General features: G+C 43.8%; 174 protein-coding genes (2 of these 174 only partly in view). 60 read left to right on the forward strand and 114 right to left on the reverse strand.

All coding sequences use genetic code 11. The features are described from left to right. Positions 1-3706 carry the 3' portion of a PAS domain S-box protein gene (locus tag HRU80_14575; GenBank protein ID QOJ30025.1) on the forward strand. It extends 95 nt beyond the left edge of the window, so the window shows 3706 of its 3801 coding nt (coding positions 96-3801); its start codon lies off the left edge, out of view; the stop codon is at positions 3704-3706. A 422-nt stretch (positions 3707-4128) separates the two neighbouring features. On the opposite strand, the gene HRU80_14580 is transcribed toward HRU80_14575, so the two are convergent. Further along, positions 4129-5763, reverse strand: coding sequence for an amidase (locus HRU80_14580; GenBank protein QOJ30026.1), 1635 nt, complete (start codon positions 5761-5763; stop codon positions 4129-4131). Between the two features lie 248 nt (positions 5764-6011). Here HRU80_14580 and HRU80_14585 point away from each other — a divergent pair, with 248 nt between their 5' ends. The 5 genes from HRU80_14585 to HRU80_14605 all read left to right on the forward strand — a co-directional run bounded on the left by HRU80_14585 (position 6012) and on the right by HRU80_14605 (position 11346). Then, positions 6012-6710, forward strand: coding sequence for a hypothetical protein (locus HRU80_14585; GenBank protein ID QOJ30027.1), 699 nt, complete (start codon positions 6012-6014; stop codon positions 6708-6710). Positions 6711-6869: 159 nt separating this feature from the next. Beyond that, entirely contained in the window at positions 6870-7556 is a 687-nt protein-coding gene (queC, locus tag HRU80_14590; GenBank protein ID QOJ30028.1) for a 7-cyano-7-deazaguanine synthase QueC, read from the forward strand. A gap of 17 nt (positions 7557-7573) precedes the next feature. Further along, positions 7574-7945 (forward strand): NADPH-dependent 7-cyano-7-deazaguanine reductase QueF, encoded by a 372-nt coding sequence (gene queF, locus HRU80_14595; protein ID QOJ30029.1) that lies wholly within the window; start codon positions 7574-7576, stop codon positions 7943-7945. A gap of 5 nt (positions 7946-7950) precedes the next feature. Then, the gene (glnD, locus tag HRU80_14600; GenBank protein QOJ30030.1) at positions 7951-10506 is read left to right on the forward strand and encodes a [protein-PII] uridylyltransferase; all 2556 of its coding nucleotides are present in this window, start codon (positions 7951-7953) and stop codon (positions 10504-10506) included. A gap of 6 nt (positions 10507-10512) precedes the next feature. Further along, on the forward strand, positions 10513-11346 hold the full coding sequence (locus tag HRU80_14605; GenBank protein ID QOJ30031.1) for a glutamate racemase: 834 nt from the start codon (positions 10513-10515) through the stop codon (positions 11344-11346). 831 nt (positions 11347-12177) lie between these two features. On the opposite strand, the gene HRU80_14610 is transcribed toward HRU80_14605, so the two are convergent. Then, the gene (locus HRU80_14610; protein ID QOJ30032.1) at positions 12178-13152 is read right to left on the reverse strand and encodes an asparaginase; all 975 of its coding nucleotides are present in this window, start codon (positions 13150-13152) and stop codon (positions 12178-12180) included. Positions 13153-13269: 117 nt separating this feature from the next. Here HRU80_14610 and HRU80_14615 point away from each other — a divergent pair, with 117 nt between their 5' ends. From HRU80_14615 to HRU80_14625, 3 genes are all read left to right on the forward strand, one after another. Beyond that, positions 13270-13812 carry a NifU family protein gene (locus tag HRU80_14615; protein ID QOJ30033.1) on the forward strand — a complete coding sequence of 181 codons (543 nt, stop codon included), beginning with the start codon at positions 13270-13272 and terminating at the stop codon, positions 13810-13812. Continuing rightward, positions 13809-14291 (forward strand): methylated-DNA--[protein]-cysteine S-methyltransferase, encoded by a 483-nt coding sequence (locus HRU80_14620; GenBank protein QOJ30034.1) that lies wholly within the window; start codon positions 13809-13811, stop codon positions 14289-14291. Before HRU80_14615 ends, HRU80_14620 begins: the two co-directional genes overlap by 4 nt. An 80-nt stretch (positions 14292-14371) precedes the next feature. Further along, positions 14372-16300, forward strand: coding sequence for a mechanosensitive ion channel family protein (locus HRU80_14625; protein ID QOJ30035.1), 1929 nt, complete (start codon positions 14372-14374; stop codon positions 16298-16300). Positions 16301-16399: 99 nt separating this feature from the next. On the opposite strand, the gene HRU80_14630 is transcribed toward HRU80_14625, so the two are convergent. After that, complete coding sequence (locus HRU80_14630) at positions 16400-19456, reverse strand: T9SS type A sorting domain-containing protein (protein ID QOJ30036.1); 3057 nt, start codon at positions 19454-19456, stop codon at positions 16400-16402. A gap of 284 nt (positions 19457-19740) precedes the next feature. Between HRU80_14630 and HRU80_14635 the strand changes: the two genes are divergently transcribed. Both HRU80_14635 and HRU80_14640 read left to right on the forward strand, forming a co-directional pair. Continuing rightward, positions 19741-19941, forward strand: a complete 201-nt coding sequence (locus HRU80_14635; protein ID QOJ30037.1) for a hypothetical protein — start codon at positions 19741-19743, stop codon at positions 19939-19941. Positions 19942-19968: 27 nt separating this feature from the next. Further along, positions 19969-22590: a RecQ family ATP-dependent DNA helicase gene (locus HRU80_14640; GenBank protein ID QOJ30038.1), complete on the forward strand. Its 2622-nt coding sequence runs from the start codon at positions 19969-19971 to the stop codon at positions 22588-22590. Positions 22591-22656: 66 nt separating this feature from the next. On the opposite strand, the gene HRU80_14645 is transcribed toward HRU80_14640, so the two are convergent. The 4 genes from HRU80_14645 to gap all read right to left on the reverse strand — a co-directional run bounded on the left by HRU80_14645 (position 22657) and on the right by gap (position 26497). Then, positions 22657-22992, reverse strand: coding sequence for a DUF4296 domain-containing protein (locus HRU80_14645; GenBank protein QOJ30039.1), 336 nt, complete (start codon positions 22990-22992; stop codon positions 22657-22659). A gap of 19 nt (positions 22993-23011) precedes the next feature. After that, positions 23012-23947, reverse strand: coding sequence for a rhomboid family intramembrane serine protease (locus HRU80_14650; protein ID QOJ30569.1), 936 nt, complete (start codon positions 23945-23947; stop codon positions 23012-23014). 259 nt (positions 23948-24206) lie between these two features. After that, on the reverse strand, positions 24207-25403 hold the full coding sequence (locus HRU80_14655) for a phosphoglycerate kinase (GenBank protein ID QOJ30040.1): 1197 nt from the start codon (positions 25401-25403) through the stop codon (positions 24207-24209). A gap of 29 nt (positions 25404-25432) precedes the next feature. Then, positions 25433-26497, reverse strand: coding sequence for a type I glyceraldehyde-3-phosphate dehydrogenase (gap, locus tag HRU80_14660; GenBank protein QOJ30041.1), 1065 nt, complete (start codon positions 26495-26497; stop codon positions 25433-25435). A 430-nt stretch (positions 26498-26927) separates the two neighbouring features. Here gap and HRU80_14665 point away from each other — a divergent pair, with 430 nt between their 5' ends. From HRU80_14665 to brxL, 7 genes are read left to right on the forward strand one after another with little or no spacing between them, the layout of a single operon-like run. Beyond that, positions 26928-27686, forward strand: coding sequence for a DUF1819 family protein (locus HRU80_14665; GenBank protein QOJ30042.1), 759 nt, complete (start codon positions 26928-26930; stop codon positions 27684-27686). Continuing rightward, complete coding sequence (locus HRU80_14670; protein QOJ30043.1) at positions 27664-28224, forward strand: hypothetical protein; 561 nt, start codon at positions 27664-27666, stop codon at positions 28222-28224. The genes HRU80_14665 and HRU80_14670 overlap by 23 nt, the downstream gene beginning before the upstream one ends. Before the next feature lie 14 nt (positions 28225-28238). Continuing rightward, on the forward strand, positions 28239-31835 hold the full coding sequence (gene brxC / locus HRU80_14675) for a BREX system P-loop protein BrxC (GenBank protein ID QOJ30044.1): 3597 nt from the start codon (positions 28239-28241) through the stop codon (positions 31833-31835). Positions 31836-31837: 2 nt separating this feature from the next. After that, complete coding sequence (locus HRU80_14680; GenBank protein QOJ30045.1) at positions 31838-33526, forward strand: putative DNA binding domain-containing protein; 1689 nt, start codon at positions 31838-31840, stop codon at positions 33524-33526. A gap of 7 nt (positions 33527-33533) precedes the next feature. After that, positions 33534-37214: a BREX-1 system adenine-specific DNA-methyltransferase PglX gene (pglX, locus tag HRU80_14685; protein QOJ30046.1), complete on the forward strand. Its 3681-nt coding sequence runs from the start codon at positions 33534-33536 to the stop codon at positions 37212-37214. A gap of 52 nt (positions 37215-37266) precedes the next feature. Continuing rightward, the gene (locus HRU80_14690) at positions 37267-39507 is read left to right on the forward strand and encodes a PglZ domain-containing protein (GenBank protein QOJ30047.1); all 2241 of its coding nucleotides are present in this window, start codon (positions 37267-37269) and stop codon (positions 39505-39507) included. A gap of 12 nt (positions 39508-39519) precedes the next feature. Then, a complete protein-coding gene (gene brxL / locus HRU80_14695) occupies positions 39520-41568 on the forward strand; it encodes a protease Lon-related BREX system protein BrxL (protein QOJ30048.1) in 2049 nt (682 codons plus the stop codon). 193 nt (positions 41569-41761) lie between these two features. Here brxL and HRU80_14700 read toward each other — a convergent pair whose 3' ends face one another. From HRU80_14700 to HRU80_14715, 4 genes are read right to left on the reverse strand one after another with little or no spacing between them, the layout of a single operon-like run. Continuing rightward, positions 41762-42928, reverse strand: coding sequence for an ABC transporter permease (locus HRU80_14700; protein QOJ30049.1), 1167 nt, complete (start codon positions 42926-42928; stop codon positions 41762-41764). Between the two features lie 10 nt (positions 42929-42938). Further along, positions 42939-44099: an FtsX-like permease family protein gene (locus HRU80_14705; GenBank protein QOJ30050.1), complete on the reverse strand. Its 1161-nt coding sequence runs from the start codon at positions 44097-44099 to the stop codon at positions 42939-42941. Between the two features lie 9 nt (positions 44100-44108). Beyond that, positions 44109-44780, reverse strand: coding sequence for an ABC transporter ATP-binding protein (locus HRU80_14710; protein QOJ30051.1), 672 nt, complete (start codon positions 44778-44780; stop codon positions 44109-44111). Beyond that, entirely contained in the window at positions 44781-45965 is a 1185-nt protein-coding gene (locus HRU80_14715) for an efflux RND transporter periplasmic adaptor subunit (GenBank protein ID QOJ30052.1), read from the reverse strand. A gap of 346 nt (positions 45966-46311) precedes the next feature. Here HRU80_14715 and HRU80_14720 point away from each other — a divergent pair, with 346 nt between their 5' ends. Both HRU80_14720 and HRU80_14725 read left to right on the forward strand, forming a co-directional pair. Next, complete coding sequence (locus HRU80_14720; GenBank protein QOJ30053.1) at positions 46312-48639, forward strand: TonB-dependent receptor; 2328 nt, start codon at positions 46312-46314, stop codon at positions 48637-48639. Next, positions 48639-49439, forward strand: coding sequence for a DUF4249 family protein (locus HRU80_14725; GenBank protein ID QOJ30054.1), 801 nt, complete (start codon positions 48639-48641; stop codon positions 49437-49439). The genes HRU80_14720 and HRU80_14725 overlap by 1 nt, the downstream gene beginning before the upstream one ends. Here the strand turns inward: HRU80_14725 and HRU80_14730 are convergent. The 4 genes from HRU80_14730 to HRU80_14745 are packed head-to-tail and all read right to left on the reverse strand — an operon-like array spanning position 49436 to position 53160. Next, positions 49436-49915, reverse strand: coding sequence for a TerB family tellurite resistance protein (locus HRU80_14730; protein ID QOJ30055.1), 480 nt, complete (start codon positions 49913-49915; stop codon positions 49436-49438). The genes HRU80_14725 and HRU80_14730 overlap by 4 nt on opposite strands. Positions 49916-49928: 13 nt before the next feature. Further along, complete coding sequence (gene malQ / locus HRU80_14735) at positions 49929-51455, reverse strand: 4-alpha-glucanotransferase (protein QOJ30056.1); 1527 nt, start codon at positions 51453-51455, stop codon at positions 49929-49931. A gap of 20 nt (positions 51456-51475) precedes the next feature. Next, entirely contained in the window at positions 51476-52759 is a 1284-nt protein-coding gene (locus HRU80_14740; GenBank protein QOJ30057.1) for a hypothetical protein, read from the reverse strand. Between the two features lie 14 nt (positions 52760-52773). Then, entirely contained in the window at positions 52774-53160 is a 387-nt protein-coding gene (locus tag HRU80_14745; protein QOJ30058.1) for a TerB family tellurite resistance protein, read from the reverse strand. Between the two features lie 260 nt (positions 53161-53420). On the opposite strand from HRU80_14745, the gene HRU80_14750 reads away from it, so the two are divergent. After that, a complete protein-coding gene (locus HRU80_14750) occupies positions 53421-54560 on the forward strand; it encodes an aminotransferase class V-fold PLP-dependent enzyme (GenBank protein ID QOJ30059.1) in 1140 nt (379 codons plus the stop codon). A gap of 5 nt (positions 54561-54565) precedes the next feature. Further along, entirely contained in the window at positions 54566-54928 is a 363-nt protein-coding gene (locus tag HRU80_14755) for a response regulator (GenBank protein ID QOJ30060.1), read from the forward strand. A 14-nt stretch (positions 54929-54942) separates the two neighbouring features. Here the strand turns inward: HRU80_14755 and HRU80_14760 are convergent, their stop codons facing one another. The 10 genes from HRU80_14760 to rsmI all read right to left on the reverse strand — a co-directional run bounded on the left by HRU80_14760 (position 54943) and on the right by rsmI (position 72782). Next, a complete protein-coding gene (locus HRU80_14760; protein ID QOJ30570.1) occupies positions 54943-55683 on the reverse strand; it encodes an ABC transporter permease in 741 nt (246 codons plus the stop codon). Between the two features lie 172 nt (positions 55684-55855). Beyond that, positions 55856-57670: a right-handed parallel beta-helix repeat-containing protein gene (locus HRU80_14765; protein ID QOJ30061.1), complete on the reverse strand. Its 1815-nt coding sequence runs from the start codon at positions 57668-57670 to the stop codon at positions 55856-55858. Between the two features lie 410 nt (positions 57671-58080). After that, positions 58081-59511, reverse strand: a complete 1431-nt coding sequence (locus tag HRU80_14770) for an ATP-binding protein (protein ID QOJ30062.1) — start codon at positions 59509-59511, stop codon at positions 58081-58083. A 412-nt stretch (positions 59512-59923) separates the two neighbouring features. After that, positions 59924-63163 carry a type I restriction endonuclease subunit R gene (locus tag HRU80_14775; GenBank protein QOJ30063.1) on the reverse strand — a complete coding sequence of 1080 codons (3240 nt, stop codon included), beginning with the start codon at positions 63161-63163 and terminating at the stop codon, positions 59924-59926. 175 nt (positions 63164-63338) lie between these two features. Then, a complete protein-coding gene (locus HRU80_14780; GenBank protein ID QOJ30064.1) occupies positions 63339-65891 on the reverse strand; it encodes a TIR domain-containing protein in 2553 nt (850 codons plus the stop codon). 5 nt (positions 65892-65896) lie between these two features. Then, complete coding sequence (locus tag HRU80_14785) at positions 65897-67030, reverse strand: restriction endonuclease subunit S (protein QOJ30065.1); 1134 nt, start codon at positions 67028-67030, stop codon at positions 65897-65899. A gap of 54 nt (positions 67031-67084) precedes the next feature. After that, the gene (locus tag HRU80_14790) at positions 67085-67522 is read right to left on the reverse strand and encodes a hypothetical protein (GenBank protein ID QOJ30066.1); all 438 of its coding nucleotides are present in this window, start codon (positions 67520-67522) and stop codon (positions 67085-67087) included. Positions 67523-67670: 148 nt separating this feature from the next. Then, a complete protein-coding gene (locus HRU80_14795; GenBank protein QOJ30067.1) occupies positions 67671-69266 on the reverse strand; it encodes an SAM-dependent DNA methyltransferase in 1596 nt (531 codons plus the stop codon). Positions 69267-69586: 320 nt separating this feature from the next. Continuing rightward, positions 69587-72094: an AAA family ATPase gene (locus HRU80_14800; GenBank protein ID QOJ30068.1), complete on the reverse strand. Its 2508-nt coding sequence runs from the start codon at positions 72092-72094 to the stop codon at positions 69587-69589. Next, entirely contained in the window at positions 72072-72782 is a 711-nt protein-coding gene (rsmI, locus tag HRU80_14805) for a 16S rRNA (cytidine(1402)-2'-O)-methyltransferase (protein QOJ30571.1), read from the reverse strand. Before rsmI ends, HRU80_14800 begins: the two co-directional genes overlap by 23 nt. 51 nt (positions 72783-72833) lie before the next feature. Here rsmI and HRU80_14810 point away from each other — a divergent pair, with 51 nt between their 5' ends. Further along, positions 72834-74039: a hypothetical protein gene (locus HRU80_14810; GenBank protein ID QOJ30069.1), complete on the forward strand. Its 1206-nt coding sequence runs from the start codon at positions 72834-72836 to the stop codon at positions 74037-74039. A 25-nt stretch (positions 74040-74064) separates the two neighbouring features. On the opposite strand, the gene HRU80_14815 is transcribed toward HRU80_14810, so the two are convergent. Continuing rightward, positions 74065-74682, reverse strand: a complete 618-nt coding sequence (locus tag HRU80_14815; GenBank protein QOJ30070.1) for a YdeI/OmpD-associated family protein — start codon at positions 74680-74682, stop codon at positions 74065-74067. Between the two features lie 45 nt (positions 74683-74727). Beyond that, positions 74728-75501, reverse strand: coding sequence for a sulfite exporter TauE/SafE family protein (locus HRU80_14820; protein ID QOJ30071.1), 774 nt, complete (start codon positions 75499-75501; stop codon positions 74728-74730). A gap of 113 nt (positions 75502-75614) precedes the next feature. Here HRU80_14820 and HRU80_14825 point away from each other — a divergent pair, with 113 nt between their 5' ends. Beyond that, the gene (locus HRU80_14825) at positions 75615-76421 is read left to right on the forward strand and encodes a ParA family protein (GenBank protein ID QOJ30072.1); all 807 of its coding nucleotides are present in this window, start codon (positions 75615-75617) and stop codon (positions 76419-76421) included. Positions 76422-76721: 300 nt separating this feature from the next. Then, on the forward strand, positions 76722-77948 hold the full coding sequence (locus HRU80_14830) for a hypothetical protein (protein ID QOJ30073.1): 1227 nt from the start codon (positions 76722-76724) through the stop codon (positions 77946-77948). A 466-nt stretch (positions 77949-78414) separates the two neighbouring features. Here HRU80_14830 and HRU80_14835 read toward each other — a convergent pair whose 3' ends face one another. Continuing rightward, the gene (locus HRU80_14835) at positions 78415-78588 is read right to left on the reverse strand and encodes a hypothetical protein (GenBank protein ID QOJ30074.1); all 174 of its coding nucleotides are present in this window, start codon (positions 78586-78588) and stop codon (positions 78415-78417) included. Positions 78589-78769: 181 nt separating this feature from the next. Between HRU80_14835 and HRU80_14840 the strand changes: the two genes are divergently transcribed. The 5 genes from HRU80_14840 to HRU80_14860 all read left to right on the forward strand — a co-directional run bounded on the left by HRU80_14840 (position 78770) and on the right by HRU80_14860 (position 86238). Next, positions 78770-79972 (forward strand): ATP-binding protein, encoded by a 1203-nt coding sequence (locus HRU80_14840; GenBank protein ID QOJ30075.1) that lies wholly within the window; start codon positions 78770-78772, stop codon positions 79970-79972. A 110-nt stretch (positions 79973-80082) separates the two neighbouring features. Continuing rightward, positions 80083-80634: an ATP-dependent protease subunit HslV gene (gene hslV, locus HRU80_14845; protein QOJ30076.1), complete on the forward strand. Its 552-nt coding sequence runs from the start codon at positions 80083-80085 to the stop codon at positions 80632-80634. After that, positions 80631-82010 (forward strand): ATP-dependent protease ATPase subunit HslU, encoded by a 1380-nt coding sequence (hslU, locus tag HRU80_14850; protein QOJ30077.1) that lies wholly within the window; start codon positions 80631-80633, stop codon positions 82008-82010. The genes hslV and hslU overlap by 4 nt, the downstream gene beginning before the upstream one ends. 221 nt (positions 82011-82231) lie before the next feature. Continuing rightward, positions 82232-82870 (forward strand): DUF4159 domain-containing protein, encoded by a 639-nt coding sequence (locus HRU80_14855; GenBank protein ID QOJ30572.1) that lies wholly within the window; start codon positions 82232-82234, stop codon positions 82868-82870. A gap of 8 nt (positions 82871-82878) precedes the next feature. Continuing rightward, on the forward strand, positions 82879-86238 hold the full coding sequence (locus HRU80_14860; GenBank protein ID QOJ30078.1) for a hypothetical protein: 3360 nt from the start codon (positions 82879-82881) through the stop codon (positions 86236-86238). Positions 86239-86438: 200 nt separating this feature from the next. On the opposite strand, the gene HRU80_14865 is transcribed toward HRU80_14860, so the two are convergent. Beyond that, positions 86439-87290, reverse strand: coding sequence for a T9SS type A sorting domain-containing protein (locus tag HRU80_14865; protein ID QOJ30079.1), 852 nt, complete (start codon positions 87288-87290; stop codon positions 86439-86441). Between the two features lie 1878 nt (positions 87291-89168). Here HRU80_14865 and HRU80_14870 point away from each other — a divergent pair. From HRU80_14870 to HRU80_14880, 3 genes are all read left to right on the forward strand, one after another. Continuing rightward, on the forward strand, positions 89169-90317 hold the full coding sequence (locus HRU80_14870; GenBank protein ID QOJ30080.1) for a metallophosphoesterase: 1149 nt from the start codon (positions 89169-89171) through the stop codon (positions 90315-90317). Positions 90318-90848: 531 nt separating this feature from the next. Beyond that, entirely contained in the window at positions 90849-92633 is a 1785-nt protein-coding gene (locus tag HRU80_14875; protein ID QOJ30081.1) for a phosphoenolpyruvate carboxykinase (GTP), read from the forward strand. A gap of 80 nt (positions 92634-92713) precedes the next feature. Continuing rightward, entirely contained in the window at positions 92714-93511 is a 798-nt protein-coding gene (locus tag HRU80_14880; GenBank protein QOJ30082.1) for an FkbM family methyltransferase, read from the forward strand. Here HRU80_14880 and HRU80_14885 read toward each other — a convergent pair. Both HRU80_14885 and HRU80_14890 read right to left on the reverse strand, forming a co-directional pair. After that, on the reverse strand, positions 93497-94309 hold the full coding sequence (locus HRU80_14885) for an alpha/beta hydrolase (protein QOJ30083.1): 813 nt from the start codon (positions 94307-94309) through the stop codon (positions 93497-93499). The genes HRU80_14880 and HRU80_14885 overlap by 15 nt on opposite strands. Before the next feature lie 174 nt (positions 94310-94483). Further along, on the reverse strand, positions 94484-95098 hold the full coding sequence (locus HRU80_14890; protein QOJ30084.1) for a threonylcarbamoyl-AMP synthase: 615 nt from the start codon (positions 95096-95098) through the stop codon (positions 94484-94486). A 215-nt stretch (positions 95099-95313) separates the two neighbouring features. Here HRU80_14890 and HRU80_14895 point away from each other — a divergent pair, with 215 nt between their 5' ends. Together HRU80_14895 and HRU80_14900 are read left to right on the forward strand one after the other, a co-directional pair. Next, a complete protein-coding gene (locus HRU80_14895; GenBank protein ID QOJ30573.1) occupies positions 95314-96849 on the forward strand; it encodes a cryptochrome/photolyase family protein in 1536 nt (511 codons plus the stop codon). Between the two features lie 203 nt (positions 96850-97052). Then, a complete protein-coding gene (locus HRU80_14900) occupies positions 97053-97532 on the forward strand; it encodes a hypothetical protein (protein ID QOJ30085.1) in 480 nt (159 codons plus the stop codon). A gap of 55 nt (positions 97533-97587) precedes the next feature. Here HRU80_14900 and HRU80_14905 read toward each other — a convergent pair whose 3' ends face one another. The 13 genes from HRU80_14905 to HRU80_14965 form a co-directional block, all read right to left on the reverse strand. Next, positions 97588-98031, reverse strand: coding sequence for a 50S ribosomal protein L9 (locus tag HRU80_14905; GenBank protein ID QOJ30086.1), 444 nt, complete (start codon positions 98029-98031; stop codon positions 97588-97590). A gap of 12 nt (positions 98032-98043) precedes the next feature. Continuing rightward, on the reverse strand, positions 98044-98268 hold the full coding sequence (gene rpsR, locus HRU80_14910) for a 30S ribosomal protein S18 (protein ID QOJ30087.1): 225 nt from the start codon (positions 98266-98268) through the stop codon (positions 98044-98046). Between the two features lie 11 nt (positions 98269-98279). Further along, a complete protein-coding gene (locus HRU80_14915; GenBank protein ID QOJ30088.1) occupies positions 98280-98771 on the reverse strand; it encodes a single-stranded DNA-binding protein in 492 nt (163 codons plus the stop codon). A gap of 40 nt (positions 98772-98811) precedes the next feature. Continuing rightward, the gene (gene rpsF, locus HRU80_14920; protein ID QOJ30574.1) at positions 98812-99258 is read right to left on the reverse strand and encodes a 30S ribosomal protein S6; all 447 of its coding nucleotides are present in this window, start codon (positions 99256-99258) and stop codon (positions 98812-98814) included. An 83-nt stretch (positions 99259-99341) separates the two neighbouring features. After that, positions 99342-101537 (reverse strand): sodium-translocating pyrophosphatase, encoded by a 2196-nt coding sequence (locus HRU80_14925; protein QOJ30089.1) that lies wholly within the window; start codon positions 101535-101537, stop codon positions 99342-99344. Next, positions 101537-102181, reverse strand: a complete 645-nt coding sequence (locus HRU80_14930; protein QOJ30090.1) for an aminoacyl-tRNA hydrolase — start codon at positions 102179-102181, stop codon at positions 101537-101539. The genes HRU80_14925 and HRU80_14930 overlap by 1 nt, the downstream gene beginning before the upstream one ends. A 3-nt stretch (positions 102182-102184) precedes the next feature. After that, positions 102185-102811, reverse strand: a complete 627-nt coding sequence (locus HRU80_14935) for a 50S ribosomal protein L25 (protein ID QOJ30091.1) — start codon at positions 102809-102811, stop codon at positions 102185-102187. 18 nt (positions 102812-102829) lie between these two features. Next, the gene (locus HRU80_14940; protein ID QOJ30092.1) at positions 102830-103777 is read right to left on the reverse strand and encodes a ribose-phosphate pyrophosphokinase; all 948 of its coding nucleotides are present in this window, start codon (positions 103775-103777) and stop codon (positions 102830-102832) included. A 381-nt stretch (positions 103778-104158) separates the two neighbouring features. Further along, a complete protein-coding gene (locus HRU80_14945) occupies positions 104159-106966 on the reverse strand; it encodes a PAS domain S-box protein (protein ID QOJ30093.1) in 2808 nt (935 codons plus the stop codon). Beyond that, positions 106963-107343, reverse strand: coding sequence for a response regulator (locus HRU80_14950; GenBank protein QOJ30094.1), 381 nt, complete (start codon positions 107341-107343; stop codon positions 106963-106965). Before HRU80_14950 ends, HRU80_14945 begins: the two co-directional genes overlap by 4 nt. Before the next feature lie 3 nt (positions 107344-107346). Next, entirely contained in the window at positions 107347-109242 is a 1896-nt protein-coding gene (locus tag HRU80_14955; protein QOJ30095.1) for a PAS domain S-box protein, read from the reverse strand. Positions 109243-109246: 4 nt separating this feature from the next. Continuing rightward, the gene (locus HRU80_14960) at positions 109247-109840 is read right to left on the reverse strand and encodes a YfiR family protein (protein ID QOJ30096.1); all 594 of its coding nucleotides are present in this window, start codon (positions 109838-109840) and stop codon (positions 109247-109249) included. A gap of 4 nt (positions 109841-109844) precedes the next feature. Further along, positions 109845-111911, reverse strand: coding sequence for a TonB-dependent receptor (locus HRU80_14965; protein QOJ30097.1), 2067 nt, complete (start codon positions 111909-111911; stop codon positions 109845-109847). Positions 111912-112654: 743 nt separating this feature from the next. Here HRU80_14965 and rpmB point away from each other — a divergent pair. Together rpmB and HRU80_14975 are read left to right on the forward strand one after the other, a co-directional pair. Next, on the forward strand, positions 112655-112894 hold the full coding sequence (gene rpmB, locus HRU80_14970) for a 50S ribosomal protein L28 (protein QOJ30098.1): 240 nt from the start codon (positions 112655-112657) through the stop codon (positions 112892-112894). 98 nt (positions 112895-112992) lie between these two features. After that, the gene (locus tag HRU80_14975; GenBank protein ID QOJ30099.1) at positions 112993-113748 is read left to right on the forward strand and encodes a triose-phosphate isomerase; all 756 of its coding nucleotides are present in this window, start codon (positions 112993-112995) and stop codon (positions 113746-113748) included. 179 nt (positions 113749-113927) lie between these two features. Here HRU80_14975 and HRU80_14980 read toward each other — a convergent pair whose 3' ends face one another. Then, positions 113928-116561 (reverse strand): carbohydrate binding family 9 domain-containing protein, encoded by a 2634-nt coding sequence (locus tag HRU80_14980; protein QOJ30100.1) that lies wholly within the window; start codon positions 116559-116561, stop codon positions 113928-113930. 307 nt (positions 116562-116868) lie between these two features. On the opposite strand from HRU80_14980, the gene HRU80_14985 reads away from it, so the two are divergent. Next, positions 116869-118059: a M24 family metallopeptidase gene (locus HRU80_14985; GenBank protein ID QOJ30101.1), complete on the forward strand. Its 1191-nt coding sequence runs from the start codon at positions 116869-116871 to the stop codon at positions 118057-118059. A 53-nt stretch (positions 118060-118112) separates the two neighbouring features. On the opposite strand, the gene HRU80_14990 is transcribed toward HRU80_14985, so the two are convergent. From HRU80_14990 to HRU80_15005, 4 genes are all read right to left on the reverse strand, one after another. Beyond that, complete coding sequence (locus HRU80_14990; protein QOJ30102.1) at positions 118113-118904, reverse strand: cation transporter; 792 nt, start codon at positions 118902-118904, stop codon at positions 118113-118115. A 113-nt stretch (positions 118905-119017) separates the two neighbouring features. Beyond that, positions 119018-120856: a VCBS repeat-containing protein gene (locus HRU80_14995; GenBank protein ID QOJ30103.1), complete on the reverse strand. Its 1839-nt coding sequence runs from the start codon at positions 120854-120856 to the stop codon at positions 119018-119020. Positions 120857-121087: 231 nt separating this feature from the next. Then, entirely contained in the window at positions 121088-121687 is a 600-nt protein-coding gene (locus HRU80_15000) for a hypothetical protein (protein ID QOJ30104.1), read from the reverse strand. Positions 121688-122207: 520 nt separating this feature from the next. Continuing rightward, positions 122208-123908 carry a short-chain dehydrogenase gene (locus HRU80_15005; protein ID QOJ30105.1) on the reverse strand — a complete coding sequence of 567 codons (1701 nt, stop codon included), beginning with the start codon at positions 123906-123908 and terminating at the stop codon, positions 122208-122210. A gap of 81 nt (positions 123909-123989) precedes the next feature. Between HRU80_15005 and HRU80_15010 the strand changes: the two genes are divergently transcribed. Continuing rightward, a complete protein-coding gene (locus tag HRU80_15010) occupies positions 123990-125270 on the forward strand; it encodes a hypothetical protein (protein QOJ30106.1) in 1281 nt (426 codons plus the stop codon). A 19-nt stretch (positions 125271-125289) separates the two neighbouring features. Here the strand turns inward: HRU80_15010 and HRU80_15015 are convergent, their stop codons facing one another. From HRU80_15015 to HRU80_15115, 21 genes are all read right to left on the reverse strand, one after another. After that, positions 125290-127035, reverse strand: a complete 1746-nt coding sequence (locus HRU80_15015) for a BamA/TamA family outer membrane protein (GenBank protein ID QOJ30107.1) — start codon at positions 127033-127035, stop codon at positions 125290-125292. Then, entirely contained in the window at positions 127013-127978 is a 966-nt protein-coding gene (locus HRU80_15020; GenBank protein ID QOJ30108.1) for a 1-phosphofructokinase, read from the reverse strand. The genes HRU80_15015 and HRU80_15020 overlap by 23 nt, the downstream gene beginning before the upstream one ends. A gap of 18 nt (positions 127979-127996) precedes the next feature. Further along, positions 127997-129268 (reverse strand): GWxTD domain-containing protein, encoded by a 1272-nt coding sequence (locus HRU80_15025; protein ID QOJ30109.1) that lies wholly within the window; start codon positions 129266-129268, stop codon positions 127997-127999. 13 nt (positions 129269-129281) lie between these two features. After that, on the reverse strand, positions 129282-130571 hold the full coding sequence (rimO, locus tag HRU80_15030; protein QOJ30110.1) for a 30S ribosomal protein S12 methylthiotransferase RimO: 1290 nt from the start codon (positions 130569-130571) through the stop codon (positions 129282-129284). 3 nt (positions 130572-130574) lie between these two features. After that, on the reverse strand, positions 130575-131396 hold the full coding sequence (locus HRU80_15035; GenBank protein ID QOJ30111.1) for a phosphatidate cytidylyltransferase: 822 nt from the start codon (positions 131394-131396) through the stop codon (positions 130575-130577). Beyond that, positions 131383-131718, reverse strand: coding sequence for a DUF2007 domain-containing protein (locus HRU80_15040; protein QOJ30112.1), 336 nt, complete (start codon positions 131716-131718; stop codon positions 131383-131385). Before HRU80_15040 ends, HRU80_15035 begins: the two co-directional genes overlap by 14 nt. Then, positions 131711-132745: a CPBP family intramembrane metalloprotease gene (locus HRU80_15045; protein QOJ30113.1), complete on the reverse strand. Its 1035-nt coding sequence runs from the start codon at positions 132743-132745 to the stop codon at positions 131711-131713. The genes HRU80_15040 and HRU80_15045 overlap by 8 nt, the downstream gene beginning before the upstream one ends. A gap of 106 nt (positions 132746-132851) precedes the next feature. Beyond that, positions 132852-133628 (reverse strand): DUF3108 domain-containing protein, encoded by a 777-nt coding sequence (locus HRU80_15050; GenBank protein ID QOJ30114.1) that lies wholly within the window; start codon positions 133626-133628, stop codon positions 132852-132854. Between the two features lies 1 nt (position 133629). Beyond that, positions 133630-134664: a glycosyltransferase family 9 protein gene (locus HRU80_15055; GenBank protein ID QOJ30115.1), complete on the reverse strand. Its 1035-nt coding sequence runs from the start codon at positions 134662-134664 to the stop codon at positions 133630-133632. Continuing rightward, positions 134661-135251 carry a DNA-3-methyladenine glycosylase gene (locus HRU80_15060; GenBank protein QOJ30116.1) on the reverse strand — a complete coding sequence of 197 codons (591 nt, stop codon included), beginning with the start codon at positions 135249-135251 and terminating at the stop codon, positions 134661-134663. Before HRU80_15060 ends, HRU80_15055 begins: the two co-directional genes overlap by 4 nt. A gap of 13 nt (positions 135252-135264) precedes the next feature. After that, positions 135265-135951: a tetratricopeptide repeat protein gene (locus HRU80_15065; protein QOJ30117.1), complete on the reverse strand. Its 687-nt coding sequence runs from the start codon at positions 135949-135951 to the stop codon at positions 135265-135267. A gap of 3 nt (positions 135952-135954) precedes the next feature. Continuing rightward, the gene (locus HRU80_15070; GenBank protein ID QOJ30118.1) at positions 135955-137409 is read right to left on the reverse strand and encodes a glycosyltransferase; all 1455 of its coding nucleotides are present in this window, start codon (positions 137407-137409) and stop codon (positions 135955-135957) included. Positions 137410-137454: 45 nt separating this feature from the next. Further along, on the reverse strand, positions 137455-137952 hold the full coding sequence (locus HRU80_15075; protein ID QOJ30119.1) for a hypothetical protein: 498 nt from the start codon (positions 137950-137952) through the stop codon (positions 137455-137457). A gap of 35 nt (positions 137953-137987) precedes the next feature. Beyond that, complete coding sequence (locus HRU80_15080; protein QOJ30120.1) at positions 137988-139094, reverse strand: sigma-54-dependent Fis family transcriptional regulator; 1107 nt, start codon at positions 139092-139094, stop codon at positions 137988-137990. Beyond that, positions 139087-139890 carry an MBL fold metallo-hydrolase gene (locus tag HRU80_15085; protein QOJ30121.1) on the reverse strand — a complete coding sequence of 268 codons (804 nt, stop codon included), beginning with the start codon at positions 139888-139890 and terminating at the stop codon, positions 139087-139089. The genes HRU80_15080 and HRU80_15085 overlap by 8 nt, the downstream gene beginning before the upstream one ends. After that, positions 139887-140567, reverse strand: a complete 681-nt coding sequence (locus HRU80_15090; GenBank protein ID QOJ30122.1) for an SPOR domain-containing protein — start codon at positions 140565-140567, stop codon at positions 139887-139889. Before HRU80_15090 ends, HRU80_15085 begins: the two co-directional genes overlap by 4 nt. Before the next feature lie 26 nt (positions 140568-140593). Further along, positions 140594-141949 (reverse strand): tRNA (N6-isopentenyl adenosine(37)-C2)-methylthiotransferase MiaB, encoded by a 1356-nt coding sequence (miaB, locus tag HRU80_15095; protein QOJ30123.1) that lies wholly within the window; start codon positions 141947-141949, stop codon positions 140594-140596. Between the two features lie 75 nt (positions 141950-142024). Next, entirely contained in the window at positions 142025-142186 is a 162-nt protein-coding gene (locus HRU80_15100) for a hypothetical protein (protein ID QOJ30124.1), read from the reverse strand. Positions 142187-142348: 162 nt separating this feature from the next. Beyond that, positions 142349-143791 (reverse strand): NOL1/NOP2/sun family putative RNA methylase, encoded by a 1443-nt coding sequence (locus HRU80_15105; protein QOJ30125.1) that lies wholly within the window; start codon positions 143789-143791, stop codon positions 142349-142351. A gap of 33 nt (positions 143792-143824) precedes the next feature. After that, the gene (gene bshA, locus HRU80_15110) at positions 143825-144952 is read right to left on the reverse strand and encodes an N-acetyl-alpha-D-glucosaminyl L-malate synthase BshA (protein ID QOJ30126.1); all 1128 of its coding nucleotides are present in this window, start codon (positions 144950-144952) and stop codon (positions 143825-143827) included. A gap of 17 nt (positions 144953-144969) precedes the next feature. Next, entirely contained in the window at positions 144970-146490 is a 1521-nt protein-coding gene (locus HRU80_15115) for a M20/M25/M40 family metallo-hydrolase (protein ID QOJ30127.1), read from the reverse strand. A 267-nt stretch (positions 146491-146757) separates the two neighbouring features. Here HRU80_15115 and HRU80_15120 point away from each other — a divergent pair, with 267 nt between their 5' ends. The 5 genes from HRU80_15120 (at position 146758) to HRU80_15140 (ending at position 151672) form a co-directional block, all read left to right on the forward strand. Then, entirely contained in the window at positions 146758-147612 is an 855-nt protein-coding gene (locus tag HRU80_15120; GenBank protein QOJ30128.1) for a hypothetical protein, read from the forward strand. A gap of 84 nt (positions 147613-147696) precedes the next feature. Beyond that, positions 147697-148578 (forward strand): hypothetical protein, encoded by an 882-nt coding sequence (locus HRU80_15125; GenBank protein ID QOJ30129.1) that lies wholly within the window; start codon positions 147697-147699, stop codon positions 148576-148578. Positions 148579-148608: 30 nt separating this feature from the next. Next, positions 148609-149520 carry a dTDP-4-dehydrorhamnose reductase gene (gene rfbD / locus HRU80_15130; GenBank protein ID QOJ30130.1) on the forward strand — a complete coding sequence of 304 codons (912 nt, stop codon included), beginning with the start codon at positions 148609-148611 and terminating at the stop codon, positions 149518-149520. 1 nt (position 149521) lies between these two features. After that, on the forward strand, positions 149522-151315 hold the full coding sequence (locus HRU80_15135) for an alpha-glucosidase C-terminal domain-containing protein (protein ID QOJ30131.1): 1794 nt from the start codon (positions 149522-149524) through the stop codon (positions 151313-151315). Between the two features lie 15 nt (positions 151316-151330). After that, complete coding sequence (locus tag HRU80_15140; GenBank protein QOJ30575.1) at positions 151331-151672, forward strand: ArsC family transcriptional regulator; 342 nt, start codon at positions 151331-151333, stop codon at positions 151670-151672. 187 nt (positions 151673-151859) lie between these two features. Here HRU80_15140 and HRU80_15145 read toward each other — a convergent pair whose 3' ends face one another. Next, complete coding sequence (locus HRU80_15145; protein QOJ30132.1) at positions 151860-155690, reverse strand: choice-of-anchor D domain-containing protein; 3831 nt, start codon at positions 155688-155690, stop codon at positions 151860-151862. A 247-nt stretch (positions 155691-155937) separates the two neighbouring features. On the opposite strand from HRU80_15145, the gene HRU80_15150 reads away from it, so the two are divergent. The 3 genes from HRU80_15150 to HRU80_15160 are packed head-to-tail and all read left to right on the forward strand — an operon-like array spanning position 155938 to position 158122. Further along, a complete protein-coding gene (locus HRU80_15150; GenBank protein QOJ30133.1) occupies positions 155938-156966 on the forward strand; it encodes a threonine aldolase family protein in 1029 nt (342 codons plus the stop codon). Positions 156967-156969: 3 nt separating this feature from the next. Further along, positions 156970-157425, forward strand: a complete 456-nt coding sequence (locus tag HRU80_15155) for an acyl-CoA thioesterase (GenBank protein QOJ30134.1) — start codon at positions 156970-156972, stop codon at positions 157423-157425. A 4-nt stretch (positions 157426-157429) separates the two neighbouring features. Then, positions 157430-158122 (forward strand): ribonuclease H-like domain-containing protein, encoded by a 693-nt coding sequence (locus HRU80_15160; protein QOJ30135.1) that lies wholly within the window; start codon positions 157430-157432, stop codon positions 158120-158122. A gap of 95 nt (positions 158123-158217) precedes the next feature. Here the strand turns inward: HRU80_15160 and HRU80_15165 are convergent, their stop codons facing one another. From HRU80_15165 to HRU80_15195, 7 genes are all read right to left on the reverse strand, one after another. Continuing rightward, positions 158218-159081 carry a WG repeat-containing protein gene (locus tag HRU80_15165; GenBank protein QOJ30136.1) on the reverse strand — a complete coding sequence of 288 codons (864 nt, stop codon included), beginning with the start codon at positions 159079-159081 and terminating at the stop codon, positions 158218-158220. A 452-nt stretch (positions 159082-159533) separates the two neighbouring features. Beyond that, positions 159534-161051, reverse strand: a complete 1518-nt coding sequence (locus HRU80_15170; protein QOJ30137.1) for a T9SS type A sorting domain-containing protein — start codon at positions 161049-161051, stop codon at positions 159534-159536. Positions 161052-161108: 57 nt separating this feature from the next. After that, positions 161109-162116: a PorV/PorQ family protein gene (locus tag HRU80_15175; GenBank protein QOJ30138.1), complete on the reverse strand. Its 1008-nt coding sequence runs from the start codon at positions 162114-162116 to the stop codon at positions 161109-161111. Between the two features lie 19 nt (positions 162117-162135). After that, complete coding sequence (locus HRU80_15180) at positions 162136-165687, reverse strand: hypothetical protein (GenBank protein QOJ30139.1); 3552 nt, start codon at positions 165685-165687, stop codon at positions 162136-162138. Between the two features lie 24 nt (positions 165688-165711). After that, complete coding sequence (locus HRU80_15185; GenBank protein QOJ30140.1) at positions 165712-168465, reverse strand: TonB-dependent receptor; 2754 nt, start codon at positions 168463-168465, stop codon at positions 165712-165714. A gap of 22 nt (positions 168466-168487) precedes the next feature. Then, complete coding sequence (locus HRU80_15190; GenBank protein ID QOJ30141.1) at positions 168488-169564, reverse strand: hypothetical protein; 1077 nt, start codon at positions 169562-169564, stop codon at positions 168488-168490. Positions 169565-169981: 417 nt separating this feature from the next. After that, on the reverse strand, positions 169982-170872 hold the full coding sequence (locus tag HRU80_15195; GenBank protein ID QOJ30142.1) for a DUF72 domain-containing protein: 891 nt from the start codon (positions 170870-170872) through the stop codon (positions 169982-169984). Between the two features lie 237 nt (positions 170873-171109). On the opposite strand from HRU80_15195, the gene HRU80_15200 reads away from it, so the two are divergent. The 3 genes from HRU80_15200 to HRU80_15210 all read left to right on the forward strand — a co-directional run bounded on the left by HRU80_15200 (position 171110) and on the right by HRU80_15210 (position 175336). Continuing rightward, complete coding sequence (locus HRU80_15200; protein QOJ30143.1) at positions 171110-172432, forward strand: insulinase family protein; 1323 nt, start codon at positions 171110-171112, stop codon at positions 172430-172432. Positions 172433-172447: 15 nt separating this feature from the next. After that, complete coding sequence (locus HRU80_15205; GenBank protein QOJ30144.1) at positions 172448-174511, forward strand: insulinase family protein; 2064 nt, start codon at positions 172448-172450, stop codon at positions 174509-174511. Positions 174512-174721: 210 nt separating this feature from the next. Then, a complete protein-coding gene (locus HRU80_15210) occupies positions 174722-175336 on the forward strand; it encodes an HAD family phosphatase (protein ID QOJ30145.1) in 615 nt (204 codons plus the stop codon). Between the two features lie 51 nt (positions 175337-175387). Here the strand turns inward: HRU80_15210 and HRU80_15215 are convergent, their stop codons facing one another. The 3 genes from HRU80_15215 to HRU80_15225 all read right to left on the reverse strand — a co-directional run bounded on the left by HRU80_15215 (position 175388) and on the right by HRU80_15225 (position 180284). Then, entirely contained in the window at positions 175388-177826 is a 2439-nt protein-coding gene (locus HRU80_15215; protein QOJ30146.1) for a T9SS type A sorting domain-containing protein, read from the reverse strand. Between the two features lie 98 nt (positions 177827-177924). After that, complete coding sequence (locus tag HRU80_15220) at positions 177925-179367, reverse strand: hypothetical protein (protein QOJ30147.1); 1443 nt, start codon at positions 179365-179367, stop codon at positions 177925-177927. 89 nt (positions 179368-179456) lie between these two features. After that, positions 179457-180284 carry a YIP1 family protein gene (locus tag HRU80_15225; protein ID QOJ30148.1) on the reverse strand — a complete coding sequence of 276 codons (828 nt, stop codon included), beginning with the start codon at positions 180282-180284 and terminating at the stop codon, positions 179457-179459. A 174-nt stretch (positions 180285-180458) separates the two neighbouring features. Here HRU80_15225 and HRU80_15230 point away from each other — a divergent pair, with 174 nt between their 5' ends. From HRU80_15230 to HRU80_15250, 5 genes are all read left to right on the forward strand, one after another. Then, entirely contained in the window at positions 180459-181769 is a 1311-nt protein-coding gene (locus tag HRU80_15230) for a sugar ABC transporter substrate-binding protein (protein QOJ30149.1), read from the forward strand. After that, positions 181759-182604, forward strand: a complete 846-nt coding sequence (locus HRU80_15235; GenBank protein QOJ30150.1) for a sugar ABC transporter permease — start codon at positions 181759-181761, stop codon at positions 182602-182604. The genes HRU80_15230 and HRU80_15235 overlap by 11 nt, the downstream gene beginning before the upstream one ends. After that, positions 182601-183395 (forward strand): carbohydrate ABC transporter permease, encoded by a 795-nt coding sequence (locus HRU80_15240; GenBank protein QOJ30151.1) that lies wholly within the window; start codon positions 182601-182603, stop codon positions 183393-183395. Before HRU80_15235 ends, HRU80_15240 begins: the two co-directional genes overlap by 4 nt. 29 nt (positions 183396-183424) lie before the next feature. Continuing rightward, positions 183425-184339 (forward strand): J domain-containing protein, encoded by a 915-nt coding sequence (locus HRU80_15245; protein QOJ30152.1) that lies wholly within the window; start codon positions 183425-183427, stop codon positions 184337-184339. A 221-nt stretch (positions 184340-184560) separates the two neighbouring features. Continuing rightward, a complete protein-coding gene (locus HRU80_15250; GenBank protein ID QOJ30153.1) occupies positions 184561-186948 on the forward strand; it encodes a T9SS type A sorting domain-containing protein in 2388 nt (795 codons plus the stop codon). 294 nt (positions 186949-187242) lie between these two features. Here HRU80_15250 and HRU80_15255 read toward each other — a convergent pair whose 3' ends face one another. The 3 genes from HRU80_15255 to HRU80_15265 form a co-directional block, all read right to left on the reverse strand. Beyond that, entirely contained in the window at positions 187243-187668 is a 426-nt protein-coding gene (locus HRU80_15255; protein QOJ30154.1) for an acyl-CoA thioesterase, read from the reverse strand. Positions 187669-187887: 219 nt separating this feature from the next. Next, positions 187888-189354: an OmpA family protein gene (locus HRU80_15260; GenBank protein QOJ30155.1), complete on the reverse strand. Its 1467-nt coding sequence runs from the start codon at positions 189352-189354 to the stop codon at positions 187888-187890. Between the two features lie 473 nt (positions 189355-189827). Further along, on the reverse strand, positions 189828-191396 hold the full coding sequence (locus HRU80_15265; GenBank protein QOJ30156.1) for a T9SS type A sorting domain-containing protein: 1569 nt from the start codon (positions 191394-191396) through the stop codon (positions 189828-189830). Positions 191397-191457: 61 nt separating this feature from the next. Here HRU80_15265 and HRU80_15270 point away from each other — a divergent pair, with 61 nt between their 5' ends. The 3 genes from HRU80_15270 to HRU80_15280 are packed head-to-tail and all read left to right on the forward strand — an operon-like array spanning position 191458 to position 196395. Next, positions 191458-192018, forward strand: a complete 561-nt coding sequence (locus HRU80_15270; protein QOJ30157.1) for a sigma-70 family RNA polymerase sigma factor — start codon at positions 191458-191460, stop codon at positions 192016-192018. A gap of 37 nt (positions 192019-192055) precedes the next feature. Continuing rightward, positions 192056-192991, forward strand: coding sequence for a hypothetical protein (locus HRU80_15275; protein ID QOJ30158.1), 936 nt, complete (start codon positions 192056-192058; stop codon positions 192989-192991). Positions 192992-192993: 2 nt separating this feature from the next. Continuing rightward, positions 192994-196395 carry a CHAT domain-containing protein gene (locus HRU80_15280; GenBank protein QOJ30159.1) on the forward strand — a complete coding sequence of 1134 codons (3402 nt, stop codon included), beginning with the start codon at positions 192994-192996 and terminating at the stop codon, positions 196393-196395. 576 nt (positions 196396-196971) lie between these two features. On the opposite strand, the gene gmd is transcribed toward HRU80_15280, so the two are convergent. Both gmd and HRU80_15290 read right to left on the reverse strand, forming a co-directional pair. Beyond that, positions 196972-198090: a GDP-mannose 4,6-dehydratase gene (gene gmd / locus HRU80_15285; protein QOJ30160.1), complete on the reverse strand. Its 1119-nt coding sequence runs from the start codon at positions 198088-198090 to the stop codon at positions 196972-196974. A gap of 10 nt (positions 198091-198100) precedes the next feature. Beyond that, positions 198101-199063 carry a GDP-L-fucose synthase gene (locus HRU80_15290; GenBank protein QOJ30161.1) on the reverse strand — a complete coding sequence of 321 codons (963 nt, stop codon included), beginning with the start codon at positions 199061-199063 and terminating at the stop codon, positions 198101-198103. A 107-nt stretch (positions 199064-199170) separates the two neighbouring features. Between HRU80_15290 and lhgO the strand changes: the two genes are divergently transcribed. Beyond that, complete coding sequence (gene lhgO / locus HRU80_15295) at positions 199171-200364, forward strand: L-2-hydroxyglutarate oxidase (protein QOJ30162.1); 1194 nt, start codon at positions 199171-199173, stop codon at positions 200362-200364. Between the two features lie 370 nt (positions 200365-200734). Here lhgO and galE read toward each other — a convergent pair whose 3' ends face one another. Beyond that, the gene (gene galE, locus HRU80_15300; protein ID QOJ30163.1) at positions 200735-201709 is read right to left on the reverse strand and encodes a UDP-glucose 4-epimerase GalE; all 975 of its coding nucleotides are present in this window, start codon (positions 201707-201709) and stop codon (positions 200735-200737) included. A gap of 436 nt (positions 201710-202145) precedes the next feature. Between galE and HRU80_15305 the strand changes: the two genes are divergently transcribed. Further along, on the forward strand, positions 202146-202535 hold the full coding sequence (locus HRU80_15305) for a hypothetical protein (GenBank protein QOJ30164.1): 390 nt from the start codon (positions 202146-202148) through the stop codon (positions 202533-202535). Positions 202536-202997: 462 nt separating this feature from the next. Here the strand turns inward: HRU80_15305 and HRU80_15310 are convergent, their stop codons facing one another. From HRU80_15310 to HRU80_15440, 27 genes are all read right to left on the reverse strand, one after another. Beyond that, positions 202998-203735: a transposase family protein gene (locus tag HRU80_15310; GenBank protein ID QOJ30165.1), complete on the reverse strand. Its 738-nt coding sequence runs from the start codon at positions 203733-203735 to the stop codon at positions 202998-203000. A 179-nt stretch (positions 203736-203914) separates the two neighbouring features. Beyond that, complete coding sequence (locus HRU80_15315; protein QOJ30166.1) at positions 203915-204151, reverse strand: helix-turn-helix domain-containing protein; 237 nt, start codon at positions 204149-204151, stop codon at positions 203915-203917. Between the two features lie 240 nt (positions 204152-204391). After that, the gene (locus tag HRU80_15320) at positions 204392-205201 is read right to left on the reverse strand and encodes a glycosyltransferase (protein QOJ30167.1); all 810 of its coding nucleotides are present in this window, start codon (positions 205199-205201) and stop codon (positions 204392-204394) included. A gap of 407 nt (positions 205202-205608) precedes the next feature. After that, complete coding sequence (locus tag HRU80_15325) at positions 205609-207534, reverse strand: polysaccharide biosynthesis protein (protein QOJ30168.1); 1926 nt, start codon at positions 207532-207534, stop codon at positions 205609-205611. 254 nt (positions 207535-207788) lie between these two features. Further along, a complete protein-coding gene (locus HRU80_15330; protein QOJ30169.1) occupies positions 207789-209357 on the reverse strand; it encodes a hypothetical protein in 1569 nt (522 codons plus the stop codon). 173 nt (positions 209358-209530) lie between these two features. Then, positions 209531-210664 (reverse strand): aminotransferase class I/II-fold pyridoxal phosphate-dependent enzyme, encoded by a 1134-nt coding sequence (locus HRU80_15335; protein ID QOJ30170.1) that lies wholly within the window; start codon positions 210662-210664, stop codon positions 209531-209533. Between the two features lie 8 nt (positions 210665-210672). Next, positions 210673-211209 (reverse strand): YdcF family protein, encoded by a 537-nt coding sequence (locus HRU80_15340; GenBank protein ID QOJ30171.1) that lies wholly within the window; start codon positions 211207-211209, stop codon positions 210673-210675. A gap of 308 nt (positions 211210-211517) precedes the next feature. Continuing rightward, positions 211518-212060, reverse strand: a complete 543-nt coding sequence (locus HRU80_15345; GenBank protein QOJ30172.1) for an acyltransferase — start codon at positions 212058-212060, stop codon at positions 211518-211520. Continuing rightward, entirely contained in the window at positions 212057-212722 is a 666-nt protein-coding gene (locus HRU80_15350) for an MBL fold metallo-hydrolase (GenBank protein QOJ30173.1), read from the reverse strand. The genes HRU80_15345 and HRU80_15350 overlap by 4 nt, the downstream gene beginning before the upstream one ends. Continuing rightward, on the reverse strand, positions 212722-212940 hold the full coding sequence (locus tag HRU80_15355; GenBank protein QOJ30174.1) for an acyl carrier protein: 219 nt from the start codon (positions 212938-212940) through the stop codon (positions 212722-212724). Before HRU80_15355 ends, HRU80_15350 begins: the two co-directional genes overlap by 1 nt. A gap of 26 nt (positions 212941-212966) precedes the next feature. Then, the gene (locus tag HRU80_15360; GenBank protein QOJ30175.1) at positions 212967-213716 is read right to left on the reverse strand and encodes an SDR family oxidoreductase; all 750 of its coding nucleotides are present in this window, start codon (positions 213714-213716) and stop codon (positions 212967-212969) included. 9 nt (positions 213717-213725) lie between these two features. After that, complete coding sequence (locus HRU80_15365) at positions 213726-214484, reverse strand: SDR family oxidoreductase (protein ID QOJ30176.1); 759 nt, start codon at positions 214482-214484, stop codon at positions 213726-213728. Then, positions 214484-214711: an acyl carrier protein gene (locus HRU80_15370; protein QOJ30177.1), complete on the reverse strand. Its 228-nt coding sequence runs from the start codon at positions 214709-214711 to the stop codon at positions 214484-214486. The genes HRU80_15365 and HRU80_15370 overlap by 1 nt, the downstream gene beginning before the upstream one ends. A 15-nt stretch (positions 214712-214726) precedes the next feature. After that, positions 214727-215533 (reverse strand): GNAT family N-acetyltransferase, encoded by an 807-nt coding sequence (locus HRU80_15375; GenBank protein ID QOJ30178.1) that lies wholly within the window; start codon positions 215531-215533, stop codon positions 214727-214729. A gap of 18 nt (positions 215534-215551) precedes the next feature. Then, a complete protein-coding gene (locus HRU80_15380; GenBank protein QOJ30179.1) occupies positions 215552-217084 on the reverse strand; it encodes an amino acid adenylation domain-containing protein in 1533 nt (510 codons plus the stop codon). Between the two features lie 15 nt (positions 217085-217099). Further along, on the reverse strand, positions 217100-218194 hold the full coding sequence (locus HRU80_15385) for a ketoacyl-ACP synthase III (protein QOJ30180.1): 1095 nt from the start codon (positions 218192-218194) through the stop codon (positions 217100-217102). Positions 218195-218204: 10 nt separating this feature from the next. After that, on the reverse strand, positions 218205-218849 hold the full coding sequence (locus HRU80_15390) for a serine acetyltransferase (protein QOJ30181.1): 645 nt from the start codon (positions 218847-218849) through the stop codon (positions 218205-218207). Between the two features lie 3 nt (positions 218850-218852). Beyond that, positions 218853-219470, reverse strand: coding sequence for a sugar transferase (locus HRU80_15395; protein QOJ30182.1), 618 nt, complete (start codon positions 219468-219470; stop codon positions 218853-218855). 24 nt (positions 219471-219494) lie between these two features. After that, the gene (locus HRU80_15400; GenBank protein ID QOJ30183.1) at positions 219495-220577 is read right to left on the reverse strand and encodes a glycosyltransferase family 4 protein; all 1083 of its coding nucleotides are present in this window, start codon (positions 220575-220577) and stop codon (positions 219495-219497) included. A gap of 170 nt (positions 220578-220747) precedes the next feature. Continuing rightward, positions 220748-221872, reverse strand: a complete 1125-nt coding sequence (locus HRU80_15405) for a hypothetical protein (protein ID QOJ30184.1) — start codon at positions 221870-221872, stop codon at positions 220748-220750. After that, complete coding sequence (locus HRU80_15410; protein ID QOJ30185.1) at positions 221850-223043, reverse strand: glycosyltransferase; 1194 nt, start codon at positions 223041-223043, stop codon at positions 221850-221852. The genes HRU80_15405 and HRU80_15410 overlap by 23 nt, the downstream gene beginning before the upstream one ends. Before the next feature lie 141 nt (positions 223044-223184). Beyond that, a complete protein-coding gene (locus tag HRU80_15415) occupies positions 223185-224276 on the reverse strand; it encodes a glycosyltransferase family 2 protein (protein ID QOJ30186.1) in 1092 nt (363 codons plus the stop codon). 5 nt (positions 224277-224281) lie between these two features. Further along, positions 224282-224980, reverse strand: a complete 699-nt coding sequence (locus HRU80_15420) for a class I SAM-dependent methyltransferase (GenBank protein QOJ30187.1) — start codon at positions 224978-224980, stop codon at positions 224282-224284. Then, complete coding sequence (locus HRU80_15425; GenBank protein ID QOJ30188.1) at positions 224977-226068, reverse strand: glycosyltransferase; 1092 nt, start codon at positions 226066-226068, stop codon at positions 224977-224979. Before HRU80_15425 ends, HRU80_15420 begins: the two co-directional genes overlap by 4 nt. Further along, positions 226065-226928: a DUF1792 domain-containing protein gene (locus HRU80_15430; protein QOJ30189.1), complete on the reverse strand. Its 864-nt coding sequence runs from the start codon at positions 226926-226928 to the stop codon at positions 226065-226067. The genes HRU80_15425 and HRU80_15430 overlap by 4 nt, the downstream gene beginning before the upstream one ends. Positions 226929-227826: 898 nt before the next feature. Further along, positions 227827-229707, reverse strand: coding sequence for an asparagine synthase (glutamine-hydrolyzing) (gene asnB / locus HRU80_15435; GenBank protein ID QOJ30190.1), 1881 nt, complete (start codon positions 229705-229707; stop codon positions 227827-227829). Positions 229708-229714: 7 nt separating this feature from the next. After that, positions 229715-230686, reverse strand: partial view of a hypothetical protein gene (locus tag HRU80_15440; protein QOJ30191.1) — the 3' portion only. Its footprint extends 138 nt past the window's final position; only the last 972 of its 1110 coding nucleotides appear in the window; the start codon falls outside the window, past its right edge — the gene reads right to left on this strand; the stop codon is at positions 229715-229717.

Genomic DNA, 230686 nt, shown 5'->3' on the forward strand with positions numbered 1-230686 from the left:
GATAATTACCTGGTTAAGTTCTGAATTCTGTAAACTCGCGGGCTTCGATTCACGGAAGATAACCGGCAAATCGCTTGCCGAGGCGGCTGAAATATCAACTGGCTCCCCCTTTTCTTCTCTATTTAGCTGGGCTTCCGACGGCACACAGCAGCCAGAGATGGAAATTATCTTCCCTGTGCCGGACAGGTCTGTACAAATAAGTTTCTCCAAACATCTCCGCTTAGGGGAAGATGACCGTCTTACAGAAATTATTATTTGCGGTAAAAGTATTACAAATCAGGCACTTGGTTTAGAGAGCAGTCTTGGTTTCCGTCTAATTGAGTTATTAAAATCGAATCCCGCCTCATTATACACATTTTACCTTAAGGATGGGGTTCCGCATCTGAATTTTGTTAACGATCATATCGTTAAGTCGCTTGGGTACAGTGCTGACCAGCTGCTTGATAATTTCAGTTTCTGGATTGAGCATGTGCACCCTGAAGATCGCCCGAGGCTCAAGAAAAACTTTCAGGAAAATTATATTGCTCCCAAGGTCGGGTCTGTAAACGAAACTGAATACCGTTTCCTGGATGCCTGGGGCAACTACCGCTGGCTTTTTAACCGTCAACAGATTGTAGCCGAGAGAGATGGCGGTTATGATGTGAGCTGCATCTGGATGGACATCACAAAGCAGAAAGAAGAGCAGGATGCTCTGGAAAATCACTCCCGCCTCAGGCAGATTGTTGAAAATCTTGATATGTTCTTCTGGCTTTCTTCAGCAGACAGAAAACAGCTCCTGTATATATCAGAAAATCTCTACCATACCTTCGGCATTCCGGTAAAACAAAATCCCGGCAAACTGAGTTTACACTTTCTGCTCTCTACGGTTATTCCTGGAGACCGGGAAAAAGCCAGGAATGCATTTAAGAATTTCCGGAATGGAAAATCATTGGGAGATGAGTTCCGTACCATCACTAAAGAAAACAAGATCATCTGGCTCCGTATTGAATCATTCCCGGTGTATAATGATAAAAATGAAATTATCCGGTACGCGGGTATTGCAAGAAATATCACACAGGAAAAATTCAACGAGCAGCATCTCATTGAAGCTCGTGAGCAGTATCAGGCAGTCTTTGAAGGCTCACCTCAGGGAATTATAGCCGCCGATATCGAAACACAGTTGTTTGTATTCGTCAATCCGGAAATGACCCGTCTGTTCGGATATACAGAAGAAGAATTCAGTAATATGACTCCGGTAAATCTGCACCGGCCAGAAGATCTGCCAAAAGTGATGGAACAGTTCATCGCTCTGGCGGAAAACAGAATAAGTATCGCCTCAGTGATCCCCTGTCTCAGAAAAGACGGTTCCATTTTTTACGCTGATATCAACACGCGCCATGTTACCCTTGCGGGTAAAAAAGTAATGATTGGATTTTTTGTTGATGTAACTCCACGCGAGGAAAACAGACAAAAGATAATTGAACTGAATGAACGTATGCTGCTTGCCAACAAAGCCGCCCATATTGGCATCTGGGAGTGGGATATTAACAGCGATAAAGTATATTTTGATGATACCATGCACAGGATATACGGCACCTCCCCTGAAACATTCCAGGGTAGCATGGAAAACTGGATGTCCTTTATTTTACAAAATGGGAACAGCTCAGAAAGCAGCCGCGGCTCTCTTCTGACCGGCAGCAGCGGAAGCGCTTCAGAGTTCAGCATCCGGAATACGGACGGAAGAATCAGATATATACGGGCAGTAGGCGCGGTAACTCCGGAAGAATCCGGCAAGTCAGGACATATCTTCGGTGTGCATATTGATATTACTGATCAAAAGCTCGCCGAGCAGGAAAAACTTCTGAGTGAACAGCGGTATAGTTCACTTGTCAATGAATTCCACTTCGGTGTTATAATTCACGGCAGCACCGGTGAACTGCTTTATTACAATTCTGAAGCAGAAAGTCTTATCGGTATGCCATTAGAGAAGATTAAAGATTTCAACCCTTCAGAACCCATGATTGTTCTCAAAACCGGTAATGGCGATAAAATAGAACCGGAAAATTATCCTTTCAATCTGGTAATAAGAACGGGAAAGGAAATAAAGAATACCACTTATGAGCTTAACAATCTTATAACCGGCAAAAGATACTGGATACGGCTGCATGCATATCCTCAGTTTGACGCGGGCAACGCACTTAAGCAGGTTGTGGTAACATTTGTAAACATTACTGATCTGATTGAGACGGAACAAGAACTGCAGAGAAGTGAGGCCGTACTGCGCCGGACACAGGAACTTGCTAAAGTCGGCGGGTTTGAGTGGAGTGCTGACACCAATACGATGTACTGGACGGATGAAATGTACGCAATTCATGACATGACACCGGGTGAATTCCCTCCCGGCTCCCCGCAGCATATTGAGGCAAGTCTGGCATGTTACCCGCCGGAAGAATTACAAAAAATTACCAGTGCAATGAATGCTATTCTGACTGACGGAACCCCCTACGATCTGGTAATGAGTTTTACAACTCCGGCTGGTAACGAAAAATGGATTCGTGCGGCAGCAACTGCCGCCATGAAAGATGGGAAAATCAGCAGAATAACCGGACACATGATGGATGTTACCATCGGCAGAAAATCTGAAATGAATTTAGTAAAGCTGTCACGGGCAGTATTGCAGAGTCCGGTTTCGGTTATTATAACCGACCCTGATGGCATTGTTGAGTTTGTTAATCCGCGTTTCACCGAGGTTACCGGATACTCCGAGGAGGAAATTCTTGGCAGAAAACCCGCTATACTTGAACATGAGTTTTTTTCAAAAGATATTTATAATGAAATCCGGGAAACCATAAACACAGGAAAAGACTGGAAAGGGGAACTGCTTAACCGGAAAAAAGACGGCTCACTTTACTGGGAAAGTACTTATATATCTCCGGTGCTTAATCCGGAAGGAGACATCATCAATGTTATTTCAGTCGGTGAAGATATAACTGAGCGCAAGAAAAACATTGAAGAGCTGATAACCGCAAAGGTAAAAGCAGAAGAAATGAGCAAGCTCAAATCAAGTTTTCTTGCCAATATGAGCCATGAACTCCGCACCCCTCTTGTAGCAATTAACGGATTTGCAGAAATACTTGCGGAAGAAACCAGCGGGGAACTGAATAAAATGGCTGTCGGTATCCTGCGGGGAGGAAGGCGTCTTTCAGAAACACTGAATCTTATACTTGATCTTGCCAAGATTGAGTCGGGAGCAATGCAGCTTTCACCGCAAAAGCTGGATGTTTGCGCTGAGACCAGAGAAGCAGCGGAACTTTTCAGAGCTGAAGCAGAAAAGAAAGGTCTCCGTTACGAGGTCTTCTGCCCGGATGAAAAATTATTCCTGAAGGTTGATCCCAAAGTTCTCAGATCAGCAATAAACAATCTGATTAATAATGCCATTAAATATACATCAACCGGCAGTCTGGAAGTACGGCTTATATACAAGGAACCGGGTGCAATGATTCTGACCGTAAAAGATACCGGCATCGGTATAGATCAGGCACATCATGAAAGTATATTTGAAGAATTCCGTCAGGTGAGTGAGGGGCATGGACGAAATTTCGAAGGAACAGGGCTCGGACTTTCAATTGTTAAAAAACTGATAATCGCGCACGGGGGCACCATCACGGTTGAAAGTGAACCTGGCAAAGGAAGCACATTTACGGTAACCCTCCCTTCGCATGAGTAAGACACCTCAAACCGGATTTATGGCACGTTCACCGTTTCTTATTATCGTCTGCCCCTGAAAAACCGCACTCGCTGAATTTCTTTTGCCCTGCAGAAAAAAATTTCAAATCTTTGAGCAGCTGATTATAAAAACTATAAATCAGTCTCGTTCTATAAATCCTTATTTAAATTTACAACACTACCACCTGTAAAGACAGGGCACACCGGTGCCAGCCGGTGTGTTCCTGTCCTTATTACTCGTTATTAGCAATTTTGTGTCCCGTTCGCCCCTTACCCCTAATTGAGTACGCAAAATCCTGGGCCGTATTCAATTGTAAGGGGCAACTTATTTTTAGGGTTGTGATAGACCTATGTGATGCAGCTTTCGGGGGTGACCAAATGTCACCCCGGAAGTTGATTCCCTTCCGAACTTCTTCCTGTTTCTTACTCCTTAAACATCTCAGGATGTTTTTTATGATATGTATTCATATCCTGCCAGAATTTGGCAAACTGCAAAAGTTTTCCCTCCTGAAAAAGTCCCGCGCAGAAAGTAATACTTACGGGAGTTCCGCTCGCGCTGAAACCTGTCGGTACCACCACTGAGGGATGTCCGGTTAAATTAGTGATCAGAAGATTACTCCCCTGCCAGGATGGTGCCAGATAAATATCAACATCCTTTACTGCATCATGCATTTGCTGAATCAGAAGGGTGCGCGCCCTGCTTGCGTTTATATATTCCACGGCTGGGATGAACCGTGCCGCACGGAAAACGTTCGGCCAGGCATTTTTTATCTGCCGGGTGAGCAGATCATCCCGGTTTGAACGGGTCAGCTCATCAAACGCTGCAGCAGCTTCGGCTGAAAGCATTATCGAAATATCACCTGCCGGAAAATCAGGTAATTCCACAGGGATAAGTTCCACGCCTGCCATTTCAAGCTGCTTCAGTACCAGTGAATCATATTTCTTAAAAGGGTAATTGCCCTCAAAATCTTTTTTCAGATATCCTACCCTGAAGTTTTTTACCTCTGCGCCCGGTATATATGAGAAAGGCACATCATAAACCGTCGGGTCAAGATTGTCAGCACCGTGAATCACATCAAAGACAATGGCAAGATCTTCAACCGAGCGGGTAATGGGACCGATTTTATCCATTGACCAGGAGAGCGCCATCGCTCCGTTTCTGCTCACTCTTCCGTAAGTGGGGCGAAGGCCGGTAGTGCCGCAGATGGTTGAAGGGGAAACTATTGAGCCGTAGGTTTCCGTGCCTATGGCAAAAGGCAGAAGCCCGGCAGCAACCGCAGAAGCAGAACCGGCTGAGGATCCGCTTGAACCGGCTGATGTGTCCCACGGATTGCGGGTTCTTCCTCCGAACCATACATCCCCCCACGCCAGTGCGCCCATTGTAAGTTTAGCACAAAGTACAGCACCGGCAGCCTCAAGTTTTTTTATAACCGTAGCATCCTCCGGAATCATCTGTTCAGTATAGGGTTCTGCACCCCACGTGGTTTTATAATCTTCAGTACTCAGAAGATCCTTCACGCCGTACGGTATGCCGTGAAGCAGTCCTTTATATATACCGGCCGCTATCTCCTCATCGGCTCTGGCGGCTTCCTTCAGGGCCCGTTCTTCAGTGAGGGTTATCACGCAGTGCAGCACAGGATCATATTTTTTCAACCGTTCAAGGAAAAACTTTGTCAGTTCAACTGATGTAATCTGTTTTGTTTTAAGTAAATGTGCAAGTTCGCCGATGGTCATCCATGCAAGCTGGTTTTTCTTACCGGGAAGTTTTGTGCCGGAGTAATCAGTAAATGATATGGAAGCCGGTGGCATATTCAGTACAAAGCCGGCAGGAATTGGATTAAAGAGCAGTGAGGGCATTACCCCGTTTTTCAGATTCATCTGTCTGATTACCGAATAGTTCTTTAACTGGTCTGCCAGATCATCCATCATGGAATCCCGCTCTGCATCCGTAAACTCAAGCCCGATTATCTTCTGGGCCTGAAGGATGTCCTGTCTGGTGAATTCCTGCGCCTGCAGCATACAGGCTGCGGCCAGGCAAAGAATCATCTGCTTAATCATAGTTTTGGCTCCGTTTATGAATATAAAAAGGAAAAATACAAAGTTTTCTCAAACTAAAGCTGCCTTGCCTGCTCAGATCCGATTATATAAAAACAAAAGGGAGAATGAACTTCCGTCAGGTTTTTCACTTGTAACAAATATCACATTTCCGCTTTAACTGAGGATAACGTATTCACTATTTCGGTAAGTTACCTCTGTATATCTGATAAATTATGGATATTTCAATTACAACATTCTCGGAGTTCATCATGAAAAAGTTATTCATCCTCTTCACTTTTTCCCTCACTTTTTTATTCATCTCAGGCTGCTCAGAAGACGACACCACCCCTGGTCCTGGCGGCGGAACTGCGGTTACCAGCATATCCGGCAAACTTGAGGGCTGGACACACGGCACCGGCAAAACCATTATGATGGGGCAGTATAACGGCCCTTCAAGCTTCGATGCTGTCGGAACCGGCACAATAGCTGCAGATGGCAGTTTCACCATCGCCTTATCAGCCCCCATGTCATTTCTGCTTGATTCACTTACCACTCAAGTTCCTGTTTGCACAGGCAGTTTCACCTCAAGCACCAGCGGGGTTATGGTTTACGGCACGGGCGGAGCAATGATCATGGACGGCACCTCAATATTTGGCTTTGCACAGTGTACCAGCCGTGACTTTAGAAATGATTCCAGCGTTATCTATATCCCTATGCTTAACGATAATATCCTTGAGATAGTGTATATGACAAAAGCAACCACGGTTAACGGTTCGCAAACCTGCCCGCAGACGTTTGACGGCAATACTGAAACGATGGTCACCAGGCAGGTAAATAATCTTAACTTCGCCGCCGGATGGAATAAAATCTACAACAAGGTAACAGCCCGCGGTACAAGTACGGCTACTCTTCAGATGTCATTTACTGATCCCGGCACGCTTAAATGGTATTTCTTCAGAATTAATTAAGCAGAAGGCATTGGCTCTTCTCTGACAAAAAATAGTAGTTTTGATCTAATCCCCGCAGATGAAACTGCGGGGATTTTTTTTGCCTGAGTCCAACAGCCCCCTGAACACCCGAAAACTTTCCCTGAAATTCTGTAACTTTAGGGTTTTAATTACAGGAAAATGAGCAGAAAAAAAGCGGTAATTGCAGTAAGCGGAGGAATGGACAGCTGTGTAACAGCAGCGTTCGCGGCCAGGGAGTATGAACCCGCCTTTATGCATTTCAACTATGGCCAGAGAACAGAATCCCGCGAGAGAATGGCCTTTGATGATCTGGCTGATTTTTATAACGTAAAGCTGAGGCTTTCGGTTGACTTCACCCATTTCCGCATGATTGGCGGCTCAGCTCTGACTGACAGCAGTATGGAGATTGAGAAAGCCGACCTGGCAAATAAATCTGTCCCTGCAACCTACGTCCCCTTCCGCAATGCAAATATCCTGAGCGCATGTGTAAGCTGGGCTGAAGTTATTGGCGCGGAGGCTATTTTTATCGGGGCGGTTTATGAGGATGCAAGCGGATACCCGGACTGCCGGCCGGAGTTTTATCATGCCTTTGAAAAAATGATTGATGAAGGAACCCGTCCGGAAACTAAAATAAAAATAATTACCCCGATAATAAACTTTACCAAGGCCGATATTGTTACTAAAGGACTGGAACTGGGCGCGCCGCTGCATCTGACCTGGTCATGCTACCGGAATGAAGATGAGGCATGCGGCGAGTGCGACAGCTGCGCATACCGTCTGCGCGGTTTTCAGCAGGCCGGAGCCGAAGACCCCATTCCTTATAAAAAGCGTCCGGTATATATTTAATATTTTATGAAAGAGTTATGACAGAAAAAATCAAGATACTTGAAACATTTGAGAACCGTTTCCCCAACAGAGATTACCGGGTAATCCATACAGCGCCGGAGTTCACCTCACTCTGCCCGAAGACCGGACAACCGGATTTCGCGACCATGATTATTGAGTATATCCCCGATCAGCTCTGCATTGAACTAAAATCGCTGAAATTCTATCTGAACTCCTACCGTAACGACGGTATCTTCTTTGAAAGCGTAACCAACACCATTCTCGAAGACCTGGTTGCGTGCTCCTCACCGAGATATATGAAGCTTACCGCTGACTTTAAGGTGCGCGGCGGCATTTCCTCGGTCATCGTAGCCGAATATACCAAGCCGGGCTTCGAAAGGAAACAGTAACCCTTATGCCTCCCCGCCCGGCCGCACGCAAAACATATATAAGGGATGAAGTGCTCTTCACTCCCGCGTATATTATGAAGGATGCGTTCGGCTTTTCGCTGAAATATACCCTCAGCATCGAGGCATTTATTGTTCAGGCGGCGGGGAAATCACTTGAGGGGCTTGCGGTAGCATCACTCGGCAGTTTTTCAAGAAGAGAACTTTCACCGAAAAGTGATGTGGATGTAATGTTTATCGCAAAAGATCCCACCGCTTATGAGAGGGAAATACGGGATCTCATTACGCTTCTCTGGGATAACGGTATAGAGGTTTCTCACACAGTGAGAACACCTGAAGATATAAGCCGTTTCCTTCATGAAGATCTTCAGACCTTCACACAGTTTCTTGAAGTACGTTTTATTGCCGGAAGCTATGAGATCTATCAGGAATGGGTAAATACTCTGACCGCAACACTTACTGAAGATGTTCGGATTGCACTCTGTGACGAACTGATTGAGGAAACAACTCACCGTTACAAAAAGTACGGCAACTCCCCAAAAGTAATTGAGCCGAATGTAAAGGCAACCGCCGGAGGATTACGCGATCTGCAGCTTATTGAATGGCTCTACGCCATTCAGCATCTGAAACTTCCCGACCGGCAGATTGAACTGCCCGAGTCGGAAATCTTTATCAATCAGCTGCAGCAGGAACGCCTCACCACGCAAAAGGAATGCGACCGGCTCCGCTCTGCTTACAAAACCATCCTTACCATCCGCCACCTGCTCCATCTCACTCATACCTCAAAGAGTGACAGACTTGAGTTTGATGATCAGATAAGAATTGCAGGACTTTTCGGATATTCAGGCGACGGATACCGTCAGCTTATGAAGCAGTATTTTGAAGCTAGCAATACCATTTACCGGTTTACAAAATCGTATATAAAACGGTATAAACGGAGAAGTCACGGAAGCGGCCCGGAAGTTGGATATCTGCTGGACTCCGATTACTTTATCAGCGGCAGTATGATCCGTTACGAAGGATCAGGCCAGCTTTCCATCTCTGATATTTTCAGGGGATTTTATTACCGCGCCAAATATAATGCATTCTTCAGTGAGGAACTGAGAAGCACCATCATCGAAAGCCTGGACAGTTTCTCACTCAGCGCCGATGTTGAATCCTCCACTTTTTTCAGAGAAATTCTTAAGCTGAACAGTGAAGTCGGCAAAACCTTAACCATCATGAATGAACTGGGGGTGCTGAGCGCTTTTATGCCGGAATGGGCTGAGTTCAGCGGATTCATACAGCACGGGGTGTATCATGTTTATACCGCTGATGAACATACCCTCAAAACGATTGAAAACCTTGAGAAACTGCGTTTTGACACAGGACCAATGGGCCGGCTGTTCGGAAGAATGAAGCGGAGAGACATTCTCTATCTCGCGCTTATCTTTCATGATATTGCAAAGCCGATTGATATATCCGGCCACGAAATCCTTGGCGCGGCGGTCGCTGAAAACGTGATGGTACGGCTTGGTTATTCTGACTATGAGACGGAACTGGTAAAATTTCTTGTTGAGCATCATCTGTATATGGAACAGGTTGCTTTCCGCAGAAACCTGAACGATCCGGAAACGCTGAACAGCTTTACCCTGCGGGTTAACACACCGGAAAAACTTGATATGCTGTATCTCCTTACGTACGCGGATCTGAGCGCTGTAAATCCCGCACTCTGGACAAGCTGGAAAAGTGATATGCTGTATGAGCTTTATTACAAAGCAAAGGCGATGATTGATGAGCAGCTCAGCGGTGAAGAAATTCTGATCGCCAACATTCTGCCAAAAGATATATCAAAGCACTCAACGGTCATCTCCGAAAGCCATGTGCAGAGCCATATTGATGCCCTCACTGATGAGATAAGTTACACAGCGCATTTTTCTGATGAGGAAATAGCGCGCCACATTGAAGAAATTCTTGAAGGGAATGACCTTTCCGTCAGTTTTAATGAGGATGAAAACTTTACCAACATCACGGTTATATCCCGCGATTCCCCCTCTCTGCTCTCAAAAATCTGCGGAGTGCTGCTGATTAATGATGTAAACATCCATGACGCGGGAATTTTTACCCGGAAGGATGGCATCATCATAGACAATTTCAATATCACCGACTTCCGCACGGGAGAGAAAATCTCCAAAGACCGTTATCAGAAAATTGAGGAAGACCTGCATGATGTTCTTACCGGCATTTTGCAGCTGCCAACAGAGATAACCCGGATGAAAAGCCGCTGGTGGAGGATTGAAAACCGATTCTTCAAAAAACCGGGTAAGGTAAAAATACGGTTTGAGGAAAAGGAAAAGTTCACCATTATTGATATATACTCCCCCGACCGGCTGGGATTCCTGTATCTGGTTACCAACAAACTGACCGATCTGGGGCTGAATATTCAGTTTGCCAAAATTTCGACTTCAGGGGATTCCATTATAGATGCATTTTATGTGCTCAATCAGGAAAATAAAAAAGTAAGCAAGATCTATTATCACTTTATCGAGTCTGAACTCACAAAAGCAATCGAGCAGATACTGTAGGATTACATGAATTTTATGGAAAAAGAAAAGCCGATCGGGGTATTTGATTCCGGCATCGGCGGACTCACTGTTGTTAAAGAAATCATGGCCAAACTGCCGAACGAACGCATAATATATTTCGGCGATACTGCGCGTGTTCCCTACGGTTCCAAATCAAACGAAACGGTTATTGAATATAGCCTGCAGGATGCAGCCTTTCTGGTTCAAAAAAACGTAAAGATCATTGTGGTTGCCTGTAATACTGCTTCATCAGTTGCAATCCCTGCTCTTCGGGAGAAATTCACCATTCCGGTTGTCGGTATGATTGAGGCAGGTTCCGCATATGCCGCGAATGAGAGCAAAGAAAAGAAAATAGGGGTAATCGGAACACGCTCCACTATATCAAACCGTTCGTATTCAAAAGAGTTAAAGAGAATTGATCCGGAGTTTGATGTATTCGAAAAAGCGTGTCCCCTGTTTGTTCCTCTGGCTGAAGAAGGATGGATAGATCACAATGCCACGCTTGAGATTGCGGAAGAGTATCTGCGCGAACTAAAAGAACTTTCCGTTGACACACTGCTTCTTGGCTGCACACATTATCCGATCTTAAAGCCGGTCATACAAAAAGTCATGGGCGAAAAAGTAAAGCTTATTGATTCAGGAGTAGCCGCCGCGCAGCGTGTTGCCGCAGAACTTGACCGGATAGGACTAAGATCAAACTCAAACGGCCTTGGCGTGGTAAGTTATTACGTAAGTGATATCCCCTCAACATTTGAAAAAGTTGCCTCACTGTTCCTTGGCAAACCGGTAAGTCATGTTACAAAAGTAGATACCGAATCACTGGCGAGAAACAGCAAGTAATGGAAAATAATGAATAATTAAGAATGAAGAATGAACAATTGAAAATTGCTTATTGATCTGTATATCCCGGCTGCGGAACAGCCGCAGATTGATCCCACTTTCTGTAAAGACGATGCAATCGCCAGACGAAAACCTTATACACAACTTACTTCTGCGATTGCGTCGTCTCGCTGCTGCGACTGATGCGTCGTCTAATTGCTTACTGGTAACATCCAACATGCCGCCCTCCTACTTCCTTGAGACGCCGCAAATGCAATAATCGCGTTAAGGTAAAACATCCGGTTAGCATTTGCGATGTCTCTACAGAAGGTTGCTGAATCCGAAGGTAAAGACGATGCAATCGCCAGACGAAAACCTTATACACAACTTACTTCTGCGATTGCGTCGTCTCATCGCGCGCCTGTGTTTGTTTGAAATAAACTGATAATCCTTTTATACCGGTAATACCGAAGACAACAAAACCCTCCTCATTCTTCCCTGAGACGCCGCAAATGCAATAATCGCATTAAGGTAAAACATCCGGTTAGCATTTGCGATGTCTCTACAGAAGGTTGCTGAATCCAAAGGAAAAGACGATGCAATCGCTAAACAAAATCCTTATACACAACTTACTTCTGCGATTGCGTCGTCTCGCTGCTGCGACTGTTTCGTCGTCTAATTGCTCACTGGTAACATCCCAACACGCCGACTTTCTCATTCTTCCCTGAGACGACGCAAATGCACAAGCCCGCAGTTATTAAAATATCCGGTTAGCATTTGCATCGTCTTTACAGAAGGTTGCTGAACAAAAGATCATTCTTCATTTTTCATTCTTCATTTTTTCATTAAAACTTATTGTTCAAACATCCTCTTTAGCTCTGAATGCTCATTAGTCACTGACAGCGCCAGCATTAACTTAATCCGTGCCTTCTGTCCGTTTAAATAGTCTGAAAAAATCACACCTAACTGATGCAGCCATTTACCCGCCCCGGGGTAACTGTATATATCGAGAGTCTCCCCTGCCGGACAGCGTGAAACCAGCACCACGGGGATATTTTTGCTGATAACATATTCAATTCCGTTAAATGCTTTCGGCGGCACGTTGCCTACTCCGAGAGCTTCAACCACAAGCCCCTTTGCACCGCTATCGGCTGAAAACCGGAAAAACTTCTCATCAATGCCTGCATAACATTTAATCAGATCAACATCAGTAACAATTCCTTTGGCCGGCAGATGCTCAAGTTTCCTGGGAAGCCGGTTAAAGATAACTCTTCCGTTTTCCACAAAACCGAGCGCGCCAAAATCCAGACTCGCGAATGTTTCGATATCATCTGTATGGGTTTTGGTCACTTCGCTGGCGGCATTCACCTCACCATTAAGACAGACCAGCACCCCCATTGCATGGGAGTTCGGGCTGAGGCAAAGTGCAATGGAATCGGCAAGATTGCGGGGGCCGTCCCAGTCAGGTTCTGAGGAATTCTTCATCGAACCCGTCAGGACGATTGGTTTATCTGTTTCAATAAGCAGGTCCATCAGGTAAGCGGTCTCTTCCAGAGTATCGGTACCGTGGGTGATGATCATTCCGTCAATATCAGGGCGGAATATGACATCTTTCACCCGCTGGGCCAGACTGAGCATCAGTTCCGGAGTCATGTGAGGCCCCGGATACTTTCCAAAATCGAAGATTTCCAAGTGCGCCTTCTCCCTGATCCCCGGCATCAGGTCTAAAAGGTCATTTCCGGAGAAATGGGGAACTGCCCCCCCTGTTTCCTCGTCTATTTTCATGGAAAAAGTACCCCCGGTAAAGATTATCGCTAAGTTTTTCATTTGCCTGAATAGTCTTGAAATAATAGTACAAAATAATTATTTTCGATAACGATTAAATAATCAAATATTGGATTTTCAGGCCCCCGATCAAAGTGTGTAATAGAGGAAAAAAATAGTATGCTTCAGGTAGTTGATGTAGAATTGACCCCAAACCCCCATGCACTGAAGTTTCTGGTAAACCAGAGACTGTTACGTGCTGAATCCCGGCAGTTTGCCAACAGGGAAGAGGCCTCCGGTGACCCTTTGGCAGCAGGTGTTTTTGCCATTGAGGGTGTGGTTTCAGTTTTTTACATGGATAAATTCATCACCGTTGAAAAATCCCAGACAACCGACTGGGGAAAAATTCAGCGGCCATTTGTCGCGTTTCTTTCAAAATTTGATCTCAGCACCATTCCTGCTGAAAAGGAAGTTGTTGCTGATACCGCTGACGGCAATGAAATGCTCAAAAAAATAAATGAGATTCTCAACCAGAAAGTGCGTCCGGCGCTTGCCCATGATGGCGGCGGACTTGAAGTTCTTGGCATGGAAGGTCTGACCCTAAAAGTCCGTTATCAGGGGGCATGCGGCACCTGTCCGAGTTCAATTAACGGCACTCTCACGGCAATTGAATCCCTGCTGAAGAAGGATGTAAATCCTGCAATTGAAGTGCTGCCGGGATGATATATACCGCTGCATTTGAATCAGGGGGAATTTCATTTCTTGTCAAAGCAGATGAGAAAGGAATCCTTTCGCTCCATTTTCATCCGGATAAACGAGCGCTGAAAGCAGAGGAACTGAAACCGGTCACTCACAAAGCGTTTTTCGGAATAAAAAAACAGCTTGATGAATATTTTGCGGGCAGGCGGATTTCGTTTGACCTGCCTCTGAATTTTCAGACGGAAGGCTTTCGTGGTGAGGTTTATAAGGTGATGAAAAAAATTCCTCACGGCAAAACCCTCTCCTATAAAGATATAGCCGAAAAGATAAAACGTCCTCTTGCCTCACGGGCAGTGGGCAATGCCTGCGGCGCTAATACCATACCAATTATCATCCCCTGCCACCGGGTGCTTGCCGCAGGAGGCCGGCTCGGTGGTTATTCAGGCGGTCTGGATATCAAGAAAAAGCTGCTTGCCCTTGAAGGGATCCCCTTCAAGGGATAATCCTCCGGTCATTTCTTTTTAACCCGTCAAAAAGTTACATTTCCGGAAAGGATTTTCTGGATTTTCATAAGGCGGTTGTTATGATTTCATTTTTACAGCTCGTATTTGCTACTGGATTGCTTTTAAGCAGTACATTCTCAGCAGTACAGAATTCAGACTCAGGAACCGTTGTACCTGAACTCCCCGGCTCCCCGGTGATAAGCGGCAATGATACTCTTTTCCTGATATATACTAACGCCGGATTACTTAACCCGCAGCAGAGAGCGGAAGCGATAAGCAACAGAATAAAATCAACCGCGCTTGAAACAGATGTCCCGCCTGATTCCATCATAATCAATGAGTATGAAGGAATATTTGAAATAACCGCTGGGGAAACCATCCTGATGCAGGTAACTCCGAAGGATGCATTTGTTACGGGAACTGAAGCACGGTTCATCGCTGAACATTCACTCGCTAAAATCCGCGCTGCTGTTGCTAACCGCCGCACCGAATATGCTTCTGAGACCGTCCTTATAAACAGTCTTTATACATTCGGAGCGCTGATACTGCTCACTGGATTCATCTGGCTGCTGCTCAGAATTTTCACCCTTCTGATTCATAAGATTGAGGACTGGAAGACAGAAAAAATCCGCTCTGTTGAATATAAAGGGGTTGAATTCTTTTCTCCGCAAAATCTTAATGCACTGCTGGCTTCAGCAGCAAGACTGCTGCTGATCACCATACTGGCGGGTTCAGTTTATTATACACTTGTATATATCGTTACGCTCTGGCCCGCAACCCGGGGGCTTAATCTTATACCATATATCGCCGGTATATTTCAGTTTCTGCTTTATTCCTTATTCCTTTTTCTGATCATCCGGGGGCTTAAAGTCTTCCGCGGCGCGGTTCAGGAAAAAGTCCAGGCGATGCAGGGCACAATCATCCGCCCTGTTACCCTGCGGGGTATTCAGGTCATCTCAGAGGAGCGGCTGATGGGAATGACTCATCAGGCAATCACCGTCCTCTTCCTCTCGCTCTGGGTTATTATTATTTACCTGTATATAACACTTATCTTCGGATTATTCCCCTTTTCGCGGGGATGGTCTTCCGCTCTGGTCAGTTTTATTCTCTCACCCGTACTTTCGGTGTGGGCTTCATTCACCGGTTTTCTGCCGAATCTTTTTTACATTATTGTAATAGCCGGGGCGTATTATTATCTGAACAGGTTTATTGGTTTCCTGTTTCACGAAATTGAAAAAGGGACAATCAATTTCAGCGGATTTTACAATGAATGGGCCAAACCTACTTATAAGGTAGTCCGGTTTTTAATCATCGTGCTCGCGGTTATTTCAATCTTTCCGTATCTGCCCGGTTCTGACTCCCCCATCTTTCAGGGAATTTCGGTATTTGTAGGTCTGTTACTTTCGCTCGGGTCAACTTCCGCGATATCCAATATCGTTGCAGGAGTTGTACTGACCTATATGCGCCCCTTTAAGCTTGGTGACAGAGTGAAAATTGCGGATACCATGGGGGATGTAGTTGAAAAGACTCTGCTGGTAACCAGAATTCGTACCACAAAAAATGTTGATATTACAGTCCCAAATTCAATGGTGCTGGGGAATCACATTATCAACTTTAGTACTGCTTCTGCAGACCCGGGGCTGATTCTGCATACTACTGTTACCATCGGTTATGACGTGCCTTGGCAGAAAGTGCATCAGCTTCTGATAGACTCCGCCTCTTCAACCGATCAGATCATGAAGGAACCAAAGCCGTTTGTTCTGCAGACTGCGCTTAATGATTTTTCCGTTGCCTATGAACTGAATGCATACACGAATAATCCGAATGCCATGGCACGGATATATTCCGCTCTGCATGCTTCAATCCAGGATAAGTTTAACGAAGCCGGAGTCGAGATCATGTCACCGATTTATAATGCAGTCCGTGACGGAAACCAGTCAACCATTCCGGAGGACTATCTCCCAAAAGATTATAAAAAGCCGTCGTTTAATATCTTTAAGCAGAGTTAAGTAAAAAAGTTTAATCTCTTTGCGTTCTTAGCACCGTCGCGCGAAGCTAGACTCTGCTATTTCAGTGCGAAGACTTAGAGAACTACGGACTTTAGTGTTTTATTTCAAAAGATTCATCTTTCTTACCAGCCGGGTATCTCCTGCCCGTAGTTCATAAAGATATATACCTGAGGCCAGTCCCTCAGAGCGGAATGTAACCGAGTGATTTCCTGCCTGACGGTATCCCTCATCAAGTATCATGATTCTTCTTCCGAGCATGTCATAGACAGAAAGAGTTACTCTTGATGCCTGCGGAAGCGCGTATTGTATCACCGTTGAAGGATTAAAAGGATTCGGAAAATTCTGACTCAGCATATATCCGGCTGGAAGTATTTCCGTATCTTCAGCATCTGAAGGTATAAATACAGTAGGGTCAGGAATGCCATCCCCGTTAAGATCGGGGGTAATTGCAGCCAGGTAAATCAGACTATCCGGACCGGCATTGCCATCCACATCAGGGTTATCCGGCATTGCATCTCCGGCGCCATAGTTAAATCCTCCCGCAACCAGAGTCACAAACTTTAGTTTTACATTCTGCGGTACCAGACCTGCACCAAGACCGTAGAGATCATCCCACGCAACGGCAAACTCTAACCCTCGTGCCTGAGTGCCTCTTATGCCGTTTATTTTAGAAGTAAGATTCGTACTGTTATTTTCAGCAGTTGAATAAAAGACCGGTGCCGTGGTGTGATATGCCGCAAGGAAGAAATCAACCGCATCTTCCGGACGGAAACGGAAATTCTTGGCGTAATCACCAAGATAGCCGGAGTTCGAATTAAAGTTTGTGACTCCCCCCGCGATGCCGGCATCCATATATATCATCATGGTATTGTAGGTATCGTTCAGGATATAATCCACTCCCACATAGAGTGAATCAGCATCCCAGGTTGAGTAAAGAGCGAGCAGTTCATTATTGACAGAATCCACAGGCCGCCAGTAGCTGTCGGTATCGCTGTCAGCAGCAATCTGCCATTGAGCGAGCCAGTCACCATTGCCGACATTCACTGATCCGTCTATAAAGGGCTTGCCGTAAGTTGCAATGATGCTGTCTGTATTTTCCCTGACGCGGAGAGAGAATGATGCCGATCCAAAAGCACCCTTGCCGTCAGCAACCTGCACCGTTACCGCATATATACCGGTATCCTCAACCGCGGGAGTTCCGCTTATGGTGCCGCTGAGCTGGCCAATATTAAGAAACCCGGGAGACTGAACTAACGAATAGCGCAGTGTATCATTATCTGCATCTGCGGCTGCCACCTGAATCTCAAATCTTCTGGTTGCTCTTACCACGGTATCTGCAATTGCCTGAACCACAGGAGCGCTGTTTGGCAGAACCATTACACTGAACGTATCAACAACCGAAGCGCCCTGTAAATCTGATATATTCAGAATGACCGTTGAGCTGCCTGCAGCCGATGAACCCGGAGTGCCCTGAAGCAGTCCGGATGAAGATATACTCAGCCAGGATGGATTTCCTGATAATGTATAGTTAAGCGAGGAGCTGTTTACATCAAAAGCACTTACCTGATAAGCAAACGCGGAATTGGTATAAGCAGTCTGATCAGGAACAGGCAGCATAACCGGTGGATGATTGATGCTCTGTGTTGTATCGGGCACATATAACGTAAAGCTTCTGGGAGGAACCCACAGTTTAATTCGGTTCTTGAATCCGCCAGGTGAAGGACCGACCACCTGCTTATTCACATCCCGTCCAGTATAATCTTTATACCAGCTCCCGATGGGGAGTTCTGTATCAACCCAGACATCAATCCACTGAGCGGGATTATCGTTAATGAGCAGATATCCGCCCGGCAGATTGCCAAAACCGTTTCTTCTTGCCACATATATATCACGGGCAAGTGAGGTCTGATCCTGATTTCCGTCCTGCCGTATGTAGTAGGCATTCAGACCGCCCCGTTTTGTTGTACCGCCGCCGATGAACTTCTGCCTGATCCAGATAAGAGTATCAATCTTTCCGCCAAAGCCGTAATCAACATAGTCCTTAAAGAAAACACTTGGCCTTCCTTCAGAAAAAAGGATATATGCGTAGGCAAGCATTTTATCAGTCATAATGGGGTCATGCCCGTTGGCGATGCTGCCATCCCATCCGATCCTATCCACATCATGATTCTCTACCCAGGTGGAGACGTCAAACCCTGACATACCTGCGTTAATAAGACCCGCACCGTCAAGAAAGGTCATATCAAAACTTCCGGAGGTATTGTTGCACATATCGCGCAGAGTAAATCTGAGCGGGAAGTCGAACATCGCCACATCGCCGCCGTTCACATTCTGCGTCTGATTAAACCAATACATAATATCATTTGTGCCGCCATAATATTCAGCCACGGCATAGTTTGAACCGGGAATGCCCTGCAGCCACTGCCCCATGAAGACCGGGTCAATTCCCTTTACTGCATCAATCCGGAATCCCTTAAAGCCGATCTCATTAATAAGATATTTTCCCCAGGCTATCAGACTGTCACGAACCGAAGGTTTATCATGTGCCAGCCACTCGCCGAATCCGAATATCGGATCTTCAGGCCCATGGTAAGGAGGGTTCACATCACAGGTAAGCTGATTGGGGTAAAAGTCAGATGCATTTTTCTTAAATCTTCCTGAACCGGCAGGATAATTAAAAAGCAGCCAGTTGGAGTCCCGGTATGCAGGGTAGGGTTCACAGTCAACCGGTATCAGCGCTTCACCGCCGTTCATGTGGTTCATCACAGCATCAGCAAAAACATCAATTCCGACATTGTTAAATGCAGCAACGGAACGAATCAGTTCTTCCCTGCTGCCAAATCGGGTTTCGCGGGAACCCTTCTGATTGAATTCACCAAAATCATAATGATCATACGGATCATAGCCCATGGAGAATCCGCCGGCTGCACCTTTTACGGGAGAAGGAAACCAGATTCCGGAGAATCCGGCAGATGCCAGGCGGGGAGCCATTTTAGCAAGGGAATCCCACCAGATTCCGCCCGGAGGAGAATTCCAGTAGAAGCCCTGCAGATAGACATCGGACTTAGGATTGCTCAGAAGCTGTGAAGGATTCTCCTGAGCCCTGATAAATCCGGTAACTAAAATCGCGATACATAAAAGCCGGTACATATTCATATAAAAGCTGATGAGTTTGTGACAGATAAACCCTGCGGACGTACACTCTCTTTTACGCACCGCGGCGGGAAAAATAATTTGAACAATGCGAAAAGATACCAAAATCCGCATATTTGGGCAAAAAAGAGAAGGGAGTCTCTCTCGGATTCACATATGGCAGAATTACCGGGCAACTGAGTTATGCAAAAAGAAGAGAAGTTTACCTCTCTCCGTTTTAATTTCTGTAGAGACTTTCGAAGAAATTTATCAAATTTGCCTGATACCAATTTTAATTTTTTAGAATAATGGAATTACAGCAGCCCCTTAGTAATGTACAGGAAGAAGTCCTGAAATTGTACTCTCTTAATCTGAGTCCTGAAGAGCTGACCGAGCTTAAAACTTTGTTGGGAAAGTTTTATGCACTGAAGGCAAGCAGAGAAGCAGATCAGGTATGGGAAAGGGAACAGTTATCGGATGATATCATGGATCAGTGGCTGTCAAAGTAAAAATACTTCAGTAAGGGGATAATATATATGGACCTCCGCAAACTTCTCGAACAACACTTCAGCTACCCTGACTTCCGGCCGGGGCAGAAGGAGATTGTTGAATCGGTAATCAAGGGGGAAAACGTTCTTGCCATACTCCCGACCGGTGCGGGTAAATCACTTTGTTTTCAGCTGCCCGCTCTGATCGCACCCGGATTTTCCATTGTCATCTCCCCCCTGATTGCTCTTATGAAAGATCAGGTGGATACGCTTAATAAAAATGAACTGCGCGCAGGATATATCAACAGTTCCATCAGTATGGATGAGATTGAAACAGTCTTCAGCAGAATACGTGCCGGTAAAATCAAAATCCTCTATGTCTCCCCCGAACGGCTGGCTGTTGCATCATTTGCTGACCGGATCAAAGAGATGAAGCCCCACTACTGCTTTGTGGATGAGGCACACTGTATATCAGAATGGGGACATAACTTCCGCCCGGAATACCGCCGCATAAAAAAGTTTAACGAATATACCGGAGTAACAAAAGTCTCTGCCTTCACTGCAACGGCCACACCCGAAGTAGCTTCCGATATCATAAAGCAGCTCGGGATGAAGGGAGCAAAACTACATGTTCGCGGTTTTGAGCGCGAAAATCTTGCCCTGCATGTTATCCGCACCAAGCGCAAAAAGGAAAAAGTTCTTGAACTGCTTACGATGAATGAAACTCCCGCGATCATCTACGCGGCATCCCGTAAGCAGACCGAAGAACTTTATGAATATCTTACATTAAATAAGATCACCTGTTCCTTCTACCACGCCGGACTTCATGCAGAGCAGAGGAAGGCAATTCAGGAAAACTTTCTGCAGGGGAGGACAAAGATTATCATAGCCACCAATGCATTCGGAATGGGCATTGATAAAGCTGATATCAGGATGGTGATTCACTACAGCATACCCGGCTCACCGGAAAATTATTATCAGGAGATTGGAAGAGCCGGACGGGACGGAAAAGAATCAAACGCCTTTCTGTTGTTTGACAACAAGGATATACGGATACAGGAATTGTTCATTAAAAGTGCATTCCCCTCCCGTGAACAGGTGGAAAGAATCTACGATGCTGTGTGTGATTATGCCGGCTATCGCATCGGTCAGAAAGACGATAAACCGGTTGAGATCAACTATGATTATATCAAGAGGGCTGCCGGAACCACTCTCACCAGATCACTCATTGACTCAGCGCTCAAAATCCTTGAAGAGACCGGCTATATTCATTTTACTTCTTATGCTCATGTAAAGACTGCATTCCGTTTTATTATCAGTCCCTCAGACCTAAAGGAGTTTCTCAAGAAGAATATCAACGCGCCATACTCTGACACAGTTATTAAAATCCTGCAGGACTACGGCGGAGCACCATTCAACGGAAAATCCCGTATTGATCTTGTAAAACTTGCCAAAGACCTTGAAACTGAAGAACGGCTGATTGACGCACAGCTTTCTGAACTCGATGCACTCAGCATTATTGACTATGACCGTCCGTTCCTCAAAGAAAGCATTGTGTTTACCTATCCGAGGATTAATCCTAACCGGCTGATTATTGAAACTCGGTCTAACGATCAGGCATATCTTCTTTCAAAGAAGAAACTCGAGAAAATGACCGCTTTTGCCTTTACCAACGACTGCCGGTTTAAGTTCCTGCTGGAGTATTTCGGGGAAAACGTGCCGGGCTACTCCTGCAAAAAGTGCGATATCTGCAAGTCAGGTCCCCTGCTTACTGATGATACGCTGGAGTATATACAGGAACTTATTCTGAAGTTTGTCTACTCTGAAGACAAGGGAATAAGCACCGTAAATCTGATCGCGGTTCTCACAGGAAAAAGCACATCAAAAAAATATGCTGAGAAGAAGGAGTTCCTCGGCGCGCTGCACTCATACACAAAGAATGAACTCCTCAGCGTGGCAGATAATCTGGCTACCTTCGGACTCCTTAAATCGTCCGGAAAATCCAATGACCGGCTTTATATAACCAATAAAGGCATACAATATCTCACTGCTCGCGGAGTAATCCAGACAACCGAATATCCCAAAGAGCAGTACGAAGAAAGTCTTGAACTCTTCAACCTGCTCAGGAGCGTGCGCAATGAAATAGCAGCCAAATTCAGCCAGCCGCCGTTTATCCTCTGTGCGGATGAAATCCTGAAGGAGATTGTGAACCGCAGACCGGAAACACGCTCAGAACTGCTTCAGATAAAGGGTGTTAACGAGCGGATGTTCACCAAAGCCGGGGAGCAGTTTCTTGATGTGATCGTCAAATTTAAAAAGGGAGAGAGAACAATACCTGATAATCTGAAGGCGGAAACACTGCCGCAAAACATTATCGAAACACACCGGCTGCTGCTTGAAGGATATACCTTGAAAGGAATAGCGGAAGTGAGAAAACTTCAGGAAGCTGTGATTTCCATGCAGATTGAATCAATTATAGATTTTGAACCCTCCCTGTCAATTGACGCACTCATTCCGGGTGAAAATAAGGTATTCATTGAGGAAGCGATTAAGGCCGGTAATTTTAATCTGCAGGAAATAAAGAAAAAAGTCCCCGCGTATATAACATTCCCCGAAATCAGAATAGTCTTAGCAAAACATCACGCACAGAATAAACGATATCAAATATGAAGTATGAAGTATGAACTCAAATTGAGAAAGCAGTAATTCACAATTCACAATTTATAATTTATAATTCTATTCCGTTTTAGTAGAATTGCTTCCCATAGCCGCTTTTTCCTTCACTCTGACATAAGCAATCATTTCATCAAAAAACTGTTCCCACCGTTTGGTATCTTCCGAAAGGTACTTTAAAGTTGCCTCATACTGTCCGTGCGTGATACCGTGTTTTTTATATACCTCTTCACGTATCTGCTGCATAGCGTTGAATTCCATCCCCCGGCTTTCCTGAAGGACTAAAATATCATAATAGACTTCAATGAATTTCTCCTGGTCAAGCGGCTTCTCGTTTGAGCATCCGGCCAGAAGAAAAACCGCTGATGCGCATAGCAGGGCTGCGCTGAAAATTCTCATTCCTGCTGAAATTCGCAGATTATCTCCTGTCTTCCTTGTTCATACGGCGGCTTGCTTCAAAAAGTATCCGCTTTTCATCTTCAGTCAGATTCTTATAGCCTGACTGGCTTATTTTATCCAGAATGCGGTCAATTTCTTCCTGAGAAACTTCACCCTCTTCTTTCTTCACATCCTTATAACTTGCATCTTCAACATCGCGGTAGGAAGTGGTACGAGAAGTATATCTGTCCTCTTCTTCGTCTCTGTTGAATATGCCGCCGCTTCCGAACGGATTTGATGGCCGTCTGCTTTTACCTCCGCGGTAGAAACTGTCCTTCCAGCCGGACATCCGCTGATGTATATCAAAGCCGAGACGCTTGTCAAACAAAAGGAAAAGAAATCCGAATACCGCGCCGCCGAGATGGGCAAGATGAGCAACACCGCTGCCGGCATCATCCACAGCAAGAATATTAATAAGAATCAGAAAAGCGATAAAATACTTGGTCTTTAGGGGAATAAAAAAGTAAAAAAGTATATACCGGTCAGGAAACAGCAGGCCGAAAGCAACCATCACGCCGAATATTGCTCCTGATGCGCCAATGACAGGAGGAATAATCCCCTGGAATACCGACGAAAAGAGCAGATGAAAAACTGCTCCGCCTATTCCCGCAACCAAATAGAATATCAGGAAATTACGTGAGCCCCACATATTTTCCAGTTCAGCCCCGAACATCCATAAGGAAAAAAGGTTAAAGAACAGATGGCTGAAACTGCCATGCATAAACTGATAGGTAATGAACTGCCAGATCTGAAAATATCCGGAGTCGGGGGACATCAGTGCGAAATACTTAAGCAGAACATCTGAACCGCGCATACCGTCCATTACGACCGACCCGGCTAAGTTCTGCAGTAAATAAATAACACCGTTAATAATCAGCAAGTTTTTGATAACCGGAGGGAAATAACTCCATCCCATACCTCCGGGTCTGTAATATCCGTCAGACATACCTTAGTTCAACTCTTTCATTTTAATATCAATTAGACGCTTCTGTTACAAAAATAACTAAAAATACCCCTTAGTTCCCCAAAAGAAATAACATTGCACCCGGCTTCATATGATTCATTTCACAGATCCCGGTTTCGCGCTGCTGCTATTTCACGGTTCCCGCTCCGGCAATAAAAAAGCCGGTCAGCCACTTTTTGGGGCGACCGGCTATCTGAATTATTCAGTTTTATCAGTTCTTATCGAGAGCTTCAACTCCGGGGAGCACTTTCCCCTCGAGGAACTCAAGCGAGGCACCGCCGCCGGTTGAAACATGCGAAACTGCTGTTTCAAGCCCGATTTTAGCAATTGCAGCAGCAGAGTCACCTCCGCCAACCACCGTTACCACACCCTGCTTTGTGGCATCAGCCAGCGCCTGAGCGATAGCATTGGTACCCTTTGCAAAGTTATCGAACTCAAATACACCCATCGGACCATTCCAGACAACCGTCTTTGAGGCCATGATAGCGTCAGTAAAAAGTTTCACCGTTTCCGGTCCGATATCCAGGCCCATCTTGTCAGAGGGCATGGCGGTTACCGGTACAACATCCTGGGGGGAGTCATCCTTGAACTCAGGTGCAACAACCACATCAACAGGCAGGAGGAATTTCTTTCCTGATGCTTTCAGCTTATCCAGCAGTTCTTTTGCAAGATCTACTTTTTCAGCTTCAAGCAGCGAAGTTCCTATCTCCAGGCCCTGTGCCTTGTAGAAAGTATATGCCATTCCGCCGCCAATAATCAGTGTGTCAACTTTATCAATCAGGTTATTGATCACATCAATTTTACCTGAGATTTTGGCACCGCCGAGAATTGCGCAGTAGGGTCTCTCAGGAGAAGCAACTGCCCTGCCAAGGTAGTTCAGTTCTTTTTCCATAAGATAACCTGCCACAGCCGGACGAAGGAATTTGGTTACTCCTTCAGTTGAAGCATGGGCGCGGTGAGCACTGCCAAATGCATCGTTCACATAGATATCACCAAGTGATGCAAGCTGTCTGGCGAAAGCGTCATCATTCTTCTCTTCTTCCTCGTGGAAGCGGAGGTTTTCAAGAAGGACGATATCACCATTGCTCATGGCTGTAACTGCTTTTTCAGCTTCAATGCCGATGCAGTCGCCGGCCAGGACCACTTCCTTACCCACCAGTTCAGCCAGCTTTAAAGCTGCCGGTTTTAGGGAGTATTTAGGATTGACCTTTCCTTTCGGACGGCCAAGGTGGCTCATCAGGATTGCTTTTCCTCCTGAGGTAACGATTTTCTTTATTGTCGGAAGGGATTCAACGATTCTCTTGTCATCGGTTACCTTCAGGTTCTCATCCAGAGGAACATTGAAGTCAACTCTGACCAGGACCCGTTTGCCCTTCAGATCAACGGAATCAATAGTTTTTTTGTTCATGGCTTCTGTTGCCTGCTTTCTTTTGTATATCAGCCCATTTTGGCGATTTTGTTCAGCAGGTCAACAACGCGGCAGGAATAACCCCACTCGTTGTCATACCAGGAAACAATCTTGAAGAAGCGCTTTTCATCCTTGAAGTTATTCTGCATGGTTGCAAGCGAGTCATAGATTGATGAACGGTCGTCATGAATAAAGTCGGTTGAAACAACTTCCTCTTTGGTATATCCGAGGATGCCTTTCAGATACGTCTCTGAGGCTTTTTTCAGGAGAGCATCAATTTCCGCAATCGAGGTTTCTTTTACTGATCTGAAGGTCAGGTCAACTACTGAAACGTCAGCGGTCGGAACACGGAAAGACATTCCGGTGAGTTTGCCTTTGGTTGCGGGAAGCACTTCACCCACTGCTTTAGCAGCACCGGTGGAGGATGGGATAATGTTAATAGCTGCAGCGCGTCCGCCTCTCCAGTCCTTCTTTGAAGGGCCGTCAACGGTTTTCTGGGTGGCTGTATAAGCATGAATGGTAGTCATAAGACCAGTCTCGATGCCGATGCCTTCCTTCAGGAGGACATGAACAACCGGAGCCAGACAGTTTGTGGTGCAGGAAGCGTTTGAGATGATATGATGCTTATCGTGCTCATATTCATTATCATTAACGCCCATTACCACGGTCTTAACATCGCCTTTACCAGGGGCTGAAATAATTACTTTTTTAGCGCCAGCGGCCAGGTGACCTTTGGCTTTTTCGGAATCAGTGAAAAGTCCGGTTGATTCAATCACATACTCAACCCCGAGTTCTTTCCAGGGGAGCTGGGAAGGGTCTTTGGTTGCGGCAACACATTTTACCTTGTGACCGTCAACAACAAATACGTCATCATCGGCAAGCGATGGATCACTTTTCTCTGTTGAGAGCTGAGCTTTCAGCTTTCCGTGAACTGAATCATACTTTAACTGATACGCAAAATACTTAGCATCGGTGCTGACATCAACAACAGCAACCACATCAACTTCTTTACCGAGCAGTCCCTTTTCAACCAGTGCATTAAAAACCAGCCGTCCGATTCTGCCAAATCCATTTATACCTACTTTAACTGCCATTTTTCTGTTTCTCCTAAGGGAAATATTATTTAATACGACATTAAATTTACCCAAAAAGCGGGTGAAATTCAATTTAGGGGAAGGAATATTGGACGGGTTGGGGGCGGGTCAATATTTCTCAGGAGACACCGTATGAGGTTCAGAAAATTTTTCAATCAGAGCTTATCAATTATTTTTCATTTATACTTATATTTGATCTGAGCAATAGGAATTGCATCCGGGGTGTAATACTTCGGAAAAAGATTAAATTTTCCGATTTTGAAGAATCAGGGAAATAACCAGACACTTATTTTACATTCTGATTTTCCGGGCTTGAATTCCGGCTTTTATTCATATTGAATACTTTGGGCGGATTCTGAAAATCATCTTTTGGCGGGATGAACCATAACCTGGCGAATAAGTTCGGATACTATGGAATCAAAACAAACTGATGAACATTAATACTGACATTAACCTCTTAGGCGGACTACCCGACTGGAATCTCATTACTCTGTTTTATCAGAATACAGAACTTGCCACTAAATCTGTTGACCAAATTCACACGTACACCGGGTTAAAAACCGCCAGATCTGTCACAAGATTCAGGAAGGCAATTATCTCTACTCTGCTCCGCTTTCAATTTGAAGAAGCAGAAAAACTATTCTCAATTCTTCTCAGACTCAAGGGTATTGATTCAGATACCCGCCTTTATCTTTTTTGGAATGCTTCATTCAATAATGATCTGTTACATTATCTGAACAGCCATGTCTTTTTTCCTGCACTCTACAGCGGAAGAGTTTCCATTTCCAAATCAGAAACAGAATCCTGCCTGCGGGAATTACGCCAGAGTTCAGATGAATTACGGTCATGGTCAGAATATACCCTGACCTTAACAGCCTCAAAATATCTGACACTCCTGAAAAAATTCGGCCTGATGGAAGGTTCAATCAATAAAAAAATTAACACCATCTATTTGTCAGATGCCATGATGGCAATCTATATATACTGGCTGGCTGCGGTAAGCGAAATGCCAAACCTGCTTAAAAGCAGATGGCTGCAATACAGCTTTATGGAGAGGGAGAGTTTTCTTGCAAGAATTACCCAGAAAAAGTTTGCCCGGTATTTTTCATTGGTATATACGGGAGACCGGCTGAATATTGAACCACTCATTCCAAGTGAGGAACTGCATGAAATCATTTTCAAACCCTGAACAGCTGATCAGCCAGGTTAAGACCATTGTGGAATCAGACAGGCGCTCTGAAATACGCCTGAACGCTAACGGCGGGAACTGTGTTTTACTTGTCTGCGATCCTTCACAGGAGCAAATATTCATCAATGAGATGAATTCAATGCTAAACGGCCAGCAATATCAGATTATTGACCTGAATTCTATTATTGTTTCCTTTGCTGAGAACAACCTTTCTGAAATTGAATCAGGATTTGAATTTCTTCAGGGCTCCGTAGAACAGATTTTTAAGGCCCCTTCCGGAGAAAACCGGCCGGACCTTTACAAATATATATTGTCCGCAATCGGAGATGCATACTCGGCCGGGAAAATTCCTGTGCTTGTAAGAAGCGGGGCTTTATATGGCACCGGAATAGAAAATATCCACCTGATGGAAAATGAACTTGTTATGAAATCTGACAAGCCCCTCATCATTCTCTATCCTGCCACACAGGAAGAAAATCAGTTAAGATTTCTTGGTACCCGTCCGGCTTCTAAATACAGATGCATGATTGTTAACTAACCCCTACCAGAGCGATGAAAATAAAAGATATTCTTACCATTGATTTATCTGAAGACATTAAAAATGTTATTGATCTTGAAGATATTTCCGAACTTGAGATAAAAACTGAAATTGATCACTACATTGTTACAGACGGTCTTGCCGGTTCATATTCAGAATTCCTCCGGATTTATACGTCTAATATCAGGGAGACCGGAGTATGGATATCCGGGTTTTACGGTTCCGGAAAATCCTATTTCGGAAAACTGCTCGGCTATCTTTTAAGCAACCGCATTATTGCCGGCACGCCTGCCCGGCAGCGTATATTGCAAAGGTTTACAGGAATTACTGATGAAGAGCTGGTAAAAAATTCCATTTTTGGCCTGGATGCTGTCTCTTCAAAAGTGATTTTTCTTGATGTGGCAAAACAGGATACTTCAAAGGGGCTGGCGTTCACCCTCTTTAAGGGATTTTTGCGCTCTGAGGGATTTCCCGATAACGAACATGGAGTGTTTCTTTACAAACTCATGGTAAGCGAAGGCAAAACAGATATCAATGAGTTTGTATCAACCTGGATCAAGAAAGACTGGGCCACCTTAAGAGATAACACTTTTAAATATGCCCCGGCAATACGGGAAATATATATTGCTTCAGGAAAAACCGATGCTGATTACCAGAATCTGATTACCTCAGTGAGGCGCGAAATTGACCAATTCAGCGCGGCCCGGCTTAAAGAAGAGCTTGAAAACTATCTGGCGATAAAGAAGAATGAAAAAATTGTCTTTATGTTTGATGAGACCAGTGAAGCCGTAAGCCAGCAGAAATTCTCCCTGCTTGATCTTGAGGGAGTAAGTGAAGCGCTCTCTTCACTTGGAGGCAAAGTGTGGACTATTGCCATTGCGCAGGAAAAACTTGATGATGTAATAAACAACTCCAATGTTGACCGTGCGCAGCTTACTAAAGTTACCGACCGGTTTAAAACAAAAATTCATCTTGAGGCAACCGAAGTTGATGTCATCATACGCAACCGGCTGCTCAGAAAAAATGAAAAGGGGCTTAAGCAGCTCTCAGAGTACTACGTAAAAAACTCCGGCAAGATAGCAGACCATGCTTCCCTTCATGGTGCCGGTGTAAGTAAAACTGACAATGAAGAATCATACGCCACCTATTATCCTTTTTATAAGTATCAGTTCGACCTGCTGCAGAACTTTCTTTTCGGCACAAAAGGATATGCTTCAACAAAAGTTGCGGCACGCGGCATGATTATCACCACCTATGATATACTCCGCCAGGAAGTGCAGCATACTGATCTCTTTCATACGGTAACCGGCTGGCACATCGCCAAGGAAGGACAGCCCCAGCCGCCGGTCCGGCTGGTCAGCAGGTATACTAACGCGGAAAGAAGCCTGGCCGAAGCTAAATCCCCCGTTAATGGCAGGCGTTTGCTCGAAACAATTAACTTTCTGACTGAGGCAGAAATAACTCCGCCAACGCTCCCCAATATAACCCGGTCTTTTATCAGTGACCCCGACCAGTTTCATAAAACGCAGGAACAAATACTTAAAGCGCTTGATATCCTGGTTGATGCTAAAATTCTTCTGGAAAATAATAAAACATACAGAATTACCTCAGACATTGAACAACGGCTCCTTGATGAGATGAACGGGTTTACTGTACAAAGCTTTGCCAAGAAAAAGCAGCTTACCACGGCATATAAATCTTCGGAAATGGTTAAATCATCAGCCCGCGTTTCTGACAACGGCCTGCAGTATGATTTTTATATAACCACTGATAATGACGATGAACTTACCCCGGCAAAACAGAAGTATCTTCAGGTCAAAATAAAAAGTATTTACAATTTTTCAGATGACCGCTCCGCAGATATTTCCGCTCTCAGGGCACGGCACCAGAACGATAAAGACCTGCTCTGGCTGGTACCTGATAACGCCTCATTCAGAGAAATTGACCGCCTGATTGATGAAGCTGAACGAATCAGCTATCTCGAACAAAAATACAGCAACCCTCAGTCAGAAGAAGGGAGAATCCTGATGAGCTTTTCAGCAGCTAAGGAGGAAAAACTCAGACGGGTTACTGATCTGGTGAATGCCGCCCTTCAAAACTCCACCATCATCTATATGTATAATCTGACAGAAATTACCCCCTCTGCCTGCCTGAGTGAGCTGCAGAAACAGCAAAAGCAGATGATCGGTAATGTTTACAGCAAACGGCTGTCTTCACAGCTAAATGACACCATAGCTGCTTCAGTTATTAAGGAAACGAATAACTCACGGCTACATCAGTATTTTAACGGAAGCGACTTCCTCTTTTTTGACGCCCAGGGGAGCTTTACCGGCGCAAATCTGAAAGTTACTGAGGAAATTATTTTCAAGATCAGGAATACTTTTGTTGACGGTGTTGCTCTCGAAACAGAACTTGAAAAACCGCCGGCAGGATATACATTCGGAACCGTTATCTCATCGGTTGCAGCGCTGATGCGCGGCGGAAAGATTATTGCACGCCATAACGGAACAGATAAATTTTCCTGGAGAGATAACGGTACGGCTGATATATTCTCCTCAGCCAGGGAATTCAGAAAAGCATCTTTTAAGGCAGTTTCCAAATCACTTTCCCTTGCACAGAAGCAGGAACTGGCTGAAACTATCATGAATCTTAACCCCGAGTTCTATACGGACCGGCATATTGATTATAATACCAGTGACTTTGATCTGGTTAACACCATTCGTGATATATCAGTAAAATTAGCCGACAGAACAGATGTGCTTGGCAAGAATGTAAAGGAGTTCGGAAGACTTTTCCCCGCGGCAGTAAAAAGCGGCAGCTTTCTTGGCGGACTTGCCGGCGCGGTGAGTGAGGCAAATTATATTGATAAAGCAGAAGAATTTCTTAAGATAAAAGATGAATTCTCAGCAGCGGTCAGTGAAATTGAAAAAACTGACAAATTCGTTGCAGACCGCTTCCCCAAAGTGCATGAGTGGAAACTATTTGCGGATGCAGTAAATGATGAACTGACAAAATCAGCGGCTGCAAGTCCGGATATACAAAAGCAGCTGAGTGAATTTGCCTTACTGCTTAGCGGCGACGTTGTAGCAAACTTTGCACAATTGCAGCAGGCAGCACAAAAAATAAAAGATGAGTATCACCGCATTTTCAGCGGGGCAATGAAAACCTGCGCTGACGGGTATTCACAACTGGCGGCCGTTGCTGAAAATCTGATTGCAGAGATACACTCACTTCCTGACGGACTGAACAGCAGTGCAAAGGAAAAAGCCGAAGCTCTTGCCCGGTTTGCTCAGCACAGAAAAAACCCCGCTGTTTCTCTTGGTTTTGATGTAAAAGACCAGCAGAGCAGGTTCACTTATTCTGAGGTCCTCTCATTTATTGAATTGCTCCCCGGTAAAAAAACCGAAGCTGAAATTATCAGAGCAGGTCTTGTGAGAGAAAAACTGCCTGAACCCGCTGCCGGCAATCAGACCGCACCTGCGGTAAAAAAATTCAGGATCAGGGTACCTTCCGGCAGCATGAAAGTATCTGATTACCGGAACTGGCTGCAAGGAGAATTGCATAAAATTGCCGGTGCCTCCGATAATGATGAAGTGGAAATTAATTCCTGAATATGGAAATTTCCCAGTTACAGTATCTGATAAATTCCGGTGAAGGAAACCGTATCGAATTTAAGGAAGCAAATAATTCCGTTCCTTCATCACTCTATGAAACCGTTGTGAGTTTTTCAAATACGGACGGAGGTACCATACTGCTGGGCGTTACTGATAACGGAAGCATTACCGGTATATCCTCCGGTGCTGAATTTTCACTGATCAAAAATATTATCACCTCACTAAATTCCAGAGACTGCATAGATCCTCCTCTCTTTGTGGAGCCCCTTCTTGTTACTCATCCTCAGGGCCGGATAATCATTCTGCATATACCTGCAAGCAGTCAGATTCATAATCATTCGGGAAGAATTTTCGTCAGACATTTTGAAAGTGATCTGGATATAACTCATGATCAGCACCGCCTCAGCGATATCTATATCAGGAAAAGAAATTTTTTTACTGAAGGCATTATTTATCCACATCTGAGTATGGATGACCTTGACGATGCGTTATTTGAAAAAGCATTTACCCTGATCAGAAATAACAAGTCCGATCATCCCTGGCTTTTCCGGTCAAAGGAAGAACTCCTGCGCGAAGCTATTTTATGGCGAAGGGACTTTCAGTCCGGGCAGGAAGGACTGACCCTGGCAGCAGCCCTGATTTTTGGAAAAAATGAGACCATTCAAAGCATTCTTCCGGCTTATAAAACCGAAGGGCTGGTCAGAAAGCAAAATAAAGACCACTATGATGACCGGATCATCCCGCCGCTCCGGACCAATCTGATTGATACCTATCTGGAATTAAAAAAATTTATCAGTAAACATCTGCCTGAAATGTTTTTCCTCGAAGGGGATCAGCGCGTAGATCTGAGAGATAGGATTTTCAGAGAAGTTATTGGCAACGCTGTTGTTCACAGAGAATATACCAGCGCTCTTTCAACGGAATTACTTATCACAGAGCAGGAAGTAGTTATAACCAATCCAAACAAACCCCACCTTCATGGTGTGATTGACCCCAATGGTTTTAACCCATATCCTAAAAATCCGAATATCAGAAAATTCTTTACAGCTTTCGGCTGGACTGATGAGATCGGTTCCGGTATCAGAAATACCAATAAATATCTTCCCCAGTATGTTAAAGGGGCCCATCCTGTGTTTATTGATGATGATATCTTCAGGGTTATTCTGCCTCTCCGCTTTGTTTCACTGGCAAAATATACCGCCGAGTTTATTCGCTGGCTTGATCTGAAGACCGATCTTCCGCCTGCCCGGTGGGAAGGGCTTAAGCAGGTTGAATTGCCATCAGAATTCTGGAACCGAACCTGGGAAGAAGCACTCATACATTTGGTACCGGGCTGGCACAAAGCAGGTACCGGGCTGGCCCCACTTAATTGGGCTGAAAAACAACTTTTTGCCGAAGATGACCTCAAAAAGATACCTGGCTGGCATGAAAAAGGTACCCAGCTTCTTAAAAAGAAAAACTGGTATCTGATTTCCATCCTCAGCTTATGCACCGCTCCGGTTAAAATGGCTGATTTATTAGCGGCATTCGATTATAAAAACGCAAAAAAATTCAGAGATAACTATCTCAGGCCATTAAAAGATACAGGGCTTATTGCGTTTACCATTCCGGAAAAACCTACTGACCCTGATAATAAATACCTCATTACTCAGAAGGGTAAGATATTTTTAGCAACCCGATTATTGTAAACATAGTATGAAACTCTCAGAACACGCAGAACATATACGGCAGTTAATTGACCGGGCATTTAGAAACCGGCTCGGCAGAATGGGTATTCACGAAAAAAATTCTGACCAGATCAGCTCCATACCATTGCAATACCACCGGGAGCGGGAGAGAATGGATTCCATCCATAAGGTTTTTACCGCGGAAACCGGTACCACAGCAGAAGCTTACGAAAAACTTGTGGAAGAACTTACCTTTACTCTGTTTAACCGCCTTGCCGCCCTAAAAGTTATGGAGGCGCATACCCTGCATCCGGAGATCGTTACCAGGAGGGAAAGCCACGGGGGCAGGTCGTTTGCGCATCTTGCCTGGCTTGAGCAAAACCCGGAAGCCCGGAGCCATGAAGCAGAAGGGCTTATCCCCTTTCTTGAAGAACAGCTAAACAGACTGGCAGGAGATATACCCCTTTTCAGCCCCGCTCATCCCTATCACCTGCTGCCTGCCCCGCTTGAAATGCAGGGGATTATTACCGCGTATAACAGCATTGAAACAGACCCTCAGGTTGAACCCGGTATCTGGAAGAGCGATGATATACTCGGCTGGCTTTACGAAAGTTATAACAACTACAAAAAAGCCGCGCACAAAGCAAGCGGGCAGAAAACCGAATTTAACAAGGTGAGCATTCAGAGTCAGGTATATACTCCCCGGTGGGTGGTGCAGTTCCTGGTGGATAACAGTCTCGGCAAGCTCTATCTGGAAATGTATCCCGAAAGCAAAATAAAAGATAAATACAAAATAGCCGGTGCCCCTGCCTCAAGGGTGCGCGAACCAAAACCGCTGCATGAGCTGCGTATGATTGACCCGGCAAACGGCTCAGGAAATTTTCTGCTCTACGGCTTTGATCTTTTTTACGATCTTTATCTTGACCAGATTGAAGAGTACGGGGCTCCGTATGCAATTGCTGATATCCCGGAACTGATTATTACCAATAACCTGCATGGTATTGACCTTGATGACCGGGCCGTGCAGCTTGCCCAGCTTGGTTTATATATTAAGGCAAAACGGAAGAAACGCTCTGTTAAAATCGAACATTTTAACATCGTCAGCTCAGACTTTTTTCTCCCCCCGTATCAGGAGGTTAAACACCTCTTTGAAACAAATGGTCAGATAGACCGCTGGGCTGAAAAAATTATTATTGATATCTGGAAAGACCTGCAGCAGGCATATAAATTCGGTTCACTGCTGCGCCTTGAGGAAAAATTTGCAGGCCATATGAGCGTGCTTGTAAGCCAGTTTGAGAGCATTCAGATCAGTCTCTACTCAGAAGCCACTCTCGCTGATTATGAACAATTCCGGCAAAATTTCTTTTCCGGGCTTCAGAAAGCAGTGGAGGAGCATTCCAAAAAACAGGGCCTTACTTTCCTTAACACCAAAACACAGGATGCACTTACCTTTCTGCAGATTATTACGCAGAAATATGATGTCGCAGTTGCAAACCCTCCCTATACCGACAGCGCTGATTTTGGAAAGGACTTAAAAGAGTTTATTGAAACAAACTACAAAAAGCCTTATAAATTTAATTCTAATCTGTATGCTGCATTTATTAAAAGATCGTACGAATTAGCAGGTGATAAAGCCAAAGTTGCTTTGGTTCACCCTCCAACTTTTATGTATATAAAAACTTTTGAGGAAGTAAGAAAATTCATAATTGAAAAACTGAAAATTCAATTATTCGTTGAATGGGGTTATTTGGGGATGTTTCACCCTTCTGCGCGGGTTGACTCTGCAATGTATATTCTTGATAAAGCAAAGAGTGAAAAGTCAGTTCAGTTTATTAAACTGAATGATATATATGAAGGCCGAAGATATGAGGCGTTTAGTCAGGCGTATAATGACCTTCTTGCCAATCGCCCCAATAAACATAACTTTACTCTGCCTCAGGAAAAACTCAAAATCATTGACGGCTGGCCTTTTATTTATTGGATTAGTGATGGGTTTAGGGAGAAGTTTAAGGGGAAAGTACTTGGTCAAATTAATAAAGTCGCTACTGGCTTAATGACAGGAGATAATGATAGGTTTTTAAGATTTTACTGGGAGATAGATAAGCAGAAAATTTCGACATACTATCCTCATGATAATAAAAAGTGGGTACCGTATCAAAAAGGAGGACCCTTTTGTAGATGGTATGGGAATTCATGGATTCTTGTAAATTTCAAGAATGATGGTGCCGATTTGGCGACTACTGACAATAAAAGATTCTATTTTTTGGAGGGAGTCACTTATTCAGCATCAGGATCTAAGGGTGCTAGTTTTAGATATATTGAGCCCAAATATGCGTTTGATAAAGGTGGTGCTTGCATTTTTAATACATCACGATCCACCTCAACATTTTACTTGCTTGCCTTCTTGAATTCTTCATTAGCTAGTTATATTGTTGATTGCCTGAATCCAACAGTTAATATACAAAAAGGAGATCTAGAAAGAATTCCTTTTATATTACCGCCAAATCAGTTGGAACAAATTATTACGTCTATTGCCAAAGAGAATGTGTTATTTAAGCAAAAATTATACTCCTACGACTTAATTGAAGTAAACTACTTAGAATCACCTCTCCTATCATTTCAAGCCTCAACTTTAACCCATCGTATGATTGATTATCTTACAAGTAATAACTCACTTATTAGCAGGGTAATTATTAATGAAGCTATTATCAACGAACTTGTTTTTAACGTTTACAATCTCAGTTTTGAAGATAAAGAACAAGTAGAAGCAAAGATGGGGAAATCCGTTGGCTCGCTCCCCGTTTTTGAAGAAGCCCGTAGTGAGTTTCTCACCCAGATTATTGACCCGCGACCTGAGGTAGTTGATTATATAAAACAACTTCCTTTAGCATCTTTTGAAGAGAATACGGTTAGAGAAATTAAGGAGGGGTTTGAAACACTCTACCAGAGCAATAATGATCTTGAGGAGTTCTGCATACGGCATCAGGTGAACCCGATTAATGTGTGGTACTGGTTTAAGGAAGCCAACATACTGCCAAAGGCACGGGCAGCAGAGATAGCACTGGAGTTTCTTGCTGACAGCATACGCACCCTGCTTCAGCAGGATGATGACGGCATCATACCCCTGGTAGGGCTCCCCGGTGAAGATGCACTGAGTAAACGGCTTGAGGATTACTGCCTGCAGCAGGGCTTTACCCCGGCGCAGTATATGCAGCTTGACGGTCTGCTTGGCAGGACGGTTAATGAATATCTTGAGCATCACTTCTTTAAGGATCTCAGCAATCACCTTAACCTGTTTATGTATCTGCCCAAAACTCCCTTTATCTGGCATCTGAGCAGCGGCCCTCATCAGGGATTTGAAGTATATATACTGATTTATAAATGGAACCGCGACAGCTTATTTAAACTGAAATCAAAATATATAAACAACCGTGTTCAGAATTTAGGATACCGGCTCGCGCAGCTTGCGGGAGTTAACACCGCGCAGGGGCAGCAGGAATTGGAAACCATCAGATACCAGCTTCAGGAAATTGACATGTTCACAAAAAAACTTGACGAACTGATAGCTGAGGGTTATGATCCGAAACTTGATGACGGTGTAGGGAAGAATATAGCGCCTCTGCAGAAGAAGGGAATGCTCCGCGCTGAAGTTCTAAAATCGGGGGGTAAAAACTCGCAGCTTGAAAAATATCTGAACGCAGACTGGTGATTATGCAAAACGCAGTATCTGTTTACTTTGATCAAAAAGAAAAAGTTAACCAATGATTGATATATGGATTACTGAAGAACTTGACAAACTGCTTGAATCGCGGGGCAGAGTGGTTATACTTGACCCTTCCGGGCAGTGCAATTTTCTGATTCCCCTGCTTGAGCGGAAGGGATATACGCTGCTTAAAACCGGTAAGGAAAACTCCGAACACTGGCAGCAGGTGAGGGAAGAGTTCTTTCTCCGTTTCAAAGCCGAAAGCGCTCATAAAACAGATAAAGTAGTGTTTTACGCGGCGCGGCCCCTTAATGAACTCAGTTTTCTCTATGATTACTGTTTTACTCATGGAATGATTAACCTGAGTTCACCGGCGGAATGGATCAGAAAAAAACTATTTGCCCTCACCGGCATTCAGATTCAGCTTGAAAGCCCTCTGCTGATCACCGCGGCAAAGGAAAGCATTGGCAAAGAGAGCGGCTGGTGGAAAAAAATTCTGCTCGGCATAGAACAGATTATTGATATTCAGAAAGAACTTCTCCCCTTTTTGAACGGCCCGGAGGAATATAAAAACGAAAAGGACCCGGATGTTTACCTCCTTTTTGAAGTAAAACTTTTTGAACTGCTTGAGCAGCCGGTAAGAACCATCCCCCCGAAAACGCTTGCTGCTGAGATTACGCAGAAGATTTTTTCCGGCCTCATGAGCAATACCCTCAGTGGTGTTCTGCTCGAGGTTTATTATGCATGGGCTGACAGCAATACTTATTACAGCCGGCTTGAAGAATACAGGGCAGCACATGAAATAAGCAGCATAACAGATTTCTGGGAAGCACACCCTGATCATTGCTTTGAGGCGATTGACCGGATGCAGCTTAAAGATATCGCCTTACATTTCAGGGATAAGAGTTATATCACTGAAAAACTCCGGAAAGCAGCTCCGCGGATCAGGAACAGAAAATCGCTCAGGTTTATTCCGTCCTGGTGGAAAGATATACAGACTCTGGCAGAATTCAACACGGAGCCGCTTGGTGCCTGCAACTCTTTTGGTAAAGTCATAGATTTTTACAAGACTCATTTCCATAAACTTGACCGGGCAGTCAGAAATCTCTATGCTGAGTTTATACAGGAAGAAGATATCCTGAGACCTTTGCAGGAACACTATGAAAGCAGGCTGGCAGAACTGCTTGAACACTGGTATGATTTCAGCAGCAGCTACAAAGAGGACCAGAGCGGACATCTGCCCCGGCTGTTCAGAAGCTCAAAAGGAAGAATAGCAGTAATCGTCTGCGACGGGCTCCGTTACGAGATTGCAGAGAGCATTGCCGCCGGTATGGAGTCAAACTGCCGAATTGTTAAAAACATTATGATTGCAGGAATTCCCTCCATAACCGAACACAATATGAGCGCGCTCTATTCAGAAAGCGGAGAGGAGTTTATGATTCATGCTGAACGGGAAAAACAGCTTCTGGCACAATCAGGAAAGGAGATTGCCTTCCTTGACCTTGAAGAACTGCATGAAGGGGTAACCGGAGACAATCTGGTGCTGACTTACAAAGATATTGATGACGCGGGAGAAAAGCTGCAGCAGGGAGTGCTGAAACTCTTCAGGGAATTCGAAAAAGTAATCACCGAAAAAATTCTTCTGCTGCTTAAAATGAATTTTCATGAAGTGCATCTGGTTACTGATCACGGTTTTGTGCTTACCGGGCTTCTTACTGAAGCTGATAAACTTGACCCTGCCGCAGAAGGGAAAAAAGAGGTGCATGAAAGGTTTCTGCGCACCGCGGAAAAACAAAACAGAAATGACTGGATTCAGTTTGAACGGCCGCATGATGGCTACCGGTATGTATATGCAGCAAAAAATCACCGGCCTTTTAAGTCAAAGGGTGTATATGGTTTTGCCCACGGCGGACTGACGCCGCAGGAGATTATCATTCCAAATTTTGTTTTCAGCCGCTCCGGTTCTGCAGCTGCAGGGCTGAAAGTAAGCATCATTAATAAAAAAGATCTGGCTGCAGTAACCGGAGAATACTTTGTGGTAAAACTTACCGCTGACCGGGGCAGGGCTGATCTTTTTAGTTCTTCAAGAAAAGTGCAGCTATTGCTCTATGCGCAGAATATTCTGCAGAGCACCAGCGCACTCATTGCTATTGAAGCGGGTAGTTCCGCTTCTGCTGAATTTTCGTTTGGCGGCAGCAGCACTATCAATGCCGTTCTGACTGACGCGGAAACGAAAGAGCATCTGGATTCAGTAAAGGTTTCAAAATCAAACGCAAGAGACTTAGACGGTCTTTTATAGGAGGATATATTTATGATCATATTGGATGAACTTGATAAAAAAGCGCTCGAACACTTCAGGGGCTTTGTAGTAAAAAAAGATATCGTGGGTATTATAAAAGGGGGCGCTAATGTTCCCGCTTTTGTCCTTGAGTATCTGCTGGCTAATTCCTGCAGCACCGAAGATGAACAAAAACTAAGTGAGGGAATTGAAAATGTAAAAGGGGTGCTGCGAAAGCATTATGTGAATCCTGAAGAGAGCACGCTGATACAGTCAAAAATCAGGGAGAGCGGCAGGTATAAAATTATTGATAAAATTTCCGTAGAACTTGAAGCAAAAAAAGACCGTTACTGGGCAAGAATAAGCAACAGCAACATCAAAAACGCAAACATCAGCGATGATCTGGTTAAGAGCCACGAAAAGCTTCTGCTTGGCGGTATTTGGGCAATAATTGATATGGAATACGATCCGATGATCACAGACGGATCAGTGGTATATCCTTTTGTTGTGCGGGGCATACAACCAATTCAGCTTTCAGCATTCAACAACAATACCATTGCAGAAAAAAGAAAAGAATTTACCACCGCGGAATGGCGAACTCTTCTGCTCCGCAGCGCGGGTTACGAACCGGAAAGTGAAGGGCTTGATGAGAGGAAGCAAAATCTGCTGCTCTGCCGCCTGATTCCCCTTGTTGAGGCAAATTTCAATATGGTTGAACTTGGTCCGCGCTCTTCAGGAAAATCATATATTTATAAGGAAATCACTCCTTATGCAATACTGATTTCAGGGGGGCAGGGTACCGTGGCCCAGCTTTTTGTGAATAACTCCACCGGCAAGGTTGGCGCTGTAGGGCTGTGGGATGCAATCTGCTTTGATGAAAGTACTGACCGTCTGTTTAAAGACCGCGATGCAATTCCTCTCATGAAAGACTATATGGAGTCCGGCTCATTCTCACGGGCAAAAGGGGGTGAGATAACTGGTTCTGCTTCAGTCATCTTAAACGGAAACATCAATCAGCCGGTTGAAACTGTCCTGCAAACTTCACATCTGTTTAGCCCCCTGTCAGAAGAAGTTAATTATGACACTGCATTTTTAGACAGAGTTCATCTCTTCCTTCCGGGGTGGGAGATATCGAAGTTTAGCCCCTCTAACTTTACCACACATTTTGGTTTCAGTACGGACTTCTTCTCCGAGGTGCTAAAATCTCAGAGGAAAACCACCCACTTTGAAGTAATTGATAAATATTTTACGCTTGGTTCTCATTTAAAACAGCGGGATTCCAAGTCTGTAAGAAAAATTGTATCCGGCTTCATCAAGCTGCTTCACCCGGACGGTAACTACACGAAAGAAGATATTCACGCATATCTTGAAACCGCAATGGAAATGCGCCGGCGGGTAAAAGAACAGCTAAAACGAATCGGAGGTGTGGAGTTTTGGGATACTAATTTCAGCTATGTGGATAAAGAAACACAGGAGGAAAAATATATCGGATTGCCAGAAGAACGGGGTTCTTCCCTAATCGAAAGCAACCCGCTGCCTCCGGGTGTATGTTATTCAGCAACAAGCGACGGTTCAACAACTGCACTGGTAAAAATTGAGGTTGTTGCCATCAAAGGCAGCGGTAAATATACAGTAACCGGAACCAATTCAACCGAGGTGAAAGAGAACATCAGGAATACGTACAACTATCTGAGGGCAAACGAAAAGAAAATTTTGAATGACCAGCATTCACTTTCACAGTTCGATCTGAATATACAAATCAGCCGTCTTGCGGGTGCATCGGTCAGCGGCGGTATAGGAAGCGCAGTCTATGTAGCTATTATCTCAGCTATTTATAAGAAAAATCTGAAGCCGGCAATGGCAGTATTGGGCAACATCTCTGTTGGCGGAGCTATTGAGCGGTCACATGAATTTCCGGATAAATTTTCCATACTTTCGGAAAATGGAGCAAAGACGATCCTGACTCCGATAGATAATATCTCCGAAATAAACTCATTGCCTGCAGCGATTATGGGTAAAACTGACGCACCTTTTTATGCAAACAGCCAGATGCTGCTGCAGAAATCATTGTTCAATGAGTGACAGAGGGGGAGTTGGAATTGGTGTGAATTTCATTTAAAACCGGGTCCAGCTAAATTTCATACTCTTTCTCTGACCCTGGGGGGGGGTCAGAGAAATGGTTGTCCAATGTTTTGGTTTTTCTATAAAGGAATGTTAGTATTTCTTCTTCAGCACTTTTTCATTACTAATTACTACCTGCGAATTACTAATTACTCTAACTTCCTCGTAACGCATTAACGATATTCAGGCGGGCTGCGCGGACTGCAGGAAGAAATCCTCCCACTATACCCATCACCAGCGAGAATATGACTGAAATAATCACAATATCTGGTGACAGCGCAAACTTAAATTCCAGTTCAGAAAATGACTGGAAGTTGAGTGTGGAAATTGAGAAGAACTGCAGCAGCGATGCAAGCGCAACTCCGATTATTCCGCCTACGAATGCAATAAAGAGGGATTCAATCAGGAATGCGGTCAGCACACTTCTCCTCTTGAATCCGAGAGCGCGGAGTGTCCCGATCTCAACCGTTCTGTTCGCAACGGATGCATACATGGTAATTGCGGCACCGATGATGGAGCCGAGCGAAAAGACCACCGTAATAAATATACCGAGTATCTGGATGAACATAGCAAGCCCTTCTGACTGCTCTGCGTAGTAATCAGTTTCGATCTTTACTTCAAACTGATTCAGTCGTTTGTCATTCTCAAAGACCCCGCGGATAGTCGGAAGTATGGATGCATCATCAACCTTAAAAGTAACGGAAGAAAATGCAGCCGGCCTGTTAAATGCATCAAGCATCTGAAGACCGTCACCCCAGATTTCGGAATCAAATCCGCTTCCATCGGTATCGTATATACCGACCACGGTCCAGAAGTCTCCGGCAAATTTAATTTTATCGCCTATTTTGGTATTCGCAAACCGTTCATTGATAGATCTGCCCACAATAAGCTCGCGGGAGCCCGGCTCAAAGTATCTTCCTTCCGAAATAACTACCTGCGGCCTTAGTTCCTTAACTTCGGGAGAGACACCGCGCACGGTTATATTGCTCAGTCCTCCTTCCTTTTTGTCAAGGTTGATGATCACCACGGGTTCCAGCGATGCAACAGGTTTACCCTGAGCATTCTTTTTAGGATATGGCAGGGTAAGGATGATATTTGCTATATCACCAGTGACGATGCTTGATATTTCTCCATTTGATGCTTTCCGTACCACCTTCACATTGTCAGGTGAACCGGTCTGGGCGAGGGTTTTCTTTATTCCGTATGCCATCATCAGCACAGCGGCGAACACAAACACCACCAGAGCGATGCCTGCAACCGTAACGCCGGTTGTCAGTTTTCTGGTTGCAAAATTCCGGATGCTGTATTTTATTGGTATCATATATCCTCCTCTATCCTATATGCCTGAAGCCCTCTACGATCGGAGTACGGAGAGCTTTAATGATGGGAAACACAGATGATATCACTCCGACCAGGAGCGCGGCAACAAACGCATATACCAAGATATGGTACTCAAGATTAAAGACCGGGAAGATATTCTTCGGGATTGCTTCCCCTATTCCCTGCACAATGGGGAATGACAGCAGTATGCCAACCACTCCGCCGGTAAAAGCAATTACCATAGACTCCCCTATTATCAGCCATGAAAGATGTTTGCCTGCAAAGCCGAGCACTTTCATTACCGCATACTCCTTCGTTCTCTCGCGTGATGCCATAATCATCGTGTTGGCAAGCACCAGCATTATGATACCGATAATAACCCATGAGAGTACATTCATAGCTGTAAGGATTGAGCTTACCGAAGACATGAATCCCTGAGCAAATGCCCTTTCCGATTCGGTCTTGGTTTCAGCGCTTGAATTCTTAAATAGCTCATCAATTTTAGCGGAAATCTCACCTGAGCGGTTCGGGTCTGATATCCGGATGATGTACCACCCTACTTCACCTGCCCTGAAAGGTGACTCCTGCTTCATCCGCTCATCAACATACTCCCAGTGGAAGAACATCTGGGTAGCATCACCGTTTTTTATGTTTGGAGTATATATTCCCCGCACGACAAAATCCCATGTGCCGGGATATATATCCCCCTCCAGCCGGATAATGTCTCCGAGTTTAAATCCATAAAGTTTCACCAGATCAGAACCTACCACGCAGCTGTTCCGCTCCCGCTTAAAGGCCTCAAGCTGATCAGGGGGCACAACATATTCAGAGTAGATATCAAAAGCGGTTTCAGCTTCCACTGCCAGCCGCCCGAAGAAATTGCTTTTATCTTTATAAACACCTCCGAACCAGTTCGCGAAAGTGACCTGTTCCACTCCTTCAACATTTTTTATCCTCTCGCGGTATGAGTATGGGAGCGGAAAGATAAAGGAAACTGCCTGCCGTGTTATCAGACGGTTTGCAGCCGTTGCCTCAATTCCGGCATCCCACGCGTTCACCACAGTCCGGAGTATATCGAATGCAATCACGGCAATAGCAATACCGGCAATCGTCAGAAACGAACGGAGCTTATGCCTGAAAGCATTTTTAAACATTAGTTTAATCAGTTTCATGGTACCGCCTTATGCCAGTTCGCCTTTATCAAGATGCAGCACTTCATCTGCTTTTCCGGCAGCGTGAGGATCGTGCGTCACCATGACGATGGTCTTTTTGAATTCTTTATTCAGCCTTTCAAGCAGTGTGAGAATTTCCTCAGCTGAGTGTTTATCAAGATCTCCCGTAGGCTCATCCGCGACAATGAGAATAGGGTCAGTAACTATAGCCCTTGCAATAGCCACCCTTTGTTCCTGACCGCCTGACAGCTGCTTCGGGTAATGATCCATCCTATCCCCCAGCCCGACAATCTGCAGTGCTGTTTCAACATGCTTTTTCCTTTCCGCTTTTGAAAGAGGAGTAAGGATAAGGGGAAGTTCAACATTTTCGTACGCGGTGAGAACGGGAATCAGATTATAGAACTGAAAAACAAAACCAACGCTGTTTGCACGCCATTTAGCCAGTGCAGTTTCGCTTAAAGAAGTAATTTCCGTTCCTTTGACGGATATACTCCCTTTGGTAGGACGGTCAATCCCGGCTATCAGATTTAGCAGGGTTGTCTTTCCCGATCCTGAAGGGCCCATCAGCGCAAGAAATTTACCTTCGGGTACCTGAAGCGAAAGATCGTTCAGTACCGGAATTTCGAATTTATCACGCTTATACATTTTCGAGACTGCGTTCACATGAATGAGCGTATCCATTTATTCTCCTTTTTGTTTTACCGGACTTCCGGCTTGTAATGCATCTGTCAGATTATTAATAACGCGCTCCCCGGAAGCTAACCCGCCGGTAACCTCGATAAATGAACCAACCAGTTCTCCGGTGGTAATTTCTTTTTCTTCAGCCGTACCGCCGGCCAGGATATATACATATTTTTTTCCGTCACGATCCCTTACTGCGGTAACCGGAAGCACCGTATATGATTTGCTCGCCTGTTCGCTCACTTCGGCATCCTTATTAAGAAATGCAACTTTAGCGCCCATTTCCGGCAGCACTCGGGAATCATAATTTCTGAAACCAACTTTAACCAGTACCGTGGCCTTTGCTCTGTCGGCTGTCGGAACAATTTTGGTCACATAACCCTGATAGCGGATATCACTATAGGCATCCAGGGTTATTTCGCACGGCTGCCCGGGTTCTATCCGGTATATATTGGATTCCGAAACGTCAGTCTCAACCTCAAGTGAGCTCATATCAGCAATTGTTACCACTGCTGCCCTGGATGAAGCACTTGCGGCAAATGGTGCCACAATTTCCCCCACATCAGCATTTTTAGTCAGCACGGTGCCGTTAAAAGGTGCCCTGATGCGGGTATTCTCAAGGTTAACTTCCTGTGCCTCAATCTGTGCTTTGGCAATAGCAATATTGGCAAGAACTCTCAGATAGCGCGCCTCAGCGTTTTCAAAGGACATTTGTGAAGTAGCTCCGCTCTGCAGCATTTCTTTTTCACGTTTAAGCTGATTTTCCGCATCCTTTAAATCAGCTTCGCTCAGCAGGAGTGCAGCTTTAGCTGCATTTAGTGCCGCTATGACATCGGAATCCTCAAGACGGGCTATTATCTGATCTTTTGTGACTTTATCGCCTTCAACCACGCCAAGAAAAACCAGACGGCCGGTTCCTTTGGAGGCAACAGCTGCCTTTCTCTGGGCAACGACGTATCCGCTTGCATTCAGAACAGAAGAAACTTGAGAAGGTGTATATTGAGTAAGTGTAACTGTGGTGACTTCGGGGGCTGGATTAAAAAACGAATCTTTATTTATAAATCCGATAACCGCAGCCAGCAAAATGACTGCTGAAATAATGTAGATTTTCCATCCGCCTCCGCCTGAAGTTTTTTTTGACCTGTCAATCTTTAGCGAAGAAAGATCGGCATGTTTAACTTCCATTAAACGGCTCCTGTATCATAAAATGTGAACCGCTAAAATAGGAACATTTTCAAAATGTTCATCATTATTTTATGATTAATGGTTGTTAGGAAGGGATGAAGGGCTTTTTTTGAATTACTTAAAAACAGGTGATTTCCTGTCATCCGCAATGATCAGCAGGTTAAAACCCGACCTTATCGTTGCCTATTTAACGAACTTCCTACGTGGCAGCATCCGGTCTTGCTTTAATAATCCGAAGTGCACTCTGAATACACAAATACCGATGCCTGCTGCCGGCAGCACTTACCGTAAATTGTAAAAAGTTTTCTATTTTGAGGGCTGAAATGAATAAAATTACACAGCTATTTTGACTCTAAGGCGAATTCCCTTTCTCTTCCTGTTCCTCTTCAGTCTGGCAGGGGCTCAGCAGAAACCATACGATGTTTCCGGCAGGATTATTGAAGCCGGTTCTGGCGAACCGCTGATCGGTGCCAACGTCCTGATTTATAAGGACAGTACCCGCTCAGATGCTCCGCTCCGGGGAGCTGCAACCAACAAGTTCGGTTATTACTCCTTCCTCAACCTGCAATCCGGAACGTATTATTTTTTCATCAGCTCTCTCGGTTACGAAACGCTGATGAAAGTTATCTCTCTTACCGGAACCAACCATTCTCCGAAGCACAATTTTGAACTGCGAAAGCAGGATGTGCAGCTTGATGAGGTTGTGGTTGAGGATAAAAAGCGTCTTGACTTCACTACCACGACCAGTACCATAGACGTCTCCCCCGAAATGGTTAAAACGCTCCCCTCCCTCGGAGGAGAAACTGATATTTTCAGGGCATTGCAGCTTCTGCCCGGAGTTAAGACCGCGTCAGAAATAGCGACCGGTATATACGTCCGGGGCGGGTCGGCTGACCAGAATCTCACTCTGGTTGATGGTGTGACAGTATATAATCCTTCTCACCTTGGCGGTTTTGCCTCCACTTTTAACGGTGATGCTGTGCAGGATATCAAACTCATGAAAGGCGCCTTCCCGGCAGAATACGGCGGAAGGCTTTCCAGTGTTCTTGACGTCACCATGAGAGAAGGAAACAGGGAAAAATTTGTAGGAACAGCAGGACTCAACCTGATTTCGGGCAGAGTTACCATAGAAGGCCCGCTTTCTGACTCCTCCACCTATATTTTCTCGGCACGGCGGATGTTTCTGGACAAACTTCTCTCTGCATTTCCTGACGCAGATAATATTCCCCGCTACAACTTTTATGATTTTAACGGCAAGGTGAATTACTATATATCCGATATTGACCGGATATTTGTATCGGGATTTTTCAGCGCAGACCGTCTTTCGAACCCTCCCGCAAATACCGATATTGACTTTGGTATTGACTGGAGCAATGCAACCACCAACCTTACCTGGACACGGTTTAATTCAGCATCAGTCTTCACTAACACATCACTGATGCTCACCAACTATGAGTTTTCTACACTGATAAAAGATAAATTCCCCACTGCCATATCACTTGACTTTTACACAGGATCAGAAATCACCGATCTCCGGCTGCTCCGTGATATGCAGATTATTCTGGGAGAAAATCACACCATTAAAACCGGCGCTGAAATTATCTATCATGATTTTTCAACCACCACGAGCGATTATTTTATTGATGAACTGCTGTATAAGGATGGCTACGGAAAATCCATTAAATCTTTTGAAGCCTCCATTTACGCACAGGACGAAATAAAGATCGGTGACTTTCTTTCTGCGAACGGCGGTCTCAGGATGTATTACTTCCAGAATGGTCAGTTCCTGCAGTTTGAGCCCCGCGCATCAGTTACCTGGTTCTTCCTGGACCGGTTCACGCTCCGGTCTTCATTTTCCATAGCGCATCAGAATCTGCATCTACTTGCACGAAACGATATATTTCTCCCCACAGATGTCTGGTATCCTTCAACGGCAAAAATAAGGCCTTCCAAAGCAGTGCAGGGCTCACTTGGTTTTGAAGCAATTTCATATAACAAAAGTTATCTTTTCTCAATCGAAGGTTATTATAAAAAGATGACCAATCTGCATGAGTACCGGGATAACGCAACATTTGCCTATGAATCAGACTTCGAAGATCAGATAACCACCGGATATGGCGAGGCATACGGAGTTGAGTTTTTCATCAACAAACGGCTTGGTGCGTTCACCGGATGGATCGGATATACACTTGCCTATACCAAACGGTTCTTTGACCGGCTGAACCGCGGCTTACCATTTTATCCCCGTTTTGACAGACGGCATGATATATCCGTTGTTACTTCCTATACGTTTAATGAGAATCTCTCCTTTGGCGCAACCTGGACCTACAGCACAGGGCAGGCATATTCGCTTCCCGTAGGGCAGTATTCCATGCTCTCGCTCACAAGGGTAAACCCGGCCAAACCTGATATTCTTTTTGAATACTCAAACCGTGACGGATACCGTCTGCCGCCATTCCACAAACTTGATATCTCAGCTCGTTATATTTACCGTATGGAAGAGAGTGACCTGGAATTTTCACTAAGCATTTATAATGCATACAACCGCTATAACGCATTTTCAAAATATATCGGCTATAAACTCAGCTCAGACGGCAAGACAAAAATTCCCGTTCTGAAACAGTTCACCCTGTTCCCGTTCCTGCCCACGCTCGGAGTTAATTTTACGTTCTGATGATGAAGAAATTTTATCTTTTACTTGTCCTGCTCCCATTATTTATCTTCTTTTCAGGATGTGAAAACTCCGTTGAAGAAGAGGAGTTCCCTTTTGAGTTCCGCCTGGTAATCCGCGGAATACTTGAGCCCGGCAAAGCCGCCGCGAATATATATATAGGCCGCACCATGCCCATCTCATCACAGTTTTCGCAGGGATTTGCGAACGTTACCGATGCCGCTGCTGTGATACTCCACAATGGCACATTCTTTCCTCTCCGTCATACCATTAACGGATTATACCGTAATGATACGCTTATTATCCGTGCAGGCGAAACATATCAGCTTCTGGTACAGTGGGAGGATAAACTTGCAACCGCAGAAACTACCATCCCCAACAGAGGCATCATAAGCAAGCCGGTTGTTAAAACAGAGATAAACGGGGCAGAATCGAAAAATTTTGTTGAAACAGCAGTCGCACCTTTCGCGAATGAGGTGTATGCTGCTACCTGGGTTGCATTCAGTATAAGCGGTGCGGTTACACAGGAAGATTCTTCCATTGCGGCAGTAATGAAACGGGGTGATAACGGACAAATGAAGGTAACTACCAGCCAGGTTCCCTCACCAATCGGAACACAGAACCTCGGTATGCGGATGTTTATCTATGATGCCCCCTTTTACGACTACTATTATTCACAGGGTTCAAACAGAACCTCAGACCTGGTGTTCGGCCAGCCGCAGAATAATATCAAGTGGAATGTTCAGGCAGACGGCATCGGTATGTTCATTGGACGGCGCGATACCCTGCTCAGAATGAATTAAAGCAGAAGCCCGAGCTCCCGTCTTACATCTTCCTTTGCATTCCCAATCATCCGGTTATCCAGATTAAGCAGGAGCATGATCTTACGGACCATTTCCTGCTCATGGGTATGCAGTTCTTCGTCACTGTAAACCACGCGCCAGATATCCTTCACCAGTTCAAACTTTTCATCAACATCATAATGCTCGTTTATATATCTGGCAAATGTTTCAAGTCCGTGAGCATCTGTCATCTGCTGTTCTGAAAGGTGTATCAGATCCTCAACTTCAAATTCATCAAGACTGAAGGTTTTCTGCAGTATCTGCACAATCCGGGCTTTTTCCCCTTCTGAAAAGTCATCATCAGATTTTGCCATGCCAAGCAGTATGGCGCAGCTTGCCAGCTGAGTCTGATGGGTACGCTCGAAATCATCTTTCGCTTTCTTAGGTGAAGATGAAGCTATTTTTCTGAAAATCGGGAAATCAAAGAACTTTGACATGAGCTGCTCCTTGTTAATTTGATTTTTTCCGGGCCGGAATTCTTTCGTATAAATGTGACAAATAACGGTAATAGTCAGCGAGCCGGTGGTCAATCTGCTCCCATTGAAAGCGCCAGCCCCAATTGCCTGCAGGCCTTCCTGGGAAGTTCATTCTTGCTCCGGTTCCAAGGTTCAGGATATCCTGCATCGGTATTACCACGGTGTCAGCTACTGAGGCATACGCCAGGCGTATCAGCTTTACACAGATATCGTCACCATAGTAGTCCAGATAATTCTGAACGGATTTATATATATCGTTTTCGTTATGCTGGTGCCGGGCTGCTTCAAAATATCCGCGTGTGGTGTCGTTATCATGGGAACCTGTATATACCACGCAGTTCTTGTCGAAATTGTGGGGCAGGAATTTTGCTTCCATCCCCTTACCGAAAGCAAACTGCAGAATTTTCATCCCGGGAAAGCCGAACGTATCGCGCAAATCCTCGACTGTAGGGGTAATAACTCCCAGATCTTCAGCCATAATGGGAACATCACCCAGTTCTTTCAGAACACTCGCAAAAAACTTTTTACCCGGCGCTTTAACCCATTTTCCGGTTTCGGCAGTCGGGGCATTTCCTGGGATTTCCCAGTATGCATCAAAACCGCGGAAGTGATCTATACGGAGGATATCAACCATTTCAAGGAGATTCCTGATACGGTCCTTCCACCATTTAAATCCGTCTTTTTCCATCACTTTCCATTTATAAAGCGGATTTCCCCAAAGCTGCCCTGTAGGAGAAAAATAGTCAGGAGGAACACCTGCAACCGTAAGCAGTTTTCCGGTTTCATCCACGGAGAAAAGTTCTTTATTCGCCCAAAGGTCTGAGCTGTCATAAGCGATAAAAATCGGGAGATCACCGATGATTTTAATGCCCTGTGAGTGAGCGTATTCTCTCAGATTATGCCACTGCTTGTGGAATATATATTGCACAAATATCTGGTAACGTATTCTTTCCGCAAGTTTTTTCTTCCATGCGGTTACCGCGCTTGGTTTTCTGAGAGCAATATCGGTATCCCAGGTAGTCCAGAGCGCACCGCCATGATACTCTTTGCATGCCATAAAGAGAGCAAAATCATCAAGCCATTCTTTATGTTTTTTCTCAAATTTTTTCATTTCAGCAGCATCATGCGGATCAGGGTTTTCAGTAAACCGCTGATAGGCAACTGAAAGCCAGACTTTCTTCAGTTCAATAATCTGCCCAAAATCTATGGCCACAGGGTTATGGGGAGGTATATCCTCAACATCTTCTTCCGTGAGATACCCGTCCTTTATAAGCAGATCGGGACTGATAAGAAGCGGATTCCCCGCGAATGCAGAAAAACACTGATACGGACTGTCGCCATAGCCGGTCGGCCCCAGAGGAAATACCTGCCAGAGTGACTGCCCTGCATCTTTAAGAAAATCAATAAACTTATACATTTCGGGACCAAGGTCACCGATACCGTATTTTCCTGGTACTGACGTCGGATGAAGAAGAATTCCTGCCGATCTCTCAAATTTCATATATATCCTGTAAAGCTCTGTTAAATATTTGAAATAAGCCGGAATCCGTAAAGCAGATTCTTCTGCGGCACAAAACCAAGCGAAACATTATCATAGGTAAAGCTCCAGCTGTAATTAAGCACAAATGCAAGTGCTCCCAGCCCGTAAACATTAGGCAGCAGCGTAATCGGAGCATCAAGGGTTATAACCGTTCTTGTATCAGGCTGCTTAAGCTGATTAATCAGTCCGGTTACATCCTGGAAAGCTTTTGTTTTAAGCAGCAGCCGGGCGGAAAGCAGTTCCCCTTCCTCACCGAGTAATGTACGCGGAAGGTAGAGTGATACAGCAGCGTTAAATTCATTCAGATCCATACCGGCATAGTTGGTAAAATAGAAACCCTCTACCGCGAATTTCATTTCTGAGGGGTCTTCATTTTTATAACCGATGCTGGCATAAAAATTTGTTCCTCCCGAGGATTTTGGATACTTATCAAACAGCGAATCCGCTTTGTTGAAACCTATTTTTCTGTCCTTTTCATAAAAAGCATCAAAAAATCCCCATTCAAAGCCGGGGCCCAAACGCATAAGAGAACCGCTCAGGTTAAAGAAAAAACTTTCCGTACCGAATCTTGCTCCCACCAGACCGAGCTGACCGTTTCCTCTGCCAAGAATCTGCCCCATGCCCCCAACAACATAGAAATAGTTGTAATCCGCAATTTCAAGTGCTGAATATAATTCCGCGGCAAACGCGCCGGCTGATTCTTTGGTGTCTTTATTATTGTCAGGGTTTACGTCATATCCACCGCTTACATTAAGCTTAAAGTTCGCTAAAAACGGAAGATCAATTCCCATTGCACCGGTAAATACTTCAGGATTTTCAATGTTGTTGGTCATTGCATTTATGCTGAAACCCTCCACATTTATTCCGGCATACGCACCGCTCTTCATATTGTTTTCATCAAGGCGGGTATTATAATTATTTACGATCATTCCGGTGTAGCCCTGAGAATACCCCTCAACAGCGCCGGCCATGATATAGGCAGTATTCGTTCCTATATAAGCATATTTGAATGAGTTTCCGAACTTAGTATCAATTTTGCGGATTTCGTTCGTAGAGAGGTTATAGGGGATATTCAGGTCAAACCTGGTTCCGAAAAACCCTGGGAGCGTTAACTCCGGGGCTACTTTTACATCAAGAAAATTTCCTCCCTCAACCCCTTCAATAGTACGGTACTTTACATCCGTATTCAGGTCAAAATCAAAATCCTGGGCAAATGAGGTAAAAGATGAAACAGCAACGAACAGAAGAAGCACAAAACGGGTCATAATCCTCTCACAGTTTAAAGTTTTACATCAAGACCCCAGGCATTGCTGAGGGTATTAATCAGATTTTTTTCTGCTTCGATAAAGTCATCATCGGCGTTAGCAATGGCAACAAGATCCTTCAGGAATGATTCCTTAAGATTAACATCCTCCACCTCATAATGGATTTTACCGGCTATCATCTGTACCATTTCCACACGGCTGTCTGCCGTGTCATTATACCATCTCATGGTTTCCTCAAGAAAACGGTCAAATTCTGCCTCTGAAAAACCTTCCGCGTATTTCCTCAGTTGCTTCAGAATAGCATTCAGTTCCTTTTCAGATAGTTCGGAATCCGTTAAATGGGCGAATGCCAGAAACAGATATCCGATATTTTTGAGATTTTTCCTCTCTTGTAAATTCATGTACTCCTACTCCTACAATACACTGACCGCCGGATACATTCCGGAAACAGTCTTTTGAACAGATTGAAAATTAATCAAATTTTCTGAAACAAACGTATCCCAATTTCACAAATCAAATGCCGGTCAAAAAAAGAAAGCGGTTACGTCACAAAGTGAAAAAACGGTTTTCCTGTAAGGGTAAAAAACAGGGTAAAGCCGGTAATCTCTGGTAAATTTCCCTCTTCTGTTTATATTCACCGGACAGTTTTAACTCTTTATACATGCAAAACCCTGATACTTTAGAAATTTTCCGGAAATATTTCCCCTATCTGCAGAGCGGAAAAATCTATTTTAACCACGCTTCGATCAGTCCCCTTTCCACCGAGGTTACCGACCGTGTGGAAGATTACCTTAAAATGAGAAGCGTAACAGATATAGAAAATTACGAGCAGGTGATGCAGACCACCGCAGCAGTTAAGGAAAATATCGCGTCACTGGTACATACCACCCCCGACCGGATAGCGTTTGTGGATAATACCTCGAACGGGCTTAATATCCTGGCTCAGGGTATTCAGTGGAAAAACGGTGACCGGATTATCCTTAACGATATCGAATTCCCCTCAAATGTCTATCCCTTCATGAACCTCAGGAGCCAGGGGGTTGAAGTTGATTTCGTAAAATCAAAAGACGGCGTTGTATCAGCAGAGGATATTATCAGCAGCATAACACCAAAAACCCGGCTGGTCTCCATCAGCTATGTTCAGTTCCTGAGCGGGTACCGGGCTGATCTGGCGATGATAGGCGACTATTGCTCCCGCAACAACATCATCTTCTGCGTGGACGGCATACAGGGGGTCGGGGCGCTTCAGCTGGACGTACATGCCTGCCATATTGACTTTCTGGCCTGCGGTACCCAGAAATGGATGATGGGACTCATGGGGCTGGCTTTTGTGTATATATCCGACCGACTGCAGGAAACGCTTCAGCCGAAATATGTGGGATGGATGTCCGTTGAAAATACCTGGGAGCTGCTGAACTACGATTTCGTCCTGAAGAAAACTGCGGATGCCTTCCAGAACGGATCATTCAGCGTTATTGGCGTGGCAGGACTTTCCGGAGCTCTTTCCCTTTTTGAGCAGGCTGGACATAAGTACATCGAGGAAAAAATTCTTGCCAATACCGCGTATTTCACTGAACAGCTTACCGGCTTAGGTTACAAACTCCCAGCGGCCTCCTTTCCTGACAAACACCGCTCCGGAATTGTAAGCTTCAAAACGGATAAAGCCAAACTGATTTTCACTGAACTTAAAAAAGAAGATATTGTCTGCTCCCTCCGGGAGGGGATGATCCGCTTTTCCCCCCATTTTTACAACACCCGTGAGGAAATTGACCGGGTCACTGACATCATAAAAAAAATCTGATATATATGAAAAAGATTCTGATTGTTGAAAACGATATATCAAACGCGGAAGTGCTGAAGTGGTTCCTCAAGGGTTCATACGAACTGACTATCGTTCATGACGGTGAAACCGCCATTCAGACTGCAGCAGAAAATTTTTATTCGGCGGTACTGATGGATATCAATCTGGGAGGGGGGCTGAACGGTCTTGAAACCGCGCAGCAGATACGGTCACTTTCCGGATATGAAGCTGTTCCCGTTATAGCCACCACAGCATTTGCCATGCCCAACGAAAAAGAACAATTTCTTAGCGGAGGGTGCACCCATTTTATCGGAAAGCCGATAGACAAACAAAAGCTGCTGGAATTATTAAACGAAACCGCAGTGTAAGTTATATATATCGGTCAGAATATCAGCATCCAGAGGACGTAGTCCAGAATAAGAATCAGCGCTGCGGAAAGCACAAATGAACGGATGGTTGCAAGGCCTACCCCTTCTGCACCGCCGTCCGTCCTCAGTCCGATGTGGCATCCGATCAGAGATGTGACCCCGCCAAAAAATACCGTCTTGATTAACCCCGACATAAAATCGTACATACTAAAATAACGCTTGACCGAGGTAAAGAAGACTGCAGGGGATACACCGAGGAAGTAGTCTGCCACAAAATAGGCGCCCACCACTGCTATCACATTCGCGAATATTGCAATAAGAGGCATCATTATAACAGAGGCAACAAACCGGGGCATAGCAAGATACCGGACCGGACTGATGGCCATGGTTTCAAGAGCGTCAATCTGTTCGGTTACTTTCATAGTACCAAGTTCCGCCGCAATGGATGCACCAACACGGCCGGCAATGATAATTCCCGTGAGTACCGGAGCAAGCTCCGTGATAATAGCTCGGCTGGTCGCACCGCCGAGGAATGAGATAGGTGCAATTCCCTTAAGCTGATACGCCGCCTGCCAGGCAGCAACCGCCCCGGTAAAAACCGCAATAATCAGCACCAGAGGCAGGGAGTTCACTCCGATATGTTCCATCTGGTAGATAACAAGTTTTCTGCTCCTCGGGATATGGATAAAACTCCTGAAGATGCCGAACAATAACTGAAACACCTGACCAATCTCTGAAAAGAGGTTGATCGTGATCGATCCGGTTCTGGTAAAAAATCGGGTTAACAACTTCTTCCTTGTTTAACAATTCACAGTGCAAAAGTAGCACATTTATATTAAATAGAGATTACCAGACCGCCCCGGAAATCAAAGATTTCCGGGGCTCTGGCTTAAATTCGGAACGGGGTGGTTCCTCCGGATTATCTGATTATCTCAGATAGACCATTTTCTGAACTCCGCGGAAACTGCCGGCGGTCAGTTCACAGAAATAAACTCCGGTCGGAAGCCCGAACTGCGCCGGATTAAAAGGAACGGTATATACACCGGCTTCCATCACACCCTGCTGCAGCTCCGCTGCAAGTTCACCTGAAACCGTAAAGAATTTCAGGGTAACCCGGGCTCTCTCTCCAAGTTCAAACCGTATCTGTGTCTCAGGATTAAACGGATTCGGATAATTCCCGTGCAGTGCAAACCCGCCGGTCTGCAGAGTGAACTCTGCTTCAGTTTCTTTCAGCAAATTGACCGTTCCGTCCAGATCAACCTGCCGGAGAAAAATTGCATATGTGCCTGACTGAACAAGCGGCAGGGTTGCCTCATAATTCCGGGTTTCTGTGGAAGTGCCGGCACCTTCAATAAAAATACGTGTTTCCTCCCCGCCTCTGATTGTTGCCAGCAGTTCAAATCCCCGGTTATTGGTTTCCGTTGCCGTTGACCAGATGACACGGAGTCCTGATGCGGTTTTTGTATATCCGAAAGAAACCAGCTCAACCGGTATGGTTGAAGGATCATAAAACGGCATGAAGAATACTGAACCATGATTAGCATTGTCAGTTTTATGATAAATATGGCTGTCAATAGCCGCGGAGTCGTAAACTCCCCAGTCATTGTTCTGCGCCATAATATCATTTGTGCAGTTATTGAACAGGTCAAAGGTTCCGGTCGGCTGAATATTATTATATATATAATTTCTTCCGTCATCGGTAGTATCAGCGTTTGTCAGATTGCCCAGGTTCGGCGAAGGGCCTGCCTGAACCGTGGTACCGTTCTGAATGGTTATACCCCACCAGTTTCCGTAAATGGTATTCTTCGTAATAACCGGCGTATTAAGCGTGGTTCCGTTTACATTGATGCCGCTGCCGGAAACGTTTACATCCGGATTGATCTTATTGTTATATATCGTATTGTTTCTGACCAGGGCGTTTATCGCTCCGCCGCTGGTTGCATACAGAGTGATGCCAAAACTGTTGTTAAATATCGTGTTGTTTTCAATTACGGCATTTGAAAACGCTCCGGATCCGCTTACCCATAAACTGATACCGCCGGTGCGGATGCTCCAGCCGCCTGAAATCGTGTTGCCTGTTATCACGGGGGAATTATTCCCCTGCAGACCAATGCTCACCTGATTCTTAGCGGATGTGTTCTGGGTATTATTGTCTTTAATGATATTATTGAGTATCTGCGGACTTGAGGTAAGCGTCATAATAATGCCATACTCAAAACTGCGTTCAATCCGGTTGCCGGAAACAATTGAGTTTGCACCGGTAAAACGTACACCAACTCTGTTTTTATATAAAGTTGAGTTATAAAGATTTGGCGATGCATTAATAGCACGGAAGCCGTTTGTTGCAAACATGATATTTGCATAATGTACTTCGCATGCAGTATCAACCGCGGTGTCGTTGAACAGAAGCCCGACCCAGGCGCCGAGTGAGTCTTCCGTTTGTGAGCGAAGATATACTGAGTCACTAACCGTGCCCAGAACTTTAAGAGTACCGTTTACTTCAAAACCTGCTGTTGTTGCGGTAAAAGTCACTTTAGTTCCGGGAAGCACCATCACCCGGTCATTTGCTGCTATGATTACATTTGCAGAAACCGTATAATCAGGAAATGTGCCGGTTACCACCGATGGGGCATATTGTTTTAAGCTGTCCAGATTCCAGTTAACGCCGGTATTCGGTGTGGTATATTGCGCAGAGAGTTTTACTGCTGCTAGTATCAGAATGAATAGTAATTTTTTTATCATGTTTATATCCTGTAGTGAGTGATAATTTCTTTTCTGAAGTTTATGCTTTAAAATACAAATAAAACCGCTTCTTCACATCCATTTCTGAGAAAGAACGGCTCTGATTACTATGCCCGCGCAAAAAGACAGCGCACAAAAAAAGCTGTATAATTAATACAATTCATGTTGAAATAAGGGGGTAAGAGAGCCCAATTCCCCCTTATTTTTACATTTTTGTCAAAATAAGCCCCATGGCATGGGTCTTATTTTGACATTTTTAGCAGATTAAGGGGGAAATCTGAGATTTTTTACCCTTATTTTGCATGATTTCGGTGCCGCAAAGCTCGCACAAAGAAGCCAAGTCTCAAAGAGTTTGTCTCCATTCGTGTAATTTGTGACGCGCAGTCTGTGTAATCCTGTTATCCGATTATTTAGCTGTCAACACCGGCAGCATACGCATAAAGTGATGCAGGAAGGAAATTGAGTTCAATCCCGTCATGAACAATCTGAGTCTGCTTATCTATGGTGGTTATGGTTGCCGCAGAGAGTTTGTTTTGACTGCAGAATGAAAGGAGACTCTTCAACTCATGCGGTTTTTCAACATAACGGTTGCTCCATTTAATCTCAAGAGCCCATTCCGGCTTCAGTTTTCCTGCATGAAGCTGAACCATATCAACCTCACCCTCTTTTCTTCCGGTTTTCCATTTTGCATAATGGAGACGGCTGTGCCCCCGGTGCATCCACTGGGAGTAAATAGCAGTTTCAACCATACTCCCCGACTCATCATCAGATGCTGCAACAGGTGCAAAAAGAGCTGTGCGAAGCGATGAATTGGTTAAATATACCTTAAATCCGGTAATCCGCTTAAAGTAACGGGCATTCTCATCAACCTTTGTTACCACATTTATTAAAAATGCAGCTTCAAGATATTCTATATATCTTTTTATCACCTCGGTTTTCAGACCGCTGTCCTTTGCTATGGTCTGGGGCGAAAATTCCTTTCCGGTATTGTAAGCAAGATAGGTAAAGAACCGGTTTAACTCCTGAACATCCCTGATGCCATATATACCGGGCAGGTCCCGCAGGAGCACCTTGTCAATGATATCGTTTTTAATGTATTCCGGCAAATCATTGCGTACGGTTGTATCAAAGAGAATCTCAGGATACCCGCCATAGTTTATATATCTGAAGAACTGCTCATTGAGTGCCTTTATATCAAAGCTCTTATAAAAGGGAATCTTTTTCCCTTCAGAGAGGATCTCCGTTGGCTGCACCAGATGTTCCATATCTCTCAGGTAGAGAAACTCCTGAAAGGTAAGTGGAGGCAGGATGAAATCATGAAAACGCCCTGCTCCGCTTTCCGTGCTTCGTAAACGTAATGCAGCAGCAGCCGATCCGGATACCACGAACTTCGTTTTGGGATATCTGTCAGTCAGCACTTTCAGATGACGCTCCCAGTCTTTCAGATACTGAATCTCATCAAAAAATACATAATTGCCTTCCATCCGCTCTCTGCCGGAGGCCTTTACCGCCAGATGCAGAAGTTCTTCAAGACCCATATTGATGTAAAGCGGGTTATCAATCCCAACAAAAAAAATGGAATCCGGCGCAGCGTTTTTCTTTATCAATTCCTGGATGGCATGATACAGCATCACGGTTTTGCCAACGCGGCGCGGCCCCATAAGCAGAATAGTTCTCCTCAGCGAAATATCCTTAATCTGCGGAAAGATCAGATCAAAGTAGAGCCGTCTTTTCATTCTGTTCAGAGAGTCATCAATGGATTTTGACTTCCACCAGGGGTTTTCAGATACCAGCCGCTCTATGATCTTTTCTGTCGGAATAGTATAAGAATTTGCTGTCATTTGGGTTTATTCTGTCATTTTTGTTAAAATAAGACCCTAATATACAGCCTTATTTTGACATTTTTAGCAGATTAAGGGGGAAACCTGAGATTTTTCACCCATATTTTACATGATTTGAGAATGTAATAGATCCAGAAAAGACCGCGCAAAGACGCCAGGCCGCAAAGAGTTTGGGAATAATATGGTAATTCGGTGCAAAATAAGCCTATAAAAACTATAAAAATCCCCTTATTCTTACATTTTTGTCAAAATAAGCCCCCAGACAAGGGTCTTATTTTGACATTTTTGACAGATTAAGGGGAAAACGAGAAAAAATATCGCTTATTTTTACATATTTAACCGGATACCAAAACCCGCGCAAGGCCACAATGTTTCCGCGAAATCCTTTAATCCGTTTGATCCGTGATCATTGTTACGCTGCTATGCTGTCAGCCAGAAGTTCCGCCTGTTTAAGGACGGTTTCAATTGCCTGTTTTTGTTTGTCAGGAGGGTAGCCATATTTAGTGAGGGTGCGCCTGACCAGAACCATTAGTTTAGCCCGCGCGCTTTCACGGATGGTCCAGTCAATGGTGGCATTAGCGCGGACTTTGTCGGCAATCTCCCTTGCAATAATTTTTAAGGTCTCATCTCCCAGCACCTGAACTGCACTGTCATTCACTTCAAGCGCATTATAAAATGCCACTTCATCAGTATTCAGCCCGAGGCGTTCCCCTTCTTTGTCATCTTCCTTAATCTGCTTTGCAATACGGATCAGTTCTTCGATAATCTCTGCCGTGGTGAGCAGATTATTCTGATATTTCTTAATTGCAGTCTCAAGCATCTCAAGCAGTTTTTTACTTTTAACCAGATTAGTTTTCGACCTGATTTTAAGTTCGTCATTAAGAATTTTTTTCAGGAGTTCTATAGCCAGATTCTTATGCTGCATTCCCACAACTTCTTCAAGAAATTCATCTGAAAGAATTTCAAGACCTGATATATCCGGTTTATCAATTCCGGCAGCATCAAAGATATCAACCACGGTATCACTGCTGAGGGCTTCATCAACAATCTGCCGGATGGCGGTTTCAATCTGCAGACTGGATTTACCTCCTGCAGCCGGAGCATCAAACTTTGCCAGCCGTGCTTTAACCGCCTGAAAAAATGCGGCTTCGGCTAAAAACGGCTGCACTTCTTCTCTGGTGATACATAAGGAAAGAGACAGACTCATCATCGTTACCTCACGGATGAACCGCTCCTTGCCATCCTTGAGCCCGAGTATATGTTCCTCCGCCTGAAGAACTATGGAAAGTTTTTCCTGCGGCTCTGCGTCAAAAAATCTGCGGTAATTAAACCCCGCACTTGCGGGATAATATGCTTCAGGTTCTTCAACCAGTATATCCTCTTTGGTTGCACTTGATTCATTAAACATCTGCCGTATTACTTCAATCTTTTCCCTGAAGACCTCATACGCCCGCTGGATGTTTTCTGCCGGGTCTCCTTTGCCTCCGGCCTCACCGTAAAAGGAGAGTGCTTTTTTAAGGTCAATGGCAATACCGAGATAGTCAACAATCAGACCGCCAGGTTTATCCTTAAAGACCCTATTCACCCGTGCAATTGCCTGCATCAGGTTATGCCCCCGCATCGGTTTGTCTATATACATGGTGTTCAGGCAGGGGGCATCAAAACCGGTCAGCCACATATCACGCACAATCACCAGCTTCATTTCATCAGCGGGGTCTTTCATTCGTTCTGATAAATCCCGCCTCTGCTGTTTGGTGGTATGATGCTTTGCTATCTCCGGACCATCAGAACTGCTCGCGGTCATTACTACCTTAATTACACCGCGGTTCAGGTCATCATGGTGCCACCCTGGTCTGAGGGCGATGATTTCATTATATATATCAACCGCAATCCGGCGGCTCATGGCTACAATCATTCCTTTGCCGTCAAAGACCTGCTGCCGTTTTTCAAAGTGGGTTACAATATCCCGCGCAAGATTTTTTACCCGCTCGCTGTGCCCCACAATTGCCTCAAGTTTTGTCCACTTTGCTTTGGCGCGCTGACGGTTGGTTACTTCTTCATCCTGCTCAAGTTCTTTGTCAAACTCCTCAATCAGCCGTTTTCCCTCATCATCAAGATTAACTTTTGCCAGTCGGCTTTCATAAAATATACGAACCGTTGCTCCGTCATCAACGGCGTCTTTAATATCGTAGCGGTCTATATAACTGCCGAACACCTGCGGAGTGTTTACATCAGTCCCCTCAATGGGTGTGCCTGTAAAGCCGATATAAGTTGCCTCCGGAAGTGCATCCCGCATATATTTTGCAAAGCCGTATGCAATCTGCTTGCCGATAACTTCTTTGCTTTGGCTGTCTTTGGTATTAATCAGTTTTGCTTCAAAGCCATATTGCGTGCGGTGAGCTTCATCAGCTATTACCACAATATTCCTGCGGTCTGAAAGCTGCGGAAATCTGAGCCGGGAAGAATCATCAGGAAGAAATTTCTGAATGGTGGTAAACACAATACCGCCGCTTGCAACTTTAAGCAGTTCTTTCAGGTGGTCTCTGCTCTCTGCCTGCACAGGTTCCTGCCTGAGCAACTGCACCGAAGCAGCAAAGGTATCAAACAACTGATCATCAAGATCATTGCGGTCGGTTATTACCACAATGGTTGGGTTTCGCATCTCCGGGGAAGTAATCAGTTTGCCGGAGTAAAAAACCATACTCAGACTTTTGCCTGAGCCCTGTGTGTGCCATACCACTCCGCCCCGTTTGTCACCCCGTTCACCTGAGGCACCGATGGTTGAGATGACTGCCTTGTTCACTGCATAATACTGATGATACGCGGCAAGTTTTTTTTGTGTCTGAATCTGTATCAGCCCGGTGGCAGAATCTTCCCGCTTTGATTTTTCAAAGACGATAAAATTACGCACAAGGTCTAGCAGGGTAGCGGGTTTAAGCATTCCCTTAAAAAGTGTTTCAATCTGCGGCTTAAACCGTGAGGCCTCCTTAACACCGTCAACGGTTTTCCAGGTCATGTAACGGCTCATGTCTGCGGAAACACTCCCCGCTCTGCATTCAAGTCCGTCTGATATTACACAAACTGCATTATAAATAAACAAGCCGGGGATTGCAGATTTATAGGTCTGTATCTGCTGAAATGCACTTTGTATATCAGCATTTTCATCAGCAGCGTTTTTCAGTTCGATAACCACCAGAGGAAGACCGTTTACAAAGAGGAGTATATCAGGTCTCTTATGCTGGTTGTTTTCCATGATGGTATATTGGTTTACCGCAAGGAACTGGTTTGCTCCGGGATTCCTAAAATCAATAAGCGCAACCTCATAACTCCGCTCATAACCGTTTTGCTGATAAGGTATCTTCACCTTTTCAACCAGCATACGGTGGAACTCTTCATTGTTATGCAGTAGATCGGGAGAACTGATACGCAGAACCTTTTGCACAGCAGCTTCCTGAGCATTTACCGGAATATCAGGATTTATCCGCGCTACTGCCTCCCTGAGCCGGTTCACTAACACTATTTCGCTGAAACTTTCCCGTTCACAAAACAAACCTTCCGGAGAAATATCCTTACCGGGAACATAGCCCCACCCCAGCTCCTGCAATATCTCAATTGCTGAGTGTTCTATGATATTTTCGGTGATGGGTTTCATTTTATTTCCGTATAAAAAATATCTGCCACTTACTACGTATTAAAACATAAAGCCGGATTTTGTTCGAATCTCTCAATCAATAGGTATTAGCTATTCTTTTGCCAATAGAATGTATTTTACATTATTAAACTATAATTCTAAGCGTACAAATTTCAGATTAATTTCAAATTATATTTTATTTGGGTGAAATTCCTAATAGGTGACTGTACTTCTGCTTGTCCTGAAATGTAACTTCATGTAACGAAACATAATTTATATAAATATGACGTAGAATTTTTTTAGACATCTCAGATGTACCCTTTCCATTCATAAATTTCTTAATATCCCTTTCGCTAATAAATTTTCCATATTTCAACGTTGAGCCTAAGTAAACAAGTTCGGCTATGGGGGTATCAATTTCTTCAGAAATTTCAAGGATGATCTTAATTAGTTTCTTTGATCCTAATGCAGATATTATATGATCGATATAACTTAAAACAATATAGAAATTGAGATTCCAGAATATTCTTTTAGCAAAATCCAATATTTTATCATGATCTAATGAGGAGTGTTTATCAGCCAAGGAAGAAGAAATACGCACCGATAGGTAATCAATTATATTCGATTGCGATTCAGGTTCTTTAATCAACTCGAATAGCGATCTTAAAATTCTAAGGTAAACAGATAAAGCTTCTTTATAAATTTCTTTTATCCAATTTCTTTCTAATGAACCCGCTCTATTCTTCAAAATAAGCCCCATCACCTCAACAGACTTTATACTTCTTCTTAGCTCATCATTAAAATTACTAATTTCCACTTCTAAATTATCAGTATCAGAATATTCACCATCTTCATTTATTATTCTTTCTTCTTCAGAGTCCTTAACTTCCAATATTTTCTTTCTATTCGTATCAGGTTCCGAAAATAGCCTTTCCTTATTGTCTCTGATTAAACCATTGAATTCACGGTCAAACGAACCAAAATCTTCTCTTTTTAGGGTTGCCAATTCATATTTCATAAATAAAGATTTAGCATTATTCAGCAACTCTTTTAATAATGCCTCGTTTTTTGTGTGATGACTAATAAATATAGCAATATAGGCTGATTCGTTGTTGTTTAAGTTTGTAATAATATCCTTAATAACTTCTTTACACTCGGATAAATGTTCCGCAAGATATTTTCCGATAAAATAATACTGAATGTATCTATAAGTAAATGAAATGTTTCCAAAACTATCCTCGCACAATATACGAGACGAGTACAAGTTTCTCATTAATTCTCGATATTCTATATGGAGGTTAAATTTCACTTTGTATTCATTAAAAAACTCTCCCAACTCATCCTCGGTACATTTTGTTAACCTATTTTTATAAAGGAAATAGGAGAATTCGGTAAGCAAATTTAAATAAGTATCAATATTCTCACTTAGCACATTACCATGCAGTGCCAAATAGATTAAAGCCTGATAACAATTACCTTGGGATGTTATTTCTTGATCTAACGGTTTTTCAATTGACAGGGATATATTGGCTATTGAGAGAATAAAAAATGGATAGGCGGGCATAATTCCATTATCAATAATCTTTCCTAATGCACTATCTATTTTCTCAGTAAGTTCGTCGAGAATTTCGTACCTTTCCCTCGTTTCGTGATTTTCAGAACCAACATAGCCATTACGCGAAATCAATTTCTGAATTAGTTCATCTCGTAGCGAAGCCTTAAATTCCCTAATTTTAAACGATCTGTAGGGAGATTTACCAATAACAAATGTTTTGTTGAACTTAAAAATATCATCGACAATTAATATTTGATTTTGATAATCTTGCAATTCGTTCATATATTTTTTTGAATCAGCAAAAATATGGAAATCGTCAACAATAATCACCAATCTACTCTCCGGTATTATTGTCAAATCAAAATTTTCATATTGCTCTAACAAAGCTCTTTTAATATTTGACTGTAGTGATCCCTTAAATTTTTTTCGTTCGCCAACAATAAAAATCGGGAAATACTTTTTTTCAAATAGTTTAACAAACAGAACTTTTGCAAAAGTTGATTTCCCTGATTGGCTTTCCCCCGCTATTATTGATCTGTTGTATTCATTGAAATGATTAATAATTACCTCAGAAGAAATATTTTTTAATCTATCATATTGGTCATTGTATTCATTTAGCTCAGGATATACAAATATATCATCAATTTTTGAGTCTCCGTATGCAGAAGATTTACTAATTAAAAATCCAACCTCAGTTAATTTACTTAAGAATTCTTGTTTTATTTTTATTGAGCATAGCTTCTTGCGGTCCTCAATCAAGTTTTTTATTTTTTCATAAACATCCATCCATCCTGCATCGTCTGGAGAAAATTCACAAACAGGTTTTCCATCTTTAGGAATTGCTAATGTTTTTCTAAAGTACTCATCATCTTGCCATGCACAATTTGTAAGAATAATTGGAACTACTTTTATTCCTGTTTGTATTTCTAATTCCATTCCTATATTTTTCTCTTCGTTACAAGTATTTGATGCTAAATATTCCTTTGAAACAAGACAACATAATATATCTGCGGTGTTTATGTTTTCTTTAATTACATTAATAAATATTTCGCCAGCCTTTATTTGTCTATCGCACCATACCTCAACATTCTGACTTTTTTCTAATTGCTTTAAGTGCAACAGAAATTCATCTAAATAATTGTCATTTGCGTGCGAATAACTGATAAAAATTTTTATCTTTGAATTCGTTTCCATGTTCTTTACTTCCTACTATAAAGATTGTTTTCTAACCTCACCTCCCCACTCATCAACTTTGGCAGTAAAGTGTCTCTAAGTTGAGTGAGGGTGTTGATTTGTTGATTATTTGAATCGATTTTCGAAAAGATATTTACACATTGTAATTCAAATTTTTCCCTCAAAGATGAATCACCTATATTAATATCTATCAATTTTAGATCTGTTTGCGTAACGAGTGGTTGGGTACTACCAGCATTTATATTTTCGAAGTCAAAATCTTTCAATGCAAAATATATTGGGTAAAAGTATTCTGGTTTCAATGGTTTTATTATAAGAACATTATCAGAGATCCAAACCTGACCCTGAGATATTTTGACTTCACCTAAGGTACCTACTCTTCCAGTTATAATTAGTTTTCCTTCGGTTAGAAAATTATTCGTCCTACCAATTTCCCCATTGGCACCAATTACCGGGTAGGTCCCATTTTGAATAAGTTGATCTCTTTTCAAACCTTTACCAGTAGAAACTTTTGCAAGATCTCCAAGAATACTTGGTTTGCTATCCTCTTCCACAAACCACTGCCGGAAGAGGGTTTCGGCTATTTGCTCAAGGGTTTTGTTCTGGCGGTGCAGCAGGTCTATTTTGTTGTCTAAGCTGCTGAGTACTTCGGCAATGGCGGTTTGTTCGGAATAATTTGGTGTTGGAATTTCAAAATCTAATATTTGCTCAGGACTTAAATTTGGTTGGCCACTCCCAGATCCTGCATTGAATAAAGCATCTTGATATTTGTCTGAGGTTAATACATAGAAAAGATAATCAATGTTTAAATTTATCTCATCACAAATGAATTTACCAACACGTTGATTTAACAAAGCATATTCATCATTTTTGAGATTTATCCGACCTACTCTTCCAACACTTCCTTGTCCTGTCATAGCAATAAGTACATCATTATCTTCAAGCAGAAATTTAGAAATTCTATCAGTAATAATTTCTTTTGGTAAATAATTCACACTTGATTCAATTGATACACGTTTATTTTGAATGTTTCCAATTTTTATTAATGGAACGCCTTCAATGACATAATCTGCACTTTTAAATGCAAATCCCGACAAAAATGAACATCCTATATGCTTAAGTTTTTTTTCCTTAAACATACGCATCAATTAATTTTATTAAATCTGTATACAATAAAATCGGATTGCTATTCATTAGTCAAGATCTTTTAACATTTTTTCAAACTCTTCATCTGTTTCCTGTCCGGGCCATTTGCCAAAAATGTCATCAATCGGGTTTGGCTTTTTACCCTCTCTGAGCTGGCGGAGTATTTGGTGCTTCATCGTTAAGTTCTCGGGTACTGCGGAAAAAAACTTTGAGGACTTATCCTCAACACCAAAATTCTCCATTTTTACATACGATAAATTGCCACCTGGCGTAAAATAAGCGACACCGATAATTATTAATACCTCACCAAAAAATTCCTTCATCTCCTGAAACTTTGATTCAGAAACTTTTACAACAATCCTTTTATTTTCTGTTGTTCTAAGGATAAGTTCTCCGCGTGAGAATTTCATTTCATCAAGTAAGCCGGCAACCAAAGTTCTTTCAGGTGCAGGTCTGGTTTTGTTAGTTTTTTCGATTCGCTCCATCACTCTTTCTGAAACTCCACTCCTTAATTAAATACTGTTATTTATTATATCATCCGCAATTTGTGCAACAACCTGTTGCACAAATACAGTGGTAGTTTTAGAACAAATAATTTGGGCAGCAGCCTGCTGCCTAATTACCATATCAGGTTCATTTTGCGACAGATTCAATGGTTATTCTTTTCAGATTATTCATTATTCTCTTATTCAGCTCTGCCTCCTCAGCCATCTGTTTTTCGAGTTCGTCTTTCAGTGAGGTAAACCGTTCGGCAAAGTTAAAGTCATCTTCCTCATCAGCCAGACCGACATATCTGCCGGGGGTCAGGGCATAGTTCAGGACTTTTACTTCTTCCGGCTTTGCGCTTTTGCAGAAGCCCTGCACATCCTGATAGCCGGCATCATCAGTACCTCGCCAGGCGTGATAGGTTCCGGCAATTCTGGAGATATCATCATCGGTTAATATCCTGTTTTTCCGGTTGATGAGCACTCCCAGATTGCGCGCGTCTATAAAAAGTATTTCACCTTTTCTGCCTCCGTTTTTGCCGGTTTCTTTACGGCTTAAAAACCAGAGACAGGCGGGTATCTGAGTATTCAAAAAAAGTTTGGTCGGCAGGTTCACAATACATTCAACCAGCCCGGCATCCACTAATGCTCTCCTGATTACATCTTCACCGCTGCTATTACTGGTAAGCGAGCCCTTGGAAAGGACAAACCCTGCCCTGCCGTTTGGCGCAAGGTGATAAAGAAAATGCTGTATCCATGCATAGTTTGCGTTACCTGCCGGAGGAGTGCCGTGAACCCAGCGGGCATCTTTTTGCAGAAGCTCTCCGCTCCAGTCGCTGTCATTAAACGGGGGGTTGGCTATAATGTAGTCAGCTTTCAAATCCTTATGGGCATTGTTCAGAAAACTTCCCTCGTTATTCCATTTTACATTGCTGCTGTCAATCCCCCTGATGGCAAGGTTCATCTTTGCCAGGCGCCAGGTGGTCTGATTGCTTTCCTGCCCGTAAATGGAGATATGGTCGGAGGGGTTAAGTGAAAGTTTTTTAGCCCCTTTCTTTTTGTAATGATCCTGATGTGCTTTAATGAATTTTTCACTCTGCACAAACATACCGCCGCTGCCGCAGCAGGGGTCAAATACTCTCCCCTCGAAGGGTTCAAGCATTTCTACTAAAAGTTTTACAACACTTTCAGGAGTATAAAACTGTCCCCCTTTTTTTCCTTCTGCAAGAGCGAACTCTCCGAGGAAATATTCATATACCTTACCGAGCAGGTCCTTGCTTTGTGCTTCCCTGGTGCCGAGTGTGGCAGTGCTGATAAGGTCAATCAGCCCGCCCACGCTGGCTTTATCTAATTTTTCCTGAGCAAAAACTTTTGGGAGAACTCCTTTAAGTGAAGTGTTATCCTTTTCGATGGCATCCATTGCATCGTCAATATCCTTGCCTATGGTTGGGAGTTTTGCCCGCCCCTGCAGCCATGACCAGCGTGCCGAGGGGGGCACATAAAATACTTTTTCGGCTATATACTCATTCCGGTCTTCCGGGTTTGCCCCTTCGAACTCTCCCTTGCCTTCAACCAGTTTGGTGTGAAGCTCCTCGAAGGCATCGGAGATATATTTCAGAAAGATAAGCCCCATCACCACATGCTTATATTCGGCAGCATCCATATTTTTACGGAGCTTGTCGGCTGCTTTCCAGAGGCGTTTTTCTAATGGTTCTTCAGTGATTTCTTTTGCTTTTTTTGCCATTGAGGAATTTGGATGAATTGATTACGATGGATTTCCGCCGGGGGATAACAGGCAGGGCACAAGAAGAAGGATTGCCTGGGGTAAGGCAGCGGTTCGGTCTGAATTTCTGAGCTCTCCTGACAAAAAGTTTTCTCCGCTAATGAGGTGCCCGGTTTATGAAAATGATGACAGCCGGCGTTTAAACGAACTGTTACGGCAAAGTTATTGATTTATGAGGACTTTTGCAAAGCAATTTGAAAACGTTCGCACTCCCGCGCAAAGCCGCAAGGCCGCAAAGAAATTCGTGATTATTCGTGCAATTTGCGGCTAAAATTCCGCGATCATTTCTTCTTAACCGGTTTCTTTTTTACCGGTGCTGCGGGCTCTTCTTTCTTTGGCGGATGAGGGTGCTTTTTATGATCATCTCTTCTGAACGGATTTTTACCGAGTTCATAAAAATGTTTCAAGCGGTCTTCCACCCGAGCATAGATAGTGTTCGGTTCATGAAGTCCGTTTTTAAGAAGTCCGCCTGCTTTTATTCCTGTCAGAATTTCGAGCCCCTCCTCAATGGTCTTCATCGGATATATATGGAACTGCTTTTTCTTTACCGCTTCCACGATATCATCACGCAGCATCAGATCGCGTATATTCTGCTCCGGTATCAGCACCCCCTGCTCTTTGGTGAGTCCGCGGGAATTGCAGAGATCAAAGAATCCTTCGATCTTTTGATTTACACCGCCGATTGCCTGTATCTCCCCCTTCTGATTAACAGAGCCGGTTACGGCTATGGACTGATTAAGAGGAATCTGAGAAAGCGCAGAGATCAGGACGAATAACTCCGCCGCTGATGCACTGTCGCCGTCAATCATTCCGTAGGATTGTTCAAACACCAGTGTTGCGGCAAAGGAAAGAGGCATGCGCTGACCGAACTTCTCCCTGAAAAATCCGGCGATGATGAGTACTCCTTTATCGTGAGACTTTCCGCTCAGTCCTGCTTCCCGCTCCACATTCACAATAGCGCCGTTGCCGATGGATACACTTGAGCTCAGACGCACCGGTTTGCCAAAGGAGAAGACTTCATTGCCGTAAACCGCCAGGCCGTTTATCTGCCCCACTTTTTCTCCCGAGGTTGAAATCAGGATAATGCCCTCCTGTATATACTCTGCCATCTTCTCTTCATACAGCGCGTGACGGGCACGGGCAAACTCATAAGCCTTCTTCACATACTTAGCGCTTACCACCCGGCTTTTTCCCTCACGGGCCCAGTAGTCTGCCTCCCGGGCAAAGTCGGAAAGTATTGAAAACCTGCTGGTCAGCTTTTCTTTTTTGCCTGCGGTCTGCGCGGCAAGTTCAAGCAGATAGGCAATGGCTGATTTGTCAAACTCTAAAAGATTCTCCTCCTTTACCAGCCGCTTGATAACCCGTGCGTATTCTATCATCACCTCGCCGGTTTTATCCACTTCATAGTCAAACTCGGCTTTCACCTTAAAGGTTTTTTTGAATCCGTCTTCCATCTCGGAAAGCAGGGAGTATATATACGAACTTCCTATCAGAATCACTTTGGCATCAATATCAATCGGTTCCGGCTTCAGAATGGAAGGGGCAAGCTGAAAATAATTATAGGAATCCTGGATTTCCATTTTTCTGTACGTCAGAATCCTCTTCAGATTGCGCCATACGCCAGGTTCTTCAAACAGGTGATGGACATTTATGACGATAAATCCTCCGTTTGCTTTAAGCAGCGAACCGGCTTTGATGCGGGTGAAGTCAGCATACCACCCTCCTCTGCCGTCCGGGGTTTTTTCGATGCTTCCAAACAGGTTCGTATAGGTTGGATTAATCTCAACAATAATGGGACTGGTTTTCTGCTGGCTGTTATCAAGAATAATGTTTACCTGATAGTCGCGGAAATAATCTTCTGCCGCTATTTCAGGCTGCTGTTCCTGTTCAGGGCGGTGTCCCTTGAATATATGCAGATTCGCAAGGATGGAATCCTGCACTTCTTCAAGATAACTGAGGAAAACCTGATTGGTATATTTTTCCTTTAGTGTTCCGATTGCGGCGGTAACAAGGGAACCGATTTCATTGCGCTCCAGTTCGCCCACGGTTTTGCGCAGTTCCTGATTCAGTTTCATTCCCTTCTTAAAAACTTCAATCAGCTCCTGCTGAAAAACATCATACTTCACCCCTATTTCATTCGCGGCATCACGGGTCATCTTTCCCTCCTGCACCAGCTGGTCAAGCTGAAAGATGGTAACAGGCTGCTCGTTTATAATCGGCATAATTTCAGGCCGCGGGGTTCCCTCCACCTGTATATGTCCCAGAGTAAAATTATCGTTCTTCAGCTTGCCTTCAAACTGATTCACGATATCATTTTCCATCCGTGTATATTTCTGAATCAGTTCATTGCGCTTGGCAGTATATGCCTCACTTTCAAGTAGCTGCGGAATTCTTTCCTGCAGGAATGCAATCAGCGCTTCCATGTGAGAGCGGAATTCCTTTGCCCTGCCCGGTTCAAATACCAGAAGCCGGGGGGAGTCGGGATCATTAAAATTATTTACATACGCATAATCTTTTACGCCTGAAGTATCAGGATCCATGGCTTCAAGAATCTTTTTTACCGTGGAAGCCTTGCCTGTTCCTGATAAGCCGGCTATATAGATATTATAACCGGGGCTTTTCATCTTCACTCCAAGCTGAAGCGCCGCCAGGGCTTTTTCCTGCCCCACTATTCCTTCTACCGGTTCAAGGTCTGATGTTGTGGTAAAATTAAATATCCTCGGATTGCATTTCCATCTGAGGTGTATATGTTTTAATCCGGCTGGTTTAGCGGCCTTTACTAATTTCATATTCTTCTCTCTGAATTCTTCTGTTATCGATAAGGAGAACAAACTCACCTTTAAGAGCATCCCTCTGCGCGGATGCGGTCATTTCCTTAAGCGGCATCCGTATATACCGCTCCCCCTGCTTGCTTATTTCATACGCCAGTACTCCGCTGATCTCACCTCCGAAGACCTCACTGCAGTCTCTCAGCAGACTCTGCAGGCGGTAGGGGGTATCAAGCAGTACAATTACTTCCCTGATTTTTTTGAGCCGGAGGAGTTCATTTTTTCTTATTTCCTTTTTAGGGGAAAGCCATCCGAAATAATAAAACTTCTCAGCGTGAAGACCGGAGGCAGAAAGCGCCGGCATCAGAGAACTGGCACCGGGGAGCGCGGTTATCTGAATTCCGGCAGCAAGGGCCTGGGAAAGGAGATGATGCCCCGGGTCAGAGAACAGCGGGGTTCCGCAGTCTGATATCAGCGCTATGTTTTTCCCCTCGCGAAGCAGGGTGATAAGATGGGGCGTCTCCTCCCGTTCATTATGTTCATTGATGGAAAGGAGTTCTTTTTTAATTTCGTAATGGGCAAGCAGTCTGACTGCTTCTTTATATTCTTCACAGACAATTCTGTCCGCGGCCTTTAGTACGGAGAGTGCCCGGAGGGTTATATCCTCATAATTTCCGATTGGTACCGGCACCAGATAAAGTGTTCCTATGGTTTTTCTCCTATATTTCAGACTGAATTTTCAATTTATTTCCTGATTTATTTGTCTCTTTGTCACTCATATACAAAAGAAGAGCTGAGGGGAAACCCCGTTCTTTTGCATAATGCATGCTCTGATTCACCGGCGGCAACAGCATCACCGGATTTCAGAAAATTATACGAGCATGCAATTTTTTCAGGAACATCTCAAATATACCTATTAATTGCTGTCATTGTTCTGCTCTGCACCGGAGAAATTTCATCCCAGAGAAATTATTTTTATACAAATAAACCCTACGGCAGTGAAGCGCTGTTTAATCCGGTCTCATTCATTTTTAACGGCGGATATGACGTGGCACAGCTGCAGCTTGTCTCAAACCGGATTCAGGACCATAATTACCGGGAGATGTGGAAGACCGTGATCGGCAATCTTGGCCACCCAATCAAATCGATTGAGGTGTATGGCTGGAACAGGTTTCTGCGCACTGAATTTCTCCCGATCAGTTTTACCAAAAACAATATGCAGTGGATTCCCAACTATCAGCAGCACCTGATAGGCGGGGGGATGATGTACACGGCTATGGCAGAATGGTACAGGGAGCAGGGGGTCCCCTGGCCGAAAACTTTTTCCTTTGTCACGGTTATGTCTCAGCATCTGCTGAATGAAGTGATCGAAACCGGTCCGGCTGAGGGCTACAGTGTGGATGAAGTTTCTGATATATATATCTTTGATCTTGGCGGTATTCTGCTCTTCAGTTTTGATTCAGTGAATGAATTCTTCGCGGATGAACTGAATCTGTCCGACTGGTCGCTTCAGGCCTCAGTCACCCTGCCAAACGGACGGGTAAATGCCGGCCAGTATTTTTCCGTGAAGTGGGAGTTTCCCTTCTGGCAGAATCACGCGCTTTTCTACCGCTATGGCATGGGAGCTCTGTTCGGCATTTCAGAAAAACTGAATGAGGAAGAATGGCTTTCTTATGGAATCGGCTTTAAAACCAAACACCTGGTTGATCTGGAAACCGAATTTAAGCAGCGAACAATAGAAACAGGATGGCATGCCGGAATTTTCTGGGACAGAAACAACTCCCTTCTCGCCTCGTTAGTGTTCAGCGGGGTGAAAGAATATTTCGTAATGGCCGATGTTTATCCTGGCATTCTCAAAACAGGAAACTTTTCCCCCGGTGTCTGGGCAATAGCCGGCCGAGATGGAACTTTCCTTTTTGGGCTGACCACAAAATACCTGATAGGCGCAGGGGCAGAGTTCAGATAAGTTTCAACAGTAACGTAAACCGCACTCACTTCTTTTCATATTTCCAGTTGCGCCCTTTCCCCTCGGCAATCCACCCGACTGCTGTTTCAAGACGCTTCAGCCTGGTTGCATCGGTTTTTGCCTCAGTGAGCCACATGATATACTCCTTGCGGAAACTGTACGATGCGGCTTCAAATACTTTCCAGGCGGTTTTGTTCTTCATGAGCGCTTTTTCAAACCAGTCCGGGGTTTCAAGTTTCTTCCTCGGAGCAGCAGGTTTCTTTCTGACAATCTTTACCCCTTCATCATGCAGACGCATAGCTTCATGTATATACCAGGTGAGAACTTTTTCTGACGGCAGGTCTTTCAAAGTGCGAATCTGACCGAGCAGCCCCATACCTCCGGATTCTTCTTTTTTGAATATCGCGTGTTTGTCATCCATTGAGCCGCCAAGCCGGAATCCAAACGAACAGTGTTCTTTAAAAGAAGCCATGTGGCAGAGAATTCCTCCGTTATAATCAAACACCGGGAAACTCCATTTGATGCTTTCAACAGCATCAGGACATGCCCTGTGTACAATTTTCCTGATCTGTTTCAGTATGGGTTTCGCGAAGGGAGCCGATTTCTCTATATACTCATCAACACGTGTATTTTTTAATGCCATATATACCTCAAAGCTTTTTACTAAAAAACATTCCGGACTGGTTTGTCAGACGATACCAGCGGCAAGCAGTACTCCAAATACTATAAGCAGAACTGCAATAAACTTCTCAAGAGAGCGGATGGTAATTTTTTTCAGAAGTTTATTTCCCGCGAGCGCACCCGCGAACGCGGAGAATACCGCAGCGGTAAGAAGCCCCCCCTCGCTTCCTGTGAATGACTCTTTCATCATAGGAAAATAAACAGTCAGGCGTGATATATCAACAATGCAGGCAATCATCACACCCGTTGCAATAAACGATTCTTTACTCAGTCCCGCGCGGATAAGGAACGTTGTCCTGAGTGCCCCCTGATGACCGGACAAGCCGCCAAAAAACCCGCTTAATACACCGCCGTAAGGGAGATATTTCGGTTGGATTGCAATTCGCCGGGTACCGGGCATAATGTCAAACAGAGCAAAGAAAATCAGCAGGATGCCGATAATCAATCCGGCTGGAGTAACAACAAACATTTCATTCCCGAGCCAGTACTGAAAAAGCGACCCCATTTGGCTCACTGCCGTGAGAAGGATTGCGCCGGCAATAGCCCCTGCAAAAGAGAGTAACCCGAATTTAATAACAACTTCCCTGTCAGCATCGCGCCAGGTCAGACCAAGTTTGAAGAGATTATTGGCGAAATGGACTATTGCAGTCATCGTAACAGCCGTTTCGATGGGAAAAAAAAGTCCGAAAACAGGGAGTAAGACCGTTCCAAGTCCGAAACCTGAAAAAAAGGTTAGTGCCGAACCCGCCAGGGCGGTCAGGCAGATGATGATTATCTCCATTTTCTCCTGATCTTCATAAATTTTCGATGAAAGAATTTTCTTTCAGAAAAATAAATTTATAGTATTTTATTATAGCAAACATCATAAATTAGCCACACACACCTTTCTGTCAGATGAGAAAAGTAATTTCAGTTGCAATACCTAAGGGAGGGGTGGGGAAAACAACCACAGCGGTTAACCTGGCTGCATCACTTGCGGTGGCTGAAAAAAAGGTCCTCCTGATTGATGCGGATCCGGCAGGCACCTGTGCACTCAATTTAGGAGTTGACCACAATTCACTACCGGCTGATCTGTCGCACGTATTCTCTTACACCAAAAGACTCTCTCAGGTAATATTTAAAACATCACTTTCTCATCTGGATTTTATTCCGAGCGGATCTTCATCATATCAGAGTGAAGAACGGCTCACCCGTTTAACCAGCAACCTGCTACTCCTCCGGAATATGCTTAATAACGAATGCAAAGATTATGACTTTATCATCTTTGACTGCCCCCCCTATCTCAAAGGCATTACCACTCTTGCACTGGCTGCTTCAGATTCGGTAATCATGCCGGTTAAGTCAGGACAGTTTTCCGTTGAAGCACTTAAGAGAATGTTTAAGCATCTTTACTGGATAAAATCAAATTATAACCCCGGGCTATCCATTGAAGGAGTTCTTTTCACCATGTATGAAAAAAATACCCGTGCCTGGCTGATAACACAAAACGAGCTTTTCCGTACCATCGGGGAGCATATACTGCACACCATCATTCCGAAATCCACTGCCATCACTGAAGCAGAGTTTTCCGGGATGCCGGCAGTACTTTGTAACGCAAACTCCATCGGCTCAAAAGCATACCTTGAGCTCGCCGGCGAAATTCTGGCCCGTCTTGAGGGAAAACCCTGGCCCCGGGAACAATCCTCACAGGTTGTGGCGTGATGCCCGAATAATTCCTCCGGCAGGTGATAATTAAACGGGATAAACTGTAAGCGGTGAAACAAGGGGCAAATTCTGTGCATATTTTTATTTAGATGGATTTATAAGGTTAGTTACATAAGTAATTTAGGCGTTTAACCCTTTCCTTGATAATTTATTAAGATATTCCTCGCTCTTCTCCTTATTTAATTCAGAATTTACCCTCTTTTCAGACGGTAATCCTGTTTGTCCGTAAACTTTTATTGGTATAGTTTTCGGGTGAAAGTCATTTTCTTTTCACAAATCTATCGGAGAGGATAGTATATGTATAAACTCACTTTCACAGTTCTCTTACTGATCACCGGACTAACCTTCGGACAGGAAGCTCCAAAGTTTGAGAAAACAGGCGGTTACGCCAGAGTTCTCAGTCTTGGAGATAATCCTTATATACTGGATCTGGAAAATCTGAAAACCAATCCGGCATATGCAGGTCATTATGCAAATTTCTTCTATGGTGATTTCGGTTCATCCATTGTTGGTTCGCCAAATGATGGTAACGGTCAGTACGCAGGTTTCAACCTGAGATTCAACAGCCAGATTACCGTGGGTGCAATCCTTGCAAGAAAGGATTTCATGACCAGTTCAATCGCTCAGCTTGATCCCGGCGGAGTTGTTGGTATTGTTAACGGTGTTGCAGGCGCAGGTTCTGTTACCCCTTTGGATAATAATTTCCAGATTCTTGGTTCTTATGCTCTTAATAATTCATGGACGCTCGGTCTTGGTCTTGCTTTTGCTTCAACCAATCAGACTGCAACTCCTGCCGGCGGTGTTAAATCAGAAGGAAGCGCTTCACAGCTCGGCCTTAATCTTGGCGCCATCGGTAAGCTTGGTTCCGGTCTTGATCTGGATGTGGATTTCTCCTTAATTATGCCTTCAGCTTCATTTGATGCAGGAGGAGGAGCAGCAAAGATTGAAGCATCCAATACCATGATGATGATTAATGCCCGTGCATTTTATAAAGCAACCAGCAAATTCACCTACGTTCCGGTTGTCAGTTTTATGACCTCAAGCGGAAGCTCAACTAACGCTGCCGGTGTTTCTGCTGACCTTCCTTCAAGCACCAATTTCGCTATTGGCTTCGGACTTCACTATCAGGTTGGTGATGTTATGTTTGCAGGCGGTCCGGCTCTCGGAATCACCAGCACCACCACCCCTTCAACTGCTGCAGCTCCTGAGCTCTCAAACTCAACTTTCACCTTCCCGGGTTGGAATCTTGGTCTTGAGTGGACTCTTACTGACTGGTTAGTTGGACGTCTTGGTTATACAGCTAATACCACTTCATGGACCTGGGAAAATGCAGCAACCGCTACAACCAAAGATGAACAGACCGGTAATGCTTTCGGAAACGATCTGAGAGCAGGTCTCGGATTCAAGTTTGGCAAATTCCAGCTTCATGCTACCATTGCTGAGCAGGTTCTTTTTGACGGCCTGAAGAATATCGCTAACGGTTCAGAAACCTTCGGCTATATCTCAGCTCACTACGAATTCTAATAGTTAGAATTCTCCCTTTTTAAGAAGGACACCTCAGAACGAGGTGTCCTTTTTTGTTTTATCTGGTATGGGTGACTTGTATGTCTGTGCTTACTGGCATTAAATCTAACAAACGGCAAGAATTAATATTGATCACCCGGTTTGTTGGGCTATTGTGTTTGCCTGGCTTTAAGGACTCACCCCTAAATCCCCTCTCTCCCAAAAAACCAACTATTACGTTAATTCTGATTTATTGAGAAACAGAGTTAATCCTTCATCAGGCATTGTCTGGGAAAGAGGGGACTTTGAAGAGAGAATGTAACAAATCGAGCGAATTTTTAGTTTGAACGTAAATTTTAGACGGTTTTGTGACTTGCTCAGTTTTCGGAAATTGTACTGACCTAATGGTTTTTTCCATTCCTTAAACAGGTGATCTTAAAAGCCCCCTGTTTCCAATCGATTTTTTAACAAGAAAGTATTCAGTCACTCAACAAGTGACTGGTGAGTAAGAATTCTGTTTGTCAGGAGAGAGGGGGTTTGGGGGTAAGTTGCGTTTTATCAGGCGCGCTTTAACCGTTATCTGGAAGACCGCGGCCTTAAAGGTGGAGATGTGTCCGCCCGGAGCGGCTTCATCCTTGTTTGCCTTAACCACCATTGCCATACCACCCTGAATAGTGTTTACACCCCAAATTTAATCATGTAAATTTAAAGTTTCACTTTAGATTTACATGGTTATTCTTTGGGATTATAACTTTTCTCAGGATATCTGGGGCAGCCTAACCGTACGAAAAGTCAATTTATCCATGTAAATCTAAACTTTGATTTTATATTTACATGGTTATTTGTTATATTTAGACATGATTACCAGAAAATTTCTTCCAATAGTACAAAAATCGCTCAGACACAATCCAGCGTGTGTTCTGATCGGACCTCGCCAGTCAGGAAAAACCACATTAGCCCGGCAAATCCTCTCTTTGCATCCGGAGTCCGTTTACTTTGATTTAGAGGACTCACGAGATTTCAGAAAATTTGAAGACCCGGGTACTCTTTTTGAAAGATACGAGAATTCTTTGGTTATCATTGACGAGATACAAACAAGACCGGAACTCTTTCGTGAGCTTCGTCCGGCAATTGACCGTAACAGAAAGGATGGACGGTTCCTGCTTTTGGGCTCTGCCTCCCCCGTCCTCATTACCGGTGTTTCGGAATATCTGACAGGCAGGGTAGAATATCATGAGATTACTCCTCTGACACTGAGTGAGCTTCCTGATATAACATTGAGAGAGCAGCACCTGATGCGCGGAGGGTTTCCCAGTTCATTACTGGCAGAGAATAATCAAAACTCCCGGAACTGGAGAAAGTCATATATTCAAAGCTATGCACAGATTGAACTGGCGAACATCTTTGGTGCAGGATTTAATCAGAAAACCGTAAACAATTTATGGAGAATGTTAGCACACCTTCAGGGCGGACTGCTTAATCAGTCAACTCTGGCATCCTCTCTGGGAGTAACTATCCCGACAGTAAAACGGTATATAGATTACCTTGCGGCTTCATTTCATCTCCGCCTGCTTGAGCCGTGGCAGATTAACATGAAAAAGAGGATGGTGAAATCTCCGAAAGTATATATACGCGATTCCGGCCTGCTTCATACCCTGCTGGATATTGAGACGTATGATGACCTGCTCGGGCACCCGTCTGCCGGGCAAATATGGGAGGGCTATGTCATTGAACAAATTGCCGGAATACTTGATAACCGCTATTCTCTCTATTTTTACCGGACTTCAAATGGTGCAGAGGCAGACCTGGTCATTGCGCGCGGGCTGAAGCCGGTTATTGCTGCTGATATTAAATTCTCAAATTCCCCTGTACCCTCACGGGGATTTTATGAGTCTGTAAGGGATTTGTCGCCTGCAAAAGCTTTCATAATAATGCCGGATGGTGATGGTTTCCCCGGAAAAAATGATGTTACCTATTGCGGCTTAAACAAATTTCTGGCCATTCTTTCGGACTATGTTTCCGGGAACACGGACGCTCTGAAATAAATTTCAGCTCAGAATAAGAAAGCATAAATTCATCCCAAACCCCTCATTCCCTCAATTCTGAGGTGATATTTTGGTAAATTTAAGGTTTGTATTCAGATATTTTAAGAACCATGGAACAGATTAAAGCCACTACCATCATAGGTGTTGTCCATAACGGACAGGCAGCACTCGGAGGAGACGGACAGGTCACTCTCGGCAATACCGTCATGAAGCATAATGCCATGAAAATCAGGAAACTGGCCGGCGGAAAAGTCCTTTGCGGATTTGCCGGTGCGGCTGCTGATGCTTTCACCCTTATGGAGCGTTTTGAAGATAAACTTCAGCAGTATAAAGGAAATGTTAACCGGGCAGCAGTTGAACTGGCCAAGGACTGGCGCACCGATAAATATCTCCGCCGTCTTGAAGCAATGCTTGCCGTAGTAGCTGAAAATAAAGCGCTGATCGTTTCAGGCAACGGAGATGTGATTGAGCCGGATGACGGAATAGTTGCAATCGGCTCCGGCGGTATGTATGCACTGGCCGCAGCCAAAATGCTGAAGCAGTACAGCCAGCTCAGCGCTCCGGAAATCTGCCGTGAAGCATTAAAAACCGCGGCTGATATCTGTATATATACAAACGATAAAATTAATGTCGAATCTATTGAAACTAAAGAAACAGCATGACCTCAGAGGATTTTAATAAACAGTTAACGCCTTCACAAATCGTAAACGAACTGAACAACTATATTATCGGGCAGCATGAAGCCAAGCGCGCTGTTGCCATTGCTCTCCGCAACCGCTGGCGCCGTCAGCAGGTCTCAGGCGCTCTGCGTGAGGAAATCATGCCGAATAATATCATCCTGATCGGCCCTACCGGTGTGGGCAAAACCGAAATAGCCCGCCGCCTTGCGCGTCTGGCTGGGGCCCCTTTCATTAAAGTTGAGGCATCAAAATATACCGAAGTCGGTTATGTCGGGCGTGATGTGGAATCCATGATCCGCGATCTTACCGAGATTGCAGTTAACATGGTGCGCGCTGAAAAAACCGAAGAAGTAAAGCAGAAAGCCATTGATATGGCTGAAGAACGGATTCTTGATATACTGATTCCGCCGGTAGTGATTAACACCCCTGCGCAGGAACAAAGCGAAGACCCTGAAAATCCGGAGAGTTCAGTCGCCAATAAAAAGACCCGCGAGTGGCTCCGTGAGAAACTTAAACGGGGTGATATGGATGAAAAGATTATCGAATTTGAAATTACACAACCCGCGGTAGGTATGCAGATTATGGGACCTCTCGGCGGAGATGATATGGGAATCAATCTTCAGGAAATCATGAGCAATATGATTCCGAAGAAAAAGAAAAAACGGAAAACAAAGATTGCCGACGCCCGGGAGATTCTCGCAAACGAAGAGGCGCAAAAACTGATTGATATGGACAATCTCCATAAAGAAGCAGTCAGTCGTGCTGAAAACAGCGGAATCGTTTTTATCGATGAGATTGACAAAGTTGCCGGCGGAAACAGGGGCGGCGGCCCGGATGTCTCCCGTGAAGGAGTGCAGAGAGACCTTCTTCCAATAGTGGAAGGTTCAACCGTAAACACTAAATACGGCCCGGTTAAAACCGATCATATTCTTTTCATTGCGTCAGGTGCGTTTCATATATCAAAACCATCTGACCTGATCCCGGAACTGCAGGGCAGATTCCCCATTCGTGTGGAACTGAAAAGTCTGACAGAAGAAGATTTTATCAAAATACTCTCTATCCCGCAGAATGCGCTCCTTAAGCAGTATGCTTCCCTGCTTGAAACAGAGGGAGTAAATGTTATATTCAAGGAAGATGGCATCGCTGAGATTGCCAAGATTGCTTTCCAGGTGAATGAACAGGTTGAAAACATCGGGGCAAGACGCCTGCACACTATTCTTTCAACTCTGCTTGATGAAATTCTTTTCGGAGTGCCCGATACCCTGAGTGAAAAAGAATTTGAGATTACCGCTGAACTGGTGCAGAAAAAACTCAGCGTTATCGTTGAAGACCGCGACCTGAGCAAGTTTATACTCTGAGACAGTGAGAAGTTCATACTTCATAATTCACACCTCATAATTTAACCAGGTTGTAGATGAATGAGAAGTTCATACTTCATACTTCATAATTCAACCGGAACATTCGTCCGTTTTAATCGTATAACCTGTACCCGTTTTGGTACTTGAAGAGTCAGCCGGAGGGGTTATATTCAACCGAGAAAAATAAATCATCTGAAAGATTGAAAACCGTTTCATTTGCCCTGATTTCCTTTTTGCTCCTTTGTGCGGCAGTGTATCCGCAGGGAGCCGAATTCCGTATTGGCAGAGTAAAATATGCCGGCGGAGGGGACTGGTATAATGACCCATCCGCAGAGGTGAATCTGCTCAAATTCATTCAGCAGAATAGCTCCATAAAAGTGAAACCTGAGTACTCATTTGTTGAGCTCTCCTCCGATGACATTTTTTATTACCCGTTTCTTTTTCTCACTGGTCACGGCAACATAGTTCTCACAGAAACCGATGCGAATCGGCTGAGGAAATATCTGGAGTCAGGCGGCTTTCTTTATGTGGATGATGACTACGGTCTTGATAATGCTTTCCGCCGGGAACTGAAAAAAGTCTTCCCCGATAAACCGCTGGTTGAACTTCCCTTCAGCCATAAGATATATAACATCATGTATCCTTTCCCTTACGGTCCGCCTAAAACCCATAAGCATGATGAGAAGCCCCCTCAGGGATTCGGTATTCTGATCAATGACCGGGTTGCGCTCTTTTATACCGTTGAGGCAAATCCAAGTGACGGCTGGGCTGATCCTGAGATTCATAAAAATCCGCCTGAAAAGCGTGATGAGGCGCTCAGGTTCGGAGCTAATCTTGTTATTTATGCATTATCACAATAAGCCAGACTATGCATTTTAACGAAGAACTGAACCATCTGACTGACCGGCTCAAAAAATTTGAGAAACGCGGAATTTTTATCCGTTCAGCCCGCGGTATTCAGATTACTCTTATTCTTACTGCAGCACTCTTCCTGATTTTTATTTCAGCAGAAACGCTGTTCCACTTTTCTTCACAGGTGAGAACCGGACTTTTTATGGTCTGGATGCTGGCCTTTCTTTTTTCGCTGTCGTATCATTTCTTCTTCCCTTTTTCGCGGCTCTTCTTCCCGTTTGATGAGGGGAGATATATATCTGCCGCTGAGGAATCGGGAAATTATTTCCCTGAGATAAAGGATACTCTGGCCAACAGTCTTCAGATTGTCCTCTTCGGTGATGAACGCTGGTCTGCCTCGCTGGCAGGGGCTGAATTCAGAAGAGTATATAAAAACACAAAAGATATTCTTTTTCATCAGGCACTTTCGGCTGAACCGGCCAGGAAACTGCTCCTCTATTCTCTGCCGCTGCTGATTCTTGTTCTTACTTTGGTATCATCAGTACCAGCATTCGGAAATGCAGCCCACCGGTTCTTTAATTATAAGCAGGAGTTTATTCCCCCCGCACCGTTTTCGTTTGCAGTTTCCCCGGGCGATGCAAAGGTGACCAAAGGGGAAAGCATTACCATAACGATTCGTGTGATTGGTCAGAAAAAATCGTCAATCGAATTTTTCTTTAAAGATGCAAGCGAAACGGAACTGAATAAGATAACGCTTGATGCAGATTCTGCAGGGTTGTTTACATACCGGTTTGCCTCAGTGAGAAATACCACTATATATCTTGCATCCTCCGGCGATGTTAAAAGCGGACAGTTCACTCTTGAGGTGGTTGACTATCCGGTCATCCGCTCTCTTGAGGCCACCGTAAGCCAGCCCGCCTACTCCGGGCTTCCCCTGCTTGTTCAGCGCGATAACGGCAGTTTTTCTGCCTTGGCGGGAAGCACGCTTAATCTGAAAATTGAAGCTACAAGAAACCTCCTTTCCGCGTGGATTCTGGTGAATGATTCAACAGTCCACCCGCTTAAAACCGACGGGCAAACCGCATCCGGCTCGCTTCGGTTTAAGGAGAGTTTCTCGTATAAGATATATATGACGGATACCGACAGCAACCGCAATATTTCTCCGGTTGAATACAGCATAACAGCCCTGCAGGATGGTTTCCCCCTTATCAGCATGATACAGCCCTCAAAGGATATTAATTTATCTTCAGATCAGCGGGTGCCGCTTCTGCTCGGGGTGAGTGATGATTACGGATTTTCAAAACTTATTCTTCACTACAAACTTGTTTCCTCACGATATGAGCTCCCCTGGCAGGAGTTCCGTCAGATTGAAATTCCCGTTACCAAAGGAATGCGCGAGGGGGATGTTTCATATATATGGAATGTATCAGCGCTGAATCTTGCCACAGAGGATGTTATTTCTTTTTACGCTGAGATATATGATAACGATGCAGTCTCCGGTCCGAAATCAGCTAAATCCGATATCCGGAATCTTCGGCTCCCCTCATTAGATGAACTTTTTGCACAGTCAGACAAATCTCTTGATACTGTTGAAAAAGAGATGAAAGAACTGATGAAGGATGCTGAAGAACTCAAGAAAGAACTGGATAAGATTGACCGTAACTTAAAGCAGGACAAAAAAGAACTTTCTTTTGAAGAAAAAGAGCGCATCGAAAAAGCGGTTGAAAAATTTGAAGAGCTTCAGAAAAGAAGCGAGGAACTGAACCAGAAACTTTCTGAATCAAAAGAAGACCTGCAAAAAAACAATCTCCTCACTCAGGAAACACTTGAAAAGTATATGGAGCTGCAAAACCTGATGGAGCGGCTCAGCAGTGAAGAAATGAAGCGCGCGATGGAAAAGCTGAATCAGTCGCTGCAAACCATGGACCGCAAGCAGGTTCAGCAGGCAATGCAGAATATGCAGTTTGATGAAGAGACCTTCAGAAAAAGTCTTGAGCGCACCATTGAACTTTTTAAACGGGTTCAGGCAGAACAAAAAACCGATGAACTGCTTAAACGCGCGGAAGAATTAGAAAAACAGCAGAAAGAACTCTCTGAGGAATTGAAGAACAATAAAAATCCGCAGAAGAATGATCAGCTTGCCAAAAAGCAGGAAGAAATTTCAAAGCAGTCAGACCAGCTGGAAAAAGAAATGGAAGATCTGCAAAAACTTCTCGAAGAACTGAGCGACCTGCCAAAGGAAGAACTCGATAAATTAAAAGAAGAGTTTGAACAGCAGGAAAACAGCGAACTTTCTGAGCAGGCGAAGCAGGATATACAAAAAAATCAGAACAGCCAGGCGCAGCAGAAGATGCAGCAGCTTTCAAAGAATTTTCAGCAGACAAAAGAAAGTCTGATGAACTTTCAGAACTCTATGCAGCAGGAGACTCAGATGCAGACCTTTATGGATATGATGAAGCTGCTGAATGATATGATTGACCTTTCAAAAAAGGAAGAAGAACTTAAAAATGATCTGCAGCAGGGAAGGCAAAATCACGCTGATGCTGCCCGCGAACAGGAGAAAATCCGTAAATCATTAGAGCAGATGCTCTCTGAAATGGCAGAGCTTTCTAAAAAAACTTTTGCCATTACCCCGGAGATGGGAAAGTCGCTTGGTGATGCAATGCGAAATATGATGCAGGCAATGGAAGCGCTTCAGAACCGTAACGGTCCGCAGGCAGCCAACAATGCAGAAAATGCAATGAAATCATTAAACGATGCCGCATCACTGATGAAGGGTTCAATGGAATCAATGATGTCACAGTCCGGCGGACAGGGTGGCGGAATGATGTCCATGATGCAGCAGCTTGGCCAGATGTCCGGTCAGCAGATGACACTGAACCAGATGACCCAGCAGCTTCAGCAGGGCTCCGGCGGACAGCTAACTCCGCAGCAGCAGGCAGAACTTCAGCGGCTTGCACAGCAGCAGGAGTTGATTCAGAAATCGCTCGAGCAGCTTAATCAGGAAGCAAAAGAGACAGGTAAATCAAAAGGGCTCACCTCAAACCTGGATGATCTGGTGCGTAAAATGGAAGAAGTAATTACCGATATGCGTACCGGTTATGCTGATGATGAGTTAATTCAAAAGCAGGAAAGAATACTTTCAAAACTGCTTGATGCCCAGCGCTCAGCAAATGAAAGAGATTATGAAAAGGAACGGGAGTCGTTCACCGGAACAAATGTAAGACGGGAGTCCCCTGCCGATCTGATGAAAAATCCCTCAGACCGCAACAGTTTCTTCCAGGAAGAGCTGAACCGCCTCAGCAAAGAAGGATACTCACGGGACTATGAAGAGCTCATCCGCAAATACTATGAACTGCTGCGAAAATCAAACTGAACCGTCTGCACATTAGGTGTTTTAAAACTCTGCGAAACTTAGCGTCAAACTTCGTTTTCCGCCGCGGCGGATTGCGTCGAAAAGAAGGGGGCTACAAAGTCTTAAAACAAAAAAGCCCCGGCTGCAAACCAGGGCTTTCTTTTAGTTAAAAGTTAAGAGTGAAAAGTGAAAATTCACAATTTACCATTCACAATTCACAATTATTTTAGGAGTGTCATCTTCCTCGTAATACTCTGCCCCTTACCATAACTCAGTTTATAAATATATACTCCGCTTGCGTGGCTGGTGCCGTCAAAGGGAACGGTATATCTGCCTGCTGAGTAGCTGCCAGTGGCAAGTGTTGCAATCTCTTTGCCGAGGATGTCATATACTTTTAAGGTAATATCACTCTGCTCTGGGAGCGCAAATTCAATCTCCGTTATCGGGTTGAAGGGGTTGGGGTAGTTTTGATTCAGTGAGTAATCAATCTGATCAAGTGTTTCATCATTTTTTAATGAAGTTAAAATTGTATCTCCGTTTTCATCTACCAACAGATAACTTATGTAATAACGAAACACACCGTCATAATTTGCCTGGAAAACCATCTTACGCCTGTCTTTGGTCAGATAAGGGTACTTTTCTCTGCGCCCCTGGTACTCCCCAAGGGTATATAAACTATCTGATATTTTTGAAATGTTTAATTTATACCTCTGTACTCCTACATACGATGTATCCTCAAAATAATCTACATAAAGATCAGCATTTGTCGTCCCCATTGTACAATATAACCTCAATGTTGTACTATCCAACCACAGTCCATCTGAAAACAAATAACTATTTCCTTCATACGGAAAGTATTTCGGATACCAGAGCCCATCACGCAGCCGGGCAAGTTTGGTTTTCTCTTCTCCGACAACAAACATCGTAGTATCATCAGGAAAATTCATGCAGTACCAGCGGGAGGTTACATTAAATCCGTTATCATAGAACATTTCCGGTACGCCCCACTCCTTTGTTTCTTCATTGTATCTGCATTTATACATCCGGAAGCTCTGCATATCTGTAAAATACAAAGTCTTTCGGTCGGGTGTTAACACAGCATTTCTAGGTGAAAAACCTGGTATTACGTATAGGGGGCTAAATAAAAAGGGACCCTTCCAGTGACCAAGTGAATCCTTATACATAAACTTCACATTAGGGTCGCAATACACTAAGGTATCACCGCTATGAGTTAAACTAAAAAACGAATATCCAACAGACAAACTGTCAGGCAGAAGTTTTTCCGGCTTGCTCCATATCTCCGGCGCATCAGGAAAAACAAATTGTGCCTGACAACTGAAAGTAACAAGTAACCAGAGGATTCCGGCATACCGGAATCCTCTGATAAATAATACATTAAAATTACTTCGCTTCATAAATGCACTCCTGTAAGTGACGATTTATTTTTTACAATTGTGAGCAATTTAAATTTATTCATACTTACTTCAGCAAATTCATTTTTTTAACCATAAAGTAATTACCTGCTTTAAGTTCATAAAAATAAATACCAGAAGCATATCCTGAGCCGTCAAAATTAACTGTATAACTCCCGGCAGACTGATCACCGTTTTGAAGTTTATCGTTGTACTTTCTCTCGGATATTATGCCTGTAAAATAGCAAATTCACCGAAAATAAAAATTGCGAAAAGCAGGACCAGAGATTTCATAGGAGCTCCACTAGTTTTGTTGTTGAATGATATTTGGGGAATAAACGAACAATAGACGGGGATTTATGATATTTTCCCCATATTTGAGCAATATTTGAAGTAGAGGCAATTTCCGACTGCCCGTACGGGCTTGCGGGTTCTGAGCAGGAGTATGTGGAGAAGGCAATAAGCGAGAGTGCCGCCCAAGAGAGTAGTTTGTAAAAGCACCTATTTTTAGTAGCCATTCGTCCACACCAGTTTATTTGAACAAGTAAAATCAAATACGAACGGGACAGCTTAAATCAAAAATATTGACTAAAACTGTTTCAGAAAACAAAAACAACAGAAATCAATCTAAAAAGCAGGATTGTAATCGGAGAAAATCTTTCCCTGAAGTACCCAGAATTTACTTCCCAAATGTTCTCTCACCCGGGGAGTTAATTAATTTCTTTAAGAACTCAGGTAAAAATAGCAAAAAAATTGTGAATTATGAAATTTGAATTATGAATTGATATAAAAATTCCGTAGAAACAATGCAATCACTAAACGGGATTTTTATAAACACGGATTTCATGTTAATACATCGTCTCATCGTGTATCGGTGTTTTACCCATATCACACCTACTTTTTACCTCTATGAGACGATGCAAATACAGAAAACTTGTCACGGTGCAATTTCATCCAAGCATTTTCGACTTCTCCACAACAAATTATCTCATTTTTTTGTATAGACGTTACAATCGCCGCCACGGATATATATAAGGATGCAAACCATCACGGCGATTGCAGCGTCTCGAACCCATCCAAGGACATGAAGGACGGCAGGGACATAAACGACAATAGGTTCAAGTTGAGACGATGCATAGCAGTGTCCTCGACTCCGCTCGGACACCGGGTGACAGCATTTGCATCGCCACAAAACAAAACCGATTCTTCCAAACGCAGAGATGCTGCAATCCCTGCTGATTGATCTCCAATAAAAAAAGCCCTCCCTGCGAACCTAATCTTAAAAAATATCCATAAATGTAATATTCCGCAATTCAGCAGATTACCTGACCCCGCTCCCAAATCCGGTACATAAAAGTTATGACATTTTCATATCTTACGGAACTTACACCCTGTTTTTATATGTTTTAAGTTTGTTACAGGATTTATTCAGGAGTGTTGCCCGCAGTTACGGCTGTGGCGGTTCGGCCTGAATTACTGCAGTATTTCCGGATACTATTGGCAATTTCCGCATTTTCATCAACTAATTTCACGTATTGAATGGCTTGGTTTTTTATAATCTTTTTTACATCCTTTGCTCTCACTAACCTTTACCTGTTAAGGAGGGTATGGCAGGGACTTGCTGCAGCACCCAAAGCGCTGCGGATTTTAGTGATTGTGATTATGTTCCTTTCCGCGGTTTCTTATGTGGCAGCCCGTGCCCTGCTTTCCGGGGTTGACAGCGGTCTCTATACCGTTGTGCTCTGGATGGGTTCTATCTGGTTTGCTTTCATGCATTACAGCATTCTTTTTGTGCTGCTCGGCGAACTTTTACGGCTTGTGATGAGAAAAAGGATAGCAGACCTTAAAAAAATTCCCCTTGCTTATGAAAAGATAAAACTCCGGTTTACTCTCCTCTCACTGGTTTTTGTACTGCTTACCGTAAGTTATGGTTACTTCAATGCTCGTGATATACAAGTCCGGGAAATCGAACTTGAAGTTGAAGCCCCGGGCGCTGAACTGGATTCACTTCGCATCGCTTTTTTCGCGGATTCACATCTTACACCGGTTAACAACGGCTCAAAAGCCGGAAAAATTGCCGGGATTATTAACAGCCTGAAACCTGATCTGGTACTTGCTGCCGGTGATATCGTAGATGATCAGATATACCGGCTGCGTTCAAGAAACATTGACCAGCCCCTTAAAAAAATCACATCAACGTACGGCACATTTGTCGCTAACGGAAATCATGAGTATATCGTCGGAGTTGAGGAGGCGGATGAATTTTTAACTGCTGCGGGTTTCAATGTCCTTCGTGATTCCCTCACTACCATTGCCGGCAGTATTACCATTGCAGGAAGAGAGGACAGCGCAATATCGCGATTTACCGATGGCAAAAGGAAAGATGTAAAAGAACTTCTTTCGTCTGATTCTGCAGGGCTTCCTATTATTGTTTTGGATCATCAGCCGTTTGCATTATGGAAAACCGCTCAGGCAGGCGCCGCTATGCAGTTATCCGGGCATACGCATCACGGACAAATATGGCCGTTCAATTTTGTAACGTCCATGATCTATGAAGTCAGCTGGGGTTATAAAAAAATTGAGAATATGCACGTTTATGTCACGTCGGGTGCCGGAACATGGGGCCCGCCGGTGAGAACCGGAAGCAGTTCTGAAATTGTGCTTATAAGACTTTCACTAAAAAAATAAAAAAAATTTTCCGTCTGATAGCAAAATTGTTTGCCAAAAATTAAAAAATACTTATATTTGAATACCTCGTCTTTAGGTTTCTCCCCTGACCTAAGGACCTTAGTATGAGGTAGCCCGGTGTATCCCCCAGCGCCGGGCTTTTTTTTGCCCTAACCGGTTATTTAAGTGTTCCTCTGTCAGTTACGTATTTTTTTTCTCCCACAATTGATTTTTTTTAATTTTTTTTATTTACCCATTGACAGAACTCAAAAAACTCTTATATTTGAACACCTCGTCTTTAGGTTTCTCCCCTGACCTAAGGACCTTAGTAAGAGGCAGCCCGGTGTATCCCCCAGCGCCGGGCTTTTTTTTTTGCCCTGCCTGAAAGATCACCTGAATACTCCGGAACGGTCCGATCTGCGTCAGAGTATTATCTTTTCTATCATAGCCCCTTTTCGTAAGTTTGTGTTAATATATTGTGGAATATTCCCGTCTTTCGGCTTGTATTTCACTCCAAACTAACTAACACACATCAGAAATATTAGGATTACAATGACCAACAATAAAAAATTGCTGGCCTGGGTGGAGGAAATGGCCTCACTCTGTCAGCCCGATTCTGTTTACTGGTGCAACGGAACTGAAGATGAGTTTAATGCTATGGCGGATCTCCTGGTCCGCAAAGGAGCGTTCATCAGACTTAATGAATCAAAGCGCCCCGATAGTTATTTCTGTACCTCAGACCCCTCGGATGTAGCCAGAGTTGAGGACAGAACGTACATCTGTTCAGCAAAAAAAGAAGATGCAGGACCCACTAACAATTGGGAAGACCCTGCAGTGATGAAAGAAACACTCAAAGGTCTTTTCACCGGCTGTATGAAAGGAAGAACCATGTATGTTATTCCCTACAGCATGGGCCCGCTCGGCAGCAATATCTCCCATATCGGAATCGAACTCACCGATTCACCGTACGTTGTGGTAAATATGAATCTGATGACCCGTATGGGGCAGAAGGTTTTAGATGTTTTAGGCGACGGAGAATTTGTAAAAGGAATTCACTCAGTAGGAGTGCCCCTCGCTCCAAATCAGGCCGACGTTCCCTGGCCCTGCAATAAAACAAAATACATCGTACACTTCCCTGAAGAACGTTCAATCATGTCCTTCGGAAGCGGCTACGGGGGCAATGCCCTGCTCGGCAAGAAGTGCTTTGCGCTTCGTATCGCTTCGGCAATGGCGCGTGATGAGGGGTGGATGGCTGAGCATATGCTAATCGTTGGTGTAACCAATCCCGAGGGTCATAAGAGATATATCGCGGCCGCTTTCCCGAGCGCCTGCGGCAAAACAAATCTTGCCATGCTTACACCTACCATACCCGGCTGGAAGGTTGAAACGGTGGGTGATGATATCGCCTGGATGAAATTTGGCAAAGATGGCCGCCTTTATGCTATTAACCCCGAGGCAGGATTCTTCGGAGTAGCTCCGGGAACTTCGATGAAGACGAATCCAAACGCTTTACTTTCAGCCACAAAGAAATCAATTTTTACTAATGTTGCGCTCACTGAAGATTACGATGTCTGGTGGGAAGGTCTGACCGAAGACAAACCCGCAAAACTGATTGACTGGCTCAGAAAAGAATGGACTCCGGAATCAGGCAGGGCAGCAGCCCATCCGAACTCCCGGTTTACAGCGCCAGCGTATCAGTGCCCGGCTATTGACCCTAAGTGGGAAGATCCGGAAGGAGTACCCATTGATGCAATTCTTTTCGGGGGAAGACGAGCATCGGTAATTCCGCTTGTTGCTGAGGCGCGCGACTGGCAGCATGGAACCTATATGGGGGCGACCATCTCTTCCGAAATGACTGCTGCTGCGGTCGGCGGTCAGGGGCAGCTTCGCCATGATCCTTTTGCCATGCTTCCTTTCTGCGGTTACCATATGGGTGATTATTTCCAGCACTGGCTGAATATCGGTAACAACGCGGATGCATCAAAACTCCCGAAAATCTATTCCGTCAACTGGTTCCGTAAAGATGAAAACGGAAAATTCATCTGGCCGGGTTTTGGTGATAACATCCGTGTGCTGAAATGGATCTTCGAACGCCTTGAAGGAGGCGGTGATGCAAAAGACTCCGCAATTGGCATTGTTCCCACCGAAGATGCTATTGATCTGAGCGGTCTTTCCATCACCCGCGATGATATGAAAAAGCTTTTTGAAGTTGATCTTAATAAAGCTCTTGCGGAGGTTGATGATATCCGCGAATACTTCAAAATCTTTGGTGATAAGCTTCCCGCGGAAATGGTTACCGAACTGGATGCTTACGAAGAACGGCTGAGAAGCATTTAATGAAATGAGCGGGAGGCCGGAAGGTCTCCCGCCTTTCTTTATATGCTCTGATAAAAGTTATCTAAGTTTATTATCTGAACATGAAATCCACAACCCGCGAATATATTACAACCTTACTTCTGTTTCCATTTGAGGCCGTACGGGCATTTTCTCTGTTCGGACTGAAGGGCAAATATCTTGCCGCGGTGGTGTGCATTTTTAAGCGTGTACCTTTTGGTGTATATCTTCCTCCTTTCGGAAGAATAGAATTATACAATGAATTCCTTAGTATATACGACAATATCATCGGAAAAGAACTGCGGTGCGATGAAATAGAGGAATGCGTAAAGCGCATCCCCCGCCCGGTTATTGTGGATCTTGGCATTAATCTTGGGATGACGGCACGGTGGTGGTTTTCCCTGAACAAAAATGCTTCCGTTTACGGAATTGATATGATTCCGGAAAGTCTGGCATTCACTGAAGAAAGACTGCGGACAATACCCGGCACCTTTAACTGGACGGGCATACCATCTGCTATTTCAGACAGCCGTCAGAGTTTTGATATACAGTACGATGATCCGCTGGAGGGTTCAAATTCTGTTTTCTCGTCTGAAGGAAAAATCAAAAGAACTGTGCAGGCAGATACTCTTGACAATCTTTTATCGGCCCATTCACTTGCAGAGATACATCTGATGAAGATTGATATTGAGGGCTACGGAGCGATTGCACTCAGAGGAGCTGACGAAATTCTCTCAAAGTGCAGATATATCATTATGGAAACACACACACCCGAGGAAATCAGTGAGGCAAACCGGATACTCACAGAAAAAGGGTGGCACTTATTTCTGGTAAAAGGGCGCAGTGCCTTTTACCGCAATCCGGCTCTACTTTCCGAATAAAAAACGGAGCGGCCTTTCAAGCCGGCTTGCCCAAGCGCTCTCTGTATGCTGAGCCCCGGGATCATAAAAGTAGTCCATATCCTCCCCGATCTGAAATCCTTTCATTCCCAGAAGGCAGAACATCTTCTGAGCATCTCGCCTGCCATCCTCACCGCTGTCTATGTATATACGGATATCCTTCTTATGGCCGAAGTAGTCCTCAATAATCCTGAAAACCCTCTGATGATCAAAATAAAATGAGCTTGAGAGGCAGGCCGCTTTCATAAAAATTTCGGAACTCTCCCAAACGGTCAGCAGTGAGCAAAGCCCTCCCATGGATGAGCCCATAATAGCTGTATGTTCGCGGGACGTGAGAGTACGGTACCGGGCATCAATAAACTGTTTAAGTTCCTGCGTTATAAACTTCCGGTAAGCTTTTCCCTTTTCCCGGTCACTATACTCATCAAGCCGGTCGCTGGTATTGTTAATGCCTACTACAATGATTTCCTTCATGAGCCCCTTTTTTATGAGTGAGGTGAGTGTTTCATCAACTCTCCAGTCCACACCAACGTATGCGGTTTTGGGGTCCATGATATTCTGTCCGTCATGCATATAAAGCACAGGATAGTATTTCTTGATATCTTTCCGGTAGGATGGGGGCAGCCATACGATAATATCCCGCTTAAGCGGCAAAAACGCCGAGGGAAAATCGCGGTGGTATTCAACCTCACCGGTTATTTTTTCCTGTCCGGATAATTTGTCTTTTTTTACCCTGACACGCAGGACTGTACGTTTATTATCGTTTTTTTTTACTTCCATGCAGTAAAGTGAATTATAAGCAGGATTTTGTTAAATAGTGAAATCCCCTGCTGCAATTTACCGGTATTGCCGGTTCTGCCAAATACCTGTGTAAAAATAGAACCGCAAAACAGGAATAAAAAACCCGCCGGATGTGATTTCCGGCGGGTTATAGCTGAATTATGTAAGATTCAGTTATGCGACAAACAGACTGACATCTCCCGCCCCGGTCCTGATAATTTCAGGAATATCTGAACTGAGATCAATTACTGACGAAGGGACTCCGGAAAGATGACCGGCAGAGAGCATCAGGTCAACCGAACCGCTGAAGAGAGTTTTTATCTCGAGCGGGTCGGTCAGAACTTCGCCTGCCCGGTTGGTTACACTTGAACTGATGATAGGATTTCCGAGTTCTTTAACCATGGTTAATGCTATGGCATGATTTGGAACCCTGATTCCGACTGTTTTACGCTTGCTCCAGAGTTTTTTAGGCACTTCCTTTGAAGCCGGCAGAATGAAGGTGTAGGGTCCGGGAAGCAGCTTTTTCATTGTTTTGTAGGCATAATCTGATACCTTGGCGTAGGATGAAATATCCTTCAGGTCAGGGCAGACAAAACTGAGCAGTTTTGATGATGCATCAGCTTTAAGAGAAAATATCCGGTCAAGCGCCTCCTTGTTAAAAATGTCACAGCCAATTCCATACACGGTGTCAGTGGGATAAATAATTATCCCGCCGTTTTTGAGCACTTCGATGGCTTTGTTAATAAAACGCAGTTGTGGTGTTTCGGCATGCAGTTCGTAGTATTCCATTGCGACCTCTGATTAATGTTATGAAACAGGTTACAATTATTTACCGGGTAATTTTGTCAATTCCTGACTAAGAGTCAAGGGAAAAGCGCAAAGAAAAAAAATAAAATGATAATCGTCATCAGAAAGACTGCATATAGTACGATTCTTGTTTACTTTATCCGAAGTGTTGTTTACTTTTCAGGTTAAACCAGGATAAAATTCTTAACTGAAAGGGTATTCCTGTGATTCTGCGCCTGATTCTTGGTGACCAGCTCAATTATGAGCACCCATGGTTTAATAAACCCGACAACAATGTTCTCTATTCCCTGATGGAGATAAGGCAGGAGACTGATTACGTCCGCCACCATGCCCAGAAGATACTTGGTTTTTTTGCTGCGATGCGTCATTTTGACCGCTGGCTCAGAAAAAAAGGACACCGCACCCACTATATCGCCATTGACGACCCCAATAACACACAGGACTTAAAGAAAAATCTTTTATTCCTGATCAGGCAGTATAAGATTACTGCTATTGAATATCTGGAACCTGATGAATACCGGCTTGATAAAATGCTTGCCTCTGCTTCAAAAACACTCGGGACTCCGGTAACCATGTTCACCTCGGAACATTTCTTTACAACAAGAGAAGAAGTGGCAGAGTTTTTTACGGGAAAGAAAACATACCTTATGGAAAGTTTTTACCGCATGATGCGCAGAAAGCATTATATACTGATGGAAGGAGAAGATCCTTCCGGCGGTGAATGGAATTTTGATAAGGAGAACCGGGCACCGCTGCCAAAAGAGTATAAAAAAGTTGCACCGCTGGTGTTTGAAAAAGATCTTTCCCGCCTCTGGTCAACCATCAATTATTCCGGCGTTGAGTCAATCGGGAATTCAAATCATGAACGGTTTCACTGGCCGGTCTCTAGGGAAGAGTCACTCGCGCTGCTTGACTTTTTTCTTGAATATCTGCTCCCGCACTTCGGACTTTTCCAGGATGCAATGTCAGAGAGGGACTGGAGCCTGTTCCACAGCCGGCTTTCTTTCTCCCTTAACACAAAGATGCTCTCGCCTGATGAAGTGGTACATAAAACAGTAAACTACTGGAAAGCACACAAGAAGAAAATCCCCCTGCCCGCGGTTGAAGGTTTTATCCGGCAGATTCTGGGGTGGCGCGAATATATGCGCGGTGTTTACTGGGCACAAATGCCCAAATACGGCAAAATGAATTTTTTTAATCATACTGAGGTTCTGCCTGCATTTTACTGGACAGGCGAAACAAGAATGAACTGTCTTTCGGTAACTATAAAACAGTCTCTTGAACATGCCTATGCTCATCATATACAGCGGCTGATGATAACCGGCAATTTTGCGCTTCTTGCAGGAATTCATCCGGACAAAGTGGATGAATGGTACCTTGGTATATACATTGACGCGATTGAGTGGGTTGAGATGCCCAACACCCGGGGCATGAGCCAGTTTGCCGATGGCGGACTGGTAGCCACTAAGCCGTATGTTTCAAGCGGACAATATATTGGCAGAATGAGCAATTACTGCCAGTCCTGCTTTTACAGCAAAAATATAAAATACGGTGAAAAGGCATGTCCGTTTAACTCCCTCTACTGGTATTTTCATGCAAGGAACAGGGTGAAACTTGAAAAGAATCCGAGAATCGGTATGGTATATAAAACGTTTGACAGGATGGATAAATCAGAACGGACTTCAATTCTCAGTCACGCAGATAAAATTCTCGGCGGTCTAAATAAACTGTAGTACAATTATGAAGTATGAATTATATAGTATGAATTTTCCGATCTTACGACTCCGGAGGAGTCAAAAAGAATTATGAATTGTGAAGTATGAATTATGAATTTTTCTTGTCCTCCGACTCCGGAGGAGTCGCATGTTGATAAAAAACTATTCTAAAAATGATCTCTGATCTGCGGCAGGTATTGCTCAACTTAAATAAAGGGGGAATGATTTCATATATCAATAGCACCCCTGCGGTATATCCTGATTTGATCAAACTCGCTCTCACGGATGAACCGCGCTATTCATGGCGGGCTGCATGGCTTCTCTGGAGCGTAATGGAAACAGATGATAAAAGGTTACGAAAGCATCTTCAAAAAATAGCTGCTATTCTCCCTGAACGGAATGAAAGCCATCAGCGGGAACTGATCATCATCCTGCAAAAGATGAATCTGCCGGATGACATTACCTCACAGCTTTTTGATTATTGCACTACCTTGTGGAATGATCCATCCCGCACTCTCTCCTTGCGATACAATGCTTTCAAGCTGATGGCTAAAATTGCTCAGGAGTATCCTGAACTCATACCTGAGCTCAAAATGCTTGCCGTGAATGATAATCAGGCCGGTCTTCCCCGTTCACTCAGGCGATGCGCTGATAAGATACTCCGGGGTAGTTACAACGCGGGTGACAAACAGTCTCTTTAAAATAAAAAAGCCGGATATTTGCATATCCGGCTTATTATAATCACAAATCTGGTGATTATTCGCGAACAACCCAGACTTTAATCTTTGCAGATACGTGTGAGTGCAAGCGGACGTTAACATCAAAGATACCGAGTGTCTTAATCGGTTCATCAAGTTCGATCTTTCTTTTGTCAAGATCATAACCTTTTTCCTTGAGTGCATCGCCGATCATCTGTGAAGTAACTGATCCGAAGATTTTATCTTCTTCACCAACCTGAACAGGAATGCTGATCTGAACTTTTTCGAGTTCAGAAGCAATTTTCTGAGCGGCATTTACTTCTTTCTGCAGGCGCTTGTCATAGATTTTCTTTTCATCAGCCAGTGCCTTCATTTTGCCGGGAAGAGCCGGATATGCATAATTTCTCGGGATGAGATAATTCATTGCATAACCTTCTTTTACCTCAATGGTTTCACCGATTTTACCGAGTTTTTCAACGTTTGCTCTTAATATAACTTTCATTGTTTTCCTCGCTTATCTTACGGTATCAGCAACAAACGGAAGCAAAGCCAGGTGGCGTGCGCGTTTGATGGCCGTGGTTAATTCTCTGTGATAGATCGCCTTGGTGCCGGTTATTCTCTTCGGGATGATTTTTCCCTGTTCTCCGACGAACTTCTGGAGCAGTTTTACATCTTTGTAATCTATATACTGCACCTTCGCTTCGGTAAAGCGGCAGTTTTTCTTTGTTTTCATAATCATGGTTTTTACTCCTAAATTTTCTTGTTATTCAATAAAGCTGATTCCTCACTGGTGAGGAATTTATCGAATGAATCTTCGGTGAAATCCTGAACAGCATCTTCATCAATAAAAACGCCGCTGTCTTCATCACATACGCAATCACCCTCGCCGTTTTTAACTTTACGGTTAAGGAACTGAATGCGTCGTGCTTTTATTTCTACGATTGATCTGCTCGAACCGTCATCTGCTTTCCAGGAACGGCTTTGCAGTTCTCCATCAACAAGGATTGCAGAACCCTTTCTCAGACGGTCTCTGCAGCTTTCAGCAAGCTTATTCCATGCAACAACCCCTACAAAGCAGACATCTTCCTGCCATTGATTGCCACTATCCTTGAACTTGCGGTTCGAGGCAATGGTAAAATTGACAACGGGAGTTCCGTTTGTTGTGCTGCGATACATGGGATCCTTAGTAAGGTTGCCTGCCATGATGACGTAGTTGATCTCGGGCATTTTCAGATCAGCCATGGTTCACACTCCGTTCATTCGATTCTGAAATGAAATATGCTTATTCAGCTGAAGGTTTCTCTTCTGCTGATGCTTCCGGAGCGGATACTTCTTCAACCGCTGTTTCCGGCTCAGCTACGGCATCTGCCTGGCTTACAGCTGCTGCTGCATCCTGAGCTCTTCTTGTCTGTGCTTCATCAAGATACGCGATAGCGAACTTATCGAGCTTAACAGTAAGGAAGCGGATGATCTGCTCATCAAGACGATACAGTCTTTCCAGTTGTGAAATCAGCTCTGTCGGAGCGCTGAATCTGTAAACAGCGTAATAACCGATTTTGCTTTTGTTGATCTGATAGGCCAGTCTTTTACGGCCCCAGCGGTCCAGATCTACGATTGTTCCGCCGTGATTCTCGATGAAGTCTTTTACTTTCGTAACAAGAGCTTCAATCTGATCATCTTCAAGAGCAGCATTAACAATAATGGTGCTCTCATACTGATGGATTCTCATGTTTTTTATCCCTTCGGACATTTAGGCCCTTCCGGTTACAGAAGAGCAGGGTTTATATATAGTTAGTTAGAAATTTAATCTTCTTATCTGATTAGCGGTGCAAGCACAAGCGCTACAACAGACATCAGCTTAAGCAGAATGTTCAGTGACGGACCTGATGTATCCTTAAACGGATCACCAACGGTATCGCCGACTACGGCTGCTTTATGTGCATCTGAGCCTTTGTAATATTTAACGCCGTTCACTTCAACGCCTTCTTCAAACATTTTCTTTGCGTTATCCCATGCTCCGCCGGCATTTGCCTGGAAGATAGCCATGAGAACGCCTGATACGGTTACACCCGCGATAAGACCGCCAAGCATTTCCTTGCCGCCGCCAAAACCGACAACAACAGGAGCAACTACTGCAAGAAGTCCCGGAACCACCATCTGGCGGATAGCCGAGGTAGTTGAGATTTCCACGCATTCGCCATACTTTGCTTTACCATCGGCTTTATCAAAAGTATCACGGTCTTCCTGTGACCACTGATCTTTATCCTTGCCTTCATTTTTTCTCATCACGTCAAGTGCGGCAGCAAGTTCAGGAATGCTCTTGAACTGTCTTCTTACTTCTTCAATCATCGCCATTGCGGCTTTACCTACTGCCTGCATGGCAAGTGCTGAAAAGAAGAACGGAATCATCGCACCTACGAGCAGTCCGCCCATAACTGTTGCCTTGGAAATATCAATTGCCTTAAGGTCGGCAGCATGCATGAATGCTCCAAACAGAGCTAATGCGGTGAGTGCTGCTGAGCCGATTGCAAATCCTTTACCGATTGCAGCGGTAGTATTTCCCACCGCATCCAATTTATCCGTTCTGTTACGCACTTCTTTTGGAAGTTCTGACATTTCAGCAATACCGCCTGCATTATCTGAAATAGGTCCGTAAGCATCTACTGCAAGCTGAATACCAAGATTGGACAGCATACCAACTGCTGAAATCGCGATACCATAAAGACCGCCAAAATTAAATGCAACAATAATTGCTGCGGCGATGATAAGCACTGGCAGTGCAGTTGAAATCATACCAACGCTGAGCCCTGCAATAATATTTGTTGCGGTACCGGTTACCGACTGAGCGGCAATCATTTTAACAGGACCTTTGCCTGAACCGGTGTAATGTTCTGTAATAACACCTATGAGAACACCGGCAAGCAGACCCACTGCTGTTGCAATGAAAATTCCGGTTGCGGTAAACACCTTTGGACCATCTGAAGCATATAATGGATCAACAAATGTCCAGGTTTCAGGAAGAACATTCGTGATAATAAAGTAAAGCGCACCGATCATGATTGCTGATGAACCGAACTCACCAATATTCAGCGCAACCTGCGGATTGCCCCCCTCTTTTGTTCTTACAAAGAATGTTCCGATAATAGAAACTATGATACCTACAGATGATATAATAATCGGAAGCATAACACCTGAAAGACCGCCGTAGCCGTCTGACTGAAATTCAGGAAGAGACATAAATGCCGCACCGAGCACCATGGTACCGATGATAGCTCCCACATAAGACTCAAAAAGGTCAGCACCCATACCTGCAACATCACCTACGTTATCACCAACGTTATCAGCAATGGTAGCGGGGTTAAGAGGATGATCTTCAGGAATGCCGGCTTCAACTTTACCAACAAGGTCAGCGCCCACATCAGCTGCTTTGGTATATATACCGCCGCCCACTCTTGCAAACAGTGCAATGGATGAAGCACCGAATGAAAAACCGGTGATGATGGTAAGCACACGATTTACAGTTGCTTCGTCACCAAATCCAAAAACCTGAGAATAGACAAATAAGAGAGTGCCAAGGCCGAGGATACCAAGACCTACAACACCGAGACCCATAATGGAGCCGCCGGAGAACGCGATATTAAGCGCTTCAGCCATTCCTTTACGGGCTGCGTTTGTGGTTCTTACATTTGCCTTGGTAGCAGCTTTCATTCCGATAAACCCGGCAAGCGCGGAAGAGAAAGCACCCGTAACAAAAGATACAGCAATCAACCAGTGAGAGTTTTCATTGCTTGCGCTAAACCCGAGAAGGAGTGCAACTGCAATAACAAACCATATTAAAACTTTGTATTCTGCCTTCAGGAAAGCCATTGCCCCCTCGGCGATGTGACCTGCAATTTTCTGCATTCTTTCAGTTCCCGGATCCTGCTTTGACACCCAGTTGAATTTATACCAGGTATAGAGCAAAGCAAGCAGTCCGAACACCGGATTTAAAAGAAAGCTATTTTCCATTAAATGTCTCCTGATTCCTTTTTAGAATCTTGTTTTGTGTTTGGATTATCCGCCTGAGCGGATAACTTTTTTTGTTGATTATTAAGTTTACTATTAAGATTCAGAGCACCCCGGATCCCATGATCCAGAAATTCCTGAGCTAATCCTGAGCAAAAAATAAAAATCCCTTTCAACTTCTCTGATTCCTCAGGAGTGAAAGGAGACAGAACAAAATCGTGAACCTGCTCGCCTGCTGCCGGTTTACCAATACCCAGGCGAAGGCGAGGGTAATCTCTGGTTCCAATGCAGGCAGTAATTGATTTAATGCCGTTATGACCGCCGTCCCCTCCGCCGGCTTTTATCCGGTATTCGCCCGCGGGAAGATCCATGTCATCATAGATGACAAGTAAATCTTCCGGCTGAAGACTGAATTCATCCATCGCACGTATTACTGCGTAACCTGAATGATTCATATAGGTCTCCGGCCTGATAATCACGAATTCCGATTCAGCCCCCCTGCCGGTGTAGTATGTATATTCTGAGTTTTTGCCGCTGCCGTATTTTTTTACATCAGAAAGGAAGTGATCAAGAAAAAGAGACCCGGCATTATGCCGGGTCTTCTCATACTTCTTTCCCGGATTCCCTAATCCGACAAGAGCTCTCAAAAATTATTCGTCTTTGTCTTTACCTTTGGTAATAACTTCAGGTTCAGTTCTTTCTTCAGTGCCTTCGGCTGCAGTGGCTTCACCGCGAGGAGGGGTAACTGCTACAAGAACTGTATCAGCCGGATGATTGAATGTTACACCCTCAATATTCAGATCACGGACATGAATGGAACGGCCCATTTTCAGATCGCTGACATCTATATTGATGAACTCAGGAATATTGTCTGAGTTTACTGAAATATTGAGTTTGTGAATGAACTCCTGAATAATACCGCCTGCGCGGACACCGGCTGAAGTGCCGGTAAAGTGTACAGGAACCTCAACGCTTATTTTAGCGCCGGCAACCAGACCGAGAAGATCGAAATGGACAATACGGTCGGTAACGGGATCAAACTGTACATCTTTCAGAATGCAGTCATGCTTTGAGCCGCCCTCAATATCAAGCGCAACAACGTGAGCTTCGCCGGTAAATACAAGCGGGGTCAGGTCGTTATTTGCAACTTCTATTGCAACAGGCGCATCTTTCTTTGAGTAGTAGATGCCCGGAACCTTTCCGAGTCTTCTCAGCTCGTTGTTTGCAGACTTCGCCAGATTTTTGCGCAGACGTGCATTCAGTGTTACTTTTTCCATCGTTAACTATTTCTCCTTTTAACCTTTATCTACATCAAACAGCGAACTGATTGATTCATTTTTATAAGTTCTGATAATTGCTTCAGCGAATAACTCAGCCGCTGAAACCACCTGGAATCTGTCATCCAGTTCATGTTCTGTATCATGCCGGATAGAATCCGAAATGAATAATTTCTTAATCCCGCTGTTTCTTATCCGCTCAATTGCCGGTCCGGATAAAATTGCATGGGTAACTGCTCCGTAAATATCATTGGCTCCCCGGTCTTTAAGAGCCTGAATAGCCGCAACAAAAGTACCCGCGGTATCTATCAGGTCATCAACAAGAAGAACATCTTTTCCTTCAACATCGCCGATAATGTTAACCACTTCGGCAACATTCTGAACCGGTCTGCGCTTGTCAATCACCACCAGTCCGGCATTAAGCCGCCGGGCGTAAGATCTGGCAATTTTAATGCCGCCAACATCGGGTGAAACCACAGCGATATTATCACTTAATTCTTTCAGACGGTTGGCGAAGAACGATGAACCGTACAAATGATCGAACGGAATATCAAAGAAACCCTGAATCTGCGATGCATGCAAATCCATGGTAACAACCCTGTCAGCACCTGCGGTGGTGATCAGGTTTGCAATAAGTTTGGCCGTAATAGCCACCCTGGGCTGATCTTTTCTGTCCTGCCGGGCATATCCAAAATAGGGTATTACAGCAGTAATGCGCTTGGCTGATGCACGTTTGGCCGCGTCAATCATAATCAGCAGTTCCAGCAGGTTTTCTGCCGGAGTATTCGTGGACTGGATAATAAAAATCTCTGATCCGCGAATATTTTCACCGAATTTTACCCATATCTCCTTATCACTGAACCTTTTCAGTTCAACGGAACCAAGTTCCATTCCTATGGATTCAGCAATTTTCTGGGCTAACTCAGGGTTAGAGGAGCCCGCAAAGACTTTAAAATCATACTTCATGAGAGCCACTCCACCAATAAAAAAAGATAGACTCCAAATATAGGGAAAAGGCATCTCTCAGTCAATAAATTTGATTTCAGGAAGGTTTTCCCCGCTCCTTTGGTCCCGCTTAATTATAGGGTTTATTCCGTGAAAAATTGTTGAATTTCAGGAATCAAACCCCTGACGTAAAATCCCAATAAAAGCTGCTTTTTTTACGACCTGAGCCGAAAAAACCCTCTAAAAGCAGCATTTTACAGCCGGTTCAGGGCGAAGCGTCCCCTAGAGGAACACTGGAGAACCCCCCGGAATCTTTAACCGGAACAACTCAAATTCAGTTACCAACTGTTTTTATCCGGAGAAGGCCGGGATATTAAAAAGAAACGCTCCTACCCGCTGTTTTCAGAAATTTAGTTCTACTGACTCTTTTATCTTAGCGATAAGTTCTTTGCGGCTGAAAGGTTTCGAAATATAATCTGAACAGCCGGCGGCCAGAAATTCTTCTCTGTCACCATGCATTGCATAGGCGGTAACAGCTATTACGGGAGTGTTCTTATACTGGGGCAGAGACTTTATGTGAGCAGCAACCAATTTTCCGTTCATCCCCACTCCCAGATTAATATCCAGTAAGAAGAGGTCATACTTCTCAGCCTCCAGTTTTGCTATACCTTCTTTTGCATTTACCGCACTGTCAACGTGGCAGATACCTTTCAGAAATTCCGTGATTACTCTTATTGTTGCACGGTCATCTTCAATGTAAAGCAGTTTTTTGAGTACCGGCTTTTCAGATATATTCTTTTCTCCTTCTCCGCCTGATGAGCCGGGAATACCGGAAAACACCAGAGTGAATATGGAGCCTTTTTCAAGCTGACTTTCAAGAAAAATTTCACCGCCGAGTATTTTAACAAAACGGTTGGTTATGGTCAGACCAAGCCCGGTGCCTTCGTAATACCGGCCTAGACCTTCACTGGCCTGTCTGAATTCCTCAAAGATGACGCTTTTGTGTTCATCAGAAATACCAATACCGGTATCAATAATTCTTATAACAATTTTTCCGGACTCTTCAGAGGTTTGAAGTCTTATATAACCATGTTCAGTAAATTTAACCGCGTTAGATATCAGGTTGCTGAATATTTCCTTTAACAGAACCACATCAAGGTACCCGGTTAAGGTGTCTGGACTGTAATCAGTAATAAGGTCAATACCCTTTTCCGTGCAGTCTTTTCTGAAGTTTCTTACAGTTTCATCCAGTACAATATTAACATCCACCAGTCCGAGGTTAGGCTTTATATTTTCGCTTTCAATTTTTGAGAAATGAAGCAGATTGTTAAACGTTGTAAGAAGACGGTCTCCTCCTTTCTTTATTCCCAATGCCATATCCCTGAGCATCTCATCAATATCTGAATCAATAAGAAGCTCTGAATACCCCAATATAGAAATCAGCGGTGTGCGCAATTCATGGCTCATGTTGGCAAGAAAACTGGTCTTAAGATGATTCATCTCCTCTGCTTTTTCTTTTGCGATAATAAGTTCCCGCTCATACTCTTTCCTCTTAGATATATCCTCCTTCACTGCAAGGAACTGGATAATTTCTCCATCATCCCCCAGGATAGGAGATATCACTGCCGACTCCCAGTAAAGTTCACCATTTTTCTTTTTATTGCAGAATTCACCTTTCCAGGTATTACCCTGTTTTATAGTCTGCCACAGCACTTTATAATTTTCTGGCTTTGTAAGGCCTGATTTGAGGAAACGTGGATTCCTGCCGATTACATCTTCCTTCGTATATCCGGTTACTTCTTCAAACTTCGGATTAACATATTGAATAATTCCGTCTGTATCTGTAATCATTACATGCACGGGGCTTTGTTCCACGGCACAATTTAACTGACGAAGTTTTAATTCCGTCTGTTTCAGTTCTGTTACATCGGTTATCGTGCCTATATATCCGGCAATCCTCCCTTCAATCATTTCAGGTACGGCAAACCCTATCACCCAGACCACGCTTCCGTCCTGACGGACAAACCGGTACTCAGCCTCAGAATTGGTTTTTATCGTGCTGTCCCGTTTCCACTTTTTCTGAATTCTTTCTCTGTCATCCGGATGTACTGCTGTCAGCCATCCGTCTCCCATTGCTTCATCCGGTGTAATACCTGCAAGCTCACACCATTTGATGTTAACATACGTAGTAAACCCATCAGGATCAGTTTTGAAGATACCAACCGGTGAGGCAAGCGCGAGTGTGTCGAACTGGGTCCTGCTTTCAGTGAGCGCCTGTTCCATTATTTTCCGGTAGGTTATATCCTCTACTATTCCGTCATAAAAGATTATCTCTCCCTTTTCATTCCTGATTGCCTTGGCGCTTTCTCTTACATGAACTGTCTTCCCCTCCTTTGTTTTCCATTGCGCTTCGAACTCTTTCACTTCCCCTTTTTCTTCAATTTCCTTCTTGAAAAATGCCCGCGCTGTCTGATCAGAGAATCCTGAATCCTGCAAATTACGCGAAGCAAGTTCTTCAAACGATGTGAAACCCAGCATGGTTACCAGGGTTCTGTTGGCAAGGAGGATATCACCTTTGGGTGAAGTTCTGTACAAACCAACCACAGCGTCGTTATATAAGGAACGGAAGCGGTTTTCACTCTCCCGCAGTATTCTTTCTATTCTTTTCCGTTCACTGATTTCATTTTCAAGCGCTTTGGTATACTCCCTTAGTTCTGCTTCGGCTTTTTCTGCCTGCAGCATTTTTTCTTCGAGCTTTCTGATAAGCGTCTGATTATACTCCTTGAGTACAATTTTTTCGGGGACAACCGGCGCTTCCTGCTGAACATGTGTTTTATCCTGAACTTCCTTGAGAACCCCCTGAATAATCTCCAGAAAAACATCAGGCTCCTGCGGCTTAAGAACAAAACGGGAAGCACCAAGATGAAGCGCAAATTCTTCATCTTTCGGGTCGGTATAGGTAGCAGTGTAAAAAATGAACGGAACTTTTTTTAACGTACTGTCCTTTTTGCACTCAATACAAAGTGTGTAGCCATCCATAACCGGCATTAATATATCCGAGATTATCAGCTCTGGTGTTACCGACTTTGCCCGTTCGAATGCTTCACGGCCGTTTTTTGCCTGGTCAATCGTATATAGTTGAGGGTCGAATAATGACTCAAGAAGGTAGAGATTATCCTGGTTATCATCCACAATCAGAATGCGCGTCATTTTTTTGCTTTCTCCGAAATAATTGCTTCCATCTGAATTATAAAAGTATCCGGATCAATGGGTTTTTCAATATATCCATCAGCGCCTGATTCCATTACTTTTTCCCTGTCTCCTACCATAGCATATGAGGTGACCGCGATAATGGGCACCTTATCAAGTTTTGTGTTCTCTCTCAGTTTTCTGGCAACCGCGTGACCATCCATTTCCGGCAATTGTATATCCAGTAAAATGGCGGCCGGAATAACTTCTCCCGCGAGGACAATTCCTTCCGCTCCTGAATAACACTGATGCACTTCATAACTGTTGCTTTCAAGCAGATAGGTGAGCATATACATATTCTGCTCATTATCCTCAATGATGACAATTTTTCTATTCATTTACTAACCTTCACTAACGGGAATGGTAAAACTAAACGTACTGCCCTGACCAAATGAAGACTCAGCAGTGATGGTACCGCCGAGCAATGTCAGGAGTTTGCGGCAGATGGAAAGCCCGAGCCCTGTTCCTTCATGCTTACGGGTCAGGCCGGTATCTATCTGGATAAATGGTTTAAACAGCTGCCCGATTTTAGATTCTTCAATCCCGATACCGGTATCCTTCACGCTTACGCGCACAAATTTTTCATCTTCCCGGGCAGTGATAGTTACACTCCCCTCATCGGTAAATTTAATGGCGTTGCTTACAAGATTAATCAATATCTGCTGAATCCGCAGTTTATCACTGAAAACACCGTCCAGCCCCTCCTGTATCTCAACGTAAACAGCCAGATTCTTTTTCTGCGCCATAGGCCTGGTATGCTCAACCACTTTCTGAATTACTTCAGGCAGTGAGAATTTTTCCGGATGAACATTGAGCTGGCCGGCTTCAATTTTTGATATATCAAGCACATCATTAATCAGTGAAAGAAGGTGCCGCGCGCTCCCCTGAGCCATGCCAAGCTGCTTCTTCTGCTCGGGGTTAAGAGGACCGGGGCGCTCCTGCATCAGAATTCCGGTAAATCCAATAATTGAGTTCAAAGGGGTACGAAGTTCATGAGACATGGTGGCTAGAAAAGCTGACTTAAGCCGGTCGGCTGATTCTGCCCGCTCTTTTTCTTTTTCCAGTTCCGCGGTTCTCTGCTGAACCAAATCCTCAAGATGGTTACGGTAATGCTCCAGCTTCTCCTCACTGATTTTTCTCTCGGTAATATCTTCAAGAATTTCCAGAGTCATTATCACCACTCCCCCGGTATCCCGAAGAGGAATAGTTTTAGCATCAAGCCAGATAATGCTGCCGTCTGTATCCACAAATTTCCTCACTTCATGATGACTCGTCTGTGAGGTAAGTGCAACGGATATATCAGAGTTCAGCAGATCTTTATAACCGTCATTTACCCATGGTATATCGTAGGCGGTTTTACCAATTATGGTATCTTCTGATTCAATACCCGCAAGTCTGGCAAATGACTTATTGCAGCCGAGATAATATCCTTCTTTATCTTTCCAGAAAATTGCTTGCGGGATGGTATCAAGAATCGTATTAATGATTGACTTGCTTTCCTTAAGATCATTAATCAGTTTTCTTCTTTCCTTGTTCTGATTATTTATCACATCCAGCATTTCGTTAAAGGAATGTACCATTTCCCCTATTTCATCCGTGGATGATTCAACTGCCCTGAGGGAATAGTCCGCTCTTTTGGAAATGTCTTTTGCTGTTTCCGTGAGATTAAGGATAGGCCCTGTCAGCACATTATGCAGTCTTAGCGCAAGAACAAGCGCGATCAGTGAGGCGAAGAGTATCGAGGCAAGAACAATGATCAGAATATTATACTGCTGTGCCGCGTACTCTGACAGACTGACAATAATATATACATAACCAATGACGGCATTTTCAAGTTTTACCGGCTTCATCGTGGCAAGCCTCTGCCCTTCCCAGGTATGCCAGTCTCCGGTTGTAATGCCGGCCAGTTCCTCCTGAGATACCTCACCTTCAGGGTATCCGGCAATCAGATTTCCTTCTTCATCAAGAATACAGGCACTGATCACGGAGGATTTCATTTTCAGGGCAGCCAGATTCTCAGCAGCCGTTAAAGCATCGTTAAATGATATTGCCGCCGTGCTGCGGTCCGCGATCAGAAGGGCTGTGGAATTCATCTCATTAATCAGATTTTCCCTGCCAATATACCTGTTATATACCACAAGCGCGGTGCCGGCCAGAAGAAGACTGCTCACGCTTATCGTCATAATGATGACGATAAGTTTTGTTTTAATCGAAAGATTTCTGAATCGCCTTCTCATACGTTCATTCACCCGAAACCAGACGGGCAACCTCAATCAGCTTTGCGCTAATCTGAAGTTTTTCCTTTTTTGCGAGTTCAAGATTAATTTCAATCTTAATCCTCTTATCTTCTTTCACGAATCCGATGATACCACCCATCCTTGCAAAAAGCTCTAAATCACTTACCGTAAGCACCTGATGCCCCCTGGTTTTGGCAAGGATATTTTTCAGTTCTGATTTTTTTGTGTTGTCTATATACAGAATGTCAAAATCACCCGGACTGAAGGAGCTGTTATCAAGACTCTGTACAATTATTTCGTTCTTTTTATTCTGCGCGGCTGCGGCTTCCCTGAGCAGTTCCGCGATTGATTCCGAGCCGAGAATACCAATTCTGATAGTCTCCTTTTTTTGACCGGATTCAGGAGCTGTCCAGTTTACAAACCGTGTAAAATTATAGACATAAGCAGCCTTCACCTTGTTTTCGGTGGAAACCGCGTCGGATTGTGATTCAGTTTTCCAGCCGTAACCGGCAAGGATCACTGCAATAATGAATACAAGGTGCATCCGGTTCAACAGGGCTGAATCCCTTGATTTTTTAATGAACGTCAATAAATTCATACCATTACCTGAATGCTGCCTTAACTCCGCCCATCAGCGAGAAGCCCGTGTTTCTGAACTGCCACGGCATTTCAAAGCGGTTATTGGTGATATTATATAACTGCAGCCACGGCTCAAGACTGATAAAGTTTTCAAGAATGAACAATCTGGACAGATGAAGATTAACCATTACTCCCGGCTTATACAATGTTCTGGATTTCTTTGATGTGCCGTCATAAAAACCGTCATTATAACTAATGTGCCCGATAATCGTATAACCTGAGGGAGAGATAAATGATGCGCCAAGATTTGCGACAAGTGAGGGAGTAAAAGGAATATCAGAATCATCCTGATCAGCATCAAACTGGTTGCTGGTGGAAGAATTCATATACGTGATATTTGCAAACCAATTATGATTTTTTGAAAATTTGTATAAAAGTTCCGCTTCACCTCCGGCAGCAAGAGAATTATCCGTATTCATTGACTGAGTCTGTGAGGGCATTAAACTTACAACATTATCAATAATTGCATCCCTGATGATCGTGTAAAATCCTCTTACCCCCAGCTTAAATCCGGAGGATATATACATTTCAGCACCGGCATCAAAACTATTACCGCTTTCTGATTTGAGCCCCGGATTAGGAATCTGCCCGTCAACACCCAGACTGCCGGACAGTCCCCCGGGAATAGTGCCCGCGATTGATTTTAATGACGGTGCCGCAAAACTGCTTCCGGCGTTTACAAATAATGCATTTTCTCCTGACAGCCGGTAGCGCACACCTGCACTCCACAAAACTTTTTTCCAGGATTGCTCCACCGGATTAGGTGAGAAACGGTTCATAAGTGCATATTCACTGCTGATCTCTGAATACCTGATGCCGCCCCTGAGAGTTAAATCCTCAGATGGATTCCATTCTTCCTGTATATATATTCCCTGCTGAAATGAAGAGGACTTATTGCCGATAACCCTGTACCCGGACTTTGGATCACTCCACGTAGAGTATCCGGCTGACTGATAATCAAACCCGACGCTCAGAACCGTATTTTTATGATGCTGATAACTGATTGATATATCATAAGGAACAATAAGCTGATCAACCCCGTTCTCTGAGTTATACATGTCTACCATGCCGAATACACTCTCCTGCCATGACCGGCTGTAAGAGCGGACGCCAAGGTGAGACTGCAGCAAAAGATTTTCCGCTAAAGCAACTTCATACTTTGTGTTTACGGTAAGATACCGGTGCGCGAATCCCTGATAGATGCGTCCTTTATCACCTGAATCCCAGGTATGATGCAGAAAGAGGGATAGCTTCTGTATTTCATCTTCCCCGAAGAAAAGCGTTGCTCCGCCAAACAGTTTTTGTTTTGTGTACTCCGGATTCTTTTTCATGTTCAGCCATGAAACCGGCGCGCCGTAGTTTGTATATTGTGAAACTTCATAGGAGGAGCCGGCAAAATAATTCAGATTGCCGCTGCTGTTCTGATGATAAAGCTGATTTGAAAGTGTATTATATGAACCGAACGCAGTAGATGCGGTGGTAAGTTCATCCTCAATTTTTTCCCTGAGAATCAGATTTACCGTGCCTGCAAGCGGACTCTGATTTCCTGCAAAATCCTGAGATAAAAAGTTAGGATACATCACTGATGCAGGCCCCCTCTGAACCTCAATTCGTTCAAATGCGTTTACGTCAAGAGACATCGGATCAACAAACGCATCAATGGTGAGTCCGTTCAGCATATAGGTGCTGTATTTAGGCCCGATACCGCCATAGGTGCCCCAGTTTGCATCATTTCGGGAGAGAACCATAACTGCCGCCCCGGGCAGACGGCTTATCAGTTCCGTGAGGTTTCGGTTCCCCGAAACCGTTGCCTGAATCACCTGACTGCCAAGCACATCCACCTTCTGGGTAACCATACCGATATTCTGCTGAAATTTAGAAGGGGTGATGACGATATTTCCCAGTTCGGAAAGACTGAGCTGAAAAATATCAGGAATTGTGTCATTCTGCGCAAACAGAAAACTGTGTACTGAAAGGCTTATCCATATCATCAGGATAAGAGTTGTAACCGAATTTGTATGCTTTGTCATTGTCGAACCGCTCTGATGAATAATTACCAATTTAAGTCACGGAGATCACTCTCTCCGGACTTACAAGAATCATGTTACGCCCGACCTGCACTGCAAATCAATATCTAAACTACTTTACCATCCTCAACGTGACCAATTTGCCGCTGCATTTAAGCCTAAAAGAGTCTTTTGTTCACATCTTAAAAATTCTAAAGTAAAACATAATAACCTAAGAAACTCCTGTCACAATTGCAAAACTCTATTCCTAAAAAGGCGGAAAAGCCGGTTCCATCACACATGGGCTGCAGGAGATTTTTACCGTTTTTTGCAAACAGATGTTTTTCAGGGCTGAGTGTTAGACTTTGGCTTTTCCCTGCCGCTATTTTCCGGAGTTCTGTATCAAATAAACGAGGGTTCATAGTCATGAAACTCTGCCGGTCCGCTGGTTTATTCAGACTGGCCGGAGTGTTTCACCGGGGGACAGCCGGAAGCAGCCGCTAACCTGAAAACAGCCCCCTTTCCCAAACGATTTCACGGATTTACTTTCCGGTGTTCAAATAATATCATTTTACCCCTTTCAGGGGTTGGTTTGAACCCCGGAATGCTCAAAGCCAGCGACAAAATGGGGATAAACAGGGTAAAACAGGTAAATAATGGAATTTCAGGCATTTTGCGAAAAGGTTTTCCGATTTTTCTCTTTTTATTCTCATCTCTGAATATTAATTTGGGTGTTCTGTAAAAATTAATTCTCAAGGATTGAAACCATGGCAAGAAAATGTGATCTGACCGGAGTAACTCCGATGTACGGAAACCATGTTTCCCACGCACATAATAAGACCAAAAGAAGATTTCTGCCTAATCTCCAGAAGAAAAGAGTCTGGGTTTCTGAACTTAACCGTTTCGTAACCGTAAAACTGACAGCAAAAGGCATTAAAACCCTGCAGAAAAACGGTACCGCCGAAATCGCAAAACTCGTTCAGCAGAAGGCTATCTCAGCCCGGTAAAAAGAGTTTTCTTTTAATAAGAAAATCGCAGAGTACCCTGCGATTTTTTTATTTTAAACCTGTCTTATTATTAAAATTACTATCCGGAGAAATCAGAATTGAGAACTAAAGTAATAGCCGGCAACTGGAAAATGCACATGGATGTAACCGGCACCATAGATTTAATTACAGGTATAAAGTCAGGTCTTGGTGCAAACCATCCGAACTGTACCGTTATTGTGTGCCCTCCTTTTACCTCCCTTGAAACTGCTTCCACTCTTTTAAAAAACAGTCCCGTTAAGCTCGGAGCGCAGAATATGCATCCTGAGAATTCAGGGGCTTTCACCGGAGAGATTTCAGCCGCGATGCTCAAATCTGTGGGTGCTGAGTTTGTTATACTCGGACACAGTGAAAGAAGAACGATTTTCGGAGAGTCTGATCAGTTTATCAACCAGAAAATCAAAAAAGCCCTTGAAGCAGGTCTGCTTCCGATTTTCTGTATTGGTGAAACCCTGCAGGAACGGGAGTCTGGAGTTACGTTCGATATTATTAAACGCCAGGTCAAAGAGGGATTAGCAGGTATCAGTGAAAAGGATCTCGCCAAGGTAATTGTTGCTTATGAGCCTGTCTGGGCAATAGGCACCGGTAAAACCGCTTCACCGGAGCAGGCACAGGAAGTGCATGCTTATATTCGCGGACTCGCAGCCACCCTCTATTCAACAGCGGCTGCCGAAGCACTGATAATTCAGTATGGCGGAAGCGTTAAACCTGATAATGCAAAGGAACTTCTTTCGCAGAAGGATATTGACGGCGCACTGGTCGGCGGTGCCTGCCTGAAAGCTGATTCGTTCCTCGGCATCATAAACGCCTGCTGAGGCACAACTTCCAAAAAAAAGCCCGGCCTTAATGACCGGGCTTTTTTGTTAAATGGGGGATTCTTTAGGCAAGTTGTTAAATTTTTTGATCTTTAAAAATTCCCGGTGCGGTTTACCAAGGACAATGGGGACGCTGGGGACACTTGACCAATGCTAAAGAAAAAAGTTTATTAGAGAACTCAATAATCCATCCAGTAGGTGAATTTCAGCATGAAGATATTTTCCGGACGGTCGTTAAAAATACTGCTGATGGAGTGTCCCATGCGGAAGTCAGGGATTTCGGTAAAATCCTGCCGTGACTGGGTCCAGACCAGATACAACACTGATCCGGGCGAATACTCCCACCGCATAACTGCATTGCCGCGCAGTGATATATAATTAAAATCGTTATTCCAGAGGTTTACTGCCGGAGCCGGTCCGCTGCCGTCGGGGTCGGCAGTAAAGGAAGCTGGATCAAAGGTTGAACCCTCTTCCCCATACACCATATATTCATTTGTTCCGGAAAGCTGCAGCTCCTTATACTTTGTATACTTGCCTGCAGAAGCAAGCGGCTGTATATATGCCTGCAGTGAAAGCTCCGGTGTAAAGGTCCAGTTCACCCTGATGCCCGCGGCGAACGTACGTTGTTCCAGTTCGGCAAATACGTACCGTTTGCCATAGGTTGCCGATGCAAGCGGATCAGAAACAGCGGTTACATACATATATGGATCATTATTCCATTCCATTTCCGGGCCGAAGGTCATCGATAGATTAGGAGCCGGTGACCACTGCATCCAGACTGAAGTAAACACACTCCTGCTTTTTGAGGTCATATAGGTACCCGCGCCCGCCTCAACAACAAAATCTTTTCTGGAATCAGACCAGCCGAACAGATTGGCTGAATACGTTGCTTCATTAAGAGTAAGAGGACCGCCGCGCGTTCTGGTTTTATTATACGTTTTCGGGTTATATGAAAGATTCCAGTTGATACCGTAATAGTTTGTAAATGTCATGTTTCCTAAATGAAAAATTCCTTCACTATTCTTCACCCAGCCGAAATCATGGTTTGAAAAATAGGCAATATTAAGATTGGCATTGCGTATATACTCTCCCGGTTCTGTCCACCGGTAGCCGGCGACAACATGTTTATTAATTATATCACCGCGAAACATAAATCCGAGATCGCTCACATCAAATTTCGGGTCAACAAAACCAACCTGGGCATTAAAGGTAAAATTACCTTCCTGCTTATTAACCATATATCTGCCGGAAAATCCGCTCAGCGAAGTTGCTGCCGGGTCAACTCCGAGGTGATCAGCATCCGGACGCTGCAGATAGTGGATAAAGTTCCGCTGCACTGATGCAATCCGTTCCGGATCTCCGCCTATCCGCGAAACACCTGTCCACCCGGTGAATACCCACACTTTGTCAGCATCAAGATAGGTCCAGCCGTCAATGCCGAATCCCAGTGCACTTTTATTCATCTCTTTCTGCAGCCGCGGTTCATTGAAAGCGCGGTTTGTGTAAGTTGTAATGAAACCGACTGAGGCGGTACCATCATTAATCTTTCTTTCCATGCGGAGCAGTCCGTAATAAGAGAGCGGTTCAATTTCAGCTTCAGAAGTAATACCGCCTGTATTCAGCCGTGCATACTCCCGGTTGGTTAATGCATGGAGCGTTCCAAGTTTCCATTGTTCGCCGAGCTGCCCGGTGAGTTTTGCGGATGCGAGAATTCTTGTTCCTACTGGTGAATCATAATGATCCGATGAAGGAACTGAGCCGGCAGGATTTCTTCCGATTCTTCTGCTGTAAAAAAACTCCGGTGGACCGAAATTGAATCCCCAGTAATTGTTAGAGCCGCCATATCCAAATGAGTAGTATGAGTTTCCTTCCACGAAGAAGGGACGCTTCTCGTTAAAGAATGATTCACCGTCACTCAGATTGATAATCGCGGGGTCAATTTCCACCTGACCAAAATCGGGATTTACCGAAGCATTCAGGGTAAGATCAGAACCAAGATTCCACTTGATATCAGCGCCGAGATCAGGGGTATAGCGTGAACCATCGTTAAACGGGTTGCCCGGTGCCGAAGGTATATACTCTGCCTTGCCGGTTATATACGGAATCACCTCAATCTGCTTTTCTGACCTGATGTTTGAAAGCCCGTGAAGTTCATGGAAACGCGATACAAAGCCGCTGCCATTTTTCGGACGGAACACTGCGTAGGAAGATTCATTTTTTCTTGATATTTCACGGATGAAGTTTACTCCCCAAATCATCGTTTCTCCTCCCTTAAAGCGGAGTCTTGAGAAAGGAATTTTCATTTCTACCGACCAGCCGCCGTTATTCACCACAGCTTTGCCTTCCCATACTGCGTCCCAGCTGCTTTCGTCCCAGTCATCATTATACAAGGTGCCGTCATACAGCGTGCCCGCGGCGTTTACTCCGAAATAGTATCCGGTTCGTTTATCACGGAGGGGGTCAAGAAAAATACCAAAACGGTCTGAAGATATATAATTATCCTTGCGTGCCAGACGCTGCACTATTGAGTCAGGACTGGATTCATGCAGGAGTGCCGCCACATAAAGAGCGTCATCATCGTAAAGAAGATACACTTCTGTTTTCTCTGATACAGGTGCGCCTTCCTGCGGCTCCCGTTGATAGAATGTTGAATAGGGTTCTGCAGTTTTCCACTCTGCTTCGTCCGGTATGCCGTCAATAACGGGAGCAGCAGAAACACGGACTGCGAATAATTTCAACTGTCTGAATACTGATGAGTCAGTAATCTGGGCCTGACTGCACATTGTGGTCAACAATAAGAACAATAGTATCATTAACCTCATGAGAGATACCTCGCAATAGTAAAATGAAAAATAAACCAACGACCCGCGAAGCCAGAACACAACCATCTGAGAAGTTCTGCAGCTCACCCTGTTATCCATCTACTACCGGAACTGTTAAAAACCATATTACCGGTAAACCTCCCTTTTAACCCGTGCAAAATGAGGGATTCCATTCTGCCGCTGAACGGAATCTACATAAACGGTTCATTCCGCTTGCCAGCGGAGGAAAGAACGTAAGGGAATTATGACTATTTTTGCCGGAGCAACTTAAACCTAACAACAGAAAACGGACATACTAATGAAATCCCTCATTAATGAAAAAATAGAGCAGGCAGTTTCCATTCTGAACGAAAAAGACACAGATCTCTGGATGATCTTTGCCCGGGAGAGTTCAGTGAACCACGATCCGGCGATGGATATCGTTGTCGGGGCAAACTGCACCTGGCAGTCAGCTTTTATGATCAACCGGAATGGTGACACCACGGCCATTGTCGGTTCACTTGAGGTCCCCAATATGACCACAGTCGGAACCTATAAAAATGTGGAAGGGTATCTTAAGTCGGTAAAAGAACCGCTATTAGAATATCTCCGGAAGCATAATCCTAAAAAGATCGCCATTAACTTTTCAAAGCACTCCAATCTGGCGGACGGTCTTACTTACGGTCTTTATCTGAATCTGCTTGATCATCTGGCCGGAACAGATTTCCCTCTGCGGTTTATTTCCTCTGAGGAAATTGTAGCTGCTCTGCGCGGAAGAAAATCCGACTCAGAAGTCAGCAACATTACCGCCGCTATAGAAGTAACCGAAAAGATTTATAATGAACTGACCGGATTTATGAAACCGGGAATGAGCGAAAAGGATGTGGCCGCTTTTATCCTGAAACGAATTGCTGATCACGGTCTTGAAACGGCGTGGGAACAGGATCACTGCCCTGCTGTATATACCGGCCCGGAAACCGCCGGTGCACACTCCGGCCCGACCGACCGGAAAATTGAAAAGGGGCATATCATCAATACCGATTTCGGCGTAAAGGTAAACGGCTACTGCTCTGATATGCAAAGAACCTGGTACGTTCTCCGCGATAGTGAGACTACCGCTCCCCCTCAGGTGCAAAAGGGATTTGATGTTATTAAACAGGCGATCAGAAATGCATTTGCCGGCATGAAGCCTGGAGTACCGGGCTGCGAGATAGATGATCTTGCACGCAATCATATCACATCAAACGGATATGCAGAGTATCAGCACGGACTTGGTCATCAGGTGGGCAGGGCTGTACATGACGGAGGAGCCGGACTCTTCCCCCGCTGGGAGCGTTACGGCAACACACCTTTCCTCCCTCTGGAGCCAGGACATGTTTTCACCATTGAACCCCGCCTCTTTGTTGAAGGGCACGGAGTGGTTACCGTTGAAGAAATGGTGAATGTAACCGCTGACGGATGCAGATGGCTTTCGCATCCGCAGGAAGAACTCTGGTATATAAAAGGATAAATTATCAGAAAGTCAGCGCGGGTATGCCGGAAGTATATCCGCACTGACTAAAATTATTTACTCAGGGAGATTATTCTGAATGCTCCGCGAAGGACAATCCCGAATACAACTCCGCCGATGACCAGATCCGGAATCTGAGAGCCGCTCAAATAGACAATAACCGCAGCAGCTATCACTCCCATATTAATGATAATATCATTCGAAGTAAAAATCATACTCGCTTTTATATGTGCCTCCTGGCTTTTGGCTTTTTTCAGCAGAACTAATGATGCCCAATTGCCCGCAAGAGCGAATAATGATACAATAATCATAATAACATACTCAGGCGCTTCAGAGGGAGCGATAAATCTTCGTACTACTTCAAATGCGCCGATCAAAGCCAGCGAAAGTTGTATATATCCGCTGATGCCTGCCACCCTCTTCTTGGCAGAGGCTGCATGACCGATTGCATAGAGACTGAGCCCATAAACAAAAGCATCCGCGAGCATATCAAGACTATCCGCCAGCAGCCCCATCGAACCGGACAAAAATCCATACAGCGCTTCGGCAACAAAGAGGGAAAAATTGATAATAAGTACCTTTATGAGGATACTCCTCTGAACATCTTCATCAGGAGTTATTTCATCCCTCCAGGGTACGCTTTCTTTTACTTCAGCATCAAGATTAAGAGGGGTGAGTTTTGCGGTAATCTCTTTAGCGCTTGTTGTATGATAAAAAGCTGCCTGCCGGGCTGTGAGATCAAACTCAATTTTCCGGACGCCGGGGTCGCCGTCAAATTTCATCCTGATCATTGCCTCCTCAGAGGGGCAGTCCATTTTGCTGATTGAGTAGAGTGTTTTGTACATAATAAAAAAGCGGTTTATCTGGCACAAAAATACAAATAAACCGCTTCAAAAAAGCGGTTTATCTGGCACAAAAATACAAATAAACCGCTTCAGGGAATTGTTTACTCCTCCGGTTATTTCACCAGCATCATCCTGCCGGAAGCAGAAAATCTGCCAGCTTTGAGGATATAGATATACACTCCTGCCGCCAGATTTCCGGCACTGAACTCTATTCTGTGGCTTCCCGCAGGCATTTCTTTTTCCGCAAGAACGGCTGCTTCATTCCCAAGAATATTATACACCTTCAGTGAAACAAATTCGTCCTCAGGGAGAGAAAAGGATATCATGGTTGACGGATTAAACGGATTCGGGTAATTTCCTTTCAGTTCAAAGCTGAGAGCAGAATGTACATCTTTTGCGGACGCAGGAGTGCCTATTATAAATTTCCTCTCAGGAGAAAAGGCTGAAGCCAGAAATCCGTTATCCACTGCCTGCACACTCCAATAATATTCCCCCGGAGCCAGTCCTTTCACTTTCCATGATGTATTGTGGTTAACATTACCGTAGTGGGGAATGCTTCTTTTGCCCGTAACTGCCGATGCCATCGGTGTATATATATCAGCAGTGCCGGGAGCCGTGCCGATTCTTATATTGTAGGTTACGGATTGCCCCGCATTCTGCGGATCAGTTGAACTGTTCCAGGAAAGTGTAACCTCGGAGCCGGTTACAGCTTCTGAAAGACCGGAAGGAACCAGAGGCCTTGCGTTTGTTGAGGCAGTTATGTTTTCATAAAAGACCGCGGAATAGGTCAGGTTCTCCTCGTCATAACCAGAGAGGATAAGATCGAGTCTGCCGTTATTATTAAAGTCCCCCAAGGCAGCCACACTCTGGGCAAGCTGTTTCAGAGAGTCATCCGTGGGTGAAAAACCCCCTGTTCCGTCATTGATAAAAAGCTGTGTGTAGGGTTCTATGCCAAAAACACCTTTTGATCCGGAAAGCAGGATATCAATATTACCATCGTTATTAATATCTGCCCAGATGCCTGTACTGCTAATCATTCCGGGGAGTGTAATATCTGCTCTCTGAAAAGTCCCGCCGCCGGTGTTTTTATAAATCTCTGCGATAGCGGCATTCATTCCGAATAATTCAAACTTTCTGTCGCCGGTAATAAGAATATCAAGCAGGCCGTCATTATTATAATCACCCCAGCTGACCGAGCCTGTAAATACCCCGGGAACAGATGACTGTACTGAAGTAAATGAACCATCCCCGTTGTTTCTGTAAAGTTTTGTGACCCCTTTAGACAAATTGTTGTCGATATTATCATTTCCTGAGATAACCAGATCAAGAAAGCCGTCATTATCAAAATCTCCCCAGGCAGAACTTCCCTGCCAGACATTTACAAACCCGGTCTGCACCGCTTCAAATGAACCATTCCCGAGGTTCTTATACAGTTTTGTAAGAGGGAGCAGGTCACGGTCAAGTCCTGATATCACGAAATCAATAGTTCCGTTATTATCAAAATCGGCGCACGCGATTGAAGAGTAGTATGTCCCTGCAATATCATTTGGCGTTTCAGAAAAAGTTTCGTCACCATTATTCAGATAGACCTTCGCCACAGGTCTGCGTAATAACTGGTAGTAGCCGGAAATGATGATATCAAGCAGCCCGTCGTTATTTACATCAACCCAGGCACCTGTGGCATTGGAGAGTTTAAGAATGAAAGAACTCTGATTTTCAGAAAAAGTGCCATCCCCGTTATTTTTATAAATCGAAGAGGTTCCCGCCCAGGGGTAAGGACCGCCCGCGAAGAGTATATCCAGAAAACCGTCATTGTTATAGTCCCCCCAAACAATATTTCCGCTGGTAAACCCGGGAAATGAGAGTCCTGTTTTAGCAAAATTCTGCGGAAAAATGACGTGGAATGCTAGTAAACTCAGAAAAATACTCTGAAAGAAAAATCGGCTGATCATGACAACTCCTGGAATAATGATATTCTAAAAACACCAGCCGGATTAAAAAAGTTCTGCAAGCGAGAATAAGGAACCTGCACTCTCATCCCATTCCGGGGGCTGTAAAGTTGATTTCAACTATGAGCCGGGAACACCATGCTTCTCTCTGACTTCATTTTAAAGACGCAATAAGAGCAGATAGTTACTGCTCTTAAATTACCTCTCTCCCCTCAGAACAAGGAGCTGTATTGTTTATTTATGAACGGTGTGAACCGGTTTTATTCTGATTCGCAGCCCCGGACTGTTATAGGAGAAAAAGATGAAATAGAAATAAAGGAGTACTGTAAAGATCCCTGAAGGATAATAATAGACTACTGAAAGATTAACCTTAAACAGTATAAACAGCAGTTTTGTGATTGCATTGACTTCAAAAAGAAGAAAGAGAATATAGAATAAATTCAATTCTTCCTTCACCAGCATATCCATCAGTGCGTCATAGGATAAAAATAAAAATACCGCAATATGGGCTATGGCCATGATCAGAAGCTGGGACTCAGGACTTCCCGGCAAAACAAATAATGTCAGAACTGATATAAGCAAGATAAATACCAGATGTTCTTTGGAAAACTTCCTGAAGATAAAGCCATAGATGACCGGAATCAGCATTACTATATACCACTGATTACCCCGGAGACCAAAAACTGCCAGAAAAATCAGAGCCGACAGCTCCGAAATTCCGTAACAAACAAATACCCATCCGTACCGCTCACGGTATTGCCGGAATCCGGCCACAACGGCTGCGGCTACGGTAAGTAATCCAATGATTAAAAGTAAGTTGAATTCAAAGTTCATTGTGTTTAATACTTAGTACCGAAATTTAGTAAAGAAACAGCTAAAAGAACTATGAATTATGAAGTATGAATTGATTAAGAATTTTCGTAAAGACGATGCAATCGCCAGGACGGGCCATTATGTACGAACGGTTTCTGCGATTGCGTCGTCTCGGCGAGTACCTGTAAAGCACTAGAAAGGCAGATTCTATCATTCTTCCCTGAGATGCATCAAAAGCCCCCTTCCGCGCTCTTCCCTCAAACGACGCAAATGCAAAAGTCAGTGAATAATAAAGCATTTGTTTAGCATTTGCATCGTCTTTACAGAGTATACTTGCCTGCAAATGTAAAGACGATGCAATCGCCAGAACGGGCCATTTTCTGCGAAATGCTTCTGCGATTGCGTCGTCTTTGCGGAGTCCCGGAGATGAAATAAACAAAAAGCCCCGGCAACAAACCAGGGCTTTTTTAGTTAAAAGTTAAGAGTGAAAAATTACAATGTAAAATTCACAATTCACAATTCACAATTCACACTTAAAATTTTATCCTTTTATTCTCTTTCCTTTTTCCTCATGGATAAATATCCAGCTGACCACGCGGCCTGGATCAATGGTTTCGTAATTATTCCAGTAGGATTTGGTGCGGACGTGAAGTGAACTGCTGTCATCATCGCTTATTGCATCAGCTTCTTCCATCAATGCCTTCAGGCGCTTTTTCCACTGAGACATATTTTCTTTGCGCAGATCAACCCAGCCGTCGTTAGCCCACATATCAATGGTCTTCTGATCCATCGGCAGGAATTCATTGCCGGTCTGCACCGGTATCTTTACATCATTACCGCGGAGCAGGGTTTTTCCGTCAGGAAACAGCACCGGTATTCCGATTGATACAATCCGGCTCGTTAATTCTTTGTCTTCAGAGATGAGCTTAAAACATCCGTCAGAAAGTTTTTTTGCATCATAAACAGCTGCTGATTTCATGGAGCCTGCTATTTTTGAAATCAGATATATCTCATAAAGCAGTTTGGAAAGACGCGGAGGTCCGAGCATTTCAAATGCAACGGAGTCTATGCCGGATAGTTTTTCAAGCTCCGCCATTTTATTAACCGCAAAGTGCTGCATATATCCGGCACGGTAGCTCGGATTCAGTGTTGCGTTATCAAGCGCGTTAATAACATCGTGGCCGGTATTGCCTCCTTTTATTTCAAAGATGATGTTGTCTGCAATTTCTTCCGGAGTTACAAACTCCATCTGCTTCTGGGCGCTGATTGCTTCAAACTCACCGCGTGAGAAAATCCCGTTTTCACCGGTATCAATAAATACGGACTGCAGAGGTTTTCCGGATGAAGGAATTTTATTCTTCAGGGCAAAGCGGTATTCACTGCCGAGCACCTGAGCCATTTCCGGTTCGATATCCAGAAGCTCAATTTTTTTTCCGCGTTTTCTGACAGGCCCAAAAGCAATGCGCTTCCATGCAATTGCGGCTGCAGGTTTAATTTCCTTGGTAATTGCAGTGTCAGGAGTTCTTGCCATCAAGAAGAGCAGCAGTGTATGAGCACCTGCAACGGCTGATTTACTCAGCAGCACGCGGGAGGGTTTTTCTTCACTGTGTGTATAGGGGATATTCAGACCCATTCCGCCCGTTCCGCTGGTTCCCACTTTAAAGTAGATCTGCGTTTTGGCTTTGGCCATTGCGTTATAAAAGATCTGAATATGACGGATAAGCTGCGGCAGATACATAGTGCAGAAGAGCTTTTCAATTTCCGCGGTAAGCTCCTCAGCTCCCGGTTTGTTTTTCAGCCGGTTTTTAAGAGTCTTATATGTGGTATATATATCCTGATAAGCAATTCCCGTCGCGGTATTGATGCAGTCAATAATCACATCAGGCTTATATTTTGTAATCAGTTTATAGAGGGAAGATGCTTCCAGAATTTCAGGAGTCAGTTCCTCCATGGTGTCTTCCATCATGGTTTTCCGCTTTTCCGGGTCCATCAGAATTTCCACCCGGTTCAGCTCTTTATGCTCTTCCCGCAGGAACACATTTCCCCACCAGGGGGTGAAGAAATTTGCGGGGTACCCCGGGAATTCTTTTTTCAGATGGGCAACAGCTTCCTGAGCTTCCTCTTTTTTGAGTGATGTTACGATGATCCGTCCCGGTTTTTCAGGGAGCATTTTTCTGATAACGGAATTACCGACCAGTCCCCAGCCGCCAAGCACAAGAACGGTTTTATTTTTAATATCCATAACGAAACCTGTCTTTCCTTACTGTATTCGTATATTTAAATTTAGTTTTCTACATTCAGAGAAATAAATCCCTGATTCCATATGCAAAATGAGATTCTCCTGCGGTATCTTCGCAAGTACAGGAAAATTGAGCGCTCATTAAGCACGATAAATGACGTTTGGTTTGATATTGCAATTATTATACCAATAAAAAATGAGAACCCTGGTTTCAGGGAAACTATCCTTTCGCTACTGGAGGCAGACTCACCGGGGCTGACAAAGATTATCGTCATCGGTGTAGTAAACAACTCCCCTGACGATGCGGATGATATTAAGGAAAATAACCGGCAGTCACTCCTCTGGCTTAAAACAGCCGCGGAAAAAACCGCACACAGCCGGGTACAGATTGCCTGGATTGATGCGGCGCTGCAAAACCCCCTGGACCCCAAAGATTCCGGAGTCGGGCTTGCCCGCAAGATCGGAATGGATGAGGCGCTCATCAGACTTGCTGATCCTCTCAAGGGGCTGCTTGTGTGTCTTGATGCAGACTGTACCGTTAACAAAGAGTACCTGACTGCCCTTGAGGAAGAATACCTCTTTGGAAATCTCAGAGCCGGTGTTGCACGATTTGCGCACCGTACCGAAGGACTTAACCAGGAACACCTGAGGGCCATTCTTTCTTACGAACTATATATACGGCTTTACGCGGCAGGAGCCCTTCACGCCGGTTCTCATTACTCGTATCTGCCGGTAGGGTCAACCATAGTAACAAGAGGTGCGGTATATATGCAGGCTGAGGGGATGAATAAAAGAAAAGCCGCGGAGGATTTTTATTTTCTGGAAAAGGTTGCTAAGTTCACTCCCGTCAAAACACTGTATGACGCGGTAGTATATCCTTCAGCGCGAATTTCCCGGCGTGTGCCATTCGGGACAGGACCCGCTGTTGATGATATTTTGAAGGGAGAGCGGAATCCCGATCTGATATATAATCCGGAAATTTTTAATCATTTGCGGGACTGGCTTTCGGTGTTTATGGCGCCAACGCTTTTATCTAATGAGGAATACCTTGAGGCCGCCAGGGGTATCCATCCCGGAGTCTATGACTATCTCAGCACCCCGGTCATCACCCGCGAACTGGGGAATTTTCTTGCACACTCAAAACCGGGCGAAGATCTTATCCGAAGAAAGCGAAGCTGGTTTGATGCACTTAAAACCCTGAGAATGGTGCATACCCTAAGGGATGGCTATATGCCTGATATACCGATTGATGATGCGATAACAAAGTTTGCGGCAATGATAGGAGCACTTTCCCCTGAATATTCACCTGAGAAATCAGAGAGGCTAAAAAAACAGCTGGAGTGGATAAGAATTTTAAAGCCGTAGATGATTCGGGGAAAAGAATCTAAAACTCCGACACAATCCCAAAGTGAATTTTCCCCTCCGAAAATGAGTCTCCCTTAGCCAGGCCATATTCTACTCGCAGCATCCCGGCACCTGTTTCAAGATACACACCGGCTCCATATCCGGCTTTTACCTGTTCATCCGCTGTAATCCGTGAAACCGGATTTGCATCCCTCTTATAATAGGCAATATCAAAAAAAGGATAGATGAACGTTCTTCCGCCGGTAAGAAAACGGTATTCCAGATTCGCCATTAGTATACGCGATGCCAGAAACTGATTTTCCCGGTAGCCGCGCAGATCGGTATTGCCTCCGAGGCGGTAAAAATCATTGGTCTCCAGATTATCTCCGCTCACTTCCTGATACCTCAGCCGCAGCGCAGCAACCTGACGGCGGATAATGGTTGAGTAGAACTGAAGCTGTGACACAGTCCTTCTCAGCAAAAACGATACCTGCTGTCCGGGTGATATATACTGCGCGGGACCATTAATTTTCTTATTTGACAGACTGAACGAAGCTTTCAGATAAACTCCCCGCTCCGGTACCAACGGATCATTCCGCGAGTCAAAAACCGCTTCAGCTCCATTGGTGAAGTAGGAAGAATTATAAACGGTGAAGCGTGCAATTGAATCATTTACCTGCGGCACGATGCTTTCAAATCCCGCGATCCAGCTCAGTGTTACATTTTCATTCAGCATATAATCAGCGGAGAAATCATATTTCAGCTGGATATAGGTTGTATCCTGTTTCCGCTGGAATACTCCTCCGCTTACATTAACCGGAAAAGCAAAAAGCCAGGGTTCGGTATATTTGATTTCCAGTTCCTGGGAATTACGGTCAATCTTCTGCCACCGGAAGCCTGCCATGCGTCCTGACCCTAAAATATTACGCAGGGAGATTGTCAGCAGCCCGGTTATATATCCGTTTTTTTCATTCTGTCCCGGCGGCATATATCCCACAATACCGTCAAAATTGTTAAACTGACGTTCATTAACTGAAATGGAAAGCACCCCTTCATCTTTCGAGTTAAAGTAAAAAGATGGGGGCGAAACAGGCTCAAACAACCGGAGACGGTTCAGCCGCGGAGGAATTTTTGCGGCTAGTTCATCACTATAGGTTTCTCCCTCTTTCAGCCGGAGTTCGCGGATAATCACCTCACGGCTGGTGAGAGCATTACCGGTTATTTCAATCTGCTGTATCGTTCCTTTGGGGCCGCTGCTTATACCTATATATACCGAAACGGAATCCCCCTTGAGCACTACCTTTTTGATATTCACTGCTGAAAAAGGATATCCCCGGTTTTCCTCTCTGAGAAGCAGATTTTTCATCGCCTCTTCAATAAGCAGCCGGTCAAAAGCCATACCTTCAAGTTCTTCCCTGAGCAGCGTCAGATCCGGCATTGCCGAATCAGCCGCAATAATTTCCCTGATGATACTCCGCATCCCCGGAACTACATTGAAAGTGAGAACGTAGAAAGCAGAGTCAGACGAATACTCCCTGTTCCTGGTAATGCTCTCAATAGAAAAAAATCCAAAATCTTTCAGCGAGAGAAGCAGGAGTTTTTCTGCCTTTTCTTCGGGAAGCGAGTCTGTGAGAATCTGTGATGGGGTGATACTGATTAGTTTTTTAACCGGATCGGTCAGGTTATCATCACCGGTAATCCGGATTTCGCTGATCGTCTGGGAATAAATGGAAAGAGTTAAAAAGGAAAAAAGAAGAGCCGCGTTAATGAAAAGTCGCTGTATCATCAATCAGCTTTATTTTTTCACCCGCGGGTTCAATGCTCACCTGGCCGGCAAGCAGATCCGCTTCAGCACGTGTAACCCTGCAGACATCAAATGAACGGGCATTTGCGGCGCCAAGCGATACTGCCAGCCGCAGAAAATCATTATATACCATGTCATGGTACCAGCCATACATGATACCTGCCATAAATGCATCCCCGCTTCCGGTTTCATCCTTTGCCTGAAGCAGAGGAGGTGATACCCTGAAATGAAAGTTAAAATTTGACGAGAAAAACAGGAAACCGCCGTTTGTTATAAACGCCTGCTTTATACCGTAACCGTAAAGATCATTCAGAATTTCCCGCATTTCCTTTTCATCAGTGAATTGTTTGCCGTATAAAGGAAGTATTTCATCCGAATTAACATGCAGTACGGCAGGAGCTTCTTTCAGGCAATCCTGAAGATGCGGGCCATAGGTATCAAGAAAACAGATTTTGTCATGCTTTTTTGCCAGACGAATTCCCTCAATATATATTTCCGCGGCCTCGGGGCAGGGCACGCTGCCGGAAAAGGATACCATCTCCACATTAACAATCATCTTACCGAGTTTGTCTATGCATGAGGCAATATCAGAAGAAGAGAGGGGGATATTTGTTCCAAATGCCGTAGTGATGCGGCCATTTTCCTTTAGGCGTGAAGCAGTTCTCACGGGAGATTTAACTGCGACCGGTGAGAAGGTAAGTTTTTCTTCTTCCAGAACTGAACGGAGGATTTTTCCTGTCTCGCCCCCAAGAGGCAGAAACGCAACCGATGGGGTGCTGAGTGCGGCAAGCTGCCGGGAGATATTTATTCCCTTGCCTCCTGCATGCCATGCAAAGGCATCAGCACGGTTATTTTCTCCGGGCTCGAATCTGTCCCGTGTATAGACCAGTTCAAGCAGCGGATTTGCGGTTACCGTAAGAATCATTTCAGAGCACCGGGTACTTTACTGACGGTAGCGGTAAGTATCACCATACAAAGGCGTGGTCAGGCGGTAGTCGCCAAAACCGGTATTATCAACGAACACAAACCTGCGGTTCAGTTCATAATACTCCCAGATTTCATAGGGCTTGCGATCATAGTCAAACGGATGCCGGTCTATGTTGCTGGGTGCTCCCAGGATGATATATACCATACCCATATCCGTACGCCACCCTTCGGTATAATGGGTGAAATTCCTGTTGGAGTATTCCACACGGCGGTAGTACTCATTAAAGACTTCATTTTCCTGAGTGTTATCAGTCGGGTCTTTTTTCTTCCACCAGTTCAGAAAGTTTTCCAGCCGTTCCTGATAGGTTTTCCCTTCTTTTATTACATCAATCTCGCTTGCCGTAGCGATATAGATCATCTGGTCTATTGCTTTATCAAGATTCTTAATAATAAAAGGAAGCCCGACCAGAAGGGAGGAAAATGATTTGCTAACTGATGCGGCAAGATTATATTCATCATCATTGATGGTAACCACGGCATTATAGTCTCCGGCAGTAAAAGCCAGCGAATCAAATTCATAATACATCTGGTTTCTGCCTGCCGGGAGTTCCACTTCAAGTATTCTTGAGTAGACGGCTTTTTCATCCGGCCCGAGGATATTATATCTGACGAACAGCTTTTCCGGTTTCTTCAGATAGATTTCATAAAATACCGGAAGGGCTTTAAGATCGGTATCAATAGTCTTTGATATATTAGGAACTATAGTCCTTCCCACATTTCCGGTCTTTGAGGAATTCACTATCAGGATATCACTGACAGTGATCGGAGCATCAAACTTTCTGACGGTAAAGAACCGTTCGGCAGCATACTCTTTTCGGGTATCTTTATCTTCGATGACGATACGGACAAAAACATTCTGAGGAGCTACAACAAATGATTTCAGACTCACATTGGCATTCTTTGAGGAGATGGTCTGATCGAAATTTTTAGTCTCGATCTTTTCTGACCAGACCCGTTCGGAGATGAGGGTTTTTTTATCTTCAGCGTACATTGAAGCGGTGACACTGTATTCCGCCTTAAACGATTCCCCGTATTTGATAAACTTTACTTTATCAAAAGGCATATTGATAAAAAGATCCACCCGGGCTTTTGCGGTATCCGAAGCGCTGTAGTTCAGCAGTTCAAAATAAAAATCGGGATTCCTCTGAAAGGTATCATCAACCGGTTTGTTCTGCTGGGCAGCCAGAGGCAGCGCGAGCAGGAGCGCAAGATATATAAATATTCTCATAATCATCTTCCTTTCAGAGGGATGCAAACAGGTCATGTTCATTGCAGTCGTCTATATGAACATGATAGAATGATCCCGGAATCAGTGTCTGATTCCTGCTTGTTACCAAAACTTCTCCGTCAACCTCAGGTGCATCGCGGAAACTTCTTCCGATATAAAAATCGCCTTCTTTACCTTCAATCAGCACTTCCATGGTTTTGCCGATGAAAGCGGTGTTTTTCTCCTGCGAAATGGCTTCCTGAAGCTTCATGATTTTGCGTTTTCGCTCATTTTTTTCTCTTTTGGAAACCGGATCGCCCAGCGGGAAACCGGTGGTATTTTCCTCAGGAGAATAACTGAAAACACCTAACCTGTCAAATTTAAACTCTTCTATAAAAGAAATCAATTCATTAAAATCTTCTTTAGTTTCAGCCGGATAACCGGTAATCATGGTAGTGCGGAGCGTAATTCCGGGTACTTTTTCACGGATTTCATTCAGTACCTCCAGAGTCCGCCTTTTGCTTATCCCGCGGCGCATAGATTTCAGTACATTATCCGAGATGTGCTGCAGCGGAATATCAATATATTTCACGATTTTCGGATTTGAGGCCATAACCTCAAGAACTTCTGAAGGGAAATGGGACGGATAAACATACATCAGCCGGATCCAGTGAACGCCTTCAACCTTGCTTAGTTCGGTCAGCAGTTTTGCCAGCACCCGCTCTCCATACAAATCTTTGCCATAGTCAGAGGTATCCTGACCGATGATTACTATTTCCCTGGCCCCGTTTTTTGCCAGGAATTCCGTTTCTCTGAAAAGCTCTTCAATAGGTTTTGAACGGTGGCCTCCGCGCATTAGGGGAATTGCACAAAATGAACAGGGGTTGTCACATCCCTCTGAAATCTTTAAGTAAGCAGTATGGCTTGGGAGTGAGACTGCCCGTTCACCAAGCAGTTCATATTTCAGTTCTCCCCCGAGCTCTTTCATGATTTCAGCATAAGCCTCAGTACCGAAATACTGATCAACTTCAGGGATATCTTTACGCAGGTCGTCTTTATACCGCTCGGATAAACATCCGGCTACCAGCACTTTTTTTATTTTCCCTTTTTCCTTAAGCTGCACCGCCTGAAGGATGGTATTTATGGACTCTTCTTTCGCGGCTTCTATAAAACCGCAGGTGTTTATGATAACCGTATCAGCCCTTTCAGGAAGATCGGTAAGAGTAAAGTCGTTCAGTTTAATCTGATTGATCAGCCGTTCGGAGTCAACCGTATTTTTAGAGCAGCCAAGGGTTATAACATTTATTTTTTCTTTTACATGCATTCGTCAGATGGTCACAAATAATTTCAGATAGATATATACTACAGGTGATACAAAAAGCATCGAATCAAAACGGTCGAACATGCCGCCATGCCCGGGAATCAGCGCTGAGGAATCTTTTACTTCAGCATCCCTTTTAATCAGGGATTCAATCAGGTCACCCATCTGGCCAATCGTGCCGGTAATGACTCCCATAACAATCACATCGGTCATGGTGAGGAAATCAAGAATCCAGATATGCGCCAGGTAATACGAGAGAATCGCTCCGCCAAAACCAAATATTGCCCCCTCCCAGCTTTTCTTCGGGCTGACACGTTCCATAAGGCGGTGCTTCCCCAATGACAGCCCTCCAAAGTAAGCGGCTGAGTCACATATCCATATTGATGCAAACATAGCAAGAATCAGGTAGCCCCCTTGCTCATAAACAGGGAAATATTCCCGTATCATCAGAAGAGTCAGAGTGAATAACCCTATATAAAAAATACCAAGAATGGTCGTCCCAAGGTTCATAATGGCTGAACCTCTGTTTCGGAACAATTCTCTGAGCAGAACCGCCAGTGCGATAATCAGAATCGCGATGCCAAATTCCGTTATATTCCAGTATTCATTCACCTGCAGAAAGAGGATAGCAGCCAGTCCCATTAACAATTGCGGATTGGCTTTTTTCTTTTCAGTGATTCTTACAAACTCGTAATAGGCAATCATTCCGACTGCCAGGGTAAATACCATAAAGGGAATGTGCCCGTAAAGCACAGCCCAAAGAATTACCGGGATTGCAACAACGGAAACCGCGATACGGACCGCGGTATTTTTATTAAACGCGCTCATCTGACTCCTCATCACCCTCATAAAAATTACTCAGATATTCCTGAGCATCGGATAACTGCGCACGGCGGACGTAAATCTTTACAACCGAGAGGTTCCCCATCACCGGAAAACTTGAATCATTCTGCCGGAGTATATAGGACTCAATTCCCGCTCCTTCAAGATTAGCGGCAATCATATCCGCTTCAATCTCGTTCGAGCATTTTGTGAGGAGGGCAAAATCATCATCTCCTCCGCCGTTGTTTTCAGGCGGCGCCGGAATTTCAGGAATCTGCTCTTCACCGGTTATTTCTTCTGTTTTTGTTGTGTTCTGATGCTCACTCATTGGCGTACTGCTTTTTAGCATGCTTCTTATAGTAAAACTGAATCGCGAAAACTGAGGCAAGGAACAGCGCACCGGTATAAAAGAAATTCTTCTGCGCGGAAGTAAGCATTTCCGGAGAAAGTATTCCCGCCGGCTGAATCAGCTCTGATTCTCCGTAAATAAAAACAAACAGCACGGAGATAAAATTATTCAGAAAATGCAGAACAACCGGTGTGAGCATAGAATCCGTTTTATAGGCGGCAAATCCAAGAAAGAGTCCGATTGCAAAAAGCCCGATGACGCCCGCGGGATTCACGTGAAAAATACTGAAAAAGAATGCGGTGATAACAGCCGCCCAGAACGGTTTATACCGGAGCTCAAAACTTCGCTGTATATATCCCCTGAACATAAGTTCCTCAGCTATTGAAGGAACAACCGCCACGACAAGAATGATTATCAAGTAATCGAGAAATCCTTCCATCCGGAAAAATACTTTGTACGAACCCTCAATCATCTTATTAAGGCTATCCAGGGCTTCTTTTACGAAAGCAAACTGCTGATTGTTCTGGAAAAATACTTCCGCGAAATGTCCCTGAATCAGCAGAAAATTCTGCATCGCGATAATCAGCATCAGCATTGCAAGGATGAACAATCCCATCCCTTTGAAATCAGGCATGCGGATGCGCAAAAGCTCGGTAACGTTGTCATAAATCATTTTGCTGAGTATGAGTGCGGGGAGCAGCATAAACAGAATCTGTCCGGCTGTCTGCATCAGGCGAAGAGCATTGGGATCCGCCTGATCAAGATTTGCACCAAATATAACAACGGTAAGAACCGATGAAAATATCTGATAAATAAAAAATCCGGACATCAGGCCGATAAACCCAGCCTTTACCGGTGAAATTGTCGGCTTCAGCAGAGGTTCTTCAGCAATCCTGTCATCGTCCTGCCGGAAACCCTGCTCCTGATTTGAATCGTCTTTTTCTCCGGGAGTGTGGCCGGGCTGATCCGGGCTTTGCCCTTCTTTATTTTCCTTATCTTCTTTCATGCCTAGTCTTCATTCCGGCTCCGATTCATCATCCGGGACCGGTATATATAAAAAACAGTCATGGAGAAAAATTCTCCATGACCTCAGATATAATTGTTACCGCTTGTTATTTTTTTGCTTTAAGAGGACCGGCTAATCCTTCATAGGCAGTCAGTTCGGCATCAATAGAACCGATCACCACCTTTGTTTTTACTTTCACCGGAACCCGCAAATCATCATCCGTCAGCCAGATAATGATGTTCCCCTCGCTTTTGAACAATCCCCCCTCCTGCACAAGAGGTTCAACCATAATGCAGTCAAATGTTCCGGCAGCAACGGTTATCCGTTCCTTGCCAAGATACACCACATCAAGATCATACACCTTGTCATTATAAAAGTTCTGCAGATTATATCTGTAACCGGGTTTTCTCTTTTCAAAATCAAAGGTCCGTGCCAGATAAAATGCTGAAACGATATCATTCACATATTTGGGAATATCATATTCCCCCTTGCTGGTTCTTGCCTTATTTTTCCTGTGATCAAAAAAGGCGGAGAAATCCTTTGAGAAGTTTCCTTCACGGATATGCTGTTCAAATCTCCAGGGGAACAGTCCTGCAGTATCCAGATAGGTTTCATACCGGTCACGGACTTTATATATCCAGTCAAAACTGGGGATTGAGTTCACTTCAAAAGTTACATGATACGCGTTTCTTCCTGAGATGCGTTTTATTTTCGGGATCTGCATCACGGCAATGCCCGCGGTAACAAATCCGAACTTCACATCAAAGGTCAGTTTTTCACCATCCCTGAATGCTTTATTTTCCAGACGGCGGAATTCCTGCCCTGAGGCATCTGCAAGAAATATAAGCGTAAGCAGATGGATCATCAAGAATTTCATTTTCATTTCAGCTCCGGTTTTTCAAAAGTTTTGTCGTTATTTCATTAAAGACATATGAAATGTCTATAGTATTCATACAATCAAGTTTTTCACATTGTTCCCTGGTGCAGTTACTGCAGTCCAGCTGCGGAGTAAAGACCAGGCTCCCGGCAGAATAAGGTCTCCATCTGCGGGGAGAACAGACCGTTATCTTCGGATAAAATCCTGCCGTGGGGGTACCCAGCGATGCTGCTATGTGAATCGGTCCGGTGGAATTGGCAATAAACAGACTGCTTAACGAACTAAGCGCTGTCAGTTCCAGAAGACTCAGCTTCCCGGCAAGACTGCAGGTCCGGCCATGAACTTCCAATTCAGAACATAAATTTACTTCTTTTTCCGAACCTGTTAAAACAATCCCTAAATCAGTTTTTTCCGCAAAAAGCCGCACTAATGACTTCATTTTATCCGCAGGAAGATCAACCGCCGAACCTCCGCTCCCGGGGTGCACAATAATAAAAGGAGACTTTACTCCGTGATCCTTCAGAAGCCCTGTTACCGCGGATAACGCTTCCTGATCAATCTTCACAGAATAATCTGCCGATTCTTCAGTAAGAGGTTCAGTTATTCCGAGCGGTCTTAACAGGCTAAAATTATATTCCGCCTCATGCTTTGCCGCCGTTTTCCTGTGTTCGAAGATTCTTTCATTAAAAAGGAATGAATACCACCGGTAGCCGGTCCCAATCCTAACGGGAATTCCAGCCCTGAAAAGCATGAGCGCAACTCTTAAATCAGGGGAAACTGCAATCGCTGTATCAAATTTCCTGCTTCGCAGCGTTTTGCTATTTGACGCGGTATCCGGCCTGCCGTTCTTTTCTGCCAGCAAAATTACCTCATCAATAAAGGGATGCCCCTTAAGCAGGTCTGCCGTATATGCCCTGACCAGAAAGGAAATTCTGGCTGCTGGATATTTTTTCCTCAGGGCTGATGCCATGGGAAGAGTCAGAACCAGGTCACCGATTCTGTCCGTTCTGACAATCAGAATATTCTGCGGTGCGGGGTTCATCTGATATCCTCAGTATGGAGCGTAAATCGCCAGGGAAGTTCGGCTGCTTTTGTAATGCCGATTCTGTGAGAGGTCCTTATTTCGAACTTCAGCTTTCTGAGCGGTTCGGTAATCATAATCTCATCACCGCGCAGGTCGGTTCCGTTATCACTTCTGCTGATATCAAGTCCTTTGCAGACATTTCCCGGTCCTGAAAGAAGTTTCTCAGGAGCAACATTTTTCCGCCCCCTGTTATTCCGTATATATTCAACGCCAAAGAGCGGATGCACGCTCCTGATAAGCACTGCCTGGCCGCTTCCCTGTTTTCCTGTCACCACATTGGCGCAATAGTGCATCCCATAGATAAAATAGACATAAAGAAATCCACCCGGACCGAACATAACGCGGTTCCTTGCCGTTTCCCCCTTGTGGGAGTGTGAAGCCGGCTCATGCTGTTCATATGCTTCTGTTTCAGTAATCATACCTCCGGCATAACCGGCGGGAGTTTTCTTAAGAAGAAGTTTACCAAGGAGGCGGGGTGCTGCTTCAGACGCGCGAAGCATAAAAATACGCTGAGATGTTTTCCTGAACTGATAAGAGGAGGTCAAGCGGAAGTCCGGATTAACCTGATTTTTTTCTCAGGTCGTCTATAATTGCCTGATAATATGCCCTGCGAGAGGGGTCTTTCAGGGCAAGATGCTGAAATACATCAATAGCCTCGGTGAAATTGCCCTGTGCCATATATATTTTACCCATGGTCTCAGAGTAGATTTTCGCGCCGGCATGTTCTTTTTCGGCGGCTGGATGCACTTCGGATGGTTCACCCGGCTTTGGCGGAGGAATTTTTGCCTTTGATATACGGCTCGCCAGTTCCGACAGATCTTCTTCTTCAAGGAGATCAAATGATATTTCCTCCTCAGCCTGTATCTGCGGTTTGGGTTCAGGTTCTTCCACAAACGTGGTTCTTCTGGTCAGAGTGAAGGGACTGCGGTGGCGGCGTATATTCTCAATCTGCTCGCTGTAAAACTCGAGAGTTTTCGGAGAGCCAATAATCACACTTCCCTTCTGAAATGCCAGAAGCGCGTTATCATAATCTCCGAGGAGTGTATATGCTTTGCCGAGAATAATATGCGCGGTCGCGTAATCAGGATATGCGTCAAGACCCTGCTTCAGGATATCCACAGCTCCGTTTATGTTATTACGGTCTAATTCAGAGTCAGCTTTCCTGACAAAGAGCGGGGTATCGGGACTGAAGTCATAGATGAGGTCTACCTTTTCGGTAAACCTCTCTAAAGGCGTCTTTGACACGGCTTATGCTTTCTTAGCGTAGGCGTGCCGTATTGATGTATAAGAAATAAATGAAAATCCGATAAAGAACAGTAACTGGAACGGAATAGCAGCCAGTTCAAGGAAATAGAGTGATGAACCGATACCAACCAGACAGTAAACTGCCATGATGGTCTCAACAATTGTTGATGTATCTATTCTGGTTGCTGCATACTTATTGTTCTTCCAGGAGTCCTTGCTGGATTCCACTTTGAACTTAGGAGTTCTTACAAACTCACTCTTGCGGCTCAGGAGTCCTTCAATAACTGCACGGGAGTTATTAACGGCCAGCCCCATGCTTCCCGCCATAAAGAGGGGGAAAAGCACAATTCTTTTTCTCCAGTTGGTATGGATATCCTTCTGTGAATAAAGATAAAAAAGGAATGAACTGATAAAAGCAAAAATGAATAATGACATGATGGCAAAATATGCTTCATGAGAACCGCTGTTCTTTACGTATATAAGCGGAACATTCAGAATTGCTGAAAGCAGAATAAACGGAAACGCCAGATTGTTGGTCAGATGAAACGTTGACTGCAGTTTTACGCGCAGCGGCTGATCTGATTTCCACACCAGCGGCAGGATTTTCTTCGCGGTTTCAACAGCACCCTTGGTCCATCTGAACTGCTGTGCTTTAAGTGCATTAATTTCAGCCGGAAGTTCAGCCGGTGAAGTGATATCCTTCAGGAATACGAATCTCCATCCGTTCAACTGTGCACGGTAGCTCAGGTCAAGATCTTCGGTAAGCGTATCCGCATGCCAGTTGCCGGCGTCTTCAATACAGTTCTTTCTCCAGATACCAGCGGTACCGTTGAAGTTGATAAAGAATCCTGCTTTATTACGTACGTTCTGTTCAATAACAAAGTGACCGTCAAGCGCGAGAGCCTGAGTCTTTGTCAGAATGGAATAATCTCCGTTCAGGTGCTCCCATCTGGTCTGCACCATTCCAACCTTCTCATCATTAAAGAAGGGGAGGGTTTTTTTCAGAAAGTCGGGCTGCGGAATAAAATCAGCATCAAAGATTGCGATATATTCCCCTTTTGCAATGGCCATACCTGCCTTAAGAGCACCGGCTTTAAAACCTTCTCTTGAACCTCTTCTGATGTGCTCGATATTAAAGCCTTCTGCTTTTTTTGCTTCAACTGCTCTGCGGACTATTTCGACCGTTTCATCGGTTGAATCGTCAAGCACCTGAATTTCCAGCTTATCCTTCGGATACTCAATCTTGCAAACGCTGTCAATCAGGCGTTCAACCACATACAGTTCGTTATACATCGGAAGCTGAATGGTCACCACTGACTCAGGCATCGTCTCGTCAGCGGGAGTAGGTTTTACGTTTTTGAATTTATTATAATAATAAATCATAATAAATCCGTGGCTTCCGAACACAAAAAGGATCGTTAGCGATATGAAGTACGATATAAGAACTATATCATCCATTTAAAAATTTTCTCTCTTATGATGTTTATATATATTTTTTTATCATTACCAGCCGGAAACCGTTTCCAGCAAAATGTCGTCAGTAATTCTGTCAAGAGCCGTTTCAATTGCCGAGCTCTTACCGGCAACCCCGTCAGCGGAAGCATAATCACCATAGTTTGAAAACTGCTTTTCATAAATCGTGATTTTCTTCACCAGATCCCTGTAGCGCACCTGCACGCTGATGGTAACTCTCCGTGCGGCAACGCTCTCTCCCGGGTTCACCACCGCCGGTGCGTCAGTAAACTGTGTGATTACACATTCAACAACTGCATCGGCCTGGGTTCTGTCGGTGATCGTAAAACTATTATCTTCAATGAATTTATTCAGCAGACCGGTGGAGAAATTTTCGCGAAGTCCCGGCTCGGCTGAACCGCTTTTATCCTCCGCAAAAGGAACAGCTAATGACTTCAGATGCGGGGGAACTGAAGCTCCTGTGAAGGAATAAGGACATCCAGCACAGCCTGCAAAAATAACGAAAATCGGGGCAATTACCAAGAACACCAGCCTCGCCCTTCCGGCCCGAAATACCCGGGTTTTTATGCTGTCCATGACTCCTCATCAATGTGATACTCTTCAATTTTTCTGTACAAGGTGCGGGGACTAATTGCCAGCAATTTGGCTGCCTTCCGCTTATTTCCGCCACTTGATTTCAGTGCGGTCAGAATTGCCTCCCTTTCAGCTTCCTGCAGGGTGATTGCTCCGTTTCCGTTCCGGTGCTGCTGAACTGCTTCATGTTTCTGGCTCTGCATTTCGGTAAGAAGCCGCTGAATTTCCAGAATATCCCGTTTTATTTCAAATAACGCGCGAAGCAGGAAATCCCGCTCCATCTCTTCAGGCGTTTTACCTGTTGAGACCGGCAGAAACCGGGAATCTTCTTTTTTCTCAGTATTAATCAGACCCGTAAGAGCATTTTCGGTTATCAGCGGGCTGCGGCTTATCGCTATTGCTGTCCTTACAACACTTCTGAGCTCCCTTACGTTCCCTGGCCAGTTGTATTCCATAAAACGCTCAATAACTCCGTCAGTAAAGCGGTAGCCGGATACATTGTTAGTCTCCTCATACTCATCAAGAAAGTGCTTTACCAGAAGCGGAATATCTTCCTTCCTTTTTCTCAGCGGCGGCAGGTCAATGATTACTGATTTGAGACGGTAATAAAAATCCTCTCTGAACCGCTTATTGGCCACTTCAAGCTCAAGATTTTTATTGGTAGCCGCAACAATCCTGATATCGGTTTTTGATACGGTGTCAGCCCCGACCGGCATAAACTCCCGCGTCTCGATTGCTCTCAGGAGCTTCACCTGCATAAGAAGCGGCATATCCGCTATTTCATCGAGGAACAGGGTTCCGCCGTTCGCCAGTTCAAAATATCCTTTGCGGTTTTCGGATGCGTTCGTGAAAGCTCCCTTCTTATGTCCGAATAACTCGCTTTCAAAAATTCCTTCCGGAATAGCTGCACAATTGATGCTTACCAACTGATTATTGCTTCGCGGGCTCAGATTATGAATCGCACGGGCAACCACTTCCTTGCCGGAACCGCTTTCACCATGAATCAGGACAGAGATATCAGACGAAGCAACCTGTTCAATAATAGACCGCACCGCCTGAATTTCTTTTGAGATGCCAACCAATCCTAAATCAGACATTGATACGGCTCCTCTTTTCATACACGGTGCCGGTGGTCAGTTCAATTGTCATCCCCTCTTTTGCAAGGATGATCCTGTTTTCGGGGAATTCACGGGTAAGCGCCAGGAGTCCCGGTTCCTGTTCAGAAGTATAATGAGTCAGAATAATCATTGTATGTTCATGTTTTTCGGCCAAAGAGCGGAATGAATCCGCTGAAACGTGTGAGCATTCGGAAATATATATATCAGGAGTTTCACCTGCCGGCATCAGATCAGCTTCACCGCCAATATCGCCGGTATAGAAAAGTGTTTTCCCTCCTGCCGTTATCAGAAAGCTTCCCGAATAAAATCCGCCGCCGGAGACATCATAGCCTTTATACTTATCAAGATGGCTGTTAGCAAACGGCAGCACAGAGATGCCGTCAGCAGGTCTGAACTCCGATCCGGTCCGGAATGGTGTATATACCGCCTGAAAACCGAAACGGTCTTCAAAGAGATAGGAATCTGCAAGCAGTCTTTTTACGGCAGATTCATCAGTCTGGTGAAAAAAAAGAGACACCGGAGCTGATCTTCTTCCAAGTTTCCACTGGGTAAAAAGTGACGGAAGCCCGGCCCAGTGATCAGCGTGCCGGTGAGAGATCATCACACCGCTGATGAGACTGAACGGAATACCCGCTGCAATCAGCGCGCGGGATATACCATCCCCGGCATCCATAAGAAGGTAATAATCGTTAAGCTGCAGAATGAATGACGAATGAAAACGATTCAGCTCCGCAAGCGCAGAGGAAGTGCCGATAAAAATCAGTTCCGCTGTCATCGGGAAGATTTCACAATTTTAGATTCGGTTTTAGTTTCTGCTTCAACCTGTTTTTTGATGGTTCTCGCTTCCATTTCGGTATCAAACTGACCCACCAAGACGATATAGAATAATGATCCGCCAATTTCTTTTTCTTCCATAAACGTATCAAACCCTTTGCCGGCAAGAGTATTCAGCAGACGCTCCGCGTTCAAGCGGTTCAGGAAGGCCCCTGCCTGAAGGGAGTAATAAACGGATTTGGATTCAGTCTGAACGGATTCAGCGGGTACTGTTTCCCCGGTCTCTGTAACCTCATCCGAATACTCAACCTTGTCAAGCTGCTTCAGATAAGGGGAATCAGGATAATTTTTTTTCAGGTTAGAGGCAATTTCCTTTGCACGGTTATATGAACCGAGAGCATAATAATAGGAATGGAGCCGGAACAGAGCCGCGTCATTATAGGCAAATGAAGGAAAGCGGGAAAGGAGCTGTTCAAATTTAACTACGGCTTTGTCATCCTCGGTCAGCAGCGCATCAAGGAATATATATGAGGGAGAATCCTTGGCGGAGGATTTCTGCAGTATCACCAGAACGGAGTCACTTCTGCCTGATTCAATAAGCCGCAGGCACTGAACAATATCAGGCGATTGTGACCATACCTGAAATGTAATGAGGACAATAGCGAGCAGGGCTTTCATAAACTGTAAACGCCTCCGCTAACCGGTTACACTGCCTCCGAACGAACCGGAGTTATCCGCTTATCTACCATTCTCACATAATCTCCAAAAAGCGTGGCAGAGGTGCCTTTTTTAATTTTAACTTCTACATAATCCCCTTCCCCTATATCATCAATACGGGGAATGATTACCACTTTATTGGAATCTGTCCTGCCGGCAAGGAATTCATCTGACTTTCTGCTTGCCCCCTCAATCAGAAGCACTTCATGCCTGCCGAGCATTGATTCGTTTATTTCGGCGGAAATTCTCTGCTGCAATGAAATGATTTCCTGCAGGCGTTTGGATTTTACTTCCTCAGCAACATCATCTTCCATACGGTAAGCTTTTGTGCCTTCACGGGGAGAATACTTAAACATATACGCACCGTCATAACGGACTTTGCTCATCACATCAAGAGTGGCAAGATGGTCTTCCCAGGTCTCCGTCGGGAAACCGGATATAATATCTGTTGAAAAGCTCACCCCGGGAATAATCCTGCGGGCTTTCTCCATCAGTTCAAGATAATGCTCAACCGTATACGTCCTGTTCATAAGTTCAAGAATACGGTTTGAACCTGACTGCACTGGCAGATGTATATATTTGCAGAGATTTTCATGCGCCGCAATCGTATATAACAGTTTATCTGACATATCCTGAGGATGCGAGGTGGTAAAACGGACACGGATTTTTCTATCAACCTCCGCCACCGCAGCGAGCAGATCGGCAAAATCATAATCACCGTCAGCATAGGAATTCACATTCTGGCCAAGCAGAGTTACTTCCCTGAATCCTCGTTCAGAAAGCATCCGGACTTCAGTCACAATCGAGGAAAGGCTTCTGCTTCTTTCACGTCCGCGAGTGAAGGGAACCACGCAGAAGGTGCAAAATTTATCACAGCCGCGCATCACGGAAATAAACGCGCTCAGACCGTCTTCGCGGTAAGGTATAATATCGTCGTAGGTTTCGGTTTTTGAAAGTTTTACCCCGATGCCCTTTTCACCTGCAAGAGCCAGCCCGATAAACTCCGGAATTCGTCTGTATTCATCCGGCCCTACCACCAGGTCAACAACTTTTTTTTCTTCAAGCAGGTCTTTGCGGAGACGTTCAGCCATACAGCCGAGAACACCCACCACCAGCCCCGGTTTTCCCTGTTTCAGCGTTTTCATATTGCCCAGACGTCCGTAAATACGTTCTTCGGCATTTTCGCGTATTGAGCAGGTGTTCATCAGTACCACATCAGCTTCCTGAAGAGTTGGTGAGACTGTGTAGCCATTTTCCCTGAGGATACCAAGGACAACCTCGGTATCGGCAAAATTCATCTGGCAGCCATAAGTTTCAATAAATACGCTGTTCTTTTTTTCCATTCAGTTCCGGAATTTTTTCAGTGTTTTAGTGTAAAAGGAATAAAAATATGAAGAGGAGCAGCAGGACGGGAAATCCTATAGCTCCTGATTGGAGAGAAAATATAAAACCACATTAACGAGTATCAGGGCAAGAATACCGAATACCGTCATAGCGGTACGCTCTCTCCTTTTTCTGTCCTGATGTATCTCCCCGCCTAATTCAAGCTCATCATCATCAGATTTAAAATATCCGAACATTACATCCTGGTCATTGGTTATTAACAATTATAATACAGCTCCTGTAAGAATACAGGGTTGAATCACGTTTACAAAATTAGGCAATTTTCTGACAAAAATGAACACCTTAGGATTGCCCATGTGTGAAAGAACACATGAGAATTGGTGTTCATGGTCATTTAGTTATTCCTGCCCAAAAATAATTTTTTGAGTTCTCAAAGTGCGGGGAAACCGGCTTTTAAGCCCCTGAGGGGTGATTGTTGCCGTGCCGATCACCGTACCATCATATTTGACGGCTACCTGCCCTTTTTGTGCTGAATCAATTTTTATGGTGCCTCCTGCCATATATTCCTTAAGGTCTCTCAAATCAGTGATTTCATACAGGTGACTGGTAATGGCACCGTTGAATACCTGGGCTGCAATTGACGAGAGAATGAAATTTCCATATTTATCGGCCGAGCCTAGTTTTAATCCAGCACGGCTGAACCAGGCCTCCGGATGAAAGTCGAAGCTCCGGTGAATGAACTGATACTCCCCTGACTTCACATAATACGTGTACTCATTAAGCACATCGGGCGTGATTCCAAAGTAACGGTGCAGATATTCCAGATCTTTCTGAAACTTCTTATAGCCGCCTGTTTTATACTGTTCATGATGATGTCTGCCCCCTTCAGAATCACCCGTAATTTCATCTTCCTTTATAAGCTTTGCAACAAAGAACCCTTCCGAGTTCACTTCCCAGGGAATAAGGCGGCGCGTATTATGCAGTTCCTGATTATCACCGAGAACCATTCCCGCTTCAGACTTCAGAGGAATCTCAACTGGAACTAGTTTAAAAGGAAACTTTCTGAGAAACTGTTCAAGTACCTGCTCATTTTCTTCAACGGTAAGAGTGCAGGTTGAATAAACCAGTTCACCCCTCTGCCTGAGCATTTTTGCGGCCGAGACCAGGAGACGGTACTGAATTTCCGCCAGGTTTTTTACCGAATCCGTAGTCCACCATTTATTAATCTCTCCCTTCTTCTGAAGAACCCCGAGACCGCTGCAGGGGACATCAACTAAAATTTTATCAAACCAGGAGTGAAATATCTTTGAAAGCATTTCTCCCTTGCCATGCATCACGGCTGCATTCATCACATTCATCCTTTCGGTATTAAAGGCGAGTGACTTTACCCGTTCTGCCGCGATATCATTGGCAATCAGGGTACCGCGGTTATTCATGAGTGCTGCCAGCTGTGTGGTTTTTGAACCGGGTGCAGCGCAAAGATCAAGCACTTTATCCTCCTCAGAAGGATTAAGCACCAGCGGCGGAATCATGGAAGAAAGTGACTGTATATAATAATACCCGAGGATGTGTTCAATCGTTTTGCCTGCCAGCCCTTCCGGGTCATCTATCTTCAGACAGAGAGGAATAAGCGGATGAACTTCAGATGAAATGGCATACTGATTCTGCAGTCGTTCCTTAAGACCCTCAGGAGTTATCCGTGCGGGATTGACCCGTATATATTCAGCGGGCTCCTGCATCAGAAATGCATCATAGCGTTCAGTCCATGATCTTCCGAACGCGCCGTCAAAATAGCCGCGCATCTGATCGCTGAAAGGAGTATAATTGCGGTTGGTTATCATTAGTAAAAATCTATTCAGCTGCAGAAAGAATCATCAGCGGCCAAGCACCTTTTCATAATAGGCCTCATACTGGGGTATGATGATATCTTTTCTGAACTTGTCATGAGCCCGTTTCCGCGCTTTATCAGAAAACATCTTATATTTCTTGTCGTTTGTCAGCAGGTCAAGCGTATATCTTGCCATCCGGTCTATATCGCCGATTTCTGCTATATATCCCGTCTCATTATGACGCACCAGTTCAGGCAGCCCTCCCACACTTGAACTGATGACCGGCACACCGCAGGACATTGCCTCAAGCGCCGCAAGACCAAAACTTTCTGACTGTGATGGAATCAGGAATAGATCGGCACAGTTTAGTATCTCAACAAGACCTTCCTGCTTTCCGAGAAAGACCACTTTGTTGCTTACATTCAGTTCGCGGGCAAGCCGTTCACATTCAGAGCGGTCGGGACCGTCACCCACCAGCACCAGCTTCACTGGTATTTTGTCTTCGATTTCCTTCAGCATTCTGATGGTATCCGTTACCCGTTTCACCGCGCGAAAGTTCGAAGTATGTAAAAGAAGTTTTTCACCATTCGGAGCCAGTTTCTGCTTCAGGCAGGAATCACTTTGCGGTTTAAATACCTCAGTATCAATGAAGTTTGGTATAACTTCTATTTCTTTATTGATTTCATAATTAGTGATCGTTTTTTCTTTCAGAAATCTTGATACCGCTGTAACGCCGTCGCTTTTCTCAATGCTGAACTTTACCAGATGGATAAACGAGGGTTCAAGTCCCACAAGCGTGATATCGGTGCCGTGCAGTGTGGTAATAATCTTTACATCATGATGCGGGGCAAGAATCTCCTTGGCAAGATGCGCGCTTGTGGCGTGGGGTATTGCATAATGAACATGCAGCAGGTCAAGGTTTTCAAACTTTGCTACTTCAACCATTTTGCTGGTCAGAGCGAGACTATACAGTGGAAATTCAAACAGAGGATAATTTCCCATTTCCACTTCATGAAAGAAGATATTGCTTACAAAATGATGCGAGAGTCTGAAAGGCATTGCATAGCTGATAAAATGGATTTCATGCCCCTTTTCTGCCAGGCTTTTGCCCAGTTCTGTTGCCACAACTCCGCTCCCGCCATACGTGGGGTAACAGGTAATTCCTATTTTCATAGTATTATATTCTTTCTTTAATCCGGCCGTTCATCAGGTGTCAGGCGCTTATCAAGGTTAGCCAGACGGATACTCAGATGATACATCAGTTCCGAAACTTTTCTGATCTTTTCAAAATTAATCTTCTCTATATCATCGGTCGGCTTATGATAGTCTTCCAGCATATAATCATAAAAGAAGACAACCGGGATTCCTTTTCTTGCGTAATGGTAATGATCGCTCCGTTCATATATACGATTGGGATCATCCGGCTCATCAAATTTATAATTAAACGCAAACTTAACGGTTTTTTTGTTAACTTCCTCAACGATTGCCTTGAGCTCAGAGGAAATCTTGTCCGAGCCAACCGAATAAATGGAATCCTGATGCTCGCGTCCGACCATATCAATATTAATCTGCGCGATAATCTTATCCATCCTGCCAAAATTATCACTCAGATAACTCGCTCCGAGCAGCCCCTTTTCCTCAGCTCCGTGAAGAACAACCAGCACCGAACGTTTGATGTTTTTTGCGCTTACCAGAGCCCGCGCGGCCTCAAGAACGGCAACAATACCGGACCCGTCATCGTCCGCGCCGTTATATACCTGTCCGCGGTCAATACCCACATGGTCATAATGGGCGCCAAGCGCGACAAATTCTTCCTTCAGCACCGGATCACTCCCCTCAACATAGCCAATAATATTTGTAGTATATCCTGCTTCCTGCTTTGCCATAATATCAAGCGTACCGCTGACACCGAGCACAAAGGCGGAGAGTTTCTCGCCTGCCTCTTTTTTCTGTATATACTCCGCATAAGAAAGGGGTGATCCTGAAAGAAGTTTTTTCAGCCCCTCCTCTTTCATCAGAAACACTCCGCGTCCCGGATTGCGGGTGGAAGCCTTTGAGGGAAGAGAGATGGCAGGTTTTGAAAGGGATGACCATTCCTCCTCGATACTCTTGTCACCGGTAAAAATGATTCCGGCCGCGCCTTTGCCATAAGCAGTAAAAAGTTTCGCTCCTGAGTATTCTTCTTCAACGGCGGGATCATTTTCCGGATTCAGAGCTTTTGGCACCCCTGAGGCGATAATCACCAGTTTGCCACGTACATCAAGCCCTTCATAGTCATTCCATCCCTGCTCAGGCACTTCAAGACCGTAGCCGGCAAAAATTACCGAATAGTTCAGAACGGTATCAGAACGGTACTTGCTCCAGCTTACTATTTCCTCACCAAACCGTACAACCTTTTTTACTTCTCCGACCCCCATATCGAGAGTAAATGTTGATTTATCACTTATTTTTGTCAGGGTGAGTTCCACCGGCATCCTGTAATCAGGATACTCCGGCAACGGTTTGACCCCTGATTTTTTTAATTCAGAGATAATAAACAACTGGGAAAGGCGGTCACCTCTGGTGGCTGCTTCCCGCCCCTCGAACTCATCAGAGGCCAGAACTTCCAGGTTTGCCCTGAGATTGGTGATGCTGATCAGCCCTTTTTCCTGTGTATGCAGAATCAGGAAAGGAAGGATCAGCAGTAGTATCAGATTGGAACGTATTTTCATATTTTTAATGAATTATTAATAGACTACTACTAAAACTGTAAATTTAGATGCATTGTTCAAATCCACCGGCAGGGATTCAAAAAAAATTACCACCCGGCCCGGCATGCCGGATAACCGGGGAGGAATAATCGCTCTCTTTGATTTATTTACTGCGTGTAACTTTGATAACAAATATAGATATTCGATTCGTAGAATTCTCGAAAATATCCGTAAAGGCATTAATTTGATGACAAAACGCAGGATTGGTTTTCATGGGGAACAGGCCGGATGAGGTTATTTCTGATTGGTCATTCGGTCGTTGACCAGATTATCCATAAGGACGGCACCCGGCAGAATGAGATTAAACCGGGAGGACTCTGGCATTCCGTTAATGGAATACTCCCCCTCCTCGGGGAGGAAGATCAGATATTCCCCGTAACCATGGTTTCGGATGAGACCATGCAGGTTTATGGCAGGAATTACCAATCCGTCAGCCAGGAGTATTTCACCTGGAGGGAAAAAGTCCCTAAAGTAACCCTCACTCTGCTCAATGACAAGGAACGGCTCGAGGACTACTCAAATCTGCAGGAATCGCTCTCAATTGACTCAATCCCCTTCGAGACGGCAGATGGCATCCTTCTGAATATGATTACCGGATTTGACATCAGCCGGCAGGATCTTGCCCTGCTCAGAAGCAAAACATCCTGCCTTATATATATGGATATCCACTCCCTGGCACGGGGAGTCGCGGATGGTTACAGCCGCCCTCTCCGGAAAATTGACCACGCGGAGGAATGGCTCGCACTCGCTGACGTGATTCAGTGTAACGAGGCAGAATCGGGCATGCTCTTTGACGAGGCAGATGAGCAAAAACTGGCATCTCGGGTTCTTTCATGCGGACCGGAGGTCTTAATTATTACAAAGGGAAGCACCGGAGCCAGAGCCTACTTCAAACACCGCTCAGAAACCGCATCGGTATTTATCAGTGCAGAGCAGGTTGCTGTTTTCACAGAAGTCGGATGCGGTGATGTATTCGGATCGGCTTTTTTCTTTCATTTCGCAAAAACCGGGAATGTGACGCGCAGTCTTAAAAATGCCGTGAAACATTCCGGTGAATTCGTTAAAACCGGCTTCGGCTTATGATGCTTCCGGGCTTTCTCATTATTTTTGTGCTGCAGGTTTTTAACAACAAACGTTAACCGGTATTCCGCGAGGTTCATAATCAAAATGAAACATAAGACTGTCATTACCACTCTCTCCATTCTAATTGCCCTCTTTTCCATCATTGCGGCTTCAACCGGAATATTCAGTGATAAAGGGACCGGCCCCTTTCTGCATGAAACCGTACGGGGGGATACCGTCCTGATTTACGGAAAAGGGCTCTACGCCCACATGTCAGCCGATGTTGCTGTTCAGGGAATAGCACAGGATTATATTACTCTGTTCCTGGGTGTACCTCTCCTGCTTTTCGGACTCGCAAGAGCAAGGAACAACTCACTGAGAGGAACCATTCTGCAGACCGGCACAGTATTCTATTTCCTCCTTACGTATCTCTTTTACCTTGCAATGGCAATGTATAACGCAATGTTCCCGGTTTATATACTGCTCCTTGCCTCATCATTGTTTTGCCTGCTGCTGCTTCTTATTCCATTTGATACAGACCGGTTCAGAGAGAGTATAAAATCTGAGGCAGTCTATAAACAGGCCGGAATCTTCCTGATTATTAATGCAGGGATGATTTCACTGCTCTGGCTGAGCGTTATCATTCCGCCGGTTCTTGAAGGGACAATTATCCCTAAACAGGTGCAGCATTACACCACACTAATTGTGCAGGGGTTTGATCTGGCAATTTTCCTCCCGCTGGCATTTGTCTCCGGATGGATGGCAGTAAAAAAGCAGATCTATGGTTACCTGTTCACAACCGTATATATGATATTTCTTTCCATCCTGATGCTTGCACTGGTATCAAAAATCCTGTTTATGGCTGCAGAAGGAGCAAGCGTCATTCCGGTTATTTTCATCATGCCACCTATTGCCGGCATTGCCATCTACTTTAGCTGGCGTCTGCTGGGGAATCTCCATAAAGAGAAAACTCCGGAAGAAGCCTGAAATAAAACTCCGGAATCAGTATCTTTGGAAATGGATCAAATTGTTTTTAAGACCCGGATACTGATATTCGGTGCGAACGGCTCACTCGGGCGCAGGTGTGCCGAGGTCTTTCAGGCCCGGCCTGATATTGAGCTGCTTTTATGTTCAGCAAACGACCGCGGGTTGTTCCCCTTCGGGCAGTTCGTTCAGGCAGATGCCACAAAGCCGGAGGAAGTGAAGAAAATTGTGGCGTCTTTCAGGCCAGACCTCATAATTAACGCCTCGGCGTTTACCAATGTGGATTTGTGTGAATCAGAGAGACAAAATGCCTGGCTGGTAAATGTCCGTCTGGTGGAAAACATAGCCGATGCAGCCAGAGTATTCGACAGTTACGTTATTCATATTTCAACGGATTATGTATTCGACGGAGTGAGGGGCCCCTACTATGAAACTGATAAAACCAACCCGGTTTCTTATTATGGCCGTACCAAACTTGCCAGTGAAAACGCCTTACGGATCAGCGGAGTGCCTCATACAATACTGAGAACAAACGTCCTGTACGGATTATTTCCGGGGGGTAAACTTGATTTTGTGCGCTGGGTGGTTAACTCCGTCCGCAAGGGGGAAACTATCAGAATCGTTACGGATCAGATTAATAATCCAACTTTTGTGGATGACCTTGTTTTTGCGATTGAGCAGGTATTTACCTTCCGCAGGCAGGGAATTTATCATACCGGGGGAATGGATTTCCTGAGCCGGTATGATTTCACTCTCCGGATCGCGGAGATATTTAATCTTGATACTTCATATATAAAGGCCATCAAAACCGAAGATCTGAATCAGCCGGCAAGGCGTCCCCTGAAATCAGGTTTATATACCATTAAAGCACAGTCGGAGTTCAGCTACCGGCCACACACGCTCGATGACTCTCTTCATCTGATGAAAAAAATTCTGGAGCAGTAATTTGTTACGATTAGCAGCATTTCTTTTTCTTGTAATTCCCCTTTTTTCACAATACGCACCACCCCACTGGAGCAAAGGAATTATCTGGTATCAGATTTTTCCTGAAAGATTTTTTAATGCTGATACACTGAATGACCCCACTGCCGATAAAGTGCTTATCAACAGCAAAAAATCTAAAGAGGGCTGGAAAGTAACGCCATGGACTTCTTCCTGGTTTGCCGAATCTGAATGGGAAAAACTGCAGAGCGGCAATCTCCGCGAGCATTTTACTGACCGGAGGTACGGCGGTGATATTGAGGGAATCATCAGAAAACTTGAGTATCTTCAGAGGACAGGCGTTAAAGGAATCTATCTGAACCCTGTCTTTGAAGCAGTCTCCATGCATAAATATGACGGCTCAACCTTTCATCATATAGACGTGAACTTCGGCCCTGATCCTGAAGGGGATAAAAAGCTGATTGCATCAGAAAACCCTGCTGACCCGAAAACCTGGGTATGGACTTCCGCCGATAAACTGTTCCTTGAACTGATCAGACAGGTGCACGCACGGAATATGTATATCATCATTGACGGTGTGTTCAATCACTGCGGCGAGCAGTTCTGGGCATTTCAGGATGTTATGAAGAATCAGGAGAAATCGCCATACAAAGACTGGTTCAGAATTTCCGCCTACGACGATCCTTCAACATCATCAAACGAATTTGATTATAAGGGATGGTGGGGAATTAAATCACTTCCGGAATTCGCCCGGACCGAAACAAACCTGGCTCCCCCGGTAAAAGATTATATATTCAGCGCGACAAGACGGTGGATGGATCCTGACGGTGATGGTGACCCTAAGGACGGTATCAATGGATGGCGGCTTGATGTTGCACGCGATGTTCCCATAGGATTCTGGCGTGAATGGAGTTCCATAGTGAGAAGCATCAATAAAGAATCATTAATAATCGGCGAACTCTGGGAACTTTCACCTGACTTTGTTTCCAAAGAGGGGGTGTTTGACGGACTGATGAATTATAATTTTGCCTTTGCCGTGAATGACTTCTTCATCGCGGACAGGAAGAAAATCACCGCAACTGCGTTTGTGAATGCACTAAAAAGCATTGATTCTGTATATCCCGGAGAGAATCTGCATGTCCTGCAGAATTTAATAACATCACATGATACCGAGAGACTTTCTTCACTGATTCAGAATCCTGACAGACAGTATGACCGGGATGCTGATTACCGTAACAATAGTTACAATCCTGGTCAGCCCTCAAGGGAGGTTTATGAAATGCAAAAACTGATTGCTGCATTTCAGATGACTTACCGGGGTGCTCCGATGATTTATTACGGTGACGAAGTGGGAATGTGGGGCGCTGATGACCCCCACTGCCGCAAGCCGATGCTCTGGGACGGTATGGAATACGATGCAGAGGAGATTACCGCAGTAACCGGATTCAGCAAGGGATGGGGAGTTTATAAGGTCTCCGTTAATAAGGATTTGTATTACCGATATATGCATCTTATGAGAATCAGGAACAGCAGCAATGCACTCCGTTACGGCACTTTAGAATTTATCTATGTAAATGATAAGACCAGGACCTTCGGCTTTAAGCGTGAGCATGGAGATGAAAAATACTTCGTATTTTTTAATCTTTCCGATGAACAGGATGTCATTGAGATTCCCGTTACCGAAAAGACCGTAAGGGATATTTTCTCAGGTGAAAAACTCACTCCACGGAATAAGAAACTCCGTTTTGTCCTTTGGGGAAAATCTTTCGCTATTTACAATATCGGTAAAGAGGAATAGTTAGCGGCAATGGCGCTGAACATACAGATATTCGGAACAAAGAAGTGCAAGGAATCCGCCAAAGCCGAGAGGTACTTTAAGGAACGGCGAATTCAGTTTCATTACCGTAATCTTGCTGAAAAAGGTATTAGCAAAGGGGAACTTGACAGCATCGCTGCGGTATATTCACTTGAAGAACTGATGGACACCGAAGGAAGCCAGTATAAAAAACGAAATCTGGCATATATCCGTCATGACCGGGAATATGAACTTCTGAATGATCCCCTGCTCTTTAAAACACCTATCGTCCGTAATGGCAGAAAAGTCACTGTTGGTTATCAGCCGGATGTATGGAAACAGTGGATCGAAGAGAATTAGTAATTAGGAGTTAGTAATTAGTAATGAATGAATAATTTGATTACTAAAATATCTTACTTTGAGTATCACTCTGCTCTCTCATTAATATTCTTACTGTCTCTTCTCAAGAACTCCCCTTTATAAAATAAAAATCCCCGGCAATGATTAATCACTGCCGGGGATTTTTAATTTACACTATTTACTGCTTTTACTTCATCAGAACAAGTTTTCTGGTCTGAACAAAGTTTCCTGCGGTCATCTTATAGAGATATACTCCTGATGAAAGCTGTGAAGCATCAAAACTCACAGTGTAGCTGCCTGCCGGCTTTACTTCATTAACCAGTATTGCAACCTCGTTCCCGATCATATCATATACTTTAAGGGTAACCTGGGAGGCTTCCTTAACGTTATACTGAATGGAAGTTGACGGGTTGAACGGATTCGGGAAGTTCTGGCCAAGCGAAAACTCCTTCGGAGCATCTAAGTCATCTTCAAGTGAAGTAAGTGTTGAGTTTATCGAAAAATTATACACAACGCCTGCTTCTGCATTGAAGGTCACCGAGGTAACCGTAAGCATATCAATAATGGAAGGAATACCAGCACCGGTCATTCTGAAATAATAATTATTTCTGATTTCTTCAGGGATCAGTGAAGTTATATCATTCCATGTCAGTGTTACTTCTCCTGAGGTTTTGGACATTACTCTGAAATTCCAGCTCTTTCCTGCATCAGGGAACTGATATTTAGCGCGGATATCCGAGCCGAACTTTGAGAAGTACTGTGACCAGCCTGACTGTTCAAAGTACGTGGTTACTGCTTCAGGAGCGGGAGATACCGGCGGTTTTGCATAGTCAAACACTGCGTCAAAACCGTCAGTAGCGTTCTGGCTTGCGCCAAATACCAGCAAATTATCACTTACCGTTCCTGTTGTTGCAATAATGGGTACTGCCCAGTTGTTGATATCGGATTCGGTTTCTGCCGGCTGTTTGTCTTTAGGAGCATCCTGCGGAATCACTGCATTACTTTCGTCGTAAACCGCGCTCACTCCTTCTTCAAGTACGGAGAACCAGTAACCATTCCATATATCAAGGAAAAATGAGGGGAAATATACACCATCTCCGTAGCCGTAATAAACATTCTGAATCCAGCCTGCCTGAGCGGCTTCTTCAGCGCTTAAATTAAGCTCACCTTTTTTGAATCGCACAAGCGAAGTCGGATATCCGAGCAGGAACGGTGTAGCTGAGATATTCCAGCCGGGTACAAGTGGTTTTTCAATGATTCCTACATTACCTGTACCGAATACATCAAGGTCACCTTCTGTTTCAACACCAAACCAGTAACCATGTCCGTTACTCACTGCGGAGGGAACACTATATCCCCCTGTATTGCTATACTGGAAGAGGAAGTAGGTCGTGAAGTCATCACCAAAGATTGAAGCAGGAGATGCATCATCGGGATTAACCGGAACTGATAACAGATTCCATCCGGCTGGTACAAACGTTCCAATATCAATCTTGGTACCTGTACCGCTGAGGGATACCGTCAGAACCTCAGGATTATTGCCTGGGAATGTTACCACACCAGCAAATTCACCAAGTGCAGCCGGCTTAAATTTAAGGGAGAAAGTATGGCTTGCGTCTGGTTCAATTAAAACCGGGAACTCTCCGCTATAGTCGAGAGAAAAACCGGTTCCGGTAAATGTTGGCTCGTCTATTGACAGCGTTATATCACCGCCGGTATTTGAAATTGTGATATCAGCCGTTTCATACATACCCACAGGGATGTTGCCAAATGACACTTCAGCAGGATCAATTGTTCCGTTAGGAACCAGCGCTGTACCCTCACCTGAGAGCCCAACGGTAAAGCTGCCAAGAACATTCGTTGCGTTGCTCACGAAGGTCAGTTCGCTTAAAAAGGTTCCTATTTCAGTCGGCGAGAACGTTACAGAAAGTTCAACCGACTGGTTCGGAGCAATAATCAGAGGGAAAACTACTTCTTCCACAGTATATACGGAAGCACCTGAAGTAATATCATCTATCTCCAGATCACCTTCACCTTCAGGATTTGCGATAACAACTTCAAGAGTTTTTGTCTGTCCAATCTTTACTGATCCGAATGAAAGACTGGCCGGATCTGCAGTTATATTGATGGGAAGAGTAATACCTTCACCAGCAAGATCAACTTCCAGCGAGCCATTGTTGGTTGCATTGCTGGTAAAAGTAACCGTTGCTGAGTAGAGGGTAACCTCTGTCGGAGCAAAGGTAATCGAAACTTCTTGTGACTCACCCGGCGCAACGGTGAATGATGTTGCACTGGTAACCGTAAACACTTCAGACCCTGAAATTGAAACTCCGGTTACATCCAGTGTTCCTTCACCGGTATTGGAGATTGTAATTGTTTCAGTTTTTGTCTGAGTAACCTTTACTCCGTTAAAATTAAGCAGTTCGGTATCACTTCCAATTACTATCGGAAGCTCAATTCCTGTACCGGAAAGGGGTATTGTCAGCTCACCGTTTTCAAATGAGTTGCTGCCGATAACAACACTTCCTGTATATGGAGCAATCAGAGCCGGACTAAATACCACAGGTAGATGAACAGTATCACCCGGTTCAATGGTCCAGGTAGTCATATCGAGATTGCTAAATCCCACTCCCTGTACACTCAGCGATGAAATTACAAGATTCTGCTCGCCTGAGTTTCCGATAACAATTCGCTCGGTTTTGCTTTGAGTCTGTTTTACTTCACCGAAATCTAATGATTCCGGATTTGCAGTAATCTGCGGAGGTGTTGGCTGATAACCGATGATCAGATAAAAATCTTTCTCCCCCCCCTGGCCGGAGTTATAGGTGTATACAGGATTCTGTCTGAGATCCTGTTCGGTTTCTCCTGATATATCAACAAGTGTAATATCATATTCCGAAGGTATAGTAAGGAATTCAGTGAAAGTAAGTGTTACCTCCTGATTTACCTTATCAGTATTAACGGAGAAATCCCACTGCTCAGAATCCTCATCAAGCGATTTCAGAGCGCGGATATCTCTCATATATCTGTTGCCAAGTACTGCGCTCCAGCCGGCATGAGGGAAAAATACTTCGATAAAGTTTGACTGGGGTGCCGGCGGCTTTGGTATATCAATACCTGAATCATAACCGTCTGTGGCGAAAGGAGACTGCCCGGCCATAGCGGTAGTATCTGAAAGAGTGCCAGTTGCTGCATTAATTTTTATGTGCCAGCCGGTTCCAATAACTAAACGATTTGCAACCGTATTTTTAATTGTAACCATATCTGCATTTGCACCGGTCGGGGCAGAAACAGTGGTGGTAAATGCATAATACTTATTATCTTCGCCGCCGTTTACAAAAGCAGCCGGTATGGTTGCTGTGTATGATGTTCCGGTTCCGGTTGCCTGAACTACTGTTGAGGTGGAAAAATTATCGGTTGTATATCGCACAAAGATTTTTTCTTCTGTTGCGGGTATTTTGTCAAGAACAACTGTAACTGTTGCGTCCGAACCTGACATCGCTGAATGAGTTGTGGATAGGATATTTGAAGGCTCAGCGGAAAGTCTCATGAAGATTGCCTGAGTATTTTCTGTATATCCCTTATCCTCCCAGTTCATGACATACCAGAATCCGTTGTCTACGGTAATTTGATTGTTAAAGTTAGTCCCACCACTGCCATATCTATCGTAGGTCTGAAGTAGATCAAATGCAACAGTGCTTGTTTTACGCCAGGAGTTGTTATATGAATTATTTACAGGTCCGGATGTAAATAAGAATTCATACGATTCCCCCTGAATATCTCCTCCAGATTCCGCTACCTTAATTGTTGTTTGCCATCTTGGCGTACCTGTTTGTATCTTAATAACTTTTCCGCCACTCACTTGGGTATAACTTCCAAATACGGAATTTGCAGCAGGCGGATTCGTCCATCCATTCCAGTTTCCGGGCAGGTTTAATCCCTCCGGTTCAAAAATCTGTGCCTGTAACCCTGAGCTAAACAGAGCAAGCACCGCATATAACATTAACACACGCTTCATTATAGTCATCCTGTCATTTTTTTTAAATTGATAAAAAAGGCCGGTTCCAATTATAGTTAAAAACCGAAAGTCAGCAAAGGGAAACCGTATAGCAGCGCTGCCGTAAAGCCTGTTTCTTGCGTAAAAACACACTTTTTACCGGTTTACGTAACCTCCTAAAATCTTTCTCCGGATGAGGTTTCAGAGGGAATTTTTCGGATTTTTCCCCTAACTTTCGTAATGGAATTCAAAACTATCTGACCCTGAAATGAACTATATTGATTTAAGAAGCGACACCATCACCCGCCCTTCCCCCGGAATGAGAAAAGCCATGGCAGAAGCCGAAGTCGGGGATGATGTCTTCCGCGAAGACCCCACTCTGAATGAACTGCAGGCCTATGCCGCTGATTTACTGGGGAAGGAAGCTGCCCTTTATGTACCCAGCGGTGTGATGGGAAACCAGCTCTGTCTGAACATTCTCACCAGACCCGGCGATGAAGTAATCTGTGAGTATGATGCACACATTTTTAACTATGAATCCGGCTCCCCCGCTGCCCTCAGCGGTATTACCCTGCATCCCTTAAAAGGAAGTTATGGTGAACTTGATCCGCAGCAGGTTGAATCGGTTATTCACCCCTCCTATGCTTACTACATGACCAAAAGCCGTGTCATCGCCGTGGAAAATACCCATAACCGGGCAGGCGGCACGGTTATCTCACTTGAAAATATCAGAGCTTTGAAAGATGTTGCTGAGAGGAACGGCCTGTTCTTTCATCTTGACGGTGCCAGGTTGTGGAATGCCTCAGTGGCATCAGGTATCAGTGTAAAGGAATATGCTTCCTTCTTTGATACCGTTTCAGTATGTCTTTCCAAAGGACTGGGTGCTCCTGTTGGTTCAATCATTGCCGGAAGCAAAGATCTGATGCAGGAAGCATTCCGTAAAAGAAAAGCCTGGGGCGGCGGCATGAGGCAGGCAGGCATTCTCGGAGCGGCAGGACTCTATGCCCTTAAAAACAATATCGGGCGGATGAAAGAAGATCATGAGAAAGCCAGGATTCTCGCTGATGTAATTAACTCTCTTCCTTATGTTGAAATTGACATGAAGGCAGTGCAGACCAATATCCTTCTTTTCAAACCGCTGAAGATGACCGTTCAGGAAACTATCGCGAAAGCAAAAGAACTGGGCGTACTCTTCTCCCCGGGAAAGGTTGATTCAGTCCGAGCCATTACCCATCTTGATGTATCGTTTGAGGAAGTAAATCTCGCGGCAAAAATTATTGAGAAACTGTTCGGGTAACCTATGAAAGAGACGACCGATCTGAATCTGTTCCGCCATGAGACCCGTGTTACCGTCCGCTTCCATGAGGTGGATATGCTGGGGGTCTGCAACAATGCCGTATATATCAACTATTTTGAGCAGGCACGGCTGCAGTATATCAAAGACCTCGGGCTGGTGCCTGATCAGGGGCTCTTTGCCGAAAATAATTTCTATATGGTGCGTAATGAAATCAACTACCGGAGCCACTCTCACTTTGATGATGAACTGATTATTCACAGCCGCATCAGTTATATCGGGAACTCCTCATACGGGTTTGAGCATCTGGTCACCAATGCAAAAACCGGGAAACTGATAGCAGACGGCAAGGGAGTGATTGTGCAGGTCTCAAAGCCGGATGAAACGCCGGTTCCCCTCTCGCAGAAGTTCAGGGATACCGTCACCGGATACGAAAAACACGTCAGCGTAAAAGGAGGATAAAACGATGCGCAGAGCCGTTATTGACATAGAAACCGCCGGATACAATTTTGAAGAGCTCTCAGAAAGCCAGCAGGAGTATATACTCCGGGACGCAATGAAGGAGAGGGATGAAACGCTCAGAGAACAGAAGTCCGAAGAGGCGAAAAAATGGCTCAGCTTATACCCCCTTTCAAGCCGGTGCGTGGTTATCGGGATACGGGATATTGATCACGGAGTCTCATATATATATTATGAATCGCCCGAACTGAAGGAGTTTACTGAAGAAGAGACTGGATATAAATACAAAGGACTCCCCGAAAAGGAGATGCTTGAGTCTTTCTGGAAATTTATCAAAAATTTTAATCAGATTATAACCTTTAATGGCAGGGGTTTTGACCTCCCTTTCCTGATGGTCAGATCTGCCGTTCTCCGTGTAAAACCAAGCCGTAACTTTGTCGGCAACCGCTACGATTCCTCCTCCCACATTGACCTTCTTGAGCAGTTCAGTTTTTACGGACTGACCAAACGATTCAATATGGATTTCTACTGCCATGCATTCGGTATTGAGACTCCAAAAAGCAAAGAGATATCAGGGAATAATGTTAAGGAGTTTTATGACAGAGGGGATGTTATGGAGATAGCAAAATATAATGCCCGCGATCTGATTGCCACGGAAGAACTTTACCGTGTGTGGAATGAATATCTGAATCTCAGGTAATTCAAACTTTTCTGAGAACCGGGGTTCTGCCTTCCGGCAGAACCCCACTTTAACTTTATCGTATTATTCTGTTCCGAATACCTGCCGGACAGAATTCATTTCAGTCTGAGAACCGTCTCTCCCTGCATGTTTATATATTCGTATCCGGAAGCGGTTTCCACAAATGCGTAACCGTCACGGAACATAGCATGCCGGTAATATCTGAAGGGAATTACCGTTTCGCCTTTCTGATTAATGAAGCCCCATAAACCTTCTTCATTTTTTACTGATGCAAGCCCGCCGTAAAAATTATGTGCTCCGTTATATTTCTGTTCAATAACCAATTCACCCTTGGCATTAATGAATCCCCACTTATCGCCTGTGCGTACAGCGGCAAGTCCTTCATTAAATGCATACACCCGGTTATAGTCGCCTGTAATGACTGTTTTTCCGGCAAGGTTCATGAAACCGGCCTTATCGGCATAGCTTTTCTGGAAGCCAAAGAGACCATCACCAACCCCGGTGATATCCTGAAACTGCGGTTCAATGACAAACTTGCCTGTTTTATCAATAATGCCCCACATACCTTTTTTTTGCGCATGGGCATAGCCGCCCCTAAATTCATAACAAAGCTGATATTGAGGCTCAATGACAAATTTTCCTGATTTATCAATGTAGCCCCATTTTCCGTTTTTCATCACTCGGGCAAGTCCCTCTGAAAATTCATCCGCCGCGTCAAACTGGAGCGGAATTACGAATTTATTCTTCTTATCAATGAAGCCATATTTTCCATCCTTGCTTACAGCAGCAAGTCCTTCGGAAAAATATCCGGCAAAAGAGTATTCCGGTTTTATTACCCACTCCCCTTTTGCGTTCTGATAACCGGCTTTGCCCTCCTCCATAGCCATAAAATAGAAAATCTCAGGCTTCTGGGCGGAAATCATGACGCTTAAAAACAAAACAATAAGAATGGCTTTCATGGCAGAGTCCTTTTCTTTCTGAATTATACCGGGTAAAATAGTAAAATGTTTCAAATCAATGTGCAATGAACAATTTACAATGTACAATTGACAAAGATATTTAGTATAGGGGATTGTCCCGGCGTCTTAGCTTTATGAGGCGAACTTATTCTTCCCCAATGGCACGCAGGTTTTACCGATGCTTCGCAGCGCGGATTTTGACGGATTAGAAGATTTCTAAGTCTACTCTGATTATTTTTGGAGTAAGCAGACAGAGAAGAAACCAATTAATGTCACCCTTTCGGGGTTAAATGTATAACCTTCTAAATTTACTACAGTAATTTCATCCCTTCGGGATTAATCACATATATAAGACATATTCACAATTCACAATTCACAATTCACAATTCACAATTAAAAAAGGGCGATCCTTTTTCAAGAACCGCCCTTTTAGAAAGGTTAAGTAATGTGAATTACTTTAAGAGCATCATCTTTTTGGTTACTGAGTAGTCACCAACGCTCAGGGTGTAGAAATAAACACCTGAGTTCAGTTTTGATGCGTCAAATGAAGCAGTATATCCGCCCTTAAGCTGGAAGTTTTCAACCAGTGTTGCAACTTCCTGTCCGATCAGGTTATATACCTTCAGAGAAACGATTCCGTCAACAGGGATGGAATAGCTGATCTTGGTTGAAGGGTTGAACGGATTAGGATAGTTCTGGCCGAGTGAGAATTCGCCCGGGGTGAATACGGTTTCATCTTCCTTAACTGAGGTCAGGAAGTCACCGAAGATATTATACAGTTCTGCATAGGTAATATCAAGCGCGAGGAAGAAAAGGTGGTTTTCACCGAATCCGCCTTCGTTATCAAGCGGTGTTGTGCCGCCGTTAGCAGTATCATAACCAGGATAAGCAACTGCATATTTATATTCGATAGCACCTGCGCCTAAGCCGGTCCAGAATACAACGGTATCTGACCAGATTTTGTCGCCTGCAACTTTATCACCGTCAATACCTGCATCGTTAAGAACGCGCATGTAACCGGCAGTGGTATCAGCAGCAACCCAGTTTCCAGCCCAGTTTCCGATAGGAGCTGAGCCGCCTTTTAAACCAACCCACTGAACTGAATTTGGATCAATGTTCTGGCCATTCAATTTGTTAACGAGCGGTCCGGACATATTAACCTGGAAGAGCGCGGTAACATTCTGAGTAAGATTTCCGGTAACCGGGAAAATTCTCGGAACGATTGGTTCCAGATCAAGTGTGGTGCCGTCAGCAACATACGTTAACCATCTGTCTGAACCAGTTTCCCAGCCAGTGTTGGTGAAGCGTGCGTCAGGGAAAGCTTTGAATTTCCACTTTGTTGAGTCACCAAGAGCGCCTTTGTAGGTCATGCTGGTGGTGAAAATTCTCGGAGTGAGAGGATCTTCAAACAGTCTTCTTTCGCCGCTGATAACGGTTCCGAGACCATCCCAGTCAAGACCCATAACAAGGAGGGAGTCCTGTGCGGGATCGAAACGGCCAACGCCGGTTCCATAGATGGTGCTGAGATCAGCAGTAAAATTTGCTGTATTGGTAACCAGAACAACAGTGGTGTATGCGGAATCATTATTGAACCAGTAAACCGGAAGGGTCTGGGTTCCTGATGCAGCAAGAGTAAATGTTCTGTTATCAACACCTTCCCATCCGTCAGGTCCTTTTACGAATTTGAATTCGTAGTTGGTACCGGCGAATGTAGCAGGAATGACAGCATCAACGGTATATACCGTATCAGCGTCAGCATCAGCCATTTTGAAGTTCCAGCCAGACCAGTTGCTGCCGCCATTGGCGGAATTTTCCTGGAAGCTTCCGCGAACTGTTATGGAATCAGATGCAGGAACATAGAACCCTTTGAACACCTGAGCGCCCAGATCAACACGGAAAGTCACTGTAACGTTCTGCGCGAATACAGTGCTCACCGCCATAAGGGCAATAAGAGTGAACAGTTTTTTCATTTTTACCTCGTTTTAGATTGTGGTTTTTTATTTTTCATATCTTACGGTTTCAATCAATTAAAAACCGATTGATAACGAAACTTTTGAAATATCTTTAAATCGTTTGTAATCAGCGTAGCTGTAATCAATCCGTGCTGAAAAAGAACCAAAGTCGTACTTAAATCCGACACCTGCGTTCAGCCCTTCCTCTGCCTCTTCAGATTTGAGCAGGGAGTTATAACCGGCCCGCAAGGAGACCATATTACTCCAGGTAACTTCTCCGCCGAGATTAAGATAGGCAGTGTGATTGTTGGGATAGACAGCATCGGTAGCAACTTCAAATCTGAAATCATCTGTTACAGCGAAATCATACCCTAAACCAACAGTAAACACCAGCGGCAGAGTCCAGTAATCTGTATTCAGTGTCGCGGTAATTTTTTCATTATTACCAGTATTGGCGGGGTCAACATCCACCGGCTGGTAGAGGTCTTTTCCGTCAAGTTTCATTTCAGTTCCAAAGTTAGCTATATTCATTCCAATTTTCAAGCCAGGAAGCTGGGTATAAAAGAGAAGCCCGACATCCAGCGCGAATGCTGAAGCTGATTCATTCCATATCTGCTGGCGGATGTATTTCAACGTTCCGCCGATGGAGAACCTGTCGGTCAGGTTTCTGGAGTAGGATACACCAAGGGCAATATCCTGAGCTTTCCAGCGCTGGCCGGTGCCGTTTGGCTGTTCCGGAGTGGTTATCTCTTCATCACCGTAGTCAAGCTGATTCACGCTGATACCGAAAGCATCATCCACACCGCGGAATACAAGCCCTGCCCAGTTATAATTGGTGCCGACGAGCCAGTCAGAATAAGACACATTAAACTCACTCCGCTCCAGCCGTGAGATTCCTCCCACGTTCCAGAAGAGTGAGGTTGCATCGTTTGCCACTGCAACAAATGCCCCTCCCATTCCGGCGGCTTTTGAGCCAACCGGAACGGTAAGAAAATTAGCAGCGGTTGTACCGACTTTCGTCTGGCCGAACAGAGCCGCAGTCCCCAGTATTACGATCATACTAATATATTGTAATGTTTTCATTATTATCTCCGTTCTGCCGTTACTTTATGATAGCAAGTTTACCATACTTCTTAGCGCTCACTCCTTCTGCTTCAACCACATAGAAGTAAACACCGTAGGCAACATCAAGACCCTCCTTGGTACGGAGATCCCAGGTGAGGGAGCCGTCAAGAAGGTCGCCGTCATGCTCAATCGTCCTGATATGCGCGCCTGCTGAAGTATATATATAGACTCTGCTCTTCGGAGGCAGATTAATGAAGTTGATTATGCGCTCGCCTCTTCCGCGAATCTGGGTAGGCAGCGGTTCTTCGAAGACGTTGGTAACCACGTAGGGGTTCGGCACTGCTTTCACGCGCTCCATCTGCTCATTTGCATTAGCGGCGTCATAGCCCGGTATATCCGAATTAAAGACGAAGCGGTCAGAAGCAGTGAACGGCTTGAAGAAGGAAATAATCAGCGTATCTCCTCCCTTGGCCACATAGGCAGCGGTATCAAGGAACGCAAAACGCCATCCGATACGGTCACCTTCTTTGGTAGCCACAACAACTGCATCACCGTCGGAAAGAGTATCCCTCTTGGATGTTGATGTTTCCGTCATCACAAATTTCAGCTGGACCGGATTTGCACGGTCTGTTACATCAAAAATCTTAAAGTTTATCGCGGTCTTTTTCGGAATGGTTCTTCCGAAGAGGGTGCGCAGATCATTTGATGAATCAGCATACGTATCTGAGAAGACAAAAGCCAGATCAACCGGAGGCTTCACACCGTATATATTACGCACCGGATCCTCATACCGGGAAGCGGTAAAGCCGAGGCGTTTGGTAGTATCAGCAATCGGGTTGTTTATCTTCCAGGCGGTTCTGCTCATATCCAGACGGATTGAGTCAGGTGACTGATACGAAGTATCAAAGGAGATTCTCACACCGTTGAATATATCTCCATTTGAGGGGAAGAGCCGGTTTACACCGCTCAGAATCTGAAGACCGGAGAGTGAATCCTTTACACTGTATGCATAAGCGGTTCTCACACCGTTCCTGAGTGAATCAAGGAACGAAACTACATACAGAGTTTTAGAAAGTTTAAAGGGATCAACCACTTCAAAATAAGGAGTGGCCGTGGAGAATCCGCCGACGCGGTCAAGCTGCACGCCGCTTGCAGGAGGAACATAACCAAGGACAGGAGCATTCGGCGTTATCGCAACGGTGTTTATATCCGTCTGAATATTGCCGAGAGCATCTTTTGCCACAAAGCGGGTGTTCTCTGAAGGGAATACATCTGATTCAGCTTTGCCGCGGTCATAAGCAACAACAGCGTAGTAATAGGTTTTACCGTTAATTACATCGGTATCAACAAATGAATTCTGAACACCGGTTTCGTTGCCAAGGTAGAACGGCGCACCGCTGGTAAGATCATAGAGCGCGGCGCCTGAAAGGAAGTAGCCGTATATACCGTTCTTCAGGTCAAACTGAGCGATCGGACGGTAAAATACTTTCTGTCCGGTTCCGTCTGAAATCTGCAGAGCGTCTGAAAAATCAGGATCGGTTCCTTTATATATCTTGTATCCTTCAAAGTCTTTTTCCTTAAGTGAAGGATCAAGTGAGTTTTCCGCAACGCGGTCCCAATAGAGGGTAACCTGACCGTCACCGGGAACTGCCGTAATAGTCGGTTTTTCAGGCGGACGCGGGAAGTTATAATTCGCGTTATAGATAATCTGCGCGATTCTCTTTGTTTTCAGAACTCCTCTGAAGTCGTCTCCAAATGCAAGAGCGAGTGAGAAACGCTCTGTCTGTCCCGGCAGCAGCGGAAAATAACCTGAACCGTACATAAAGTCACCGTCCTCACCGCGGATAGCAACGTTATTAACGATACTTTCAGGAACCTTGAAGAATCCGGGTTTCAGATTCTTCCACATATCTTCTTCATTAGACATGGTAATTGCATTCGAAGGTACATAGTACCAGAATGAAGTAAGACCTAACTGATCTGATTCATCCACATCGAGTGCATCAAAGTTTGGTTCACCAGGTGTTGGAACTCCGTCCCCTTCACCGGCATCACCGGTACCCGGCTGACCATCCGCGCCAACGTCATCATACTGCGCCGTCCAGTCCTGATCGTTGTCAATCAGGTCATCACGTTTTTCATCAAGCATCTTGTCATTAAGGCCAAGGCTTGCGATGTAATCTTTATACTGAACCGGATTAGTTGTGTCAAACAGAACGGTTCCGTTATCGGCACGTTTGAACTGCCGGTAGTGAACGATATAGTTTTCGTCGATCAGACCGTCAAGATCGTTATCAATACCATCAGTAGCATCCTTGCCCAGATCACCCTGCGTATTGATTGCGCCTTCACGCAGAGCCGTCACACCGGGCTGCAGGAAGAAAGGCACACCCATTGATACCACAGTAACGGTATCATTGGGCATTGTGAATGTTGTGCGGGCAAACGTAGCTTTATCAATCAGGATCAGCTTGTCCCCTGCAGTAATGGTTTTAGAATTATAATCGTTACCGGTAAAATATGGAGCTGAAAGCGGGAAAAGCTTTCTGTTATCAGCATCATTATCCACCCCGTCGTAGGGATTACCCGGTGACTCAAGGAATGCGTATGCTATATATCCGACTTTTGAAGGATCCGGCTGCCACTTCGGATTATCTGAAGCGCGTACTCTGCCTTCAAAATCCCAGGTGTAGGTAATTGCTTCGCGGACATCGAAGAATGACACGTCATCATTCCATTCGCTTCCGTCAATACCGACATAGGTTCCGATTACGGTACCAAATACGGTCTGATCGTATGTTTCAGTTCCGTCATTCTTTATATTATACAACCAGAAGACCACATCCTGCGCCAGAAAGTTTGACCATTGCAGGCCTCTTACGGCAACCTGAAGCGCCTGACCGCGGCGGGTAGTGTCGTTCATATCAGGATAGTAGCCATGGCGGTTATACATTTTTTCATCATTAAAATCATCCATCCAGAAATAGCTTTCCTGGTCGGCGTTTAACTGTGCACGGCCGAAGTAACCATTCCAGTCAACAGCAGGAGTAACATCAACACCGTTTACGATGATTGGTTTGCCTGAGTAGGTCCAGGTCGGGCGGTCAGGCCAAACCGGGGGCCAGGTTTCGGGCTGATGGCTCATAGCAACACCTTTCCCGGTTGCCTGAAGAGTCGGGTTTGCAAATCCCGGAATCGGTTCAAAACCAAGGAATTTACCTCCCTGTGCAAAGTCACCGCCGCCGGGGCGTTCTACAGGAGTAATTACCACAGATACAACCGTATCACCGGCATCTGCTATTCCGTTTTTATTCCAGTCTTTTATAGGAAGACGCACACCCACAACAGGTGAAACGTCACCCACATAACCGTTATCATCGTAGCGCCAAGAACCGCGCGGACCCTGTGAACCGGGCTGCGCAATTACGCCATAATTTGAGAATACGGTTCTGACCTGGTTTCCTCTGTGAACACCAACTTTTCTGAATGAGCTGGTTCCGCGGGCCGTGACCCGCTCCTGCGCAATCAGTTCACCGAAGGTCAGCATAAGCACTGCCGCGGTGAGTATATATATCTTAAAATTTCTCATTTGTCTTTTCCGTTTATTTCAATCTTAAAAGAATAACGTTGCACCAAATTCAATTCTCCGGGGCTCGGAGTAGTTGGTCGGAACGCGGTACCACTCATCAAGCGTGTTAACGATGACCGGAAGATTCTGCTGGCGTCTGAGGAATTCCTCAACCGTAAAGTCAGCCGTTCCGCTGTCACCATACACATTCACCTCATTGCGGATATCAAAGAGGTTATAGATTCTGGTAAAGAAGCTGATTTTGTAGGTATCCATGATCTTAAAATCATAATACGCGCGGAAATCCGCGTTTACATACGTCGGCTTTGTTTCGCTGTTAGTCAGCAGGGTTGAGAGATTAATTGACTGATTCGGTGTATACGGGAAACCGCTGCCGTAATTGCCAATCATGCTGAGGCCCCAGTTTTCAGCAGCATAGGAGAATGTAACGTTAATCGTGTGTGTCTGATCCTGATTCAGGCGGATAAGCTGAATCTCAGGAAGCGCTCCGCCAACCAGCGCGTTTCTGGTAGCCGCAGGATCGGACGCGTTGCCTTTTGCAGACTGCAGTGTATAATCAATTGTACCGGACCATCCGTCGGAGAAACGTTTGGTCAGAGTAAAGACGATTCCTTTTACAAAACCGAAGTCTGAGTTAACAAACTGGCTGTAACGTCCTGAACCGCCGAAGAGGGTAATTTCATCAGCACGGGTGCCTGCCAGATCGCGTATATCACGGAAGTAGGCAGTCAGGTCAATTGATATATCATCGGTGATTGCCTGCTGAACGCCGACTTCACCGCTGATGGTTCCCTGAGGCCTGAGATCTGAGTTGCCTGCAATACCGAGGTTTCCTGTTCCCTGTCCGAACTTAAATTCAGGATTGGTATATAACAGGTCAAACGGCGGAATCTGGAAGAAGTAGCCGTAGGAGAAGTGAATCACTCCGCGGTCGGTTATCGGGAATGCAACACCAAGGCGAGGGCTGAGCTGGCTTTTTGTACTGGCATCCTTATACCAGTATGTCTGTCTTTCAGCAAGAGTCTTCGCGATGTTCGCCGGATTGAGCGGGTTGTATATATTCGGGTCAGAAGGATCAACCAGCAGCTTGCCGTCAGGCATGAACATATCATAGCGGAGACCGATATTAATAATGAGCTCGCTCAGCTCAATTTTATCCTGCAGATAGGCTGAGAACTCAACCGGGTTGCGGGTATAAATATCAATCGCAAGATTTTCTGCCGGATTGTTGATATCCGGAACACGCAGGGTAACATACGGGTTGCGGGTATCCTTCGGTGAACCAATACCGTCCGGCTGTATCAGATTCACGTTATCAAAGCTGAGATTGTGGCGGTTAAACTCCACACCGGCTTTAACCTGATGAATCTGTGTAACCTGTGAGGTTATATCAAACTTAACACCGTAGGTACCGGTTGTTCTTTTGAAATGTGATGACTGTGTTCCGCCGGTTCTGAAGCTGGGAACATCAGCAGGTGACTGGCCAAGCAGTTCATTATGCGTGTATTTAGGATCGTTATAATCCTCATAGACGTACTGTCTGAATCTCTTAAAGAAGTAGCTCAGGTTAAGCTGATAGAATGTGCTTGAACCAAGTGTATGAGTCATGCCGAGAATGTTGGTATGACCGGTTCTGAATTTCTTAAAGTCACCATCAGGATTATATGCGAAACTATGATCATAATCACGGTATTCCACATCATCAATCATATAGTTATAGGTAAGCTTGATCTCCGGGATAACACGGTATGTCAGCTTGCCCTGTCCGTAGACTTTCTGGTTCCAGTTCATCGGGACTATTTCACCGTCTCCGGTTTTTTGAATATCGTATCTGTTTTCAAGAGGAACTGAGGCACCAAGGTTGGTGGTGATATCCCACGGATTAAACACCCGTTTGCCGTTCAGCCATCCGCCGAAGTATACATAGCGGAAATTCCCGTAGAAGTAGAGACTGTTCGGAATAATCGGGCCGCTTAAGGATCCTTCAAAGTTGTGAATTGAGAGGGGATCAAAATCATCTATTGCGCGGAAGATATCCGTACGGTCGCTGTAATAGTCGCCAAAGTATGTGGTGACATTTCCTTCAAAGGTGTTTTTACCATCTTTTGTCGCGATGTTTACATAACCTGAAAGCGCTTTTCCGTATTCGGCGTTAAAAGCTCCTGACACGAACTGCAGTTCCTGAATAGAGTTTGCGTTTACATCAACAACGGTACCGCCGTCATAGACGTCTGTTACCGGCACACCGTCAATAGCGTAAACAACTTCACCGCTTCTGCCGCCTCGGACTGAATTACCGACCACTCCGGCTTTAAGACCCAGCACCTCCTGAAATTCAGTAACCGGCAGGGCTGCAATATCATCAGCGCCGACAATGGCGGTTGACGCGGTTAAGTCCTTGGTCACCAGCGGTTTTGTTGCAACAACCACAACTTCATCCTTCAGGGTCAGGGAAGTTTCGCTGAGAACAAAATCAATTTTGGATGTCAGGTCAATTGAAACGCGCACACCGGAAACGCTCTGCGAGTTATATCCGATTGCGGATGCTTTAATGGTATAGGTACCGGGCGCTACATTGAGGATGTTGTAATAACCATCCAGATCAGTTGCCGCACCCTGTGTTGTGCCTTCAATTATCACATTGACAAATGGCAATGCTTCGTTAGTTACTTTATCGGTCACCCTTCCTGAAACCTTGCCTGACTGGGCAGCCAGGTCAGCAGTCAGAAGAGCTACCAGAAAAAATAACGGTAATATATACCGTAATCTTTTCAGCATGATTCCTCCGGATCGACTATAGTCAATTTATTTGGTAGATTGTAGTTTTAACATAATTTTCAACGGCAAACAATGTTCTGCCGAAGATAAAAATTTCCATGCGTGAGTCTTTGCCCGCGCTTATGCCGTCAGCCTTCCGGATTGCTCCGGATGCTGTATCGTAGATAAAAAATTCATTGCCCGCACCGGTAACCGCGGTGAGCAGAGTCTTCGTCTCATCCAGGGTATATACACCGGTTACAGCTTTCACGCTGCCGGGCAGCGGAGAAGCAAATGATGAACCATCTCTGCCGGTTATTTTACCCTGCCGTGTTATAAAGCGGTCAGGTGTAAGCATATATATCGCGGGTTCAGCGAGCGTGATGCTTTCGGTAAAATCAGTGTTCATCAGGCGTGTCTCAGGATATACCCCCGACTCAGATTCTCTGTTGACCGAAAGAAGCAGCTGACCGCCTGCTTCATCAAATCCTGAAAGAGTAGATCCTTTCAGTCTTACAGACTGTATATTGCCGTCAGCAGGAGTATAGGTAAACAGGACAATATTTTCTCCTGCATCATCACGGCCAAGAATATTAGATGCACCGGTGACCGAAGCGCTTCCGGCTTTCAGGAAGAAGGTGCGCTCCATAGTAAATTCTGCATTTTCAACCACAGCAGTTTCTGTAATGCTGCCCCGCAGATCTGAGCTGAGTATCATTCTGAGCGGTTCAAATGAGTAGATCACACCGTTATCATCAACAGCAAACAAAGGATGAGGGAGATCAAAGGAAGCAGTGATATCTTTGGTATAAATAAGACCTGATGAGCGGCTTACCAGAAAGAGTGATACGGGGTAGTCTGACTTGTCTGGCTGAAATCCGAAATTGAGCAAAAGGAAAAAAGTGCCTGAGGGGGACGGAATAATCTTCTTAACTCCGGTAAGCTGCTGTGTAATTTTACCGGACACGGGGTGATTAACGGTAAGTCTGTCATCAGAGGCAATAATTTCCATTCCGCCAGAGGAAATATACGCTCCGGCAGCCTCCTTTACCCGGGAAAAATCCTGAGGAAAGATCCCCCCTATAATTATTGCAAACAGAACCAAGAACCGATTAACCATGAAAACCTGACATTCTCACTACCATCGAAATATTTTTAATAAAAATCCTTACAAGATAGCTATTTAGATTCAATTTTCATTAAAAAATCTGAGCTGAGAGTAAAGTAAACCCTGGCAGACAACCCTCATAAACCCTTATTCTTAAATAACTTAAGAAAATGATTGGTAAAGTTAAGAAACTAAGGGGAGGAAGAATTATAAATTACTGTCGAGCTATCAAAGAGGCAGCTTCAGCAAAACCACACTCTCTGCCTTTTCACTGTTTTATCAGGATATTTTCCTTCTCAGAGGGGAAACTTAATCCCAAAATCTTCCTTACATAAAGAAAACTTCTGAACAATATTGTCCCTAACGGAAGGAAACTGCTCAGGGATTAGCGGCAACAAATGCATTCCCCTGCGGTTGAATTCTTTGGGCCTAAACGTCTTTGCGCGATTCGTTAGGGGGCAACAGATTCATCTCTTCCCCCATTAACTCGTTTATCCGGTCAATCGTCAGCGGGGCTGAGCCCTCATAGTGGTTGTTAACATTCAGGTAAATCTCCGTCTCCCGGGAGAGGAGAATCCGGATGGCATTCACCACTTTCTGCAGGTCATCATTTTTTGGCAGCACAATCTGATTCCACTTCTTTCCGGTGAGTTCCTCAATCCCCTCCCGGTCAGGTCCGTGAAGCCGGATGACCATTTTTTTGAAACTGTGGGTAAAGGGTTTGGCAAGCGTCTCATAAACCGGCGGCATATAATAACCGTGAATCAGTACCGGAATCAGCTTCTGTTTCGCAAGAAATTCAAAGAATGACTTATTCAGGTAATTTGGGTTTCTGATTTCGACAGCATACTCATAACCGGAGGGTATCGTCTCAATAAATGCCCCAAACCGCTCCTGAAACTCTGCCTGTGAAGGCATCTTTTGCTTATTAAGATACTCAAACTGAAACATCAGTGGTCCGAGTTTTCCTTTCATCGGATCCAGGGTCTTTAGAAAAGACTCCATTAATTCCGGCGACAGGAAATGGGGATTTTCCACCAGCGGAGCTTTACCCCTCGAGTAAAAATGTGTGAGGGTAATGCTGTTAGGAATTTTAATGGTAAACCGGAAATCATCTGGCACTGACTCAGTGTAACCCACCACATCTTTTTCTCTGGGAAGAGAAACCGATTCCGGCCCGTGAAGAGACCAGAACCACTGGTCAATTTCCACGGTGGGATATTTCCGTGAATACTCTGTTAAATAATTTTTGACTCCGGGGCTGTAAACCAGACCGGTCCAGGAATCATATTTCCAGCTGCAGGTGCCTGTTTTGAGCATGGTGGTAGTTGAAAATAAATTAAAAGGACTTTAAGGACACTAATGACTTTAAGGACAAAAACCTTTATAAAATTTAAATAAAATCTTGTAAAAGTTTTAGAAATACTTTTGAAGTAAACTCAGAAACCTGAACTTCGTCTCACTTAAACCGTTCCTCACTTTTCCCCTGCGGCTCCAGCGGGTTTTTGGTATTTTGGGCAATTATTTTATTTTTTTCCACAAATGCACTGCTCTGTCATGAAAACTAAATCTGCTCTGCTGTTGCTGCTTCTGTCAATCACTCTGGCGGCACAGTCAAAGAAAATTGAATTCACCGAATATGATCTGCCAAACGGGCTGCATGTTATCCTCCATCAGGATAATTCAACCCCCATCGTTGCAGTCACCATCACCTACCACGTCGGGTCAAAAAACGAAGATCCAAAACGGACCGGCTTTGCCCACTTCTTCGAACATCTGATGTTTGAAGGAACAGCCAACATCAAGCGGGGACAGATTGACTCCCTCGTGCAGAATGCCGGAGGACAGCTTAATGCTTCAACCGATTTTGATGCAACACGCTATTTTCTGCTGCTCCCCTCCAACCAGCTTGAACTGGGGCTGTGGATTGAATCGGAGCGGCTGCTTCACGCAAAGATTGACTCCTCCGGAGTTGAAACCCAGCGCGCTGTTGTAAAAGAAGAACGCCGTGAGCGGATTGACAATCAGCCCTACGGAAGTTTCCTTGAGCAGACGTTCTCCCACGCATATCAGGTGCATCCATACCGCTGGACTCCTATCGGATCATTCCAGTATATAGATGAAGCAACCATCGAGGAATTCAGAGATTTCTACAAAACTTTTTATGTTCCCAACAACGCAGTACTCTCCATTGCGGGTGACATTGATATAGAGAAAACCAAAAAACTCATTGAAAAATACTTTGGTGAAATACCCCGGGGCACCAAAGATATACCACGTCCGAAGGAAGTTGAGCCAAAGAAAACCGCTGAAGTCCGCGACACTGTGTATGACAAGATTCAGCTTCCCGCGGTTATTCAGGCGTATCACATCCCTGCAATGGGAACTGCTGATTTTTATGCACTAAATATGCTGACTACCCTGCTCTCCTCCGGACAGAGTTCACGATTATATAAAGAACTGGTTGATAATACCCAGTTATCCGTATCAACCGGATCATTCCCCTTTGCTCTTGAGCATCCGGGGCTGTTTGTGATCTACTCCATAGCCAACATGGGTAAAACCGCCGATCAGAATGAGGAAGCGGTAAACCGGGAGGTGAAAAAAGTTCAGGATGAAATGATTTCAGAAGATGAATTCATCAAACTGCGGAACCAGATTGAAACCAGTTTCATTGGTGATAAGCAGCGCGTTCAGGGAATCGCGGAAGCGTTAGCCCAGTATTATCTATTCTTCCGTAACAGCAATCTGATAAATACCGATCTGGATCAGTATCTGAGAGTCACCCGTGAGGATATACAGCGAGTGGCGCGGGAATACCTTACCCCTGAAAACAGAGTTACCCTTTATTATCTGCCAAAACCGGCGGGAAAGCAATAAGAGGAGAATGATATTATGAAAACGCTATTATATATTTTTATTGTACTGAGTATTGCACTCTATCCGCAGGTTGACAGAACCAAACCTCCCGTTCCGGGTCCGGCTCCCGAAATAAAAATCGGGAGTTATGAAAAATTTGAACTGAAAAACGGACTGAAAGTCTTTGTCGTGAAAAATGACAAACTGCCGGTCATTTCCGTTTCCCTTTCCCTGGATATAGACCCAATCCTCGAGAAGGATAAAACCGGATATATATCAGCAGCGGGCATGCTGCTGCGAACCGGCACAAAAAACCGGAGCAAGGACCGTCTGGATGAGGAGATTGACAAAATCGGTGCGACGATTTCCACCTCCTCCGGCGGTGTTTACGGCTATGCACTCAAGAAACATGCTGAAACGCTGTTTGATCTGATATCTGATATTACCATCAACGCAAATTTCACGCAGCAGGAACTCGCCAAGATTAAGCAGATGATGCAGTCCAATCTTGCCGCTTCGCTGGAAGAACCGGATGCCATTGCCGACCGTGTAATGAAAAAACTCTATTACGGCGAAGGTCACCCGTATGCTGAGTATGAAACTGCAGAGTCGGTAGATAAATTCACCCTTGATGACTGTAAATCATTTTATGAAACCTATTTCCGCCCGCAGACCGGATATATGGCAATCGTGGGAGACATAACTCTTGCTGAAGCTAAAAAGCTCGCAGAAAAATATTTCGCGCAATGGCAGAAAAAGGATGTTCCGAAACATACCTACAAAGCACCCGAACCTCCGAAGAGTCCGGTTATCGCGATTGTTAACCGGGACAATGCAGTACAGACCAATATCCTTGTCGGTCATCCTGTACAGCTTTCGATGAACAGTCCCGATGTTATCAAGGCACGTGTAACAAACACCATCCTTGGAGGAGGCACCTTCCGCTTATTCCTTAATCTTCGTGAAAAGAACGGCTGGACCTACGGTGCTTATTCATCACTCAACAATGACCGGCTTGTCGGAAGTTTTGCTGCATCCGCGAATGTCCGGAATGAAGTCACTGACAGCGCCATTACTGAGATTCTGAATGAGATGAAACGTATCGGCAAGGAACCGGTACCAGAAAAAGAACTGCAGATGGTCAAGAATTATATCAGCGGATCGTTCGCCATATCACTTGAGAGTCCGCAGACGGTAGCCAATTTTGCTATCAACACCGAGCGGTATAAGCTGTCCAAGGATTATTTCCGCAATTACCTGAAATCCGTCGCGGCAGTCAAGCCGGCGGATATATCAGCTGCTGCAAAAAAGTATATCCTTGCTGACCGCTCTTACATCATTCTGGTTGGAAAAGCAGATGAGATACTTGAGAAGGTTCAAAAATTCTCCACCGCTCCGGTACTCTTCTACGATGAACTGGGCAACCGCATTGAAAAAACGAAACCCGCCGGTGACGAAGCAGTCCTTACCGGCGAGGATATTATCCGTAAATATATACAGGCAATCGGCGGTGCGGACAATATCATGAAGGTTCAGGATAAAACCGTGATGATGCAGGCAAAGATTCAGAACTATGACATAAGCGCCGTAATCTATCAGAAGGCGCCGGATAAGATGCTGCAGAAATTCACCTTTGCCGGGATGGATCAGGTAATTGTGTATGACGGTGAAAAAGCATTTCAGAAGAGCATGATGGGAGAAGAGGAACTCACCGGTGACAATCTGGAAATGATGCAGTTTGAAGCAGGTCTGCACAACATACTGCGCCTTAGCGATCTTGGCGTAACCATCGAAAACAAAGGTCTGGATAAAGCCGGCGGAAAAGATGCATGGAAGATAGAAATTACAATGAAAGGCGGGGCTGTTATCCGTCACTTTTACGATAAGGAAACCGGTTTAAGACTTCGTGAAGAAAGAACAGTTGACTCCCCCCAGGGAAAGATTACGCAGTCAACCGACCTGAGCGATTACAAGGAAGTAAACGGCGTGCTTTATCCCCATCTGATGAAACAAAACGCAGGCGGAATGACCCTTGAACTGAAGATTACGGCAATTCAGATTAACGCGGGAATTGCTGATTCAGTATTCAAAGTCAACTAATGAAGAATGAAGAATTAAAAATTTCTGATCCGTGGGAATCCGTGTTGCGAGGCATCCATATATTCTGCTGAGTCGCAATAGAAGAAATTTAAGTATTATATAATCTTTCGTAGAGACACGCCGCGGCGTGTCTCTACACTGTTTATTGAATTTTTAATCCTCTTCGCTGACTTTGCTTTTAAATTATCCCGGCATAAAAAATTAAAATTGATGATTATGAGTAGATATAAAGTTATAGTTTTTGATCTCGGCAATGTTCTGATTCCCTTTGACCATACTCTTGCCGCAAAAAGATTTGAGGCAGTCGCAACGGGGATGGGAGAACGGTATATGAATTTTTTCCGGGAGCATTATGATGTCCACCGTGCATTTGAGCGGGGGGATATGTCCCGAAAGGATTTCATTTCTTTCTGCCTTAATCTGCTTGACCAGAAGACTGACCCGGAAACATTCTGCAGATACATATCAGAGATTTTTACTGTGAATGAAGATGTGACAGCACTTCTTCCTGAACTGAAAAAACGGTACCGGTTAGTGCTTCTTTCCAACACCAATGATATCCATCATGAATTCGGCTGGCAGCATTACCCGTTTCTGCGGAACTTTGAAAAGCTGATTCTTTCTCATGAAGTGAACGCAGTAAAGCCGGAAGATAAAATTTATAAGGCGGTTGAAGCATATACACAGGAAGCACCTTCCTCACATATCTTTATAGATGATATTGCTGAATATGCTGAAGGTGCCCGGAGACAGGGGTGGGATGCCATACAGTTCACGGGATATGATAATCTCGTAAAAGAACTGCGCTCAAGGGGAATAATTTAAAATAAACAGGGGAAGGCATCTGCCTTCCCCGTGTCCGGAAGAGATTCCGTGTTATTTCATCAGATTCATTTTTCCGTAAAGCGCGTTACCCGCAGAATTCTGCAGTTTGTAGAGATATATTCCGGATGAAAGTCCTGCCGCGTTAAACTCAACCGTATGATTTCCGGCATCCAGTTTGCCTGAGAGCAGCACAGCCACTTCATTACCCAGGATATCATAAACCTTCAGAGATATATTATCACTCTGCGGAAGAGCAAAACTTATCATCGTTGAAGGGTTAAAAGGATTCGGATAGTTCTGGTAGAGAGCAAATTCAGACGGCATTCCGACATTCACCTCAATTACCTGAGAAAACTCATAACTTCCGTCAAAGTCAATTTGTTTCAGGCGGTAAGAATATATACCATTCACCGCGCTGTTATCGGTAAAACGGTACGCTTTTGCGGATACCGTTGTTCCTGAACCGCGGACTGAACCAATAACTGACCACTCTTCATTTCCGCTTCTGCGCTGAATTTCAAAACGGGCGTTGTTTGTTTCGGTGGCAGTTGTCCAGTCGAGAATAACTTTACCATCAGCAGCCGACGCCGTAAACGAAGTCAGCTCAACCGGAATATTTCCGCTGAACAGTCCTTTAATAATATTTGCACGGGAGCCTACTGCATACAGTCCGCCATTGCGGATGTCTGCTGAATAAAATGTTGCATTTGACGGGGCTTGCGTATATGGTATCCAGGTGGTACCTGCATCCGAAGTGAAGAGGACTTCACCAACCGAACCGAGAACAAATCCGACACTGTCATTAAAGAACTTCACCGTGTAAAGAGTCGCAGTGGAATTTGAAGTCTGGGTCGTCCAGGTTGTACCGCCGTTGCTGGTCATGACAATTCTTCCGGAAGAGCCGACCAGATAACCAAACTGCGGGGAGGGGAAATCCATTGCATAGAGCGTTGTTGTTGTGGGGTTCAGGTTAACCCAGGTTGCTCCGCCGTCTGTAGAGCGGTATGTTTTTCCGCTTGTTCCGGTTGCAATTAGATCAGAAGCGCTGAAGAGTTCAATGTCGTATATAGCGGTAGTACCGTGAGGATCAGGGAGTGCTGTCCAGGTAGCGCCTCCATCAGTGGTCTTCAGTATATCACCGCCGGAAGTGGCAACATATCCGGTCATTTCATCCCAGAATTGTGTAGTATTTATAACCGTGGTCGTGCTGGTAATGGGGAGAGTCTGCTGGGTCCAGGTTGTACCGCCATCCGTGGTTTTAAACACGCCTGAATTTCCCCGTGTGGAAACATACCCTGTCTGTGTATTAAGGAAGTTTCCGCTGTATACCCGGAACTTTGGATTAAAAGGAAGCTGCGTCCAGTTCATACCGCCATCGTTGGTCACAAAAACAACACCAAGACTGTCACCAGCAGTACCTGAACCGCCGGTTGCAAAACCGAACTGATCATTTACGAAAGCGATTTCCCGCAGTTCTTCACGGTTAAGAGAAGTTCCGAGTATATTCCATGTTGCGCCGGAGTTATTAGAAAGCACTGCAAGACCGGCCTCGCAGACTGCAAGCACCGATACCGCTGATTTTGGTCCGGCTGCAAGATTTCCGCCAAGTGCAAGACCATAAACGTTTGATGTAGGAGCCGCACCAATGAAACTGGGGGTCCAGACTGTTCCCTGGTCGGTTGTTACATAAACATTACCGTCAGCTCCTGCCGCGAATCCAAGACTATCTGTTGCAAATTTGATTTCATAAAAGGTACCTGTTCCGTAATCCACAGGAGACCAGGTAGCACCGCCATCCGTGGTTTTGTTGATCGCATAGAGTGCATCACCAACAAATCCAATCTGCGGATTTACAAAATAGATGGCACGAACGGTACCGGTAGCTGTATATCCGGAAACTGCGCTCCAGGTAGCGCCGCCATCTGTGGTGCGGATGAGCCGGCCGGGAGTTGCCGAGCCAGTACCGGCATAAACGGTATCAGCATTCAGAGCGTGGATTTTATATACCAGTACAGAAGTTGTGCCGCCGATAACCTGTTCGCTCCAGGTAGCACCGCCGTCGGTAGTTTTAAGAAGTTTTCCGCTTGAACCTCCGATATATCCAAGGTTTTCGTTAACGAAGTCAACATACCAGATATTTGAGGTCAGATTAGTGGTAAGCTGCGCCCAGGTTGCACCTCCGTCCGTAGTTTTCATGGCGAGACCTGCAGTACCGACTGCATACCCGACATTGTCATTTACGAAGTCTGCTTCATAGATACTTCTGTTTCCGGCAACGGTGTCCGGTCTGAGCAGTGTCCAGCTGCTTCCTCCGTCAGTGGAGATACTGACAATGCCTGCGTCACTAAAGGTGAGTATTTTGCCTCCGCTCAGTATCACCGCGTCATTCAGGTGATTTCCGTGCGGTTTGGGATGCAGCCACTGCCAGTCAACGAACTGGGCCTGAAGCATTCCCGCGGTTAAGAAAAGAAAAAGAACAAGTTTTTTCATAGAGCACCTCTCTATATATATTATGATTGATTGAAGTAAGAAGTTCTACGTTCAGCAATCCGCCGGCTGCATTGCTTACAGCCGTGAATCCTGCAGAATTATCTGCTTATTCCGCTGATTATAATACTGGCGCGGCCGTTTGAGCCGTCCGTCGAGACTGTGATGAATACCGGTTTGGGAACATTACTGGTATCCTTGTTGTCCGTAACCACAAATGAAAATCTCGTAGCCAGACGGCTTTGAGTGTCACCCATCGTTACAGCAATACTTCCTCTTGCATCAACATTTTCACCCTCCACATTCACGGTAATAGTAGTACCGGGCGCGAGAGGGTTATTATTCTGATCTTTTACTTCGTAGATAAATTCCTGGCTGCCGGCGTTTGGTATATCAAAACCTGAACCAGGCTGAATGGTAAGCTGCGGCACACCGGAAAAAAGCACTATGGTGGAAACTGAAATGGTATTGGAAGTTTCATCAGCAGTAGAAGCGGTCACCGTTGCGAATCCATTGCCGAGTGTAGGATGCACTGGTCTTGGAGCCGCGGAAAGAAGATCAACACTTGCCCTGCCCGCGTCATCAGTCTCGGCAGAGCCAAGAATGATACCGCCTGTTGTCGTAAAATATACTTTGGTGCCGGGCCGGACCGGATTACCGTATTTATCACCTACAAAAGCAGTCACACTGTTTTCCAGGCCAAAAATATTGTATCCGGCAAAATTGAGAAATCCTGAAGCAACACTGAAGTGATCCGGATCAGGGAGTCCTCCATGGATGACTACACTAACCGGCTGGGAAGTAATGGTCCGGTTTGAGGTAACAATTTCCGCTGTAATCTGTACAACACCTGCTTTGGTACCGCTGGTGAGGAATACTGATGCCTGCCCGCTCGAATCAGTCATGGTTACATCCGGACTAAGAAATTCCCCGCCTCCCGGCGCTGCTCCGAACTTAAAACGTATCACTGATGAATTTACTGATGAGATTTTTCTGCCAAGAGAATCAACCACCTGGAACGTGAGCCGGCCGGATTCAAGCGATCCGCTCTGCCGCACACCAAGACTGGCGACCGACTGGGAAAGGAGAAAGATTGATGAAGGAGGTCCGCTCACACCAGTACCGCCTCCGCTGGAAACTACTTTCTGCAGTGAAACCGGCAGTAAAGAGTTGGTATTATTTACGGAAGCAAATACCTGGGTTGTATCAGCCAGATATCCGCTTTTGCTGAGGATCAGGGTTACTGCCTGGCTGAGAGTAAGATTAAAGTTAAGTGTAAAAACACCTGATGAATTCGTAGAACCGGAAAATATGCCGGAAGATGCAATTACTTTAACCGTAACGCTGTCTACCGGAGCATTGGTAGCTGCATCAACCACACTGCCGGTGATAGTGACATTTCCTGTCGGGGTTCCGGCACCGCCTCCTCCGATAGTTTCGATTTTCGGATCGGTTGCAAGTTCACATCCGGGAGTAAGAATCAGAACAGCAAAAAACAATGGGAGTAATGCCCGGAAGATTTTTGTTATTTCTGACTGTTTCACTGATGCTTATAATTTATTTATTGTAAACTGAAATGTACGTTATACGCAGTTAGTATTCAATGCCTGAAAGCTCCTGCTATCCGCGCAATTTACTGAGCAAACATCCTGAAAAACGGCACATAGCTGGTCAGCAGAAACCAGACTGTAGTGAATCCAAGCCACAAGCTGAACACCATTATCAGATACGTCTTTTCTTTTTCTTTCTGAAACATTACCCTGCTGAGGCCGACCGCGAATACAAAATAGGAGGCAATGGTAAAAATATCAAGCCTTGAGGCAATAAAGCCGGCCCAGGTCTGCCGGTCCATTCCGGCAAGTGTAGCTACGGAAAGATCGGTAAACGTCCTGTCCAAAAGCATGGAGGCGATTGCAATCAGAATAATGGAAACCGCACTGATATAGGAGGAAAGGGAGCTGGCAACCAGCACTCCCCGGTATTCCCCTTCCGCGGCAAAAAAGAATCTGGCGATGCCAAAATAAACCGCCGCGATCAGGAAATAAATCACACTTCCGAAGATAAGAATCATCAGACTCTGAAACAGGGTAGCATTCGGGGTTCCTATTGCTTTTATCCGCTCACTGGCGGCATCCATCTGCTCTTCCTTCTGGGATTCCGTGAGCTGACCTGATTTCACCATTTCGTCAAGTGTTTTTTCCGTCTGTTTCATCTGCTTGTCCCGCACTTCCATAACAATTACCGGATTGGTGAAGAGGATATACGATGAAGCAATACTGAGGAGAATGATTACCGCCAGAGGGATAAGCCAGTCGGAGGTTCTGAGGGGGAATTTAACCAGAGTATCAAAAACCGACCGGGGTTCGGTAAAAACACCCGCTGCCAGGTCAACATGCTGAGGCGGGGTTCCCTGCGGTTCTTCTTCTGTTACGACGGGCTGACTGTTATTCTGTTCTTCCATCTGCGTAATCCTTGTAATATTATACAGCCAAATTATTTATCCTGAAGGCAAAAGACAAACAAAAAATGATTAAATTTCGCATCACAAGCCCCGGCAAACAGGCAGAGGGGAAGACATCCGGAAGGGGTGCATAACAGCCAGATTTCTGAAATCCCCGTTTCCGGCACAAAAACGATGCAACAGGCACACAATATATATAATCCGTCAATGAAAAACAGACTGCTCATTTCTCTGCTGGCGCTCATGCTGAGCGCGGGGTTTTCCCTTTCCTGCAGCGGAGAGAAAAGTGAAGGTAAGGTAATTGAGTTCTGGACTTTGCAGCTCAGCCCGTACTTTGATGAGTACTTCCGCGATCTGATTACCCGTTATGAATCGGAACATCCGGGGGTAACAATACGCCATATAGATATTCCCTACGATGCAGCGATACAAAAACTGATGGCAGCCGCTTCAGCAGGAACTCCTCCTGATATTATCAATCTTTCATCCGATTTTCTTGCAAAGTTTGAGAAATTCGGGCTTTTTGCTGATTTGCGAAATCATGACAGCGAAGACTCCATCCGCAGCCGCTATCTTGAAAATGCTCTGGCTGAGTGTGTTTATGACAATAAAATCATTGCTCTCCCCTGGTACCTGAACACCTACGCAATGATATATAACAAAGACCTGCTCAGAAAAGCAGGATTCGATAGCAGTGATGTCCCAAAAACATTTGATGAGTTTACTGCATTTATACGGGAGTATAAAAACCGCGCGGGCAAGTATGCAACATTCTGGAATATCGGCAGAGACAGTTATCTCCCCATGATGCTCGGCTCGGAGGATATACCGATGACAGACAGCCAAATGACAAAAGCTCTTTTTAATAAGCCGGAATCATCAGAAAAAATTGCAGAGTGGGTTGATCTGGTAAAAGGAAAATATCTTTCGCGTGATTGTGTCATCCGCCCCGGTTCAGCGATTATTGAACCGTATCAGTCGGGACAGGTCGCCATGGTATTCACCGGACCGGTGTTTTTACGGCAGGTAAAAGAAAACGCCCCCGGCATCTATGCGGAAACCGGCATTGCGCCTCCGGTTACAGGCAGAACAGGAAAGCATGAACTTGCCGCAATGGCGCTCTCGGTACTTTCCTCTTCAGCACACAAACAGGAGTCGTATGAATTTGTGCGGTATATACTGAACGCTGAAAACCAGCTCCGATTCGCCAAGATGGCGCCGGTATTCCCCTCTCACAATGACGCACTCAAAGACCGGTATTTTACTGAGACTGACGGTTCACTTGAAACCACGGCCCGGGTGATGGGGGCTGAGTATCTCCCCTCGGCGACACGGCTGCGGAGTTATCTGCGCCATCCCCGGTTTGATCAGCTCAGAAATTTCTTTGATGAGGCAATTCAGAATGCGGTCCTGACCCGTATATCAACACAGGATGCTCTTGATAAGGCAGCAAAAAGCTGGAACGCGGTGCTCGATGAGAACTAAAGAAGCGTATCTCTTTCTTGCTCCGGCAATGGTCATCTTTGGTGTCTTTCTTTTTTATCCGATGGGTAAGATTATCTATTACAGCTTTTTTGATTACAATTTACTGACTCCCGCACAGTACAGCGGTCTTGACAATTATCTGCAGCTGTTCAGTGATGAAAAGTTTCTGGCATGCCTTGGCAATTCATTCATCTTCATTCTTGTTTCTCCGCTCCTGGTAGTTGTATCACTCATGCTTGCACTTGCCGTGCGTGACGGAGGAAGAGGGGCAAAGTTTCTGCGTCTGGGTTATTTTCTGCCTGTAATCACTCCGGTTGTCATTGCGGGAGTTATCTGGAGATGGATATACTCCGAAGATACAGGAATTCTTAATTACCTTCTCAGCACCATAGGAGTCAATCCTGTAGCATGGCTTTCAGAATATCCGACCAACATTATATCCGTTATGATCCTCACTGTCTGGCGGGGGTTTGGTTATTATATGATGATTTTTCTGGCAGGGCTGGCAGTTATTCCCGCCGAACTTGAAGAGGCAGCAAAGATTGACGGTGCAGGAAGATTTCAGCGGGTGCGGATGATACTGATTCCCCTGCTGCTCCCTTCGATTCTGTTTATCATGGTTATCTCAACCGCTTCGGCTGTCAGGATTTTCACTGAGCAGTATATACTCCTCCCCGGTGTGCCGATGGACAATAAAGCAGTGGTATCGTTCCTGTTTAATGAAGCCTTTGAGCAGTTCCGGTTTGGATATGCATCTGCGGCGGGAGTGGTTCTGTTCATTGTCACCCTTGGCATCTCCTGGCTGAACATCAAAATGCTTGAGAGGCCGGAATGAAGTATATTGTAAGAATCCTTTTTCTGCTGATTGCCGTACTTCCCTTCCTCTGGCTGATCAGCACATCACTAAGAAGCGCGGAAGAAATTTTCCGTTATCCCCCTTCGTTTCTTCCTGATGCGTTTCACTGGAACAATTACACGGAAGTATTTGATGCAATACCTTTCGTGCTTTACTTTTTTAACAGTGTTATTGTTGCAGTTGCAGCAGTAGTACTGAATCTGCTTCTTGCTTCACTCGCGGGATTTGCTCTGGCGCGGCTGCAGTTTAAGGGAAAGAGTTTTTTCTTCCTTATGGTTCTCGGCGCTATGATGATCCCAAAGGAGATAACGGTTATTCCGTTATATACCGTTGTGCTGAGAATGGGGCTTGCTGATACCCTGGCAGGAGTAATCATTCCCTTTGCGGTGGAAGGACTTGCGGTGTTTATGATGCGGCAGGCATTTCTTGCCATACCAAAGGAAATTGAGGAAGCAGCTATTATAGAAGGGTGCTCTCCCCTGATGCTCTGGTGGAGAGTGATGATGCCCATGACCCGTCCGGTACTTGCCACACTCGCTATCTTTACTTTCATCGGAACGTGGGGAGACTTCCTCTGGCCGCTGATTGTGCTGCGGGACAGTGATTCCTACACGCTGCAAATCGGGCTGAACTCCATGCTGGGTACCTTTGTAAATAATTACCGCCTTGTTGCTGCGGGCTCGGTGCTTGCGCTGATTCCTGTTATCGCGGTGTTTATGATCACGCAGAAATATTTTGAACGGGGAATACTCTCCGGGGCAGGGAAATAATTTGATATATACTTTATTAAGGAACATGAATGGCTAAACAGGGAGATATACAGGCTCGGCTCAGAACAGCAGACGCATTGCTCGAACAGGACCGGTATCAGGAATCGTATTTTGTATTTGATGAGGTGACTTCAGCACTGATGAAAGCGCTGGATGAGAGTTCATCCGCCCGGAAACTTTCCAAGGGAGCCGGCTGGGTTGCGGCGCTGCTCACGGGGGGATTCGGCGCAGAAGATTTTATTGTTATTCCAATGGTCAATAAAATGCTGATGAAGTTCCTCGGCATTGATCTTGATGATACTCTGCGTATGCTGTTTACTGCTTCGACCAGAAAGCTTTTCATCTGCGGACTTGACCGCTCGATTGCAGGATCAGTTTCCCAGCAAAGAGTGCTGCTGGATTTTCTTATTGCCTACCGGCTGATCGGGGATCAGAGCGACAAGGGATTTCTGGACAATCTGATGACGCTGATCAATCCTTTCGCGGAAGATTCGGGAATCACCGGCAGGGAAACACAATTGGACATCAATGATCTGCTCGCGCAGCTTTTTCCTGAAGTGCAGCGGAGGCATGAGCAGGTGTATTATCTGAATGGTTTGTTATTCCTGTATCTCACTGACAGGAATCTGACCTCTAACCGGTTATATCAGGCACTCCTGATGGCTCAGCAGGGGCGGCAGTATTCTTACCGGGGAGCCGGCGGCCGTATATATAACTCCCCTGCTGAAGAAGAAGCAGAGAAGGCCCGGTACTACGGAGAAGTATTCAATTTACAAGGGAAAGTCACCAAGGATGATATACGCAAACGTTACCGCGAGCTCATGAAAACGTACCATCCTGACCGGATGGCTCATGCCAACGAATCCGAAAAGAAAGCCGCTGAGGAGAAGGTAAAAAAGATCAATGAGGCGTATGAATATTTTAAGAAGAAGTATGGGATATAATTAATTTTTCTGCGTTCATCTGCGAAATCTGCGGGAAAAAAATTTCCCGCAGTTGACCTGGGGCAGATCCGGGGGTAAAGCAAAATTCAACTTCACCTTTCTGGCAGAATAGCACAGAGGGTACATTCTAAGTTGTTCGCAGTTCATTCAAAACAACTTTTCTTTTCTATTCACCCCTACTTCCGTAAATTAGCATCATGTTTCACAAATTTGTCATCCCTATGAAAAAGTACCTGCTTGTTGTTTTGATTCTTATTTCATGCACCTCTTTTGCGCAGCTGACCGAGCCTCTGCCAATTAAGCATCCTACCATCCGGGCTGATTTCCGGTTTTACAAGTACACCGGCAATAAACTCTGGACCATAGGATATAATTTCGCGATCAGGTCATTCATAGGCAGGTCCACAGACCAGGGTGATACCTGGCAGATCGACTATCCTTCAATTTTTAAACCGAACGATAATATTAATGCTCTGGCTTTTCCAACTGAGACAACTGGTTATGTCGGCGGATCAAATGGTGTCATTTATAAAACCACCACCAGCGGAACAATATGGACAGAGGTAACTGATACTAATGTCTATATGGGAGGTATTAATGACATTCACTTTTTTGATGAGCAGAATGGTTTAGTGGCAGGATCGAACTCAAAAGGGTTTTATATGATCCGCACCACCAATGGCGGGCAGACATGGACGGGAGTAACCACACCAACTACCTCAACCTGTTATCAGTTTTATTTTGACACTCCGCTGAACGGCTGGATTACCACAGGCTCCGGCAGATTTATGAGAACAACGGACGGCGGAGCCACATGGACCGTGGCAACGGTTACCGGCACCACATCAACCATTTACTCAATCAGAAAAGCAGATGCTTCCACCTATTTTATGACCGGTACTGCCGGACAGGTTTACCGGAGTACCGACGGAGGTGTTTCATTTGCCTCCGTTACATCGCCTGCGAATCTTCCATTGTACTCAAGTGAATTCACTGACGCAAATAACGGATATGTATTCGGATCCAACGGCGCAGCTTACCGCACTACCAACGGCGGCACCAACTGGACTCTGATTCCTGAACTTGCCGGTGAAGTAATCCGTGGTTCGATCAGAATCGGGAACAGGATACTCACGGCAGGCTACCGCAGCACCATGCATATATCAAACGATGCAGGACAGACTTGGACGAACCCGACCAGTCCTTACCGTGATTTCTGGGGAATCTATAAAGAATCCGCGACCAACTATATCACCTGCGGAGACCGCGGTGAGATTCACTATACCACCAACGGCGGAGGCAGCTGGACACGCGTTCCGGTGCGTCCGACAACACAGATACTCTATGACGTGGTAAAGTTCGGCGATTATATCTATGCATGCGGAAGGAACGGAGAATTCCACCGCTCATCAAATCTTGGAGCATCATGGTCAACTTTTTATGTCGGCAGCAATACCACCCGTCATTACAAGATGTATTTCTTTAATGAGACTACCGGCTTCATGGTGAATAATGACGGTAATATCTATTCAACCTCCGACCGGGGAACAACCTGGACTTCACGCTTTATTGTTCCAAGTACTATTCTTTATGATATAAAATTTGTAAACACACAGCTTGGATATACGGTAGGTTCGGGCGAAAGGATTTTTAAAACCACCGACGGCGGCACAACCTGGGCAAACGGGAATATGGTTTCCCCTCCGGGACAGCTTTTGGGCTTATATATGCTTAACGATACTGTAGGATATGTATCCGGTGAAAACGGTGCTGTGTTCAGAACCTATGACGGGTTCCAGTCAGTATTCCTTATGACCGATACTGTAGCACTTGCCGGAAAGCTGATGCATGATGTTTTTGCCTATGACATCAATAACGTTTATGCTGTCGGGCAAGGAGGCACCTTCCTAAGGACTATCAACGCAAGCCAGTTCGGACAGTGGGGTCAGACACTTTACGGAGAAGATCTTATTGCTGTTGACGGCAGAGGCTCTCAGGGCGTAGTAGTCTGCGGCGCTGACGGCACCGTCTATTTCCATGACGGAATACTACCTGTGGAACTAACCTCCTTCACTGCTAAAGCGGAGAAGGGTAACGTTACTCTTGAGTGGATTACTTCTTCCGAAGTAAACAACCGCGGTTTCGCCATTGAAAGAAGCACAAACGGAACCTGGACTGAAATCGGCTTTGTGTCCGGCGCGGGGAACTCCGCCGTGCAGAATATATACAGCTATACTGATCCCTATGCTCCAGCCGGAGCAGTGCAGTACCGGCTGAGACAGATGGATTTCAGCGGAACCTATGAGTATTCGTCCGTTATCGAAGTGAACAACAGCAATCTGCCTGATGTATTTGCATTAGAACAGAATTATCCGAATCCGTTTAACCCGGCAACCACATTCAGTTTCACCCTGGCACAGGAAAGCAATGTGACTCTGAGTGTATTTGACATTCAGGGAAACAAGGTCGCTGATGTGATCAATGAAAAGATGCAGGCCGGCAGATACGCGGTTGATTTTAATGCCTCCGTACTGAGCAGCGGGGTGTATATCTACAAGATAACCGCGGGAACGTTTTCAGCGGTCAGGAAAATGACACTGCTCAAATAGTTGAGAATTGATAATTGATAATGGAAAATTACTTTAAGTAGCTTTGCATTTGATCTGCGTTAATCTGCGAGATCTGCGGGAGAAAAAAGTTTCCCGCTGATTTCGCAGATATTCGCGGAATTACCGACATATGTTTTATTAGAAGAAATCCCTTAATCCTGCCTTTGAAGAGGGAAAATTCTTCATTTTTCATTCTTCATTCTTCATTCTTCATTCTTCATTTTTCATTCTTCATTTTTCATTCTTCATTCTTCATTCTTCATTCTTCATTCTTCATTTTTCATTCTTCATTCTTCATTTTTCACTCTTCATTACCGAAAACCGTTTTCTGGTTTCATCTGTTACTCTAACCGGCCTGAGAGATTTGGGATCAACCGGACACCAGAGGGTGCGGGCTGAAGCGAGGAGTTTGTTATCAGATGAACGGTATATATCGGTAAGCCGCTCGAAGGCAAGCGCGGTTGACGTGCCTACTCTGGTTTTGGCAATGATATCGTCCCCTGACTTTGCCGGATATTTATAATCTATCTCATGCCTGATTACCACCCAGAGGTATTTTTCTGCTTCTTCCTTTGTCGCGGCATGGTACCAGTGAGCCACAGCGGCATCCTGCACCCATCGGACATAGACGGTATTGTTCACATGATTGAGCCGGTCAATGTCTTCAGGTTTGATTTTTATCGGAAGCTCAAAGAGTTCTGTTGAGGGGTCGGGAGTCATGGTGTTCTTTCAAGCTATAATTTTATAAAGAGATGCTCATCATCCGCCCAATTTTAATCGTTTTTTGGGCAGATGGCTCATCAAGTGTACAACGGTTGGGCACATGAGGGGGGTATCCGCCCAATTATTGGTGATTTTTGTACAAGACAAGATTAATAAGTGAAAACTTTGCGGCTTAATGCCTTGGCGCGAGGAAGTCAGAGTAAATGCAAACCTGGTTCAGTTTAACCGGACGATTACCACTCGTCTGTTTTGTGCTCTTCCTTCTTCGGTGGAGTTATCAGCAACAGGGAATTCATGCCCCATTCCTCTGACGGTGAAGCGCTTTGCATCAATGCCTTTTCCGGTCAGATATTTGAGAACCGCATTTGCCCGCTGCAGAGAAATTCTTTTATTCACCTCCGGCTTTCCGACATTATCCGTATGTCCTTCAATCAGCCAGGTTGACTTTCCATCCGCAATCATTTCCGCGGCTAGCCGGTCCAGGTCAGCATACGCAGCAGGGAGCAGTTCAGAACTGCCGCTCCTGAAAGAAGCACCAGCACTCAGAACAAACTCTTTTGTAACCTCATATGGCACAGGCACCTGTACTTCTTTAATCACCTGTTCCTTTTTAATCGGGCAGCCGGTAGAGTCAACCTGCACTCCGGAGGGGGTATTCGGGCATTTATCAAACACATCAAAAACGCCGTCACCATCAGTATCAAGCGGACAGCCGTTTTTATCAACAGTAACACCGGGAAGCGTGGATGGACACTGATCAAGGTAATCGGGCACACCGTCTTCATCGGTATCAACCGGGCAGCCGTATTGGTCAACGCGGACGTTGCGCGGAGTATTGGTGCAGATATCAAGATAGTCGGGTACGCCATCTTTATCGGTATCCGCAGGACATCCTGCCCGGTCAACTTTCACCCCCTCAGGAGTACCGGGACAGTCATCCAGATAATCGTACACACCATCTTTATCTTCATCATATGGGCAGCCAAAGGGATCAGTTTTAACGCCGGGAGGGGTACCGAGACACATATCTTCTGAATCGGGGATGCCATCGCCATCTTCATCCGTATCTCCGAAAAAAGCAAAGGAAAGACCTGCCTGTCCAAAGAGAATATTGTCCTTGTCGGTACCTTTCAAAAGATTATCAAGGTTATCTTCAGGGCTGATAAATACACCGCCAATCAGATTAAAGGTAAGGTTTTTTGTCAGGAGAATACGGAAGCCAAAATCCGCGTTAAAATTGAGTTCAGTGGTTTCATATGCAGGAGTACGGGTCAGGACCACTCCCCCTTCGGTCTTGGGTTTGAAGGAAAGAATTGATGCGCCTGCCGAGAACTGCGGGAAAAAAACTTCACCGATAGAGAGGTTATACACCAATGCGCCGCCGTAGTAGAGAAGGTCTGTGCGAACCTCATTTGGTGTCAGGGCTGCGTCTGTTGCTTTCAGGTAGCCATACGCACCGAAAGCTTTAATGCCGAGACTGCTTTTTGAGTACGTCGGAAAGAAATACTCCAGAGATGCCATGCCCATATAGTCCAGGTTGAAGTCGGTGTAGTCAGTCATGCCGAGGGTAGGTCCGCCCCCGACGGAAAGAACCAGAGTCCCTGTGAATGGGTGGTAGATATCCTTAGACTGCCCGAAGACAGCAAGGGGGAGAAAAAGCATCAAGAGGAGCAGGCGTTTCATTTCGTCTCAAAATTATAAAATCATACTACCAAGTTAACGCAATCGGTGAAATCATGGAAACGCCAAAAAATTATGAAATTTGAAGTATGAAATGTGAATTATGAAGGATGAAGGATGAATTATGAATTTTTCCAGAACGCCGATTGCGCGACATGATTTCTGGACTCCACGAAAGATGTCGCATATTCGGTTTATATGGAGCGCAGTAAGAAAAAACCGGTCATCCGCTCTGCGGATTCAGGGTTTGTTTTTCGTTGTGGTGTTATTATTGGGTCACCCGCGATGCGGATTTGGGGTATCGTTCTCGTGCGAGTGTTAGTAACCGGTCATCCGCGAAGCGGATTCAAGGGTATTGTTTTCGTGTCGGGGTTATTAACGGGTCATCCGCGATGCGGATTCAGGGGTATTGTTTTCGTGTCGGGGTTATTAACAGGTCATCCCGACTTCGTCGGGATTCATTAGGTCTGCTGTAACTATTTCATTAAAAGGAGTTTGGCTGTTTTGCTTATACCTTTCCCCTGCATCCTGACGAAATACATACCGGAACTGAGGCCGGAGAAACTGGTTTTGAATTCGTGTATGCCTGATAACAGGAAGCCGGCATATATACTCATGACTTCGGAGCCGGAGGCATCAAACACTTTAAGTAAGAGGTCGGTATCCCGACTTAACTCAACCCGGACGGTAGTTGCGGGATTAAAGGGGTTCGGATAGTTGCTGAGAAGAGCATATTCCGCCGGAGGCATTGATTCTTCAGCATCGGTAAGGTTTATAGTTACTCCGGTAATGGAGGTTTGAGCCGGAGTAATTTCCAGAGAACCGATCAGATAATCAGGCAGGTGAATACTCTGCGCAAGAAGTTCGTAGGTACCGTAAGGAAGTTTTGGAAGGAGAAATCCGTTCCCCGTTCCTGAGATACCGGTTGCATAAATTTTAGCATTCTGGGGAGAGCGCGCATACAGCACTACTGCATCCGCTGATATTCTGTTTGCCATTGCCTGCACCGAACCGGTTATCCGGCCGTCTCCATAGGCAGAGTCACGCTGCATGGAAAGAGATATATCCTGCACCGCACTGTTCACGTAGATTGAATCAGCATCCTGCCAGAGCAGCGGGGAATAATTTCCGCTCTTGTAGTAGGCCGGAATAAAATAATCGGAAAAGGACTGAACAAAATAGTATCCGGCCGAATTGATATTCCTTACCGTATAATTTCCGCGGTAGTCAACCAGGGCAGCATATACATTATCCGTTTCCTCAAGTATTTTACCTGGATTATGCTTCCCTTTTCTGATAACAACCACACCCTTATCAACCGGATATACGGAAACAGAATCGGAAACCACACCCTGCACCGAAAATCCGGTCGGGGTGACGGCTGGCAGAACGATTTCCGTCTGAGAAACAGAATCCCGTTTAACCACAACCGGCTGAGCCGCAAAGGGATTTCCCGTATTGCCTGAGAAAATGAGATTTCCCTCCGGATGCTTTGCGGCAATGCGATACTCCCCCGCCGGAAGCTGCAACGAAAAATTACCGTATATATCCGTCACCGCGGATGCATACTGATACAGTCCCTCATGAAACATATATACCGGCTGACCTGGAACGGGCATTCCCTGATAGACCACGGAACCGGACGCAGTTCCAAGAGGCGGATCAGGATCGTGAAATTTTATTTTTATTTTCACCGTGACCGGATCAGGGCGGTAATTCACATACACAAACATGGTGTCAACGGTATCCGTCACTGCGATTGATGCATAGTGGGAGAGAATGCAGTCCATGCCCAGCGTATCCCCAGCCGGTAAGGTCATCGGATAACCGTTGTAGGAATCCCAACGGATAAAATAACGTTGATTGAGATAGGATATGCTGTCAATCTCCAGAGGCTGATTTCCTTCATTCAGGAACCAGACTTTTACGAAGCGGCTGAACCGGTCCTCAAACTCAATTTTCCCAGGCCTGATATCCAGATCGGGCTGGGCGTGGATATATGAAGAAATTACCAGCAGCAGGATGACCGGCAGGGATTTAACCATATTTTTTGATATTTTTCATACTTTGTTAGTATAAAATAGCTTCAAAAAGTGACATTCCCCATTGGGTGAAAAAGATTTACAGTTTCTGCATTTTACTTCCGAGGACTTAACTCCCCTTCTCGAGGCGGCGAAGTCTGGGGACGAGTCTGCCTTCAGCCGGCTTTCGGCTATTGTACAGACCATCGCACGGGAGTATTTCCACGCAAAATTCCGAAGCGGAAAGCTCAGGAATATAGAGGATGCCGAGGATCTGACATCCAACGTCTGGCTTTCTTTCGCAAAGCAGTACCAGAAGATTGAAAATCCGGAATACTGGCTGAGACGGGTGCTTTTTTTAAGTTTTGTGAGCTTTTACAAGAAGGCGAAAAAATACCAGTACAGCGATCCGGAAGAAGTTTTCAGAAAGGCAAAGAGTGAATATAATTTCGGGGAGGAAGCTGATATTGACCGGGTAACAGCCATTACGGCTGAGATGTCCGGTGATAAACGGGAGATTCTTCGTATGCGGTTTCAGGAGGAGATGAAGTTCCAGGAGATAGCCGAGGCTTTGGGAAAAAGCGAGGACGCAGTTAAAAAGATGTTTTACCGCCTGATTGCAGAAATAAGGGAAAAACTGGAATGATGTCCCAAATCACACGAACAGATTACTATTTACCATTATGAGCGAAACGAAAAAATCACCCGAAGATATTTTAGCAGAGCTGAGCAGCGAGGATGCAGAAAAACTTCTGAGCGCCCCGCCGGAAGATAATCCTGATCTGCAGGAATTTTCTGCGGTTTATCTGAGGGCACAGCAGGGATTAAGCAAGGGTAGCCATCCTGATGTAATGGAACTGGCGGAGTATATTGTTGCGGAATCTGCCGGAGAAGAATTCCGTGCAAGCGGTTTATTTAGCAAAATCCAAAAACACCTTGAAGTTTGCCCCTTTTGCAAAGCTGAATATCATTCCCTGCGGGAAGACTTGCCTCAGCCTGTAAAACATGAAAAAATACCATCTGTTCCGGTCAGAAGAGGAAAAAAGAATAAACTTAGTTTCTCAAAGATTGTTTATTACCCTGTAAGAATTGCAGCGGTATTTCTGCTTGGCTGGCTTGCTGTTTATTCAGCATCAGAACTTTCGATGCCTGAAACAATCAGATACGGTTCCGCCGATATCACTCCGGATGGCGTAAGCAGAGCCCTTACCTCGGACACATTCTCTGAGACTCACACCCTTGTTTCAGAAGAGAGGTATGATGAAGCTATAAGCCTGCTGCTGAGACAGATTGAAGAAGACCCGGACGGCGCATCAGCTTTTTATCTTCATTACACCGCAGGGAAGCTCTATCTCCTTTCCGCGCAGTCGGATATATTCGGGATGTTTACCAGCTACGATGATGAAAAAGTCAGGCTTGCCCAGAAAGAATTCCAGCTTGCCATTGAGAAAAACTATTCAGGCAAGTATGAGAACATCTCATACGATGCATCATTTTATCTCGCCAAGACGTATATCCTGCAGAACAATTTCGCCAAAGGAAAAGAACTGCTCGAATATGTTGCCGGAACCCGGGGGAGCAAATCTCGCGAAGCCGCTGAACTCTTAAGCGAACTCTGAACATGAAACGTACGGGACTGCTCGCCGGTTTCATTCTCATTATTATCCTTACCTCAGGCCCTCATTATCAGATAGCGGACAAAGAGGAAACAGAGGAAAGCATTTCATCCTATGATGAAGTATTTGAGAAAACCGTTATCACGCTAAGACGAAGGAATACCGAGGAGGTGAGCCTGCTGAGCGCAAGGAGGTACAAAACGGGATACCAGTTTGCCGTCATCCGCACCGATTCACTTAAAAAAGCCGGAAACTATCAGGCTGTGTTTGACACACTCGATATATACTTTCCCGCTTCCCCCGCAAGCATTGTTTACTATGAAGAACTGATCAGCACCGGAGCCGGCTCGGGGAATCTGCTGCTTATTAAAAACAAGCTGGATGAAATCCGTGACCGGCCGCTTACGCCGTATGAAGAATATGCCCGGGGAATCATTATGAACCTGAGGGGGAACATAGATTCAGCAATTACCCTGTTCAGCGGCATCATCAGAAAACATCCTGAGCTTACAATTGTTTATCTCCGTTACGCAAACGCACTCAAGGACAAAGGAAGATATACGGAAGCCAGACAAGCGCTGAAAAAGTTTTTTACCGCGGATAATGATGACAGCTATCTTCATGCCGAGGCAGTCCTGCTGCAAGGAACCATCGCTTTTCTCGAGGGAGAGTATGACCAGGCAATGAAATACTACCGGCAAGCGGAAAAGCTTTCCGATGAACTGTACGATATCCACACCGGATCGAGGGCACGGATCAATCAGGGACTAATATATGATATATACGGAGAGTATGATCCGGCCAGAGAGCTTTTCAACAAAGGCATTGAAGGCGCGAAGCGTCTGAAAGATCCGGAACTGCTGGCTTACGGATATTCTGAACTTGGTGTTTCCTATTCATTCACCTCAGACTACCCTGACGCGCTCGGCTACTATCAGGAAGCGATCACCATTTATCTGAAGACAGGAAACTCTCTCCGGCTTTCGTATTTATATTCCAACAGAGGCAATTTACAAAACGCCATGGGAAACTATGCCGGAGCGCTGGCAAGTTACCGTGCGGGTATTGAAGCATCAGGGGATGCTCCGCGTCCGCTCATCCAAAACCTGACTGGCATGGCTGATGTGTATGTCAACGCGGGCAATTATACGCAGGCCATCAGGCATTACCATGAAGCTATGCAGCTCGCAAAAAAGATTAATGACAGGGATCTGCTCAGTTCAATCGAGACCGGCTCCGGATCATTCAAGCTGAACCTTGGTGCTTATGAGGCGGCGGAGGAGCATTTCAGGAGGGCGCTGCTATATACGGATGTAAAGAGCAATCCGCTCCAGGCAGGAGACATCATGGACAAACTGGCACTGTCACTGAAGGGACAGGGTAAGACAGATTCAGCAATCATCCTGCTTCAGGAAGCAATCAGAACAGCAGAAAAATATCAGGATATCATTCTTCTGGCCTCAGCATCACAGCATCTTGCAGAGATATATCACGGGGAGGGGGAAGCAGCGAAGGCACTTGGTATTCTGGCAGAGATCCGGAAATCAGTACCGGCGGAGACATATCCCCAGCAGCATGCGGAGGCGGTACTTACTGAAGCGGATATACGGCTTCAAACAGACAATGCTTCAGAGGCTCATAACCTGCTTTTCTCAACCGGCGTTGCAGAACTGACAGGAAACAATGCCTATCTCGCGCTGTATTACCATTCCCTACACACCCGCGCGCTGATCACACTCGGAAACAGAGCAGAAGCAGAAAAAGAATTACAAAACGCAATTGCATTGTATGAAAGAACGGCACAATCTCTCATCGGCGGCAGCCATGATATTCCCGGGTTAACAAAACTTGCCGCCGGACTCTACAATTCACAAATAAAACTTCTGAATGAGAGGGGGGATTACAAGACTGCGTTCGGTTACTTAGAGCGAAAAAACGGAGGAAGCGCCTTCAGGAATGTGATATCTCTGACTCTGGCCCAAAGCATGGATAATCCTGATCTCCTTGACAAACTTTACTCCCTTGCCTGGACTGCAGAGTCGCAGATTCACACACAGACGGAGAGGGATTCTGCACTGCAGCTTTATAACTCACTGCTTGAATTCTTATCATTGCAAAAACCAGTCAGGATGGAAATGCTGAGTGTTACAGAGATGCAGTCCGCCCTTGAGGAGGATGAGTATATCATCGCGCTGCATACAACTGAGGATTCGTCGTATATCTATGCACTTGGGCGGAATGAGTTTCTGACCAGGAAAATAAAAGGAGGAGAAAATTCTTTAAGAAGAATTAAACGGGGCATCTCCCCTAACTATGACCGGAGGCCGGGCTCACCTGATTTCCTCAACAGGGAACTCTTTGCCTTTGACGCAGTTGCCGCACGGTATCTTTATAAACACCTGTTCGGTTTTCTTAATGACAAACTGGAAAAAGGGAGCAGGCTGATTATCCTTCCTGATAATATCTTCAGGGACTTCCCTTTTGAAACGCTTGTTGTAAACTCCGATGATGAAAATAACAGTTTTCATTATGAGGCATGCGAATTTGCCGGGGAGAGGTACCGCTTTGTCTATACTCCATCCTTCTCAGCATACAAAGGACTTGAGAAGATCAATTACAGCAAAAACAAGACCTCACTGCTGGTGGGGAATCCCCTCGTGTCATCATCATCAAGAGGATTTGCCGAGAGGAGAAGCATACAGGGGAATACAGATGGCAGCAATACAAAGCAATTCCTCCCGCTGAAATACTCCGCTGAGGAGGTAAACTCCATTGACAATATGCTTGATTTCTCAACCGTACTAACCGGATCTTTTGCTACTGAATCACGGTTCAGAGAACTGGCAGCAGATGCTTCGCTGATTCATCTTTCAGCACATTCATCAGTCACAAAGAATCAGCCGGTGATTTATTTTTCCGGACTCTACGATGCTGAACATGACGGCATTCTTGAGCCGGGAGAGATTGCTTCGCTTGGATTAAAATCGGAAATGGTTGTGCTAAGCAGCTGCAGTTCGGGGCTGGGAGATCCGGATGCGGAAGAGGGTGTCACCGGCATGAACCGCGCACTGATTGAGGGGGGAGCAAAGAGTGTTATCTCCACACTCTGGGAAATCAATGATGAATATACATCACGCTTTATGGAGATGTTTTATGATCATCTCAGCGTAGGGATCTCCAAATCGGAAGCACTGCGCAGAACCCGGTCAGATTTTATCAGCCAGGTGAATTCTGATCCATACTACTGGGGAGCATTTATTCTCTACGGCGCAGACTCCCCTATGCATATCGAGAAGAAAAACTATATCTTTATTATGTTTCAATACTTATCTATCGGTTTCGCGGGAGCTTTTGTTTTACTTGTTTATATACGCAGGCTAACACGGCAATTAGTAATTAGGAGTTAGTAATTAGTAAACTCAATTTACAATTTACAATGAACAAAATTGAACAGATTTAACCCGCCGAGCAGGTGACCCATTAATAAAGCCGCAACATATACACCACCATCCGAACCCGCAGCGCGGGTGACCTGTTAATAAAAACGCAACATATACACCGTCTTCCCCGAACCCGCAGCGCGGGTGACCCGTTAACAAAATCCCAACTGAAAAGACAACCCCTGAACCCGCAGCGCGGGTGACCCATTAATAAAGCCGCAATATATACACCACCATCCGAACCCGCAGCGCGGGTGACCTATTTATGATGCTGATATCTTCGCTTCATGCCTCAACCCACGGAGTGGGTGATATAAGTTAAAATTATGAAATATGAAGGATTAATTATGAATTTAACTGAGAATTGAAAATTGAGAATTATTTTGCGGGAGCAGTATATATAAAAAAGGAATTAGTAGTTAGGAATTGGTAATTAGTAAACTCAATGAATAATTTACAATTTACAATGAACAAATAACCTTTAGCCAGAAACAAGGAATTACTAATTTAAAAAAGAAAAGCCCCGGGGACGGGGCTTTTTAGTTAGAAACCTTTGCGGCAGACTTTTTCGTAGTCGGCCAGTGCCATGATCTTTACCAGATCTTCGAACTTTGTCCGGGCTTTCCAGCCAAGTTTTTCTTCAGCTTTTTTTGGATTGCCCAGGAGCAGATCAACCTCAGTCGGGCGGTAATAGGTCGGGTTTACCGTTACCACTGTCTGGCCAGCCTTCAGATTAGCAAAAGGTTTTACAACCGCATTCGGATATAATGCAATCAGTTCATCTTTCTTTGCAGAATCGATTGACGCAACCACACCTTTTTCGGTTTCATTCTCCCCTTCAAAGCGGAGTGTAACACCGAATGATCCAAATGTATATTTCACAAAATCCCGGACGGTATTTGTCTCGCCGGTTGCCAGGACAAAATCCTCGGCTTTTTTGTAATTGAGTATATCCACCATTCCCTGGCAGTATTCGGGAGCATAACCCCAGTCGCGCTTTGCATTGAGGTTGCCCAGGGAGAAGGAATCCTGAAGTCCGCAGATAATCCGTGATGCTGCACGGGAGATTTTTCTTGTAACAAATGTTTCACCTCTGCGGGGAGATTCATGATTAAAGAGAATTCCGTTGCAGGCAAATATATCATATGCTTCGCGGTAGTTTACAATAATCCAGTAACCATAGAGTTTTGCCACACCATACGGAGAGCGGGGATAAAAGGGAGTTGTCTCGCTCTGAGGAGTTTCACGCACTTTTCCGTAGAGCTCACTTGTTGATGCCTGATAAAAACGGACTTTTTTGAGGCCGACTTCACGGATTGCATCGAGGAAGCGCAGAGTGCCGAGAGCATCAACCTGTGCAGTGTAATCCGGAACTTCAAACGAAACTTTTACATGGCTCTGGGCGGCTAGGTTATATATCTCATCGGGCCCGATCTTTTCCAGCAGGCGGTTCATATTGCTCGTATCAACCAAGTCACCGTAGTGAAGAAACATCTTCTTGTTGAGGATTTCAGGATCGTTATAAAGATGGTCAATTCTTCCGGTATTAAATGAACTGCTGCGGCGTATAATACCGTGCACCTCATATCCCCTTTCAATCAGAATTTCCGCGAGATAACTTCCGTCCTGTCCGGTTATTCCGGTAATAAGCGCTTTCTTCATTACGGTCTGTTTACCTTTTTATCGTTTCTATATTTTCCAAAAACCATTTGTATGTTCTGCGGATACCTTCTTCAAGTGATACAGAGCTTTCCCAGCCAAGTTCATGAAGACGGGAAGAATCCATCAGCTTACGGGGAGTACCGTCCGGCTTTGATGTATCGTATATAATCTTTCCCTTATATCCGGTAATATCCTTCACCAGTTCCGCAAGAGCAGAGATGGTGACATCCGATCCGGTTCCAATATTAATGTGGGATATTTCTTTTTCATATATATCCTTCGCATCCACATTTTCGAGGAGGAATGCAAGAGCGGAGGCAAGATCCTCCACATACATAAATTCGCGGAGAACGGTACCGGTACCCCAGACCATTACATGATCCTTTCCGGCAGCCTTCGCCTCATGGAATTTTCGCATTAGCGCAGGGAGAACATGGGATTTTTCAAGATCGAAGTTGTCACCCGGACCGTAAAGATTGGTCGGCATCGCAGAAAAATAATTGCATCCGTACTGGCGATAATAACTTTCACAGAGTTTAATACCGGTGATTTTCGCAATAGCGTAGGGCTCATTGGTGAATTCCAATGTCCCGGTCAGGAGAGACTCTTCCCTGATCGGCTGCTCGGCAAATTTCGGGTAAATGCAGGAAGAACCGAGAAAGAGAAGTTTCTTCACACCAACGCGACGGGAGGCTTCAATCAGGTTTGCCTCAATCATGAGGTTATCATAGAGGAATTCGCCCCGGTAGATATTGTTTGCCATGATACCCCCGACTTTAGCGGCTGCAATGACAACCACCTCGGGAGAGGCAGATTCCATCCTGTCAAATACCTGCTGCTGATTCCGGAGGTCAGCCTCATTCCGGTCAACCGTTGCCAGATTTACGTAACCGCGGGAAGAGAGTTCGCGTACGATCGCAGAGCCAACCATGCCTTTATGACCGGCTACCATTATTTTTGAGTTTTTATCCATCGAGGATGATTAATCCGTAATTTTCAAATTCACAGAACAAAATTTACGCAGAAACGGGCTGGTTTTCTACAGTAACATCAGTCCCTTGCATTCAAACAGAGAAACTTATGACCTATGATATTACCATTATCGGCGGGGGGATTGTGGGGACAGCCACGGGGATGGCAATCCTCAAAAAGAAACCCTGTAAGCTCCTCATTCTTGAGGCAGAGGATGTGCTGGCAGCACATCAGACGGGGCACAACAGCGGAGTAATTCACTCAGGGCTCTACTACAAACCGGGTTCCTTAAAGGCACAAAACTGCACGGCAGGAAGAGAATTACTTTATCAGTTCTGCGAGGAGCAAGCGATTCCCCATCAACGATGCGGCAAAATTGTTGTTGCTACCAGCAAGGAAGAAATTCCGGCTCTGAATGAACTTGAACGGAAAGGAACACTGAACGGGCTGACCGGAATGAAGCGCCTAAAGAAGGAGGAGATTAAAGAATATGAACCCTATACAGACGGGATTGGGGCCCTGTATATACCACAGACGGGCATTGTGAACTACACCAAAGTGACTGAAGCGTACGGAAAGATCATTCAGCAATTCGGAGGAGAAATCAGAACCAGCAACAAAGTGAAGGGAATCAGAAGCAGAAACAACCAGATAACGATTGAGACGACCGGAGGAACACACAGCACAAAGCTGCTGGTAAACTGCGCAGGGCTTTATTCCGACAGAATTGCAAGAATGTGCGGCATTGATCCGGAGGTGATGATCGTCCCGTTTCGCGGAGAATATTATGAGCTGGTTAAGGAGAAAGAATATCTTGTAAAGAATCTGATCTATCCCGTACCCGATCCCCGATTCCCGTTCCTTGGGGTGCATTTCACCAGAATGATTCAGGGAGGCATTGAGGCAGGACCCAATGCAGTGCTGGCATTCCGAAGGGAAGGATACAGCAAAACTGATGTGTCACTTTACGATACGGGAGAATTGTTACTCTACAAAGGATTCTGGAAGATGGCGGGGATGTATTACAAAATGGGGTGGGAGGAGATGAAGAGGTCATTCAGCAAAGAACTGTTTGTAAGAGCTCTGCAGAAACTGATACCAGAAATTAACGAAGAAGATGTTACAAGGGGAGGGGCGGGAGTCCGTGCTCAGGCATTAGACAAAAAGGGCAAACTGCTCGATGACTTCTGCATACAGGAAACGGCAAGGATGGTACATGTGCTGAACGCACCAAGTCCGGCGGCGACAGCATCAATTTCCATCGGTAGAAGTATTGCGGATGTTGTGATCAAACATCTTTAATACTTTGTGGGATGCCTAAGGAAGTATGAAGTATGAATTATGAAGTATGAACTGAAGATTGTGATCAGCCGCAGCAGAGGTATTTACAATGAACAAAATTGAATTGATTCAACCAGCGTAGTGGGTGACCTGTTAATAATACTGACATCTCCGCCCTATGCCTGAACCCGCAGAGCGGGTGACCTATTAATAACACTCACACCTCCGCTTTATGCCTGAACCCACGAAGTGGATGGCATAATTGATAGTGGATAAAAGAGAATTGAAAATTGTTTGAGACGCATTCGCTTTGAAGCAAACTCACCCCCGTTAATCCCCCTCTCTCTCCGACAAGTCGGAGAAAGAGGGGAAGTAAAATTTAATTCATCGGCTATTTTGCTTTGGGGATATACAACGGCAGCATGGTGGATATGATAGTTTCGATATCCGAATACTTTGGGATCCAACCGAGGAGTCTATTTGCTTTGGAAGCATCGGCAATAAGGGCTGCGGGATCTCCCTCACGGCGGGAGGTGACTTCGTAATTCAGCGGAAGAGCGGAGATATCTGCAGCAGCTTTAATCACTTCAAACACACTATAGCCCTTCCCTGTTCCAAGATTCAGCGTCAGATTCTGTTGATTCTTCTCCAGATAGTCCATTGCAAGAATATGAGCAGATGAAAGATCGGATGGATGTATATAATCACGAATGCAGGAACCATCGGAGGTGTTATAATCATCACCAAAAACCATCAATTTTTGGCGGATTCCGGCAAGGGTTTCCAGCACAACCGGGAGCAGATTTGCTGTTCCCACTTCCCTTTTCGTCACTCTTCCTTTGACATCATATCCGGCAGCGTTAAAATAGCGGAGCACAGCAACATGGATACCGCGAATCTGTGAGAGCCAGGCAAGATTCTGCTCCAATGAGAGTTTAGTAAAGCCGTAATAATTAATCGGATTCTTGAGGGCTGCTTCAGAAACCGGGATGGATTCAGGATTTCCATAGACCGCAGCAGTTGAGGAAAAGATTACCTTGCGGATCTTCAGATCTTTCAGTAAAGAAAACAGATTAAGCGCCCCGGTGATATTTTCCATCATATATACTTCGGGAATTTCCATTGACTCCCCCGCAGCTTTCTTTGAGGCAAAGTGGAAGAGAGTATCAAATTCCCTCCCCCTTAAAATATCTTTTAAATCTGGAGATTTCAGATCCGCTACGATCAGTTCGACACCAGCGGGAATATTTTCCCGGAAACCGGTTGACAAGTTATCAAGGACGGTTGCTTTATAACCGAGTTCAGTAAGATCGTGGACGAGGTGGGAGCCAATATAACCGGCGCCTCCAGTTACTAAAATATTCAAATCTCTTCTTTACGTAATTTTTTTCTTTTGTTTGGCAAATTAGGAATTAGCAGTTAGTAATTAGTAATAAAAAACAATGCACAATGAGATTAGGTACCAGGTGTCAGGGTCTAGTGATCATGGGTAAGGAATTGATTAGTGACTGGTGGCCAGTAGAAGAATTAGCAATTAGGAAGGAGTAATTAGCAGGGGAATCAATCAAGAAGAACTTTGCCACGAAACACGAATAAAAAACATTTTTGGAATTTTTACTTAAAATAACGGGGGTATGGCGAAAAAGGGGGTATTTGTTTACCTTTTCTTTACCATGCGAATTTTCACTATTTTCGCAGTTTTCAGAAACTCTCCCCCTTAATCCCCCTCTCTACTCCGTTGAAGAGGGGGAAACTGGGCAGTAAAAATTTTCAAGTGATTAAATATTCGAATGGAGTAAAAGGTGTACAGCAAAGAAATTATTAACAGATTTATTGCCCTGCGGGCAGAGGGGAAGACTTTACTTCAGTGTCAGGAGATACTGGAGATTTCAAAACCAACCCTTGTAAAGTGGAATCAGAAATACAAGAAACAGGTCCGCAAACAGCAGGTCATTGATCAGGCGCAGTTGTACGCAAAGAAGCTGACTGAGAATGAGGAATCTATTCTCTTCAACGCGAAGCAGATTCTCTGGATACGGAAATCAAATTTTCCGGAGTCAGAAAAGAATCTCAGAATAAGGGGAGTATTAAAAGATCTGGAGAAGTTTACCGGGAAGGAAATTGTGAGTGTGAATCTGAATTATTCGACGACAAAGGAGACGATAAATGAAATCGGGATAAACTTTAAATGAGAACTATAAATTATGAAGTATGAAATATGAATTGAAAGATTAGAATTGAGAAGGGAGAATTGAAATGTACAATGAACGATTTACAATGTACAGGATTGAACTAGGAATTAGGATTTAGTAATTAGTAATTAGGAAAAAAATTTGAATGGGCAGGGGAATATTTAGGAATGAAGAATTAAAAATTGAAATTTGGGAGGAGGGGGGTATGGAGAATATATGGGGGAAGGAAATCGCGCAAAGGAGGCAAAGGCGCTAAGGGGGGTTTATAATTGAGAGTGGGAAATTGAAAAGTGAATCGCAATTAGCGACTAGTGATTAGGTGTTACATAGCAAGACATCGCTTACAGTATAATTAATTAGTATTAGCTGTCTTTCATAGCAAGACATCGCTTACAGTAAGTGCCCTCCCCCCTAGGGGGGAGCCTTAACGGTCAAAAAATAGCAGGACATCGCTTACAGTCTTTACGGTATCAATAGATAATCAAAACATGCAATTAGTTTTTCGTCCAGATAAACCATAAGAGTATGGGTTCTGTAGCATATTACAGCTTGAACATATGTGTAAATCGCTTCAGCAGGCAGGATGAATGTTTCGCTAAATAAATGTAGTTTCCTGTCACTTCTGACAAATCTGATGATCATAATCTCCCCATCGTCAACATCAAATGTTTTAGGAAGAATGTAATCCCCTCTGAGAAGTATTTTACTATTCCCCGGGATTTTTACCATCTCCAGAAGGGTTTTCCCATGATTGGCCTTATAGCGATAATAGGTGTTATGGAAATTTTCAAATTTTTTTGCTTTATCAACCAGACTCTGATAGTCGGTAAACACCGTTGTTCTAAAAAACTTCTTATCAAAGGTATCATTAAACTTCTCAATGACACCATTGCGCCAAGGTTCTTGTACCGGAATAAATATCGGTTTAATCCTGTTAATCAGGCAGAGCCGAACTACTTTCCCATAACAATGTTTATATCGGTTATTTCCCCTGAAAGACAACTCATTATCCATCTGAAGAAAGTCCGGGATGCCGTATTTCTGCCAAAAATCAACCAAACAGGGGAGAATCAGATCAGAGGATTTGCCGATAACCGGATAAACAGCTGCAAGTCGGGTATCTAGATCGATGATATTAAGCCAGTAGATCCGACCCAGGTTTTTAATGTAGCGTGGCCCGACAAAGTCCATTTGCTGCATATTAACATAACCCTGCACCGGATATTCGTTCTTTCTCTTCTTGATTTTATCAGGAAGATGGGTAAGTTTATTCCGCTTAATGACTCTGTCAATATTCCAGATTGTCGGTGGTTTAATTCCTTTGCGTTGAAACTCCCATTGAATGCTTACTGCCCCGATTTGTGAGTATTGTTTGCTTTCTAATTTGTGCCGGATTGTAACAATTTGGGACTCGATCTCAGGATCAAGTTTTTTTTACTGTTGTGTGGCTTCCGGCTTTGTTCAACAAACCATTCTCCCTCTGGGTTACTCTGATACCGGCTCTTCCATTTATAAAACCAGACTCTGCTTTGCTTAAGGGTCTGGCAAATCCGCGTGATTGAAATACCCTGAGTAAACAATTTAATAGCCTCTTTACGCTTAGTGATTTCGTCCATAACTATCTCCGGAAATAAGCAATTTACGGAGAGTTGCCTCAAATTGTAAACGATGTCCTACTATTTCCTGACTGTTAGCAAAAGCATCTAATCAACCGCTAAAAAGTGTAAGCGATGTCCTGCTATTTATCAATTAGGGGCTAGTAAAACAATTAGTGTCTATTTCAATTATGAATGATGAATTATGAATTGGAGGGGAGAGAGGAGAAGAAGAAGTGACTAGTGATTGGGGGCTAGCGGTTAGTTAGATTTAGGCAAAAAGGATTCGAGATAGTGCATAGTTTGGGTGAAGGTATGGCGGAAGGTAATGAAGTGGCTGTTGCTTTTCTTTTCTTTCAGATTTAAGTTCCCAGCATTATGGGAATCGATCAGATTCCGGACTTCTTCTTCCAGGTTTCCTTGTGCCAGGGTATATCTATGGTAGTTATTGTTCTGCATTATTTCAACCAGGGGAGGCCAGGTAAATATGATCCAGAGATTTTCATGGGCTGCTTCGATGAGGGGAATTCCGAAGGATTCCACCACTGAAGGAAATATCAGTACATCATGCTGCTGATACACTGCCTGCATTTTATCATGAGTGAGTTTCCCCTCGTAAGAAATTCTCCCTCCAGCAACTGATTTGCTGACCGCTTCCGTGATTTCTGCCGTATGGGTAAATCCATCCCCGCATAAGGTAAGAGATATGTTATATCCCCGCCTGATGAGATCTTCAAAAAGAGGTATCAGCATCAGGTGACGCTTGTACTTATAAAAGTTCGATACATAAAGAAAACGTACCGTCTGGCCCGAACCAATCTCAATTGGTGCTGTCGGCTTTGAGAAAGAAGACCAGGTACCGAACGGTATTACTTTGGAAACTGGTCTTCGAGCAGTACTGAGGGATGAAAGGAATTTATTTTCAGTAAAAGAGGAGGAGAAGAGAAGCCCATCTGCAAGAAGCATGCTTCGCCTGTACAGGAGATTCAGCAGGCGGTATTTTATATATTTTTTCTCGCCACGGTAGAGATTCACCGCTTCTTCCTCGAACGGAAGAAGCGAGTGAAACATAACAACGGTTTTGCAGTTAGACCTGACCGGATATATTCCGCTCTGTACAAAAAGTACAGCATTTGACGGTCTGATTACTCCGTAAAACCAGATCAGCCATAAAAGATGAAATATTTTGGACTGAAAAGAAAGAAGGAAAGGAGTTATGATTTCAACAGCGGGATTACTGCAGGTAATTCCCTGTGCAATATATTTTGATGCATAAACAATTATCCTGTCAAACTTTCCCTGATACTCCTCAAAATTTCTGACGAGTTCCTTCAGGTATAAAAAACCGCCGCCCGAGCGGAGATTATGGGCATCTATACGTAACGAACGGGATGTATTAATGAACTATGCTCTTTATATAAAAAAGGAACTGACCAGTGAGGCAGTTCCTTATCAATTTCCGTTTATCAATCAAACAATTACTGTTGGCTAATGCCCGGAGCTTCTTCCCATTTATATTCGGGAATAAAACTTTTTATCAGGTTTTTCAGACTGTCACTATCTCCCCTGAGCGCCATTGAGTGAAGTTCACCCACAAAAAGTTCCAGTTCAGGGTTTATGATTTCCGAGGAGTTTTTGGCATAAAAAATCTTTTGATGAAGGGTCCGCTCATAACTTTCCTCTTCGAGGAAAAGCTCTTCATATAGTTTTTCACCAGGGCGCAGCCCGGTAAATTCAATCCTTACATCAAGATCTTCCCGGAGACCTGAAAGACGGATCAGATCACGGGCAAGGTCAACAATCTTTACCGGCTCACCCATATCAAGAACATAAATCTCACCGCCCGAACTGAGCACCGAAGCCTGAAGCACCAACTGGACTGCCTCCGGAATTGTCATGAAAAAGCGCTTGATATCCGGATGGGTAATGGTAATCGGACCACCATAATTAAGCTGTTTCCGGAAGGTGTTAATGACACTTCCTCTACTACCAAGAACATTGCCAAAACGGACAGCGCAGGCATTCAGTCCGCTATTTTTTGCATGCGAGAGGACAAGCATTTCCGCAAGGCGCTTGCTGGCACCCATGATGCTGGTCGGATTAACCGCCTTATCCGTTGAGATCAGAACGAAATTCTTTACCTCGTACTTTACCGCTGCTTTCAGGAGATTCAGGGTTCCGAGCACATTATTGCTGATCGCTTCGGCCGGATTATGCTCCATCAGAGGGACATGCTTATGGGCCGCAGCATGATAAACAGCATCGGGACGAGATTCGCTAAAAACATGCTCAACCCGGTTGAAATTGCGAATATCAACAATCCGGGAGAGAATAAGAGGTCTTGGCTGACCGCCATTCATTTTATTCAGCCGGAAATAGAGTTCCTGCTCAATTTCAAAAACGGAGTTTTCTCCATGTCCAAGGATGATAATTTTTGAGGGACGGGCTTTCAGAATCTGACGGCAGAGTTCACTTCCTATGGAGCCGCCACCACCAGTTATGAGAACTGTTTTGCCTGAAAGAAAGGTTTTCACCGCATCCGCGTCAATGACCACCGGATCACGGCGAAGAAGGTCTTCAATCTGCACCTTACGGATATTATCCAGCCGGACATTCTGATTGAGCATTTCATCCAGACCAGGAAGGGTGAGAGTCTCAATTCCGATTCTCTCACAGTCGTGCAGAATAGAACGGATTTCCTTACCACTCGCTGAAGGCATAGCAATTATGACTCGGGTGGCATTTGTATGATGCACCGCTTCCTCAAGTTTTGAGATGCTTCCGAACACCTCAACACCTCGGATACGGGTGTTGTGTTTTGCCGGATCGTCATCAAGAAACGCAAGAGGGTTCATGTTGAGTTTGTTGTTCCGCTGCATCTCTTCAACGATCGCAGTTCCCCCCAAACCGGCACCGATTACTATAGTGGGAATTTTGTGGGAATCATTTTTCCCAAGCCGCTGGTTTGCCCGCTCAAATAGGCGAACACTAAAGCGGGTAGTCGCCACGAAAAAACCTGAGAGGATTGAATCCAGCAGGGAGAAGGAGTAGGGCAAGGATTCCATGTGGAGTCCCGGAATCTTCCTTATCGCCAGAAAAACAATAAATTGGGCAATGCTGGCATTGAGACCAATAAAAAGGAGGATGGCAAGTTCATCAATACTCGCTGTCTTCCAGAAACGGCGGTAAAGCCCAAGGAGGTAAAACACCAGCATTTTTACCGCGGTAAAAATCAGTGTTGCATAGAGAATCCCCGTGAGCGCATTTGAATGCTGGGGAAACTCCCCGTCAAATCTGAGAACATACGCTATAAGGGGGGTAATCAGGAGGAATATCAAATCGATATAAACGAAATGACGATTCCTGAGATCCTTTGTAAACGCGTAAAATTTCCGAAACGGCATAGATTTATCCTTCCCTCATTTGCTCAGCGGATTTCCCCGAAGGGACTCCGCACATACTGACTTTAATTCCAAACACACTGCCGGAAACCATGAACCTTTTTCTTTTTTGAAAAACCGGACTGAAACTTACAAAACTAACCTTAAAGGAATGTGACCGGGAACATGAGGAAAAGGGTTGATGATATGGTTCAAAACCGGCTAAATAAACAGCCACCAAACCCACACAGGAATGCGCTTCACAGGGGAAAAGCCCTTTAGTTAAATCCATACCCTGAACCAAAACTGATTTCCGCATATTTATAATCGGAGGGCTTAATCTGGTTGTTTTTTCCCCAAGCATTAGAAATGACTGCGCTGACATCAAAAAACCAATTGTTAAGAAACTCATATTCCCCCCTTAAGGAAACAGTTAGGTAACCGCTTTTATCACCGTAGAGAAACGTCTGCCCGCTCTTGTAACGCTTTTCAGAATTGTTAAAAAAATCACCTCTGCGGACGAAGGTGTTTTCATTCACCAGACGAATCTTTTCATCATATATATAACTGAACTCCAGATACATCATATCCGCATTTGAGCCGATCCAGTGCCCCATATAGTAATTTCTGTTACCGTAAGACTGCGCCGGATCATCATGCTCATAAACAAAAGGATTCACCCTGACATATTCTATTTTTGCCGAGAGATTATCAACCAGCAAATCGTGCCTGGTAAGCCCCGCGGAGAAAGCAACTGCTTCGGGATATTTTCCCGTAATATTGGAAATGCTCAGTTCATCAATAAACACAGAAAGATCAATCCGAGATTTCCACCCGGGAATCCGGTAACTCAGAGAGGAGAACATCTGAGCATTCCCGGATGTTTCATCCTTGTTGGTAAAATAGTGATCAGCAAATCTAAAAAGGAGAACCGGCACCAGATACATCGGTTCAAAACGGTCTGAATATATCACTGACTCCCCCAAAGAAAATCTTAGGTCTTCCCACAGATTTACCGTAACGATGTGGGCAGCAAAGTATTTGGGCACCAGTTGAATGTGGTTTCTTCCGCCATCTGTTCTTCTGAACGTTGCACTATCAAGAATTCCGGAGTTGAGGTCACCGTGAACATACGATATATCCACCCATTCAGCAGGAGACATTGTAAGCCGTATATGCGGATAAGAAGGAGCCTTGTCAGAATGTATTATCTGACCATCATAACCATTGCCCCACAAAACATTATCCTTCACTAAAGCAACATTTCCCCATGACCAGGAATACGTTAAATTTCCCTCTGTTTTATCGTGGTTAAATGTTCCTGTTGAAGCACGCCCTGTTCCAAATTCATAGCCCTGAAGTGGAGAAAATTTTCTGCCGGTTCCAATCCCAGAGTGTTTTTCAGAGTAATCATTAAACTTCAGATCATAGGATACGTTCTCACCAACAGAGCCAAAGGCAGCAGCACCGTTCCAATAGTTTAACACATATTCCCCCGACTTCTGGTATGCATACGAAAAGCCACCATCGAACATGGCGTTTACATAGAAGTTTCCGTCGTAATACTCAAGGTTGCGGAAAGCGCTATTTGAGTTAAAAGCGAGAAAAGTGACTAGTGACTGGTGGTTAGTGACTAGTGGGGAGTCGATGGTGCTTGGTTCTTGGTGCTTAGTGGTTAGTGAGGGAAGGGGGTATTCATCGATGAAATACTGAAGTTCGGAGCGTTCAATTGGGTTAAGGATCCGGGAAGAGTCTTTTTGGCCAATTTCGATTAGTTTCTTCAGAATAAACTGACGCGTGAAGGGCTTTTGATGGTGATTGATTGAAATATACCCCTTTACATCCATGCGGTCTAAGAAATCGTATATTTTATCATTATTACTTATGTTACTTTGGGCCGAGATATATCCATATCCGAACAAAAACCAAATAATTATGAAGTATAAATTATGAAGTATGAGTGGACTTCTACTTGAGAATTTCATCAGACTTCTAACAGAGCTCCGCGGATTATGGATTTTTAGCCTTTGAGTCTTTTGAAGATTACTTCTGAGATTCGGGAGAGGTCGGAGCTGGTTAGATTTGAGCCGGAAGGGAGGCAAAGTCCGTCATTAAACAAAGATTCTGAAACTCCGTTTGCATACTGCTTTGCCTGGCTGAAGACCGGCTGCAGATGCATTGGTTTCCATAACGGACGGGATTCAATGTTTTCCTGCTCGAGTGCAAGACGGATATCTTCCCTGGTAATTCCACCGGTTTTTGCAGGATCGATAATTACCGTTGTGAGCCAGCGATTTGAAAAACTGCCTTCAGGTTCGGATAAAAAGTAAAATCCCTCAATACCATCAAAAGTTTTTACATAAAAATCAAAATTTGCTCTGCGCTGTGCAACACGATCTGCCACCACTTCCATCTGTCCCCTGCCAATACCGGCGCAGACATTGCTCATCCTGTAATTAAAACCAATGTGAGAATGCTGATAATGGGGAGCAGCATCACGTGCCTGGGTTGCAAGGAACCGGGCTTTTTTTACATATTCCTCATTATTTGAAATAAACGCACCGCCGCCAGAAGTTGTGATAAGTTTATTACCGTTAAAAGAGAGAATTCCAATATCACTAAAACCGCCAACATGCTTTCTGTGATATTTTGAACCTAGAGCTTCAGCTGCATCCTCAATAAGAGGAATTTCATACCTATTAGCAATTTCCCTGATCTCATTAATTTTTGCGGGCATTCCGTAGAGATGCACAAAAATAATCGCCTTTGCTTTTTTCCCTCTTTTAATGCCGTCCTTAAGCGCTTCTTCAAGAAGGGCTGGATCCATGTTCCAGGTATCCCGCTCACTATCAAGGAAAACAGGAGAAGCACCCTGATACGAAATTGGATTTGCAGATGCAGAAAAGGTAAAACTCTGGCATATAACCTCATCCCCCTGACCAACTCCAAGGATTATCAGGGCAAGGTGGATGGCAGCCGTACCTGAAGAAAGCGCGGCAGCATATTTAACGCCAGAAAAAGAAGCAAGATCCTGCTCAAAGCCATCAACATGAGGTCCAAGCGGAGCAATCCAGTTCGTATCAAAAGCGTTTTGTATATATTTTAATTCATTCCCACCCATATGCGGGGAGGAGAGCCAAATCCGGGGTTTCATATTATTATTCAATCAGATAAGTAGCGGGCATAAAACATACCCATTGATTCATAAATTACACTATTCAATATATCCATTTTTCGCCATGAAGGAATCAGACCTGACTTCGGGAACTGAGGGTCCTCCTTCACAAGAAAATCACAAGGAACAGGTGTCACAGGTATGCCATACTTACTAAACCAATAGACCGCGCGGGGCATATGTATGGCACTAGTCACTAAATAGATATCAATATTTTGCTCAGGAAATCGTTTCGTTAATTCATCCAATCGACTCCTGCATGACCGAGCTTCATCCTCTGTAATAAATGTATCCGAAAGATGCAAAGTATCTTTGGGCAAAACACCAAGAGAAATTGCAGCTTCAGCAACCGCCTGAGCCTGAGAGATACTGCTATTCACAGAAGCACCGGAAGTAATAAAATATGCGGAATCAAGTTTATTATATAAACCAACTCCTTCCGCCATGCGGGCGAGGACACTATTGCTTAACTTTGTTGTGGGGGATAAGTTGGGATCATTAGTAAATCCAGAACCCAATATCATTATCACATTTACCTTTTCAACAGGATCATCAATCCTGCCAGAATTACTATAATTATCTTCCCGTTCAATAATCTCTGCCGCCCAAAAAGAAACAGGTGAAATAAATACTATAAAGAAAAAAATTCCAATAAAAATTAATGATAGCCGAAATTTTTTTATGTCCCCCCGCGAGACAAAAAAATGAATGAGACATAACCCAAAAACAAATTGAAGACTGATGATGAATTTAATGGCAATAAAAATCCAATCAGTTAATTCTTCAATAATAGTTAAGGTCCTGTCCGTAATGTTTAGGTTCCAGAAACATCTTATTTCTTTCGCAGTTCAACAAGCTGCTCGGCTTTACGAATAATTTCCTCCCTGTACTTACGTTTACCTACAGGAAGGCACTCCTGACCATCATAAACTGTCCAAGAATCAAGATTTTTCCTGACAATAGTCCCTGGATTTACTATTGCTCCTTCGCCAATTTTGACACCGGGATAAATGAGAGAATTGGCACCTATAAATGCAAAATTATTGATTTCAACTGTCGATCTTTTCACCTTTCGTAGATTCGCGGGAACTGAGGGAGTAAACAAGGAATCGCCAAATATATCATCAGTCCCACTAATGATTTTTACCGCATAAGAAATGTCTACGAAATCCTGAATATACACCTCTCCACCACCGGTTATCATTGCATAAGGTGCCAGATGCGAATACTTACCGATTTTAACAAACTTTTTGCCAAGGATAAAACAAAAATCACTTACAACAGCATGGTCATCTATGAATACTGTCTCAGGAAAAACAATCTTTGCCAAAGGAAATACTACAGCATCCTTTCCAATAAATAAAAAATCGCTCATGCTTTCAGCAAATTTTTAATCCCTGTTTTTTGAACTAGCACAGGATCATTGAGAGCGTTCTCCCCTCTAATTATATCACCATGCCCCGGGCAAATATAGCTTTCTTCACTCACCAAATTTCTGATTATTTGCAAACTATCACTAATTATCCTATTATCCCCTCCCTTTAGTTTTGTCACAACTTTTATCCCGGGGATATAGGCATCGCCTGTAAAGATATAAGAGTCTAATTTATATGTAAGGCAACTTGGGTTATGACCAGGAGTATAATGAACTTTTACAGAGCAATTATTGAAAATACTCACCTCAGAATTATGATCAACCAGAGAAACATTCCCCCGATTATAGTAAACCGGAGATTCATGATAGAAGGATAGGTTGATCTTTGCGGATCGAAGGCCTTCCAAGCCATGTTCATTGGTGATTATCCTGCAATTCGGGTACTTATCAACTAATTCGTTTATCCCCCAAATGTGATCATAATGATAATGAGTGAGGAATAAATCAGAAATTTCGAAGTTATAACTCAACTTTGCAGCAACACACTCAAAATCCCCAATATCGATCAGACATGCTCTTCGCAGTGTATCATTTGTGATCAGATAACAATTTGAAGTAAAACTTCTGTTCCTGATTTGTTCAACTTTGTATTCTGCAGGCATTAGCCCATGAAATCCAGAATGTCTTTGATAGTCTTAAATTCTTTTATTTGTTCGCCGGTGAGTTTTTTATTAAAGTTCTCATCACAAACAACAATAAGAGTTAGTTTCGCCAGCGAATCAAACGTCTCAATTTGATCAAGAGCGGTATTTTCTGATAATGTTCCAGATTCGAGTTCAAAAGAATCTTCAAGTAACGCTATTTTTTCTTCGTTAGACATATGTAACCTTTTTTTCAATAATAGAATTAACTACTTAAAAATCCCCCATCAACCGGGATACTACTTCCGGTAATAAACCTTGATTTTTCACTCAGCAAAAAAACAATAACATTGGCAATATCTTCAGGCTCAGCCAAACCCAAAAACTGCCTCTTTAACACTGGATCCTCCCCTGAAGCAGCAAGTTTCATCAAATCAGAGTAGGCAGGAGTATTTGTCTGACCCGGCATTACAGTATTTAACCGAATATTTTTAGAACTCAGTTCAACAGCCAGACAGCGGAAAGCCGCATCTACTGCCGCTTTTGAGGCAGAATAAGCAGTAACTGCCGCGCTTCCACGGGTTGCAGCAATTGAGGATACCGAAACGATACTCATGCCATCCTGATACCGGTTCCGCTGGGACAAACACCTCACCATTTCTATCACAGCCCCAAAATTTATACCTAAAATATTTGCAATCTTATCCGGCTTTAAGAGTGACAATGGTGAGCGGGACCTGATCCCCACACAATTCACATATCCATGCAGCTTACCGTTTTCAAGAATCACCGAACTGACCAAACTTTCAATCTGATGAATTTCTTTAAAGTTGAATTGATAAACGGTATGCCAATCGTTTTTTAATGATTTTTTAAGCTGCAAAAGACTTTCAAGATCAATATCAACAAGAGCTAGCTTTGCACCAAAAGAATCCAGCATCACTGCAACAGATTTTCCAATACCTACAGCAGCTCCAGTGATCAGAATTGTTTTACCCGCTAATTCAGCATGCATATATTTCTTTCAAATTGTGTATCCCCCATCAAGAACAAGTGCTGTACCAGTAATCATTCTTGATCCATTGCTTAATAGAAAAGCTACTGCATTGGCAATATCCTCCGGCTCAATTACACCTAAGATTTGCTTTGAAAAATCAGAATCGCCGGACAATGCCATATTATTCTGAATAAAGTCCTGCTGCATATCTGTTGACACCCAGCCTTTCTGAATGGAGTTGACCCGAATTGACCTTACCCCAAATTCGGCTGCTGCTGAGCGAACAGCAGCATCCAAAGCTGCCTTTGAGGCAGAATAAGCAATTTTGGACTTTAAACCCCTGATGCTGCTAACAGAGGAGAGAGCAACTATTGATGCTCCTTCCATTAGTATATTTTTTTTGCTGATTATTCTTAACAGTTCAATGAAAGCAAAAACATTTGCGATAAACATATCTTCCACAAATTTCTGTTTTGTCAACTGAACTGGTCGAACTCCACCAATCCCATAACAATACACCACCCCATGCAATGGACCATGCTTTTCAGAAATGTTTTTAATAACTGATTCGAATTCAGAATTATTCTTAAAATCACATTCCGCGAAATCTGCCGCAATCTCTGTTCTAAGTACATAGTTCGAACCATCCTGGCTGTCTGAATTGTTTAATAAAAGCACCTGTGCTTTTAACGAAAGCAACTTTTTAGCAATCGAGGACTCAGTACTGCCTGAACCGCCAACCAGAAGTACACTCTTATTCCTTAGAACAAATGGGTTCTCAAGCATTATTTCTGCTGTAGTCTTTCAACCATCTTCATAATCGCCCCTGCAGAGTTAAAATTTTCAGGTCCGAGCTCATTTACCCTTATTGAAATGTCAAATTCATCATTTAAAACAGATATTATAGAAACAATATCAAATGAGTCGAGGACTGCATTGTCTATTAATTTCTCTTCATTTGCAAAATCAACATCAGGTCTTATATCAGTCAGTATTTCGATCAGTTTGTCCATAGATTTTAAGAATTTTTACCTTTTTATCAGAGATGTCGTAAATTTATTTGCAGATGTAAACCCGAACTTTCGATATAACTCGAGGGCCGGTAAGTTATTATTAAGTACCCACAACTGATAGCGTGAGGGAATGGAAGTAAAGTTATCTTTTAAGTACCGTGATACCAGTTTTTTTGCGATACCCTTTCCTCTGAAATCAGAATCAACGCAAATATGTCCCAACCAAACCACGCCATGCTTGATTTCAAACTGCAAAATTCCTGCCGGCTGACCGCCATCATAAGCAATTAACAAACAGTTGTTATCAGCATATTGCTTGAGTTCTATGATACTCAGAATATCTCCGGTGTATTTATCAAGTGTTGCATCAATAATCTTCTTCGCATATTCTATCTCAAAAGCAGATTCAGCATACTTAATAGTAAAGCTCTCAAATTCTTCAAAACTCAACTCTAATTTATCATAAACACCTTGCATATTTACACGTGTAAGATGATTTGCAAAACCACAATTTAACCAATAATCAATAATCCTCTTTGGATAATTGTTCTCTCCACGATAAATTATTTCCATCACCACGGGCAAGCCCATGCCAATATTGAGAATTTCCTCAACATTATTAATGAAGTAATACATTCGGAAAAAATCATCCTTCTGCAGGAACAAGGCACAATTCGATTCCGAATCAGTATAATATAGCTTTCGCTCTCTGATTAGTGTGTGATAAGAATCAGCTAAAAGATAATTATTGGTCTGCGTCTTTTTGATAAAGTAACGCTCAAATAAATCATCCAGCTGTTCTTCATTTTCTATCAGTTTCATTTAAAAACCTTGTCTAATTCAGGATAATTCACCATTATTATACTGATTTTTTAATAATGTACGATCTATTTTACCATTCAGATTATATGGCATCTCCCCAAGTTTTATCATAATATTGGGATACATATACTTCGGGAACTTATCTTTAATGGAGTTGATGATATATTTGTTGTCAGCGTCCTCCCCTTGAAATATAAGAACAATTTTCTGCTTATCATGATCATAAAAACAGATTGAGGCGTCAATCAATTCCAGGGAATTAATTAACAACTCGATTTCACCAAGTTCAACTCTTTGCCCCATATGTTTTACCTGATTATCTTTTCTCGATAAAAACATGATCTGACCCTCGCTATTATATCTGGCAAGATCCCCAGTACGGTAAATCTTTTCAGGGTAGCTGTCATTTAGAGGATTCTGACAAAAGGCCTCAGCCGTTTTCTCCGGATTATTGTAATAGCCCAGGGCTAAGCAGCACCCACGAACACAGATTTCACCTATTTCATCACCTGTTACCGGCTGATTCTTCTCATTCAGCAAAAGAATTTCGGTATTCTTAAATGGCATCCCGATCGGCAAGGGTTCATCGTCTCCAAATGGTCTATCCGCAATAAAATATGAACAGACAGAAGTAATTTCGGTAGGCCCATACAAGTTTACAAACATGGTTTCAGGAAGCGTCTTACGCCAGTAATTAAGAACTTTATTATGCATTACTTCACCCGAGAACATGACTTTTTTTAAGGAGGATGGCTTTTCCAGCTCAAATGCTCCTGTATTCGCAACCAGTGCTATGGCAGCTGCTGACCATAAAATGAGATTTATCTGATATTTATTCAGATAGTCAACTAGTTTTGCCGGGAACACAAAACATGATTTCGGAATGATGTACATTGTACCACCGCATTTCAAGGTACAATATATGTCTTTAATTGATGCATCAAAATAGAATGGATTTTGATTACCAACAATGATATTTTCATCAAAATTAAAAGTACTCACTAGTGCTTCTGTCATATCTACAACTGATCGCTGACAGGTAATTACTCCTTTAGGAATTCCCGTTGAACCTGAAGTAAATGTTGCATAGATGGGATCCGTGTCTACCGAAAATCGCCTAATCCTAGCCAATTCATCCTCAGCAACTACCGGATTTTTAATTGCCTCCTCATAAACGATGGTCGCTAATCCGGGGGCTATACTTCGAGAAAACTCCACTTCAGATGCCAAAACAACCGTTGCGATTGGTTTAAGCGTTTGAAGAATCAGTTCGATCCGGGATTTGGGCATCTGCTTGTCAATAGGCACATAAAAATTACCGCTATAGGCGACACCTACAAAGGAAACAAGACTTTCAAGATTCCGATCAACATAAACCACAATCGGTTTTCTCTTTGCATTTCCAGTGGCTTTTAGAAGTGTAGTTCCTATTCTCTTGCCAAAATCCACCAACTCAGAATAAGTAACCTGCTTTTCTTCCTCAGCAAAAACTACTTTGTGAGGAACTCTTTTTTCAGAATTTTCGATGTAATCTAAAATATTCGTGACCAATATATTATCCTCTTTTTATAAATCCTTAACAGAACTGATTATTCCTTCTTCAAAAACTGAATCATCTTCAATGACTGGAAGTATATCGTCTGTATTAATTATAGCTGAAAACGCACCCCATGAAAGTCCCACACCAAATCCACAAAAGAAAGCATTAATATTTTTACCGAGTGTCCCTGCATAAGTATCACAAAGGGTAATAACCGGAGACGCACCTGACGTATTACCAAATTTTCCTAACGTGATTGGCATTTTATCCTCCGGAATTTTAACTTTCCGGGCAATCTGTTTCAGTATGTACAGATTCGCCTGATGAAATGCGAAACTATCGTAATTATCAACTGAAGTTTGCGTGATACTTAAATAGTCTTTAATGAGTTTCGGCACATCACTGATCGTGAAGGTGAAAACTGATGTACCCTGCATAAAAGAATGATGCAATGTCCGTTCATTTCCATCGGCACAAATTTCCGGTTCCCTGTTGGCATTTAAGTTTCTGTAACCACCACCTGGTACTATAAGATATCTGTATCCATTCCCATCAGAGCGTGTCAGCGAAACAATAGGACTGCAATGATCGCATTTTTCCATCAACACTGCAACACTACCTTCCCCAACCAGCATAATTGAAGCCCGATCTTTTGGATAAGTTGTCTTAGAAGCGGTATCACCAACAATAAGTATGGCTTTCTTTATATCTGAAGAATTCATCATTGAGGCAACTACCTGAAATCCGTAGATGAATGAGGAGCAGCCAAGACCAAGATCGAAGACAGCTGTTTCAACAGAAAGTCCAAGCCTTTTATGAATTACAAATGCCGTTCCAGGTCTTCTGTAATCAGGACTTGTACTGCCAAATACAAGAGCTCCGATCTCATTCCTATCAATATTCTTTTGAGAAAGCAGTTTATCAGCTGCAGTGTAACCCAGGTCAGAAGCAGTCTGAAATTCAGAGGTTCTGCGTGTCTCTTTAATTCCAGTCATTACCATAAATTTATCAACTTCAGCATCACCAAACTGCGATTTGAAGTCTTCAGGCCTGACAATATTTTTAGGTACGGCACTTGCCATACCTGCAATTCGAATGTTGTTATATCTGAAAACTGGCATTTTATTATCCTTATAAATCAACCCGGCGGGCCGGATTACCTATATAAAAGCTATTATCCTTAGTTTTTCTCACCACCATACTCCCAGCACCGATTTTTGTGTTTATACCTATTTTGACATTCTGAAGGATAATTGCATTGATCCCAAAAAAATTACAATCTCCAATCTCAGTTCCGCCGGAAACACGCACTAATGGCATAAGCACATTGTATGACCCGAGTTTACAATCGTGCGCAAGAGAGGAGATGCTGTTCATTTGATTAAAATCACCCACAGACACGTCACATGAAAATGAACATCCCCGAACGAAAACATTCCCAACACCTATTTTAAAAGATTCGGGATCTGCAAAAAAAACATCAGGGTGAATAATATTAGGAAAACTTATATTAGGGTTTGTAATATTGCTTACCAGCTTTCGCAGTATTTGCGGATTACCTATCGCAAAGGCAATATTTAAAGGAGATGACCAGGCATTAATTTTATTCAGGCCCCCAATCACTTTGCCGAAGTGAGAAATCTGCTCACCAGGTGCTATTCCATCATCAAAATATCCTATAAGTTTCCAGACAGGTGAAATTTCGTTAATCTTGTTTAAAATACATGCTACTTCTTTACCAAAGCCACCGGCGCCATAGATAGCAATTTCTTTCATAGATTAATCATTTCCCCTGAATGCTTCCATCGTTACCGATGTTGAGGATGAAATCCCTTCACGCTTAATTACCTTAAATACCGTTAATAACAGAATTTTCATATCCAAAAAAAAGGAAACATTCTCAACATACCAAACATCCAGATCAAATCTCTCCTGCCAGCTAATGGCATTTCTTCCATTTACCTGCGCCCAACCAGTAATTCCGGGTCTAACCTCATGCCTACGCGCTTGCCTGGCAGAATAAAGTGGAAGATATTTAATCAGTAAAGGACGGGGACCAATTAATGACATATCACCCTTCAGAACATTTATAAGTTGAGGAAGCTCATCCAATGAAGTTGACCGTAAAAATTTGCCAATTTTCGTTAATCTTTGTGAATCATGGAGTAAGTTGCCATTTGCATCTTTTTCATCTGTCATAGTCTTGAATTTAATAAGCTTAAAGATTCTGCCGTATTTACCAGGACGGCTCTGGACAAAGAAAACATTAAACCTGTTTGAGAAGAACAAAAGAAAAATTAACAATAATAAACAAGGTGATATTAGTAAAATAAGAGTTAAAGAGAATAAAAAATCAAAGATTCTTTTAAATAAAATAATATAGAGATTATTTTTCATACGCTTGATTGCAATTATATACTATTATTGCACGTACAATGGTGTTAAATATTCTTTGTTAAATAATTTGGATGTTTTAAAGGCATTTTTTTTGAACTTGGCTAATTTACTGTCATCACTACTTAATTCAGCTATAAAATTCGCTATTTCTTCTACTTGGTCAATCGAGAAGCTATTCCCAAGAGAGTACAATTCTGTAAACTCCCTTAACTCTGTATTTTCATCTGTGATACATAAAAGTGCTGCACCAACAGCTAAAAACCTAAACAATTTGCTCGGAAAACAAAACCCGGAGATCCCACTCTGCTGACTTATAATAGCAATGTCAGCAGCTGATAATGAAAAACGTAGTTCTGATGAATCCTCAAAAGGCAATATTTGAATGTTGGTTATATTTTCCTGCAAAATTCTTTTTTTTAGTCTTTCTCTTTCAGAACCTTTACCAATTAACACAAAATGCACATTTGTATTCAAGACTATTTTTGCTATATCAAATATGACGTTCAAAGAATGGCTAATGCCCATATTACCAGAATACATCACTATAAACTTCCCCTGTAATTTATTTTTTACTAGAAAAGGATTCTCTGATTTACATAATATTCCATTATAGTTAAAATCAGGCCAAAGCGGAATCATTTCAATTCTTTTTTGAATACAATATTTCTGTATTTCATTCTTCATGGAATTACTTATCGTAATTACTCTTTCAGCTCTATTATAAGCGCATTTATTAAGCCACGACCATATTCGCAAAACTAATGATCGTGAAGAAAATATTTTCAGACCAATCAACAAATCTGGATATAAATCAAATACTATCAACTCTACTTTTCTTTTAGTTAGCAAAGGCAGCAGCATAGAAAAGGGAGGGTTTGATACCACCAACCATCTTCCTTTGCCACCCCTTAAAATTAATAAATAAATAATTTGGATGAAGCCAAGCAACCCAGTTAAAATACGTGTCACAAGGGAACTTCTATTATAACTACAAATTTTAGTTATTTTTGCTGATTTATCAAGTAGATCAGAACCAACATTCAAAGAACCAGTGATTAAACGAACAGTATAATTTGACTTAACGAATCTATTGGCAATGTCAATCATTAGATATCCTGAAGACTGATTGACTAGGGTCACCGAATTACAAACCAATTATTATCTCAATTTGGCAGCATAATTATATTAACAAGATGCAATACAATGGCACAGTTAACTATTATCATTTATTCAATATTAAATAGTACTCTTCCACTGAATTTTTCCAAAATGAAGTTTTAATCGTTTTTCCGATTTATTAAATCACCCAACTGCATTGAAGTCATGAATTCAACATCGGGCCAGTTCTTCACTATGGATTCAAGTAATTCTTTCAATTGTTTAAGACCATTAATTTGATTTTTTTCACTTATTGATCCAACATAACTGGACCTATGCGAAATAATAACAGCAGGCTTCTTCCACTTAAATGCCGAATCAATTTCTGCGAGACAGGAGTCAACGACATTGGACAAATTTAGAGGTCTATGTGGTTCAAAAGTGCAATTTCTGGTAAGATAAACTTGACCAAATTTATTTCGTTTACCAATCCAATGAAAATAAGGTCTAGTCTTTTTATTATAATAATTCGAATATTTGGTAACTTTAGCTCTCAAAAGAAATCTAATACCTAATTCGTGAGCTTTGCTTTCCAACTCTTTGGTGCCAAATTCATCTGGCTCAATAAAATGCTTGGGGCGATATCCAAATGAGTTTTCAAACATCTTACAGGCTTCAACTAATGATTGCATTATAAAAGAAGTATCTTCAGGCAACTCTGGATCAAATGCTCCCAAATACATTGGAATAGGAACACCCTTAAATGAATCGGCCCCTATTGATCTGTGCTGAAACTGAACAATTGCTCCTTCATTATTACTTCTTAAGATTCGTAACCATCTCGGTGCATTTAAATGTTCTCTTCCATGCAATGCTGGAACAAAGATATGACTACCAATTCCTTCTAATATAAGTTGCTTTACCTTATCATGACAAGGATAATCTTTGCAAGTTTCAAAAAAGTGTTCATAATGGTAATTTTGAAAATCATCGTCTTTAATCTTTTTATAATCAGGATTAGCCATAATATACATTGGTGTAAAGACGGGATAATTTCCATACTTATCTTTTACTGCACTCAGAGTATCGTATAATCGCTCCAAATCGTTGTTTGACTCTAAGGAATCATACTTCGTGTAAGGATTTCCATTTAAGTTCAAACCCAATGACAACATTCTATCATAATCCGTCTTACTTCTTGTTCTTATACTTCCCCAATCATCAGATTCAATTACAACAATCTTCCTGTTAGATACAAATCCAATAATATTTTTTAGATTGCTACGAATGTTTTCCTTGGACATTATTTTTATCCCTAATTACTTTTTCATACTCATTTTTCAAATATTCCCAGTATTTCTTTTGATCATATAATTGCGCTATTTTCTCTCGACTTTTATTTTCTAATTCTTTTTGGCAACTATATTTTTCATATGTCTTTTTCATTGCTTCAGCAAGAGAAAATCTATCATTTACCGGTACCAAAAATCCCCCAACTGATTCAATGATTTCTTCATTCCCCAATATCCTAGTCGCAATTAGTGGTAAGCCCATTGCAGCAGCTTGAATTAATGACCCCGGCAGACCCTCTCTATGACTAGGAAAAACAAATGTATTGCTCAATAGAAGAAAGGGTCTTACATCACGCTGCAAACCAACAAATCGTATTTTGGGATGATTTATCAAAATATCTTGATAGTATTTTGGAATTGGATCATCTGTTTCTCGCAGAGGCCCTATGATTAATAGCTTGCAGTTCAAATACTTTTGGTCCTCACAAAATGACAAAAATGCCTCCAACAACTCTTTAACGCCTTTGTCATTAACCACCCTCCCCATGAATGAGAAAACAAAGTCCATTTTTGTTAACCTGGTATTTCTTCTAATCTTCTCAAGCTTTTCAATGCTGACTCTACTTGGATTATAGTAATTTAGATCAATTCCATTTGAACTTCCATTACCAATCATTCCGATTTTTTTACTTAGAACTTTCCATTTACTGTAATAATGGTAAAGTCCCCATGAATTTGGGTAGACATTCGTAGCTAACGAATAACTTAGCAAATCTAAATTACGTAGGAACCAACCTCGTATACCGTAATCTTTATAAGCAGGCATCCCCACAATAGAAAGAATTCTGATTGGAGTGCGACATATGAAAGCTGCAAGCATAGCCAATAGGTTAGCCTTTGGTGTTTGCGTATGAATTAAAAGAGGTTTTTCCCTCATAATAATAGAAACTAGCTTCATTACTGCCAGCAAATCTTTTACTGGTGTAATTTTTCTTGTCATCTCAACATCATATAATTTTATTCCTTCTCGAATAATAATTTCCTCAAAATAATTTAAGTATTTTGCAGTAATACCGATTACTTTATAATATTGATTTAAATATTCTAACTGTCCTTTTAGAATAACATTCATGGTGGCTGAAATCGTTGTTATTCTTATAATCTTTATTTTATTTGAATTCATTATACAAAAACTAAAGTAGTTATATCATCGAATTTATAGATTATCTTCAAACAAAAATATATTGTTCAGATACAATAGGAAAAATATTTATAAATTCCATTAGATTTTATAAATCTTCTTTTTTATCTACTAATTTTTTAATCACGAGAAGAAAATAAATATAGACGAGATGCTGCTTTTCAAAGAATTAAGTCTTCTGTATATATAAGTCAATATAATTAAAGGTAGCGGCTTTCGGTTTTTTGCAAATAAGAAAAAAATCTTCCAAACTACTGGTAGATATCTTAAACTTAATCTAGAAATACACTCTTTATAAAGATTATCATTCAATATCTTATTAAGATCTCCTATTTTTTTTGCTAAAGATGCTTCGTATCTTGAACTTGTTATAGTCAAGCAATTATTTATTATCCACAAAGAAAATCTATTTCGTAATGCTGTTTCATACTCTTCATTTAAATTCTTCTCCAATACAAATCCATAAATATAACTATATAGACTTTTTAATCTCACATACAAGGTGTTAGAATGATGCTTTGTTAGAGAATTAGGATTATACATCCTGTAGTGACTGAAATATTTGTTTAAATACACTATCCTGTGAGCATAGAAAAATGCTTGAATGTTAAAAAAAACATCTTCACTCCCAACTTCCTGAGTTGGTAAAAATGTTAAATTATTTTGGAATATAATATCACGTTTGTATAATTTACCCCATGCTGAAATAAACGCATCAGTTTTTGTGGGAGTTTTTAATTCTTCCTTAATTAATCCAAACATTCTTCTCCTTAAAATCTCCAATTTACTACCCTCAAATAGAATAGATTCATCTAAAGTAGAAATTGCAGGAACTTTCACACTTCTATTTTTATACTCTTTAATACGAGACCAAAAAACTATATCACAATGATATTTTTTTATTACTGAGTTAGCCTCACTTAATGTATTAATATTTAGATAGTCATCGGAATCTACAAAAGCAATATAATCACCCTTTGCAAGTGTTAAACCAACATTTCGCGCAGCAGACAATCCACTATTTAGTTGGTGGACAACAATTATGCGTTCATCTAGAACTGCAAATGAATCACAAATAGCAGAAGATCCATCCTTGGAACCATCATCAATAAGAATTATTTCAATATTCTTAAAAGTTTGATTTATTATACTTTCTATGCATTCATTAAGATAGTTTTCAACATTATATACAGGGACAATTACACTAATCAACATAATAATTAAGTATTTGTTATAGAACGAAACAATATTTTGAGATGTCTTTTAATTGCATTTTTATCCTTAGGATTAGATATAACTTTTAAGAGTTCAGGGTGTATAATATCTATTGGTAGCTTAACATTATTAGTAATATTGTTGGATTCAATAGCTTTTTTAAATAGTACAGTATTCTGACGGTACCACCAAAATATAGATTCATCGTCCCAGATAATAGGTCTGATGGTATCATGACATTCATATCCATTTTTATTAAACTCTTTAATCCAATAAGATAATGGCTTTTCGTTTAGATGATGATCGCCTCCTTGGAAGGGGACTGCTGCAGAAAAGAGAATTGTATTACTCAACGAACACAAATCCTTAATAAAACTTTCTGCTCTTTCGCTTGATAAATGTTCAGCAACTTCTAATGAGATTGCTAAATCGAATGTTTTGTTTAGTTGTATATTTTTCTCTAAATCTAGTTCAAGAAATTCATCTTTACTAATATTCTCAAATAGTAAATCTTTTTTACACCAATTACCATCAATACCCAGTATTTGATTTACACCCATCTCCTTAAAAACGCGAAGAAAGGTACCTAAACCACATCCTACATCAACTACAGATTGACAATTTATCTGTGGTAATATATGATTGACTATTCTACGCGGCGATTCTAAGTTGTGTTTTTCAATCGTATGTGTATATTTTGTCATATAGAACTTCTATTTTTATCGTCATTAATTATTTTTACTAATTTATTTGATATACTATCAATTGATAATTTATCCATAATATCCATTGCTTTTTCACCAATTTTTCTTCTAATCTCATCGTTTTTAATTAAAAAATCTAACTTATACGTCATTTCATTTATATCTCCATCTGGTACTATATACCCGTTATATTTATCAATTATGATATCTCTCGGGCCAGCTATGAAATCGAATGCTACACAACAACAACCAGCTGCCATAGCCTCAGCAAGTGCGTTAGGGAACCCTTCACTCCGTGACGACATTACGAAGATTCCTGATCGAGCGAAATATAGGTCAATATTGTTTGTCTTTCTCAGAAATTTAACACGATGCTTAATTTTTAGTGCTACTGCAATTTCATTAAGTTTTTTATCATCATCGTCATCGTCGCCACCTACTATAAGTAATTCCCAATCTTTGTTCTCCAAAAGTGAAAAAACGTTCAATAATATATCAAAACCTTTCAAATAATCTTTAATTCGGCCAACTGCCAATATCATTTTTTCCCTCTTTATTTCAGGAAATGTTTTAACGTCCCGTATTGCATTAGGCAATATATGAATTTTTGAATTCCGGTAATATAATTTGTGTGATTCAGCCGCTATTTTCGTTTGTGATAACACGCCCTCTGGTGGCCTTAACCAAAACGCTAATTTGCAAAAGATATTAACATGATATGGCCATCTGTATAATGGACTTGATCTCTCTGATATGTATAAAGGAATTCTGGATCCTAAAAGAGCTATCGCTGTAATAGCACTATATAGTTTAACAAAAGCTATAACCTGATCTGGCTTGTATATATATATATTTTTTTTTATCCAGACCACTGATTTGAACAAATTTATTGATTTCTTGTTAAAATTTTCTGGCTCTAAAAGAATGATTTCAGAATTCAATTGAAAAAAGTGAGGTCTTTTAAAGATTGTCAATAATATAACTTCATATCCTGCATTAGATAGACCATTGGCAATGTTTGCAGAAGCTCTTTCTACTCCTCCCATGGCTAAACATGTTGTGACAAAAATAATTCTATTCTTTTTCAAATAATTTTTTTGATAATTTGTGAATCATACTTCTCATCAGCAATATCTTCGACATCCCTACCTCCGCTTGCTTCACTTGTATATTTTCCAATTATTTTGGTTTTTTTTGTTACTCTTGCTAATAACCATTCATATTCAATATCAACATTCCCAACATCAATTGCTCTTCTTCCATTTAATGCCAAAGAATAAGCCAATGCAGTGGCGGTCGGACCTAAGGCGAGAAGTGTAATTTTATTTTGGCCATACTTCATTGCTGCCGCAAATAACTCATCAAACCTATCAAAAGCATCGTGCTTAGGTGCGAGAATCCTTGAAACAGAGTTGGCGTTATTAAAGAGATTATTCCCCACACCAAGCCTTGACTTCTCACCTTCAATTAAAAGAACATCTAAATTGTTCCAAATTTTTCTTATTTTATTAATGTATTGTTCTGAACGAGATTTATCCTTTACCTCAATATAAAATCTTGTAAAACTTGCATTAAAGTATCTTTTACCAGGTTTTAATAGTTTACTTACCCTTGGGTATGTCCATGCAATATGACTACGCCATACAATTTTACTCTTAAAAGTGAGATTGTTTAGTGAATGATAACCACTTGGCAGACCAATTAACAAACCAGAGATATTTGAAGAAAGTGCAAGTTTCAATATCTCTGATAATCGTTCGTTATAAGATTGAAATGGTAGATTCAATTTGTCAACCATATACAAAAATTCACCATCTCCGAATCTTGCAATACTGGATTTATAATGGATTAAATTATCAAGAGTTTCATCTATCGATGCTACCTGGGGTAGTGACCATTTTCGTATCACAAGCGGATAAAGAACTAAAGCAAATAAATACTTTAGCATTTTTCGCAATGGCCTGAAAAGGGGACCATAGCGCACTGTTTTTAGAGAATAGAACTTAAAACTTATATTCAAAATTATTGTGGCTATATTGGTTATGGGTAATTTAAGTTTTCGTTATAAAATCAAGTCTTATCTGTATAAAATTTAATATTACACTTAATTTCTACAGTCATCAACTATATTAGTGTTTGAAAAAAATCCTGAATGCAGCAAATTAAATGATTCTTTAGAATTGTTTAATATAATTAACTTTTAATCTTTTTTTGTTATAATGAATATAATGTAATAAAATTTCTACTTGGTAATTTTCATTGAGACCAAAGAAGTTTCTTTTTTTCATTATTGCTAAAGACTTCGAATAAAGCATTAATTTTTCATTAATTTGCACCTAGTTAGGAGAGGATTTAACATGAGTCAGTTAGGTAAATTTAATAAACTAATTGAAGTCTTTGTTTTAAGTATACGAACCATTGCCTAAAAAGATCTTTGGTCACTATACTGATATTATTCTCTGGTTCGTTGCATGATAAATTTGACTTCAAAATCAAACAAATGAGTTCTTAGTTCATAAGGTTGGATTTACTTGCTGTAATTATAATTAGCTAAAATCAGAAAAAGGAAATTTCTTCTGAAATTGATATACATAATATCACATACTATTCTTGATGTGGTATGTAAAATTAATAGTAAGGTGGAGATATATAAGATTATATCTATTTCTTTTCTGTAACTCTACTTTAAGAGAAATTGTTAATTATTTGATAAAAAACCATTGTGACGATTTGACCATACCTTCATAGGGAGACAGCAAACAAAATATTGAATTCCAAATTCATATAGATTATTAACTGAACAAATTTACAATTTTGTAAAATATTAAAAACGAATAAATAGATTTTTACGAAAAATATTCGCGATGCCACATTTCAAAAATCATAAGTCTCCAAATGACTGAAGGGTATCTAAAACTACCAGCAATGAACTGCTTTTTAATTTTTTGTACATATTCAAGGTTGAAATACTTATCCTTTTTTGTATTTTCAGTTCCCAAATAGTCTTCTAACAAAAATTTTAAGTCTGTCTTTAGCCACTGATATATTGGTAAATCAAAACCAACTTTAGGACGATCCATCATTTTCTTTGGTAAATACTTATAAACGATTTCCCTTAATGGTCTTTTACTTAACATACCATTATTTTTGTAACTAAAAGGCAGTGAGGCAGCGAAAGCCATTAGATTATTATCTAATAAAGGTTCACGTCCTTCAAGTGAAAACGCCATAGTTGCTCTATCTGTCTTTACTAAAAGTAAATTTCTAAAAATATCTTCAAATCCCAGGATGAATAAATCATCTAGGGTTTCTGACAATTTTACATTTCTACGATTATGTGGTATAATATTTCCGGGATTCAAGAGTAGGTTATTAATGATTCCTTCAGGCAATCCACTTTTTAGAATGTGAAATTGATAAATTTGGTCCAAATTCTGTGATAAAAGAGTTTTACTAAGTCCATTTAGCTTTTTATAATAGAAATTTTCATGATCTATAAAATGTCTTGCAACTAACTCTGCACCTATTCCAATAGCTTTTTTAAAGGGTATATTTTTCATGCGATTAAATAAGGCTGGCGTTGTCTTAAATCCATCATAACCACCAAATAACTCATCTCCACCATCCCCTGTTATCGCAACTTTAACTTCACGTCTTGACAACTTGCTAACCAACATAGTCGGAATACAAGAGATATCAGCAATTGGATCATCGTAGAATTTCGCTAATTCCGGAATCAGTTCCATTGCATCTTTTAGACAACAATCATAAGTAGTATGATCAGTACCTAAGTAATTTGCAATTGTTTCAGCATCTTTTGATTCATCAACTCCGTCAGAGAATCCAATCGTAAAGGTCTTAACTTTATCAGTTCTTTCTTTTTGTAGCATCGCAGTAAGTAAAGAACTATCCAAACCACTACTCAAAAAGACACCAATCTGTACATCAGAAACCATTCGCAATTCACAGGATTGTTGTATTAGTAATTCAACTTCCTCCACTGCGTCTTCAAAACTACCAGAATACTTTTTCATTTCAAACAACTCTGAAAATGACCAGTATTCTAATATTGATATTTCGTTATTCTCCAGGTTAAATATCGTCCAAGCTCCAGCCTGTGCCTTAAAAACATCTTTCAATATCGTACTATCATTGGTCACATATCCATAATTAAGGAATGTTTTGAGGCTGTTCTTATCAACCCTTGCGTCAAAGCCGATAGTGTTAAAAAAAATCTTCAACTCAGAACCAAATATAAGCAACCCCTCACCCTTGTACCAATACAATGGTTTCACACCCGCACGATCTCTACATAAATAGATCTGCGACATAATAGAATCATAAATTGCAAAAGCGTACATACCTCTAAATTTATCGACGCAACGCAGACCCCAAGCGTGGAAGCTTTTTAATACCACTTCTGTATCAGTCGAAGATATAAAGTTGTATCCCATCCCAATCAATTCTTTTTGAATTGTCCTGAAGTTATAAATCTCGCCGTTCAGCACAATCGTAAGATGCATGAATCTCATAGGTTGTTTCCCAGACTCTGACAGATCGAGAATTGAAAGTCTTGTATGGGCAAGCCCGACTTCACCAAATGAATTCATATCATAAAAAGTACCGTTGCCATCCGGCCCGCGATGTGAAAGCACCTTAACATACTTTTCAAGCTGCTGAACACCAAAATTGCATTTACGGTTATAATATCCACTAATTCCACACATATTGTCCTTAAATAATCTCGCTTAGTTCATCCGAAAATAAAAATTCCACATCGGGGAAGTTAATAATTAATTTTTCTAAAAGAGCATTAAACAAATAGAGATTTCTTTTCCTTTGATCTTCGTTCAACCCGCCTACAAAATTCAATCTATGCATAGATATGACAGCGGGAAGATTAAACAGAAAAGCATATTTTACAATGCTAAAAGTCTTTTGAACCCAATCAATATTTTCAGAATAAGCTGGTTCAAAATGAGCTATCCGAACCAAATAATTAAGACCGGAAGCTTTATTCACCTCTCCAAGATAATGAAATATTTTATGATAGTTCATTTGATTTGGCTTAAGTTGAAATAAAGACGTCTGAAGGCTGGTAATCCCACTCTCTTTAAACACCATTTCTAATTCCGGATTCCAGACATACCGAGGTGCCACTAATGTTTTAGAAGGATATCCAAATAACTCCTTAAACATATTTAGACCATCGCGAATACTGTTTTCAACAAAATTTCTCTGCTTTTCGTTTTCATATTCAAAAGCCGCCATCAAATTAACCCGATGATTATTACTCATCTTTACATCTATTGCATAACAACCTAATTCAAATGCTTTTAGAAAAGACGGATTCCTTTTTCTCAGTTGTGCTAACCATAAAGGTACATTAATATGCTCTCTGCAATGAAACTGAGGTTTAATCCAATCACCTTCTATCAATTGTTGAACTTTACGCCATACTTTGTCTGATTTGTCTCTTTCGGTATAACAATCAACGAATCTCTTATAATGATAGTTTTCATATTCATTTTTATTAATGAAATTAAAATCGGGATTAGTTAAAACAAAATTTGGTGTGAGTTTTACTTTTTTCCCATGTTTCTTTTCAATTTCAATTAGCAGTTCCTCAAGCAAGACCAGGTCATCATAACTTTCGAGTGTGTCAAACTTAAGATGTGGATTGGACTCCATATCCAGCCCAAAAGC

It is taken from the genome of Ignavibacteriales bacterium (assembly GCA_015709675.1).
Taxonomy (GTDB): Bacteria; Bacteroidota; Ignavibacteria; order Ignavibacteriales; family Ignavibacteriaceae; genus H2-BAC3.

Excerpts from the sequence above, each read along its gene's own strand:
- HRU80_14580 (QOJ30026.1), bottom strand. The coding sequence starts at position 5,763 with ATGATTAAGCAGATGATTCTTTGCCTGGCCGCAGCCTGTATGCTGCAG.
- HRU80_14585 (QOJ30027.1), top strand. The coding sequence starts at position 6,012 with ATGAAAAAGTTATTCATCCTCTTCACTTTTTCCCTCACTTTTTTATTC.
- queC (QOJ30028.1), top strand. The coding sequence starts at position 6,870 with ATGAGCAGAAAAAAAGCGGTAATTGCAGTAAGCGGAGGAATGGACAGC.
- queF (QOJ30029.1), top strand. The coding sequence starts at position 7,574 with ATGACAGAAAAAATCAAGATACTTGAAACATTTGAGAACCGTTTCCCC.
- glnD (QOJ30030.1), top strand. The coding sequence starts at position 7,951 with ATGCCTCCCCGCCCGGCCGCACGCAAAACATATATAAGGGATGAAGTG.
- HRU80_14605 (QOJ30031.1), top strand. The coding sequence starts at position 10,513 with ATGAATTTTATGGAAAAAGAAAAGCCGATCGGGGTATTTGATTCCGGC.
- HRU80_14610 (QOJ30032.1), bottom strand. The coding sequence starts at position 13,152 with ATGAAAAACTTAGCGATAATCTTTACCGGGGGTACTTTTTCCATGAAA.
- HRU80_14615 (QOJ30033.1), top strand. The coding sequence starts at position 13,270 with ATGCTTCAGGTAGTTGATGTAGAATTGACCCCAAACCCCCATGCACTG.
- HRU80_14620 (QOJ30034.1), top strand. The coding sequence starts at position 13,809 with ATGATATATACCGCTGCATTTGAATCAGGGGGAATTTCATTTCTTGTC.
- HRU80_14625 (QOJ30035.1), top strand. The coding sequence starts at position 14,372 with ATGATTTCATTTTTACAGCTCGTATTTGCTACTGGATTGCTTTTAAGC.
- HRU80_14630 (QOJ30036.1), bottom strand. The coding sequence starts at position 19,456 with ATGAATATGTACCGGCTTTTATGTATCGCGATTTTAGTTACCGGATTT.
- HRU80_14635 (QOJ30037.1), top strand. The coding sequence starts at position 19,741 with ATGGAATTACAGCAGCCCCTTAGTAATGTACAGGAAGAAGTCCTGAAA.
- HRU80_14640 (QOJ30038.1), top strand. The coding sequence starts at position 19,969 with ATGGACCTCCGCAAACTTCTCGAACAACACTTCAGCTACCCTGACTTC.
- HRU80_14645 (QOJ30039.1), bottom strand. The coding sequence starts at position 22,992 with ATGAGAATTTTCAGCGCAGCCCTGCTATGCGCATCAGCGGTTTTTCTT.
- HRU80_14650 (QOJ30569.1), bottom strand. The coding sequence starts at position 23,947 with ATGGGATGGAGTTATTTCCCTCCGGTTATCAAAAACTTGCTGATTATT.
- HRU80_14655 (QOJ30040.1), bottom strand. The coding sequence starts at position 25,403 with ATGAACAAAAAAACTATTGATTCCGTTGATCTGAAGGGCAAACGGGTC.
- gap (QOJ30041.1), bottom strand. The coding sequence starts at position 26,497 with ATGGCAGTTAAAGTAGGTATAAATGGATTTGGCAGAATCGGACGGCTG.
- HRU80_14665 (QOJ30042.1), top strand. The coding sequence starts at position 26,928 with ATGAACATTAATACTGACATTAACCTCTTAGGCGGACTACCCGACTGG.
- HRU80_14670 (QOJ30043.1), top strand. The coding sequence starts at position 27,664 with ATGAAATCATTTTCAAACCCTGAACAGCTGATCAGCCAGGTTAAGACC.
- brxC (QOJ30044.1), top strand. The coding sequence starts at position 28,239 with ATGAAAATAAAAGATATTCTTACCATTGATTTATCTGAAGACATTAAA.
- HRU80_14680 (QOJ30045.1), top strand. The coding sequence starts at position 31,838 with ATGGAAATTTCCCAGTTACAGTATCTGATAAATTCCGGTGAAGGAAAC.
- pglX (QOJ30046.1), top strand. The coding sequence starts at position 33,534 with ATGAAACTCTCAGAACACGCAGAACATATACGGCAGTTAATTGACCGG.
- HRU80_14690 (QOJ30047.1), top strand. The coding sequence starts at position 37,267 with ATGATTGATATATGGATTACTGAAGAACTTGACAAACTGCTTGAATCG.
- brxL (QOJ30048.1), top strand. The coding sequence starts at position 39,520 with ATGATCATATTGGATGAACTTGATAAAAAAGCGCTCGAACACTTCAGG.
- HRU80_14700 (QOJ30049.1), bottom strand. The coding sequence starts at position 42,928 with ATGATACCAATAAAATACAGCATCCGGAATTTTGCAACCAGAAAACTG.
- HRU80_14705 (QOJ30050.1), bottom strand. The coding sequence starts at position 44,099 with ATGAAACTGATTAAACTAATGTTTAAAAATGCTTTCAGGCATAAGCTC.
- HRU80_14710 (QOJ30051.1), bottom strand. The coding sequence starts at position 44,780 with ATGGATACGCTCATTCATGTGAACGCAGTCTCGAAAATGTATAAGCGT.
- HRU80_14715 (QOJ30052.1), bottom strand. The coding sequence starts at position 45,965 with ATGGAAGTTAAACATGCCGATCTTTCTTCGCTAAAGATTGACAGGTCA.
- HRU80_14725 (QOJ30054.1), top strand. The coding sequence starts at position 48,639 with ATGATGAAGAAATTTTATCTTTTACTTGTCCTGCTCCCATTATTTATC.
- HRU80_14730 (QOJ30055.1), bottom strand. The coding sequence starts at position 49,915 with ATGTCAAAGTTCTTTGATTTCCCGATTTTCAGAAAAATAGCTTCATCT.
- malQ (QOJ30056.1), bottom strand. The coding sequence starts at position 51,455 with ATGAAATTTGAGAGATCGGCAGGAATTCTTCTTCATCCGACGTCAGTA.
- HRU80_14740 (QOJ30057.1), bottom strand. The coding sequence starts at position 52,759 with ATGACCCGTTTTGTGCTTCTTCTGTTCGTTGCTGTTTCATCTTTTACC.
- HRU80_14745 (QOJ30058.1), bottom strand. The coding sequence starts at position 53,160 with ATGAATTTACAAGAGAGGAAAAATCTCAAAAATATCGGATATCTGTTT.
- HRU80_14750 (QOJ30059.1), top strand. The coding sequence starts at position 53,421 with ATGCAAAACCCTGATACTTTAGAAATTTTCCGGAAATATTTCCCCTAT.
- HRU80_14755 (QOJ30060.1), top strand. The coding sequence starts at position 54,566 with ATGAAAAAGATTCTGATTGTTGAAAACGATATATCAAACGCGGAAGTG.
- HRU80_14765 (QOJ30061.1), bottom strand. The coding sequence starts at position 57,670 with ATGATAAAAAAATTACTATTCATTCTGATACTAGCAGCAGTAAAACTC.
- HRU80_14770 (QOJ30062.1), bottom strand. The coding sequence starts at position 59,511 with ATGACAGCAAATTCTTATACTATTCCGACAGAAAAGATCATAGAGCGG.
- HRU80_14775 (QOJ30063.1), bottom strand. The coding sequence starts at position 63,163 with ATGAAACCCATCACCGAAAATATCATAGAACACTCAGCAATTGAGATA.
- HRU80_14780 (QOJ30064.1), bottom strand. The coding sequence starts at position 65,891 with ATGGAAACGAATTCAAAGATAAAAATTTTTATCAGTTATTCGCACGCA.
- HRU80_14785 (QOJ30065.1), bottom strand. The coding sequence starts at position 67,030 with ATGTTTAAGGAAAAAAAACTTAAGCATATAGGATGTTCATTTTTGTCG.
- HRU80_14790 (QOJ30066.1), bottom strand. The coding sequence starts at position 67,522 with ATGGAGCGAATCGAAAAAACTAACAAAACCAGACCTGCACCTGAAAGA.
- HRU80_14795 (QOJ30067.1), bottom strand. The coding sequence starts at position 69,266 with ATGGCAAAAAAAGCAAAAGAAATCACTGAAGAACCATTAGAAAAACGC.
- HRU80_14800 (QOJ30068.1), bottom strand. The coding sequence starts at position 72,094 with ATGAAATTAGTAAAGGCCGCTAAACCAGCCGGATTAAAACATATACAC.
- HRU80_14815 (QOJ30070.1), bottom strand. The coding sequence starts at position 74,682 with ATGGCATTAAAAAATACACGTGTTGATGAGTATATAGAGAAATCGGCT.
- HRU80_14820 (QOJ30071.1), bottom strand. The coding sequence starts at position 75,501 with ATGGAGATAATCATCATCTGCCTGACCGCCCTGGCGGGTTCGGCACTA.
- HRU80_14825 (QOJ30072.1), top strand. The coding sequence starts at position 75,615 with ATGAGAAAAGTAATTTCAGTTGCAATACCTAAGGGAGGGGTGGGGAAA.
- HRU80_14830 (QOJ30073.1), top strand. The coding sequence starts at position 76,722 with ATGTATAAACTCACTTTCACAGTTCTCTTACTGATCACCGGACTAACC.
- HRU80_14835 (QOJ30074.1), bottom strand. The coding sequence starts at position 78,588 with ATGGCAATGGTGGTTAAGGCAAACAAGGATGAAGCCGCTCCGGGCGGA.
- hslV (QOJ30076.1), top strand. The coding sequence starts at position 80,083 with ATGGAACAGATTAAAGCCACTACCATCATAGGTGTTGTCCATAACGGA.
- hslU (QOJ30077.1), top strand. The coding sequence starts at position 80,631 with ATGACCTCAGAGGATTTTAATAAACAGTTAACGCCTTCACAAATCGTA.
- HRU80_14860 (QOJ30078.1), top strand. The coding sequence starts at position 82,879 with ATGCATTTTAACGAAGAACTGAACCATCTGACTGACCGGCTCAAAAAA.
- HRU80_14870 (QOJ30080.1), top strand. The coding sequence starts at position 89,169 with ATGGCTTGGTTTTTTATAATCTTTTTTACATCCTTTGCTCTCACTAAC.
- HRU80_14875 (QOJ30081.1), top strand. The coding sequence starts at position 90,849 with ATGACCAACAATAAAAAATTGCTGGCCTGGGTGGAGGAAATGGCCTCA.
- HRU80_14880 (QOJ30082.1), top strand. The coding sequence starts at position 92,714 with ATGAAATCCACAACCCGCGAATATATTACAACCTTACTTCTGTTTCCA.
- HRU80_14885 (QOJ30083.1), bottom strand. The coding sequence starts at position 94,309 with ATGGAAGTAAAAAAAAACGATAATAAACGTACAGTCCTGCGTGTCAGG.
- HRU80_14890 (QOJ30084.1), bottom strand. The coding sequence starts at position 95,098 with ATGGAATACTACGAACTGCATGCCGAAACACCACAACTGCGTTTTATT.
- HRU80_14900 (QOJ30085.1), top strand. The coding sequence starts at position 97,053 with ATGATTTCATATATCAATAGCACCCCTGCGGTATATCCTGATTTGATC.
- HRU80_14905 (QOJ30086.1), bottom strand. The coding sequence starts at position 98,031 with ATGAAAGTTATATTAAGAGCAAACGTTGAAAAACTCGGTAAAATCGGT.
- rpsR (QOJ30087.1), bottom strand. The coding sequence starts at position 98,268 with ATGATTATGAAAACAAAGAAAAACTGCCGCTTTACCGAAGCGAAGGTG.
- HRU80_14915 (QOJ30088.1), bottom strand. The coding sequence starts at position 98,771 with ATGGCTGATCTGAAAATGCCCGAGATCAACTACGTCATCATGGCAGGC.
- rpsF (QOJ30574.1), bottom strand. The coding sequence starts at position 99,258 with ATGAGAATCCATCAGTATGAGAGCACCATTATTGTTAATGCTGCTCTT.
- HRU80_14925 (QOJ30089.1), bottom strand. The coding sequence starts at position 101,537 with ATGGAAAATAGCTTTCTTTTAAATCCGGTGTTCGGACTGCTTGCTTTG.
- HRU80_14935 (QOJ30091.1), bottom strand. The coding sequence starts at position 102,811 with ATGGAAAAAGTAACACTGAATGCACGTCTGCGCAAAAATCTGGCGAAG.
- HRU80_14940 (QOJ30092.1), bottom strand. The coding sequence starts at position 103,777 with ATGAAGTATGATTTTAAAGTCTTTGCGGGCTCCTCTAACCCTGAGTTA.
- HRU80_14945 (QOJ30093.1), bottom strand. The coding sequence starts at position 106,966 with ATGACGCGCATTCTGATTGTGGATGATAACCAGGATAATCTCTACCTT.
- HRU80_14950 (QOJ30094.1), bottom strand. The coding sequence starts at position 107,343 with ATGAATAGAAAAATTGTCATCATTGAGGATAATGAGCAGAATATGTAT.
- HRU80_14955 (QOJ30095.1), bottom strand. The coding sequence starts at position 109,242 with ATGAGAAGGCGATTCAGAAATCTTTCGATTAAAACAAAACTTATCGTC.
- HRU80_14960 (QOJ30096.1), bottom strand. The coding sequence starts at position 109,840 with ATGAATTTATTGACGTTCATTAAAAAATCAAGGGATTCAGCCCTGTTG.
- HRU80_14965 (QOJ30097.1), bottom strand. The coding sequence starts at position 111,911 with ATGACAAAGCATACAAATTCGGTTACAACTCTTATCCTGATGATATGG.
- rpmB (QOJ30098.1), top strand. The coding sequence starts at position 112,655 with ATGGCAAGAAAATGTGATCTGACCGGAGTAACTCCGATGTACGGAAAC.
- HRU80_14980 (QOJ30100.1), bottom strand. The coding sequence starts at position 116,561 with ATGATACTATTGTTCTTATTGTTGACCACAATGTGCAGTCAGGCCCAG.
- HRU80_14985 (QOJ30101.1), top strand. The coding sequence starts at position 116,869 with ATGAAATCCCTCATTAATGAAAAAATAGAGCAGGCAGTTTCCATTCTG.
- HRU80_14990 (QOJ30102.1), bottom strand. The coding sequence starts at position 118,904 with ATGTACAAAACACTCTACTCAATCAGCAAAATGGACTGCCCCTCTGAG.
- HRU80_14995 (QOJ30103.1), bottom strand. The coding sequence starts at position 120,856 with ATGATCAGCCGATTTTTCTTTCAGAGTATTTTTCTGAGTTTACTAGCA.
- HRU80_15000 (QOJ30104.1), bottom strand. The coding sequence starts at position 121,687 with ATGAACTTTGAATTCAACTTACTTTTAATCATTGGATTACTTACCGTA.
- HRU80_15005 (QOJ30105.1), bottom strand. The coding sequence starts at position 123,908 with ATGGATATTAAAAATAAAACCGTTCTTGTGCTTGGCGGCTGGGGACTG.
- HRU80_15010 (QOJ30106.1), top strand. The coding sequence starts at position 123,990 with ATGCAAAATGAGATTCTCCTGCGGTATCTTCGCAAGTACAGGAAAATT.
- HRU80_15015 (QOJ30107.1), bottom strand. The coding sequence starts at position 127,035 with ATGATACAGCGACTTTTCATTAACGCGGCTCTTCTTTTTTCCTTTTTA.
- HRU80_15020 (QOJ30108.1), bottom strand. The coding sequence starts at position 127,978 with ATGATTCTTACGGTAACCGCAAATCCGCTGCTTGAACTGGTCTATACA.
- HRU80_15025 (QOJ30109.1), bottom strand. The coding sequence starts at position 129,268 with ATGAGAATATTTATATATCTTGCGCTCCTGCTCGCGCTGCCTCTGGCT.
- rimO (QOJ30110.1), bottom strand. The coding sequence starts at position 130,571 with ATGCATGTAAAAGAAAAAATAAATGTTATAACCCTTGGCTGCTCTAAA.
- HRU80_15035 (QOJ30111.1), bottom strand. The coding sequence starts at position 131,396 with ATGAGCGCGTTTAATAAAAATACCGCGGTCCGTATCGCGGTTTCCGTT.
- HRU80_15040 (QOJ30112.1), bottom strand. The coding sequence starts at position 131,718 with ATGAGTGAGCATCAGAACACAACAAAAACAGAAGAAATAACCGGTGAA.
- HRU80_15045 (QOJ30113.1), bottom strand. The coding sequence starts at position 132,745 with ATGAAAGAAGATAAGGAAAATAAAGAAGGGCAAAGCCCGGATCAGCCC.
- HRU80_15050 (QOJ30114.1), bottom strand. The coding sequence starts at position 133,628 with ATGAAAATGAAATTCTTGATGATCCATCTGCTTACGCTTATATTTCTT.
- HRU80_15055 (QOJ30115.1), bottom strand. The coding sequence starts at position 134,664 with ATGAACCCCGCACCGCAGAATATTCTGATTGTCAGAACGGACAGAATC.
- HRU80_15070 (QOJ30118.1), bottom strand. The coding sequence starts at position 137,409 with ATGGATGATATAGTTCTTATATCGTACTTCATATCGCTAACGATCCTT.
- HRU80_15080 (QOJ30120.1), bottom strand. The coding sequence starts at position 139,094 with ATGTCTGATTTAGGATTGGTTGGCATCTCAAAAGAAATTCAGGCGGTG.
- HRU80_15085 (QOJ30121.1), bottom strand. The coding sequence starts at position 139,890 with ATGACAGCGGAACTGATTTTTATCGGCACTTCCTCTGCGCTTGCGGAG.
- HRU80_15090 (QOJ30122.1), bottom strand. The coding sequence starts at position 140,567 with ATGAAAGCCCTGCTCGCTATTGTCCTCATTACATTTCAGGTATGGTCA.
- miaB (QOJ30123.1), bottom strand. The coding sequence starts at position 141,949 with ATGGAAAAAAAGAACAGCGTATTTATTGAAACTTATGGCTGCCAGATG.
- HRU80_15100 (QOJ30124.1), bottom strand. The coding sequence starts at position 142,186 with ATGTTCGGATATTTTAAATCTGATGATGATGAGCTTGAATTAGGCGGG.
- HRU80_15105 (QOJ30125.1), bottom strand. The coding sequence starts at position 143,791 with ATGATAACCAACCGCAATTATACTCCTTTCAGCGATCAGATGCGCGGC.
- bshA (QOJ30126.1), bottom strand. The coding sequence starts at position 144,952 with ATGAAAATAGGAATTACCTGTTACCCCACGTATGGCGGGAGCGGAGTT.
- HRU80_15115 (QOJ30127.1), bottom strand. The coding sequence starts at position 146,490 with ATGAAAATACGTTCCAATCTGATACTACTGCTGATCCTTCCTTTCCTG.
- HRU80_15120 (QOJ30128.1), top strand. The coding sequence starts at position 146,758 with ATGAGGTTATTTCTGATTGGTCATTCGGTCGTTGACCAGATTATCCAT.
- HRU80_15125 (QOJ30129.1), top strand. The coding sequence starts at position 147,697 with ATGAAACATAAGACTGTCATTACCACTCTCTCCATTCTAATTGCCCTC.
- rfbD (QOJ30130.1), top strand. The coding sequence starts at position 148,609 with ATGGATCAAATTGTTTTTAAGACCCGGATACTGATATTCGGTGCGAAC.
- HRU80_15145 (QOJ30132.1), bottom strand. The coding sequence starts at position 155,690 with ATGAAGCGTGTGTTAATGTTATATGCGGTGCTTGCTCTGTTTAGCTCA.
- HRU80_15150 (QOJ30133.1), top strand. The coding sequence starts at position 155,938 with ATGAACTATATTGATTTAAGAAGCGACACCATCACCCGCCCTTCCCCC.
- HRU80_15155 (QOJ30134.1), top strand. The coding sequence starts at position 156,970 with ATGAAAGAGACGACCGATCTGAATCTGTTCCGCCATGAGACCCGTGTT.
- HRU80_15160 (QOJ30135.1), top strand. The coding sequence starts at position 157,430 with ATGCGCAGAGCCGTTATTGACATAGAAACCGCCGGATACAATTTTGAA.
- HRU80_15165 (QOJ30136.1), bottom strand. The coding sequence starts at position 159,081 with ATGAAAGCCATTCTTATTGTTTTGTTTTTAAGCGTCATGATTTCCGCC.
- HRU80_15170 (QOJ30137.1), bottom strand. The coding sequence starts at position 161,051 with ATGAAAAAACTGTTCACTCTTATTGCCCTTATGGCGGTGAGCACTGTA.
- HRU80_15175 (QOJ30138.1), bottom strand. The coding sequence starts at position 162,116 with ATGAAAACATTACAATATATTAGTATGATCGTAATACTGGGGACTGCG.
- HRU80_15180 (QOJ30139.1), bottom strand. The coding sequence starts at position 165,687 with ATGAGAAATTTTAAGATATATATACTCACCGCGGCAGTGCTTATGCTG.
- HRU80_15185 (QOJ30140.1), bottom strand. The coding sequence starts at position 168,465 with ATGCTGAAAAGATTACGGTATATATTACCGTTATTTTTTCTGGTAGCT.
- HRU80_15190 (QOJ30141.1), bottom strand. The coding sequence starts at position 169,564 with ATGGTTAATCGGTTCTTGGTTCTGTTTGCAATAATTATAGGGGGGATC.
- HRU80_15195 (QOJ30142.1), bottom strand. The coding sequence starts at position 170,872 with ATGCTCAAAACAGGCACCTGCAGCTGGAAATATGATTCCTGGACCGGT.
- HRU80_15200 (QOJ30143.1), top strand. The coding sequence starts at position 171,110 with ATGAAAACTAAATCTGCTCTGCTGTTGCTGCTTCTGTCAATCACTCTG.
- HRU80_15205 (QOJ30144.1), top strand. The coding sequence starts at position 172,448 with ATGAAAACGCTATTATATATTTTTATTGTACTGAGTATTGCACTCTAT.
- HRU80_15210 (QOJ30145.1), top strand. The coding sequence starts at position 174,722 with ATGATTATGAGTAGATATAAAGTTATAGTTTTTGATCTCGGCAATGTT.
- HRU80_15215 (QOJ30146.1), bottom strand. The coding sequence starts at position 177,826 with ATGAAAAAACTTGTTCTTTTTCTTTTCTTAACCGCGGGAATGCTTCAG.
- HRU80_15225 (QOJ30148.1), bottom strand. The coding sequence starts at position 180,284 with ATGGAAGAACAGAATAACAGTCAGCCCGTCGTAACAGAAGAAGAACCG.
- HRU80_15230 (QOJ30149.1), top strand. The coding sequence starts at position 180,459 with ATGCAACAGGCACACAATATATATAATCCGTCAATGAAAAACAGACTG.
- HRU80_15235 (QOJ30150.1), top strand. The coding sequence starts at position 181,759 with ATGAGAACTAAAGAAGCGTATCTCTTTCTTGCTCCGGCAATGGTCATC.
- HRU80_15240 (QOJ30151.1), top strand. The coding sequence starts at position 182,601 with ATGAAGTATATTGTAAGAATCCTTTTTCTGCTGATTGCCGTACTTCCC.
- HRU80_15245 (QOJ30152.1), top strand. The coding sequence starts at position 183,425 with ATGGCTAAACAGGGAGATATACAGGCTCGGCTCAGAACAGCAGACGCA.
- HRU80_15250 (QOJ30153.1), top strand. The coding sequence starts at position 184,561 with ATGAAAAAGTACCTGCTTGTTGTTTTGATTCTTATTTCATGCACCTCT.
- HRU80_15255 (QOJ30154.1), bottom strand. The coding sequence starts at position 187,668 with ATGACTCCCGACCCCTCAACAGAACTCTTTGAGCTTCCGATAAAAATC.
- HRU80_15260 (QOJ30155.1), bottom strand. The coding sequence starts at position 189,354 with ATGAAACGCCTGCTCCTCTTGATGCTTTTTCTCCCCCTTGCTGTCTTC.
- HRU80_15265 (QOJ30156.1), bottom strand. The coding sequence starts at position 191,396 with ATGGTTAAATCCCTGCCGGTCATCCTGCTGCTGGTAATTTCTTCATAT.
- HRU80_15275 (QOJ30158.1), top strand. The coding sequence starts at position 192,056 with ATGAGCGAAACGAAAAAATCACCCGAAGATATTTTAGCAGAGCTGAGC.
- HRU80_15280 (QOJ30159.1), top strand. The coding sequence starts at position 192,994 with ATGAAACGTACGGGACTGCTCGCCGGTTTCATTCTCATTATTATCCTT.
- gmd (QOJ30160.1), bottom strand. The coding sequence starts at position 198,090 with ATGAAGAAAGCGCTTATTACCGGAATAACCGGACAGGACGGAAGTTAT.
- HRU80_15290 (QOJ30161.1), bottom strand. The coding sequence starts at position 199,063 with ATGGATAAAAACTCAAAAATAATGGTAGCCGGTCATAAAGGCATGGTT.
- lhgO (QOJ30162.1), top strand. The coding sequence starts at position 199,171 with ATGACCTATGATATTACCATTATCGGCGGGGGGATTGTGGGGACAGCC.
- HRU80_15310 (QOJ30165.1), bottom strand. The coding sequence starts at position 203,735 with ATGCAGCAAATGGACTTTGTCGGGCCACGCTACATTAAAAACCTGGGT.
- HRU80_15315 (QOJ30166.1), bottom strand. The coding sequence starts at position 204,151 with ATGGACGAAATCACTAAGCGTAAAGAGGCTATTAAATTGTTTACTCAG.
- HRU80_15320 (QOJ30167.1), bottom strand. The coding sequence starts at position 205,201 with ATGTTTCACTCGCTTCTTCCGTTCGAGGAAGAAGCGGTGAATCTCTAC.
- HRU80_15325 (QOJ30168.1), bottom strand. The coding sequence starts at position 207,534 with ATGCCGTTTCGGAAATTTTACGCGTTTACAAAGGATCTCAGGAATCGT.
- HRU80_15330 (QOJ30169.1), bottom strand. The coding sequence starts at position 209,357 with ATGGATGTAAAGGGGTATATTTCAATCAATCACCATCAAAAGCCCTTC.
- HRU80_15335 (QOJ30170.1), bottom strand. The coding sequence starts at position 210,664 with ATGAAACCCCGGATTTGGCTCTCCTCCCCGCATATGGGTGGGAATGAA.
- HRU80_15340 (QOJ30171.1), bottom strand. The coding sequence starts at position 211,209 with ATGATATTGGGTTCTGGATTTACTAATGATCCCAACTTATCCCCCACA.
- HRU80_15345 (QOJ30172.1), bottom strand. The coding sequence starts at position 212,060 with ATGAGCGATTTTTTATTTATTGGAAAGGATGCTGTAGTATTTCCTTTG.
- HRU80_15350 (QOJ30173.1), bottom strand. The coding sequence starts at position 212,722 with ATGCCTGCAGAATACAAAGTTGAACAAATCAGGAACAGAAGTTTTACT.
- HRU80_15355 (QOJ30174.1), bottom strand. The coding sequence starts at position 212,940 with ATGTCTAACGAAGAAAAAATAGCGTTACTTGAAGATTCTTTTGAACTC.
- HRU80_15360 (QOJ30175.1), bottom strand. The coding sequence starts at position 213,716 with ATGCATGCTGAATTAGCGGGTAAAACAATTCTGATCACTGGAGCTGCT.
- HRU80_15365 (QOJ30176.1), bottom strand. The coding sequence starts at position 214,484 with ATGCTTGAGAACCCATTTGTTCTAAGGAATAAGAGTGTACTTCTGGTT.
- HRU80_15370 (QOJ30177.1), bottom strand. The coding sequence starts at position 214,711 with ATGGACAAACTGATCGAAATACTGACTGATATAAGACCTGATGTTGAT.
- HRU80_15375 (QOJ30178.1), bottom strand. The coding sequence starts at position 215,533 with ATGAAACTGATAGAAAATGAAGAACAGCTGGATGATTTATTTGAGCGT.
- HRU80_15385 (QOJ30180.1), bottom strand. The coding sequence starts at position 218,194 with ATGCCAGTTTTCAGATATAACAACATTCGAATTGCAGGTATGGCAAGT.
- HRU80_15390 (QOJ30181.1), bottom strand. The coding sequence starts at position 218,849 with ATGAAAGAAATTGCTATCTATGGCGCCGGTGGCTTTGGTAAAGAAGTA.
- HRU80_15395 (QOJ30182.1), bottom strand. The coding sequence starts at position 219,470 with ATGAAAAATAATCTCTATATTATTTTATTTAAAAGAATCTTTGATTTT.
- HRU80_15400 (QOJ30183.1), bottom strand. The coding sequence starts at position 220,577 with ATGATTGACATTGCCAATAGATTCGTTAAGTCAAATTATACTGTTCGT.
- HRU80_15405 (QOJ30184.1), bottom strand. The coding sequence starts at position 221,872 with ATGTCCAAGGAAAACATTCGTAGCAATCTAAAAAATATTATTGGATTT.
- HRU80_15410 (QOJ30185.1), bottom strand. The coding sequence starts at position 223,043 with ATGAATTCAAATAAAATAAAGATTATAAGAATAACAACGATTTCAGCC.
- HRU80_15415 (QOJ30186.1), bottom strand. The coding sequence starts at position 224,276 with ATGTTGATTAGTGTAATTGTCCCTGTATATAATGTTGAAAACTATCTT.
- HRU80_15420 (QOJ30187.1), bottom strand. The coding sequence starts at position 224,980 with ATGACAAAATATACACATACGATTGAAAAACACAACTTAGAATCGCCG.
- HRU80_15430 (QOJ30189.1), bottom strand. The coding sequence starts at position 226,928 with ATGCTAAAGTATTTATTTGCTTTAGTTCTTTATCCGCTTGTGATACGA.
- asnB (QOJ30190.1), bottom strand. The coding sequence starts at position 229,707 with ATGTGTGGAATTAGTGGATATTATAACCGTAAATGCAATTTTGGTGTT.